The sequence below is a fragment of the Streptomyces sp. OZ13 genome (assembly GCF_052068155.1).
Taxonomy (GTDB): Bacteria; Actinomycetota; Actinomycetes; order Streptomycetales; family Streptomycetaceae; genus Streptomyces.
The window spans coordinates 342039-568831 of the sequence record NZ_JBQHCZ010000001.1 but is presented as its reverse complement, the minus strand read 5'-3'; the positions used below and the strand labels follow the sequence as shown (position 1 = coordinate 568831).

Here is a 226793-nt window from a genome sequence, read left to right as displayed (position 1 = left end):
CGAGCACGGGCAGGATCGCCTCCTCCAGCCGCTTCCAGGCGGTGTCCGCGTCGGTGCCGGGCGGGGTGATGCCGCTGAAGCAGTGCACGGCGTGCGCGCCGAGGTCCGCCGCCACCTTGACGGCGGTGACCAGCAGCCGGGTGCGGGCGGCGCGTGCTTCGGGGTCGGGGTCGAGCAGGGACGGGCCGTGCTTGCGACGCGGGTCGAGGACGTAGCGGGCTCCCGTCTCCACCGTGGCGGTGAGGCCGAGTTCGCCGAGCCGGCGGGCGACGTGGCCGGTGCGCGCGGCGAGTCCGGGGGCGAGGGGGTCGAGGTGCATGTGGTCGAGGGTGAGTCCGACACCGTCGTAGCCGAGGTCGGACAGCAGCCCGAGGGCGTCGTCGAGACGGAGGTCCGTCAGCCCGTTGGTGCCGTAGCCGAACCGGAGCCGATCGCCGTCCGCGCCGTCGCCGGACCGGGCGTCGGGGGCCGGGCCGGTACGGGCGTCCGGGCCGGCTCCCGGGCGGGTGTGGGCGCCGGAGCGGGCGCCGGCGCCGCCGTTGTCCGCGCCCGGTCGGTCGTCGGGACCCGGGCGGGTGCCATGGCCAGTTCGAGCGTCGGGGCCGGTACGGGTGGCCGACTCGGTGCCGGGGGCCGGGCCGGTGCCGGGGGCCGGTTGTGTTCCCGGGCGGGGGGCGGGGCTCATGTCGGGCTCACCTTCCGTGCGAGCTTGCGGGCGAGCGGTACGAGCCCCATCACCGCGAGCCCGGTGACGCCCGCCCCGGACCGGGCCGCCAGGGCGGCCTGCAGCGGGATCATGGCGCGGATGCCGCCGCCGACGGCGCGCTGGGTCAGCGGCGGGGACGGGTTGAGCGCGGCGTGGAGGTAGGGGACGGCGGCGGTGCGGGCGTACGCGGCGGCGAGCGCCACGGCGACGGCCGGTGCCGCCGTCCCGCGTGGTCGCGCCGCGAAGGCGGCGACCGCGCCGGTCGCCGCGAGCGCGGCGAGCGGGGCGCGGGTCGAGCCGCCCTGCGTCTCGTTGCGGGACACGGTGGTGACGGCGTACGTGTGCGCGGCCAGTACCGCGGCGGCGGGCGCGGCAGCGCCGAGTCCCAGGACGGACGATCCCCCGCCCCGCCCGTGGCCGGCGCCGCCCGTGGCCGGCCGTGCCTCCGTGCGGCGGCCGGCCGCGGACAACGTTGCCGCCGCGCCCAGCAGCAGGTCCAGGCCGCGGGCCGCCGCCATCGCCGCCGGACCGGCCTTCGTGTGCTTGAGGTGGAGGTCGTACGCCCAGACCGTCGCCGAGAGTGCCGTCGCCACGGCGAGGGCGGGGCGGCCGGCGCGGGCGGCGAGGCCGAGGCCCGCCGCCGTCAGCGCTCCGGCCGCGCCCAGGGCGGCACGGGGCGAGATCCGTCCGGACGGGATCGGGCGGTGGGGCCGGTCGATCGCGTCCTCGTCGCGGTCGGACCAGTCGTTGAGCGCCATGCCCGCCTCGTACAGGCAGAGCGAGGCGCCCACGGCGAGCGCCGTGCCCCGGTTGGGACGTCCCCCGGCCGACGCCGCCCCCGCGAGGGCGTCACCGGGCACGGTGAACAGGGCGGACACGCGCAGCAGTTCGGCCCAGTCGCGCGGCCTCACCCGGCCTCCCGCAGACGGTCCGCGAAGCCGAGGAGGGCGGCGAACTGCTCCGAGAGGCCCGCCGGTCCGCCGTCCGGGTCCTTGAAGTAGAAGCCGAGCTCGGGCAGCGGCCCGGACAGGCCCGCCTCATGGGCCCGGGCCAGCAGCCGGGCCAGGTCCAGGACCAGCGGTGCGGCCAGCGCCGAGTCGCAGCCCTGCCAGATGGTCTGGAGGATCATCCGCGATCCGAGGAAGCCCTCGAAGGCGATGTGGTCCCAGGCCGTCTTCCAGTCGCCGAGCGCGGGCACGTCGTCGATGTGGACCTCGCCCTGCGGTGTGTGCCCGAGGGTGTCGGCGAGGACGCGTTCCTTGCCGGCGTTCTTCGCCGCCGCGGCGGCGGGGTCGGCCAGTGCCGCCCCGTCCCCGCCGCCGAGCAGGTTGGTGCCCGACCAGGCCCGTACGTCCAGGGCCCGCTGCACGAACATCGGGGCGAGCACCGCCCGCAGCAGCGTCTGGCCGGTCTTGCCGTCGCGGCCGGCGTGGGGAAGTCCACTGGCCGCGACGGCGTCGGTGAGGGCGTCGGTGCGCAGCCCGGTGGAGGGGGTGAAGTTGACGTAGGGGCAGCCTGCGCGCACGGCGGCGGCCGCGTAGAGGGAGCTGGGCGGCAGCCGCAGTGCGCCCGGTTCGGGCAGCGGCTCGGTGGAGGAGACGCCTACGACCACGACACGGGCGAGGGTGTTGCGTGTGCGGAAGTCGTCGATGTCGGCGGCGAACGCGGTGATGAGCTCCTCGTCGCCGCGGGTGTCGCCGGCGCCCGGTCCGCCGGGCCGTATCGCGGCGTCGGCGGCGGCGAGTTCGGCACGCACCGCGGAGGCGAGGCCGTGCGGCAGGACGCCCGCTTCCGTGAGGTGTTCCGCGCGCTTGGGCAGCGGGCAGTGGGCGGTGTCGTGTCCGCCGAAGACGAGGGAGGACAGGGGCGGCAGCCCGGTCCCGGCGAAGGCCGGGGTCTCTGTGACCATGCCGGTCGGCGGGTGCAGCCCGGCCGTGACCGCCGCACATCCGGCGACGGCTGTGGTGGCCACTGAGCCGCGTGCTCCGACGAACCAGACTCCGGTGCGTGCATTCCCGTCTGTCACGGGCTGCCTCCCTGCCAGTCGATGTTCCGATGTGGTGGAGGACGGCGGGCGGGGGGTACGGCGCCTCCCCGCCCGCCGCCGGCAAATGGGCGGCCCTGGCCTGCGGCCTAGGAGGGCAGCTCCTTCAGCTGGATGTCCCGGAAGGACACCTGGTCGTCGGCCCCGTGGTTCTGGATGCCGATGTAGCCGTCCTTGAGGCTGCGGACCGGGTCGGTGTTGGTGAAGTCGTTGATCTTCACTCCGTTGAGGAAGACCCGCAGACGCTCTCCCTCGACCCGGATCTCGTAGCTGTTCCACTGACCGGGCGGCTTCAGCGCCTGGTCACGGGCCTGGAGGTCGGCCGACTTGAAGCCGTAGACCGCGCCGGTGGTGCGGTCGGCGGCGTCGGTGGCGTCGATCTGGACCTCGTAGCCGTTGTTGACGGCGGACCACGGGTCGTCGGAGGCCGGGAAGCCCACGAAGACACCGGAGTTGTCGTCGCCTTCCATCTTCCAGTCGAGCTTCAGCGAGTACGAGCCGAGTTCCTTGGCCTGGTACCACAGCATGCCCATGCCGCCCTCGGTGCGCAGTTCACCGTCGACGACGTTGAACTTGCCCGGCCCGGCCTGCTTCCAGCCCTCGAGGGTCTCGCCGTTGAAGATGGTCCGGTAGCCGGTCCGCGGCTTGCAGTCGGCCGTCACCTGGCCGGTCGCGTACTTCAGCCCGCCGAGGAGGTGCTGACGGAAGGCCGGCTCGGCGTAGGACTCCTTGGTGTGGCCGCCGCCGGTGTAGAAGGCGCGGCCGCCCTCGTAGGTCTGGCACCAGGCGATCGGGTGGTCGCCCTTCATGGTGCCGCCCTGGTAGGTGGTCTCGTCGAGGGTGGCGAGGACGCGGGCCTGCTCACGCGGGTTGGTGCGGTAGTTGTACCACTCGTCGGTGCGCTCCCAGGGGCCGTCGATGTGCGAGGTGGCCGGGTGGTCGTGGTCCTCGACGCGGACGGTGGCGGGCTGGATGTGCGGGTGGGAGGCGAAGTAGGCGCCGACGAGGCCGCCGTAGAACTCCCAGTCGTACTCGGTGTCGGCCGCGGCGTGGACGCCCATGTAGCCGCCGCCCGCCGCGACGTAGTCCTCGAACGCCTTCTGCTGTTCGGCGTTGAGCACGTCGCCCGTGGTGGAGAGGAACACGACCGCGTCGTACTTGGCGAGGTTGGCGGCCGTGAACTGGCCGGCCGCCTCCGTGGTGTCGACGGTGATCCCGGCGGTGCCGCCGAGTTCCTTCAGGGCCGTGATGCCCGCCGGGATGGAGTCGTGGCGGAAGCCGCCGGTCTTCGAGAAGACGAGGACGCGTTCGGCGGCCTTGTCGACGGGGGTCTCGGACAGCTTGAAGTCGTCCACGTCGTACAGCGCTCCTGCGCCTCCCTTGAAGACCAGGAAGAGTTCCGTGGTCCGCTCGGGGACGCCCCGCAGGGCCACGTCGATGTCCTGGAAGGTCTCCCAGCTGCCGGTGACGGGGACCGGTGCGGAGCCGAGGAGCTTGCCGTCCACGGAGCCGGTGCGCACCTCGAGGATGCCGCCGGCGCCGCCGGAGGAGACGCGGGCGGTGAGCTTCTTGGAGCCGGTCAGGTTGTACGGCTCGAAGGAGATCCAGTCGCCGTTGTTGATGTCGCCGACGGTCTTGCCGCCGTGGGCGGCCGCCTTGTCGTAGGTCTTGATGCCGGACTGGCCGTCGAAGTGCTCTGCCTGCCGGTGGCGGGGCTGGAGCTGGGCCTGGTCGTGGCTGGTCAGCGCGGCCTGGCCGCCGCCTCCGCCGTCGGTGTACTCGGCGTCGAGGACTCCGAAGATGTTGGCGTTGGGGTCGTGTCCGCCGTCGGCCGAGGTCTTGATGGTGCCTTCGCAGCCCTTGGCGGAGGTGATGGGGTGGCCGTGGCTGTCGTGGCCGAGGACGTAGTTCACCGTGACCTTGGTGCAGTCGATGGTGCCGTCCTCGGGATCGGTGACGGTCACCTTGAACGGGATCTCGTCGCCGAAGTCGAACAGCGCGCCTTCGGCGGGCAGTTCGAGCTTGACCTTGGGTGCGGTGTTGCCGACGACGACGTGGACGCTGGCGGAGCCGGTGCGGCCCGTCGGGTCCTTCGCCGTGACGGTCGCCGTGTAGGTGCCGTTCTTGGTGTAGTTGTGGACGGGGTTCGCCTCCGTGGAGGTGGCGCCGTCGCCGAAGTCCCAGCTGTAGGTGAGGGCGTCGCCGTCCGCGTCGGTGGTTCCGGCGGAGGAGAAGGTGACGCGCATCGGTGCCTGGCCGGACGTCTTGTCCGCGGAGGCCTCCGCGACCGGGGAGCGTCCGCCGGTGGCGTTCTCGATGCGGTACAGGCCGGCGTTCTCGTCGCCGCCGAACCATGCGGTGCCGTAGTCGAGGACGTACAGCGCGCCGTCCGGGCCGAAGGCCATGTCCATGATCTGGGTGCCGGTCCACGGGACGGGGTTGATCGAGCGAACGGCGCCGTCCTCGGCCGTGTCGATGCGCTTGATCCAGCGCCGGCCGAACTCGCCGGCGAAGAAGTCGCCGTCGTACGCCTCGGGGAACTTCACCGGGGAGTCGAGCCCGGCGTCGTAGTGGTAGACCGGGCCGCCCATCGGGGATTCGGAACCGCTGCCGAACTCGGGGACGGAGCCGCCGTCGTACGGGATCCAGGCGGGCTGCGCGGGCGGCAGGTCGACCAGGCCGGTGTTGTGCGGCGAGGTGTTCTTCAGGTTCGCGCAGTCGAACGTCGCACCGGAGGTCTTGGTGGCGAAGTCGTAGTCGACGTACGGGTCGTTGTCGCCGGTGCAGAACGGCCAGCCGAAGTTGCCGGGGCCGGTGAGGCGGGCGAACTCGACCTGGCCGGCGGGTCCGCGCTTCGGGTCGGCGGTGCCGGCGTCGGGGCCGTAGTCGCCGACGTAGAGGACGCCGGTCTTCTTGTCGACGCTGAAGCGGAACGGGTTGCGGAAGCCCATCGCGTAGATCTCGGGCCGGGTCTTGTCCGTGCCGGGGGCGAAGAGGTTGCCCTCGGGGATGGAGTACGAGCCGTCGGCCCCGACCTTGATGCGGAGGATCTTGCCGCGCAGGTCGTTGGTGTTGCCGGAGGTGCGGCGGGCGTCGTAAGCGGGGTTGCGTCCGGGCCGGTCGTCGATGGGCGTGTAGCCGTCGGAGGCGAAGGGGTTGGAGTCGTCGCCGGTCGACAGGTAGAGGTTGCCCTCGGCGTCGAAGTCGATGTCGCCGCCGACGTGGCAGCAGATGCCGCGGGTCGCCGGGATGTCGATGATCTTCTTCTCGCTGGCGTTGTCCAGCGTGCCGTCCTCACGGAGCACGAACCGCGACAGCCGGTTGACGCCGTCGTACTTGGCGAAGTCGGCCGCGGTGCCCTCGTTGGGGGCGTCGCCCGCGGGGGTGTCCATGGGCGGTGCGTAGTAGAGGTAAATGAAACGGTTCTGCGCGAAGTTCGGGTCCAGGCCGACGCCTTGGAGTCCCTCTTCGTCGTGCGAGTAGACGGGGACGGTGCCGACGACGCGGGTGTTGCCGGCGGCGTCCGTCATACGCAGCTCGCCGCTGCGGGAGGTGTGCAGCACACTGCGGTCGGGCAGGACGGCCAGCGACATGGGCTCGCCGGTCTCCTCACCGCCCTTGGCGAGTGTGACCTGCTGGAATTCCTCCGCGGCCGCGGCGACCGCCGTCTGGGGGTCTGCGGCGGACGCGGTGGTCGGCGCGGTGAGGGCGAGCGAGCCGGCGGCCAGAAGACCGCCGGTGAGGAGTGCGAGAGCCTTGCGGGCCCTGGGCCTTGTTCTGTGCACGAATGTCCTCCGGTAAGGCCGGTCGAACGGGGCGGTGTGCCGTGGAACCGGAGTGCGCCGTCACTCCCGAACCACCTATGTCGTGTACACGAGATGGGACCGTAGCCGGGTTGGTCCTGGACCGAAAGCCCTTGTGCAGCAGAGAAGTTGAACTTTTTCCCAGCACAGGACAAAGGCGTGTCCGGGCAGCCCTGACCGGCCCGGCGGCATCCCTCGCCACCGGGCCGTACCTGGGCGTTTCTAGCTGTCGCCGCCCGAGAAGGCGGCGTCGAACGAGGCGGACGGAGGATCGAAGTCGAAGCGCTTCAGATCGGCAAGCGCTTGCGGAGCGCCCATCAGGCGGTCCATGCCGGCGTCTTCCCACTCCACCGAGATGGGTCCGTCATAGCCGATCGAGCGCAGCATCCGGAACACGTCCTCCCACGGCACGTCACCGTGTCCGGCGGAGACGAAGTCCCAGCCGCGCCGCGGGTCGCCCCACGGCAGATGCGAACCGAGCCGCCCGTTGCGCCCGTCCAGACGCTTACGGGCCTCCTTGCAGTCGACGTGGTAGATCCGGTCCCGGAAGTCGTACAGGAAGCCGACCGGATCCAGGTCCTGCCAGACGAAGTGGCTCGGGTCGAAGTTGAGCCCGAAGGCCGGCCGGTGGCCGACCGCCTCCAGGGCACGTTTCGTGGTCCAGTAGTCGTAGGCGATCTCGCTGGGGTGCACCTCATGGGCGAAGCGGACGCCCTCGGCGTCGAAGACGTCGAGGATCGGGTTCCAGCGTTCGGCGAAGTCCTCGTAGCCGCGCTCGATCATCCGCTCGGGCACCGGCGGGAACATCGCGACGAGATGCCAGATCGACGAGCCGGTGAAACCGACGACGGTGTCGACCCCGAAGGCCGCGGCGGCCCGCGCGGTGTCCTTCAACTCCGCGGCGGCCCGCTGTCGTACGCCCTCCGGTTCCCCGTCGCCCCAGATCCGGGCGGGCAGGATGCCCTGGTGGCGTTCGTCGATGGGGTTGTCGCAGACCGCCTGGCCGACCAGATGGTTGGACACGGCCCAGCACTTGAGGCCGTACTTCTCCAGCAGGGCGTGCCTGCCGTCGAGGTAGGACGGGTCGGACAGGGCCTTGTCGACCTCGAAGTGGTCGCCCCAGCAGGCCAGTTCCAGACCGTCGTAGCCGAAGTCGCGGGCGAGTGAACAGACCTCCTCGAGCGGCAGATCGGCCCACTGGCCGGTGAACAGTGTGAACGGGCGTGGCATGGCGCCTCCAAACCGGGTCCTGCCGGATCTCTGCCGGCCGTCAAGCCTGTACTGCCTCCACCGCCTGGACGGGGGTGTAGACGGAGTTCTTCTGTGCGCTCTCCTCCACCGCCGCCAGCACCCGCTGCACCTGGAGCCCGTCGGCGAACGACGGGACCGGGTCGGTCCCGGAGGCGATCGCCTCGACCAGGTCACGGGCCTGGTGGGCGAACGTGTGCTCGTAGCCGAGCGCGTGGCCCGGCGGCCACCACGCTTCCAGATACGGGTGCTCCGCCTCCGTGACGAGGATCCGGCGGAACCCGGCCGTGGCGGCGGGCTCGTGGTGGTCGTGGAAGGAGAGCTCGTTGAGCCGCTCGAGGTCGAAGGCGAGCGAGCCCTGCTCACCGTTGATCTCCAGCCGCAGGGCGTTCTTGCGGCCCGAGGCCATCCGGGTCGCCTCGAACGTGGCCAGCGCCCCGGACTCCAGCCTGCCGGTGAAGACTGCCGCGTCGTCGACCGTGACCGGCCCCCGCCGCGTGCCGCCCGACGCGGTCAGGCCGGCGGAGGCGCCCTGGAGCAGCGGGCGTTCCTTGACGAACGTCTCCAGCTGGGCGGAGACCCCCACCAGCGGCTCCCCCGCCAGGTACTGCGCGAGGTCGACGATGTGGGCGCCGAGGTCGCCGAGCGCCCCTGACCCCGCGTGCTCGCGCTCGAGCCGCCAGGTCAGCGGGAAGTCCGGGTCCACCAGCCAGTCCTGGAGGTAGGTCACCCGCACGTGCCGCAGGGTGCCGATCCTGCCCTCGGCGATCAGCCGGCGGGCGTAGGTGAGCGCGGGCACCCTGCGGTAGTTGAAGCCGACCATCGCGAGCTGCCCGTTGCGCCGGGCCCGTGCGGCCGCCGCGACCATGGCCTCCGCCTCGGCGACGGAGTTCGCCAGGGGCTTCTCGCACAGGACGTGCTTGCCCGCCTCCAGCGCCGCGATCGCGATCTCCGCATGGCTGTCGCCCGGTGTGCAGACGTCGACGAGTTGCACGTCGTCGCGGGCCACGAGGGCGCGCCAGTCGGTCTCCGCCGCGGCCCAGCCGTGTTTGCCGGCCGCGGCACGCACTGCGGCGGCGTCACGGCCGGCGATCGCGGCGAGGACCGGCCGCAGCGGCAGGTCGAACACGCGTCCCGCGGTGCGCCACCCCTGGGAGTGGGCGGCGCCCATGAACGCGTATCCGACCATGCCGACGCCGAGTGTCGGCGGTGCGGCCTCACTGTCCCTCTGTTGCATACGGAATCCTCCTCGTCGGAGTCAACGGTCTCGTCGGTGTGCTCGGTGGGGGCGGGCGCGCCTCCGGTCAGTTGAAACCGGTGGGCAGGTACTCGTCGACGTTGTCCTTGGTGACGACGGCCGAGTAGAGGGTGAGGGAGGCCGGGATCTCCAGTTCGGCCATGCCGCTGATGCCCTTGCCCTGTCCGAGGGCCCGCGCGAGGTCGATGGCGGACGCCGCCATCGTCGGCGGGTACAGGACGGTGGCCTTCAGCACGCTGTCGTCGGCCTTGATGGCGTCCATCGCGGACTTCGCGCCGGCGCCGCCGACCATCAGGAAGTCCTTGCGGCCCGCCTGTGCGATGGCACGCAGCGCGCCCACGCCCTGGTCGTCGTCGTGGTTCCACAGCGCGTCGAACTGCGACTGGGCCTGCAGGAGTTGGGCCATCTTTGCCTGGCCGGACTCCACGGTGAAGTCGGCCGCCTGGCGGGCCACCTTCTTGATGTTGGGGTAGTTCTTCAGGGCGTCGTCGAAGCCCTGGGTGCGCTGCTTGGTGAGCTCCAGGTTGTCCAGCCCGGCGAGCTCGATGACCTTGGCGTTGGGCTTGTCCTTGAGCTGCTCGCCGATGTAGTTGCCGGCATTGAGGCCCATGCCGTAGTTGTCGCCGCCGATCCAGCAGCGGTAGGCCTGCGGTGAGGCGAAGATGCGGTCCAGGTTGACGACCGGGATGCCCGCCTTCATGGCCTGCAGACCCACCTGGGTGAGTGCCTTGCCGTCGGCCGGCAGGATGACGAGGACGTCGACCTTCTTGTTGATCAGGGTCTGGACCTGCCCGATCTGGGCGGCCGTGTCGTTGGACCCCTCGGTGATCTCCAGGGTGACGTCGGAGTACCGCTCCGCACGGGACTTGGCGTTCTGGTTGATGGCGTTCAACCAGCCGTGGTCGGCCTGCGGCCCCGCGAAGCCGATGGTGACGGCCTTGCCGGGCTTGTCGTCGGCGACCGGCGCGTTGTCGGTGGCCGCCTCCTGCTTCTTGGGCTCGTTGCTGGTGCACGCGGTGAGCAGTGCGCCGGCGCCGATCGCGGCGGTGCCGAAGAGCAGTCCTCTGCGGCTGGTGGACGGGGTTTCTGGCATGGCGGGTCTACCCCTTCAACTGGGCGGTTTGGCGGGTGCTGCGGACGTACGGAGAGGGGGTGCGCGGCGGCGGTGTCAGGCCCGGCCGCCGCGCACGCTGCGGGGGTGTCAGGAGTCCCCGCCGCGCAGGGTCCGGTGCTGGACCAGCACGGCGGCGACGATGATGGCGCCCTTGGCGATCTGCTGGACGGCGCTCTCGAGGTTGTTGAGGGCGAAGATGTTGGTGATCGTGGTGAAGACGAGAACACCGAGTACGGAACCGACGATGGTGCCGCGGCCGCCGCTGAGCAGGGTGCCGCCGATGATCGCGGCGGCGATGGCGTCGAGTTCGTAGAGGTTGCCGTTGGTGTTCTGGCCGGAGCCGGCCAGCACGATCAGCATGAAGGCGGCGATCCCGCAGCACAGGCCGGACAACAGGTAGAGGTAGAGCCGCTGGCGGCGGACGTCGATGCCGGCGAGCCGGGCGGCCTCCGCGTTGCCGCCGACGGCGACGGTGCGCCGGCCGAAGGTGGTGCGGTTGAGGACGAGCCAGCCGATGACGGTGACCGCGGCGAAGACCAGTACCAGGGGCGGGATGCCGAGGATGTAGGCGTCCCTGATACCGAGGTCGAGCACGGAGTCGACGGTGACGATCTGGGTCTTGCCGTCCGTGATCTGCAGGGCGAGACCGCGGGCGGAGGCGAGCATCGCGAGGGTGGCGATGAAGGGCACCATCCGGCCGTACGCGATGAGCAGGCCGTTCACCAGTCCGCAGCCGACGCCGACGATCACGGCGGTGAACAGGATGCCGGTGAAGCCGTACTCCTGGGTGGCCACCGTCGTCGCCCACACCGAGGCGAGCGCCACGATGGCGCCGACGGACAGGTCGATCCCTCCGCTGGTGATGACGAAGGTCATGCCGACGGTGACGACACCGATGACGGAAGCCTGGGTGAGGACGAGCTGGAGATTGCTCGTCGCGAGGAACTCGTCCGGTTTGGTGATGCCGCCGACCGCCACGAGCACGGCGAGCACACCGAGCAGCGACAGATTGCGGACGTCGAGGCGCAGTCCGAGCGGACGGCGTGAACCCCCCTTGTCCGGTGCGGACTTGGCGGCAGGCATCGGCGCGTCCTGCTGCGCCGGGGTGGCCGGCTGCGTCATGCCGTCTCAGCTCCCTTCCATCACGAGGTCGAGTACGCGGTGCTCGTCGAGCTCCCGGGCGTCCGCCGTGTGCACGACGCTGCCTTCGCGGAGCACCAGCACCCGGTCGGCGAGGCCCAGGACTTCGGGCACTTCGCTGGATACGAGAAGTACGGCGAGGCCTTCGTCGGCCAGCCGGCGGATCACTGCGTAGAGCTCGGCGCGAGCGCCGACGTCGACGCCGCGGGTGGGCTCGTCCAGCAGCAGCACCTTGCAGCCGCGCAGCAGCCAGCGGGCGAGCACCGCCTTCTGCTGGTTGCCGCCGGAGAGGGTGCGGATGCGGGCGTCGGGGTTGTCGGGGCGCAACGACAGTTCCCTGGTGGCCTGTTGGGCGGCGGCCCGTTCGGCACGGTGGTCGAGCCAGCCCGAGCGGGAGAAACGGGAGAGGGTGGAGATGGAGACATTGCGGGTGACCGACTCGAGCATCAGCAGGCCCTGCGCCTTGCGTTCCTCGGGGGCGAGCCCGATGCCTGCGCGGACGGCGGCACGGACGCTGCCGGGCCGCAGGGCGGTGCCGTCGACGAGGACACGGCCGGCGTCGGCCCTGCGTGCGCCGTAGATCGTCTCCAGGATCTCGCTGCGTCCGGAACCGACCAGCCCCGCCAGGCCGACGATCTCGCCGGGCCGCAGCTCCAGGTCGACGGGCGCGAACTCGCCGTGCCGGGTGAGCCCTTCGACCCTCAGCACCGGTTCCCTGCCCTCGGCGGCGCCGGCGGCGGGACGCTCGGGGAAGACGTACTCGACGTTGCGCCCGGTCATCAGGGCGACCACGTCGCGGGTCGGGGTGGACTTGGCCGGCAGACCGACCGCGACGGCCCTGCCGTCCTTGAGGACGGTGACCCGGTCGCCGATCCGCCGGATCTCTTCCAGGCGGTGGGAGATGTAGACGACGGCGACCCCGTCCGCCGTCAGGTCGCCCACGATGCGGAAGAGGTTGTCGACCTCGTCCGGGTCGAGTGCGGCGGACGGCTCGTCCATCACGATGAGCCGTACCTCGTGGGAGAGGGCGCGGGCCATGGAGACGATCTGCTGCTGTGCCGCGGAGAGGTCGCCGACGAGCCGCGAGGGTTCGATCTCCGGGTGGCCGAGCCTCTTGAGGAGAGCGGCTGCCGCGGTGCGGGCGGCCCCGCCGCGCACGACGAATCCGGCCGAGGTGGGCTCGTGCCCGAGGAAGACGTTCTCCGCGACGGACAGCCCTTCCACCAGGTCGAGTTCCTGGTAGATGGTGGCTATGCCGAGACGCATGGCGGCGATGGGCGACTTGAGGGAGACGGCCTCGCCCCGCCAGGTTATCTCCCCGCCGTCGGGCTGGTGGGCCCCGGCGAGCACCTTGATCAGGGTGGACTTGCCGGCGCCGTTCTGGCCGAGGAGGCAGTGGACCTCACCGGCCTGGACCTCGAGGTCCACGCCGTCCAGGGCGCGGACGCCCGGGAACGACTTGGTGATGCCGGACATGGTGAGCAGGGGTGGTTCTGGTGCCATGACGAATCCCCTCGGCGGGTGCGGCCGGTGAGCGGGCAGGGCGGGACGGGGTGCGGAAGCGGTTGCGGGCGGCTCTGGGGCGCCCCTGGCGTCACGAGTGCCGGGGCGTACGGGTGGGAGCGGGCGTGGCCTGGATGCCACGCGACCAGTGCGGTGCGCCGTTCGCGGCGCGGTGTGCCGGGTGGTGCGGATGGTGCGTGGTGTTCGGCGTGCGGGTGGCGCCGTGGTGTTCCGGTGGTGCGGGTGGTGCGGGTGGTGCCGTTCGGTACTGCGACGGTGCTGTGGTGCGTGACGAGTCGTCCGGCCCGGTCAGGCCGGCGAGAACAGGTGGTCGCTGATGAGCCGGGCCGCGCCGATGACACCGGCGGCGGGTCCCAACTCGCCCAGTACGATGGGAAGATTGCCGGTCGCGAGCGGCAGGGACTGCCGGTAGACCTGGGTCCGTACGCTCGCGAGCAGGGTGTGGCCGAGGCCGGTGACACCGCCGCCGATCACGACGAGACCCGGGTTGAAGAAGCTGACGAGCCCGGCGATGACCTGGCCGAGACGGTTCCCTCCCTCACGGATGAGGTCCAGTGCCGTGGCGTCGCCGGCCGCGGCGGCCGCCGAGACGTCCACGGCCGTGAGCTGCCCGGCCGCCTCCAGCCGGGTGGCGAGCTCCACCGACCTGCCGGCCCGCGCCGCGTCCTCGGCGTCGCGGGCGAGGGCGGCGCCACTGAAGTGCGCCTCCAGGCAGCCCCGGTTGCCGCAGGCGCAGGCGCGGCCGTCCGCTGCGACCTGGATGTGCCCGATGTCGCCGGCGCTGCCCGTCGTACCTCGGTAGACCTCACCGCCGACGACGATGCCGCAGCCGATGCCCGTGCCGATCTTGATGCACAGGAAGTCTCCGACGGAACGCGCGACACCGGCGTGCTGCTCGCCCATGGCCATCAGGTTCACGTCGTTGTCGACCATGACGGGACAGCCGAGGTCCTGGCTGAGGGCCTCCCGTACGGGGAAGCCGTCCCATCCGGGCATGATCGGGGGCGCGACCGGCACGCCCTCGGGGTAGCGGACCGGGCCGGGAACCCCGATACCGGCGCCGTCGAAGCCCTCCGCGAGACCGGAGGCCTTGAGCTTGGCGGCCATCGACAGCACCTGCTCGAAGACGGCGACCGGGCCCTCGCGGACGTCCATGGGGTGGTTGAGATGCCCCAGGACCTCCAACTCGGCGTTGGTGACGGCGACATCGATCGAGGTGGCGCCGATGTCCACGCCGAGGAAGCGGAGCGCGGGCGCGAGCCTGATGTTGTGGGACCGGCGGCCGCCGCGGGAGGCGGCGAGCCCGTCGGCGACGACGAGTCCGGTCTCCAGCAGCCGGTCGACCTCCACGGCCAGCTTGGACCGGGACAGGTCGACCTGGTCCCCCAGCTGCGCCCGTGAGTTGGGCCCGCCGTCACGCAGCAGCCGGAGCAGTCGCGCCTGATGCGCGTTCGCGGGTCGAGCGGTCATCCGTCTCACGTGCCCCTCCCCTCCCCTGGCCTTCGGCTGGGGACCCAGTCGGCTGTCTCCTCGGGCTTTCGAGGGGAACGTAGCAGCGCTTTACCGAACTGGGAAGAACTTGCGCGCAGTTCCGGTCCAACTTTCTCCACACCCGGGACAAAGAGCGGCCGTCGGGTCGGCACAGAGCCTGTCTTCCTTGTCCGTACCGGGTTCCGGTCGGACGTGCGCACCGCTGGACGGATGCAGGCACACGAGACATGCGACGGAGGGGTGTACGGAGGTCAGGCGTCGCGGACGAGCTCGTAGGTGAGGTAGGCGAGGCCGTCACCGACGGTACGGTTGCCGAGGAGGCGGAGGGGCTTCTCCTCGCCGGTCCCGCCGAAGATCGACTCGCCTGCGCCGAGCATCACCGGATGGACCATCAGCCGCAGCTCGTCGACCAGATCGTGCTCCATCAGCGTGCGGGCGAGCCGACGGCTGCCGTAGACGACGATCTCCCCGCCGAGTTCCTGCTTCAGCCCGGAGACCGCACCCACCACCTCGCCCTTCAGGACCGACGAGTTGTTCCAGTCGGGGTCTTCGAGGGTCGAGGAGACGACGTACTTGGGCATGCTGTTCAGCCTGTCCGCCCACGCGCCGCTCCGGGAGGGCCAGCGCGCCGCGAACCACTCGTAGCTCCGGCGCCCCAGCAGCAGGGCATCGGCGCGCAGCGCCTCGTCGAACTCGGCCTCGGCCCACGCTCCGCGGTCCTTGTCGCCGATCCGGGCGAACCAGCCGCCGCGCTCGAAGCCCTCGTCACCGGTCGGGTCCTGGACGACTCCGTCGAGCGAGACGTTCTCGCTGATCACGATTCTTCCCACGGCGGCTCTCCTTCGTCGGCGCAGTCAGTGCTACCACCGATACGGAGACCTCGGCACGGCGACATGCGGCCGTCCACCCGCCCGCCTGAACCGCTCGCCCGCGACCGGGCGCCGGGTCAGGACTGCTCGTGCTGGTGGTAGGTCTTGCGGGTGTGCTCCGTGTGCGCCCGCATGACTTCCGTGGCCCGCTTCTCGTCGCGGGCGGAGATGGCCGCGATCAGTTCGCGGTGCTCGATCCACGACTGGCGTCCCCGCTGCCGGGCGACCGGGGTGTAGTACCAGCGGACACGGCGGTCGACCTGCGCGGCGAGCTCCGCCAGGACCAGGTTGCCGGCGAGCTCCATCACTTTGGCGTGGAAGGCGGCGTTGGTGGCGACCGCCAGGTCGACGTCGTCGTCCGCGACCGCCTGCTCCCCCTTGGCGCACAGGTCCTCGAGCGCCTCGATGCCGGCCGTGCCGGAGTTCGCGGCCGCGAGCCTGGCGGCCTCCGCCTCCAGCAGCGTGCGCACGGACAGGAGCTGGTCGGCCTCCGACTCGGTCGGCTCGTGGACGAACGCGCCCTGGGCAGGGCGAAGGTCGACCCAGCCCTCGGTGTTGAGTCGTTGCAGCGCTTCGCGCACGGGCTGCCGGGAGACGCCGAGATGACCGGCGAGCTCGCTCTCGACCAGGTGCTGGCCGGGCCGCAGCGCCCGGGTGGTGATCAGTTCCAGCAGCGCCTCGTACACGCGCTCACGCAGCGGGCCGGGCCGTTCCAGTTTGGGCACGGTTCCCTGCGGCAGTCCTGCGGACAGCATCGGCGGTCCCCTTCCGGGCGATGGAGCGGACGAGTTACGGACGACAACAGCGATCGAGGAATTGGCTATCGTCTACAGTCTACCGAGCGCAATCGTGACCGACACCGAGATGCCGGTCACGTCGCCGGGCCCGAACCGGTCACGTCAACTGTCCTGCCCGACAAGCGGAATCAGTCGCTCCAGGAAGACCCGCTGTCCGCTGACCAGCTTCCGCCGCGCCTCGTCCAGCCCGCACCACTCCGCCCGGTCGATCTCCGGGAACTCGCTGAACCGGCCCGACCCCCGCGGCCACTCCATGGTGAAGGTCCCCGGCACGACGAGGGAGGTGTCCAGGTCGCCCTCCAGCGCCCAGGCCGTCACCAGCTTGCCGCTCGACTGGCGCGCCTCGCCGAGCGGATGCCACTTCCCGTCCGGGGCCTGGAGCCCGAACTCCTCCTCGAACTCCCGCCGCGCGGCGGCCATCGGCTCCTCGTCGGGGGTGTACTCACCCTTCGGGATCGACCATGCCGCCTCGTCGCGCGACCCCCAGAACGGGCCACCCATGTGCCCGATGAGGACCTCGACACCGGCTTCCCGCCGCCGCCACAGCAGCAGCCCGGCGCTCCGCTTGTTCACCATGCCGTTCAGTCTGCCGCGCCGGGGCGTCAGGGGCAGCGGACGACCTGGCCCGCGTACGAGAGGTTGCCGCCGAACCCGAACAGCAGTGCCGGGTCGCCCGACCGGATGTCACCGCGTTCGACCAGCTTGGACAGCGCCATCGGGATCGACCCGGCCGAGGTGTTGCCGGAGTCGACGACGTCGCGGGCGACGACGGCGTTGACGGCGCCGATCTTCTGCGCGAGCGGCTCGATGATCCGCAGGTTGGCCTGGTGCAGGACCACGGCCGCGAGGTCCTCCGGCGCGACCCCCGCCCGTTCGCAGACCTTGCGGGCGATCGGCGGCAGCTGCGTGGTGGCCCACCGGTAGACGGCCTGGCCCTCCTGCGCGAAACGCGGCGGAGTGCCCTCGATCCGTACGGCGTGCCCCATCTCGGGGACCGAACCCCACAGCACCGGGCCGATGCCCGGCTCCTGCCCTTCGGGGACGCGCTCCACCACGGCCGCGCCGGCGCCGTCACCGACGAGGACGCAGGTCGAGCGGTCGGTCCAGTCCACGATGTCGGCCATCTTGTCCGCCCCGATGACCAGCGCGCGGGAGGCCGCGCCGGCCCGCAGGGTGTGGTCGGCGGTGGCGAGCGCGTGGGTGAAGCCGGCGCAGACGACATTGAGGTCCATCACCGCGGGCGAGCCCATGCCCAGCCGGGCCGCCACCCGCGCCGCCGTGTTGGGCGAGCGGTCGACGGCCGTCGACGTCGCCACCAGCACCAGATCGATGTCGGCGGCCGTCATCCCGGCGGCGGCCAGCGCCTTGGCCGCGGCGTGCGCCGCGAGCTCGTCGACCGGCTCGTCGGGGCCCGCGACATGACGGGTCCGGATGCCGACACGGCTGCGGATCCACTCGTCACTGGTGTCGACCATGGCCGCCAGGTCGTCGTTGGTGAGCACCTTGGAGGGCTGGTAGTGCCCGAGCGCGACGACACGTGAGCCGGTCATGGATGGCGTTCTCCTCGATCAGTAAGGCAGGAAACACCCAGTCTTGGCTGCTACCGACCGGTACGGCGGCATGTGATCCCACAGCTTCCCGCCCCGGACTTTGGAGCTTCCCGAAGGGTGCGCGGCGCCTGCCGGCTCCGTGCGGCACGACCCTTGACCCCCTGAAAGGCATACTGTAGACAATATTCTGTCGACTCACCCTCATCACATTCCTCCCTCGCTCGGTCGTCAACCGAACGGAGAGCCCCGTGAAAGTCGCAGTTGTCGGCGCCGGAGCCATCGGCGCGTATGTCGGGGCCGCGCTCCACCGCGCCGGCGCCGAGGTCCATCTCATCGCCCGCGGCGCCCACCTCGCGGCCATGCGCCGCGACGGAGTCCGTGTGCTCAGTCCCCGCGGTGACTTCACCGCCCGTCCGAACGCCACCGACGACCCGTCGTCCGTCGGCCCCGTCGACCATGTCTTCCTCGGTCTCAAGGCCAACTCGTACGCCGCGTCGGGCCCGTTGGTGCACCCGCTGCTGCACGAGCGCACCTCCGTCATCGCCGCCCAGAACGGCATCCCGTGGTGGTACTTCCACGGCCTGCCCGGCCCCTACGCCGGCCGCCGCATCGAAAGCGTCGACCCGGGCGGCGCCGTCAGCGCGACCCTGCCGCCGGAACGCGCCATCGGCTGTGTCGTCTACGCCGCCACGGAACTAGAGGCGCCCGGCGTCGTACGGCACCTGGAAGGGACCCGGTTCTCCATCGGCGAGCCGGACCGGACCGTGTCGCCGCGCTGTGTCGAGTTCAGCGACGCCATGGTCGCCGGCGGGCTGAAGTGCCCCGTCGAGCCGGATCTGCGCAACGACATCTGGATCAAGCTGCTCGGCAACATCTCCTTCAACCCGATCAGCGCGCTGTCCCGGGCCACGATGGCGCAGATCTGCCGCCACCGGGACACGAAGGCGCTGGTCGAGACGATGATGCACGAGACGCTCGAGGTCGCCGCGGCCGTCGGCTGCCGTCCGGAGATCTCCGTCGAGCGGCGTCTCGCCGGCGCGGAGCGCGTGGGCGACCACAAGACGTCCACCCTCCAGGACCTGGAGAAGGGCAAACCGCTCGAGCTGGACGTGCTGCTGGCCGCCGTCGTCGAACTGGCCGCGCTGACGAAGACCCCCGTACCGAAGCTGTGCGCCGTGCACGCACTCGCCGACCTCCTCGCATCGACCTCGATCCCCTCCACAGGGAGCGCAGCATGAAGAAGAAGCCGCAGAAGCGGTATCCGAGGCTCACTCATCCACTGGTCCGCGGCGACGACGGACAGTTGCGCAGGGCGAGCTGGGACGAGGCGCTGGAGCGGGCCGCGGCCGGTTTCCGGCGGACCCGCGAGGCGCACGGGCCCGATGCCTTCGCGATGCTCTCCTGCGCCCGCGCCACCAACGAGATGAACTACGTGGCACAGAAGTTCACCCGCGTCGTGATGGGCACCAACAACGTCGACTCCTGCAACCGCACCTGTCACGCGCCCAGCGTGGCGGGCCTGTCCGCGGTCTTCGGCTCCGGCGGCGGCACCTCCTCCTACGAGGAGGTCGACCACACCGACCTGATCGTCATGTGGGGCTCCAACGCCCGCTTCGCGCACCCGATCTTCTTCCAGCACGTACTGAAGGGGATACGCAACGGCGCGAAGATGTACGCGGTCGACCCGCGCCGCACCTCGACCGCCGAGTGGGCGGAGAGCTGGCTCGGCCTCAACGTCGGCACCGACATCCCGCTCGCCCACGCCGTCGGACGCGAGATCATCCACGCCGGCCTGGTCAACCGGGCCTTCGTGGAACGCGCGACGACCCGCTTCGAGGAGTACGCGGAACTCGTCGAGCCGTGGACGCTGAGCGCCGCGCAGAAGGTGACGGGCGTGCCCGCCGCGGCGATCCGGGAACTGGCGCACGCCTACGCCACCGCCGAACGCGCGCAGCTCTGCTGGACCCTCGGCATCACCGAGCACCACAACGGCACCGACAACGTCCGGGCGCTGATCAACCTCGCCCTGCTCACCGGTCACGTCGGCCGGTACGGCGCCGGCGTGCAGCCGCTGCGCGGCCAGAACAACGTGCAGGGCGGCGGCGACATGGGCGCGATCCCCAACCGGCTGCCGGGCTTCCAGGACATCCTCCACCCCGCGACGCGCGAGAAGTTCGAACGCGCCTGGGGCGCGGCCATCCAGCCCCGCTACGGCAAGACGCTGACCGAGATGTTCGAGGCGATGGAGAGCGGTGAGCTCCGTGCCGTGTACTGCATCGGCGAGAACCCGGCCCAGTCGGAGGCGGACAGCGGGCAGGCCGTACGGCGACTCGATTCACTCGACCACCTGGTCGTGCAGGACATCTTCCTGACGAGGACCGCCGAGCTGGCGGACGTGGTACTGCCCGCGACGGCGGGCTGGGCGGAGACGGACGGCACCACCACCAACAGCGAACGCCGGGTGCAGCGGGTGCGGGCCGCGCTCGTCCCGCCGGGCGAGGCCCGTGACGACATCGCCATCATCTGCGACGTCGCCGAACGGCTGGGCCACGACTGGAAGTTCGACGACTCCGAGGCCGTCTGGAACGAACTGCGCTCGCTCTCCCCCGACCACTACGGCATGACGTACGAGAGGCTGGAGGAGCACCAGGGCCTCCAGTGGCCGTGCCCCGACGTCTCCGAACTGCCGTCGAGCTTCCTGCACGGCAGGCTGTGGGAGAAGGACCCGGCCAGGCGCGGGGCGCCCGCCGAGTTCGGGCTCGTGCGGCACGACCCGCCGGTCGACCTCACCGACGAGTCGTACCCGCTGCGGCTGACGACCGGCCGCCGGCTCGACTCTTACAACACCGGTGTGCAGAGCGGCAGTTTCGCCTCGCCGCTGCGGCGCGGCGAGTACATCGAACTCTGCCCCGAGGACGCGGAGGCGTACGGCGTACGGGTCGGAGAGGAGGTCCGCGTCACCTCACGCCGGGGCTCGGTGACCGCCCCCGTGTGGGTGGACCCCGGGCTGCGGCCGGGACTCGCCTTCATGACGATGCACTTCCCCGACGAGGTCGACACCAACTCCCTGACGATCGAGGCGAACTGCCCGATCGCCGGTACCGCGGAATTCAAGGCCTCGGCCGTCCGGATCGAGAAGCTGGTGCCCGCATGGACCTGAAGTTCACGGAAACCGCGAAGGCGACGGACGAGGAACGGGACGCGGTCGACGCGCTGCTCGGCGCGCCGGAGACCGGCTGGGAGGGCGGCTCCGACCGCTCGTCCGACGAGCTGCGCTGGGCGCGCGGCGGCGCGGCGGCCAGGGACCGCCGCGACCTGCTGCTCCCGGCGCTGCACGCGGTCAACGACCGGGTGGGATGGCTGAGCGAAGGGGCGCTCGACTACATCTGCCGGCGTCTGACGGTGCCGCCGGCGGAGGCGTACGGGGTGGCGACGTTCTACTCCATGTTCTCGGTGCGTCCCCGGCCGGCGAAGGTGCTGCACGTGTGCACGGACCTGGCGTGCGCGGCGCGCGGCGGCTCCCTGTCGGCGGCGGACGCCCTCGGCCCGGACGTCTCCGTCCAGCCCAGCCCCTGCCTGGGCCTCTGCGAACGCGCCCCGGCGGCCCTGCTGATCCGCGCGGGGTCGCCGGAAACTCCGGCCACGCCGGCGTTCGAGGCGCGGGGGTCCGGGGGCGGAGCCCCCGGCGTGGAGGACGGGGCGGAGCCCCGGGTCGGAAAGGGGCGGGGCGGGGAAGGGCCCGCCTACGCCACCGCCGTCATCGCTCCCGCCACCCCCACCGCCCTCGCCGCCGCCACCGCCGCCCCGGACCTCGCGCCCGCTGAGCCCTCGGCCGGCGCGGCCGTCCCCCAGGCGGGGGACCCGGCGCTGACCCTGCTCGCACGCGTCGGCGTCGTCGACCCCGCCTCCCTCGACGACTACCGCGCCCACGGCGGCTACGCCGCCCTCCGCCGCGCCTTCGCCCTCGGCCCCGCCGGTGTCGTCCGGGAGGTCACCGACGCGGGGCTCCTCGGGCGCGGCGGGGCGGCGTTCCCCACCGGGCGGAAGTGGCAGGCGACCGCGTCGCAGGCCGACCACCCCCACTACCTGGTCTGCAACGCGGACGAGAGCGAGCCGGGCACCTTCAAGGACCGGGTGCTGATGGAGGGCGATCCGTACGCCCTGATCGAGGCGATGACGATCGCCGGCTACGCGATCGGCGCCCACAAGGGCTTCCTGTACCTCCGCGGCGAGTACCCCCGCGCGCTCCGCCTCCTGGAGAACGCCATCGCCTCCGCCCGCGCCCGCGGACTCCTCGGCGAGGACGTCCTCGGCCAGGGCTACGCCTTCGACATCGAGATCCGGCGCGGCGCGGGCGCCTACATCTGCGGCGAGGAGACCGCGATCTTCAACTCCGTCGAGGGTTACCGGGGCGAGCCGCGCACCAAGCCGCCGTTCCCGGTGGAGAAGGGCCTGTTCGGCAAGCCGACGGCCGTGAACAACGTCGAGACGCTCGTCAACGTCCTGCCGATCCTCACCGGCCGGACGGAGGAGACGAAGCTGTTCTGCCTGTCCGGCAACGTCGCCCGTCCCGGCATCTACGAGCTGCCGTTCGGTGTCACCCTGCGCGAGCTGATCGAGCTCGCCGGTCCGCCGGACACGATGCGCGCGGTCCTCCTCGGCGGGGCGGCCGGCAGCTTCGTACGCCCCGACGAACTGGACATCCCGCTCACCTTCGAGGGCACCCGCGCAGCCGGTACGACGCTGGGCTCCGGTGTGGTGCTCGTCCTCGACGACACCGTCGAACTGCCGCGCGTCCTGCTGCGCATCGCGGAGTTCTTCCGCGACGAGTCCTGCGGCCAGTGCGTGCCCTGCCGGGTGGGCACGGTCCGCCAGGAGGAGGCGCTGCACCGCATCAAGGACCGTACGGGCGCCGACGCGGCGGGTGACATCGCCCTGCTGCGCGAGGTCGGCCGCGCCATGCGGGACGCCTCGATCTGCGGCCTCGGGCAGACCGCCTGGAACGCCGTCGAATCCGCCATCGACCGGCTGGGAGCCTACGAATGACCGCCATCCCCCTCCATATGCCGCGCCGGCTGGTCGAGTTCACCCTCGACGGCCAGGAGGTCAGAGTCCCCGAGGGCGACACGATCCTCGACGCGTGCCGTGCCGCGGGCAAGGACATACCGACGCTCTGCCAGGGCGACACGCTGACCCCCAAGAACGCCTGCCGGGTGTGCGTCGTGGAGGTCGAGGGCGCACGGACCCTCGCGCCCGCGTGCTCCCGCCGCGCCGAGCCCGGCATGACGGTGCTGACCGACACGGAGCGCGCCCGGCACAGCCGAAAGGTCGTACTGGAGCTGCTGGCCTCGTCCACGGATCTGTCCACGACGCCGCGGGCCGCCGAGTGGATCAAGGAGTACGAGGCCAAGCCGGACCGCTTCGGCCCGGAAGCGGCCCGGATGAACGAGGAACCGAAGATCGACAACGACCTCTACGTCCGCGACTACGACAAGTGCATCCTCTGCTACAAGTGCGTCGACGCCTGCGGCGACCAGTGGCAGAACACGTTCGCCATCGCCGTCGCGGGGCGCGGTTTCGACGCCCGTATCTCCACGGAGCACGACGCGCCCCTGACCGACTCGGCGTGCGTGTACTGCGGCAACTGCATCGAGGTGTGTCCGACGGGGGCACTCTCCTTCAAGTCGGAGTTCGACATGCGGGCGGCCGGGACCTGGGACGAGTCGGCCCAGACCGAGACGACGACGGTTTGCGCGTACTGCGGCGTGGGCTGCAACCTCACCCTCCATGTGCAGGAGAATGAGATCGTCAAGGTCACCTCGCCGCACGACAACCCGGTGACCCACGGCAACCTCTGCATCAAGGGCCGTTTCGGCTACCAACACGTACAGCAGCGCTGAACGAACGAATGGGACTGATCGCCATGGGACGGGTCACGGAGCGCCGCCGCACCATCCGCATCAGGGACGGGGTGGTCACGTCCCGTCCCGACACGCTGGTGGCCGAGGAACCGCTGGAGATCCGGCTGAACGGCAAGCCGCTCGCCATCACCATGCGCACCCCGGGCGACGATTTCGCGCTCGCGGCGGGTTTCCTGGTCAGCGAGGGCGTGCTGCACGCCGCCTCCCAGGTGCGGTCGATCGTGTACTGCGCGGGCGCCAAGGAGGACGGCACCAACACGTACAACGTGGTGGACGTGGCGCTCGCGGACGGCGTCCCGGTCCCGGACATCACCCTCGAGCGGAACGTCTACACCACGTCGTCCTGCGGCCTGTGCGGCAAGGCCAGCCTGGACGCCGTACGCACCACGGCGCACTTCCCGATCGCCGACACTCCCCCGGTCCGCGTCGAGCCCGCTCTGCTCGCCGGCCTCCCCGACCGGCTTCGGGCGGCGCAGCGGGTCTTCGACCGGACCGGGGGCCTGCATGCGGCGGCGCTGTTCTCGCCGGAGGGCGAGCTGCTCGACATCCGTGAGGACGTCGGCCGGCACAACGCCGTCGACAAGCTCGTCGGCCGGGCTCTGACGGACGACCGGCTGCCACTGTCCCGGTCGATCCTCCTGGTCTCGGGGCGGGCGTCGTTCGAGCTGGCGCAGAAGGCGGTGATGGCGGGCATCCCGGTGCTGGCCGCCGTGTCCGCGCCCTCGTCGCTGGCGGTGGACCTGGCGGCGGAGACCGGTCTGACGCTGATCGGCTTCCTGCGCGGCAACAACATGAACGTGTACGCGGGCGACGAGCGCATCGCCCTGCGCACTGGGGTATGACGCGCCCCGCTGCACGGGATACGGACCCGGCCGGCGGGGAGCGCCCCCTGCGCCGGCCGGGTCCTTCCGTGTGCGCGGCGGCTCAGCGGTCGGTCCCGCGCCCGGCGCGCACCGGCCGTGTCAGGCGGGGCTGCGTCCGTCCGGTCCTGTTCGCGGCGTACTGGGCGAGGGCGGTGTCGCCCCGGCGGCGTCCTTCGTGCGCAGGCCCGGATCAGCACCGCCGCCACTGCCAGGTGCATCAGGGCCGGCGTGGCCCGGGTGCCGCCGTCCATGGCGTCGCCGGTCAACGGCAGGACGGACATGACCAGTACGGCGACGGCCACCCCGGTCCAGACGGAGCGAGGGCCGCCGGCAGCGCGGCCGACACCACCGGCACCGCGCCGATGTCGAGCGTCTGCTCGCTCTCGACGATCCGCAGCCGGTGCCCCAGCAGCGGGTCCGCGACCGCCACACCGTGCCGGGGTGCTTGCCGCTGCGGTGCCCGGAGGCGTGCAGCAGGCCGGCGATCGCACCCATCCGGGACAGGTGCGCCTGCAACGCCTGGGCCGCCGCCTCCGTGAGCCGGTCGGGCAGCGGCTGGGACAGCTCGATCGCGCCGAGCTCGCGGACCGCGTGCTCGGGGGAGAGCGCCTCCGCCAGGCAGGCTTGCAGGTGACCGAGGGGGACCGCGGCCAGCAGCTGCTGACCTGTCCCGCCGCCGTCCCGGCCGGCCGGCCGCGCACGGAGCAGCGTCCGCCGCTACCGCGTGCGGACGCCGCCGGACGGCGGCGGGATCATCTGGAGCGTGAGCGTCGCCGGCGGTTCGGCGATCCCCGGCCCGCCGGCCGCCGCCCACGCCAGCACGTCGTCGGTGGCGTCGTCGTCGAGCGCCCAGCCGATCCACGCGGCACGCGCCCCGCGGCGGCGTCCCTCGGTCGACGGCTGCACGACGATCACGTTGGCCTGGCCGCACGGCCCGAGACAGTCACTGGTCCGCACCGCGAGCCGCCCCCCGGACGCGGCGGCGTCCCGCAGTCTGGCGAGCTGCCCGGCGTGATCGGTACCGGGGTTCTTGCGTGCGTCACCGCAGCAACAGCCACGGCAGACGACCAGGGTGCAGGGGCGGGCGCCGAAGGGGCGTATGGCGAACGTCGTCACCGGGTGATCTTCCCAGCCTTACGGCCCGCACCCGGGCCGGGGCCGCGGTGACGCCGGACACGTCCATGTGCCCGCCCTGAGCCCATGTGTTCGGCCGCCCGCCAGGACTCGTCCGGCCGGTCATGTACTGGCCGGGGGCCCCTCCGTCTCGAGTTCAGCCCGATCCGCAGCAATCAAGTGCGGCACGAACCTTGTTGAGCCCCTCCGCTCTCCAGTGGTCCCGGCCGGGCATCTGGTCGTCCCGGCGCCAGCGCCAGGCCGAGAACATCGCCCAGTTCAGGGCGCGGCACCGGTGAATCAGGTCGTGGTCGGCCCCCGCATAGTGCTTTCCCACTTCATCGGGCGCATGGGCGAGGTCGAACTCGACCGGCCCGCGGCAGCACGTGGCGAGGTCCACGAAGAGCGGGCCTCTCCTCGTGTTGAGGAGGTTGCCCGGATGCGGCTCGCCGTGCAGCAGCTGGTCGCCGGCTTCGTCGATGCCGATCGCGGCGCTCTGACCACGGAGTGCGCCGCTGAGGAGTTCCCGGTCGGAATCGGTCAGCTCGGGGGACCGCTCCCGGTCGTCCACCTCTCTCAGTGCCGCGGCGACCCGATCGGTGAAATGCGGTGCGTCCAGATCGATCCGACGGAGGGCGGCATGGTGCCGCATGAACACGTCTGCGTAGTCCGCCGGCGCGATCTCTGATCCGGCAGCTTCGTAATAGGTCCAGAGCGAGATGGCGAAGGCATCACGCACATGGACCCGTGGGGCGACCCGAGGGTCCAGCTCAGCCACTGGAGCGTCGACGTCGGCGAGACGGTGAGCCACCTCTACCTCGAACTCGGAATCGGCCAGATGCCCCGAAGGTGCGACCCGAGCCAGGACATCGCAAGGGACCAGACGCAGCGCGACGCGGTCCGAGTTGTGGATGACGACCACATCGTCGACCCGAAGGCCCAGCTCCGAAGCGGTCGCCCGTCCTGCCTCGACTGCGCGACGGAGTTCCCGTGGCTCCATACCGTCCTCCCTCACTGTCGAGTACACATACACCTCTGGGAGCGACGGCGACACCCCCGACGGCGGGGCAGCGCCTCCGCGTCGGAGCAGCCGGTCCGACTCGTTCAGCGGGTTCGCAGCGCGGCAGGCGCCTCAGGTGCGGCAGGGGCACGGCGCGGGGCCGGCGCCGTGCGGTCCGGGTCCTGGGCGCGGCGCTTCGCGATCACCGCGCAGACCATCAGCTGCATCTGGTGGAAGAGCATCAGCGGCAGCACCGCGAGACTCGCCTGCGCGCCGAACAGCACGGTCGCCATGGGCAGTCCCGCCGCGAGGCTCTTCTTGGAGCCCGCGAACTGGATCGCGATCCGGTCCGCGCGCCCGAAGCCGAGACGCTTCGCGCCGAACCAGGTGAGCGTCAGCATCGCCGCCAGCAGCACCGCCTCGACGGCGAGCAGCGCGCCGAGCCGCACCGGGGTGACCTGGTGCCAGACGCCGGCGGTCATGCCTTCGCTGAAGGCCGTGTAGACGACGAGCAGGATCGAGCCCCGGTCGACGTACCCGAGCACCTTCTTGTGGCGGACCAGGAAGCCGCTCACCCAGCGGCGCAGCAACTGACCCGCGAGGAACGGCACGAGGAGTTGGAGCACGATCCGCAGCAGCGAGTCCGCGGAGAAGCCGCCTGCCCCGCCGCCCAGCAGCAGGGCCGCCAGCAGCGGGGTGAGGACGATGCCGGCGAGGCTGGAGAAGGAGCCCGCGCAGATCGCGGCCGGCACGTTGCCCCGCGCCATCGAGGTGAAGGCGATCGACGACTGGATCGTGGAGGGGACCAGGCACAGGAAGAGCAGTCCGCTGTAGAGCTCGGGCGTGAGCAGGGCCGGTTCGAGTCCGCGGGCGGCCAGTCCCAGCAGCGGGAAGACCACGAACGTGGCCGCGAGCACGGTGACGTGGAGCCGCCAGTGCCGCAGCCCGTCGAGCGCCTCGCGCGTGGAGAGCCGCGCGCCGTAGAGGAAGAACAGGAGGGCCACCGCGCCGGTCGACGCCCCGCCCGCGACGTCGGCCGCGCGGCCGGAGGCCGGCAGGAGTGCCGCGAGGGCCACGGTCCCGAGCAGCGCCAGGATGTACGGATCGATCGGCAGCCAGGACGGCAGGCGCGGGGTACGGCGGCGGCTCATGTGCTCCACTTGCTCTCGGTCAGGGTCGTGCCCTCCCCATGGTCCTCCGCCACCGCTTGATCGGGAATCCCGTATGCCATGCTGACTGCCATCACATTTCATGATGATCGTCGTCCCATGGTGATATCTCGCGGTGCGCGCGTCCCGCGGCCCGCCGTGCCGAAAGCCCCGCGAGTGTGCGGAGAGTGGGCTGCGCCCCGCGCATCGTGTCGGGGAAACGGAGGTCGAGTGCGTCGGGGAGGGTGCGCTTCCAGAAGTGGTGCAGCGGCTCGAGCCACTCATCGTCATGGCCCTGAGCGGCGAGTTCCCCGATCAGCTCGAGCTGGCGCGGCGCCACTTCGAGCACGAGGTGGCGGAACAGCGGCGCCGGGGGAACCGGCGTGGCCGCCAGGCCTTCGGGCTGCGTCCTCATCAGGAGCTCACACGCCTCCTGGCCGAGCAGTGCCGACTTCTCGTAGGCCCGCAGCAGGCTCCCCCAGCTGGACAGACGCGGGCTCAAGGACTCCAGCGGGAGCGTCAGGGTGGAGGCGTCGCCCTCCACGAGGCGGATGCGGATCTGCTCCGGCGAGTCGGGCGACCCCGCAACGTCGACCTGGCCGTTCCACACCGCACACAGGATCCGGTGCAGGATCCGGCGCCGGTCCTCCTCGGTGCCGACCAGCCAGTCGTCGCGATAACCGAGGCGCTGGCGCCAGTGCAGAAAGTCGTCGACGCCCGCGGCGTCCCGCGCCCCGGCCCACAACCGCAGCACCTGCCGCACCTCGGAGACATCCGTGAGGCTCATGCCGCTTCGGAAGAGCACCACGGTGACCGACTCCGTGTCGACGGCCCTGAGCTCCGGCACCGTCCCGTACGGCCACCTCACTTCGCGCTTCAGGAGAGTTTCGACGGCCGAGTCCGCGGCGGTCTGCGGATAAGTGACGAGAACCTTCAGCCGACCGGTGCCATCGGGCTCGAAGCCGACCGGCAGCAGTCCTGCCAGCTCGTGGCGCAGCTGGTCGAGCCAGTGCGGGCCGACGGCGGCGTTATCGTCGCCGGCCGCGGCCTGCAGCAGTACGCCGAGCGAGGGCAGCAGCGGGCGGTCGCCGAGCACGCTCGATTCGACGAACAGTTGCTTGACGCGCCGTTCGACGACCTGCTTGATCTCCTGGACGCCGGCCTGCGGCGAGCGGCGCACGGACTCCAGGGCACGCACCCAGTCGTGCGACCGGATGATCCTGGCCAGCAGCCCCGCTGCGTCCTCATGCTCCGGAAGGCCCTCGTGAGCAAGGAGCCGGCCGAACACCTCGTCGTAGAAGGCGGCGAGCATCCACTGCGGCGGCAGAAGGTACCGGACGCCCACGCGGTCCTGACGGTAGAGCTCGTTGCGGCGCTCCACGAAGTGACTGCGCTCGTCCTCCTCATGGCCGCGCAGCGCCTTGACCAGCTCGCCTATCTCCCTGGTGGTGCGCAGCAGCGGCGGCCGCCAGCGCGACTCCTGGTCCTTCCACCCGCGGTGCCACTCCTGCCGACCCCGCCACTCGTACCAGGCGTCCTGCTCGTCGAGGGTGCTCCGCACCTGGGGGTCGCCCCAACGGGCCGGTACGAGCCCACCCACCGACCGCCGGATCGGCCGGATCTCCGGACGGACGGCGTCCACGCCCTCCGCGCGTGCCGGATCGTCGGCACGGTTGCCGAGCACTCCGGCGAAGCCGAGCTCCGCCACCCGCTGCGGGTGCCCCGGCAACCCGTTGAGCAGCCTCTCCAGCCGGAACGGACCTACTTCGCCGATGAGTTCACGGGCGGCCGGGCCCGGCCGGAAGCGCTCGGCCAGTCGTGGGACCTCCACGTCCAGATCGCGCCGCAGGAGTCCGAGCGCGTCCTCCATGTCGCCGAGCCGGTCGCGCAACGCCCGCGCAATGGCCCTGGTGCCTCTCGGCAGCGGGTCCGGCGACGGCACGGTGGGAACCTCCCGCGCCCACAGTGGGCCGATACCGGAGCGGTCGAACATTTCGCGTACCCGTTCGGCGCCGTCGTCGGCGGCTCTGCCCGCCTCCTCGTCCATCGCCCGCACGGCCTGCGCCAGCAGCCGGCTCGCGATGATCTCCGCCAGATCGCCGACCGGGACGGACAGCGAAGCGGCCAGGCTGGTCGACAGGGGCCGGAGCCCGATCCCGGTCGGGGACACCGTGGCGCGCTCGACGCTCCTGTTGGCGAAGTTCGCCGCGAACGACGGGAACTCGTCCGCGGCGGAGTCCCGCCCGCGGGACTCCAGTCCGGTGCCGATGAGTGACGTCACCGTCGCGGTGACCGAGCGCCGCAGATCGTCCGGCTGCATCCCGTTGCTCCGACCGAAGAGGATCGCGGTCCGGACCATGGACGGGCTCAGCCTGACGGATGCGTCGCCGGGGTACCGCACGGACAGTGAACCCTCACTCAGGACGTCTCCGAAGTCGGCGCTCGCAGCGGGCGAGTTCTGGTCGTCGATCAGCCGCGCGAGGTCGACCAGGGCTCGGGCGGCGTTGAGCTCCGCCTCGCGTCCGCCACCGGCGTCCGGCGGGAACGCGGAAGGCATCACCACCAGTGGATAGATCCTGACATTCGGGAACCTGGACCTCCGGAATTCGTGACCGATCAGGTGGAGGAAGTCGTAGAAGACCCCCGCGCCGGTGCCGCCCGCGACGGAGAACGCCACGAACACGTCGCACCCGCGGATGGCCCCGCCTCCCACCTCCCGCAGGTCGCCCGCCGAGTTCGCGAGGGCTCCGATCGCCTGGCGCAACTGACCCAGCGCCGGCCCCGAACCACCGGACATCGCGGCGAAGAGCGACGCCCTGCCCACGGTCGGCAGCTGTCCGGCGCCATGGCGCAGGGGTGCCACCCTCGGCTGCCGCTCCTGCGGCGGCAGCCAGTGACGGGTCTCCTCGTCGAGCGCGACCCGCAGCATCCGGGTAACTTCCGGCGAGCTGTCGTAGGGCGGGAGCAGTGCCTCGAGAACCCTCGAGTTACGGGCGTGCGCGGGGCGGTGCTTCCTCTGGATGCCGTCCGCCAGCCGCTGGATCTGCGACTCGCTCATGTCCGCGTAGACGAACTGCAGGAAGTCGGGCAACTGGAAGGGCAGCCGACGGCCCCCTGCGACCAGCCTCGTGCCGTCGGGACCGCACAGGCCACTGCGCAGGGCATGTTCGAGATCGGCCCCGATGCGCAGGCCGGTACCGCCCAGGCCGACGAACAGCATGGGCTGATGGACCAGGCCGAAGGTCGGGGTCCCCCCGGTGGCGCGCGGCGACGCTTCCGGCTCGGCAGGCCGGGGTGACCGCCAGGGCTCGCCCTCCGGCTCCGGCTCCCGAGCCGACGGGGGCGGGGTGACGGGCGCGGCCGTCCCGGTGCCCGTGCCGGCGCCGAGCCGCCTCAGCACCTCGACGGGCACCTGCGCGAAGGGCTGTCGCGCGGTGTCGAGCATCTCCTCCCCCTGCCCCTGCGGCGAGGGAAGCAGGGACGTCGTGTCGCGGGTTCGTCCCGCGGACTCGGCGACGTAGGCGGACACCTGTTCGTGCACCCGTACGGTCTCCGACGCACGGATCGTTCCGAGCAGTACGTCCCGGACTCCGGGGACGAAGTCGTACGGCGTGCGGTCGGGCTCCTCCGGGGCGCCGAGCTTCCGGATCAGCCCGCTGACGAACACCTCGGCGAGATGGGCGGGTCTGGTGCCCGGAAGCATGGTGTGCTGGACAAGCCTCATGACCGGCAGTGTGAGCGGCGCCGCCGCAAGATAGCCGGCGAGCCGGAAGGCCTGTGGCGAGGCCGCGGACCTGAACGCTCCGACCAGGTCGGCTGCGGTCGCTCCGCCCGCTTCCCCCAGTTCCGTGTCGCCGGGCCACGGCCGGCTGGGTACGCCCCGTCCTCGCGCCGGCGTGGTGGTCACCATGGCGTCGATGCCGCCGTGCGCGGCGCCGGTGACCAGCCGGGCCCACGAAGCGAGCCAGTCCGGCTCGATCTCCAGCACCGGCACGGGCATTCCGATGTGCTGTCCCGTGAGGGGCGTCGCACCGTACGGCTCGGCGATCAGGCCGGTGTTGGGGATGCCGGGCGCGGTGGAGTGGACGCGGGCGGCCACCGGGCCGGCTCCCGTCCGGTGCCACAGACGCTGGGGCAGCGGCTGGAGGACGGCGAGAGGCCCGGTGCGCCCCCAGAGGCGGAGCACGTCGTGCGCCTCGCCCGACCACCAGATGTCGTCGACACAGTCGCTGACGACCAGGACCGCCTGTCTGCCCGACGGGTCGACCAACTCCCGCGGGCTGTGCAGGCTGTCCGTCGGCACGGCTCGTGCGGCGACACCGAGCGTCCCGTCGCCACCCCGTCGCAGGTGCCAGAGGCGCACGTCCCGGAAAGCGCCGAGACGTTCGAACAGCTCCCTCAGTTCGTCCACCAGCGGACGCCACACGGCCATGGAGGAACCGGCGTCCACCACGATCAGGAGACTGAGCCAGCGCTCCGGTGCCGGCCGCAGGAGCGGCAGGACCAGGCGCTCGTCGGCGATACGGTCCGCGGTCGCCGTCTCGTCGAGAATCGTGCGGCGTGCCGAGGGCACCCGGCGTTTGAGCGGCCGGAGAGCGCGGAGCAGCTCCAGTCCGCCGGGGAGGGCGGCGGCCGCGGGTGAGCGCACCGCCGACGCGTTCGTGAGCCCGCCGGGTCCGTCCGCTTCCGCGGGCTCCGGCGGGTACAGGAAGGCGTCGTCCGCGGGCGCCGGGTCCGGCGCCGGGTTCTCCCGCCGGGGCGGCGCGCTCACGCTCTCATGGACCGGTTCGGGACCGGTGCCGCCCTGACCGGCCGGGTCACCGGCCGCGTCGCCGGCCGGAGGGGCGGCATCGTCGCCGACGGGCCGGAGGTCGTCCCCGGTCACCGTGCCTGCCGCCTCGGCGATCCTGGCAGCGAGCCATACGGCCTCGGCGACCTCGGTGGCCGTGGCACCGATGTCCGCGGCGTCCAGCGCGGCGACGATGCGGTCGACGGACATGGCTACGCCGATGCGGCGCGCAGGTGACGCAACAGCTGATCGGCGAGGTCTTCCCGCCCCCGGCCGCCCTCGCGGGCGGCGTGGAAGGTCAGGTAGATCGCGTTGAGCAGCTGATCCGTCGCCAGGTCGCCGTGGTTGCGGCGTTCCAGAAAGCGGTCGACGAGATCCATGGCCGTCTCGCTGATCTCGTCGCCGAGGCGGGCCCGTACGATCCGGGTGAGCTGTTCACGGTCGGGCGGTCTGATGTCGACGACGATGCAGCGGCGCAGGAAGGCGGGCGGGAATTCCCGTTCACCGTTGCTGGTGAGCACGATGACGGGAAAGGACCGGCAGCGCACCTGCCCGTCGCTCACCGGGACCGACGGACCCCCGTCCGCCGTGCTGACATGGACGGTCGGCCGGCTCCGGGCCGCTCTCACGAGCTCCGGAATCTGGTAGTCGCCCGACTCGAACACAGTGAGCAGGTCGTTGGGCAGGTCGATGTCCCCCTTGTCGATCTCGTCGACGAGCAGGGCGCGTGGGCGGGAGTAGGGCAGCAGGGCGGTTCCGAGCGGGCCCAGGGTGATGTACCTGCCGATGTCGATGTCGGCGTCGCCCTTGTTCAGGCTCACGTCGTGCAACCGGCTGATCGCGTCGTACTTGTAGAGCCCCTCCTGGAGCGTGGTCCGGCTGGTGACCGGCCAGCGCAGCACGGGCCCGAGATTCAGCTCGTAGGAGATCGCGAGGGCGAGAGTCGACTTCCCGACTCCCGGTTTGCCTGTGACGAGCAGGGGGCGCCTCAGATAGAGGGCCGCGTTGACGAGGTCCAGCACGTCCGGGTCGGCACGGTAGAGCTTGGCCCGCTCGATGTCCGCCGGCCTCCAGCCCCCGACCACCGGCGGAACGACGGGTCCGTCGTCGAAGACACGCCAACTCGGCGGGGCCGGAAGGGTGTCGATTCCGTCGTGCGGCACCTCGGTGCCGCGGAAGACTCGCCAGTCGCTCACCAGCGCTGCTCTCCTTTACCGGGTCGTCGTGGTGTTCTCGGCTCCGCCGTGGCTCCGTCCGAGGGCCCGGCAAGGGCCGGCGCACCGGCGTCGGGCGCTGCGCGGGTGGGGTCGTCCCACAGCAGAGTGAGGGCCCGCCCGCAGTGATCCGGGTCCTGTCCCCTCGTACGCGCGTCGATGCGCAGCTTCTTCACCAGCCTCGGGAGGTCGGAGAGCGGCTGCCCCGACATCTGCTGTGCGACCGAGCGCTGGAAGCGGTCACCGGCGCACATCCCGCCGGGCCGCCCGCCGCCCGGCGGGGAACCGGCGCCCCGGTGTCCCGCTCCGTCCCCGGAGTGTTCCGGGCACGAGGTCCGGGGCCAGATGGCGGCGGGGACACCCGCGTACAGTGCGGCCTCCAGCGCCAGCTTCGCCGTCCCGCTGTCGGGCTGGTAAGAGATCCCGAGGACCGACAGGGACTCGGTGCTCATGAGGGTCGCGAACATCTCGCCGATGTCGCTGTCGTCGTGGCAGTCGACCCAGTCGACGATCGCGACGTCCTCGTGCGCCCCGGACTGGAGGCGTCTCCACCGGCTCACCCAGTTCCCGTGGGTCACCGGCGCCCGGTCCGACGCGCGCAGCACGACGACGAACATGGTTCCCAGCGGTGCCCAGGCATTGCCGAGATCCCATTCGTCCACCATCGCCTTGGCCAGCAGCGGAGTCGGCAGGGCGAATTCGATCACCAGGTTCTCTGCGTACTCCCGCATCTGAGCCACCGTCTCCGGCAGCATCTTGCGCACGTGGTCCCGCGCCTGGCTGAACGTCAGTCCCTTGTCGAGACAGAGGACGGGCACGGACTCGCCGCTCGTGTCGGTGCGCTTCCACATGCTGAGCAGGTAGCGACGCCGGTTGGACCCGAGCGGGGACAGCCGGACCTCGATGGACGAGTAGCGTGGTCCCCGCACCGGCTGCGAACCGACGGTCTCCTCGAGGGGTGTGTAGGGCTGCCCCAGCCGTGACGCGATGGCGGCGGGCAGGTCCCGGATCCGGTCCGGGTCCCCCGTCGTCTCGGCCGGGGTGATCCGTGCCCGGTCGCCGCGGGACCCACGGGCCTGCTCGGCCCTGATCAGTTCGACGAGACGCACCAGCGGATGGACCGCTCCCAGTTGGGCGGGCTGCGCATCGGCGCATTCGCGGACCAGCGCCGTGAAGTCCTCCAGAGGCTTGTCCGGTGCACGACCGAGTCTGCCGACCGCCTGCCAGTACAGCGCGTTGGGGTCCATGCCCAGCCCGGCGGCGGCAGCCACCAGTGCGCGGCGTTCCGCGTGCGACAGCAGCCGGCGGTGGGCGGACTCGTGCCGCAGCTCTGTGACCAGGTCCCACAAGTGGTCGTCCGGCCGGTCCGCGTGCTGGTTGTCGGCCCACACGTCGGGGAAGCGATCGCGGACGGCGGAGGCGGGCAGCGCGAGCCCGCCCAGGTCCCAGCCGTCCTTGCGTGTTGTCGTGACCAGCCCCACGACCCGCCCCAACGACGGGTCCAGCAAAGGCCCTCCGGACATTCCCGGGGCCAGCTCCCCGCCCTTGACCTTCAGCATCTCGTGGCCGTCGTAGGTGTGCGGCGATTCGAACTCGACCGTGGCGCCGCCCAGTTGAGGACTGCCGCGTTCGTACACGGCACTGAAGCCGGCGGCGTAGAGCCGGCTCCCGAGCGCGGGGACGGCATCCGACAAAGGCAGCCACGAGTGGCCCCGCGGCGGTTCCGGCAACGTGATCACGGCAAGGTCCGGGTAGCGCCAGAGGCGCTCACCCCGGTGCTCGGCCGGCTCCGCCCGCACCGTCCCGTCGTAGTCGCCGCCCGCCCACTGCACCCGGACACGGTCGGCGGTACGGACGGAGCCCGAGCCGGCGCCGGGTGGGCTCACGACATGGGCGCAGGTGAGCACACGTCCCGGCGCGGCCAGGAAACCTGTTCCGCCACGTATGCCGTCACCGCGCACGCGGACGACGAACTGCCCCACGAGGGTGAGGAACGATCCCAAGGCGTCCAAGTGCGTTCACTGCCCGGCCGTGGGTGCGTCCTTGTGCCATTCGAGACGCACACGGATGGTTGCCTTCGCTTCCGAGTCGACCAGCAGGCACACCATGCGTGAGCCCTTGAGCGCCATTTCGAAACCGAGCTCGACCTCGGCCACATCCGGTGCGGCCGCTTCGAGCGCGCGGTGGACTTCTGCGGCGACACCGCGGATCGCGCTGCTGACCGCGGAGAAGGACAATGCCTCGCGCAGCCCGACGTTGGTCGGCCCCTCGTCGAAGTCCTCTGCTGCCGTGTCGCCGTGAACCTGGTCCGCCCTGACCAGTACCGTGCCTCCGCCGGGCAGGTCCAGTTCGACGATCTCGGCATCCTTCACTGATCTCCCCCTCGACACAGCGGGCCACCGGAGCAGGTGGTCGTCCGCACGATTGTGGCGCATGGAGGTCGTCCGAGTGGGCCGGTTGGCCGGATACGGGAGGGCGGCGCCGGCCGCCCGGCGCGGCGACCGACGGCCGTGGACAGCCGGTGGACGGGCGGACGGTTCCGGCCCGCGCGAGGACGGACGGGTTAGCCTCGCCGCATGTACGACCCGACCCAGCTGCGTACCTTCCTGGCCGTCGCGCAGACGCTGAACTTCACGCAGGCCGCCCGCCGGCTGGGGCTGCGCCAGTCGACGGTCAGCCAGCACGTGCGCCGGCTCGAGGACGCCACCGGCCGGCCGCTGTTCAACCGTGACACCCACAGCGTGGAGCTGACGGAGGACGGCGAGGCCATGCTCGGCTTCGCCCGCACCATCCTTCAGGCACAGGAGCGGGCCGCCGCCTGGTTCACGGGGACCCGGCTCCGCGGGCGGCTGCGGTTCGGCGCGTCGGAGGACTTCGTCCTGACCCGGCTGCCGGAGATCCTCGAGGCGTTCCGCCGCGATCATCCCGAGGTGGACCTCGAGCTCACCGTGGAGCTGTCGGGCACCCTGCACAAGCGGCTGGAGGCGGGCCGGCTGGACCTGGTGCTCGCCAAGCGCGGTCCCGGCGCCACGCACGGCGAGCTGGTCTGGCGCGACCGCATGGTGTGGATCTCGGCCGAGGGACTGCGGGTGGATCCGGAGCGCCCGCTGCCGCTGATCCTCTTCCCGCCTCCGGCCGTGACCCGGGCCCGCGCCCTGGAGGTGCTGGAGCAGTCCGGACGGTCCTGGCGCATCGCCTGTACGAGCGGCAGCCTCAGCGGACTGGTGGCCGCCGCCCGCGCCGGTCTGGGCGTGATGGCCCACACGCGGGGCCTGATCCCGCCCGGCCTGGTGACGGTGCCGGAACGGGCGGGGCTGCCCGAGCTGGGCACCGTCGACTTCGTGCTTCTCCAGGGCCGCCGCAGGGACGCGGCCAAGGAGGCCGCGCAGGCGCTGGCGGCCTCGCTGCTGGCAGCGGGCGACCGGCTGCACGGCCCCGCGCCCCGCTGACGGCGGCGCTCCCGGAAACGGTGGCCGCCCGGCGACGGAACGCGGTGCAGCGCAAACTCGACGGAAGCATTCCATCCGGTACGGACCGGGACCATCGCCCGTAGAGCGCCGGTGATCACACGGTACAGATTCGGTGGAGATTGCGGGCCGGACTCCTTACCGACCAGTCAGTAATCGGCTCCCGTGCACCCCTCCGCTCCCCGCTCACCACCGCTGACCTGTGCCTACGTCTTTCGTCCACAGTTCACGAGGACCCTCCCGCCCGACGAAATCGTGGGGTACGGTCACGGCGCTGTGCGGAGCGCCACAAGGAGCAGCCATTGCGCGAGTTCACTGTCCCACCCCTGGCCGCGGCGCCTCAGGTCGGCGGACTTGCGGACGCGGTCTTCGACCATGCCCTCGACGACCCCGACCACGTCGCGCTCGGCCGCAAGGACAGTGAGGGCCACTGGCGGGACGTGACGTCGGCGCAGTTCCGTGACGAGGTGCTGGCACTGGCCAAAGGGCTGCTCGCGCACGGCGTCCGGTTCGGCGACCGGGTCGCCCTGATGTGCCGTACGCGCTACGAGTGGACGCTGTTCGACTTCGCGCTGTGGACCGTCGGAGCCCAGTCCGTGCCGCTGTACCCGACGTCGTCGGCCGAGCAGGTCTTCTGGATGCTGCACGACTCCGAGGTCTCCGCGTGCATGGTCGAGTACGAGGACCACGCCATGACGATCGGCTCGGTGATCGACCGGCTGCCGCTGCTGAAACGGCTGTGGCAGCTGGACGCGGGCGCGGTGGAGCAGTTGGTCGCGGCGGGCGCGCACATCGACGACGACGTGGTGCACCGGCACCGGCGGGCGGTGACGCCGGACTCGGTGGCCACGATCATCTACACGTCCGGCACCACGGGCCGCCCCAAAGGCTGCGTGATCACCCACTCCAACTTCATGTTCGAGGCGGACACGATGATCGGCCGGTGGGAGCCGGTCTTCCACTCCAAGCCGGGCGACGAGGCCTCCACCCTGCTGTTCCTGCCGCTGTCGCACGTCTTCGGCCGGATGGTCGAGGTGGCCGCGATCCGGGGGCGGGTCAAACTGGGCCACCAGCCGGTGCTCCAGGCGAGCGCGCTGCTGCCCGATCTGGCCGCGTTCCGGCCGTCGTTCATCCTGGCCGTCCCGTACATCTTCGAGAAGGTCTTCAACGCCGCCCGCCGCAAGGCGGAGAGCGCCGGCAAGGCGGGCGCCTTCGACAAGGCCGTCGAGGTGGCCGTGAGGTACGCCGAGGCTCTGGAGCACCGTGCCTTCGGTCTCGGCCCGGGCCCCTCCGCGGGTCTGCGGATGCAGCATCAGCTCTTCGAGAAGCTGGTGTACGGGAAGGTCCGCGACGCGATGGGCGGCCGGGTGCGCCACGCGATGTCCGGCGGGTCCGGCATGGACCGGCGGCTCGGTCTGTTCTTCGAGGGCGCCGGCGTCACCATCTTCGAGGGCTACGGACTCACCGAGTCGACGGCCGCGGCCACCGCGAACCCGCCCGAGCGCACCCGGTACGGCACCGTCGGCCTGCCCATCCCCGGCACGACCGTGCACATCGCCGAGGACGGCGAGGTCTGGCTGCACGGGGCGAACATCTTCCAGGGGTACCTGGGCGACCCGAAGGCCACCGACGCCGTGCTGCACGACGGCTGGCTCGCCACCGGCGACCTGGGCGCGCTCGACGAGGACGGCTATCTGACCATCACCGGGCGGAAGAAGGAGATCCTGGTGACCTCCGGCGGCAAGAGCGTCTCGCCCGCCGGGCTGGAGGAGCGGGTGCGGGCGCATCCCCTGGTCGCGCAGTGCATCGTCGTCGGCAACGACCGGCCCTACATCGCGGCGCTCGTCACCCTCGACCAGGAGTCGGTCGAGCACTGGCTGGCCATCCAGGGCAGGCCGCCGCTGCCGCCCGCGGAGATGGTGCGCGACCCGGACCTGGAGATGGAGATCCGCCGCGCGGTGGTCGCCGCGAACACCCTGGTCTCCAAGTCCGAGTCGATCCGTACGTTCCGGATACTGGCTCATCCCTTCAGCGAGGAGCACGGGCTGTTGACACCGTCGCTGAAGCTGAAGCGGAAGGCGATCGAGAACGCCTACTCCGCCGAGGTCGACGCCCTCTACGGCTGAACGCGACTCAGACGAGCTGGTAGGCCCGCATCCGGGTCAGCAGCATGTGGCAGTTCTGGAGCGAGCCCGAAGTGTCCCCGAGCGAGCGGTAGATGCCCCACTTGGGGCGGACGCGGTCGGCGAGGAAGGTGTCGACGCCCGATTCGGACGCGTCGATCACCGTGGCGCCGCCGCTCTTGAGGATCCAGCGCACGGTCCCGGACGTGCCGTTGCCGATCTTCATACGCAGGTCGACGTCGGTCCACTTGTCGTGGAGCGGTCCGAGGTCGGTACGGCCGACGAGGACGTCACCGGTGAACACCTTGAGCTCGATGGTCTGCACGCCGCCGACGCGCCGCAGCGACTGGACGAGGATCGGGGACGTGCCGGTGCCCGGCTGCTTCATCTGCATGATGTGGGTGAAGGTGGTGGTCGCCTTGAGCGAGCTGGGCAGGAACATCGAGTAGGTGATCCGCCAGGTCTGTCCGGACGTCCAGCGGAGGTACGAATCGCCGTTGCGGCAGCCGGTGACCTCGTTGCGCTGCCGGTCGGTGTGCGTGTCACGGTCGGCCGTGTGCATGGTGAAGCGGAAGTTGTCGCCCTCGGTGCGGATGTGGGGTGCGCCGGACGGGTGCGAGCCGGCCCGGTCGTCCTCGATCGTCTCGAAGGCCCGGAGCCCGTCGCGGCTCGCGGAGGGTGACCAGCGCAGCTGCCAGGAGGCGGCGCTCGCCGGGGTCGCGGGCAGTCCGGCCGCGACCGCGCCGCCGAGTGCGGCGCCGAGCACCGCCCTGCGGGATGCGTTCATGTCGGTGGTCCTTCCTTGCGGTAGAGGCAGCCGGGCGGCCGGTGTCGTGTCCCGCAGCCGGAGCGCGACGACCCCTGAGATGTGGGGGGCGGGAGTTCGGCTGAACGACGCACACCGCACCACGGTTCATGTCGGTGTGCATCGTTCAGTCATCTGAAGAAGAGTCCCGCGTTGACGGGTCGCGGTCAATGGTCTGGACCGAGGAGACGGAGCGGTATCGCGCCAACTTCCAGGGCGGGAATGCGTCCACCGGGATGATCGTTGACGATAGGAGAAACCCAACCGCCGACGTAAGGATCGACCGCTCGTGAGCAAGGTCCCCTTCATCACCCTCAACAACGGCGTCGCGATGCCGCAACTCGGCTTCGGTGTCTGGCAGGTGCCCGACGACGAAGCGGCGCAGACGGTCACGACCGCCCTGGAGGCGGGCTACCGCAGCATCGACACCGCCGCCATCTACGGGAACGAAGCGGGCACCGGCAAGGCCGTCGCCGGCTCCGGGATCGCCCGCGAGGAGCTGTTCGTCACCACCAAGCTGTGGAACTCCGAGCAGGGGTACGACTCGACCCTGCGCGCCTTCGACGCCTCGCTCGGGAAGCTGGGGCTCGACTACGTCGACCTGTACCTCATCCACTGGCCGATGCCGGCCAAGGACACGTACGTGGACACCTACAAGGCGTTCGAGAAGATCCTCGCGGACGGGCGCGCCAAGGCCATCGGCGTGTCCAACTTCCGCGTCGAGGACCTCGAGCGCCTCATCGGCGAGACGTCCGTCGTCCCGGCGGTGAACCAGGTCGAGCTGCACCCGCAGCTCCAGCAGTCCGCGCTCAGGGACTTCCACGCGAAGCACGACATCGCCACCGAGGCCTGGTCGCCGCTCGGACAGGGCAAGGACCTCCTCCAGGCGCCGACGGTCGTCGCGGTCGCCCGCAAGCACGACCGCACACCCGCCCAGGTGGTGCTGCGCTGGCACCTCCAGGTCGGGAACGTGGTCATCCCCAAGTCCGTGACCCCGTCCCGGATCCAGGAGAACATCGACGTGTTCGACTTCGAGCTCGACGCCGACGACCTGGCGGCGTTCACCGCCCTGGATGAGGGCCGGCGGCTCGGTCCGGAGCCGGCGGACGTCAACTCCTGAGCGGCCTGCGCCGCGGGCGCGAGGAGCCTTCGAGAACGCTGGACGGCGGGCCGGGCAACCGGCCCGCCGTTCGCTGTCGAACGGCGGGGCACCGCCGCGGCCGGCCACTGTCGGTGGCGGGTGCGACGATGATCCCCGCCTCCCACCCGGAGGCGCCGTAGGGAGGCGGGGAGCGTGAACGGGCCACTCGAGCCAGGGATCTACCTGGTGCGCAACGTCGGCAGCGGGCTGCTGCTGGAGGTGTTCGGGGGACGCGGCGGCAGCGGCGTCAACGTCCAGCAGGGCAAGGAGAACGGTTCGCCCGCCCAGCAGTGGCGGATCGAGCCCGTGCCCAACGGCAACGGGCTGTACCACTTCGTCAATGTGGCCGGTGGCAAACGCCTCGACGTGGCGAACGCCTCCACGGAGAACGGCGCCAACGTCCAGCAGTGGAAGGCGAACAACTTCGGCGCCCAGGAGTGGATCGTCGAACAGCATCTCGACTCGCCGGGCACGGTGACCATCGTCAGCTTCATCAGCGGACTGCTGCTGGAGGTGGCCGACGGCTCGGGCGAGGACGGGGCGAACGTCCAGCAGTGGGAGGACACCGACTCCCCCGGCCAGTGGTGGCGGTTGGAGCCGGTGCACTCCTGACGGCCGCACCCGGGTCGGGCCGCGGCCCCCGCGTCCCTTCGGTCCCGGTGTCCGTTCAGTCCTTACGGGCCGTGAACACGGTGCGCGCGGCCAGCATGTAGGCGTCGGACCGCCGCAGCAGCCCTTCGGGGTCCTCGGGGTCGAGCAGCCGGTCCAGGACCGCGATGTCCTCGTCCGGCAGCAGCCCCTCGACCAGCCGGCGCTGCCACGCGAAGGCGGACAGCAGCTGCGCCCGCACCGCCGCCGGCACGGGCGCCGGGATGTCGAGGAGGAAGGAGCGCGTACCGCTCGGCGTCAGCCCCGACGCGGCGAGCAGTGCCCGCCAGTCCTCGACCTCGTCCTTCGCACCGGGCAGCTCCGACCGCATCCGCGCGAACCACTCGTCGACGGCGGCGCCGACCCGGCTCTCCAGTCCGGGCCTGCCGATCCCGAAGTCGCGCGGCAGATGGCGGGCCGGCAGCCCGCCCTCGAGTACGGCGACCAGACCGCCCGGTCGCACCAGGCGGGCCAGCGCCCCGAGCACGGCGCGCTGGTCGCCCAGGTGGTGCACGGATCCTGCCGCCCAGACGAGGTCCGCCTCACCCAGGTCCTCGATGCCCTCGGGCAGTTCGGCGAGATGTGTACGGACGCGGTCGGCCTGGCCGTTGCGGGCGGCGCGCGCCTGTGCCCGTTCCAGCAGGGGCGCGGCGGCGTCCACGGCGACGACCTCGGCGTACGGGAACGCCTCCGCCAGCAGCCCGGTGATCACTCCGGGGCCGCTGCCGATGTCGAGAACGCGCCGGACGCCGCCGGCCGGCACCAGCTCGCGCAGCCAGTCGGCCGTCTGCCGGTACATGGGGCTCTGCAGTTCCGCACCCTGCTCCAGCAGTTGCGCGTGCTCGTCCCAGTCGATGTGTGTGGAGTCGTGGTGATGGCTCATGGGCACAGAGTGGACCGGGACCTGCGGTTACGGCGAGCTTTGTTGCCGTTCCGGCAAAGCGCCACCCGTTCGGTGCTCCTGCGGGCTGATGCCCCGTACCCGCTTGAAGGCGGCACTCAGCGCGAACGAGCCGCTGTAGCCGACCTTCCTGGCCACCGTCTCCACCGTCGCGTCGCTCTCGCGCAGCAGGTCGGCGGCGAGCGCGAGCCGCCAGCCGGTGAGGTAGGCCATCGGCGGCTCGCCGACGAGGTCGTTGAAGCGCCGGGCGAGCGCCGCCCGGGAGACCCCGCACTCGGCGGCCAGCGTCGCGACGGTCCACGGGCGGGCCGGACCGTCCTGGATCAGCCGCAGCGCCTGCCCGACCACGGGGTCGCCCATGGCCCGGTACCAGGCGGGGGCCTCCGCGTCAGGGCGGGAGAACCAGGTGCGCAGCACGGCGATCAGCAGCAGGTCCAGGACGCGGTCGAGCACCACGCTCTGACCGGGGTCGTCGCGGGCGATCTCCTCGTCGAGCACGGTCATCAGCGGGTGGTTCCACACCTCGGCCGACAGATGCAGCAGCGGCGGCAGCGCGTCCAGCAGCCGGCCGCTGACCTCGCCCTTCATCTGGTAGGTGCCGATCAGCACGGACGTCGAGCCGTCGGGCGCGTTGCCCCAGGTCCGCACGCCGAGCCGCATTGCCTGGGCGAGCGGTTCCCCCTGGAGGGTGTGGCAGGTGCCGCCGGGTCCGATCCTGGCCTGCGGCTCCGCGCCGGGCGCGTGGGAGACCGTGTACGGCTCAGGTCCGCGGGCGATCGCCACATCGCCGGGCCGCAGCAGCACCGGTTCGCCGGAGGCCGGGGCGATCCATGATTCCCCCTGGGTGACGCACATGAGGCAGAGCGGGGCCTCGTCGTCGATGTGCACGGACCACGGCGGCTCCATCACCATGCGCAGCAGAAAAGCCCCCCTGGCCCGCGGCCCGTCCAGAAGTCCGGCGAGAGCGTCCATGGCCACCAGCGTAGACGGACGCGTATGCCGGCAGGGCCGCGACACCTGCCGACGACACCGGCGACGGCGTGCGGGGCCTCCCGCCGCGTCAGCCTTCCTTGCGGAACGCCCGCAGGCTGTACGACGGATCGGGGCGGCGGGAGTCCTGGCCGGGCAGCAGGGCCAGCTCCGAGGCGAGCGCACGGGCCGTCGCGCCGTCAGTGTCGGTGAACCAGGAGCGGAAGCGTCCCGCCGACAAGGCTGAGGCGGCGCCGCGGGGTGTGCGGCCCTGGCCGTGTCCGGCGAACCGCGCTCCGCCCGCGGGCCGCAGGCCGTGCGCCGCGGCGTACGCCTCGATCCTGTCGGCGCGGTCGGAGGCGGCGGCGAAGGAGTGGTGGGGGCGCAGGACGGTGTCGATGTCGCTGTCCACGTCGTGACCGGCGTCCTTGTCGACGGTGGTGACGAACACCCCGCCGGGCCTGAGCACCCGGGCGGCCTCCGCGACGACCGCCGCGGACCGGGGGACGAGGTGCAGCAGCCACACGGCGCTGACCGCGTCCACGGCCGCGTCGCGCAGCGGCAGACGCCGTACGTCGCCGAGGACCACGGAGCCGCCGATGCGGCCCGTGGCCTTGCGGGCCATACCGTACGACCCGTCGCAGCCGAACACGCGCAGCCCGGGGCGGAGCAGCCGTTCGGTCACCAGACCGGTGCCGCAGCCGATGTCGAGCAGCGTGCGCGCCCGGTCCGGCACCAGGCCGAGGACCGCCGCGGCGGCGGCCTCCGCCCTGGGCACGCCACCACGGGTGGCGTCGTACGCGTCGGCTTCGAGGTCGTAGTCCAGCACGATCCGAAGCATGCCGGACCGGCGGGCGGGACGGTGCTGTTTTCGCGTCCCGCCTCAGTTCGCCCCGTGGGCCGGGGCGATCTCCTCGACGCGCTCGGCCAGGGCGAAGTCGCGTTCCGTCAGGGCGTTCACATCGTGCGACTGGACGGTCAGGGCGACCGAGTTGTAGCCGAGGGTGAGGTCGGAGTGGTGGTTCAGCTCCTCCTGGATCTGGGCGATGTGGACGACCAGGGCGGTCGCCGCGAAGTGCGAGTCGAGGCGGTAGGAGCGGGCGATCCTGTCGCCTTCCAGGGACCAGCCGGGAAGCTCCCGGAGCCGGTCCTCGATCTCCTTCTGCGACAGCGGCTCTGTGGGCATGGCCAGGATCCTTCCGGCAGGGGGCGGCGGACGGGAACACCATAGATCCGATGCCCGATAAATCGGGTGCCCGCACGGGCCACGCTGTGTACGTTCCACCGAGTGGAACCATTGACCGACAAACAGATCCGTGCCTCCTTCGTGAACTGCACCAAGGGTGAGGCGACGCGTATGCGCCTGCCCGCCGACTTCGCCGAACTCCCCTGGCCCGACCTGGACTTCCTGGGCTGGGTCGACCCGGGAGCGCCGCTGAAGGCGCACCTGGTGCTGCCGCGGGAGGAGGGACCGGTCGGCATCACGCTCCGAGTCCCGTCCACCGGACGGACCAGTGCGGTGAAATCGAGCATGTGCCAGGCGTGCCTCACCGCCCACGCCTCGTCGGGGGTGACCCTGTTCGCGGCGCCGCTGGCCGGCGCGGCGGGCCGGGAGGGGAACACGGTCGGCACGTATCTGTGCGCCGATCTGGCCTGCTCGCTGTACATCCGCGGCAAGCGGCAGCCGAAGCTGCGGCACGGACGCTACGAGGAGAACCTCACTCTGGAGGAGCAGATCGACCGGACCACGGGCAACCTGCGGGCCTTCGCCGACAAGGTGCTCGGCCTGCGCTGACCAGCCGGCCGGGCGGCGCCCGGCGGCCGGTCCGCGCTGCAACCACCTCGGTCGCCGCGGACAGCCGTGCGGCGGGTCAGCGGCCCGCGGCCAGGACCTGTTCGATCGTGTCGGCCTCCGCCGCGGACTTGTCCGGCCGGTGGCGCAGCACCCGCGCGAACCGCAGGGCGACGCCCGCCGGGTAGCGGGTGGACCGCTGGAGCCCGTCGTAGGCGACCTCCACGACCAGTTCCGGCCGGACGCGGACGGTGAACCCGTCGTCCTCGACGGCCAGTTCCCCGAGCATCTCGGTCTGTCGGCGCAGCATCTCGTCGGTGAGGCCCTTGAAGGTCTTGCCGAGCATCACGAAGCCGCCGTCGGCCGAGCGGGCGCCGAGGTGGAGGTTGGAGAGCAGTCCGGTGCGCCGGCCGTGCCCCCGTTCGACGGCCAGGACCACCAGGTCCAGGGTGTGGACCGGCTTGACCTTGAGCCAGGAGCGGCCGCGGCGGCCGGCGCTGTACGGCGCGTCCAGTGCCTTGACGAGGACACCCTCGTGCCCACGGTCCAGGGTCGCGGTGAAGAACTCCTCCGCGGCGGCGACCTGTGCGGGGTCGGACGGGTCCTCGACGACCGTGCGCCGTACCCGCGTCGGTTCGGGGACGAGCCGGGCGAGGATCCGGTGCCGTTCACGGCCCGGCAGGTCGAGCGCCGGCTCCCCGTCGGCGGCGAGCACGTCGAAGTACACCGGGTACAGCGGCAGGGTGGTGCGGGCCGCCTCGACGTCGAGGCGCGAACCCACGCGGGAGGCGATGTCCTGGAAGGGGACGGGCCTGCCGTCGGCGGCCATCGCGATGACCTCCCCGTCGAGGATGAACCGGTCGCCCGCCATTTCCCGGGTCTGCTGGGCCACTTCGGGCAGCCGGTGGGTGATGTCGTCGAGGGACCTGGTGAAGATCCGGACATCGGCCCCTTCGCGGTGCACCTGCACGCGGATGCCGTCGAGTTTCTCCTCGACGACGCAGGCGGCACCGAGGGCCTCGACGGCTTCCGTCACGGACTTCGCGCTGTGGGCGAGCATGGGCTGCACCGGGTTGCCGACCCTCAGCCGGAACTGCTCGAGTGCCGCCGGGCCGCCGGCGAGCAGCGCCGCCGCGACGCGGGGCAGTGACCCTTCCAGCATGACCGCGCGGCGCACGTCCGTCGACGGAGCTCCCGCGGCCTTCGCGACGGCCTCCAGCGCGACGGCGTCCAGGGCGCCCTGACGGACCTCCCCGGTGAGGAGCCGTACGAGGAACTCCTGCTCCTCCGCGGTGGCCGCCGACATCAGCCGGTGCACCCGGCTGCGGCGTTCCGCCTGGGCGCCGGGGCCGGAGACCTGGGCGAGGGCCGCGAGCGCGGCGTCGGTCCCGCCGACAGTGAGGGACGGCACGGAGGCGGGCGGCACGGATTCCTTGAGGACGCTCCAGCCGATGCCGATGCGGCCCTGGGGCACCCGCCCGGCCAGGTACGAGATGACCAGGGCGACATCCTCCGGCCAAGCCTCCGAGAAGAGGTCCGCCAGCGCGGCGATCTTGCGCGAACGGGCCGATGCGGCGGCCACCTCACGGGACACTTCGGCGACGCGGGCGAGCAGCATGCGGCCATCGTGCCCCGGCCGGGCGACGCACGCACCCCGGCGCCGCGCCCCGTCCGGCCCGCCCCCGGCGACCTGCCCGCAGCGCACCCCGGGGGCGTCCGGGGCGGCCGGCACGGTCTGCCCACGATTCAGCCAACTCCCTTGCTCTTCCGTCGGTTTGACCGATCGACGCACAGACAGGGGCCCGTCGGCCGGTTCTCTCGCGTCGCTGTGACGACGGCCGTCGCGGCTCCGGACTGCACGCCCCGCACTCGCTCCGGCGCAGCCGGCCACCACCGACCGGCGGCTACGGACGCGTGCGGCGTCGCGCACGCGATCGACCGGACGAATCCGACGGAGCAGCAGGCCCGCGACCGCGTAGCCCTGCCGGCGGGGCGGCACGCGGCGTGGTGTCCGCGGGCCGGTACCCGCTGCCGCAGGCACCGGGCTCCGTGGGCGCGTGGCACTGCCGATGGGGCGGCACGCGAGCCGGGTGTCCGCCGGCCGGTTCCCGCTGCCACAGGCGCCGGGCTCCGTGGGAGCGCGGGGCGGCGAGTGGCCGGGACGCACCAGCGCGCCCGGGGTAACGGCGAGTAACCCTCGTCACAGACAGGGTGGGGGATTCCACGGAACACCATTCGATGGTTTATCGTTCATCTACACGTGGATGCGAAGGGGACGCACTCCCCAGACCTCGCCGTTCGCGCGCCGGGAAGACCGTTTCACCGACGCTCCCGCGGAGCGCGTCACCCGGTGGCGACCGACGTTCGCACCACACCCAGTGACCGCCCCGGCCGGAAACCCCCGTCCGGCCGGGGCCTCTCCTTCCCCGCCCGCCGGACTCCCGGCCGGCACTGCGCGGATCCGCTTTCCGGATACCCGCCCGTAACCCGCCCCCGGCCCCAAATACACGGATATGCGGTGGCGCAAAACCCTAGCCATCCTGGCTCAATCGTTTCAGTCTTGGTGATGCAGGTCACACGCGCCACTGGCGTCGCTCGCGGGCACGGCCTGCCCGTGACGACGTACGTGCACGAGAGCGGAACCGCGCAGCAGCAGAGGAGCGAGCGATGTCATCGACCATCGAGCAATCCGTCCGGGCCCGCCTCATCAGCGATGCGCCCCACTCCCTGTCCGTGCCGGTGGTTCTGCGCTACTGCGACACCGACCCGTTCGCCGTCCGCATGGTCTTCCCTCCGGAGGCATGCCTGAACGACACCGGCGTGACCTGGACCTTCGCCCGCAGCCTGCTCGACGCGGGACTGCGCGCACCGACCGGCGACGGCGATGTGCACGTCTGGCCCTGCGGACGCGTGCAGACCATGATCGAACTGCGTTCGCCGGAGGGCGTCGCGCTGCTCCAGCTCGACACGGCCGGCCTGCGCCGGTTCCTGGTCCGCTCGTACGCGACCGTGCCGGCCGGCAACGAGGCGGCGGCCCTCGACATCGAACGCGCCCTCGCGGCTCTGCTGGGCAACGCCCGGGGCTGAGCCGGCCGCCCCTGCCGGACCGGTGCCCCCGCGGGCCGGCGGGTGGGGTCACCGGTGGCCGGCGTACTACGGTCTGGCTATGACAACTGTCGCGTCCGGTACGGGAGTAGGGCCGCTGCTGCGCGGCTGGCGCGAGCGCCGGCGGTTGAGCCAGCTCGAACTGGCTCTGCGCGCCGGCTCCTCCGCCCGCCACATCAGCTTCGTCGAGACGGGCCGCTCCCGCCCCAGCGAGGACATGGTCCTGCGCCTCGCCGAGCATCTCGACATCCCGGTACGGGAACGCAACTCCCTCCTGCTGGCGGCGGGTTACGCCCCCCGGTACGCGGAGACACCGCTGGGCGACCCGGCGATGGAGGCACTGCGTGTGGGCATGGAGCAGCTCCTGAACGGCTACGAGCCGTACCCCGCGCTGGTCGTCGACGGCACGTACAACGTGCTCGCCGCGAACCGGGGGATCGCGATGCTGCTCGACAGCCTGCCGGAGCACCTGCTCCTCCCGCCGCTGAACGCCATGCGGATCACTCTGCACCCCGAGGGTCTCGCGCCCCGGATCCGCAATCTGCGCCAGTGGCGCGCCCATCTGCTGGCCCAGATGGAGCGGCAGATCGCGCTGGCCCGCTCCGACGCGCTGCGCGCGCTGTACGACGAGGTCGCCGCCTATCCGCTGCCGGAAGCCGGCGACGACGCGCACACGGGCCTCGCGGATGACGAGAGCGAGGCAGGGGAAGCACCGTTCCCGTACTTCGCTCTGCCGCTGCGGATCGAGCACGAGGGCCGGGTCCTCTCCTTCGTGTCGTCGATCGCGACCTTCAACACGCCCATGGACGTGACCGTCGCCGAGCTGGCCATCGAGACGCTGCTCCCGGCCGACCCGGCGACGGTGAAGTACCTCCAGTCGCTCACGCCGTAGTGGTCGCGCGCAGCGCGGACCACTGGACGACGGCGAAGCCGGCGACCGTCAGCGCCTGGACCACGGCCCAGGCTGCGCCCACGGCGGTGGGATCGAGCCACAGCACGAGCGCGGCGAGGCTGAGCACCGACCACAGGATGTTCGTGTCGACGACCAGGGTGACCGCGGCCCTCGGCGGCCGGGAGCGGGCGGCGAGCACTCCGACGCACGCCGCGTAGGCGGTCAGGAAGAGTCCGAGGCCGAGCAGGAGGGTGCCGTCGACTCCGAGGAGCCGCCCGAGCGGCCCCGAAGCGGCCGCATAGGCAAGGCCGTTGGCGCCGGTCACGGCGGCGTCGGCGGCGAGGAACCGGCGCAGCATGGTCTGCGGCTCGGTGGTACGGGAGATGTTGGCGAGCAGGGTGGCGGACATGGCGGATCAGCCTCCGTCGAGGTTGCGGGCTGGTCGTGGGACCGGAGCCCGGACGGAGTGCGCCGCCCGGGTCCCGGTGCTCACAGACTGCCCCTCGCCCCATGGCAAGGTCGATTACGCCGGAGGTAATGGCGGTCAGGCGCCCGGGACGATCACCGTGACGCCCGTGCCGGACGCGGTCCCGAGCGCCGTCAGGGCGTCCGGTACGGCGTCGAGGCCTATCTCCTTCGTGACCAGGAGGTCGGGCCGCAGGGCGCCGGAGGCGACCATGGCCATCATCTCCGGGTAGGCGTGGGCCGCCATGCCATGGCTGCCGAGGATCTCCAGCTCGAGGGCGACCACCCGGTCCATGGGCAGTTCGACGCCCGACGGGAGGAGGCCGACCTGCACGTGCCGGCCCTGCCTGCGCAGGCTCTGCACCGAGTTCACGCAGGTCACCGGCGCGCCGAGGGCATCCAGTGAGAGGTGTGCGCCGCCTCCGGTCAGGTCACGCAGCGCCGCGCCGACCTCGCCCTCGGCGAGCTCGGAGGCGTCCAGGCAGACCTCCGCGCCGAAGGTGCGGGCCAGTTCCAGCGCGCCCGGCGAGACGTCGACGGCGACGACCCGGGCCCCGCAGGCCGCGGCGATCATCACCGCGGAGAGGCCCACTCCACCGCAGCCGTGCACCGCGACCCACTCCCCCGGCCGTACCCGCCCCTGGCCCGCCACCGCGCGGAAGGCGGTGGCGAAGCGGCAGCCGAGGCTCGCGGCGGTGGTGAACGACATGCTCTCCGGCAGCGCCACCAGGTTGGTGTCCGCGTGGCGGAGCGGGACGTACTCGGCGAAGGAGCCCCAGTGCGTGAACCCCGGCTGCTCCTGGCGTTCGCACACCTGCTGGTTGCCGTCGGCGCAGGCGGCGCACCGCCCGCAGGCGCAGATGAACGGCACGGTCACCCGGTCGCCGGGGCTCCAGCGGACGACGTCCGGGCCGACGGAGTGGACCACGCCCGCCAGTTCGTGTCCGGGGACGTGAGGAGTGGCTATGCCCTCGTCGTGGCCCATCCAGCCGTGCCAGTCGCTGCGGCACAGCCCCGTCGCCCCGACCCGGACGACCACGCCGTCGGGTGACGGCCGCGGGTCCGGGACCTCGCGTACTACCGGCCTTCCACCGAACTCGTCGAATACGACTGCGCGCACGTGCCACTCTCCTCGGTTCCTGCGGCCCTGGTCCTGCGGGCCGACATCCAGGCGTACACCAGCACCCCGGCGAAGAGGAACAGCACCCCCTGGTAGACGGCCGCGTAGCCCGAGCCGGCGACCAGCCACATGGAGAACCCGAAGGCCGCGGCGGCAAGGACCGCGTCGCGCACGAGGCGCCGCCGGTCCACCCTCTCCGGCCTGCCGGAGAGCAGGTAGTAGATCTGGGCGGCGGTCGCCAGCAGGTAGGGCACGGTGGCGGTGAAGGTGGTGACCAGGACCAGGATCTCGAAGACCCGCTGGGATCCCGCGGTGTAGTTGTAGACGGTCAGCAGCGACGCGAGGACGACGGTGACGAGGACGCCGGCGGTCGGCACACCGCGCCGCTTGGTGGCGAACACCCGGGGGAACAGGCCGTCCTTCGCCGCCGCGTACGGGGTCTGGGCGCTGAGCAGGGTCCAGCCGTTGAGGGCGCCGACCATGGAGACCAGGGCGGCCAGGGCGACGACGGTGCCTCCCCAGCTGCCGCCGAACATGGAGTCGACCGCGTCGCTGAAGGGCGCGGTGGAGCCGACGAGCTCGTCGTGTGCGACGGTGCCGAAGACGGAGAGGGTGCCGAGCAGGTAGATGCCGGCGGCCGCGGCGGTGCCGAGGACGGTGGCCCGGCCGACGTTGCGCGCGGGGTCCTTGACCTCGCCGGCGCTGACCGCGGCGGACTCGACGCCCAGGTAGCTGAAGAGCAGGATGGCCGCGGACGCGGAGACCGCTCCGGCCGCGCTGTGGTCACCGGCCTGGAAGGGGCCGAGGTTGTCGGTGTCGAAGAAGAACAGCCCGCCGACGGCGACGAGCAGCAGCGGCACGAACTTCAGCACGGTGGAGACGAGCTGGACGGCGCCGACGTAGCGGGTGCCGGCCAGGTTGGCGAGCGCGGGCAGCCACTGCAGAACCAGCGCGGCGGCGATGGTGGCCGCCGTGGAGTGCTGGACGGGTATCAGCACGTCGAGGTAGCCCACGGCGGCGACGGCGAGGGCCGCGTTGGAGACCCAGGTGGTGATCCAGTACGACCAGGCGGCGAGGAAGCCGGCGAAGTCGCCGAACGCCTCGCGGGCGTAGACGTACGGGCCGCCGGTCCTGGGGTGCCGCTCCGCGAGCCGGCCGAAGACGAGGGCGAGCGCGATCGCTCCGGCGGTGAGGACCACGAACGCGACCAGGCTGATGGTGCCGAACGGGGCGACGGACGCGGGGAGCAGGAAGATGCCGCCGCCGATGATGTTGCCCATGACCAGGGCCGTGGCGACGGGCAGCCCGAACCTGCGGGCATGCCTGTTCTGTGGTGCTTGGGTGGTCATGGGGTGTGCGGCCTCTTCCGGTGCGCGGCGGTGTCGGGGACCGGGACATGTTCCGGCATGGGAGAGGCTGCGGAGAAATCACCCGTTTTTGTCCGGCACGACTCCACCGTCAACCGGAATTCCTTCTTCCGTTTCGCTGTCCGGCCGGGAAACCTGCACCGGCCCGATCGGGATCTGCGGGCCTTCCCCCTCCCGCAGCCAGCGGCGCAGCACCCGGTGCACCTGTTCCGCGCCGATCAGGTCGACCCCTGGAGGGACCGGCGGGGACAGTTCGAACGGCGACAGCAGGAACGCCTGCGACTGCTCCCCGCCGAGCCCTCCGTGCGACCCGATCTGCTCCTCGAAGGCGTGCACGACACCCGTCCTCGGGTCGTGCATCGAGTTGACCATGATGTCCGCGACGTGGGGGAACGAGTCGGTGCGGCGCACGGCGTCGGCCGCGCCGGGCCCGAAACCGGCCAGCGGTCCGTCGTCGTCCTTCAGCGCTTCGACGGGCACCTCCGTGCCGTCCGGGCCGAGCACCACGGAGCCGTACATTTCGCTGCGCACCAGCAGGAAGCCGATGCCCGGATGGTTGGCGAGAGTCGGCAGCAGCGCCGGATGGCGGCGGCGGATCTCCTCCTGGCTCATGCGGTACGGCACGTCGGGGAACGAGATCAGGGCCAGGTTCCCCGAGGCGAGCACGATCGGGTCGGAGCCCATCGCCGGACGCTCCTCACCGTCCCCGGCCGGCTGCCGGTGCAGCGCGGTCCGCAGCGCGTCGCGCGCCGCGTCGCGGGCCTCCGCACCGCTCTTCGACCGCTCGGCCCGCCGCGGCACCGGCAGCCCGCAGCCGGCCCGCACCAGGTCCTTCAGCGTCAGCCCGTACGCGCCCTCGAAGGTGTCGCCCGGACTCTGGCCGTGGTCGGAGAGCAGCACGATCCGGTAGGCACGCGGCGCGTGCTCCGCGACCTTGGCGATCAGGCCGATGGACCGGTCCAGCCGCTCCAGCACCGCGAAGGCGTCCCCGCTGTGCGGCCCTGAATGGTGGGCCACCTCGTCGTAGGCGACCAGATCGGCGTAGACGGCCCGGCGTCCGGCGAGCATGTCCCCCATCACGGCGGCGACCACCACATCGCGCTCCACGACGGTGGCGAACGCCCGGATGAAGGGATAGAGACCGCCACGTCCGACCCGGGGCGTGTCCCCGCGGAGCCTGGCCCTCGTCGACTGGCCGATCTCACGGCCGACCTCCGCGACGAAGGACACCGCGGTGCGCACCGCGTTGGCCGGATCGGAGAAGTACGCGAAATAGCCGGCCCGGGAACGGTTCGCCCTGCCGCGCCGGGCCGCCATCGACAGCACCAGGGCGAGCTGGTCCGCGCCACCGCTGAACAGGTTGCCGCGGCTCGCGCCGTCCACCGTCAGCAGCCCGCCGTCGCCGGTGAGCTCGATCGCCCGCCGCTGGAGCTCCCCGGCGCTCGCCGGACGGTTGCTCACCACGATCCGGCGGGTGTCCTTCTCGTACCAGCGGAACGCGGGCACGTCGTGGTTGGAGCCGTGCAGGATGCCGAGCTGACTCGCACCGGTCTGGCTCGACCAGTCGGTGCGCCAGGGCGTGAGCCGGTGTGTGGCGCCCAGCCAGCCGGCCACGGTCGGCATCACACCGCTCTCGGCGGCGCCGCGCAGCACCTCGTAGCCGACGCCGTCGAGCTGGAGGAAGACCGTGCCCGGCGGGCCCGAGCGGTCCTGTGAGGTCCTGCCGCGCCCACGGCGGTGGGCGAGCCGGTACAGCCGTCGCCGGTAGGCGTTGTCGTCGCGGACGGCGAGCGCAGTGGAGGTGGCGGAGGCGACGGCCGACATGACGGCCGCCACCACCACCGCCGTCTCCGGGTTGGCCGTGCCGCGTCCGTCGGGAACGATCCACAGGGCGATCAGCAGCAGCGAGCCGTTGAGGAAGAACACCAGCAGGCCGAGCACCAGGGCTGGTACGAGCAGCAGGGCCCGCACCACCACGGGCCAGACGAGGCCCGTGAGAAGTCCGAACGCGCCCGCACCCGACGCCGCGGTGACCGCGGTCCGGGTGGCGCTGTCGCCGTCGTCGGACTGGAGCCGGAAGTCCGGCAGAAGCCCGGCCAGCGCCAGCATCGTCAGCGTCGAGACCGCCCACACGACGGTCACACGTACGACGGCGCTGCCGGCCCTGCGCCACCGCCCTTCGCCCACGCCCCTTCACCTCATCCTTCGAGCAGGACTCCAGCGTGGCACAGCGCGAAGCCGGGTCCGGCGGGGTGGCCGCACCGGGCCCGGACCGCCCGCGAAGGCCCTAGGCTCGTACGGTACGGGGGTTCGGAGGAGGAGGCGTCGCGTGCCGGTGGAGGTCACCTGGTGGGGTCATGCCACCTGCACGATCGAGGACTCCGGGGTCCGGGTGCTGACCGACCCGCTGTTCGTGCGGCGGCTGGCCCATCTGCGCAGACGCCGCGGCGAACTGCCGCCGCCGCAGGCCGCCGTAGCCGACGCGGTCCTCGTCTCCCATCTGCACTCCGATCATCTGCACCTCGCGTCGCTCGCCCGCCTGGCGCCCGGCACGCGCCTGATCCTGCCGCGCGGCGCGGCCCGTTCGGTGCCGCGGCTCGGCCGGCTCGTCCGCACGGCCGCCCTGCGGGTCACCGAGGTCGGTCCGGGCGACGAGGTACGGGTGGGGGACCTTTTCGTACGGGCCGTGCCGGCGATGCACGACGGCCGCCGGCTGCCGCTCGGGCCGCACCGCTCACCGGCGCTCGGCTTCGTCGTCAGCGGCGAGTCGCACACCTATTTCGCGGGTGACACCGGCCTGTTCGACTCGATGGCGGAAGAGGTCGGCCCCGTGGACGTGGCACTGCTGCCGGTCGGTGGCTGGGGTCCATTTCTCGGCCACGGTCACCTGGACGCGGGCCGTGCGGCGCAGGCCGCCGCCGCGCTCGCGCCGCGGGCGGCCGTGCCGGTCCACTACGGCACGTACTGGCCGATCGGGATGGACGGCATCCGGCCGCACGAGTTCTACGCGCCCGGGGACGAGTTCGCGCGCAAGGCGGCGCTGCTGGCCCCCAAGGTGACGGTGCACCGGCTCGGACACTGCGAGCGGATCCGGCCGGAGGAGAAGCGGTGAGGACGCAGCTCGCCGAGGCGCTCGGCCAGTTGTCGGAGCTCGTACAGCAACTGCCCCCCGAGTCGACCCAGCAGGCCGTCGGCTATCCGTCGCTTTTCCTGCTGGTGGTGCTCGGCGCGCTGGTCCCGGTCGTGCCGACCGGAGCCGTGGTCTCCTCCGCCGCCGTGGTGGCCTTCCACCAGATGGCACCGCTCGCGCTGCTGTACGTCTTCCTCCTCGCCTCCGCGGCCGCGTTCCTGGGAGACGTCACCCTGTACTGGCTCGGACGGCGCGGGGTCCGCTCGAGGAACGGTTCACGCTGGCTCGCCGCCCTGCGCCGACGCGCCGCCCCCGACCGGCTGGAGCAGGCACAGCGCAAGCTGGACGAGCACGGCGTGACGGTGCTGGTTCTCTCGCGCCTTGTGCCCGCCGGGCGCATTCCGGTCATGCTGGCGTGTCTGCTGGCCAGAATGCCGTTGCGCCGCTTCGTACGCGGCGACGTCCCGGCCTGCCTGGCGTGGGCCGCGACCTACGGTCTGATCGGCATCGTGGGCGGTTCGCTGTTCGCCGAGCCGTGGCAGGGGGTCGTCGCCGCGGTCGTGCTGACGCTGGTGATCAGCGGGGCGCCTGCCGTCTGGCGCAGACTGCGGACGGCCTACGGCTCCGACAGCAGGCCCGCCTGAACCGCCCGCTCCCCGCAGCGCCCTTCCCCGCGGCCGGGGCGGGCTCCGCCACGGCGGTGGACGGCCCTCAACGGAGCCCGTCGAAGACCGATCGCAGATTCTCCAACGCCTGCGCGGCATGCGGCAGTTCCAGCGGCTCCGGAGCGGCGAGCGACTCGAGCCGCTGCTCGGCGGTGGCCCCCAGGAAAGGCGCCGTGTCCAGCCTGACGTGCAGTGCGCCCAGTTCGTCGCCGAACCGGTGCCCGCCGGGCACCGGCATGCCGAGGCGCTCGGTCAGATGGTCCTCCAGCTCCATGGAGTCGCTGACGCCCAGCTCCGCGAGGCGGCCGCGCAGCGGGCTCAGGTCGGCGTAGAGGTGCCGGCCCGCCTGCGGGGGCCGGGAGACCGCGCCGGCCTTCACCACCGTGCGGTGCACGGCGGCCGCCGTCCGCGCGTGCAGCGCGACCGCTTGCGCGGCCCGCTCGGTGATCTCCGGGGGCTCGTCGAGCGCGTGCGCCGCGGCGGCGGCGACCGGAGCGGGGACGACGGCGCCGAGCGCGGTGAGGATGTCGAGGGTCCTGGCCCGCCGGGCCGCGCCCCGCTCCCCCTGCGGGAAGCGGGCGACGGAGACCGGCCAGGACGACGGGAGGAGCGCGCCGGCGAGGTCGCTCATGACCGTCACCTGCTCCGCGTACATCTCGGCGGGGCTGACCAGCATCGTCGCGTGCGGCTCGTGCACGGTGTCGCGCCAGGTCTCGTCGCTGATGATGTGCAGACCCTCACCGACCGCCGCCTCGCAGACCTCGCTCAGCATCTCCGGCGGGGTGACGGTGGCGGTGGGATCGTCGGCGACGGACAGCAGGAGCAGCCGGGGCCGGCCGCCTTCCAGCCGCACCCTGCGCACGGTCTCGAGCAGCGCGACCGGGTCCGGCACTCCGCCGCACTCCGCGGGGACCGGCACGTGGTAGGCGGGGCGCCCGAGCAGCCGCACCTGCGGGGTCCACCGGGCGGGGCACGGACGGGGCATCAGTACGTCTCCGCCGTACGCTCCGAGCACCGCGAACAGCAGGGACTGCGCACCGGGCGCGGCGACGACCTCACCGGGGCGGCTGCGCAGTCCGCGCCGCCACCAGTATCCGCAGGCCGCCTCCCGCAGCGTCGGCCCGCCGCCCGGCGGCTCGCCCTCCGCCGCGTCGGCGGCGGCGGCCAGGACGGCACTCAGAGAGGGCAGCACGGGAAGCCCGGCGTCGGGTGCGGGCGGTCCGTAGCGCACGGGGCCGTGGCCCTCCTGGTCGGTCCCCGTCATCCCGTCCACCTCCGCCGCTCGCACCCCGGGGGCGCCTGCCCGCCCACGAGCCCTTTATACGGAGGATCGCAGCCCGGCGCCCCGTAGGAGGGTCCGTACGCCGGTGCGGCGGCGTGGCGCGAGGCGGGACGGTGCCTCGGCGGTGCGACACGGATGGTGGCGGCCCGGCGTGGTGGCGGCGGTCCCGGGGTAATCGCGGAACATGTCGGACGCTCACGCAACTCACGTACCAGGCACACGGTCGCTCGGCGGGCAGCCGCTCCGCGGGCGGATCACGGCGCTCCTCGGCCGATGGGACCGCAGCGTCTTCCATGCCGTGGCGGCGCGGGAATGGCCCTGCGCGGAGCCGGTGCTGCCGCGGCTGAGCCGCAGCGCCAACCACGGCCTCCTGTGGTTCGGCGCGGCCGCCGGGATCGCCGCTCTGGGCCGTGACACGCGCTCGCGGCGAGCCGCCGTGCGCGGTGTCGCCTCCCTGGCCGTCGCGTCGGCCGTCATCAACACCGTCGGCAAGCGGTCCGTGCGCCGGGCACGGCCGTTGCTCGACGCGGTTCCCGTGATACGGCAGTTGAAGCGGCAGCCGTTCACCACGTCCTTCCCCTCCGGGCACTCCGCGTCCGCCGCCGCCTTCGCGACGGGTGTCGCCCTGGAGTCGAAGGGATGGGGTGCCGCCGTCGCCCCCGTGGCGGCGTCCGTCGCCTTCTCCCGCGTCTACACGGGTGTCCACTTCCCGAGCGACGTCCTGGTCGGCGCGGCGCTGGGCGTGGGCGCGGCGTTCGCGGTGCGCGGCGCGGTCCCGACGAGGTCGCAACTGCCGACCCCCGGCACGCCGCACGCCGACGCTCCGGAGCTGCCCGACGGCGAGGGCCTGATCGTGATCGTCAACCGGGAGTCGGGCTCCGCCGACATGGCGCCGGTCGTGCAGCAGGCACTGCCGCGGGCGGAGGTGGTGGAGTGCGCCCCCGACGAGCTGCGGGCCGAGCTGGAGAAGGCCGCCGGGCGGGGACGCGCGCTGGGCATCCTCGGCGGGGACGGGACGGTCAACAGGGCGGCGGCGGTCGCCGCGGGGCGGGGCCTGCCGCTGGCCGTCTTCCCCGGAGGCACGCTCAACCACTTCGCGTACGACCTGGGGATAGAGTCCGTCGACGACACCTGCCGGGCGCTGGCCGCGGGTGACGCGGTCCGGGTCGACCTGGGCCGGTTCACACCGGGGCCTGACGGCAGCGCGGAGCCCGGCCACTTCCTCAACACGTTCAGCCTGGGCGTGTACCCGGACCTGGTGAGCGTCAGGGAACGCTGGTCGCCGCGGATCGGCGGCTGGCCCGCCGGTGTCCTGGCGGCCTTGCTGGTGCTGCGCGGCCGGCAGCCGCTGGAGGCGCAGGTCCAGGGCCGCCGGCGCCCGATGTGGCTGCTGTTCGCGGGCAACGGCGTCTACAAGGGCGTCGGCCCGACACCGGGCCACCGGCAGAATCTCGTGGACGGCCTGCTGGACGTCCGCGTGGTGCACGGGGGCCGGGCGCCGGGCTGGCGGCTGCTGGGCGCGGCGCTCGTCGGCAAGCTGCGCCGCTCCCCCGTCCACGCGACACGGCAGCTGCGGCGGCTGCACATCGGCGGGCTGGCTCCGGGGACCCTGCTCGCCTACGACGGTGAAGTGGCCCCGGCGCCGCCGGAGTTGATCCTGGACAAGGTCCCGGAGGCACTGACGGTCTACCGTCCGCAGGCCCTGCTGTAGGGGCCTGCGGCAGGGTCCCGCGTCCCGTCGGGGGCGCAGTGCGGTCGCTCGCGGGGGCGGCGCGTTCTCCCGCACGGGCGATGCGTCTTGCCGCGCGGGCAGTGCGTCCGGCCCGTGCCCGCGGTGACGTCATGCGGCGCCGGCGGCGCCTCCCGCGCGGGCGATGCGTACGGGCGGCGGTGTCAGAAGCGCAGGACGTACCGTCGTTGCCACGGCGTCTCCACCGCGCCCCGGTGGTAGTGCTCGCGCACATACGCGACGGCGTCCTCGGCGGGGACGCCGTCAAGGACGGCGAGGCAGGCGAGGGCGGTGCCCGTGCGGCCACGGCCGCCACCGCACGCGATCTCGACCCGCTCCGTCGCGGCGCGGGCCCACGCCCGCTCCAGCAGTTGGCGCGCCTGCGCCCGGTCGGCCGGCAGCCGGAAGTCGGGCCAGCGGATCCAGCTCGCCTCCCAGTCGGTCGTGGGAGGCCGGCGGCCGAGCAGATAGACCCCGAACTCCGGCCGGGCACCGTCCGGCAGGGGCCTGCGCAGGCCCCTGCCGCGTACAAGCCTGCCGCTGGGCAGGCGCATGATCCCGTCACCGTCGGATGGCCATGTCTCCGTCACCCGGCCAGCCTATTCACTCATGGCGACTGTCCATACTTCAAGATACGGGTCTTGAAATGCGGGACAGAGGCGTAGCGTTGCGACATCGCCTCAGCAGAAGGAGACACGTCATGCCGCAGGAGACAGCCGTCTACACGCACGGGCACCACGAGTCCGTCATGCGCTCGCACACCTGGCGCACCGCGGCGAACTCGGCCGCGTACCTCCTCGGTGAACTCCGGTCGGGGGCAACGGTGCTGGACGTGGGCTGCGGGCCCGGCACCATCACCGCCGACCTCGCGGAACTGGTCGCGCCGGGCCGGGTCACGGCGGTGGACGCGGCGGAAGGCGTGCTCGAGCAGGCACGGGCGCACGCGGAGCAACGCGGCCTGGACAACGTACGGTTCGCCGTCGCCGACGTCCACGCGCTGGACTTCCCCGACGACTCCTTCGACGTGGTCCACGCCCATCAGGTGCTCCAGCACGTCGGTGACCCGGTGCAGGCGCTGCGCGAGATGCGGCGGGTGTGCCGCCCGGGCGGGATCGTCGCGGCGCGCGACAGCGACTACGACGCGTTCGCCTGGTATCCCCGGCTCCCCGCCCTGGACGAGTGGCTGGACCTCTACCGGCACGTGGCCCGCGCCAACGGCGGTGAGCCGGACGCCGGCCGCAGACTGCTCTCGTGGGCCCGCGCCGCCGGCTTCACAGACATCACGCCCAGCGCGGCGGCATGGTGCTTCGCCACACCTGCCGATCGCACATGGTGGAGCGGCCTGTGGGCCGACCGCACGGTCGCGTCGGTGTACGCGGAGCTCGCGGTGGAGGGCGGGCACACGACCCACGAGCACCTGCGGACGATCGCCGACGCGTGGCGCACCTGGGGCGGCCACGACGACGCATGGTTCATGGTTCCGCACGGCGAGGTGCTCTGCCGGGTGTGATCCGGCCGGGCCTTCGTGCCCGTCCGGCCCGATTCCGTCGGGCGGGATCGCCAACTAGGCTCGCCCGTATGGAGATCCTCGGAACCACGCTCCGCATCTGCGTCGACGACCTGGAAGCCTCCGCCGCGTTCTACGAACGCCTCACCGGCGCCCCGCCGCTCCGGTTCGAACGCGGCGGGGTCTCCGTGGCGGCCGTCGGCTGCTTCCTGCTGATGAGCGGCCCGGAGGCGGAACTGGAGATCCTGCGGAAGGTGTCGGCGACGATCGCCGTGAAGGACGTGGACGAGGCGTACTCCACCCTCACCGGCATCGGCGCGCGGGTGCTCGCCGGCCCGGTGGAGACCCCTGTCGGCCGCAATCTGATCGCCGTCCATCCCGACGGCTCGGTCTTCGAGTACGTGGACCGCAAGCCGGCTTCCTCATGATGACGGTTTCGAGACCGTGGGCGGTGACGTGGAGGCAGGCTGCGACCAGGACGATGTTCTGGGCAGGACGGGAGACACCGGGCATCGCTGGTTCCGATTCGTCAGGCCAGGTGGCGGGAGGTGCACCGTGGGGAGAGGGAGCGGTGTCGCAGGTGCGGAAGGAACACAGGCCCCGCGGGCGAAGCGTGCCCGCGGGGCCTGGTCATCGGGCTGGACTTGTCTCTGACGGCGTCATCCGAAGTTGACGTCGCTGCACAGGAAGTACTTCTGGTCCATGTGCGAGGCCTTCCAGACGGTCACCACGACGTGCCGGCCGCTGTAGCCGGAGGTGCTGACGTCCGTGACGTAGTGCGGCTGGTAGGGGTAGCGGCCGGTCTTCTTCACCAGCTCGAGGTCGTTCCAGCCGATCAGCTGGTACTCGGGGTTGAAGCCCTGCTTGGTGACGTAGACCTCGAGCCAGTCGGCGCCGTGGCGTGCCTCGTCGTAGAGGTCGACGGTGAAGTCCGAGCCGATGTCGGTGGTGATCCAGGGACCGGGGCGGTCGAGCGGCCGGTAGTTGGTCTCGCCCTGGCCACCGGCGCTGCATATCTGCCCGTCGGGGATGACCTGCTTGTAGTTTTCCCCGGTGTTGTTGGCGTAGACGGCCTTCCATGCTCCGATCGCGTTCGGGTTCTCGTGGTAGGTGCGGTAGCACATGGGGTCCTGCGCCTCGTTCGGCTCGGTGTAGCCCCACCGCTGCAGGCAGCCGTAGTTCCGGGTTTGCGGGGTGATCACTGTTCCGTGTGCGGAGGCCGTCGGCGCCAGCGGAAGCAGACAGGCCACGCCGGTGGCCAGGACGCCGGCGCTGATGACGGTGCGACGGGTGGGGCGGGAAGGTGCTCGGTCCATGGTGCTCTTCCTCCAGAGTGATTGGGGGATCGGCGGGCTGGTGTTGCCCGCGTGGTGCACATGACGGCGGTCCGGATCAGTTCTGGTTGTTCGGCACCTCCCTTCGGCTGTGGCGTGGGAAGCGCTGCTCGATGGACCAGCGGCCGGGCCCGAGGGCGGCGATGAGCAGGAACGACCAGCAGAAGAGGACGGCGAGTTCACCGCCGTTTTCCAGGGGGAACAGTCCGTCCGCCTGGTGGTGGACGAAGTAGGCGTAGGCCATGGAGCCGGAGCACACGAGTGCGGCGGGGCGGGCGGCGATGCCGAGCAGGACGAGCGCACCGCCGATCAGCTGGATGAGCGCCGCCCACCAGCCGGGCCACTGTCCTACCGAGGGCGCCTGGCCGTGGGGCCCGCCGAGGACGTTGAAGAGGGTTGCGGCCCCGTGGCAGACGAACAACAGGCCGACCACGATGCGGAACAGGCCGAGAGCCTGCGTTGCGTACCTTGCTTCCACAGAGTTGCCCTTTCGTCGGGGTGCGTCAGGGGCGGGCCGGCCGCCGGCCCTGCGGGGCGGCGAGCCCCGGGTTCCGTCAGCTGGTGAGAGTCCACTTCTGGCTGGCCCAGCTGCTGCAGTCCCACAGGTGCAGGCGGGCGCCATCGGCCGTGCTCTGGCTCTCGATGTCGAGGCAACGGCCGGACTTGAGGTTCTTCAGGGTGCCACCTGCCTGGAAGGCCCACTTCTGGCTGTCCCAGCCGCCGCAGTCCCACAGGTGGGCCCTGGTCCCGTTCGTGGTGTAACCGCCTTCGACGTCCAGGCACTTGCCGCCGGACTTGAGCTGCTGGCCGTCGAGCGTCCAGGTCATCGAGGGGGTGGTGGCGCAGGACCACTGCTGGATCGCGGTGCCGTTGGCGGTGCCGGCGCCGGCGCGGTCGACGCACTTGGAGGTCGCGCCGTTGACGATCTTTCCGCCGGTGGCCGGGTCGGGGTCGGGGTTGTTGCCGCCGGGGCCCCAGGCGTTCCAGTTGTCCCAGGTCTCGGCGTCGAAGCCGATCCGGCCGAGCTTGTCGGCGGCCCAGTTGGTGCCGGACTTGTTGATGGCGGTGCCGCCGACGGTGTAGTTCTCCAGCTTCAGACCGCGGCTGTCACGTGTTTCGTTGCCGAGCGTCACCTTCTGCCCGGCGGAGTTGGTGTAGCGCTTGAGGAGGCTGACCTGGGAGCCGGCGTCCAGTTGGTTCCAAGCGTCGATCTTCAGGTTCTTGACGTGGATGTTCTCCGTGCTGGAGAGGGCGAAGACGCGGATGGCGCAGTTCGTCATGCCCTCGACGGTGATGTTGTCGAACGTCATGTTCTTCACCCACGTGCTCGGGTCGGCCTTGGTGGTCGAGCCCATGTCCTCCCAGTGCGAGGAGGAGTTGAGGATGCAGGTGTTGTATTTGACGTCCTTCCAGTACATCCGGTTGTGGATCACGTGCGTGTTGCTCACTCGCACGTTGTCGATGCTGCGCGGGGTCCAGCCCCACTGGATGACGGGCCCGTTCTCGTTCTTCCAGATGACGGTGTTATCGATGCTGACGTCGCTGTGGTACATCTTCAGCACGTCGTCGTTGGCGTTGAAGAACGTGTTCTTCATGGTGCTGCCGCGGTAGAGCTCGATGCCGTCGGTCTGCCAGTACCAGGACCCGACCTGCTTGTAGTTGTCGACCCGCATGCTGAAGGTCTGCTCGTCGCCGTAGACGACGAAGGAGTGGTAGGGCGGCTCGTTGATGGTCACGCCCTGCAGGTCCAGGTGCTGCTGGCGGCCCTGCGCCGATGCGAACTGCAGCATCTTCACGCAGCTGGAGTGGCAGTTGGAGGCGCCGCTGAGATGGTCGTAGTTGTTGTTCGTGTCCGCCTCGTAGACGTACTGCTCACCGGAGAGGACGCCCTGGCCGGTCACCTTGTAGAGGCCCTGGCTGTCGTCGGGGAACCGGATGGCTCCCTTCACGTATGCGCCGGGCGCCAGGTAGACCCACTTGACCTGCTTGGGCAGTAGGGCGTGGTACTTGGAGGTCATGTAGTAGGTGCCGGGCCTGAAGTACACGATCTCCTCGGTGATCGTGTTCAGGTTGGTGACCTGGCCCTGCCGCGGGTAGTGGATGCTTCCGGAAGCGGCAGTCGGGATCAGCCGCTCCTTCTCCGCGCCGGTCGGGGCCGGCTCCGCAAAGATCATCATGGAGTTGCGGGGCTCGGTGTGGATGGCCCGCCGGCCGCTGCCGCCCTGGTCGGTGAGCTTGCCGGCGTCGTTCGTGGGGCCGGACATGTCGTTGTAGGCCGTGTACAGCTGCGGATCGAACTCCACGGAGAACCGGTAGCCCTTGGCGTCGTAGGGCACCTTGACGCGCACGGTCTTGCTGTCGACCAGTTCCTTGGCGAAGTCCAGGCTGCTGGGCTTGATCTTGACCTGGTCGGCCGAGGAGATCGTCTGTCCGGAGCGCAGGGTGACGTCGACCCACACGTCGGTCGTGTACTGGAAGGACGACCAGCTCATGGTGAGGTTCGCGCCCGAGGAGAACTCGGCGCCGTCCTCTTTGGTGTAGCCGATCTTGCCCTTGCCGCTGCGCGGGATGCTCATGTAGGCGTACGAGTCGTACTTCGTCCCCGGCTCGGCAGCGGTGGCGACCTTCACGTCGTAGAACGAGGAGCGCCTGACCTTGTCGTTCGCCACCGGGCTGGTGGTGTTGAACTCCTGGTTGTCGTGCCACCAGGTCTGCAGTTGTGCGCTGTCGGCGGTGGTCGCGGCGGCTGCGGTACGGGGAGCGGCGGCCTTCGGAGCCTTGGCCGGCTCTGGTCCGGGCCACGCCGCGGCGGGTGCGACGACGCCGGCGAGCGACAGCGCGAGTCCGACGGCGACAGCCGTCAGCCTGGCCAGTCGTTGCGGTCTTGCTGCGGGCATTGAGGAGCCTCTCCTTCGTCACAGGGGACGTGGCCCGGCGGCATGCGGCCGGGGGCAGTCGTGCCGGTCGGCCGGCCCTTGCGGCTGCGCGCTCCGGCAGGCGTGTGCCGTGCCTGGAGGAGCAGGACGCAGACGCACGGGGCTGCTGAGACCCGGGACACGTGGGTGGAGGACGGTCGGGCCGTGCCGCATGCCGTGAACGACGATGCGGTGCGTGGTCCGATCGCCGCATAACGTCGCGCCATTTCTTCGCCGTGTCAATGAAATGAACGAGATTTACTGTCCGGGGGACGCCCCCGGGAGCCGCAACACCTCACTAATGAGGGCGAAGCGGACGCGCACGATCCCGGAGCGGCATGCGTCACGGTTGCGTAACGCCGAGTTTTCTTTCTTGACGCACAAAAAACGTCAGGGCCACACTCCTGTCACACGCAGTCGTTCGGCCCCCGGGGCGGACCCACCGCGGCAGCCGTGGCGACCCCCGAACCATTCCTCTCGATCCACCTGTGGAGGCATCGCGTAATGACCCCGTCCAAGATCCGTTTCTCGGAGCTGGTCAGCGAGCAGACCCGTGCGGAGATCTTCGCGACGGTCCTGACCGCGGGGCCCATTTCGCGGACCCAGCTCGCCCAGCGCCTGGGCCTGGTGCCCTCCTCGGTGACCCGGACGCTGCCCCCGCTGCTCGAGCACGACTACCTGCGCGAGAGCGACTCAGCACCCCAAGGTCGGGGCCGGCCGCAGAAGATGCTGCACGTCAACGCGGACAAGCACCTCGTCGTCGGCATGAAGATCGGCCCGGCCCTGGTGTCCGGGGTGATCACCGACATGGCCGCACGCGTCCTCGCCCGCGCCGAGGAGCGCATCGCCGACCGCACACCCGAAACGGCCCTGTCCGCCGCGGCTTCCCTGACCGGCCGGCTTCTCTCCGAGGTATCCGGAGCGGCGGACAGGGTTCTCGGCCTGGGGGTGGGGGTCAGCGGCCACGTCGACTCCACCTCAGGCGTCTGCCGGTACTCGGCGCTGCTCGACTGGAACAAGGTCGACGTCGCCCGGCCTCTGCGTGAGGCCACCGGCCTGCCGGTCGTGGTCAACAACGACGTCAACACCCTGGTCGTCGCCGAACGCTGGTTCGGCGAAGGCCGCGACATGGACTCGTTCGCCGTGGTCACAGTCGGCCCCGGTATCGGGTGCGGCCTCTTCCTCGACGGCACGCTCTTCTCCGGCACCTCCGGAATCGCCGGCGAGCTCGGCCACATGCCGCTGGACCCAGCAGGCCCCATGTGCAGCTGCGGCCGCCGCGGATGCCTGGAAGCCCTGGCCGGCGACAGGGCCGTGCTGAGGCACCTGCAGGACGGCGGAGTCGACTGCACCTCCATCGCGCACGCCATCGACCTCGCCCGCTCGCCGGGCACCTCCGGCCACACAGTTGCCGGCTCCGCCTTCACCGAAGCCGGCACCGCTCTGGGACGAGGCCTGGCCGGACTGTGCAACCTGCTCAACCTGCAGAAGATCATCATCGCCGGTGAAGGAGCGGTCGCCTACGACCTCTTCGGCCCGGCCATGACCGCAGCCCTGGACGCCCACGCATTCTCCACCGCGGCCCGCGACTGCCAGATCCACGTGGACCCGGTCCGGCACGACCTGTGGGCCAGGGGCGCAGCCTGCCTGGTCATCAGTGACGCGGTCGGAGCGGCGATCTGACCGTCGCCGGCGACATCACCCACACGCACCCGAAGACAGACGATGAGGTTCTGACGTGCCCGTGAACGAAGCCAGTCCCGCAGACGCCTGGTGGAGCGAGGCGGTGGTCTACCAGATCTATCCGCGCAGCTTCGCCGACTCGGACGCGGACGGCATCGGCGATCTGCAAGGCATCATCGAGCGCCTCGACTACCTCTCCGAGCTCGGTGTCGACGTGCTGTGGCTCTCACCCGTCTATCCGTCGCCGCACGACGACAACGGCTACGACATCAGCGACTACCAGGACATCGACCCGCTGTTCGGAACCCTGGCCGACTTCGACCGCCTCCTCGCGGCCGTCCACGAGCGCGGCATGAAGCTCGTCATGGACCTGGTCGTCAACCACACCTCCGACGAACACCCGTGGTTCACGGCCTCCCGTGACGGCGGCCCTCACGGCGACAAGCGCGACTGGTACATCTGGCGGCCCGCCCGCGACGGCATGGAACCGGGCACACCGGGCGCGGAACCCAACAACTGGGGCTCTTTCTTCTCGGGCCCCGCCTGGACCTACGACGAGACGAGCGGCGAGTACTACCTGCACCTTTTCTCCCGTAAGCAGCCCGACCTCAACTGGGAGAACCCGGTCGTCCGCCGGGCGGTGCACACCATGATGCGCTGGTGGCTCGACCGGGGTGTCGACGGCTTCCGGATGGACGTCATCAACCTCATCTCCAAGGCCCCCGGGCTCCCGGACGGGATCGTGCACGAGGGGGACCGCTACGGGGACGGCAGCCCCCACTACATCTGCGGACCCCGGATCCACGAGTTCCTCGCCGAGATGCACCGCGAGGTCTTCGAGGGCCACCCGCGCAGGCTGCTGACCGTCGGCGAGATGCCCGGCGTCACGGTGGAGGAGGCCAGACTCTTCACCGACCCCGCCCGCCGCGAGGTCGACATGGTCTTCCAGTTCGAGCACGTCGGCCTCGACCAGGGCCCCGGAGGGAAGTTCGACGTCCGGCCCCTGAAACTGACCGACCTCAAGGCCAGCCTCGGACGGTGGCAGACCGGCCTCGGCGACACCGGCTGGAACAGCCTGTACTGGAACAACCACGACCAGCCGCGTGTCGTCTCACGCTTCGGCGACGACGGCCCCGCCTACCGCGACCGCTCCGCCAAGCTGCTGGCCACCGTCCTCCACCTGCACCGCGGCACGCCCTACGTCTACCAGGGCGAGGAACTCGGCATGGCCAACGCGCCCTTCGCCTCGATCGACGACTTCCGCGACATCGAGTCCCTCAACCACCACCGCGAGCAGACCGCCCTCGGCGCCGACGAGAACAGCGTCCTCGCCGGCCTGCGCCACCGCAGCCGCGACAACGCCCGCACCCCGATGCAGTGGGACACCACCCAGCACGCCGGCTTCACCACCGGCACACCGTGGATCGCGGTCAACCCCGACCACCGCACCGTCAACGCCAAGGCCCAACTCGCCGACCCCCACTCCGTCTTCCACTACTACCGCCGCCTCATCGCCCTGCGGCACACCGAACCCGCCCTCACCCACGGCGACTTCCACATGCTCCATCCGGACCACGAACAGCTCTACGCCTTCACCCGCCACGACGCCGCATCCGGCACCGAACTGCTCGTCCTCGCCAACTTCGGCGCAACCGGCCTCACCGTCGACCTGCCCGAAGGCTGGGAACACAGCGAGACGCTCATCGCCAACGTCCCCGCGACCACACCTCTCGCCGCCCGGCACACCCTGCGGCCCTGGGAAGCCCGCGTCCACCGTCGCAACGCCTGACGCCCCCACCGTCCTGCCGAAAGAGCCCCGAAGCCCCACCGTCTCCCCCCGCACCGCCCTACCCGTGCAGACCCAAGGAAATCTCATGACGAACATGCGCCTCCGTGCCACCCGCCGCACCACACGCCGAGCGCTGCTCGCCGTGTCCGCCCTGGCACTCGTGGCACCGCTCGCCGCATGCGGCGGCGGATCCGACACAGCAGAGGGAGACGGCAAGACCCTGCGCCTGTGGCACTACGAGCAGGAGGACGGCGCCCTCAGCAGGGCCTGGGACGCGGCCATCGCAGAGTTCAAGAAGACCCACCCCGACGTGAAGGTCGTCTTCGAACGCAAGACCTTCGAGCAGATCCAGCAGAACGCAGGCATGATCCTCAACTCCGACAAGGCACCCGACGTCATGGAGTACAACAAGGGCAACGCCACCACCGGCCTGCTCGCCAAGCAGGGCCTGCTCACCGATCTGACCGCCACCGCGAAGGAACGCGGCTGGGACAAGAAGATCAGCGAGAGCGCCTCCGTCACCGCCCGCTACGACGCCAAGGGCGAGATGGGCGGCGACAAGTGGTACGGCATACCCAACTACGGCGAGTTCGTCCTCACCTACTACAACGACGATCTGTTCAAGAAGCACAACGTCGCCAAGCCCACCGACCTCAAGAGCTTCGAAGCCGCCCTCGCCAAGTTCAAGGCCGCCGGAATCACCCCGCTCGCCAACGCCGGCAACGATCACCCCGCCGGCCACTGGCTCTACCTGCTCGCCGTGTCCAAGGCCGACAACACCTGGGTCGACAACTACCAGCTCTACAAGGGCAAGGTCGACTTCCACGGCCCCGAGTGGACCTACGCCGTCAATACGTACAAGGACTGGCTCGACAAGGGCTACTTCGAGCAGAAGGACGTCGGCCTCAAGGGCTCCGACATGACCGAACAGTTCGTGTCCCAGAAGCGGCCCATCATGGTCGGCGGCAACTGGTGGTTCGGCAGCCTGACCAACGACATCACCGACTTCAAGTGGTCCACCGGCCCCTACCCGGGCAGCGAGAAGACCCTCGGCTCCGGCGGCAACAACTGGGTCGTCCCCACCAAGGCGAAGAACAAGAAGCTCGCCGAGGACTTCATCGACATCACCATGTCCGAGAAGATCCAGAAGCTCATCGGTGAGGAGGGCAACATCCCCCTGGCGGCCAAGGCCGACACCATCACCAACCCACGCTCCCGTGAACTGATCCAGGCCTTCGCCACCTACCAGGACGGCAGCGGACTCGCGTTCTACCCCGACTGGCCCGTCGCCGGCTACTACGACACCTGGCTGGGCGCCACCCAGAACCTCATGAACGGCGGCAAGCCCCACTCCGTCCTCGACGAGCTGGCAGCCCCCTACGAGAAGTACGCGGCGACCCGATCCTGAGGCTCGACCGGCCCTCGCCACGCCGGTCCCTCACCCTTCCTCCGGGGAACGGCGGCCCGCCCGCACCGGGCCGCCGTCCCGCCCACCTAGGAGCAACAGTGAAAGCCACACGTCACCCGCGGGCCACAGGCTACGCAGTCTTCCTCGCACCCGGCCTGCTCCTGAGCCTGCTCTTCCTCGCCGTCCCGCTGGTGATGACCTTCTACTACAGCCTCACCGAATGGCAGGGCATCGGCGACCCCGTCTTCACCGGCCTGGACAACTACGTTCGCCTCTTCCAAGACGCCGACTTCTGGGCCTCGTTCCGCAACATCGCCGTCGTCATCATCGGCATCGCGGTCGTCCCCACGCTCCTCGGCCTCTTCCTCGCAGCCCTGATGTTCGACTACATCGGCAAGAAGCACGGCGACGGCATCGTCAGCGTCTTCCGATCCGGCCTCTACCTGCCCCAGGTCATCCCCGTCGCCGTCACCGGCCTCATGTGGGGCTGGATCCTCGCCCCCGAAGGTGCCGTCAACAGCATCCTCGAGACCGTCGGCCTCTCCTCCCTCGCCGAGAACTGGCTCGGCGACCCCGACCTCGCCCTGTGGATCGTCCTCGCCGTCCTCGTCTGGATGCAGCTCGGCTATCCCCTGGTGCTGTTCCTCTCAGGCCTCCAGCGCATCGACCCCGAACTCTACGAAGCAGCCGCCCTCGACGGCGCCACGTGGTGGCAGCGCTTCACCCGCATCACCGTGCCGATCCTCCGTCCCGAGGTCTACGTCGTCCTGGTCACCACCACCATCGCCGGCCTGAAGGTCTTCGCACAGATCTTCGTCCTCACCGGAGGAGGACCCGGCAACTCCACCCTGGTCCCCGCCTACTTCGCCTACCAGAACTTCTTCGAACGCGCCGACGTCGGTTACGGATCAGCCATCTCCAGCACCATCACCCTGCTCGTGCTGATCATCGCGGCAACGATGCTCACCCGCCAGGCCCGCGAGGACGGATGACCATGACCATGACCACCGAACGCACGGCCGAGCACCGCGCCCACCCGCCGATACACCCGGCCGCCCCAGCCACTCGCTCCAGCAAGAGGCCACGCAAGCGCAGCGCCGGCTCATACGCCGTCACCGCCGCAGTCGGCGTCTTCGTCCTGGCCTTCCTCTCCCCGTTCGTCATCATCCTGCTCAACTCGTTCAAGACCAGCGCGGACTACCGGACCAACGGATCACTCTCCTGGCCCGCCCAGTGGAACTGGGAGATCATCAGCGACGTCTGGGAACGCGTCGACTTCAGCCAGAAGCTGGTCAACAGCATCCAGATCAGCCTCGGCGTCGTCCTCATCGCCGTCCTGTTCGCCCTTTTCAACGCCTACGCCATCGGCATCGGACGAGTGCGCTGGCGTACCGCGTTCCTCGTCTTCTTCCTCGGCTCCAACGTCCTGCCGCAAGAAGGCCTGGTCTACCCCATCTACTACCTCTTCAAAGAGATGGGCCTCTACGACGGCAAGCTCGGCTACACCATCCTCGTCGGCATCACCTACAGCGCCTTCGGCACCTACCTGCTCTCCTCCGTCTTCAGCAGCTTCCCCCGAGAACTGATCGAAGCCGCCTCCATGGACGGAGCCGGCCGGTGGACCATCCTGTGGCGCATCGTCCTCCCCATGAGCTGGCCCACCCTCTCGGTGATGTGCGTCTTCTTCTTCGTCTGGAGCTGGAACGAGTTCCTCTACCCCCTCGTCCTGCTCATCTCCAACGACAACCAGACCGTCCCGCTCGGACTGTCGGTCATGCAGGGGCAGTACACCAGCGACCCCACCGCCATGAGCGCCGCAGCCCTTCTCGGCATCATCCCCATGGTCGTCTTCTTCCTCATCTTCCAACGTTCCCTGACCCGCGGCCTGACAGCCGGCGCCGTCAAGTAGCCACCGCACCACCCCGGGTCCGGCCAACGCCCGCCCCGCAGCCGGACCCGGGGTCCACATATCGCGCCCGCCTACCGACAGCGCAGGACCTCGAGTCGTCGTCACCTTGCATCCCAGACAACACACCCGGGGGTGGCCGCTCACGGCCGCCTCCCGGCCGCATTCCCGGCCGAGCCGAGGTACGCCATGAACACCGCCCCTTTCCCCGCACCAAGCCAAGAACGCCACGCGGACCACTACTCCCGCACAAGAACACCCGCGTGGAGGACTCGCTGCCCTGGAGTGGCACGGGTGCACCGGCGGCCACCCGTCGTGCGGTCCTGTTGTCGGCTTCTGCCGGGAGCGCGCCGGGAGAGCGGCAAGGAGAAGCGCGGACAGGCCGCACCGCATCAGACTGCTGACCCTTCCCCCAGGGAACCCGCGCCGCCGGTCAAGCCACCGTCTTGTCCTGCTGCCGGCGCACCATCTCGGTGATCCAGGTCGGCGCGAACGGAGACGTGCAGCCCGGGGAAGTCGGGTAGTCCTTGAGAACTTCCAGGCGCTCGCCGATGCCGATCGCGCGGGCGCGGTGCTCGGCGTGCTCGATCCCGATCTGGGCCAGGCAGTGGTTCATCGCCCATTGCAGGCGGTCCGGGGCGTCCTTCATCTCCGCCTCGATGACGTCGAGCAGTCCCTCGAGGTCGAGACCGTCGGGCTTCTTCGCCACACGTTCGGTGGTCAGCGCCCAGCCGGCACTCGCGACCACCGGGTCGGGATCGGCGGACCATGCCTGGCGCAGCTCTTCGGAGTGCGGGTTCTTCTTCACCACGTAGTTCACGAGCCAGTCGTGCACCTTCGGCGTGCGCGCCTGGCGCACCATGGCGTCCAGTTCGTCACGCTCGAACGCCTTCGGGCGGCAGATCAGGATCGCCAGCAGTCTCGCCGCGCTGTCGTCCGTCTCCCAGAGCCGGCACGCGAGTTCCTGCTGCGTCTTGAGCCGCTTCGCGAGCGCGCGCAGCTTGCCGAGATTCACACCGTGATCGTCACCGTGTCTCTCGTTCACCTCGCGTGCCTTCGGGTCCTCGAGCTCGGCCAGCTCGGCCATGACCTCGGCCGCCGTCGTCTCGGCCACCTCGGCCCTCCTGTCCGTCGTGTGCGGGGATTCAGCCTACGCCGGAGGTCGGCCTCCGGACCGGACATGCCGGTTCGGCGGCCGCCAGGGACACGAAATCGCGCGTCTTCCGCCCCCACCAGGGAGGGCACTCTCACGGCGACCGATGTGCCGGGGCGCGGCGGAGCCTCAGGTGTTCCGGATGCGGCGGGCCGCATCCACCAGGTCGGCGGGCAGCGCGGGGCCGGCGCACGCGACATCGATCAGCAGGCTCCGGTACGAGTCGTTCGGCAGTTTCGGCGCCAGTTCGACGAGCTCGCTCAGGTCCGCCGGGGAGCCGGTGAGCCGAGCCCGGTAGGCCGCCCCGGCCGCGCGGAGTGAGAGGTCGGCCGGCTCGTGCTTCATTCCCTCGGCGACCAGCCGGACGGCGGAGGCGAAGTCGCCCTGCTCGGCGCGCACGTCGGCCAGGTCGAGGAAGAGCGACCAGTTGGCCGGGTCCAGCGTGAGCGCGCGCTCGAACGCCGCGGCGGTCTGCTCGAAATCACCCAACTTGCGCCACGTGCCCGCCCGCACGACCTCCGTCAGCATGAGCCGCTCAACGGCGTCCGCCCGGTCGCAGAGGGCGAACGACGCGTCGGTGAGACCGCACGCCCGCAGCAGGATCGCCATCTTGGCCAACGCCTCCGGCAGCGGCCGGCGGGCGGCGACCGCATCGATGGCGTCGAACCAGGGCCGGAACCGTTCCCGCATGCTTTCGGAGTCCAGAGCATGGCCGTAGTCCATCGTCCGCATCGCGGCCTCCGCCAGCGCGTCGGCGCTCACCGCGCGGAGGAATCGTTCGTCGCCGAACCAGGGGGCTCTCGCCCAGGCGATGCCGGGCCGCACACCCGTGACCGAGCCGATCGCCAGCGCCGCGTCGTCCATGTCGCCCTCGAGGAAGCTGATGTACGACCGCGCCAGTACCGTCCTCAACGAGTCGCCGTTCCGCACGACCTCGGCCAGCTCCGACCGCTTGTCCTTCCACAATTCGGCAAGGACCGCATAGGGCTCCGGATCCTCGGGCGCGGAGGCGATGGCAGCCGCCAGATGATCCACCGCTGCGGCCGGACTGCCCCCGCAGTGCGCCAACACCCGCGCGAGACCGACACCAGCTGCTACCGCCCGATTCGACATCGTCCGAGGATAGTCCTGACCCGATCACGTCGGGCCCGTCGGTCATGTCCCGCTGGACACGATGCCCGTCGGCCACGGCACGCTCACCGCTGACGGCGGCTGCCTGCGTCTCCGACGGTTCGGTCCCGGGTCGTCATCTCCCGGGTGATCGCCCAGCGCTCGTGGTCGCGCCAGGCGCCGTCGATGTACAGGAAGTCGGGCGAGTAGCCCTCGAGCCGGAAGCCGACCGACCGTACGAGTCCCAGCGAAGCCGTGTTTCCGGGCTGGATGTTGGCCTCCAGGCGGTGCAGCCCCAGGCCGCCCCGCGCGAAGGCGTGCTCGACCAGGAGCCGCAGCCCCTCCCCCATCAGACCGCGGCCCACGGCGTGCGCGAAGGCCCCGTAACCCACGGCGCCACTGAGGAACGCGCCGTGGACGATGTTGTTGATGTTGATGTATCCGGCGATCCTGCCGGCCGGGCGCTCACACGCCAGGAAGCCCGCACGGGCCGGGTCCTCGATGAGCCGCCGCGCGTACCCGGCGTAGTCGTCGGGTGTGAGCGGCGGGAAGAGCCACGGCCGGTGGTGGTCCTTGCTCCGCCGCGCGGCCGCGGTGAATTCCGCGGCGTCCTCGTACGTGAGGTGGCGCAGGGCGACGCGTGTGCCGGTGGCGACGTACGGGTCGCCTGTGGAAGACCGGGGCTCGGACTCGGACATGGCGTCAGCTTGTCATGCGGCCCGTCTCCGAGGCCGCTCCGTTACCAGGGCGACCGTCCCCCGCGCCGCATCGGTGAGAGACTTGTCAGACAGGGCGTGCGCCCCTCGGCGGAATCGCAGAGGACGCCCGCACCACGTGGTGAGCCCAGGGAAGGACCGGTCCAGTGGCAGTCAGCAGGCAGCAGCGCAGACCCGTCGTCGTCCTGTACGAGCGGATCGCGGACGCCATCCGCGAGGGCGTCTACCCGCCCGGGTCCACCCTCCCCTCGGAGCCCCGGCTCGCCGGCGAGCTCGGCGTCAGCCGCCCCGCCCTGCGTGAGGCGCTGCTGCTGCTCCAGGAGGACGGCCTGCTGTCCGTGCGCCGAGGGGTCGGCCGTACGGTCAACGCCCATCCGCCCCGGCGCGGTTACGAGCACCTCCAGCCGCTGGAGCTGCTGCTCTCCGGCGGCGGAAGCCCGCTGCGGGTGCGGCCGCTGCTTCGGACCACGGAGGAACCGACCGATTTCACCACCCAGCATCTGCTCGCGCCCGCCGGGTCCGAGCTGCGCTTCTGGGAGTCCCTGCTGGACGGCGACGGCGCTACGGGGGTGCTGAGCCACGAGTGGGCCGCGCCGGAGGAGACGCTGGAGGCGGCGCATCCCGCGTTCGCGGCGGCGCTGCGGGAGGCGGGGCCCGCGGTCTCGATGCTCGCCGCGCTGACCGGGGCGTCCCGCGGGATCGCCCTCACCGCGCACAGCGGCGTGACCGCGACGCTTCTCGGCACCCGGCGCGGCCGACAGCTCGACCGGGCGGCGGACACGCCGGCGGTGCTGGTGACGCAGGTGGTGCGGGTCGAGGAGGTGCCGGTACTGGCGGCGAAGCATGTACTGGCGACGGGGGCGGGGGCGCTGCCGGTACGCCAGTCGAACTGAGCGGAGCGGGCCGCCCCGTCCCCGTGCCGTACACTCCCCGGATGCACTTGTCTGACATCTTGCGCGCGCCCAAGGCCGTCCTCCATGACCACCTCGACGGCGGGCTGCGGCCCGGGACGATCATCGAGCTGGCTCGCGACTGCGGCTATCAGGGGCTGCCGACCGAGGATCCGGCCGCTCTCGCGGTCTGGTTCCGGGACGCCGCCGACTCGGGGTCGCTGGAGCGTTACCTGGAGACCTTCGCCCACACCTGCGCGGTGATGCAGACCCGCGAGGCGCTGAAGCGTGTCGCCGCCGAGTGCGCGGAGGACCTGGCAGCGGACGGTGTCGTGTACGCAGAGGTGCGGTACGCGCCCGAGCAGCACCAGGAGCGGGGTCTGGGGCTCGACGAGGTCGTGGACGCGGTCAACGCGGGGCTGCGGGAGGGTGAGCGGCGCAGCGGCGGGAGGATCACCGTGCGTGCGCTGCTCACCGGTATGCGGCACACCGACCGTTCCCTGGAGATCGCCGAGTTGACGGTCGCGCACCGCGACCGCGGTGTCGCCGGGTTCGACATAGCGGGCGGCGAGGTCGGCAATCCGCCGGCCCGCCACCTCGCCGCCTTCCAGCACCTGCGCCGCCACAACTGCCACTTCACGATCCACGCCGGCGAGGCGGTCGGCGCGGAGTCGATCCATGAGGCCGTGCAGGTGTGCGGCGCGGAGCGGATCGGACACGGTGTCCGGATCACGGACGACATCCAGGTCCACGACGACGGCACGGCCACGCTCGGCCGACTCGCCTCGTACGTGCGCGACAACCGCATCGCTCTGGAGGTCTGCCCGACGTCCAACCTCCAGACGGGCGCGGCGAAGTCGTACGACACGCATCCGATCGACCTGCTGCGCCGTCTCGGCTTCCGCGTCACCCTGAACACCGACAACCGTCTCGTCTCGGGCACCAGTATGAGCGAGGAGTTCCGGCACATGGTGGACGCCTTCGGTTACGGGCCCGAGGTGTTCGAGGAGTTCACCGTCGCGGCGGTGGAGTCGGCGTTCCTGCCGCTGCCGGAGCGGCAGCGGCTGATCGACGAGGTGATCCGACCCGGGTACGCGGCCCTCGGAGCGTAGTCAGGACAGGGATCCCCGGACGACGGGGAGTTCGAGCACTCCGGTGTCGCCGGGCGCGCTGACGACCGTGACGGGTTTGACGCCGCGGTTGCCGAAGTACGCCGTGTCGCTCGCCGCGATGACGAACTCCAGCCGGTGCCCGGTTTCGTAGCGGTGCACGACGGCCGGCAGTTCCACCGTGAACGCCTTGGTCACGTCCGGTACCCGGACCGGCGCGACCAGGCGGTTCACCAGGGTCTTGGTGCCGTTCGGCGCGATGTCGTACACCTTGGCGAACAGCACCAGCTTGTCGGCCGCGTCCCCGGAGTGCTGGACGCGTTCCGTCCGGGGTGAGACCACCTTGAGCCGGGCCCGGGGCGCGCCGACCACGTCGACGGGCGATGTCAGCGGCTCGCTCCGCCAGCCCAGGTGGGTGCCCTTCATGTCGTACGGCCGGAGGTCGGGCACACCGATGACGCCGGCGAGCGAGGATTCCGAGTGGCTGGTCGGTACGAGCAGGTTGGTGTAGGTGCGGCTGCCGCGTGCGACCTTGGCGCGGGCGTCGACGAGTTTGCCGTCGCCGGACAGGTAGAGCTTCTGCGAGAGGGAGGGCACGGCGGCCGCCTCGCCGTAGCCGCTTTGCCAGTCGCGGTAGTAGGCGAAGTCGGGGCCGGTGTCCACGGCGGTGTTCTTGTGCAGGTACCGGTCGAACCAGGCGAGGATCCGCCGGCCCACGTAACTCGCCTCCAGATTACCCTCGACGAGGTTGAGCTCTCCGGACGCGGGGTCGGTCATGCCGCCGCTGTGTCCCCACGACTGCCAGATCATCTTGGTCTCGGTGCCTTCGGCTTTCAGCGTCCGGTAGCTGTTCTGTGCCTCGTTGAGGGTGACCAGGCTGTCGGCCTGCCCCTGGACCAGCAGCGTGGGCGCTTCGACGCGCGGCAGATAGGAGACCGGCGAGACGCTGCGGGCGAACGTCCGCATCGCGTCGACCCGGTCGGCGGGATAGCGGCCGGAGTTGAGCAGGCGCAGCGTGTCGCAGGCCTTGGCGACGAAGTGCAGGCACTGGAACGAACCGAAGCGTGAGGGGTCCAGGTTCGGGTTCGTCAGCGGCTGCCCCTCCCCGATCAGCCAGAAGCCGTCGGCCCACTGCCATTTGAAGGCGCCCGGCACGGTCGTCGCGACCGCGTTGTTGGGGTCGAGTGAGTGGTTGAGGTCGTTCCAGGTGATCATCGGGACGAGGGCGTCGACCCGGTGGTCCACGGCGGCGGTGGCCAGCTGGATCGCCCCGCCGTACGAGCCGCCGATCATGCCGACGCGCGGGTCGCCGTGACCGTCCCTGGTCACGAAGTCGGCCGTCGTGCCGTCGTCGGCGGCGCGCTTCCCGGCCAGGAAGTCGATGAGCCGTGAGGCGGATCTGCCGTCGATGTCCGGGTCGTCGAGGGAGATCAGGCAGCCGGAAGCCCCGAAGCCCAGACCGGAGTAGGCCAGCGCGACATAGCCGCGGGCGGCGAACGCCCGGGCCGTGGCGTCCGTCGAGCCGTCGGCCTTGCTGCCGCCGAAGCCGTTGGTGGTGAGGACGGCGGGAGCGGTGCGGTGCCGGTCGAGGCCGGCGGGGCGGTAGAGGTCGGCGTCGATCACGCAGGTCCTGCCGCCTGCCTGGACGGTGAACTTCAGTGCGGTGACGCTGTAGGCGGACTGCGGCGTCTGGTCGGCCGTGGCGGTGGAGGCGGCCGTGAGCGGTGCGAGGAACGCCGCTCCCGCGGCCAGGGCGAGGGCCTTGCGGCTTCGGGGCAGGGCACGGGACACGAGGACCTCCGCATCGAGGACGTCACAACAGGGGCCGCCGTGTCCGAGGTCGACATGACCCAACTCGCCATACCGACCGGTAAGTAGGCGGCCGACGCCCATGCTGCGGGACATGTCAGATGCACGTCAACGCTCGTGCGTGAGGTTGTCGACAGATATTCAGCAGGGACCGGACCAGCGGCGGATCAGATCAGCGCCGGCACGTCCAGCGTCAGCGTCCCCGCGTCCGCGTCCAGCACCGCCGGGACACCGAGCGGCATCGTGAGGTTCGTGGAGCCGTGGCCGAAGCCGAACTCCTCGACGACCGGGACGCCCAGCCCGCAGAGCCGGTCGGCGAGGACCGCGCGGATCTGCTCGTAGGGGCCGCACTGCGCCCAGGAGCCGAGGACGACGCCCGCGACGCCGTCGAGCCACCCGGCACGCAGCAGCTGCGTAAGGATCCGGTCGAGGCGGTAGTTCTCCTCCTCCACGTCCTCGATCAGCAGCAGCCCGCCCCCTGCGGACGGCCGGGCACAGGGGGTGCCCAGGTCCGCGGCGATCAGCGAGACGCAACCGCCGAGGGTGACCCCGCGGGCGCGGCCGGACACCATGGGGCGGACCTCCCCGACGCCGTGGAGCCGCTGCACGGTCTCCGGCTCGAAGAGCGTGGCGCGCAGCGAGTCCTGGGTGCGGGCGTCCTTGAGGAAGACCTCCGTGCCCGACATCGGCCCGTGCAGGGTGGCGAGTCCCATCCGCACCGCGAACGCCTCGTGGAGCGCGGTGATGTCGCTGTAGCCGACGAAGACCTTGGGTCCGGCGGCGCGCATCGCGTCCCAGTCGGCGAGGTCCACCATCCGCTGGACGCCGTACCCGCCCCGTGCGCAGATCACGGCGGAGACCGACGGGTCGCACCACGCCCGGGTGAGGTCGCGGGCACGGGCCTCGTCCGCGCCCGCGAGATACCCCAGCTCCGGGTGCGTCTCGCGGACATGCGGCATGACGACGGGGTCGAGATCCCAGCCGCGCAGGATGTCCAGACCGGCGTCGAGGCGCTCTTCCGGGACGGGACCGCTGGGCGCGACGACGGCGACCCGGTCCCCGGCCCGCAGACGCTTGGGACGTGCGAGCGGCTCCAGGCTCATTTCCTCAGCTCCAGCAGGGGGACATCGGGACTGGACACGCCGAAGGTCTGGGCGTACAGCGACAGTTCGGCCTCGAGCGCCCGGACCAGAGTGTCGGTCCTGCGGAATCCGTGGCCCTCGCCCTCGAAGGCGATGTACGCGTGCGGGATCCGGCGCCCCGCGATCTGCTCCAGGAACCGTTCGCACTGCACCGGCGGGCAGATCACGTCGTCCAGGCCCTGCAACAACAGGAACGGCGCGGTGATGTGGTCGACGTGGTTGATCGGCGAGCGTTCCCGGTAGCGGGCGGGGACCTCGTCGATGGGGCCGACCAACGACTCCAGGTACCGCGACTCGAAGTCGTGGGTCTCCCCCGTGGCCCAGGCGAAGAGGTCGAGGATCGGGAAGAGGACCGTGCCGCAGGCGTACACATCCGTGGTCGCGAGCGAGGCGGCGGCGGTCCAGCCGCCCGCGCTGCCGCCGCGGATCGCCAGGCGGGCCGGGTCCGCGGTCCCCTCGTCGGCGAGCGCCTGCGCGACGGCCGCGCAGTCCTCGACGTCGACGACGCCCCACTGCTCCTTGAGCCGGTCGCGGTACTCGCGGCCGTAGCCGGTGGAGCCGCCGTAGTTGACCTCGGCCACCCCGATGCCGCGGGAGGTGAAGTAGGCGATCTCCAGGTCGAGCACGAGCCCGGCACGGCCGGTCGGGCCGCCGTGCGCCCGGACGACGAACGGCGGCAGCTCGTCGTCGGGCGCCACCCGGTCGGGGCTGTGCGGCGGGTAGATGTGGGCGTGGATCTCGCGGTGCCCGGGCCCGGTGAAGGTACGGATCTGCGGCTCGGGGTAGTACGCCGGGTCCACGGGGTCGTCGTGCGGGCTGCCGATGACCCGGGCGCGGCCGGTACGGGTGTCCAGCTCCACGATCTCGTACGCGCTGCGCGGGCTGGCCGCCACGCCGAACACCCGGTCGCCGTGCACGGCGAGGGTCGGCGCCCACTCGCTCCACGGCCCGGGGGCGTCGACGAGTTCGCCGGTCTCCGGGTCCAGTATCCCGAGCGCGGTCGCCCCCTTGCCGTGGATGACGGCGATCAGTCCGCCGGGGAGCGGCCTGAACCACTGCGAGCCGATCTTCCACAGCGGCCCGCCGAACTCCTCGCCGCGACCCGGGCACAGCGGTGTGCGCCCCTCGGGGTCCGGGGCGCCGGGCCTGATGCGCTGGAGCTCCCACCATCCGCCGCCGTCGGCGCTGAACAGGAGAGAGCCGTCGGGGGCCCATTCGACCTGGGCGACCGACTCGTCGCTCCCGCCCACCGCCGCCCGGACGTTCTCGAACGGGCCGTCTTCCGTCACGTCGCCGACCATGACGACGGTGCCGTCCCACGGCATCCGCGGGTGGTCCCAGGCGATCCACGCCGCCCTGGTCCCGTCGGGCGACAGCCGCGGCCCCGTGACGAAGTGGTGCCGGTCGTCGCTGAGTTCGCGTACCGCGGACCGGTCACCGGCCGCCGAGCCGTCCAGCGGTACGGCGGCGACGACCCGGCGGACGTCGGTGGGAGAGGGTCCGGTGAACTCCTCGAGGACGCACCACACCTCGCCGCGCTCGGGCCGCGGTTGCGGATCGGCCCAGCGCAGTCCGCCGCCGATGTCCGACACGGGGGTGAGGGGCCGCGGCTCGGCGCCCGGCCGGTCGGGCTCGTAGGCGTAGAGCCGCTGGTCGGGGAAGTGGATGAACACGACGAGCGGGCCGTGCTCCGGGCGGTCGAAGCCGGCCCAGGGGATGCCGCCGTACTCGATGACGCGGCTGCGGACGTTCCACGGGGCGGGGAGCACCGATTCCTCTGCGCCGTCGTGCCGCCTGCGCATCAGGGCGCGTCTGCCTCCCTCCGCCGGGCGGGGAGCGGTCCACCACACCTCGTCGCCGACCACGCCGAGATACTCGGGGCGTCCGTCGTGCGACGCCGCCAGCGCCGCGTCGATCGGCGACGGCCAGGTTCCGTAGGCCCCGGTGGGCACCATGTCCGATCCCCCTAAGCGATCTGCAGATAGTGGTCGAGGACCCGGACGCCGAAGTGGAGGGCGTCGACGGGGACGCGTTCGTCGACGCCGTGGAAGAGCGCCTGGTAGTCGAAGCCGGGTGGCAGCTTCAGCGGTGAGAAGCCGTAGCCGGTGATGCCGAGCCGGGCGAACTGCTTGGCGTCGGTGCCGCCCGACATGCAGAACGGGACCACGTGGGCGTCGGGGTCGAACGCCTCGATCGCGGCGCGGAGTTTGGCGAAGGTCGGGGAGTCGACCGGCGCCTGGAGGGCGATCTCGTTGTGGTAGAAGTCCCATCGGACGTCGGGGCCGGTGAGCGCGTCCATGGTCGCGTGGAACTCTTCGTCGGTGCCGGGGAGGATCCGCCCGTCCACGTAGGCGGTGGCGTTGCCGGGGATGACGTTGAGTTTGTAACCGGCGTTCAGCATCGTCGGGTTGGAGCTGTTGCGCACCGTCGCCTCGACGAGCTTCGCGGCCGGGCCGAGCTTGGCGAGCAGTTCGTCGACGTCGAAGCCGGTGGTCTCCAGGTCCTTCCTGGTCACGTCGATGCCGTGGAGCGCGGCGAGTTCGAGCAGGGCGGCCTTGACGGTCGGTGTGAGCCGTACCGGCCAGCGGTGTTCGCCGATCCGGGCGACCGCCGTGGCGAGCCGGGTCACGGCGTTCTCGCGGTTGACCTTGGAGCCGTGGCCCGCCCTGCCGTCCGCGGTGAGTCTCATCCACGCCGTGCCGCGTTCGCCGGCGGCGACGGGGTAGAGCGCCATGTCGGGGCCGGCGTGGAAGGTGTAGGCGCCGGATTCGCTGATGCCTTCGGTGCAGCCGTCGAAGAGGTCGGCGTGCTCGGTGGCGAGGAAGCCGGAGCCGTCCTCGGCGCTCGCCTCCTCGTCGGCGGTGTACGCGATGACGATGTCGCGGCGGGGCCTGATGCCGTGCCGGGCCCAGGCCCGTACGACCGCGAGGACCATGGCGTCCATGTTCTTCATGTCGACGGCGCCGCGGCCCCAGACCACTCCGTCGCGGACCTCGCCCGAGAAGGGGTGGACGGTCCAGTCGGCGGGCTCCGCGGGGACCACGTCGAGGTGGCCGTGGACGAGGAGCGCGTCGGCGCCCGGGTCCCAGCCTTCGTAGCGGGCCACCACGTTGGTGCGGCCGGAGGTGCGTTCCAGAAGGACCGGGTCGAGCCCCGCGTTGACCAGCCGTTCGGCGACGTACTCGGCGGCGGGCCGCTCACGGCAGTCGCCGCCGCCCCGGTTGGTGGTGTCGATGCGGATGAGCTCGGAGGTGAAGGTCACCACCTCGTCGAGGGCGCGGGCGTCGATGGGGGTCTCTGTCACGTCAGCCATACTGCTCCTCCACGGCGGCGGAGACGATCGTCGTGACCGCCTTGAATGTGCGGATGCCCTCGTACATCGTCCCGCTGGTGTACACCACCCGCCTCTCCCCCCGGGCCCGTGCCACGCCAGGGACGACGGTGGCCGCGGCCGCGAGGTGCTCGGCGTCGAACTCGAGCTCGAGGGTGAACGGCCCGCCCTCGACGGGCGCGTGGCGTACGGCGAGGGCGGCGGCCTCCTTGGCCGCGGCGCGGATGTCCGCCGCGGTGCGGGCCGGGGTCCGGCAGACGGCCGCATAGCGCGAAACATGGTCCTTGACCGCGACCTTGAGCGCTTCGGGGGCGTAGCCGAGGGCGTCCTCGCAGGTCAGGTCGTCGCCGGTGACGAGGACGACGGGGACGCCGTATTCGGCGACGACATGGGCGTTGAGCAGGCCCTCGCTCGCACGGACGCCGTTCAGCCAGACACCGGTGATGGAGTTGGCGAGGTAGGTGTGGGCCAGGACGCCTTCGGCGCCGGCGCCGGTGTGGTAGCCGATGAAGGCGATGCCGTCGACGTCGCCGTGCTGGACGCCCTCGACCATGGACAGCGACTTGTGACGCCCGGTGAGCATCTCGGCGCGTTCGTCGAGTTCCTCGAGGAGGAGGTTGCGCATCGTCCAGTGCGCCTCGTTGATCAGCACCTCGTCGGCGCCGCCGTCGAAGAAGCCGAGGACGGCCGCGTTCACGTCGGAGGTGAACAGGGAGCGGCAGCGTTCCCACTGGGGTGTGCCGGGCAGGACGTCGGCCGGCCATGTCACCCCCGTGGCGCCCTCCATGTCGGCGCTGATAAGGATCTTCACGGCTCTCTCCGTTCCGCCACGGCCACGCTGCCAGAAGTGCACCTTACGACAGGGTGGCCGTGGAGCGGAGTGGCTGGTCACGCCGCGTCCCGGCCGCTCCGGGGAGCGGCCGGGTGCGGCCCGCTAACCGAGGACCTTCTCCAAGGAGGCGAGGGCCGACCCGAGTTCCTCCTGGGTGATGGTCAGCGGCGGCGCGATCCGGATGGTCGAGCCGTGGGTGTCCTTCACGAGGATGCCCTCGGCCATCAGCCGTTCGCTGATCTCCCGGCCGCTGCCGATGGCCGGGTCGACGTCGACGCCCGCCCACAGCCCGCGGGAGCGGAAGCCGACGACGCCCTTGCCCACCAGCCCGGTCAGGCCCTCCCGCAGCACCTCGCCCAGGTCGGCGGCCCTGCGCTGGAACTCTCCGGTGGCCAGCAGGTCGACCACTGCGGAACCGACCGCGGCGGCCAGCGGGTTGCCGCCGAACGTGGAACCGTGCTCGCCGGGACGCAGCACGCCCAGCACGTCCCGGCGTGCGACGACCGCGGAGACGGGGACGATGCCACCGCCGAGGGCCTTGCCGAGCAGCAGCATGTCTGGGACGACCGACTCGTGGTCGACGGCGAGGGTCGTGCCGGTGCGTCCGAGACCGGACTGGATCTCGTCGGCGATGAACAGGCAGCCGGCCCGCCGGGTCAGCTCGCGCACGCCCGCGAGGTAGCCGGCGTCGGGGATGAGGACGCCCGCCTCGCCCTGGATCGGTTCGATGAGCACGGCGGCCGTGGTCTCGTCGATCGCGTTCTCGAGCGCGGCGAGGTCGTTGTAGGGCACGATCCGGAAGCCGGGCGTGAAGGGGCCGAACCCGCCGCGCGCCGACTCGTCGGTGGAGAAGCTGACGATGGTGGTGGTGCGGCCGTGGAAGTTGCCGTCGGCGACGATGATCGTCGCCCGGTCGGGCGCGACGCCCTTGACCTCGTAGGCCCATTTGCGGGCGACCTTGACCGCGCTCTCGACGGCCTCCGCGCCGGTGTTCATCGGCAGGGTCATCTCGAGGCCGGTGAGCTCGGCGAGACCTTCCGCGAAGCCGGCGAGCCGGTCGTTGTGGAAGGCGCGCGAGGTGAGGGTGACCTCGTCGAGCTGGCGGTGGGCTGCGGCGACGAGGCCGGGGTGGCGGTGGCCGAAGTTGAGCGCCGAGTAGCCGGCCAGCATGTCGAGGTAGCGGCGGCCCTCGACGTCCTCGACCCAGACGCCCTCGGCGCGTGCGACGACGACGGGAAGCGGGTGGTAGTTGTGCGCGAGCGCCGTGTTCTCGGCGCGGATGAGCTCCTCGGAGGAGCGCTGCGTGCGTACGGGGGTGAGAGTCATGCGCGGATCTCCTGAGTGCAGCACTTGATGCCGCCGCCGGCCTTGTGGAATTCGGACATGTCTACGGGGACGGGCTCGTAGCCGTGTTCGGCGAGCTGTCCGACGAGTGCCTTCGCCTGCGGGGCCACGAGGACGTGGCGGCCGTCGGACACGGAGTTGAGGCCGAAGGCCATGGCGTCCTCGCGGGTGGCGATCACCGCGTCGGGGAACAGCCGCCGCAGCACCGCGAGGCTGCCCGGCGAGAACGCCTCCGGGTAGTAGGCGATGTTCGCGGTGTGCCCGTCGCTCCCGTCGTCGAGGACGAACAGTGCGGTGTCGAGGTGGTAGAAGTACGGGTCGACGAGCCGGAGGCCGATCACCGGTACGCCGAAGAACTCCTGCACCTCGCGGTGCGCCTCGGTGGTCGTACGGAATCCCGTGCCGGCCAGGATGTGGCCGCCGACGGGGACGAGGTCGCCCTCGCCCTCGCACACCGACCCGGGCCGGTGCACGTCGAACCCTGCGACCTTGAACCAGGCCGCGTACGCCTCTTCCTCCGGCCGGCGCTGCGGCGCGTGGAAGCGGGAGCCGAAGACCTTGCCGTCGAGGACCAGCGCGCAGTTGGCGGCGAAGACCATGTCGGGCAGTTCGGCGTCGGGCTCCACGGACTCGACCTTGTGGCCGAGAGCGCGGTAGGCGTCGGTCAGGGCGTTCCACTGGGACCGGGCGAGGCCCTGATCGACCTCGGTGTTCTCGCTCATCCACGGATTGATGGCGTACTTCACGTCGAAGTAACGGGGTTCGCAGACCAGGTAACGCCTGGGGCGAGGCACGCGGCTGGGTGGCACCCGGGGTTCCTCCCGATTCCTGAGATGGCCGGTGACGACCGGTGACGACCGGTGACGTCTCAACGGTAGGAATCGGGAGGTTCGGGCGACAAGGAACAACCGCTGCGTGTATGCGCAGCAATCCTGCGTCGTACGGCCCATCGGCGGCGTTTCGCGTCGCCCGCCGGGCCTGCACCACCCGTTCGGGCTACGTGGGCGGCGCGCCGTGCCACCGCCAGGTGGCGGGGCGTGGCCGTCCGGGGAGGTCGGTGCGGCCGGTGCACCAGAGCAGCGCGGACCAGGGTGCGGCGTCCGCGGGGGCGTCGGGGAACAGCCGGGCGAGCACCCGTGAGCAGATGCCGGCGGGCGGTTCCCAGGTGAGGCCGAGCCCGTCGGCGATGTCGTGGGTGTGCACCAGGGTCTCCACGATGCCCATCGCGGCGAAGCCCTCGGGGTCGGACGCGCCGAAGACATGGTGGGAACGCACCTGCGGCGATGTCGTGCGCGCCATGGCGACGAGCAGCGCGCCGCCGGCCTCCAGCACCTGGAGCAGACCGTCGGGGCCCGCCGCGCGATCGGCGTGGACGGAGTTGGCGGGGCCGCCGGGCCGGCGGCTCTCGTAGGCGAAGGGCACCTCCCGGTCCAGCGGCGGGGTGCGGGGGCCGAGTTGGACGGCGTAGGCGAACAGGTCGTCGGCGAGGTGCTCGACGGTCTCCCAGCAGGTCCACTCCAGGGTGCCCGCGTTGCCGTCCCAGGCCGTCGCGGGTACCTCGCGGAGGGCGGCGACGGCGAGCTGCACGGCGTTGTCGAGGTCGTCGGCGGTGACGGGTGGGCGGCCGTTCACCGCAGGAACGCCGACGTGGTCGCGACGAAATGCTCGGCGTCGTCGAGCCACGGGAAGTGGCCGGCTCCCGGCTGGACGACGAGCTCGGCCTGTGGGAACAGTCCGGCGACTTCGCTCATGGCGGGGGGCGGGGAGTTGAGGTCGACCTCGCCGGCGAGCACCAGCACCGGCGAGGTGAGCCGGGCGAGCGCGGCGCGGGTGGCCTCGGGGTCGTAGGCGCCGTCGGCGCCGAAGGCGGCCGCCGACGCGTCGTTGCGCTGTTCGTCCTCCGCCGCCCGGTGGGCCCGCGCCGCCTCGTCCCAGCGGCCGTAGAAGAAGGGTGCGACGGCCCGCTGCGCGTCGTCGTCCGCCTTGCCGGCGAAGACCTCTTCCAGGGCGGCGAACGCGGTGGGGAACCACGGCTCGTCCTTGCGGAGCAGCGCCGTTTCCCGCCGGGTTTCCGCGGTGACGGTGACGCCGAGGGCCATGACGCTCGGTGTGATCAGGGCGAGTCTGCCGACCCGCTCGGGAAGGGCCGCCGCGTAGAGGGCCGCCAGGTTGGTGCCGGCGGAGTGCCCGAGCAGGTCCGCCCGGTCGAGGCCGAGGTGCTTGCGCAGGGCTTCGAGGTCGTCGACGAGCCGGTCGCAGCGGTAGGAGGAGGCGTCCTGCGGCACCTCCGACCGTCCGGTGCCCCGGAGATCGAGCATGATCAGCCTGCGGTGCGCGGAGAGCCCCCCGAGGTCGCCCAGGTACGTGGAGTCCCGCATGGGTCCACCGGGGACGCAGATCAGGGGCGCGCCGTCCCCGGACACCCGGTAAGAGAGACGGGTTCCGTCGTGCGCGGAAAAGGTAGGCATGGGCCGAGACCCTTTCACCGGCGGTCCGGCAGGGCAACCGGGTTCTGCACGCCGGCCGGAGAGGGGTCACATGCCGGACATGGGGTCACATGCCGGCGTCGCCACTCGTCGCGGCGCGGCCGGCGCCGGCCTCCGGGCTGCCGGTCAGCAGGTGGGACAGCACCATGTAGCTGATCGTCTTGCGGATGAACGGCTCGGCCCGGATGCGTTCGAGGACCTCTTCGAAGTGCTCGACGTCCGTCGCCCGTACGTGCAGCAGCGCGTCCGCGCCGCCGGTCACCGTCATCGCGGCCGTGATCTCCGGGTGGTTGCGCACGACCTCGGCGAGCCGCCGGGGCGGGGCGGCGCCGTCGCAGTACACCTCGACGTAGGCCTCGGTGGCCCAGCCGAGCGCGGCGGGACGCACCGTGGTGGTGAAACCGGTGATGATGTCGTTCTCGCGCATCCGGTCGACCCGGCGTTTGACCGCCGTGGCCGACAGGCCGATCGCCGCGCCGATCTCCGTGAAACTGGTCCGCGCGTTCTGCACCAGGGCCGCGACGATCTTGCGGTCGAGCTCGTCGAACGGCGCGGATCTGTTCGTCATGTCAAGGTTCCTCCGGACGGCCCTGTCGCGCGCGGACCCTATCGGAAGATGGCCATGGCCTGCACTTCCAGCACCGCTTCCTCGGAGTTCCAGTCCTGGACCTTGCCGAGGCAGCGGGCGGAGAACGTGCCGCTCGGCACCTGGTTGCGCAGCCCTTCGGTGGCGCAGGTGACCCGTACGCGCGGCCCCGCGGCCAGGTCCTCGGGGTCGCCGTAGGGCGCGAGGAACACCGTGGACTCGGGCGACTCGTCGATCTTCCGGAAGCGGCCGCGGATGAGCACGAAGTCCTCGATGTCCCGCAGCCGTACATCCGTCTGGGAGGAGCGGCCCTCGCCGCCGGGCCGGTTCGCCAGTGCCCGGGTGAGTGCCGCGTTCCGTCTGACCGTGCCGCCCGCGAGGTCGACATGGACGATGACGTCGTTCTCCTCGAGCACGTCCATGATGATCCCGATCACCGAGATGGGTTCCGCGACCTCCATGTACTTGCTGACGATCTCGCTGTTGTCACGTCTCCCGCCGCCGGCGCTCAGTCCGAAGACGGTGGCTCTGATGGTGCCGTCCTTGCTGTCGCTCGTCCGCTGCTCGACCTCCCTGCGCAGCGCCGCCGCGTAACCGCGCATCTGGTAGTGGTCCATGACGGACCGGTCGTGGAGGTAGAAGCAGATGCTGTAGGTGAGGTTCCGGGCCCCGGCGCGCCGGCCGGCCGCCAGCCGTGCGGCGGCGAGGACGAGCAGTGCCCCCGCCCCAGCGGCCGTCAGGAGCCACAGCAGCATCCAGGGCCACCAGACGCTCCACCACATCTCAGTGAACACACCCACGGATCTCCTTGAACGCGCTGAGAAGGGACCGGTCGGTGGCGTCGACCATGCGGCCGCCCGTCGCCCGTGCCCCTCGGTCGAGTTCCCTCGTGTCCGCCTCGCCGTAGCGGATCGTGTACGTGCGCACCCGGCGGGCGTCCTCCGGCAGCCGCGCGTGCCCGCGGACGAAGGCGTCCACGTCCATGCCGGCGTTGTTCTCACCGTCCGTCATCAGGACGATGGAGATCCGCCGTTCCGGCCGGTCACGCGGATCGCGGGCCACGGTGCGGTAGGCGTGGTCGAGCGAGGACCAGATGGCGGTGGATCCGGCGAAGTCGTCGGACGCCACGACCTCGCGCAGCCGGTCCAGGTCCCGCTGCCCTTCGTAGGTGATGTTCCGCTCCTCGAGCACGCGGCCGCCGAACCGCATCACGGTGAGCGTCTCGCCCCGGTAGAAGCGGACGAACTTTCCCGAGGACGAGTCGTCGCCGCCGGCGAGACCGTCGATGGTCTCGCGCAGTGCCGCGATGCGTTCGCCGCGCATCGAGCTGGAGAAATCGAGGACGAAGATCACCCGGGCCGCCCGGTCCCGTTCCGGGTCGCCGTAGTCCGCGAGGAGACGGTCGACGACCTTCTGGTCGTCGGGGAAGTACAGCGCGTTGCCGACCGGCTCCCGCAGCCGGTCGATCCGGGGCACGCCGGGGTCGATCGGCCGGCGCAGAGTGCGTTCCATGATCTTCTTCTGGACGGGTCCGCTGCGCAGCCAGTCGACGAGCCTGTCGTAGGCCGCCCGTTTGGAGGGGTCGAGCAGCAGGAGCGGATAGTCGGAGAGCACCATGCCGTCCCTGGGATAGACGATCTCCAACGGCTCGCGGAGCTTGCCGCTGCTGTTGAGCGCCAGCAGTTCGGACTCGTAGGTGATCAGCCCGTTCAGTTCGTCCTGTCGCGCGGCGTAGCCGTCGGCGAGCTCCCCGGAGGCGTCGCCGGTGAGGAGGTGTCCGGCGAAGAAGCCGTGCAGCCGCTCGCAGGAGACGTCCTGCGGACGCAGGGCGGTACCCGTGCCCGCGGCGGCCGTCGCCACTCCGACGAGGGCCGCGAGGCCGCTGTTGGTGTGCCGCGGGTCGGCCATGCCGAAGCGCAGCGATCCGCCCGCCGCGGCGTCGGCGGCGTCCGCCCAGGAGATCCGGCCGCCCGCCGCGGCCCGGCGCAGCCGGTCGGCCGTGGCCCGCTTCACACCGAGGACGACGGGCGAGCGCATGATGTTGGTCGCCAGCGGTTTCTCCCCGTGCCCGCCGTTCGCCTTGACCTTGAGCAGGTAGTAGCGGTCGGAGGAGAGCCAGGCGACGTCGTGCCGGGGGCGGCCTTCGTGCGCCGCGAGTTCGTTGCTGGCGTCCACCGTGCCCCGGTGTTCCATCTCGAGCGTGATGCCGGTGTCGCGGCGCAGGTCGTCGAGCAGGGGGGCCATGTCGGCGAGTTCGGAACTGGCCAGCACCCGCAGGGTCACCGGCTCGGGGCCGCCGGGCGCGCAGGCCGTGGCCGCGGCGAGCCACAGGCCCGCCATGCACAGGGCGATCAGCGAGATCGCCCGGCGCCGGGGCCTCATCAGGGCCGCCCCGGCAGGACATCGGCCGGGGGACAGTCGCCCACGACGGAGATCATCCTCTCCAGGTAGCGAAGCCTCGGCATCGCGGTCCGGGTGTCGTCGCCTTCCGTGGCGGGGGCGGGGACGCCGCGCTCCTCGAGGAACCGCGTCAGCTGGTCCCCGGCGACCTGCCCCGTCGGATCGAGGATCCGGAAGCCCAGCTCCATGGCGCGCTGCCGCAGTTCCGGGTCGTGCGTGATCAGTTCGCCGAGCCGGTCGCCGTCCTTGTTGAGGGCGATGAACTGAGGCTGGGTGACGAACTGTCCGGAGGGGTAGAGAAGGACGCGCTGCTCGTCGAGCTTCTTCGACCGGGCCTTGTAGTTCAGCTGGTAGGCCAGGTACTGGTGCTCGTAGGCCACCACCACGGGCGCGATGTTCTTGCCCTCCGGCGACACATAGGTGCGGAACACGTCCGCGGCGGGCAGGCCCTGTTCCAGCAGGTGCTTTATCTCGCGCCCGCGGGCGTCGGCCTCCTGGTCGGTGTCGGGCACCTCGTCGCCGTCGCCGTGCCAGGTGAACGCCACCAGGGCGAGGTAGGTGCCGGCCGAGTTGGAACCGCAGACGTCGGGGGTCTGCGCGACGATGCGGTTGGCGTTGGCGATACCGTGCCGCTCGATGCCGATGTCGTCCCAGCGCCTCTTGTCGTGAATGTGGCGCAGGAACCCGGCCATGTCCAGGACGTAGTAGGGCGGCTGGTCCGCGACCGGACCCGTCCCCCGGTGCGCCTTGGCCACGCCCGCGTCCTCGAGCGTTCTGGCGTACTCCCGGTAGGTGGCCAGCACGATGGGGCTGACGAAGGGGCGGTGCACCTTGGCGTACTGGTTGCTCTTGGCCCGTTCGGCGGTGATCAGGTCCCCGGCAGGCTGGCCGGAGGGGAAGACGAAGTCGTACGAGGAGATGTCCCGGATCGCGACCTCACGTGAGCCCGACGCCGTGATGTGCACCCGTATGTGATGCTTCATCAGGATTCGCTGGACCTCTTCGTCCTCGAAGAAGTCCCGCTTGGACGCCATCTTCCCTTCCAGGGTGATGACGGCCTGGAAGGGCAGCAGGACGTTCCCGGACACGGCCAGCACGGCGACGCCTGTCAGCACGGCCGCCAGCAGGGGCAGAACGACGAGGAGGAAGCCGCGCCTCGACCATGACGAGCGCGACTCACGCCTGATGCCCAGCCGCGGTTCCGCTGTGACCCGTCTCTCTCCGACAGCCACGGGCGCTCCCCCTTCGTCCCCCGCGTCACCTCGGGAACAGCCTTACCCTTCCGGGCGCCTCCCGTACGACGAATCAGCCAACATTCGGTGAACAACTCCGTTGGAAAAGAGCTCTGTTGGCCGCCGGGCGCACCCGGTCAGCCGTCGGCCAGGCGGACGGTGCTCAGGACCTTGCGGACGACTCCGTCCGGCACCTCCTCCCCTATCCCCTTCGCTCCTACGAACGTCCAGGAGACGATGTCGCCCTTTGGGTTCTTGAAGGCGAAGGCGGTCGCCTTGCCGTCGGTGTCGCACTTGCCCGCGGGTTCGACGCCCGTGGAGGAGGCGGTCGCCACGCTGCCCGTGATGCCGGAGGCGGTGGTGTACGGCTCCGGCGCGCCCTTGGTCACCTTGGCCTTGTCCGGCTGGGTGTAGCCGCCGTACACCCACAGGGAGGCGTTGTCGCGGGCGGCCTCCTGCGGCGTTCTCGCGCCGCGTTCGCCGCGGGAGCCGGCGGCGGCGAGCCAGGTCTCGTCGAAGGAGCCGTCCAGGTCCGCGTCGGAGACGCACCACTTCTCCTTGAGCATCGCCGGGGCGGAGAAGCCGACGAGGGGGATCTCCTCCGGGTCGCCGTCGTCGGCGACATAGGTCGCCCACGACGTCGGCTTCAGGCCCCACTCGGGCGGCACGTCGAAGACTATGCCGGTCCTCGGATTCGTCACGGTCCGCCAGCCGGGTACGGTCGGCTGCTCGCCGGCGTCCGTACGGGAATCGTCCGCCGCAGGTGCGGAGGAGGCCGGGGCGGGCGGACGGGCGCTGTCGTCACCCTCGCCGCCGAGGACCAGATATCCGGTGACGGCGGCGGCCACGACGACGACCGCGGCCGCGATTACGGCGACGACCGTGACGGTCCCGCGGCGCTCGCGGACGGATGCGGCGGGGCCGGCGGGCTGCGTGGGCAGGTCCCACGGCTGCTGGGGCCCGCCCGGCGGTCCGTAGGGACCGGGCTGCGGGTGGCGCGGGCGCTGCCCGCCTTCCGGGTACTGTTGTCCAGGCCTCATGTGCGGCAACCCTAGAAGGCGCGCCGGAGCGCCTTACGGGAGGGGCAGTTCGAACCAGACCGTCTTGCCGCCCGCCGTGCGGCTCGTGCCCCACTCCCGCGACAGGGCGCTCAGCACCCGCAGTCCGCGCCCGCCCTCCTCGTCGGGGCGGGCGTCCAGCAGGGTCGGCAGGGTGTGGTCGTCGTCCGCCACCTCGCACAGCAGCGAATCGGCCCGCACGAGCCGCAGTTCGGCGCGGCGGCCGGAGGCATGCCGCACCGCGTTGGCGACGACCTCGCCGACCAGGAGCTCCGTCGTGCCGGTGAGTTTCCCGAGCCCCCAGGCGTTCAGCTGTCCTCGCACCAGTCGCCGTGCCCGCGCCGCCTCCCGCGGCTCGAGCGAGAGCTCCCAGGTGGCGACGGAGCCGGGGTCGATGCCGTTCAGCCGCGCCATCAGCAGGGCGACGTCGTCCTTGCGCCCGCCACGCGTGTTCAGCGCGCGGATGATGGTGTCGCAGGCGTCGTCCATCGACGCCGCGGGGTGCGCGGCGGACTCGCAGAGCGTCGCGAGACCCACGCCGATGTCCTCGCCGCGTACCTCCACGAGCCCGTCGGTGCACATCACGAGCCGGTCACCGGGCGACACCGCGACACGGACACTGCGGAAGGGCACCCCGCCCACCCCGATGGGCGCTCCCGACGGCAGTTCCAGCAGTTCGCTGCGGCCGTCGGCGGCGCGGACGAGCACCGGGGGCACATGGCCCGCGTTGGCCAGCTCCAGCTCGCCGCGGACCGGGTCGTACACCGCGTAGACACAGGTGGCCAGATAGTGCTCGCCCAGGCGCTGGGCGAGGTCGTCGAGGTTGCGCAGGAGTTGGGCGGGCGGCAGGTCGAGCGCCGCCATCGTCTGCACCGCGGTACGCAACTGGCCCATCATCGCGGCGGAGTTGAGCCCGTGGCCCATCACGTCGCCGACGACGAGCGCGGTACGTGAGCCCGGCAGCTTCACGGAGTCGAACCAGTCGCCGCCGACCCGGCCCAGCATCGTGCCCGGCAGATAGCGGGTCGCCGTGTCGCAGCCCGCCGTGCGCGGGGCGACCTGCGGCAGCATCGAGTCCTGGAGCGTCTCCGCGACGTTCTCCTGGTAGGTGTACATACGGGCGTTGTCGAGCACCAGCCCCGCACGGGCGGCCAGTTCGGCGCCGGTGACCCGGTCCATGTCGTTGAACAGGGGCCGCTCGGGGTGGCGCAGCAGGATCATGCAGCCGAGGACCACGTTGCGTGCCTTGAGCGGTGCGACCAGCATGGACCGGCCGTTGATCAGCGGGCGCATGTCCCGCTTGTCGAACTGCTCGGCCATGGCGGTGCCCATCTCCTCCGTGATGCGCGGCACCAGGACCGGCTCACCGGAGACCATGCACTGGAAGAACGGGGTGTGGGCGGGGAACGGCATGGACTCGCCGACGGGGACGATGTCGTCCCAGCGGCCGGGCTCGTCGACGTGCTCGAACGCCACCCGGTGCCACATGGTCGTCGCGTCGGGGTCCCCGTCGCAGAAGCCCTCGCCGGCGACGACCTCCTCCCGCAGATAGGTGCAGGCCACGTCGCTGAAACGGGGCACGATCGCGGAGCTGATCTCCCGGATGGTGCGGGCGAGGTCCAGTGAGGAGCCGATCCGGCCGCTGACCTCGTTCAGGAACTCCAGGCGTTCGCGCACCGCGGCGTATTCGAGGTCCGGCTCGAGCTCCGCCTCCTCCACGGGATGCCCGGCCGCGTGGGCCTGCTCGGCCGCCTGCTGCCGTGCCCTGCGGGCGGCGCGGCGGGGCACGCCCCAGTCGGGGGTGACGGGCACCCGGTCGTGGTGGCTGAACTCGAGGACGGGGTAGCCGAGGTCGAGGATCCGGGAGACGATCCGCGTCGACTCCCGCACGCTCATGCTGGGCAGGATCTCCGGGAGCCGGCGCGCCAGTTCCTCGGCGCCGGGGAATTCGGTGTGCAGGGCGAAGCCGGGCGCGATCCGTTCGACGCTGCCTTCGTCGGTCCCGAGCCGCCCTGCGTCCGCCGCGAGGACGAGCAGCCGCTCCTCGCCGGGGCCCACCATCGGATACGCCCACCACAGCACGTCGACCCGGTCCTGGCCCAGCTCGGAGACCCGGGCACGGCCGGCCGTCGGATAGGCGGTGAGCCCGCCCAGGCACGCGTCCAGGCCCTGTCCGAGTCCGCTGTACGCGCTGCATCCGGGGCAGGGGCCGATGCCGTCGCCGCCGTGCTCCGCCTCATGGTCGCAGTCCTGACCGGCCAGGGCGCCGGAGACCGGCAGCAGTTCGACGGCCGGACGCCCGACCGCCTCCGCCCTCGCGGGGCCGAAGAGGCGGCACGCACCGGTGGACCAGTGCGACACCAGGCCGTCACCGTCCACGACGATCACGGCAAGCGGAATCCGTCCGGCCACCGGGTACCGCTGCCGGGGCACCGGCGGAACGCCACTGTCCATGAGTGGATTGCTCCTTCCCCGCCGCCAGGAGACAACGGCCTTGTTCACCACGGTAGGGGTATCTCCACGCCTGGCGCCGGGCGTTGGCGGAAGAGGTCGTGCGCCGTCGCGAAGCCGGCGGACGGCCGAGCGGGCGCAGGCCTCCCGGGGCGCCGGCGCGCCGCGCCGCGTGCGCCCCCCTCACCCCGCAGGTGGGAAGGGGCGCCGCGGGCCCTGGAGTCAGTCGGCGTGACCGAGTTGCAGGTCGCGCTCGGTGCGCCCGCCGCCGGCGACCTGGAGCACGGTCGCGACCGGCGGGTAGCCCGACGCGATGACCGTGTACTCGCCCGACGACAGGTCGACGAAGCGGAATGTGCCGTCGGGCCCGGTGGTGAGCGTGTCGACCACGTTGCCGGCCGCGTCGAGCAGGGTCACGCGGGCGTCGTCGACGGGCCGGCCGTCGCCCGCCCGCACGGTTCCGCGCAGCACGGCGCCGCCGGCCAGCTCGATGTCCTGGCGGGTCTCCCGGGACGCCTGCACGCTGACGGGGTGTGCGGCGGGCCGGAAGGCGGGAGCGCTGGCCGCCAGGGTGTACTCCCCCGCCACCAGTTCGCTGATCACATAGCTGCCCTCGCGCCCGCTGCGGGTCGTGGCCACGACCTCGCCGCGCACGTCGGTGAGGGTGACGGCAGCGTCCCGTACGGGGCTGCCGTCGGCGGTGACGACCATCCCGGCGAGGCGGCCGGCGCCGCCGAGGACCACGTCGAGGTCGACGGGCCGCTCGCCCACGGTGACCGTGACGGCCTGGGGCTGGTGGCCGCCCGCGGCCGCGATCATCACGTACGCACCCGGGCCGGGGGCGCTCAGCGCGTACCGGCCGTCCTCACCGCTCGCGCCGCGGCCGATCTGGGTGCCCTGTACGTCGATCAGGGTCAGCGCGGCGCGCGGGACGCTGGTGCCGTCGTGGTGCTGGACGGTGCCGCAGACGGGCACACCGGCCTGGTGCGGAGCGGCCGGCTGCCCGGCGGCGGGCGCGGGGGCGGTCCGGGCGTGCGGCACGGCGGCGTCGGCGGGGGCGTTGTGGGACACCAGCGGTCTCTCCTTGAGGAAGAAGGCGATGAGCAGGCCGAGGACGAGCACCGGCACGAGGTAGAGGAAGATCCGCGGCATCGCGTCGGAGTAGGCCCGTACGTACGCGTCGCGCAGCGCGGGCGGCATGGCGTGCACCAGCTGCGGAGTGATGGCGGCCGGGTCGGGCAGGCCCGCGCCGGCCGGGACGCGCTCGGCGAGCGCGTCGGTGAGCCGGTCGGCGAAGAGCGTGCCGAAGACGGCGGCGCCGACGCTGCCGCCGATCTGCCGGAAGTAGTTGTTGGCGCTCGTCGCGGTGCCGAGGTCGGCGGGCGGCACGGCGTTCTGCACGGCGAGGATCAGGACCGGCATCACCAGGCCGATGCCGACGCCGAGGACCGCCTGCCCGATGCTGTACTCGAGCCGGGAGGTGTCCACCTCCAGCCGGGACAGCAGCCACATGCCGACGACCGAGATCGCGCTGCCGAGCACCGGGTAGACCTTGTAGCGGCCGGTGCGGCTGATGAGCTGGCCGGAGACGATCGAGGCGACGACGACCCCGCCCATCATCGGCAGCATCAGCAGGCCCGACTCGGTGGCACTGGCCCCGTCGACCATCTGGAGGAACGTCGGCAGATAGCTCGCGGCGCCGAAGAGGGCGATGCCGACGACCGCGCCGACGAGCGAGGTGATGTTGAAGACGGAGTCCTTGAACAGGCGCAGCGGGATGACCGGTTCGGGTGCGTAGCGCTCGACGACGAGGAAGAGCACGGTACTTGCCGCGGCACCGGCGCCGAGTCCGAGGATCACGCGGGAGCCCCACGCGTACTCGGTGCCGCCCCAACTGGTGAGCAGCACCAAACAGGTGGAGGCGGCGGCGAGGAACAGCACGCCGAGGACGTCGAGTCGGGCCCTGCCCTCGGGCCTGGGCAGTTTGAGGACCACGCTGACGACGACGAGGGTGATCAGGCCGAAGGGGACGTTGAAGTAGAAGCACCAGCGCCAGGAGGCGTGATCGGTGAAGAACCCGCCGAGCAGCGGACCGGCGACGGAGGCGAGCCCGAAGGCGGCGCCGATCAGCCCCATGAAACGGCCGCGTTCACGCGGCGGCACGATGTCGGCGATGATCGCCTGCACACCGATCATGAGCCCGCCGGCGCCGAGGCCCTGCACGGCGCGGAAGGCGATCAGCTCGTTCATGGTGCGCGACCAGCCGGCCAGGGCGGAGCCGACGACGAAGACGACGATGGCGAACTGGAAGACGCCCTTGCGGCCGTAGAGGTCGCCGAGCTTGCCGTAGACGGGCAGACCGATGGTGGCGGTGAGCAGATACGCGGTGATCGCCCACGACATCCGGTCCAGCCCATGCAGCTCACCGACGATCTTCGGGAGCGCTGTGGCGACGATCATCTGCTCGAGCGCGGCGAGCAGCAGCGCGAGCATCAGGCCCATGAACACGAGCCGTACGCGGCGGGGGCCGAGCGGCGCGGGGGCGCTCTCCGCGGCGTGCGGCGGCGGGTCCGCGGGTCCGGCGGAGGCCGGCGCGGCCTGCTCGTCCTGCACCAGAGTGATGCCGCCCACGTCCCTGCTCCCCTCGTCGCACTGCGCGGCGTCATTCTTCGCATTGCGCATGAAGGGGGAGCAAGTCGGTCACGACCCCGACCAGGCGTTCGAGAGCCCCCTCAACACGCCCCGCAGAGGGCGTATTTGGGGTGCCCACCAGCGGCTTTCCCCGGACCCGGCGCGCGCCGGGCGCACTACCGGGCCACGGGGAAGACCACTCGAACCGGTGAGGTTACTTCTCCACGTTCGCGGCGAGGTTGGCGAGCACCGCGTCGTAGATCCGGCCGAGCCCCTTGGGGGCGAAGGTCTTCTCGAAGAAGCCGCCGATGCCGCCCGCGCCGTTCCAGACGGTCCGCACGACGACCCGGGACTTCCCCTCGCCGGCCGGGGTGACCGTCCAGGTGGTGACCATGGAGGAGTTGCGGTCCTTCTCGACCAGTTCCCCGTCCTTCGGCTCCGTGACCTCGAGCAGGCAGTCCCGGACGCGCTTGCTGGTCGCCTGGAGCTTCCAGTGGACGAGGGTGCCCTCGCCGTCGCCGCCCTCACGGACCTCGTACTCGCTGAAGTGCTCGGGCAGGAGCTTCGCGCGGGTGTTCTCGTAGTCGGCCACGGCATCGAACACCGTCTCCGCGTCCGCCGCGACGATCCGTTCCGTGGTGGCTTCGACCTGCGCCATTTCGTTGCTCCTCCAGCACTAGCTCCAGCGGGATGCGGCTAGCCAACCACCTCGGGCCCGGGCCCCCAAATCGCGCTTGCGGCGATCATGGGAACAGGTGTTCTATTCTGGGGTCAGTGCGAACGAGGAGGCACCCATGCGCTGGGACAATCTGGCAGAAAGCCCCGCCACATCAGGGGACGCCGCCCTGTTCGGGACGTCGGCCGTCACCATCCGGACCTTCGACACGCCCGAATTCAGGGGCATCACCTTCCACGAGGTGCGCGCCCGTTCGATCCTCAACCGGGTGCCCGGAGCGTCCCGGATGCCGTTCGAATGGACGGTGAACCCGTACCGCGGCTGCTCCCACGCCTGCGTGTACTGCTTCGCCCGCAAGACCCACAGCTATCTGGACCTCGACACCGGCATCGGCTTCGACTCCCAGATCGTCGTCAAGGTCAACGCCCCCGAGCTGCTGCGCCGCCAGCTCGCCTCCCGGCAGTGGCAGGGGGCGCACATCGCCATGGGCACCAACGTCGACTGCTACCAGCGCGCCGAGGGCCGCTACCGGCTGATGCCCGGCATCATCTCCGCGCTGCGCGACCACGCGAACCCGTTCTCCATCCTCACCAAGGGCACCCTGATCCTGCGCGACCTGGACCTGCTGCGGCAGGCCGCGGAGGTCACCGAGGTCGGCGTGTCCGTCTCCGTCGGCTTCACCGACCGCGAGCTGTGGCGCACCGTCGAACCCGGCACCCCCTCCCCCGAGCGCCGGCTCGACGCCGTACGCACCCTCACCGACCACGGCATCGGCTGCGGTGTCCTGATGGCGCCGGTCATCCCCTTCCTCGGCGACCGTCCGGACCAGCTGCGCGCGACGGTCCGGGCGATCGCCGACGCCGGGGCCACCTCCGTCACCCCGCTCGTGCTGCACCTGCGGCCGGGCGCCCGCGAGTGGTTCATGGCCTGGCTGCGCGAACACCATCCGCACCTGGTGGCACGCTACGAACGTCTCTACGCGGAGGGCGCCTACGCGCCGAGGTGGTACCAGCGCCGGATCACCCGTCATGTGCACGAACTGGCCGCCGAGTTCGGCATCGGCCCGGCCTCCCGGCCCGGCGGGCACCGGCGCCTGCCGGTACGCGGCGAGCCGGAGACCCTGCCCGCCGGCGACGAACCCACCCAGCTGACACTGCTCTGACCCGCCGTCACCGGCGGGTGACGGATTATTGGTGGCGTCGGCGAGAGCCGGCGGGCAGTCTGCGGTGCAGAACGGCGAGGGAGGGCGCGTACCGATGACGGTGAAGGTGCGGGACATGACCGTCGACGACTGCGAGGCGGTGGCGGCGATCCGGGTGGGCGGGTGGCGCTACGCGTACGCCGGGCTGATGCCCCAGTCGTATCTGGACGCCATGAGCGTAGAGGAGGACGCGGTACGCCGCCGCCGGTACCTGGCCGACGGCACCGAGGTCACCAACGTGGTCGCGGAGCGGGACGGGGACGTGATCGGCTGGGGCTGCTTCGGACCGGCCAGGGACGAGGACGCCCCGCCCGGAACCTGCGAGCTCTACGCCCTCTACGTGCTGCCCGAGCGGATATCCTCCGGCGTCGGCCACGCGCTGACGGCAGAGCTGACCGGGCGCGCACGGGCGAGCGGCTTCACGCTGATGCAGCTGTGGGTCCTCAAGGACAACGCACGCGCCCGCCGCTTCTACGAGCGGGCCGGATTCCTGCCGGACGGCAGGGAGGAGCCCTTCGAGGTCGACGGCGTCGCCGTCCCCGAAGTGCGCTACGCACGGTGGCTGGCGGCGCCCTCGGCGGCCGCCGGCGCCTGAGCCTCGGCCAGATGCACCGCATGCCACCGGCGAAGGAGATCGTCCGGGCCCGCCCCCCTTTTTTTGCGCTTTCCGCAAAGAACTTTGTCAGATCGCCGCGGCGGAGGCACGTTGGTGTCGGAGGTGGTCACGATGACCCGACATTCCCGGCCCGGTCCGGAACCCACACCTCGTCCGGAGGGGCTCGGCGCCGGCATGACCGCCGACCTCGCCGCCGATCTCGACGCCGGTCCCGTCGAGGAGACCCGCCGCTCCGCGGGGGCCCGCAACGATCCCTTCTCCCCCGAATCCGAAGCCCTGGTGTGCGAACGGATCCTGGGCGACCGCCGCCACGGCCTGTGAGACACGGCAAGGCCGCGACTGGACCGTCCTGATCGACGAGACCCGCCCCGGCCCCCGCCGGCGCCCACCACACCCACGACGCCGTCCCACGGGCGCAACGCGTGCGGTGACCCGCCGACGGTCCCGGGACCGGACGTGTCAGCCGAGGCCGTCGAAGACGTCGTACGGGCCGGGAGCCCGCGCGTCGCGACGGCCGCCTCCGGCGGGGTTCCACCGGCTCATGTCGCCGCCGTGCGCAGCCCCTTGGGCGGGGGCGGCGTCGCGGCGGGCGGCCTCACCCACGTATGCCTGCTCCCACTCACCGACATCGAACTCTTGCGTCGTGGCGGTGCCCATGAATTCCCGCTCTGGAGCGAAGGGGTCGGCGTCGCTACGAGGCGGGGCGGCCACCCGGCCCTGGACAGGCCGCTCCGTGCGGTACGGGAGGTCCGGCAGCTCCTCCCCCGCCGCCCGGGGCACGCCGTTTCCGTGCGGCGGTCGGCGGGGTTCCACCACGGGAGCACCGTTCGGACCGCTGGGGAGCAGCAGTTCCACCCGGACCGTTCCACCCTTGCGCTGCTGGGCGACGAACTCGTCGATCTGCGTGCGGCAGGCGTGGTCGAGGTGGGTCATGGCCGTGAGGTCGAGCCGGATCCGTGGGCTGCCGGCCGCGGCGACGGCGTCGAGCGCGTCGAGCAGCTGCGGGAGCCTGATGAAGGTGGCGCTGCCGGTCATCGTGAGTTTCGCCGTGTCCCCGTCGGTGCTGTGCCGCACGGTGGTCCGGGACATGCGGAGCACGGCGAGCACGACCCCCGCGGCCAGACCGATGAGGACGCCTTCCAGCAGGGCCGTACCGAAGATCGCGAAGGTGGTGACGACCATCACGACCGCCTCTCCCTTGTCCTGCTTCCACAGCCGCGGGAACTGTTCCGGCGCGAGGAGTTTCCAGCCGCTGTGCACCAGCACACCGGCCAGCACCGTGATGGGGATCAACGCGAGGAGGCCGGGCAGCAGCAGGGCGAAGCCCAGCAGCCACAGGCCGTGCAGGGTACGGGAGAGCCGTGTCCTCGCTCCCGCCTGGACGTTGGCCGAACTGCGCGCGACCACGGCCGTCATGGGCAGCGCGCCCAGGGAGCCGCACACCGTGTTGCCGACGCCCTGGGAGAGCAGTTCGCTGTTGTAGCGGGTGCGGGGGCCGGTGTGCATACGGTCCACGGCGGCGGCGGTGAACAGGCTCTCCGCCGAGGCGATCACCGTGAAGGTGAGCACGGTGGCCAGCACGGCCGGGTCGGCCAGCGAGGCGAACTCGGCGGCGCCGGGAAAGTGCACGGAGGCCGTCAGATCGCCCACGCGCAGGGTGTCGATCCGCACCCCCGGCAGCGCGGCAACGGCCATCCCCACGGCGACCGCGACGAGCGGGGCCGGCACCTTGGCCACGGGGCCGGGAACCTTCTTCCAGACGAAGCACAGCGCCACGGTCGCGAGTCCGAGCGCCGTGGCGATCAGCGCGTCGGTCGTACTCAGGGCCGTGGTGACCAGACCGGGCAGGCCCAGCGCGTTCTCCACGGGGGTACCCGGAGCCTTGCTGTCGGCCAGCACATAGGACTGGCTGATCATGAGGGGCAGGCCGATGCCCGCCAGCATGCCCTGGACGACGGCGACGGAGATCGCCTGGAACATCCGGCCGAGCTTGACGAGCGCGAGGGCGATCTGGAGGACTCCTGACGCCAGCACGATGACGCCGAGCGTCGCCGCTCCGTGCGCGGCGATGGCCTCCGCGACCAGCGCGGCGAGTCCTGCGGCGGGTCCGCTCACCTGGAGGGTGCTGCCGCGCATCAGGCCGACGAGCAGCCCGCCGACCACACCGGAGACGATGCCGAGTTCGGCGGTCGCGCCGGAGGCGACAGCCACTCCGATGCACAGGGGCAGGGCGACGAGGAAGACGACGAACGACGCCACGATCTCGGTGACGAGTGAGGCTCCGCGCAGTTCTTCGGCGAGGGTGGGGCGCCGGTCCACGGGCGCGCCGCCCGGGCGGCGCCCGGCGGCGGGACGGGTGGGGAAGGTCCTGCTCGGGGGGCGTGCGTGACGGGCGCGTTTTCGGGTGGGGGAAGTCATGAAGGGAGTCCTTTGGGGGAGCCGTTCGGTGCGACGGGGGCCGAGCGGGTGGGCGTCAGCGGGCCTCGAACGTCCCGTCGTCCCCGAGCTCCAGCAGCGCTCCGGTCTCGACGCGGTAGTACCAGCCGTGCAGGCGGAGTTCGCCCGCGGCGACGAGCCGGCCGGCCGCCGGGTAGGAGCCGAGCACGGCGAGCTGGTGCACGATGTTGCGCTGCACGATCCGCTCGAGCCGCGCGTCCTGGCCGGGGCGCGGGCCGGGGTGCGTGCCGAGGTACGGGGTGAGGGCGGGCCGCACCAGCGACAGCCACGCCTCGACGCCCGGGAGCCCGGACAGGTCGCTGCCCGAGGCCAGGGCGTCCATCGCCCCGCAGTGCGAGTGGCCGCACACCACCACGTCCCGTACGCCGAGCACCTCGAGGGCGTACTCGATGGTGGCGGCCTCGCCGGAGGGGACGCCCGAGCCGGGCGGGGGCACGATGTTGCCGGCGTTGCGCAGTTCGAACACCTCGCCGGGACCGGCGCCGGTGATGAGCGCGGGAACGACGCGGGAGTCCGAGCAGCTGATGACCATGGCCTCGGGCGACTGGCCGGCCGCGAGGGCGCGAAGGGTGTCGGCGTCCCTGCCGGGATTCCGGTGGAAGGAGCGGGCATGGTCGAGAAGGGCCTGCATGGTTGCCTCCTGGGGGTTCGCAGCGGCGCTCGCCACGGGGGCGGCACCTGCGGACTGTGGCAACGACCGTAGGGACGCGGTCGTCAGAGCCGGGCCAGCAGCACGTCAAGGCGCGCCCATGATCCGGCCAGTTCTCTGCGACGGCGGGGTGTGTACGAAGAACAGCCCCCGGAACGCGGGTCGTCGGGCGTGGGATGAGTCACGATCTTCCCGGCGATTCCCTGTTGTACGGTGCAGATGCCGAACTCGCCCTGCACACAAGGCACTTGAGACGCGGCCCGGCCGCGTGTGCCGGCAGGGCCCCCGACGTGTCGCCGAGAACGGACGGATGGGAGGACGACCATGCGGGTGTTGCTCATCGAGGACGACGACACCATCGCCGAGCCCCTGGCCGAAGGTCTGGCGCGCTACGGGCTGGCGGTGGCACGGGTCGCCACCGGCACCGAGGCGCTCGGCGCCCCTTACGGCGACATCGTCCTGCTGGATCTCGGCCTGCCCGACATCGACGGGATCGACGTCTGCCGGCGCATCCGTCAGGTCTCCGACGTGCCCATCATCATGCTCACGGCGCGGGGCGGGGAGGCCGACCGGATCGTGGGTCTGGAGATCGGGGCCGACGACTACCTGGCGAAACCTTTCAGCATTCGTGAGCTGATCGCCCGGGTCCGGGCGGTCACGCGGCGCACGGCCGTTGCCGCCCACGGCTTCACGGGCCCGCCGGAACCGGCCCGCCCGGCTGTGGTGACGGCCCTGCCGGAGCCTTCTGCCGGAGCACCCGGCACGGGCCCGGCGGCCGGTGCCCGCACCGGGCGGCCCTCCGGTGCGGCGGAGGCCGCCCGGCCGGGAGGGCTCGTCGTCGACCGGCGCACCCGCCAGGTCCGGCTGGGTGCCGAACAAGTGGCTCTCACGCCGAAGGAGTTCGACCTGCTGGCGCTGCTGGCGGAGGATCCCGGTGCCGTCTACACCCGCCGGCAGATCATCGACCAGGTGTGGGACCCGCACTTCCACGGCCCGACCAGGACGCTGGACGTCCACGTGGCGACCCTCCGGCGCAAGCTCGGTGACGCCCGCTGGATCGAGACCGTGCGCGGTGTGGGTTTCCGGCTGACCGACGACGTCTCCGTCCCCGACCAGGCCGCTGCCCCCGACCGCGTCCCACCGCTGCCCGACCGCGTCCCACCGCTCCCTGACCGCGTCCCAGCGGTTCCCGACCGCGTGCCACCGGGCCCTGATCGGGTGCCGCCACCGTGACCCGCCGGCTGCGGCTGAGCTACCTCACCCTCGTCGTGCTGGTGCTGCTCAGCCTGGAGATACCGCTGGGCATCGTCTACGGCGGCGCGGAGCGACAGCGGGTGGTGCGCGCCGCGGAGGACGAGGCCGAGGCGCTCGCCGCGTACGCGCGGCTCTCCCTGCGCTCCGACCAGACGGCGGCGCTCGCCCGCCGGGTGATCCACTGTGCCGAGCGGATCCACGGAGAGGTGTTCGTCCTCGACCGCGACGGGAGGGTCCGCGCGGCGTCACGCCCGATGAGCGACCGCGAGGCCCGGGACATGCTGGACCGCAGGCACGTGCGCGCCGCACTGGGCGGGCGGGCGGCCACCGACGTGCGCACCGGTGGCTACGGCCGGGTGGAGGTGCTGGCCGCGGCGGCCCCGGTGACCGCCGGGGCATCGCGTTCCGGTGCGGTGCACCTGACACTGCCCACGGAGGTGGTCTCCCAGCGGGTGCACCGGGTCTGGCTGACGCTCGCCGTCGCGGGACTGCTCGTCCTGACGGCCTTTGCCGGGCTGGGACTCGCCGTGGCGCGCTGGACCGGCCGCCCCATCTTGGAGCTGGAGGCCGTCACCGCCCGGCTGGCCCGCGGCGACCTCTCCGTCCGCGCGACGCTGGCGACGACCACGGGCCCGCCCGAGGTCCGCCGGCTGGCCGGCACCTTCAACGACACCGCCGCGCGCCTGGAGCATGTGATGCGTTCGCAGCGGGCGTTCGCGGGCGAGGCGTCCCACCAGCTCAAGACACCGCTCGCCGCGCTGCGGCTGAGACTGGACAATCTGGAGCCCGGGATCGCTCCCGGCTCCCGCGCCAATCTGACCGCCGCGATGACGGAGACGGAACGGCTGGCCCGGATGGTCGAGACGCTGCTCGCCATGGCCCGGCTCGAGGAGCACGCGACCGCCCGCGTGCCGGTCGACGTCGACCGCTGCGCCCGTGAACGGGCCGCCACCTGGGGACCGTTGTTCGCCTCCCGCGGATGCCGGCTGACCCTCGGCGGCGAGCGCGTCGGCCATGCGCTCGCCGTACCGGGCGCGGTGGAACAGATCCTGGACAACCTGCTCTCCAACGCCCTGCGGGTGTCCGGGCCGGGGACCGAGGTCCGGCTCGAGACCCGCCCGGTGCGCGCTTCTCGCCGGGCGTCGCGCGAAGCACGCTCCCCCTGGGCGGAGTTGCACGTCATCGACGAGGGTCCGGGCCTGCCACCGGAGCAACGCGCCCGCGCCTTCGACCGCTTCTGGCGCGCACCGGGCGCTGCCGCCGGGGGCAGCGGCCTCGGACTCGCCCTGGTGCAGCGGCTCGCCGTCGCCGGCGGCGGGCGGGCCACGCTGGAGGAGGCCCCGCACGGCGGTGTGGACGCGGTGGTCCGCCTGCCCTCTGTGCCGCCCCGGCCGTCCGCGCCGCCGCCTCGTCCGGTGGACGGCCCGCGCGCGCCCTGGAAGCCGCGCCGCATGGCGGACGCGGCCCGCGCCCGCCTGCGCCCCCGCCCCGGCGGCGCCCGCCTCCACCGCGGGGCGCCCCCTGACCCTGACGACCTCCCGCAGCGCCGGACGCGGGCGCGGGCACCGAGCGAGGCCGGGCCGCCGCCACGGACCTGAGCCCGCCGGGCGCGGGCACCGAGCGAGGCCGGGCCGCCGCCACGGACCTGAGCCCGCCGGACGCGGGCGACGAGAAGGCGCCGTGCGCGGGTCGCCGTCGAACCCGTTCTCCCCCCGTCGCTCCGCCGACCGCATCCACGGTCGGCCTGCCCGTCGTCGCTCCCGGTCGGACTCTCCGTCTCTGCCCCGCACGGCAGTGGGCAGTTCTCGGGCGGGCCCATGCCATACGCGGCCACGGCCACCCGCGGGCGTCCGGACGCCGGCAGGGAAGCAAGGACCCCCGGCGGACCGTCGCAAGGGCGGGCCGGATTCCGGAGCTTCTCATTCCACCGCGGCTGATCCCGCCGGCCGGTGAGAGTGCGGCACGGACGTGAACGCGAGGATGTCGCCGACCGCTTCGCGCAAGGTGCCGAAGTGGCGGTGCACGCCGTCCACCGCCGCGGCCGCGTTGACGCCCCACACCGTCATTCCGGCACTCAGTCCGGACCGCACCCCGGAAGGGGCGTCCTCGATGACCAGACAGTCCGCCGGTTCGGCGCCGAGTCGCGCGGCGGCCTGCAGGTAGGGCACGGGCGACGGCTTGCCCTCGTCGACGGCGGCCGCGTCCACGAGGACCTCCGGGACCGGCAGGCCGGTCCGGGCGAAGCGGCCGCGTACCCGGTGTTCGTAGTTCGAGGTGACCAAGGCCCAGCTTCCGGGCCGCAGCGCGGTCAGCAGTTCCAAGGCCCCGTCGAAGGCCGCGTAGGTGCCGGAACGGACGTCCTCGTCCTCCAACGCGTGCAGTGCGGCCAGGCACTCTTGAGGGTCCTCGCCAGGAGCGACCTGCGCGAAGGTCTCCGACGGCCGCGTCCGCAACGCCACCCGGTAGACCTCGTCGGCGTCCAGCTCGTACCGCTCCGCCCATGCTCGCCAGACCCTGCGCTGGTTTTCCACGGCATCGATCAACGTGCCGTCGACATCGAACAGGACGTACTTCATGGCGCCGGGGCGCGCGGTTTCGCCGATCACCCGTCGATCATGCCAGCAGACTCTTTTCGCTCCGGAGCGGCCGCAGCACCGCCGTCCCTTCCTCACGTCCGACCTTCATGGCGAAGTCGAACCGGTCCACCTCCAGACACAACCCCACATCGGCGGGGTGAGCGCCGCCGCGTCGCTCGCCGCGGAGGTCGTCCGCGGCCGGGGAGGTGCCGGCGCGGTGCAGGTAGGGGCCGGGGTCGACACGCTCCCCGGCCAGGAGTCGGTCCAGGTACTCGGCACAGGCCAGATCCTCGGCGGCACGGCCGTCCTCGCCGGTGGCGACGAACGTCACCGACTCGGCGCCGGCATCCGCCAGGGCCCGGGCCGTCGCGCCGGCCACGACGAAGCCGGCGCACAGCGCCAGTCTCGCCTCGACGACCGCCAGGGCCCCGACCGTTCCCGCGGTGGTCTTCTGAATCACGGTGCGACCGGCCAGGTCGGCCTCCTGGATCAGGCGAGGGGAGTTGACCAGGTCGAATCCGCTGGCCGGCGCGCCGTCCTTGAGCGCGAGCCAGCCCGGGTGACTCGCCTTGACCGCCAGTGCCTCGTCCTCGTCGGCAGCGAGAACGATCTTGGCTGCCCCACAGTGGAAGGCCCATGCGGCGGTGGTGAAGGCCCGCATCACATCGATCACCACGGCCACCTGCTCGGTGCCGTCCACCTCGGGTATTCCGACTACTCGCGAGTCCATGGCTGGATGGTTGCAGCCCAACAAAGCGGGTCACAAGGCACTTTGACGATCGCTCGGCGACTCGGGATCTGCTGGGGCGGCTGTCTCTCCGGGCAGGCGACGCCCTCCCCTCACACCTCCAGCCTGGCCAGTGCCGCCGCCGCGGCGGCCGTCAGGCGGGGGTGGGGCAGGGCCGCGCGGACGACCTCCGCCGCGCGTTTGTCGCCGAGCGCCCCGAGGCCCTCCACGCAGGCCAGGGCCACGCGCCAGTGGGGATCCCCGGCCGTCAGTCTGCGGCACAGGACCGTCATCAGCGCCGGCGCGGACTCGGGGGCGCGCAGCCTGGTGAGCAGGCGGACCGGTGACAGGGCGTAGGCGACGCGGAGTTCGTTGGTGGCGAGTGCCGCCGCCGCGCGGGAGGTTCTGGGGTCACCCAGCAGGAACAGCGCGTGGGCCGCGGAGACGCAGCGCTCGGGGTCGCGGTGGTTGAGGAGCAGGACCAAGGACTCGAAGGCCCGGCGGTCGCCGGCGCACCCGAGGCGGAAGGCGGCGAGTTCGCGGGCCCACAGGGCGTGTTCGCCTTGGGTGAGGACCGCGGCGAGTTCGTCACGGTCGGTGGTGGCCAGCAGGCGCTCGTACACCGGACCGCCGCCCGCCTCGTCCCGTAGCCGGCTTGCGAGCGACCGTAACTCCTCGTCCATGGGAGCAGGGTATCGAGGAGGTGAAGGCGCGATCCAGATCACATCACCCCGGGGCTGGCGCGCTCGTTACCCGCGAGTTAACCTCAGGTGAGCGGGTAAACCCCGCGCTTTCGGCGGCCTGGTGACGCAGCCGCCGAGAGGTTGTCGGTTCGGCTTTTCGAAGCCCGCAGTACGACGTGGCCCGGGACAGGCCCGTCGGCCCAGCACCACGACACGCGTTTCCCGCGCGCCGCACGCCCCTCGGTGTACGGCCTGTGCGCATTCGGCGCTTTTCGGCGTTCTTCCGTTCCGCCCGCGCGCGCTCCTCATTCAGTCGTCACTCATCCCTGGAGTCCCGTGATGGACACCCCTCTCCACACCATTGCCGTCGTCGGCCTCGGCACCATGGGCACCGGCATCGCCGAGGTCCTCGCCCGCGCCGGCCGTGAGGTCATCGGCATCGACGTCAGCGACGCCGCGGCACGCCGTGCCGTCCTCGCGCTCGAGGCCTCGACCGCCCGCGCCGTGGAGCGCGAGCGGATCACCGCCGAGGAGCGCCGCAACACCCTCGCCCGCTTCCGCACCTTCTCGGACCTTCAGGCCGCGGCGGAGGCCGACCTCGTCATCGAGGTGGTGCCCGAGTCGTACGAGGCCAAGCTCCAGGTCCTGCGGGAGCTGGACGGCATCGTCCGGCCGCAGGCGATCATCGCCACCGGCACCAACGCCCTCTCCGTGACCCGGCTCGCCGCCGATTCCGAGCACCCCGAGCGCGTGCTCGGCCTGCACTTCTTCAACCCGGCGCCGGCGATGAAGCTGGTCGAGGTGGTCTCCTGTGTGCTCACCGCGCCTGCGGCCGTGGAGGCCGTCACCGCGCTCGCCAGGGAGCTCGGCAAGGAGCCGGTCGCGGTCGGCGACCGGCCCGGGTTCGTGGCCGACGGCCTGCTGTTCGGCTACCTCAACCAGGCGGCGGCGATGTACGAGTCGCGGTACGCCTCCCGTGAGGACATCGACGCCGCGATGAAGCTGGGCTGCGGTCTGCCGATGGGACCGCTCGCGCTGCTCGACCTGATCGGCATCGACACCGCCCGTACCGTCCTCGACGCCATGTACGCGGAGTCGCACGACCGGCTGCACGCCCCGGCGCCCGTCCTGAAGCAGCTCAGCGAGGCGGGCCTGACCGGCCGCAAGGCCGGCCGCGGCTTCTACACGTACGCCGCGCCGGACACCGCGGAGGTGGTCGACGACGCGCTGACCCCCAGGCCGTCGGCGGAGGCGGCCGCCGGCCGTGAGGTCCGCTCGGTGGGTGTGGCCGGCTCGGGCACCATGGCGAGCGGCATCGCCGAGGTCTTCGCCAAGGCCGGTTACGACGTGGTCCTCGCCGCCCGCAGCCTGGAGAAGGCGGAGGTGGCCAAGGCCCGGATCGGCAAGTCGCTGGCCCGCTCGGTCTCCAAGGGCCGGATGACGGAGGAGGCCCGTGAGGCCACCCTCGCCCGGATCGCGCCCGCCGGTTCGCTGGACGCCTTCTCCGACGTCGATCTGGCGCTGGAGGCGGTGGCCGAGGACCTGGAGATCAAGCAGCAGCTGTTCGCCACCCTGGACAAGATCTGCAAGCCGGGCGCGGTGCTCGCCACGACGACCTCGTCGCTGCCGGTCGTCGCCTGTGCCCGCGCCACCTCGCGCCCCGAGGACGTCATCGGGATGCACTTCTTCAACCCGGCGCCGGCGATGAAGCTGGTCGAGGTGGTCCGCACGGTCCTCACCGCCGACGACGTTCACGCCACGGTCCGTGAGGTCACCGCGAAGATCAAGAAGCACCCGGTGGACTGCGGCGACCGCGCCGGCTTCATCGTGAACGCGCTGCTCTTCCCGTACCTCAACAACGCGATCAAGATGGTCGAGGAGCACTACGCCAGCCTCGACGACATCGACGCCGCGATGAAGCTCGGCGGCGGCTACCCGATGGGCCCGTTCGAGCTGCTCGACGTGGTCGGGCTCGATGTCTCGCTGGCCATCGAGAAGGTGCTGCACAGCGAGTTCCGCGACCCGGGTCTCGCCCCGGCGCCGCTGCTGGAGCACCTGGTGGCGGCGGGCTGCCTCGGCCGCAAGACGGGACGCGGCTTCCGCGAATATGCCCGGCGCTGAGTCCGACGCCGGCTGGGGCGGGCTGCTCGGTCCGGGCGGCCCGTCCCCGGCTCCGGCCCCGTCCGACGCCGGCACCGCTCCGTGGGCGCATTCAGCTGCTCGAATGCAGTACGTTCAGATCATGCCCCAGCCCGCTGATACCTCCCGCCGCACCGGCCGCGCCGGTGCCCAGGCCGACGCCCCGGAGAGCGCCGCAGGCTCCCGCGCCGCCGCGCAACGTCTGAAGATGCGCCGTGAACTGGCGGCGGCGGCCATGGAGTTGTTCGCGACCAAGGGCTACGAGGCGACGACCGTCGACGAGATCGCCGCCACGGCGGGCGTGGCACGGCGGACCTTCTTCCGCCACTTCCGCTCCAAGGAAGAGGCGATCTTCCCGGACCACGACGACACGCTGGTGCGGGCGGAGGCGGTGCTGAACGCCGCGCCGCCCCACGAGCACCCGCTGGACACGGTCTGCCGCGGCATCAAAGAGGTCATGCGGATGTACGCGGCCTCTCCCGCGGTCTCCGTGGAGCGCTACCGCCTGACGCGTGAGGTGCCGACGCTGCGGGAGCGCGAGATCGCGTCGGTGGCCCGCTACGAGCGCCTGTTCACGCGCTATCTGCTGGGCCATTTCGACGAGCGCGACCACCACGACGGCAATGACGACCCGCTGCTGGCCGAGGTGGCCGCCTCCGCGGTCGTCACCGCGCACAACCACGTGCTGCGTCGCTGGCTGCGGGCCGGCGGCCAGGGCGACGTGGAGGCCCAGCTCGACCACGCGTTCGCGATCGTCCGTGACACCTTCGGCTCGGGCATAGGGGCCGGCCGCAAGAGCGGCACGGTCATGGGCGAGGCCGCCGCGGCGGCCGAGGAACCCGCGGCGACGGCCCGCACACAGGGCGAGGTGCTGGTGGCCGTGGCGCGTACGGACGCGCCGCTGAGCGAGGTCATGCGAACGATCGAGCAGGCGCTCAAGAGCGGCTGACCAACCGCACCAAATTCACCCGTCCGGCGGTACCCGCCGCCGCGAGAGTCACATCACCACCGCTAACTCCAGCAGCACACATACGCACCCACCGTCACGGCCGCCCCGCCCAGGGGCGGCCGTTCGCGCTGCTCAGGGCCCCATTCGATCGATCATCGCTCATATGTGTCCGGCGGATTGCATCTGAGAGAAATTCTTGGCACGCAGTGTCTTGTCACCTGGCACGGGGTGCCATACGTTGATGTTGTCCGGGCGGCCGGCGTGCAGAGACCATTCGTACGCCGGCTGTCCCCGCAACCATCGCGCTGCGCGCCCGGACGCCTGCGTCACAGGCACCTTCAGGCGCCCACCAGCGCCGCCATCGAGCACCACCCGCCGAACCGACGGCACACCTCCACAACAGCAGCACCACCCCGACGTACCCCTCAGCGTCCCCCTCAGACGCTCTTCGCCGGAGGCAACACCGTGAAGGAAATCCTGGACGCGATCCAGTCGACGGAGTCCACGTCCGCCGACTTCGCCGCTCTGACCATCCCCGAGTCCTACCGCGCGGTCACCGTGCACAAGGACGAGGTCGACATGTTCGAGGGCCTCACCACGCGGGAGAAGGACCCCCGCAAGTCCCTCCACGTCGAGGACGTGCCGGTGCCGGAGCTCGGCCCCGGCGAGGCCCTGGTTGCGGTCATGGCCTCCTCGGTCAACTACAACTCCGTGTGGACCTCGATCTTCGAGCCGCTCTCGACCTTCGGGTTCCTCGAGCGCTACGGACGCCTGTCCGAGCTCACCAAGCGCCACGACCTGCCGTACCACGTCATTGGCTCCGACCTCGCTGGCGTCGTCCTGCGCACCGGCCCCGGCGTGAACGCCTGGAACCCCGGGGACGAGGTCGTCGCGCACTGCCTCTCCGTCGAGCTGGAGTCCTCCGACGGCCACAACGACACGATGCTCGACCCCGAGCAGCGCATCTGGGGCTTCGAGACCAACTTCGGCGGCCTGGCCGAGATCGCGCTCGTCAAGTCCAACCAGCTGATGCCCAAGCCCAAGCACCTCAGCTGGGAGGAGGCCGCCTCCCCGGGCCTGGTCAACTCCACCGCGTACCGTCAGCTCGTCTCCCGCAACGGCGCCGGCATGAAGCAGGGCGACAACGTCCTCATCTGGGGCGCCAGCGGCGGACTCGGCTCCTACGCCACCCAGTTCGCCCTGGCCGGCGGCGCCAACCCGATCTGTGTCGTCTCCAGCGACCAGAAGGCGGACATCTGCCGGAAGATGGGCGCCGAGGCGATCATCGACCGCAACGCCGAGGGCTACAAGTTCTGGAAGGACGAGCAGACCCAGGACCCGAAGGAGTGGAAGCGCTTCGGCAAGCGCATCCGCGAACTCACCGGCGGCGAGGACATCGACATCGTCTTCGAGCACCCCGGCCGCGAGACCTTCGGCGCGAGCGTCTACGTCACCCGCAAGGGCGGCACCATCACCACCTGCGCCTCGACCTCGGGCTACATGCACGAGTACGACAACCGCTACCTGTGGATGTCGCTGAAGCGGATCATCGGCTCGCACTTCGCCAACTACCGCGAGGCGTGGGAGGCCAACCGCCTCATCGCCAAGGGCAAGATCCACCCGACGCTCTCGAAGGTCTACTCCCTCGAGGACACCGGCCAGGCCGCGTACGACGTGCACCGCAACCTCCACCAGGGCAAGGTCGGCGTCCTCGCCCTCGCCCCGCAGGAGGGTCTCGGTGTCCGCGACCCGGAGATGCGCGAGAAGCACCTCGACGCCATCAACCGCTTCAGGAATGTCTGAGGTCTGCAGATGACAGAGCGCCAGAAGGACCGGCCCTGGCTCATGCGGACGTACGCCGGTCACTCGACCGCGGAAGCGTCCAACGAGCTGTACCGGCGCAACCTCGCCAAGGGACAGACAGGTCTGTCGGTGGCCTTCGACCTGCCGACCCAGACCGGTTACGACCCCGACCACATCCTCGCCCGCGGCGAGGTCGGCCGGGTCGGGGTGCCGGTCTCCCATCTGGGCGACATGCGCCGGCTGTTCCAGGACATCCCCCTGGAGCAGATGAACACCTCGATGACCATCAACGCCACCGCCATGTGGCTGCTGGCGCTGTACCAGGTGGTCGCCGAGGAGCAGGGTGCGGACATCACCAGGCTCCAGGGCACGACGCAGAACGACATCGTCAAGGAGTACCTGTCGCGCGGGACGCACGTCTTCCCGCCCGGTCCTTCGCTGCGCCTGACCACCGACATGATCACGTACACGGTGGCCAACATCCCCAAGTGGAACCCCATCAACATCTGCAGCTACCACCTGCAGGAGGCCGGGGCCACGCCGGTGCAGGAGATCGCGTACGCGATGTCCACAGCGATCGCCGTGCTCGACGCGGTGCGCGACTCCGGCCAGGTGCCGGCGGACAAGTTCGGTGACGTGGTCGCCCGTATCTCGTTCTTCGTGAACGCGGGCGTCCGCTTCATCGAGGAGATGTGCAAGATGCGCGCGTTCGGGCGCATCTGGGACAAGGTCACCCGTGAGCGCTACGGCATCGAGAACGAGAAGCAGCGCCGCTTCCGCTACGGCGTCCAGGTCAATTCCCTCGGACTGACCGAGGCGCAGCCGGAGAACAACGTCCAGCGCATCGTGCTCGAGATGCTGGCCGTGACGCTCTCCAAGGACGCCCGGGCGCGGGCCGTGCAGCTGCCCGCGTGGAACGAGGCGCTGGGTCTGCCCCGGCCCTGGGACCAGCAGTGGTCGCTGCGCATCCAGCAGGTGCTGGCGCACGAGTCGGACCTGCTGGAGTACGAGGACATCTTCGACGGCTCGCACGTCATCGAGGCCAAGGTCGAGTCGCTGGTCGCCGAGTGTCTCGAGGAGATCGACCGGATCCAGGAGATGGGCGGCGCCATGGCGGCCGTCGAGTCCGGCTACCTCAAGTCGCAACTGGTCTCCTCGCACGCCGAGCGGCGGGCACGGATCGAGGCGGGCGACGAGAAGATCGTCGGCGTCAACATCTACGAGACCACCGAGGAGAACCCGCTCACCGCGGGCGTCGAATCCGGCGAATCCGCGATCCTGACCATCGACCCGGCGAACGAGGCCCGGGTCGTGGCCAAGCTCCACGAGTGGCGCGCGGACCGCGACGAGTCCCGTGCGGCCGAGGCCCTCGCGGCGCTGAAGAAGGCCGCGGCGGGCACCGAGAACCTGATGGCGGCCACCGTCGAGTGTGCGCGTGCGGGCGTCACCACCGGCGAGTGGGCCTGGGCGCTGCGTGACGTCTTCGGCGAGTTCCGTGCGCCGACGGGCGTCAGCAGCGCCCCGGTGGCCGTCACCGCGGAGGCGGGCACCCCGCTCGCCGCCGTGCGCGAGAAGGTGGCGCGTACCGCGGACGAGCTGGGCTCGGGCCGGCTGCGGCTGCTGGTCGGCAAGCCCGGTCTGGACGGGCACTCCAACGGCGCCGAGCAGATCGCCGTACGGGCCCGCGACGCCGGGTTCGAGGTGGTCTACCAGGGCATCCGGCTCACGCCCGAGCAGATCGTCTCCGCCGCCCTCGCGGAGGACGTGCACTGCGTCGGCCTCTCCATCCTGTCCGGCTCGCACGCCGAGCTGGTGCCGGACGTGCTCGCACGGCTGCGCGAGGCGGGCGCCGCGGACATTCCGGTGATCGTCGGCGGGATCATCCCGAACGCCGACGGCGCCGCACTGAAGCAGGCGGGCGTGGCCGCCGTCTTCACCCCGAAGGACTTCGGTATCACGGAGATCATCGGCCGTATCGTCGACGAGATCCGTAAAGCGAACAAGCTCGACCCTCTGGAGGTCCCCGCATGAGCACCCCTGTGCACCCGGTCAACCGTCTTCGTCCGCGCCGTTCCTGCCTGGCGGTGCCCGGCTCGAACCCGCGGTTCCTGGAGAAGGCCCAGGGTCTGCCCGCCGACCAGGTCTTCCTGGACCTGGAGGACGCCTGCGCGCCGCTCGCCAAGCCGGACGCGCGCCACACCATCGTGAAGTTCCTCAACGAGGGCGACTGGACCGGCAAGACGCGGGTCGTGCGGGTCAACGACTGGACCACGCACTGGACCTACCGTGACGTCGTCACGGTCGTCGAGGGCGCCGGCCAGAACCTCGACTGCATCATGCTGCCGAAGGTGCAGGACGCCCAGCAGATCGTGGCGCTGGACCTGCTGCTCACCCAGATCGAGAAGACGATGGGCTTCGAGGTCGGCAAGATCGGCATCGAGGCGCAGATCGAGAACGCGCAGGGCCTCAACAACGTCAACGCAATCGCCCAGGCGTCGCCGCGCGTCGAGACGATCATCTTCGGTCCGGCCGACTTCATGGCCTCCATCAACATGAAGTCCCTGGTGGTCGGCGAGCAGCCCCCCGGTTACGACGCCGACGCGTACCACTACATCCTGATGAAGATCCTGATGGCGGCCCGCGCCAACAACCTCCAGGCGATCGACGGCCCCTACCTGCAGATCCGCAACATCGACGGCTACCGCGCGGTCGCGCAGCGCGCCGCCGCGCTCGGCTTCGACGGCAAGTGGGTGCTCCACCCGGGTCAGGTCGAGGCGTCCAACGAGATCTTCTCGCCGTCGCAGGAGGACTACGACCACGCGGAGCTGATCCTCGACGCGTACGACTACTACACGTCGGAGGCCGGCGGCAAGAAGGGCTCGGCGATGCTCGGCGACGAGATGATCGACGAGGCCAGCCGCAAGATGGCGCTCGTCGTCTCCGGCAAGGGGCGCGCGGCGGGCATGCAGCGCACCAGCAAGTTCGAGATCCCGGAGGGCTGACGACCATGCAGTTCGGACGCACCTATGAGGAGTTCGAGGTCGGGGCGGTCTACAAGCACTGGCCCGGGAAGACGGTCACCGAGTACGACGACCACCTCTTCTGCCTCCTGACGATGAACCACCACCCCCTCCACATGGACGTCAACTATGCGGAGAACACGACGGACTTCGGCAAGAACGTCGTGGTGGGCAACTACATCTACTCGCTGCTCCTCGGCATGTCCGTGCCGGACGTCTCCGGCAAGGCCATCGCCAACCTGGAGATCGAGTCGCTGCGGCACGTGGCGCCGACCTTCCACGGCGACACGATCTACGGCGAGACCACCGTCCTCGACAAGACGCCCTCCAGGTCGAAGAACGACCGCGGGATCGTCTACGTGGAGACCAAGGGCTACAAGCAGGACGGCACCCTCGTCTGCGTCTTCCGGCGCAAGGTGATGGTCCCGACGGAGACGTACATCAAGGAGCGCGGCGGCGAGCAGCCCGGCCGGCCCGAGCTGAAGTCACAGGAGAAGTAGTCATGGCGCGACTCGCCCAGACCCACGGTCTGACCGATGTTCAGCAGGAGATCCTCGCCACCGTGCGGGACTTTGTCGACAAGGAGATCATTCCTGTCGCGACCGGGCTGGAGCACAAGGACGAGTACCCGACGCAGATCGTCGAGGGCCTGAAGGAACTCGGCCTGTTCGGCCTGATGATCCCGGAGGAGTACGGTGGCCTGGGCGAGTCCCTTCTCACGTACGCGCTGTGCGTGGAGGAGATCGCCCGTGGCTGGATGTCCGTGTCCGGCATCATCAACACCCACTTCATCGTGGCGTACATGCTCAAGCAGCACGGCACGCAGGAACAGAAGGACACCTTCCTGCCGCGCATGGCGCTGGGCGAGGTGCGGGGCGCGTTCTCGATGTCCGAGCCCGGCCTCGGCTCCGACGTGTCGGCCATCACGTCCAAGGGCGTCAAGGACGGCGACGAGTACGTCCTCAACGGCCAGAAGATGTGGCTGACGAACGGCGGCACGTCCACTCTGGTCGCCGTCCTGTGCCGGAGTGACGAAGGACACCCCGAGGGGACCGCCCCGCACAAGTCGATGACGACCTTCCTCGTCGAGAAGGAGCCCGGCTTCGGAGAGGTCCGCCCCGGCCTCACCATCCCCGGGAAGATCGACAAGATGGGTTACAAGGGCGTCGACACGACCGAACTCATCATGGACGGACTACGCATTCCGGCCAATCGGGTACTCGGCGGCACCACCGGCCGAGGGTTTTACCAAATGATGGACGGCGTCGAGGTCGGACGCGTGAACGTGGCCGCGCGTGGCTGCGGTGTCGCGCAGCGTGCCTTTGAGCTGGGCGTCTCCTACGCCCAGCAGCGCCACACCTTCGGCAAGCAGATCGCCCAGCACCAGGCCATCCAGTTCAAGCTGGCCGAGATGGCTACCAAGGTCGAGGCCGCGCATGCGATGATGGTCAACGCAGCTCGCAAAAAGGACTCCGGGGAACGAAACGACCTGGAAGCAGGGATGGCGAAGTACCTCGCCTCCGAGTACTGCAAGGAAGTCGTCGAGGACGCCTTCCGTATCCACGGCGGCTACGGCTTCTCCAAGGAGTACGAGATCGAGCGCCTCTACCGCGAGGCCCCGATGCTGCTGATCGGCGAAGGTACCGCCGAGATCCAGAAAATGATCATTGGTCGTCGGCTGCTCGAGGAGTACCGATTCCAGGGTTGATTGTCGCTTTTGAGTCGGTTACGGCCGGAAGATGATCACACCCTGTCATCATCTTCCGGCCGCCGACTCGGCTTCTGCCTTTCCCAGTTGCGGGTCGTAACCGATACGATCGCGGGAAAGCCGCCGTCCCCCGTTGCCAGCGCGGCATCATCCGCTACGAAGGTCATCCATGCCCCACAGCCAAACCTCTGCACCTCGCGACAGCCTCCTTGGCGTACGTATCGCTCGCGGAGCATCGCCGTGGCTTCTGCCGACCGTCGCCACCGCTGCACTCAGCCTGGCCCGCTCACGCCGCTCCCGGCGTGCCGCGGCCATCGCCGTGCCCACCACCGCGCTCGCGGCGGGCATGCTGTGGTTCTTCCGCGACCCCGAGCGTGAGATCGCACACGGCCGGGTCATCTCGCCCGCCGACGGTGTGGTGCAGAGCATCATGCCGTGGAAGGACGGACGTACCCGCGTCGCGATCTTCATGAGCCCGCTCAACGTCCACGTCAACCGCGCGCCCCTCTCGGGCACGGTGACGTCGGTCGAGCACATCCCGGGCGGTTTCGTCCCCGCGTTCAACAAGGAGAGCGAGAACAACGAGCGCGTTGTCTGGCACTTCGACACCGAGCTCGGTGACATCGAGATGGTGCAGATCGCCGGCGCGGTCGCGCGGCGGATCGTCCCGTACATCCCGCAGGGCACCAAGGTCGAGCAGGGCGACCGCATCGGTCTGATCCGCTTCGGATCGCGCGTTGACATCTACCTTCCGGAAGGTGTCGACGTCGCTGTCGAGGTCGGTCAGACCACGACCGCGGGGGTGACTCGAATTGACCGTGATTGATCCCGACACACAGGCCACGAACTGGGTCGCCGAGGACGACGACGCGGAGGAAATGCCGCTGTCCCTTCGGCTGTCAATAGCGGACACCCTCACGCTCGGTAACGCGACGTGCGGCTTCATGGCGGTGTACTTCACCACCACCGGCATCCTCATCCCGCACCTCTCGGGTGACCAGTCGGGCATGGCCCGCAACAGCGCGGCCACAGCGGTGATACTGATGCTGTGCGCGGCTGTCTTCGACCTGTTCGACGGCCTCGTCGCCCGCAAGCTGCGGTCGTCGCCGATGGGCGCGGAGCTGGACAACCTCTCCGACCTGATCAGCTTCGGTCTGGCGCCGGCGTACTTCGTGCTCGTGTACGGCATGGTCGCGAGTGACGCGCACGAGCGGGTCGCGGCGGTGGGCGCGATCGTTGTGCTGTTGGCGGTGGTGCTGCGGCTTGCCCGCTTCTCGTGCGTCACCGTGAAGGACGGCACGTTCCAGGGCATGCCGTCCCCGTTCGGGGCCCTCACGGTCGTCTCGATCGTGCTGCTCGAGCTGCCGTTCGAGGCGACACTGCTGGCGGTCGTCGGTACCGCGTGGCTGATGGTGAGCCGGGTCGAGTACCCCAAGCCGCGGGGCGTCCTCGCGGTGGCGGTGCTCGCCTGGATCGTGGCGGCCATGGGCATGCTGGCGGCGTGGGCGTTCGACGCGCCGGGCGGCCAGGTGCTGCTGCAGATGGGCTGCGCGCTACAGATCGTGATGGCGGCGACCATCCCGCTCTTCGCGACGGCACGCCGCGTGAACACGTTCCGCGACAACCGGCGCGAGAGCCGCGAGGCACGGGCGGCGCAGCTGCCGTAACGCGCCTGTACGCAGCCCGAGGGCCCGGACCGAATCCGATTCGGTCCGGGCCCTCGGGCTTTCCCCCAGCATGCTGAACAGGATGTAGCGGTCCAGGAAGGGCGGCTTGGCCAAGGAGAGGCCGACCAGGCCGATCTGCGGCACGGCCGGCAACGGCAGAGCGACGGCCGCCGGCGAGAGTCGACCCGCCCGTGGCCGGTCCAGAAGGGCCCCGAGAGCGCCGATGGCCGCACGATCGCCGGGCCGACCAGCATCGGCCAGGTCAGCGGCGGTATCCAGGACACCTGCCGGGACTGGGTCAGGTGAAAAGGATCATCGGCACCAGCAGCAGGGTGGAGATGCCCGCTCCAGCCGCGACCGCCTCTGGAACACGAAGGGCCGGGGAGAGACCACGTACAGCGACTCCTCCACGAGCAACTACGTCGTGAAGGTCACCGCTTGCGTGCAGTACGACCTGACCCCGGACAAGTGCGGCCCGGACGACCGGCCCGGCGACGGACGCTGATCCCACACCCTCTGCGGCACGTCCTGATCGTGTCGAGGCCCGTATGCCTTCCGCATCCGGGCCTCGCCCGTTGCACGCGCCGCGCCCTCACCCGCTGCATGCGGGCGCCGGTACGTCGCGCGGGACGTCCGGGTCGAGCAGGCCGAGCCGCTGCGCGTGCAGCACGGCGCTGAGACGGTCCGGAGCCTCCAGCTTCCGGTAGATGCTCTGCAGATGCTTGTGCACGGTCCGCACCGACACATGCAGTCGACGGCCGATGGTCTGCGCGGGCAGGCCCTCGGCGAGCAGTCGCAGGACCGCGGTCTCGCGCGGGGTGAGGCCGAGATCGGACGCCCGTGCGCCGGACGGGCATGCCGCACCGCCGTCTCCGCCCGACATGCCAGGCGTCGCGTAGCCGCTGAGCAGTTCGTGCTGGGCCGCGGCCGCGCGCAGCAGCGGCTGGACGGCCACCGCGTACCGCAGGGCCCGCTCGTCGAAGTCGGGGCCGGCGCGGTGGATCAGGAAACCCCGCACCGGCCGGCTCCGGCCGGGCAGGGGCAGGCCCAGCATGTGATCGGTGCCGAGGCACTGGCGGAGGACGCTCGCGGTCTCGCTGTTCCGCCACCGGGCGCCGGTGAGCTGGGCCGCCGTGCGGGGTGCGCGGTCCTGCACGGTGCCGTAGTGCCCGGCGAAGGGGTAGCCCTCGCGGATGAGGCGTACGGCCCGGCGCGAGGGAACCTCCGCCGCGCTGCCCGCGCCTCTTCGCCACGCCCGCACGGGCCCGTCGTCCGCAGCCCACTCGGAGTCCTTGGCGACCACCACCTCGCCGCCGAGCGCGCGCATCAGTTCCTCCGCCACAGCACGCCACAGATGATCCGGGTCCCTGGTCTCCAGGAGACTCACGGCGAGTTCCAGCATGCGTGCGTAGTCGTTTACTGCCGGGTCGGACATCCCTCTGCCTTTCGCGTCCCCCTGCCTGGGCAGAGGGCGCCACGCGGCGATCGAGCGTGGCGTACGGAGCAGCTTGCCGTAGCGGAGCGGACCGTGGCCAGCGGATGTCCGGCCGTCAATACGCAGTTGTCCCCATGGCGAGGGTGAGCCGGCTCGGCGATAGTTCTGGCGGGGTCGGCGCGCCGGCGGTCCGCCACGGGGGTTCGGACCGAAGGCGGCAGGCCTCGCCCCGCGACCGGAGATGTGCGGTTCGCCGCTTCCGGCGACTCGTCGGTGCCGCCCGCGGCGCCGCCCGGGGGCGGACAGACTCGTTCCCAGCGGCGAGAACTCCCCGTCGCGGTGGCCGTAGCCGTCGCCACGGGACGCCCTCGCCCCTCGCCCCCATGAGCCGGGGGACGAGGGGCGAGCGGCGAGCGGCGATGTGACGGGCTACGACGCCGACGGCTGGAAGGACTTCGCCGCCTCCGACGCCGTCCCCGGCCGGACCACCTTCAGGCCGCCCGGCACGGACTTGTCCGGCTTCATGATGAAGCTCTCACGGGTGGACGGCGCCGCCGGGTCCGAGAGGTCGTGGGTGATGCCGAAGTCGCTCTTGTACGCGTTGAGCGTCAGCAGCGCCTTGTCGACGCCCTCCCGCGTCAGATCCTTGTCGGCGCACGCCTTCTTCAGCGCCTCGCCGAAGACCGTCGCCGCCGTGTAGCCGGCGACCACACCGTTGTCGAGGCCGTCCTTCGGGTACTCGGCCGCGTACTCCTTGGCCAGCTTCGACGGCCCGGGCTCCGGCGCGCCGATCGGGAGCGTGGAGGAGGCGATGTAGAAGTCCTTGGCGAGCGCCGGACCCGCCGGCGTCGCCAGCAGCTGCGGCGCGAATGCGGAGTTGTTGCCGACGATCGGGACGTTGAAGCCGCCCGCCGCCGCCACACCGGCCAGGGACGCCGCCTGCCGGGGACCCGCGCTGAGCAGGATCGCCTTGACGCCCGCCTTCTTCAGGGCCGCGACCTGCGCCGACATGTCGTTGTCCGTCGGCTTGATCTTCTGCTCCACGACCGTGAGGCCCGCCTTCTGGGCCGCGTACTTGGAGCCGGCCAGCGCGTTCTCGCCGTAGTCGCCCTCGAAGAAGACGTGACCGATCTTGTCGCCCTTGGCGATGCGCTTCTCGGCGAGGAGGTAGTCGACGGCGTTGATCGTCTCGACGTCGTACGTGGCGCCGAGGACCCGGACGTACGGGCTGCCCAGCAGGTTCGCGGACCACGCCTGGGGCAGTACGAGCCCCTTGTCCTGGCCGTTGACGCGCTCCTTGACGGCCGCGACGAACGGCGAGCCGATGAACTGCGCGAAGCCGAGCACCTTCGGCTCCAGCTCGGTGTAGCCGGCGACGGCCTTCTGCGGGTCGTAGCCGTGGTCACGGACCGTCAGCTCGATCTGCCGGTCGCAGATGCCGCCGGCCGCGTTGGTCTGCTTCGCCCACAGCTGCTGGGCCTGGGTGACGCTCTTGCCGAGGGACGCGTACACGCCCGTCATGTCGGTGAGCACACCGAGCGTGATCGCCTTGTCGGTGACCCCCTTGTCGGTCTTGATTCCCCCGGCGCCGTTGGTGTCACCGTCGCCGCTGGTGGCCTTGCTGCTGCAACCGGCCGTCACCGTCAGCGCGAGGACGGCGAGGACCGCCGCGTACGTTCTTGACTTCATTTCTTCTCCCGAGGGGACGGAACGAGGCGGGTGAGTCCGCCGGGCAGGAACAGCACGACCGCGACGACAGCCGCGCCGTACAGATAGCGGGAGGCCTCCCCGGGGGACACGCCGCCGGTGCCCGGTGCGGAGACCAGGGGCAGGGCGTCGCTCCAGCGGGTGAGGACCTGGGGGAGCAGCGACACGAAGATCGCGCCGACGACGGCTCCCGCGACCGAGCCGAGACCGCCGATGACGATCATGGCCAGGTACTCGAGGGACAGGATCATGCCGAAGTACTCCGGCACGGTCCGCTGGAAGATCAGGGCCAGCAGGACGCCGGCGAGACCCGCGTACATCGAGGACAGGACGAAGACGGCGGCCCGGTAGCGGGCGACCGGCACGCCCATCACGCCGGCGGCGATGCGGTGGTCCCGCAGGGCGTTCATCGCCCTGCCGGGGCGGCCGCGGAGCACTCCGCGGGCGAAGAGGCCGCACACCAGGAGGGCGACGAGCGCGGCGTACCAGAGCTTCTCCATGGACTGGAACGGGACGGCGGCGACGAGGAGCTCGCTGTCGTCGAACTCGAATCCGAAGAGGGAGAGCGGGGGTACGGCGCGGCCGTTGAAACCGCCGGTCAGGTCGCGGGCGTTGAACAGCACATGCTGGCCGACGAAGATCAGCGCGAGCGTGGCGATACCGAGGTACGCCCCGCGCAGCCGGCCGGCGATGGGGCTGAACACCCCGCCCGCCAGGCCCGCGAGGAGTACCGCGAGCACGGCCGCCAGCCACGTCGGCAGGCCGAGACCGGCCAGCTCGTGGCCGCTCTCCACGTCGTTGCCGCCGGCCAGGACGCAGTAGCCGTACGCGCCGATGGCCAGGAAGAAGGCGTGCCCCATGGAGAGCTGCCCCGTCGCGCCGGTGAGCAGGTTGATGCCGATGGCGCCGATCGCGGCGGCCATGGCGAAGAGGCCTGCCTGGAGCCAGAAGCGGTCGAGATAGAAGGGCAGCGCGAGGAGCAGGAGCGACAGGGCGCACCACAGGTACGCGCGGGGGCGCCGCCATGGCGGCCCCTGCCGTACGCCGGTCACCCGGCCGGGAGGGGCGGCCTCGGACGCGGCCTTCGCGGGCTCCGTACCGCCGGGCGGTACGGGAGCGGCGTCGGCGGTCTTCACCGGCGCGGCGGCCTCGCCCGACGGGGCGGGGACGGACGGCTTCGCGGTCCCGACGCGCTCTGCGGCCTCGGCGGAGCCGGGGCGGTCGTTGTCAGACACGGGCGAGCTCCTTCGTGCCGAAGAGTCCGGCGGGCCGCGCCAACAGCACGAGCAGCATCACCAGATACGGGGCGAGATCCCCGATCCCCCCGCCCAGGAACGTCAGTTCGCTCTGGTAGCCCGTCGCGAACGACTCCGTGACCCCGACGATCAGACCACCCGCCAGGGCACCCGTCGTCGAGTCCAGCCCTCCGAGGATCGCGGCGGGGAACGCCTTGAGGGCGGCGAGTGAGGTGGCCCGTTCCAGACCCGGCGTCGGGAAGACCGTCAGGAACAGCGCGGCGACCGCGGCGAGCGCGCCGGCGACCGCCCAGGCCGACATCGAGACCCGTCCGAGGCGTACGCCCATCAGCGCGGCCGTCTGCGGGTTCTCGGCCGCGGCCCGCATCGCCACACCCCAGGAGGTGTAGCGGAAGGCGAGCAGGAACGCCGTGATGAGCAGCGCCGCGGCGACGAACGCCGCGATCCGGGTCTGCGCGATCGTGATCTCGCCGAGGTTCACCACCCGGTCGCCCCAGGGGTCGCCGAGCGCCATCACGTCCGTGCCGATCAGCCGGGTGAGCTCGGTCGTCAGCAGGATGTCCACACCGATCGTGACGATGGCGAGGACGCTGTGGTCGGAACCCCGGTAACGGCGCATGACCAGGAAGTCGACGGCGGAGCCGACGACCGCCGCGCCGGCGATCCCTACGGCCAGCGCCGGCCAGAAGCCGAGGTCGTCGTGGAGGACCGCGGTGATGTAGCCGCCCGCCAGGAGCAGCGAGGCATGGGCGAAGTTGACGACCTCCGTCGCCTTGAAGATGACGACGAAGCCGAGGGCGATCAGCGCGTAGACGGAGCCGATGGACAGCCCGCCGAGGAGAAGTTCTGTGAACGTGGTCATGGCGTGGCCTCCGTACCGAGGTACGCCTGCACTACCGCCGGATCACCCTGTACCTCGGCGGGCGTACCGCCCGCGATACGGCGTCCGAAGTCGAGCACGGTCACGGCGTCCGCGAGCCGCATCACCACCCCCATGTCATGTTCCACGAGCACGATCGATATGCCGAGGCTGTCGCGGACGCCCGCGACGACCGCGGCGGTCTGCCGCCGTTCGTCGGCGGTCATGCCCGCGACGGGCTCGTCGAGGAGCAGGATCCGCGGCTCCATGCACAGGGCGCGGGCCAGTTCCACGAGTTTCTGCTTTCCGTAAGGGAGTTCACCGGCGGGCCGGTCGAGGTCGTCCGCGAGGCCGACGAACTCGGCGATCTCCGCGACGCGTTCGCGGTGCCGGCGTTCCTCGCGGGCCGCCGACGGCAGCCGCAGCCCCGCCGCGACGAACCCGGTACGGGTGAGCCGGTGCCGGCCGAGGAGCAGGCTGTCGGCGACCGTCGCCCGGGGCGGCAGCGCGAGATTCTGGAAGGTACGGGCGACACCGAGGGCCGCGATGCGGTGCGGCGGCAGACCGGTCAGCTCGTCGTCGCCGAAGCGGACACTGCCCTCCGTCGCCCTGTACACACCCGAGAGCACGTTGAACGTGGTGGACTTGCCGGCCCCGTTCGGTCCGATGACGGCGTGCACACTGCCCGGCTCGACGGTGAAGGACACCCCGTCCAGTGCGGTGAGACCCGCGAAGCGGACCGTCACCTCCTCGACGACGAGCGGTGCGATCGCCGTGGTCGTCGTCGCGTTCACGCGGACCACCTCCGCAGCGTCGGCGCGGCGTCCTGCGCCTGCACGGCGTCCTGTGCGGCGTCCTCGTCGACGACCCCGAGATAACGGCGCCGGACCTCGTCCGATGCCGCCAGCTCGTCGGCCGGTCCCTCGAGCGCGACCTCGCCGACGTCCAGGACATAGGCCCTCGAAGCCAGTCGCAGGGCGATCGCCGCGTTCTGCTCCACGAGCATCACGGGCGTGCCCGCGGCGTTGATCTCCTTGATCGTCTCGGCGATCCTCGCCGCCATGAGCGGGGCGAGGCCCAGCGAGGGCTCGTCGAGGAGCAGCAGCCGGGGGCGTGCCATGAGCGCACGTCCCATCGCGAGCATCTGCTGTTCACCGCCGGACAGGAGACCGGCCTTCTGCTGGGCGCGGTCGGCCAGCACGGGGAACAGCTCGTGCACGCGGGCGAGTGCGGCGGCGGACTCCCGCCGCCCGCGCACCCCGAGCGTGCCGGCCCGCAGATTGTCCGCCACGGTCATCCGTGCGAAGACCTGGCGGCCCTCCGGCACCTGGACGACTCCGGCCGCCACGACCCGGGCGGCGCTGAGGCCGTCCAGCGGACGGCCCTCGAAACTGATGCTTCCGGCGGTGACTTGCCCACGCTGGAACGGCAGTGTGCGTGACACCGCTCGCAGCAGGGTGGACTTGCCGGCACCGTTGCCGCCGAGCACGGCGACGACGGCACCCTCGGGCACCTCGACGGAGACGTCCCGCAACGCCCGCACGGGCCCGTACCCCACGGACAGCGCCCGCACCTCCAACGCGGCGGCCATACGCAACCCCTTGTCCGGCTCGCCAACGGTCGGCTCGCCTCTCGGGGCCACACCAGCATCGGGCGGCGTGCGCGGTCCACGGCTGTCACGGGACTCGCTGCGCCTGACCAGCGGCGGGACAGCCACGTTGTGCACGGGCACAGCCGACACGCCGTGCCCCGGCGGCGTGGCGCTCCGCGGGTCACGTGCCGGTCCCCGGGGCGAGGCCCGGCCGGGAGAGGGCGCGCGTGCGGGCATGGCCGGCCCGGGGTCGGGCGTGCCGGGCACGGAGGCGTTGCGCCTGGGGGCGTTGCCCGTCGAGTGCGCTGCGCCGGCGGGCGTTGCCCGGTCGAGTGCGTGACATCCCCGGGTTGGGCCCCGGGCCGGGTGGGTGGTGCGGGGGGCGGGGCCTCCGGAGGGGGGTGCCCGGAATGGCTGTCCTCACCGCGCTTCGCGCGAGTTGCGACGCTTTACTTCCGGACACCCCCCTCCTACGACCCCACCCCCCTCCCGCCGGACCCAACGGACCGTGGTCCCGCAGGGGTGCGTCGCGGCGTGCAGATCCGTCAGGCCGGTGGTCGCTCCATGCGGGACAGCGGTCCTGACTTGGGGTGGCGACAGCCCGAGTCGGGCACCGCGTGGCGCAGCCGTCCCCGCCCGGACCGCTGTCCGCAGCGGGGGCGGCAGAGGCCTCACGCGGCGCGAAGCTGCCGCCCCAGGGGTGTGGGGGCGCCAGCACCCACAAAGCTCTCTCCGGCAGGGGAGGGTGCTGGGGGCGCCAGCCCCCGTGCGGAGCCGGGCCCCGTGGGGGACCGGGCCCTCATCCCAACCGGGGTCCGTCCCGGCCCGTTGCGCGCCGGAGCGTGATCGTCCCGGGCAGGGCGCCGGGGCCGCAGGGGCCTCACGCGGCGTCAAGCTACCGGCCTGGGGGTGTGGGGGCGTCAGCCCACCCCAACCTTCCCCCTCCCCGGGAAAGGAGGGCCCGGGGGGCTGGGCCCGCATCCCGACCGGGGCCGGCCCGGCGCTGCCAGGACGTCCGAGGCCGTGCGCACGCGGCGCGGAGCTGCCGTCCCGGAGTGGGGGCGCCAGCACCCACCAGCAGTCCCTCTCCCCGGGAGGGGGAGCGGGCGTCAGCCCCCGTGGGGGCCGGGGCCTGACCGGATTCGGGGGGGGCGCGGTCAGGTCAGGAAGTCGCGTGCGATCGACTCCGCCACGCGTTCCAGGAGGGGGCCCGCCTGGGACATGGACTTCGCCGGGTCCGGTTCGAGCGCCGACAAGGCGTACGCGCGGCGGATGCCCGCGTGGCCCAGGGCCTCCGGGGGGAGGGCCAGGCGGCCGCAGACCGCGACGACCTCGATGCCGCGGGCTCGGGCCGCCGCCGCGACGCCCGCCGGGGCCTTGCCGTGGAGGGTCTGCTCGTCCAGGGAGCCCTCGCCGGTGATGACGAGGGTCGCCCTCTCCAGCGCGGGGGCGAAACCGAGGACGTCGAGCATGACCTCGATGCCGGGCCGGAAGCTCGCGCCGAGCGCGACGAGCGCGCCGTAGCCGATGCCGCCCGCCGCGCCCGCGCCGGGCGAGTCCGCGTGTTCGGGGCCGAGGACGGACGCGTAGTGCGCGAGGGCCTCGTCGAGGAGGGCCACGTCGTCCGGCGTGGCGCCCTTCTGGGGCCCGTACACCGCCGGCGCGCCCTTCGGGCCCGTCAGCGGGTTGTCGACGTCGCTGGCGAGGATCAGGTCGACGTCCTTGAGGCGGGCGTCGAGCCCCGACAGATCGGCCGTCGCCAGTTCGCGCAGGCCTCCCCCGCCGGGCGGCACCGGCGCTCCGGAGGCGTCGAGGAAGCGCGCGCCGAGCGCGGCGAGCATTCCCGCGCCGCCGTCGGTGGTGGCACTGCCGCCGACACCGAAGACGATCGTGCGCGCGCCCGCGTCGAGCGCGGCGAGCAGGAGTTCCCCGGAACCGTACGTCGTGGCGGTCAGCGGCGCGAAGACGCCGGCCGGCAGGTGCTGGAGGCCGGAGGCCTCGGCCATCTCGACCACCGCGGTGCCGTCCCGGAGGGCGTACGCCGCGGTCAGTGACTCCCCGCGTGGCCCCGTGACCTGCACCTCGCGGCGTTCGAAGCCCGCGGCGACCGCCGCCGCGACCGTGCCGTCGCCGCCGTCGGCGACGGGCAGGGCCTCGACCTCCAGCCCGGGCAGGACCCGCCGCAGGCCGGCCGTCACCCGCTCCGCGACCTGTACGGCCGTGAGCGAGCCCTTGAACTTGTCAGCCGCGACGAGCACCCGCGCGGGCTGAGTAACTGCTCCGTCCGTCACCTTGCATCCCTTGCTATCGAACAGGCAGTCGCGCCGCCCCGACCTTATCGGCAGCACCGGAGGGCATGCCAGTCCCGCTTGTACGCCGTGTGTCCTACGCTGCGTGCCGTGACCACCTCCGACTACGCCGCGTACATCGCTTCCCTGCCCCGCGTCCTCGCCGGGGCCGCCATGCTGCTGCGGAACGACGAGGGCCTCGTGCTGCTGGTGGAGCCCAATTACCGCAAGGGCTGGACGCTCCCGGGCGGCACCATCGAGTCCGATCGGGGCGAGACCCCGCGCGAGGCCGCCCGGCGGGAGACGGCGGAGGAGATCGGGCTCGACGTCGAGCCGGGAGCGCTGCTCGTGGTCGACTGGGTGCCGGGCGAGGGCCGACCGCCGATCACCGCGTACGTGTACGACGGTGGTGTGCTCACGGAGGAACGTCTCAAGACGATCCGGCTCCAGGAGGAGGAACTGGTCTCCTGGCGGCTGGTGGCCAGGGATGACCTTCCCCGGTATCTGCTCGGTTCGCTCAGGCACCGGGTACGGGCCGCCCTCGACGCGCTGGAGGCGGGGACCGGGACGGTCGAGCTGGTGAACGGGCTGCCGCCCGTGTCCTGACCGGTCGCCCCGCAGGTCACGCCTGGGGATCCGGCGGCTGGACGTCGCGCTTGCCCTGGGGCTCGTCGCGCGCGGCCACCCGCGCCTCCGTGCGGTGGCCCCGCGCAATGTAGTCGCGCACGACCAGTTCGACGGCGTCCTGCGGACTGCCCACGCCCGCCAGCACCATGACCTCGACGACGAGTTCGGCATCCAGACTGATCGTGACCTTCGCCATGGGCGGGACGGTAGCACCGGCGCGCAAACCGTTCGCCACCGGTGGCGCCGTCTGCGTACATTCGGACATATGACAGCCCTCGCGATCCGGGCGCGGCACCGGCAGGCGCGGTTGTGAGGGGACGCCGGCACTCCACGGAGCAGAGCAATGGCAGAAGCGACCTCGCGCCATGACCGGCCCCTCGTCGCCATCCTCAGTGGCGCCGGTGTCTCCACCGATTCCGGGATCCCTGACTATCGCGGGCCCAACGGGCTGTGGCGGCGGGATCCGGAGGCGCAGAAGCTCGTCACGTACCAGTACTACATGGCTGATCCGGAGATCCGGCGGCGGTCGTGGCAGATGCGGCGCAAGAACCGGACACTGAACGCCGAGCCGAACGCGGCGCACCGGGCGGTCGTCGACCTCGAGCGGTCCGGGGTGCCGGTGCGGGTGATCACGCAGAACGTGGACGGCCTGCACCAGCTCGCCGGGCTGCCCGCCCGCAAGGTCCTCGAACTGCACGGCAGCGCACGGAGTTTCGTGTGCACCAAGTGCCATGCGCGCGGACGGATGGAGGACGCCCTCGCCCGTGTGGAGGCCGGTGAGGACGACCCGCCGTGCCTGGAGTGCGGCGGGATCCTGAAGTCGGCGACCGTGATGTTCGGCCAGCGCCTCGACCCGGCGGTACTGGGTCAGGCCGTCGCGGTCACCAAGGCCTGCCAGGTCTTCGTCGCCGTCGGCACCAGCCTCCAGGTCCAGCCGGCCGCGGGCCTCGCCGGTGTCGCGGCCGAGCACGGGGCCCGGCTGATCGTCGTGAACGCCGAGCCGACGCCTTATGACGAGCTGGCCGACGAGGTCGTACGGGAGCCCATCGGGACGGCGCTGCCCGCGCTGCTGGAGCGGCTCGCGGGCTGAAAGAGCGTGTCGTCGTAGCCGCCGCGTTCGAGCGTGAGCAGCCGCTGCTTGCGGTCGAGGCCGCCGCCGTAGCCGACGAGGCTGCCGGACGAGCCGATGACGCGGTGGCAGGGCACGATGATGCCGATCGGGTTCTTGCCGTTGGCGAGACCCACGGCGCGGGACGCTCCCCGGTTGCCGAGGTTCTCCGCGAGTTCGCCGTAGGTGCGGGTCTGCCCGTACGGGATCCGGCACAGCTGCTCCCACACGCCGCGCTGGAAGGGTGTGCCCGTGAAGTGCATCGGCAGGTCGAACTCGGTGAGTTCGCGGGCGAAGTAGGCCTCGAGCTGGCGGATCGTCTCGCCGAACGGCCGCTCGTCCTCCTCGCCGAAGGTCTCCTCCGCGGGGCGGTGCCGCTGCTCGGTCATGTACAGCCCGCTGAGCACGCCGTCGGTGGCGACGAGGGTCAGCGGGCCGTACGGGCTGTCGACGACGGTGTGCTGCCGGGTCGTCATGTCTGTTCGGTCTCCTTACGCGGGAAGGTGGTTGATGGGGTGGTCGTCCGACGCCCACAGGTACTGGACCGCGTAGGCCCGCCACGGCCGCCAGGCGGCCGCGCGTCCGGTGAGGGCGGCGGGCGTGGACGGCAGGCCGAGTGCGGCGGCGGCGCGCCGCATGCCGAGGTCGGTGGGAAGGAAGGCGTCGGGATCGCCGAGGGCGCGCATCGCTATGACCTCCACGGTCCAGGGGCCGAAGCCGGGCAGGCCGGCGAGCTGGGCGCGCGCCTTGTCCCAGTCGCTGCCGGGGTCGAGCTTCAGCGTGCCGTCGGCGAGGGCGGCGACGAGCGTGGTCAGGGTCGTCCGGCGGCTGCGGGGCAGCGCCAGGGCCTCCGGGTCGAGGGACGCCAGCGCCTCCGGCGCGGGGAAAAGGTGGGTCAGGCCGCCCTCCGGGTCCTCCACGGGCATGCCGTGCGCCCGGACGAGGCGGCCCGCGTGGGTGCGGGCGGCGGCCGTGGAGACCTGCTGGCCGAGCACGGCCCGTACGGCGAACTCGGCCGCGTCGACCGTGCGCGGCACCCGTCGGCCGGGCGCCTTGCCGACCAGCGGCGCCAGCAGAGGATCGTCGCGCAGCTGGTCGTCCACGGCGACCGGGTCGGCGTCCAGGTCGAGCATCCAGCGGCATCGGCTGATCGCGATGGTGAGATCGCGCGGGTCGGTCAGCGACAGCCGGCAGGCGATGTGGTCGGGGCGCGGGGCGAGGGAGACGATGCCGTGCCCGTACGGGAGGGAGAGCGTGCGCCGGTACGCGCCGTCCCGCCACTCCTCCACGCCGGGCACGCCGGTCGCCGCGAGATGCCCGAAGAGGTTGCCGGGCTCGAGCGGTGCGCGGTACGGGAGCCTGAGCGCGATCACGCCGGGCGTCGGCGTGGCAGCAACCCGCCCGCGGGCGGCCCTCGCCCGCAGCTCGCCCGGGGCGAGCGCGAAGACCTCGCGGACGGTGTCGTTGAACGTGCGGATCGAGGAGAAGCCCGCCGCGAAGGCGACCTCCGCCATCGGCAGCGGCGTCGTCTCGATGAGCAGCCGCGCCGTCTGCGCGCGCTGCGCCCGGGCCAGGGCGAGCGGCCCCGCGCCGAGCTCGGCGAGCAGCTGGCGCTCGACCTGCCGGGTCGAGTAGCCGAGCCGGGCCGCCAGGCCGGGCACGCCCTCACGGTCGACCACACCGTCCTGGATGAGCCGGACGGCCCGTGCGACGGCGTCGGCCCGGGCGTTCCATTCGGGCGAGCCGGGGCTGGTGTCGGGACGGCACCGCTTGCACGCCCGGAAACCTGCCTGCTGGCAGGCGGCGGCGCTCGGGTAGAAGACCATGTTCTCGGCCTTCGGCGGCACCACCGGGCAGCTGGGACGGCAGTAGATCCGGGTGGTCAGCACGGCGGTGAAGAACCATCCGTCGAACCGCGCGTCCTTGGAACGGACGGCGCGCACGCATCGCTCGGTGTCGGTGTGCATGCCTCAAGGATGGCGGGTGCCGGGGACGGGTGGCTGGCAGGAATCCGACATCAGCGTCCGGCTGCCTGGGCCTCGGCGCGGCTCAGGCGGGAGATGCGAGGGCCGATTCGAAGGCCGCGTAGGCGCTGTCGTCGAACAGGACGAACCGCACCTCTTCGACCGGCGCCGCGGCGGCCTCGCGGACGGTCCGGACGGCGATCCTGGCGCCGTCGTCCATGGGCCACCCGTAGACGCCCGTGGAGATCGCCGGGAACGCCACGGTCCGCGCGCCCAGCTCCGCCGCGACGCGCAGCGACTCGCGGTAGCAGGAGGCGAGCAGCGCCGAGCGGTCCTCGGAGGCGCTGTGGACCGGCCCGACGGTGTGGATGACGTGCTCCGCGTCGAGGCGTCCGGCCGTGGTGGCGACGGCCTGCCCGGTCGGAAGCCCCTTGCCGTAGTGGGAGGCACGCAGGGCCCTGCACGCGGCGAGGATCTCGGGGCCGCCCTTGCGGTGGATCGCGCCGTCGACTCCCCCGCCGCCGAGCAGCGAGGAGTTGGCGGCATTGACGATCGCGTCGGCGTGCTGCTCGGTGATGTCACCGCGGACGAGGGTGACGGTCGGTGCGCTCTGCGTCATGGACCCCATCATCCTTCCCGGCGCCGCCCCTTCATGATCCGGCACGCGACCGCTTCCGGGGCCTGCCCGCTCGTCGGCGAGGGCGGCGACCGCGGCGAGGCACGCGTCGTGGGGCACGACACGGGCAGCGAGCGGCTCACCGGTGAGCAGGCGGGCGCGCCGCCGGTGTTTCGGCGGACGGGCGGCGTCGCCGGCGTGGCGCAGCGCGCTCGCCCGGGCTCGGCGTTCCGTTCAGCGCTGCCGCAGTCGGCGCCACACCGCCTTCGCCGCGTGGTGGCCCGACATGCCGTGGACGCCGGGGCCGGGCGGGGTCGCCGAGGAGCAGATGAAGACGGCGGGGTGGGCGGTCGCGTAAGGGACGCGGGCCAGCTTGGGGCGGATGACGGTCTGGAGCCCGGAGAAGGCGCCGCAGGCGATGTCACCGCCGACGTAGTTGGCGTTGCGCGCGGCGATCTCGGGAGGGCCGGCGACGGCGCGGGCGAGGACCAGGTCGCGGAAGCCCGGCGCGAAGCGCTCCAGTTGGCGTTCGACGACCTCGGTCGCGTCGCCTTCCCAGCCGGCCGGGACATGGCCGTACGCCCACAGGACGTGCTTGCCTTCGGGCGCCCTGGTCGGGTCGGTCACGCTCGGCTGGGCGGTGATGAGGAACGGGACCTCGGGGGGCCGCCCGGAGACGGCCGCGCCGAGGGCGCTCTCGATCTCGGCCGCCGTGGGGCCGATGTGCACGGTCCCCGCGGCCCTGGCCTCCTTGGCCCGCCACGGCATCGGCCCCGACAGCGCGTAGTCGATCTTGAACGCGGAGGCGCCGTACCGGTAGCGCCAGTACGCCTGGCCGAGGCCGGCGATCCTGGCGAGTGCGGTCGGTGAGGTGTCGAAGACGTACGCCCGGGCCGGCGGGAGCTCGTCGAGCCGCCGGACCGCGCTGCCCGTGTGGATAGTGCCGCCCTGGGAGCGCAGGTAGGAGGCGAGGGCGTCCGAGATGGCCTGCGAGCCGCCGCGCGGGACGGGCCAGCCGACCTCGTGCGCGGCCAGCGCGAACAGCAGGGCGATTCCTCCGGTGGCGATGCCGCTGGTGGGGGCGATGGCGTGCGCGGCGAGCCCGGCGAGCAGACCGCGGGCCTTCTCGCCGCGGAAGCGGCGGGCGAGCATGCTCGCGGGCCGGATCGCGTCCAGGCCGAAGCGGACGTAGCGGTACGGGTCGATGGGCAGCCCGTCCCAGGGCGTGCGCAGGAAGTCCGCGGCGATGCTTTCCCAGTGGCCGAGGTAGGGCGCGAGGAGACGGCGGTACGAGCCGGCGTCCGCCGCGCCCAGAGACATGGCGCTCTCGCCGACCGAGCGGCTGAGCACGGCCGCCGTGCCGTCCGGGAACGGATGGGCGAGTGGCAGTTCGGGGTGCAGCCAGGTCAGGCCGTGCCGCTCGAGGGGCATCGCGCGGAAGGCGGGCGAGCCGACGCCGAGCGGGTGGACGGCGGAACACGGGTCGTGACGGAAACCGGGGAGGGTCAGTTCCTCCGTCCTGGCACCGCCACCGACGGTGTCCATGGCTTCGTGGACGGCGACCGAGAAGCCGCGGCGGGCCAGTTCGACCGCGGCGGTCAGCCCGTTGGGGCCGGCTCCCACGACGACGGCATCGAGCATCGACGGCACCTTCGGACTCCTTCGTCAGCCGACGGCCAAGAGACCCAAGGATATTCCCGGGCACCGTCATCGCGGGCGGAGTACCGTCCGTGCGCGATGAACAACACGATCGAAGACATGGCGGCGCGGCTCGCCGAGGTGCCCGGTGTGCGTGCGGTGGCGCTCGGCGGCAGCCGCGCTCGGGGCACCCACCGGCCCGACTCCGACTGGGATCTCGGTGTCTACTACCGGGGCGAGGTCGACGTCGCCGCCCTGGCGGCCCTGGCGTCGGGCGTGGCGGGAGAGCCGGTGGAGGTGGCCGGGCCCGGCGGCTGGGGGCCGTGGGTGAACGGCGGCGCGTGGCTCTCGGTGAACGGCGTGGCGGTGGACTGGATCCTGCGGGACCTCGACCGGGTCGAACGGGTCCGGGCGGAGTGCTGGGCCGGGCGGTTCGAGACGGGCGTCCAGCCGGGGCACCCGCTGGGCTTCTGGTCGCCCGCGTACGTGGGTGAGGTCGCGCTGTGCCGCGTACTGGCCGACCCGGCGGGCGAGTTGACGGCGCTGCGGGAGCGGACACAGGGGTATCCGGAGCCGTTGCGCCGCGCGCTGGTCGACGCGGCGTGGGAGGCGGACTTCTCGGTTGCCGCCGCGGCGAAGTCCGCCGGGGCGGCGGACACGCTGCATGTGGCGCTGTGCCTGTCACGTGCGTTCGGGGTGCTGGTGCAGGCCGTGCACGCCCACCACCGGGTGTGGTGCCTCAACGAGAAGGGCGCGTTGGCGGCGGCCGCGGCGCTCCCGGGCATGCCCGCGGACTTCGCCGCCCGCGTGTCCGCGGCCCTGACCGGCCTGGACCCGGCCGCGGTGGCGTCCGCGGCCGCGCTGGTCCGGGAGACCAGGACCCTGCTGGCCGCGGACGCCCCGGCCTGAGACGGGCCGGCCGAGGGGGGTCGGGTCCCGCCTTGCCGTCGGGCCGGCCTTGCGTCGGCCCGCAGGCGGGCTTCGGACGGGGCCGTTCTCCGGCGGAGCAGGCGGGAGCGGCATCAGACTCGCGGAACGGCCGCAGCAGCCGGCCTTGCGAGCAGGGCCGGCCCTGTGACCCGACGCAGACAGACGGCCGTCGGGCGGCCGGGACGCGTCGCCCGGCGCGGTCGCCGAACGTGGGCGACCACGCGGCCCGCCCCGGTCGGTGCCCGGCCGGGCGGGCCGGACCCGACGGAGTCCGGCGGGGGCCGGCGGGGTTCCGGGCGGGCCGGACCCGACGGGGTCCGGCGGGGCACCGACCGGGGCGGACCGGGCGGGAGCCTGCGGGGCTCCGGGCGGGCGGTCCGGAGCCGGCGGGGGCCCGGGCGGGAGCCGACGGGGTCCGGGGCCGGGGCCGTGGCCCGTCGCGTCAGGTAAGGAGTTCGCGGATCCGGCGGGCCGTGGCCTCGTCGCGGGCCGCCGTGAACGGGAGGACGTTGGGGCCCGTGATGCGGAAGGGCTCGCCGGCGACGGTGAGATGCGCGCCGCCCGCCTCCGTCACCAGGAGCAGACCGGCCGCGTGGTCCCACGCGAGCTCCCAGGAGAACGCCACCGCGTCCAGGTCGCCGCGTGCGACGTCCAGGTACTCGAGGCCCGCCGAGCCGCAGGGCCTGGCCTCGACGCCGGGCTCTGCGAGCCCGAGCAGCGCGCGCTTCTGCTCCGGGGTGGTGTAGTCGGGATGGGACATCGCGACCCGCAGCACCGAGCCGGGAGCGGGCGAACCGGACCTCAGCGGCTCGCCGTTGAGCCGGGCTCCTCCACCGCGCACGGCGACGGCGAACTCGTCGAGCACCGGAGCGTACGTCCACGAGGCGAGCAGTTCGCCGCGCACCGCGAGCGCGACGAGCGTGCAGAACCCGGGCTCGCCGCGCACGAACTGGCGGGTGCCGTCGACCGGGTCGACGATCCACACGGGCGCGTCGCCGTGCAGTGCGTCGGCGACGGCCGGGTCCGCGTGCACGGCCTCCTCGCCGACGACGACGGAGCCCGGCACGAGCGCCGTGAGCGAGGCGGTGAGGTGCTCCTCCGCGCTGCGGTCGGCGATCGTGACGAGGTCGTGCGGGCCGGTCTTCTCGTCGACCTCGTGCGCGGCGAGCCGGCGGTAGCGCGGCACGATCTCGGCTGCCGCCGCCTTGCGGACCGCCTCCTCGACATCGGACAGATCCCCGGTCAGAAAGTCATCGATCATGTCCTCAGACAATCATGCCCGGCCGACATCGAGGGAGGCGGTCAGCGTCCCACCGCGTAACCCTGCATTCCCCTGGGGTTCGCCGCGGCGGAGAGCACTCCGGTGCGGGGGTCGCGTGCGACCACGCAGAGTCTGCCCTCCGACCAGGGCCCGCCCACGGTGACGTCGTGTCCGCGCTCACGCAGCCCGGCCACCACCTCCGGGGGCGTGCGGGATTCGACGGTGACGCTGCCGGGCCGCATGCCGCGCGGGTAGAACGAGCCGGGGAAGGCGTCGTTGTGCCAGTTGGGAGCGTCGACGGCGCCCTGGAGGTCGTATCCGCCGCGCACCGGGGGCCGCAGCGCGACGGCGAGGAAGAAGTGCAGCTGCCACTGGTCCTGCTGGTCGCCGCCCGGGGTGCCGAACGCCATCACGGGCACGCCGTCGCGCAGCGCCAGCGAGGGGGTCAGGGTGGTGCGCGGGCGGCGGCCGGGCGTGAGGGAGTTCGGCAGGCCCGGCTCGAGCCAGGTCATCTGGAGTCGCGTGCCGAGCGGGAAGCCCAGTTCCGGTACCACGGGATTGGACTGCAGCCAGCCGCCGCTGGGGGTGGCCGCGACCATGTTGCCCCATCGGTCGACGATGTCGAGGTGGCAGGTGTCGCCCTGGACCGCGCCGTCCCGTGCCACGGTCGGCTCCCCCGCTCCCAACGCGCCGGCGCCGCCGCCGTCGTCCAGCACGTCGGCGGCACGGGGGCTCATGACGGGGGTGCGTCCGCCGGGGCTGCCGGGTCGCAGGTCGTAGGAGGCCTTGTCGCCGACGAGCGCGCGACGGGCCCTGTTGTAGGGCTCGGACAGCAGATCGCGGAGGGGGACCTCGGCCGCGTCGCCGTACCAGGCCTCCCGGTCCGCCATCGCCAGTTTGCAGCCCTCGACGAGCAGGTGGACGTACTCGGCGGAGCCGTAGGCGGGCAGTTCCGGCGGCAGCAGGGCCAGTTGCTGGAGGAACGCGGGCCCCTGGCTCCACCCGCCCGCCTTGCACAGGGTCCAGCCGTTCCAGTCGTAGGTGACCGGTGCCTCGTACGTGGCCGACCAGCCGGCCAGGTCCGCCGCAGTGAGGGTCCCGGTGTGGCGGGTGCCGCTGGTGTCCATGGTGGGCCGCCCGGCCTGGCGGACGAGCGCCTCGGCGACGAAACCGTTGCGCCATACCTCCCGCGCGGCCTCGATCTGCCCGGTCCGGTCGGAAGCGGCGGCCTCCGCCTCCGCGATCAGCCGCCGCCAGGTGGCGGCGAGGGCGAGGTTGCGGAACAGCGTGCCGGGGGCGGGGGCCTGCCCGCCGGGCAGGTACACCTCGGCGGACGAGGTCCATTCGGTCTCGAAGAGCCCCCGTACGGTCTCCACCGTCTCGCGGAGCCGCTCGACCGGAGGGTGTCCGTGCTCGGCGTAGCCGATGGCGTAATGCAGCACCTCGGCGAGGGACTTGGTGCCATGGTCGCGCAGCAGGACCATCCACGCGTCGAACGCGCCCGGCACGGCGGCGGCCAGAGGCCCGGTGCCGGGGACCAGTTCGAGGCCGAGCGAGCGGTAGTACGCGATGCCGGCCCCGGCGGGCGCGACGCCCTGGCCGCACAGCACGCGCACCTCGCCGCCGGCCGGCGCGACGATGACCGGCACCTCGCCGGCGGGCCCGCACAGATGCGGCTCGACGACGTGGAGCACGAACCCGGCGGCCACGGCGGCGTCGTAGGCGTTGCCGCCCCGCTCGAGCACGGCCATCGCGGACTGCGAGGCGAGCCAGTGCGTGGAGGACACCATCCCGAAAGTCCCCTGGAGCGTCGGCCGGGTCGTGAACATAGGGCCCCTCTCACCTCGTTGTTCGTCCGGACCGACCAGAACCGCCCTGGTCGGGCACGAGTTCAGGCGGCGTTGAACACGTCGCCCGTCCCGCGCGTATGGAACTGGACGTGCCCCTTTCCGGACGCCGTCATGCCCCCACTTGACCATGCAGCAGATGGAGTTCTCCATGGGACGAACAACGCGAAGACGTCCGCGAGCAGGCAGACGCACGGCTGCCGCCTCGATCGCCCTCATCCTCGCCGGCGGCGGTCTCATCGCGGTCAACTCCTATGCCGCCGCCGGTGAGGGACAGGGCCCCTGGCCGGGCGGGGCCGGGCAGGAGCAGCCGGGGACCCTCGGCGCCGGACCCGTGCCGGCGACGGTCAAGTGCCCGGAGGTCGCGAACGCGCTGCCGGAGGTGCCGGAAGCGGCCAGGGCGGAGGTCGACCGCGAACTGGCGACGATGGACAGCCAGATCACCGAGGCCTACCAGCGGTTCGCCGACGAGAGGGAACAGATCGAACGGGATCCGCGGTTCGCGCAGAACGCGATCCTCGGGCCCCTCCGGAGCAAGCGGGAAGCGGGCATCGACCGCATCGCGGAAGCCATCGGCCGGATCACCGGGCAACGGCCGCAGGATCTGCGGGCACTCGCTCCCTGCACCTTGCAGACCGATGGCGCGGACGACGCCGACGGAGCCGGACCGGGAGGCGACGGCGGAGGCGACGGCGGACAGGAAGGCGGCGGCGGACAGGGCGACGGGCAGGGAGGCAACGGCGGCCAGGCGGGCAACGGCCCCGAGGCGTCCGACTTCGCCGACATCAGCACCGTGGCCCCGAACGTGCAGGATCCCCCGCGGCTGCGCGGCGCCTCCCGCGGCACGTTCACCACGGACTGCGGTGTCAACGCGAACGGCAAGTTCAACCCGGACAACGTCATCGTCGCTCCGGGAGTGAGCAACGGCGCCCACCACATGCACGACTACGTGGGCAACCAGGCCAACGACGCGTTCGCCTCGGACGAGGATCTCGCGGCGGGCGCGACGACGTGCCGCGACCAGGGCGACCGCTCGACGTACTACTGGCCCGTGCTGCGGCTCCAGAACGGTCAGGCGGAGGACGACGCCCAGGCGGACGGCGGCGGCAAGGACCGGAACGTCGGCAGGATCCTGACCCCGTCACAGGTGACGCTCGACTTCGTCGGCAACCCGCGCGGCAAGGTCACCGCCATGCCGCGCTTCCTGCGGATCATCACCGGGGACGCGAAGGCCTTCGTCAACGGCAATGCCAACGCCAACGCCTCCTGGAGCTGCACCGGCTTCGAGGACCGGCAGCTGAAGGACAAGTACCCGATCTGTCCCCGGGGCAGCAAAGTGGTGCGCAGTTTCAGGTTCCAGAGCTGCTGGGACGGCCGGAACACCGACAGCGCCAACCACCGCACGCATGTGGCCTTCACGGACGCGAGCGGCCGTTGCCCGGGCGGCTTCCTCCCCATTCCGCAGCTCGTCCAGCGCATCGTCTACGACGTGCCGCCGCCGGTCTTCGAGGGCGCGGCCGCCGCCGTCTTCGCGCTCGACTCGTTCCCCGAGCAGCTGCACAAACCGGTCACCGACCACGGTGACTTCATCAACGTCTTCGACGAGAAGCTCATGCGGGAGCTGGTGAGCTGTGTCAACGAGGGGCGCCGCTGCGGCCCCGGCGATCCGGCGCAGGCACCGGGCGGCGACGGCCCGGAGCCGAAGGACGCCCCGGCTACGGCCACCGCCGCTCCGACCGGCTCGCCGGCGCCGGCCCCGTCGGAGCACGAGCCGGAAGCCCCGGCGCGTCCCGCCGCGCCCACCGCCGATCCGGTGCCGGCGCCCGCAGCGCCCGAAGAACCCGCGACGCATCCGGCACCGGCGGCGCCGACGACGCCCGTGGCCGAGGAGCCCGCCGAACGGCCTGCCGAAAAGCCCGCCACCGAGCAGCCCGCCGCCGAAAGGCCCGCGGCCGGGGCCGGGCAGGCGCCGGGAACACCCGATGCGGAGCGGGCGCGGCCCGAAGCGGCAGAGGCACCCGCACAACCGGACGCCCCCGGCGTGCCCGCCGACCGTGCCGCGCCCTCGACCGCGCAGAGCGAGCCGGCCCGCGCTGCCGACGGGCAGAGCCCCAAGGCCCCGGCCGGGACGACCGCCCCCGCCACGGCCAACGGGTCGGACGTCCCGGTGCCGAACGGTGACGCCGCTCCGCAGGCCGTGGAGGGCGGACTGGCCGAGACCGGCGCGCAGTTGTGGCCGTCGGCCGCCGGGGCCGTGCTGCTGATCGTGGGCGTCGTGCTGCTGCGGGTACGCAGCCGCCGCGAGGTCCCGCGTCACCGCTGACGCAGCGGCTGCCCGGCGCTCCCCGCTCCGAGATGAGCGGGGAGCGCCGGGCAGCCTTGCCGTCAACCTTGGGGACGGCGCACTCGAACTGCTTCCGGCGTGATGGTCAACGACCCGGCGGCGCAGCCCGGTCCATCAGCTCGCCGCCCCGGACCAGGTCGGTCATCTCGACCAGGTCGGGCGTGAGGTAACGGTCGTCGTGGAGCGGCTCGATGTGGGCGCGGACCGTGTCGTGGAGCGAGCGGACACCCTCACCGAGGGACAGGCCGGCCATCTTGTCCTCGATCAGGTCGATGCCCTGCGCGGACATCAGCGCCAGGACGGCCTGCACGATCCCGAGGCGGTCCAGATTCTCGTGAAGGTGGCGTACGGAGGCCATCGCCATGGTGTTGTGGTCCTCCTGCCCGTCCTTGGCGGGCCGGGACAGCGTGCCGGCGGGCATGGCGCGGATCTGCATCTCCGGCACGAGCGCGGCGGCCACGGTCTGGGCCTGGACCATGCCGGAGTTCAGGCCCGGCGTGCCGCCCGCGAGGTTGGCGGGGAGGCCGTAGCTCCACTTGGGGGAGAGCAGCCGCGCGGACAGTTCCTGGCTGTGGACGCCGAAGTCGGCGATCTGGGCGTTCAGTGTGTCGGCGGCGTGGCCGAGGAGAGCTCCGTCCCAGTTGCCGCCCATCACGAACTCGTGGCCCCGGCCGGAGCCGCGGGCGAGGACCAGAGGGTTGGAGGTGGAGGCGTTGGCCTCGCGTTCGATGTTCTCGCGACCCTCCGCGAGGGTCTCGCGCAGCGCTCCGTAGATGTGCGGGGCCGCGCGGAGGGACACCGCGTCCTGGATGCGGGGGTGGTCCTCGCCGAGTCGTCGGCGGCCCTGTTCGGTGGTCCACTGACTGCCCCGCAGCAGTGCCCGGAGGCGTTCCGCGACCTTCTCCTCCTCCGGGATCCGGCGTTCGGCGTGCGTGCGGGCGTCCAGGCTGCTGATCTCCGCCCGGGTGGCGTCCATGAACATGGCGAGGAGGCCTTCGCCCAGGCCGGCGGCCTTGGTCGCCCGGTGCAGGGCGTCGGCGTAAGAGGCGAGGACGACCGTGCTGCCGCTGATGATGGGCAGGGCCTCGCCCTGCTGGAGCTCGAAGGACGGTTCGAGGCCGGCGCGGGCGAGGATCTGCGCGGCGGGTCCCTGCTCACCGCGGTAGCGGGCGGGCGCCCGGTCCCCGGTGAGGACCATGCCGACGGCGGCCATGGGCTGGAGGTCGCCGGAGCCGAGCGAGCCGGCCTGGGGGACGACTGGGGTGACGCCGGCGGTGACGAGGTCGTTCATCCGGTCGACGAGTTCCGGGCGGACGGCCATCCCGCCCCGGGCCATCTGGTTGGCCCGCAGCACCATGACCAGCCGTGCGACCCGCTCGGGCAGCGGCTCGCCGACGCCTGCGGCATGCGAGCGCAGAATGCGCTTCTGGAACTCCTTCTGCTGCTCGTTGTCGAGCCGCTTGTCCTTGAGCGGGCCCAGGGCCTGGTTCCAGCCGTACACGCGAGCGCCCTTGGCGAGTTCGTGGAGCGCGCCGTCGCGGATCCGCCGCATCCGTGTGCGGCTCGCGTCGGAGAGTTTCACCGCGACCGACTTGGCGTCCAGGACGTCGAACATGTCCTGTGCGGTCAGTGACTCGCCGTCCAGGACGAGTTGGAGGTGCGCCTCGGGGCGTGCGCCGGCATCGGGGCCGGTCGGCCCGCCTGCGGCGGCGTCGGGGGCGAGGAACGCCAGGATCAGGGTGGCGGAGGCGACGAGGGAGACGGGTTTCCTCGAGAAGCCGGGGGTGCGGGCCGCGGGTACGGGTGAGCGGCGTATGCGGGCAGGGGCGTCCGTCGGAGGAGGCGGCATGGTAGGGGAACCTTTCCCGGGGAACGGAAGGTCGTTTCGGCCTCTGGAAGGCCATACCGGAAACGTAATATCCATGCACCGAGGACCGCCTGCGCCGGCCGTGCGGCGCGGGCTGTTCGAGTGAAAGACCGCCGGGGACGGTCAGGTCGGCCGGGCCGGGTGCCGCCGGCCCGGAACGAGGTCAGGTACCGCCGGCTCGGGCGGCCGCCGCGCGGTCAGGTGCCGTCGGCGGAGAAGTGGTGGTAGTCCGGGGGCGACCAGCGGCCGCCCCACTCCCAGCCGGCGTCGTCCATCGCCGTGGTGACGGCGTCGTCCGGAGTAATCACGCCTTTGGCGGGCAGGTCGCGGTCGAGGTGGCCCTCCGCGCCCGGCGGGTGCACCTTTCCCGAGCGGTCGACGTACGGGTTCTCCGCGGGGTTGATGTCGACCGCGTCCCCGAAGGAGTGGCGCGAGAGATGGCGGGCGTCGCCCGTCACCCGGCGGCAGTTGAAGGCGGAAGTGTTGTCGGCCGCCATCGCCTTTGCGTCGTCGCCGCCGTACTCGGCCATGACCCGCATGCGGCGGATGGGGAAGCGATCCTCGAAGGCCTTCTCGAAGACGCGCAGCAGGGGCCGGACCTCGTCCTGATGGACGATCAGTTCTCCGCGGTGGACACGGCCGTCGAAACCCCAGTGGTTCATGGTGAGCAGCCGCAGCCGGGACGGGGGCACCGGACAGCCGGGTTCGTGGCTCGCACCGAGTTTGGACGGGGGTACGTCGCTGACGGTGGCCGACAGCTGCGGGGCGGCGGCCGTGGCACCGTGGGCGGGCACGGCGCCGAGTGTGAGCCCGAGGGCCAGGACGGGCGCGGCGGCCCGGCGCGCGACGTTCACCCTTTCAGGTTAAGGACATCGCGGTCTGTCGGCCGCTCCGCGCGCCGGGGCTCCGGTCAGCGCCGCGGTGTTCCGAGGCGGCCTTCCAGCTGGACCAGCAGGTCGCTGAGGTGTGCGGCGAGGCCGGTGCGTGCCTGTTCGTCGAGGCCGGAGAGGACGGCGCTCTCGTACGCGAGCTGCTCGGGCAGCAGCCGGTCGACCAGGGTGCGCCCGTCGTCGGTGAGCCGGACGTGGGCGACCCGCCGGTCCCGTTCGTCGCCGCGGCGGTCGACCAGACCGCGTTCCTGGAGGGCGCGCAGCCGTTTGGTGACGGCCGCGCCGGAGGAGAACGTCTCGCGGGCCAGCTCGCCGGGGGTGAGCTCGCGGGCGTTGCGGCGGACCGCGCCGAGCAGGTCGAACTCGGCGCGGGTGAGCCCGGCGGAGCGCAGCGGCGCGTCCTCCGCCTGTTGCAGGAGTGCGGCGCAGCGGTTGATGCGGCCGATGAGTTCAATGGGCCCGGTGTCCAGGCCGGGGTGCACGGCCTGCCACTGCCGTACCACCGAGGCGACGATGTCGTCGGTCACACCGCTCCGATCCTAGGGGCGGGGCGGTGCAGCCCACGCCGTTGTGCTGTCGCCGCGAGCGTACGGTGTCCTGCCCGCTCGGCCTCGAGGACCTCTTCCTCCGGAAGGGGCCGCTGCCACCATTCGCCCGCCGCGGCGTCCTGGGCGTCGCGCAGGTCCACGAGGGCGGCGGCCAGCCGGCGGCTCCCGGCTTCGAGGGCGGCCGCGGAGGGGGCCGGGCAGGCGAGGGTCCGCTCCAGGGCGGCGCGGGCGCCCGTAGCGGCGGCGAGTGCCCTGTCCACCCGGCCGGCCGCCCGGCGGTTGGTGACGGCGACGGCGGCGAGGAGTCCGAGGGCGACGCCGATCAGGGTGTCCAGGACCCGGTCGCCGATGAGCGTGCCCACCGGGTGTGCGCCGCTCGCCTCGACGAGGAGCAGCGCCATCGGGGTGACGGCGACGGAGCCGAGCCAGTAGTTGCGGGTGATCAGCGCTTCCGCGCCGAAGCTGAAGAACAGCAGGCACCCGAGGAGGGCCGCCGGTCCGGTCCTGATCAGCGGGACGACGGCGGCGAAGGCGAGGACGCCGACCAGGTTGCCGAGCGTGCGCTGAAGGGCCCGGTTCCAGCTGAGGGTGACGTTGGCCTGGAAGACGGAGGCGGCGGTGACCACGGCCCAGTACGGCCGGTCGACGCCCAGTGCGACGGCGGCGTAGCCGGCGAACGCGCAGCCGACGAGGGTGCGCAGTGCGATGGGCATGTGCGGTGAGCGGGGGCCGAGGCCGCGCAGCAGGGTGCGGCGGGCCTCGCGGCGGCGGGCCAGCCGCGAGGCCCGCCGGTCGGCACCGGGCGCCTCGGCCGTCTCGCCGGGGCTCGGCGGTACAGGGGGTACGTCCCCCCGGGCGCGGGTGAGCGCGGCCCAGGTCCGCAGCCGGCCGGCACGGTCGGTGTCCGCCCGGCCCTCGGCCACCGCCCCGCAGGTGAGGGCCGCCTCCGCATGCAGGAGAAGGCGGTCGAGCTGTCCGCGTACGGGTGTGGGGCGGCCGGCGTCGAGGAGGGTCTGCCGGGCGGCGTGCACGGCCGCCGTCGCGGTGTGCCGGCTGCGGTGGCCGGGGTCGGCCGCGCAGGCGGCCGCGGCGTCCAGGGCGCGGGCGGTGGCGCGCCGTTCGGGGCCCTCCCTCCGCAGGAGCGCGGGGACCGCGGTGACCAGCCAGGCGATGGCCCCGGCGCCGAGGGCCGGTGCGAGATGGCCCGGGACCTGGGTGAGCCGCTGCGGCACGAACAGGGCGGCTGTGGCGACGAAGGTGAAGATCACGTTGCCGGGAGGGCCGATCCGGCCGGCGTCGCAGAGCGCTTTCTGCACGGCGGCGATCAGGGCGGCGACGGCGACGAGCACGGTCACCGAGTCGGTGAGCGAGGCCGTGACCAGGGAGACGGCAAGGCCCGCGACCATGCCGATCACCACGCGGGCGACGGTCCCGGCCCTGCGGGCGTACGGGAGGCTGTGGCCGTAGAGGGCGCAGAGCGATCCGGCCATGGTGTACATGACCAGGTCGAGCCGTCCGAGGGCGAGGAGGGTCAGGCTCGGCACCAGTGCCGCGCCGACGACGCTCAGGGCCGGTTTGAACCACTGGTCGGAGGGCCGGGCGAGGCGCAACGCGGCGGCGACCGGGAGCGGAGGTGCCGGCGGCCTCGGGAATCGGATGGTTGTATCGCTCACCCATTTAATTTAACAAGTATTACACCCGTAAACGAATGACGCGGCTCTCAGCGCAGCGGGTCGCGCGGTTCCACCAGCCCCGATTCGTACGCGAACACGACCAGCTGGGCGCGGTCCCTGGCGCCGAGCTTGGTCATCGCCCGGCTGATGTGGGTCTTGGCGGTGAAGGGGCTGATCACCATGTGGGCGGCGATCTCCTCGTTCGTCAGGCCACGGGCCGCCAGAGCCGTCACCTCCCGTTCCCGGCGGGTGAGGTGCTCCATGCCGGGGGCGGTGGACCGGTCCGGCGGCCGTGCCACGAACTCGCCGATCAGACGCCGGGTGACGGCGGGCGACAGCAGCGCGTCACCGCGGGCGGCGACGCGCACGGCGTGCAGCAGTTCGGCGGGCTCGGTGTCCTTGAGCAGGAAGCCGGCGGCTCCCGCGCGCAGCGCGTCGAAGACGTACTCGTCCAGGCCGTAGTTGGTGAGGATCACGACGTGCACGTCCGCGAGGAGCGGGTCGGCGGCGATGTGCCGGGTGGCCTCGATCCCCGTCATCACCGGCATCTGCACATCGACCAGGGCGACATCGGGGACATGGCGGCGGGCCTGCTCGAGGCCCTGCCGGCCGTCCGCGGCCTCGGCCACGACCTCGATGCCGTCCTCCGCGTCGAGCAGGGCACGGAAGCCGGCCCGCATGAGCGCCTGGTCGTCGACGATCAGGACCCGGATCACAGCGCCTCCACGGCGGCCGGGTCCATCGGGCCTGCCCGGTCCGCGAGGTCTTCCCGGCCGTCGGGACACGCCTGGAGCCCCTGAAGCGGGATACGGGCGCGCACCGAGAAGCCGCCGCAGGGCCGTGGCGAGGTGTCCAGCGTGCCGCCGAGGGCGGTGACGCGTTCCCGCATGCCGGTCAGGCCGGTGCCCGGCACGACGGGCCCGCCGGGTGCGGCGGGGCCGTCGTCCTCGACGGTGACGGCCACCTCGTCGGCGCCGTAGTCGAGGCGGATCCGGGTGGGGGCCCGGTCGGCGTGCCGCGCCACGTTGGTCAGCGCCTCCTGCACGATCCGGTAGGCCGCCCGGTCCACGTCGGGCCGCAGCGCGCGCTGTTCACCGCTGACGGTCACGGAGACGGGGATGCCCGCCGCCCGGGCGCGGTCGGCGAGTTCGCCGACGCGCACGAGGCCGGCGGCCGGCTCGCGTTCCTCCGTCCGCAGGACCTCGAGTGTCGAGCGCAGCTCCCGCATGGCCTCCCCGCTCGCCTCCTGGATGGCGAGCAGCGCGGGCGGCACGTCCTCGCCCCGTTTGCGGGCCAGGTGCACGGCGACCCCCGCCTGGAGTTTGACGATCGAGATGGAGTGGGTGAGCGTGTCGTGCAACTCGCGGGCGATCCGCAGTCGTTCCTCCCCGGCCCTGCGCAACGCGGCCTCCTCCCGGCCGCGTTCGGCCTCCAGGGCCCGCTGTTCGGTCTGACGCAGATACGCCTGCCAGTTCTTGTCGATCAGGCCGGTCACCCCTGCGCACAGGAACCAGCCGAGCAGCAGCAGCGAGCGTTCGACGCTGCCCTCGGCGGAACTGACGGTGTCGGCGGCGAAGAAGACGACCAGGAACAACGCGCCCGCCACCACACCCGCCCCGCGCCGTCCCCCGCGCGCTGCCGCGTGCACGGCGATGAGCACCGGGAAGGCCGCCCAGGAACCGGGCCGGTCGTGGAGGACGTAGCCCAGCATGCAGACCGTGGTGACGACGAGGACCATGCGGGGTGCCCGCCGGTGGCCCGCGAGCGCCAGCGAACCCGCCGCGATCAGCAGCACGTCCGGCACACCGGGGGCCGGGCCGCCGGCGTACGCCGCGAGGGTCACCGCCCCGGCGATCAGTGCCGCGAGCGCCGTGTCGAGCAGGGCGTGCCTCAGCCCCGGATCCGCCTGCATGGACGGCAGCCTATGACGGTGCGCCGGGCCGGCGCCTCGTCCCGCGAGACCCCTTTCCCGCTACTCCCGGCGCAGTAGTCGCAGCCCGTTCCCACCCGCCGGGACCGGCCGCCGATGCCTTCGCACGTACGACGACCGGGACACCGGTCCCGGGCCAGCATCGGGGCATGACGAGAGCCTTCCGCTTCACCGATCCCCCGCCTCCCTCCGCGGCCACCGGTGTGACTGCCGCCGTGTACGCCCAACTCGCCCGCGACTTCGGCATCGAGCGCGCCTCGACGTTCGTGGTGCTGTCCGACTCTCCCCCGCTGCTGACCGGCGCGTGGGCGCTGCTGCGGGAGTCACTGCTGGCCGGCCGGGTGTCCCGGACGGACAAGGAGGTCATCGCCGCGGGCGTGTCACTGGCCAACCGCTGCCCCTTCTGCGTCGACGCGCACACCGTCCTGCTGCACGCCACCGGCGACCACGGGCTTGCCGAGACGATCGCACGCGGTGAGGAGCCGGCCGACCCGGTGCACCGGCGGCTGCTGGCCTGGGGCAAGGACATCCGCGGAACCCGGCCGTTCCCGGCGGAGCAGACCCCCGAACACCTGGGGACCGCGCTCGCGTTCCACTTCATCAACCGGATCGTCTCGGCGCTGCTGAACGAGAACATGCTGCCTGGCGGCGCGCAGAAGTTGCGGCTGGTGCGCAGCGCGGCGGGCCGTTCGCTCGCCCGCACGGTACGCCGGCAACTGCGGCCCGGAGAAAGCCTGGAGCTGCTGCGGACCTCCGGCACCGAACCCGCGTGGGCGGCGGGCACGCCCGTCGGCACCGCGTACGGGGCGCTGCGTGAGGCGGCGCTCATGGGCGCCGGGCTGCTGTCGGAGGACGACCGGGCACTGGTGCGCAAGACGGTGGCCGCCCACGACGGCGTCGCCCATCCGCCGCTGTCGGCCGACTGGCTGCCCGGCCGCGAGGACCGTCCCGGGGCCCGGCTGGCGCTGCTCGCGGCCCTCGCGCCGTACCGGATCACCGAGGAGGACGTACGGGCCTGGCGCACTCCCCGGCACACGGACCACTGCCTCGTCCATCTGACCGCGTACGGGGCGATCACCGCCGTCGAGCGGATCGAGGAGCAGCTGTGAGCACCATCGTGAACACCCGTCAGGCCGACGCGTGGAACGGCCCGGTGGGGCAGCACTGGGCGGACCACCACGAGCGTTACGACGGGATGCTCGCGTCCTTCGACGAGGCGCTGTTCGCGACGGCGGGGATCGGGGAGAGGGACCGCGTCCTGGACGTGGGATGCGGCAGCGGGTCGACGACGCGGCGTGCCGCACGGCTCGCGGCGCGCGGTCACGCGGTCGGCGTCGACATCTCGGAGCCGATGCTGGCGCGGGCGCGTTCGTTGTCCGCGGGCATCGAGAACGTCTCCTACGAGTGGGGCGACGCCCAGGTGCACCCGTTCCCCGCCGGCGGCCACGACGTGGCGATCAGCCGGGGCGGGGTGATGTTCTTCGCCGACCACACCGCCGCGTTCGCGAACATCGGCCGGTCCCTGCGGCCGGGCGGGCGGCTGGCGTTCGTCTGCCCCCGGCCGGCCGGCCCGGACGGTGAGGAGGGACGCGTCCTCGGGCTGCTGGCCTCGTTGCTGGCGGCCGCCGCACCGCAGCCGGCGGCTTCGCCGACCCCGGGACCGGAGCCTGCCCCGGGGACCGAACCCGCGGCCGCCATGGCCTCCCTGGCGGACCCCGACCGGACCCGGAAGATACTGGAGAGGGCCGCGTTCGGGTCGATCGGGATCACGGCGGTCGACGCACCCACCTGCTGGGGGCGGGACGCCGGCGACGCCGTGGACTTCTACGTCTCGCGGATGCCGGGCGCCGAGGTCCCCGAGGAGACACTGCACGCCATGCGTGCCGCCCTGCGGCCCTACGAGACGGACCGGGGCGTCCTGCTGGACGCCGGCGTGTGGGTGGTCACTGCCCGCCGGGAGGGCTGAGCGTGCCGGGGCCGACGGCGCCACGCGCGAGCAGCAGCAATGCGTCCACCAGGTCCTCCGCCGGACTCCCGGTGGCGAGCCGCCGGAGCTGAAGGCCCATCACCAGCGCCACCGTCGTCGCCGCCAGCCCTTCCGCGTCCGGGACGCCGAGGCCGGTCAGGATCTGGGTGGCGAGCCGGTCGTACGCGGCGAACGCCTCCGCCGCCGCCTCCCGCAGCCGCTCGTCCCGGCCTGCCTCGACGTACAGCTCGAACGTCGCGATGTGCCCGCTGTCGAAGCCGGTGCCGCCGGCCACCTGGCCGGCGAGGGCCGCGGCGCCCGCTATGTCGATACCGTCGCTCCGGCACTCGTCGGCCAGCTCGGTGAAGCGGCGGGTCTCGTCCCGTACGAAGTGCAGCAGGCTTTCGCGCAGCAGCTCGTGCTGTGTCGCGAAGTGGTACGTGACGGAGCCGAGCGACACGCCCGCCTCCTTGGCGATCCGGCGATTGGTCACCGCGGCCACGCCGTCCCTGCCGATGATGTGCAGGACGGCTTCTATGATGCGCTGCCTGGTGGGCGCGGAGCGGGCGGCGGTGGACATGGCCCTCATTGTCCCATCGGGGCACTTCCGCTGGTCATACGGGTGGGCGGGCGCTTCTCGTACCAGCGCAGCTCCGCCTCGAGCTGGGCGGCGAGGGAGATCAGGCGTTCCTCGGCGCCTTCGGGGCCGAGCAGTTGGGCCCCGAGGGGCAGCCCGTCGCGGGTGAGGCCGGCGGGGACGGCGACGCCGGGCCAGCCGAGGACGTTCCACGGCCAGGCGTACGGGCAGGCGGCGGCGATGCCGATGTCCGTGGCCCCGGCGGACTTTCCGTCGAAGGCGCCGACGGGCGGGGGCGGGGTGGCCGTGCTGGGGGTGAGCAGGACGTCGTAGTGGTCGAAGAAGGCGCCGATCCTGCTCTGCTGGGCGGCCTCGCGGGCGCGGGCGGCGCGTACGACGCGTCCACCGAGCCGGTGGCCGGAGCGGGTGGCGGCGCGGGTGCGCGGGTCGAGGAGCGACGGATCGGGGTGCCGGTCGGCGTACTCGGCGATGCCGGTCGCGGCGCGGGGCAGGAAGCTCAGGCCGATGAGACCGTAGCGGGGCCGGGCCTCTTCGACGTCGTGCCCGAGCTTCGCGAGCGTCTCGGCGAGCGCGACCACCGCCCGGCGCACCTCCGGGTGGGGGCGGGTGCCGGTGAGGGTGAGCGGCGGGCGCAGGGCGAGCGCGATGCGCAGCCTGCCCGGTTCGCGGCGGGCGGCGGCCGAGGCGTCGATGGCGTCCGGGTGGTACCGCTCGCCGGGGTGCCCGCCGGAGGCCGCGTCCAGCAGCAGGGCCGCGTCCGCGACGGTCCGTGCGAGGGGGCCGTTGACGGTGAGGCCCTGGAAGCAGTCGATGTAGGGGTGGACGGAGACCCGGCCGCGCTGGGGCTTGATGCCGACGAGATGGGTCCAGGCGGAGGGGATGCGGATGGAGCCGGCGCCGTCGGAACCGAGGGCGGCGGGCACGAGCCCGGCGGCGACGGCGGCCGCCGAGCCGCCGGAGGAACCGCCCGGGGTGTGCGCGGGGGACCAGGGGTTACGGGTGACTCCGAAGGCGGGGCCCTCCGTGAAGGGCCACTGGCCGAGTTCGCAGGAGTTGGTCTTGCCCACGATGACCGCTCCCGCGGCCCGGAGCCTGCGTACGGCCTCTCCGTCGGCCGTGGCCGGCGGGATGTCGCCGGGGCAGCCGAAGTAGGTGGGGACGCCCGCGACGTCGGTGTCGTCCTTGACGGCGACCGGTACACCGAGCAGCGGCAGCCGCTCCCCCGCCGCGAGCCTCCGGTCCGCGGCCCGTGCCTCCTCGAGGGCTTGGTCACCGCGGACGGTCCTGAAAGCGTTGATGCTGCTCCGGGTTGCCTCGATGCGGGCGAGCGTCTCCGCGACGATTGCCTCCGAAGTTGTCTCCCCTGCCGCCAACGCCCCGCAATATTGGGCCAGTTCGCCCATCTCGTCTCTGGACACGCCGCACCCGCCTCCTTATTGTTCGTTCGAACGAACAGGACTGGAGGGTAACCAGATGCGGATCAGCGGAGCAAGCGTTCTGCTCACCGGGGCGACCGGCGGTCTGGGTGGCGAACTCGCCGCCGAACTGGCCGCGCGAGGAGCCAAGTTGACAGTCAGTGGTCGGCGCGCCGACGCCCTCGTACCGCTGGCGGAACGCTACGGCGCCCGCACGGTGGTCGCCGATCTGGCCCATGCGGCCGACGTGGAACGGCTCGCCGCGGAAGCCGCCGGCACGGACATCCTCATATCGAACGCCGCCCTGCCCGGCAGCGGCGATCTGCTGGACTGCACGCCCGAACAGATGGACCGCGCCTTCGCCGTCAACCTGCGCGCTCCCGCCATGCTCGCCCGGCTGCTCGTTCCGTCCATGGTCGACGCCGGCCGCGGCCACCTAGCCTTCGTCGGCTCCCTTGCGGGGAAGGTGACCACGAGGTCGATGTCCCTCTACAGCGGCAGCAAGTTCGGCCTGCGCGGCTTCGCGCTGGGGCTGCGTCAGGACCTGCACGGCACGGGCGTCGGCGTGTCGATCGTCCAGCCGGGTTTCGTACGGGACGTGGGCATGTTCGCCGTGACCGGCGCGAAGCCGCCGACGGGCATACGGACGGTGTCGCCGCGTCAGGTCGTCGAGGGTGTCGTGCGGGCCGTGGAACGTGACGTCGCGGAGATCAACGTGGCGCCGATCGAGATGCGGCTGCTGAGCGCCATCGGGGGCCAGTTCCCCGGCTTCGCCGAGCGCCTCCAGCGCGGCGGCCCGGGCGAGCGGACGCTGCGCGAGGTGGTGGCGGCCCAGCGCGACCGCCGCTGAGGCGCTGTCGGCGGGCGTTGCTAGGGTCTCCCCCATGCCGGCAGGGGAGGTCACCGTGCAGAGCGCCCGCCGGGCGGCCCTCGACCATGTGCTGGGCCTGATCACCGCAGCCCCCTGGAGCGGCGGCCTGGTGCTGCGGCTCCATGACCACTGGCGCGGGCGGCTGGTCAGCGCGCTCGCGCCGCTGTTCGCGGCTGTCCGCCGAGCCGCATGAGCACCACGTACAGCACCAGTGACGCCGCGAGGCCCACCGCCCAGCCGTAGTCCGCGAGGGGTCGCAGGAACGGGATCAGGCCGTCCTCGGGGAACGGGCCCTTGCCCGGGGCCGAATGGGAGCCGCCGACCGCGAGCACCCCGCCGACCACGAAGGCGGCCACGGCACGCAGGTTCCAGCCCGAGGTGTACCAGTAGGGGCCGCCGGGCGTGTAGAGCGCGGTCAGGTCGAGGACGGTCCGGCGCACGAGCCAGTAGTCGGCGATGAGGATGCCGGCGACGGTGCCGAGCAGCCCGCCGACGAGCCCCAGCCAGGTGAAGATGTACAGCTCTGGCGTCTCGGTCAGCTTCCACGGCATGATCAGCACGCCGACGACGCCGGTGATCAGCGCGCCGGTACGGAAGTTGATGAACTTGGGAGCCAGGTTCGCCAGGTCGTACGCCGGCGACACGACGTTCGCCGCGATGTTCACCGAGATCGTCGCGACGAGCACGGTGATCAGGGCGAAGAGCAGACCGAAGACGTTGTCGGTCTTGGCCGCCAGCGCGACCGGGTCCCACACGGCCGCCCCGTACACCGCCTGCGAGCCGGACGTGACGAACACCGACAGCAGCGCGAACAGGGTCATCGTGGTGGGCAGGCCGAGCGTCTGGCCCCAGATCTGTGCGCGCTGGCCCGCCCCGAACCGGGTGAAGTCGGGGATGTTCAGCGAGAGGGTCGCCCAGAAGGCGATCATGCCCATCAGGGACGGGAAGAAGACCGGCCAGAAGTCCGCGCCCCAGCCCAGCTTCGAGGGCTGGTCGAGCAGCGGGCCGACACCGCCCGCCTTGGCGGTGACCCACACCAGCAGCACCACCGCGCCGACGATGACGAACGGCGCGGCCCAGTTCTCGAACCGGCGCAGTGCCTCCATCCCCCGGTAGATGATGGCTAGTTCCAGCGCCCAGAAGAGGACGAAGCAGACCCACAGCGTCCACGGCTGCCCGCCGACCTCGGCCGCCTCCGCCCAGCCGCCGAAGATCTTGCCGAGCAGGACGAAGATGCCCTGGCCGCCGATCCAGGTCTGGATGCCGAACCAGGCGCAGGCCACCGCGGCCCGGATCATCGCGGGCAGGTTCGCGCCGCGCAGCCCGAAGGAGGCGCGGGCGAGCACCGGGAAGGGGATGCCGTACTTGGGACCCGCGTGGCCGGTCAGCAGCATCGGCAGCAGCACGATGACGTTGGCCAGGGCGATGGTGAACACCGCCTGCTTCCAGTCCATGCCGAGCGCGACGAGCCCGGAGGCGAGCAGCCAGGAGGGGATGTTGTGGGCCATGCCGACCCACAGGGCGGCGAAGTTGTAGGTGGTCCACCGGCGGCGGGCGACCGGCACGGGCAGCAGGTCGTCGTTGACGAAGCGGTTGTCCGCGAGGGTGGTGCCCGGCGGGAGTTCGACGCGTCCCGCCGGGTCCTGTATCGGTTCTTCTGACGGCACGGGCGGGACGGTCGCGGTCATGGCGGCGAGGGCCCTTCGGAGGAGGTCAGCGGTTCAGTGCCGGGATGATCTCCGCGCCGTACGCGTCGATCGTCGTTTCCTTCGCGTCGTGCATGTTGTAGAGCGCGAACTGGTCGACGCCCAGGTCGCGCAGCGCCTGGAGCTTCTCGATGTGCGCCTCGGCCGGCCCGAGCAGGCAGAACCGGTCGACGATCTCGTCGGGGACGAAGTCGGTGGACGGATTGCCGGCGCGGCCGTGGTGGCTGTAGTCGTAGCCGTGCCGCCCCTTGATGTAGGCGGTGAGCGCCTCCGGGACCATGTCGGAGTGCTCGCCGTAGCGGGAGACGAGGTCCGCGACGTGGTTGCCCACCATCCCGCCGAACCACCGGCACTGCTCCCGGGCGTGTGCCAGGTCGTCGCTCACGTACGCGGGCGCCGCGACGCAGACGGTGACGGAGGCCGGGTCGCGTCCGGAGTCGGCGGCCGCGGTGCGCACGGCCTTCACCATCCACTCCGTCAGGTACGGGTCGGCGAGCTGGAGGATGAAGCCGTCGGCCTTCTGCCCGGCGAGAGCCAGGGCCTTGGGCCCGTAAGCCGCCATCCACACCGGCAGCTTCCCGTCCCTGACCCAGGGGATCCGGAGCGGCTGCCCGTCGACGACGGCCTCGCGCCCTTCCGCGAGATCGCGGATCACGTCGATGGCCTCGCCGAGCCTGGCGAGCGTGTTGGGGCGGCGTCCGGCCACCCGCATGGCGGAGTCACCGCGCCCGATGCCGCACACGGTGCGGTTGCCGTACATGTCGTTGAGGGTGGCGAAGGTGGAGGCGGTCACCTCCCAGGTGCGGGTGCCGGGGTTGGTCACCATGGGCCCGACGGTGAGTTTCGTCGTGTGCTCCAGGATGCGGCTGTAGATGACGAACGGCTCCTGCCACAGCACCGCGGAGTCGAAGGTCCAGCCGTAGCGGAAGCCGTTGCGTTCCGCGCGCCGCATCAGCCCGACGACCGCGGACGCGGGCGGGTCGGTCTGCAGGACGAGTCCGAAGTCCACGGCATGGCCTCCTAGTTCAGGTACTGGCAGGTGGAGCGGGGGGTGTACACGCCGTGGCCGGCGCGGCCGGTGAACGTCCGCCCGTCGATGACCACTTCGCCCCGGGACAGCACGGTCTCCACCTGGCCGGTGATCCGTTTGCCCTCGTACGCCGAGTAGTCGACGTTCATGTGGTGTGTCCGGACGGACAGGGTCTGTTCTGCGTGCGGGTCGTAGATGACGATGTCGGCGTCGGCGCCTGGGGCGATGGTGCCCTTCTTCGGGTAGAGGCCGAACATCCTGGCGGGTGTGGCGCAGGCGATCTCGATCCAGCGGCGGCGGCTGATGTGCCCGTCGACCACGGCCTGGTGGAGGAGGTCCATGCGGTTCTCCACGCCCGGGAGACCGTTGGGGATCTTGGAGAAGTCCCCGCGGCCGAGTTCCTTCTGCCCGGTGAAGCAGAAGGGGCAGTGGTCGGTGGAGACCACCTGGAGGTCGTTGGTGCGCAGGCCCCGCCACAGTGCCGCCTGGTGCTCACGCGGCCGGAGCGGTGTGGAGCAGACGTACTTGGCGCCCTCGAAGTCGGGCTCGGCGAGGTTGTCGGTGGACAGGAAGAGGTACTGCGGGCAGGTCTCGCCGAAGACGGGCAGTCCCTTGTCGCGGGCCGTGGCGAGCTCCGCGACGGCCTCCTCCGCGGAGACGTGCACCACGTACAGCGGGGCGCCGGCGACGCGGGCGAGCTGGATGGCCCGGTGGGTGGCCTCGGCCTCCAGCAGGACCTTGCGTACCTCGCCGTGGTAGCGGGGATCGGTGCGGCCCTCGGCGAGCGCCTGCTCGACCAGCACGTCGATGGCGATGCCGTTCTCCGCGTGCATCATGATCAGGCCGCCGTTGACGGCGGAGCGCTGCATCGCCCGCAGGATCTGCCCGTCGTCGCTGTAGAAGACGCCGGGGTAGGCCATGAAGAGTTTGAAGGAGGTGATGCCCTCCTCCACCAGCAGGTCCATCTCCTTCAGCGACTGCTCGTTGACGTCGGAGAGGATCATGTGGAAGCCGTAGTCGATGGCGCAGTTGCCGTCGGCCTTGGCGTACCAGGCGTCGAGGCCCTCCCGCAGCGCCCGCCCCACCGACTGCACCGCGAAGTCGATGATCGTGGTCGTGCCGCCCCAGGCGGCGGCGCGGGTGCCCGTTTCGAACGTGTCGGAGGCGAAGGTCCCGCCGAACGGCAGCTCCATGTGGGTGTGGGCGTCGACGCCGCCCGGCAGGACGTACTTGTTGGTCGCGTCGATGGTGCGGGCGGCCGTCCACGTCTGCGAGACGGGCGAGTTGTGCGCGGCGAGCGCGGCGATGCGGCCGTCCTCGACTAGGACGTCGGCGTGCATCTCGTCGGCGGCGGTCACGACGAGTCCGCCGCGGATCAGGGTGCGGTTGCTCATGGTCTCCTCGCGTGGGAAGTGGCGGCGGTCGCGTGGCAACTACAGGCTGCGCAAGGCCCGTTCAAGGACGAGGGCCCCCTCTTCCGCTTCCGCGACGGTCAGGGAGAGCGGCGGGGCGATGCGCAGGACGCTGGTGTTGTGGCCGCCGCCCTTGCCGATCAGCAGCCCGCCCTCGCGGGCGGCCTCGAGGACGGTCGCCGCCGCCTGGGGGTCGGCCTCGTCGGTGCCCGGCCTGACCAGCTCGATGCCGATCATGAGTCCGCGGCCCCGTACCTCCCGCACGGCGGGCACGCTCGCCGCGATCCCGCGCAGCCGCTCGATCAGCAGGCCGCCGACCCGGCGGGCGTTTCCCTGGAGGTCGTGCTCCAGGAGGTAGGAGAGGTTGGCGACGCCGGCGGCCATGGTGACGGGGCTGCCGCCGAAGGTGGAGATGGAGTTCGCGTCGAGGCAGTTCATGATCTCGGCGCGGGCGACGACGCCGCCCACGGACATGCCGTTGCCGATGCCCTTGGCGAAGGTGAGGATGTCGGGCGGACCGCTTCGGCCGTGGGCCTGCCAGCCCCAGAAGTGCTCGCCGGTGCGGCCCCAGCCGGTCTGCACCTCGTCGGAGATCCACAGGATGCCGTGCCGGTCCAGGACCTCGCGGAAGGCGGCGTACAGGCCGTCGGGCGGTGAGGTGAAGCCGCCGACGCCCTGCACCGGCTCCGCGATCAGCGCGGCCACGTCGTGGGTGTGTCCGAGGAGGTCCTCGAGGTCGGCGACGCACGCCTCGATGAACTGCGCGTCGGAGAGGTGGGCGAAGGGGCCGCGGCTGCGGACGCCTCCGTGCACGTACAGCGTCTGGAGCGGCGAGAGGCTGGTCGGCGACCAGGCGTGGTTGCCGGTGACGGAGACCGCGGAGAACGACCGGCCGTGGTAGCTGTTGCGCATCGCCAGGATCTGGTTGGAGCGGCGGTGGCCGGTCGCCAGCAGCAGCGCGGTGTCGTTGGCCTCCGTGCCGGAGGTGGTGAAGAAGACGCGGGCGTCCGGGATGCCGGAGAGCGCGGCGATCCGTTCTGCGAGCTCCACCATGGGGCGGTTGAGGTAGAGGGTGGAGGAGTGGATGAGCCGTCCGGCCTGCTCGCTCACCGCCTTGGTGACCTCGGGCAGCGCGTGGGCGGTCATGGTGGTGAGGATGCCGCCGAAGAAGTCCAGGTAGCGGTTGCCGTCCGCGTCCCAGACGTGGCGGCCTTCGCCGTGGGTGATCTCGATCGGCTGCTTGTAGTAGAGCGCGACCCAGTCGGGGATGACGGCACGGTGCCGCTCGTAGAGGTCGGTCACGGCTGCACCAGCCCCTCGTAGGCGTCGGGCCGGCGGTCTCGGTAGAACGCCCACTGCTGCCGCACCGTCTCGATCATGTCGAAGTCGAGGTCCCGTACGACGAGCTCCTCCTCCTTGTCGCTGGCGACGTCGCCGACGAACTGGCCGCGCGGGTCGACGAAGTAGCTGGTGCCGTAGAAGTCGTTGTCGCCGTACTCCTCGATGCCGACGCGGTTGATGGCGGCGACGAAGTACTCGTTGGCGACGGCGGCGGCGGGCTGCTCCAGCTGCCACAGGTAGGAGGACAGTCCGCGGTGCGTCGCGGACGGGTTGTACACCAACTGGGCCCCGCCGAGCCCGAGTTGCCGCCAGCCCTCCGGGAAGTGGCGGTCGTAGCAGATGTAGACGCCGACCTTGCCGACCGCGGTGTCGAACACGGGCCAGCCGGCGTTGCCGGGCCTGAAGTAGTACTTCTCCCAGAAGCCCTTCACCTGGGGGATGTGGTGCTTGCGGTACTTGCCCAGGTAGCTGCCGTCGGCGTCGATCACGGCGGCGGTGTTGTAGTAGAAGCCCGCGCCCTCGACCTCGAAGACCGGGACCACGATCACCATGCCGGTCTCGCGGGCGAGCTCCTGCATCCGGCGGACCGTCGGACCGTCCGGCACCGGCTCCGCCCAGCGGTAGTGCTCGGGGTCCTGGACCTGGCAGAAGTAGGGGGCGTTGAAGACCTCTTGGAAGCCGATGACCTTGGCGCCCTGCCGGGCCGCCTCCCGGGCGTGTTCCTCATGTTTGGCGATCATGGATTCGGTGTCGCCGGTCCAGGTGGCCTGGACGAGTGCGGCGCGTACGACAGTGGCCATGAGCTGCTCCTTCGACAGGACGTCCGAGAGCTTCTACGCACGTAGACACAGTGCGTAGGAGGAGAACGTAAGCCGCGTCACACTCGGGGGCAAGACCATCGTCGTGAACCCGCTGAGTCGATCTTGTTTCGTACCCGAGCGGTCGACATCGATCATTTTCAGCCGCGGAGGTGTCCGGCCACGCGCAGTGCGTGGACGATGTCCCGCTCCCTGGCCGACGAGACGTCCCGGGCGGCGTCGAGCAGCATCGGCACCAGCCGGGCGGGGTCCAACGCCACGCAGGCCGCCGCGTCCGCGGCGGTGCGGACCTGCACGAACGCGGCCAGCAGGGCACGGGCACGGTGCGGCGTTCCCGCCTCCTCCAGCGTGAGGACGGCGTCCGCGATCTCGTCGGGGGAACGGAACACCCCCTGGCGCAGCAGCTGCCCGCCGTCGTCGCCCCGGCCCGCCGCGACGAGCGCCTCCGCGGCGGCGGCGAGCCGTAAGGCCGGCTGTGACGCCACCTCCCAGAGCAGGGTGGCCCAGTCCGCCGCCGGCCCCGAGCGGTTCAGCTCGTCGGCGAGCGCCGGCAGCCACGCCGCGGGCCGGGCGGCGGCCTCGCAGATCAGGGCGTGCGCCTCGCCGCCGCGGCCCTCGGCGCGGAGCCGGCCGAGCGCGGCGACGGTGTCCCTGGCGGCGCGGTACGCGCCCTCCGGCACAGGCGGCGCCTCCGGGGCGGCCTCGGCCGCGGCGCCGCCGTAGCGGGCTCCGCGCGGCACGTCACCCGCGACCGGCAGCAGGGGAACGGCGACGGCGTCGTCCCCCGCGTCCTCCATGCCGGCGAACCGGGCCCCGCCGCGAGGACGGCGCTTCTTCCCCCCGCCGCGCCTCTGTCCGTCGCCCGGCGGGGCTTCGGGCGGCTGCCGCTCCTCGGACCGCGTTCCGGCGCCCGCGGGCGCCGCCGGCCGGTGCGCCGGGTCGTCCGCGGGTCCGGGACCGGGCGGGACGAGGCCGGCCAGGCGGGAGTCCAGTTCCGCGAGCCGGCGCACCGCCCTGGTGTGGTCGTCCCTGGTCCAAGCGAGCTCGTGGGTGAGGCGTTCCGCCTCCGCCGAGCCCTGTGCGCACCCGGGCAGCAGCCGGAGGAGCTCCTCGGCCCGGCCCTGTGCGCGCAGCCGTTCCCTGCGCATGAACTCGACCCGCTCCTCGAGCCTTTCGCGACCGCCCGGCAGCCGGTCGTGCGCGGCGGCGGCCGCCGCGTGCAGCCCGGCCGCCCGCGCGGACTCCGCGGCGTCCTGGGCGGGCAGGTCGTGCAGCAGGGACTCGACCACGTCCCAGGGCGGGATCTCGCTGCCGTCCAGGCAGGCCCGCATGCCCTCCGGGTCACGCCGCAGGAAGACCGCGTACCAGCCTCCGGCCGGGTCGAGCCGCCTCACCAGCTCCCCGAAGTACCGCGCGAAGGTCCCGATGTCCGCCGGGAGTTGGTGCACCGTCATCGCCGCCCCTGCCGCCCCACTGCCGAATGGAGCCCTCCGCTCCGAGGGCACCGCAGGCATTCGACCGCAGGGGTGTTACAGGGCTGCTACGGCGCCTTTTCAGAAAGTGACCGCGATACCGGTGTGCGGGCGCTTGCCCAGTCGCACGATCATCGCCGGCCAGTCGACGGCCCAGAACTGCCAGGTGTACTTGCGCGACAGGAGCTTGCGGACCGCGCCCAGTTCGGCTCCGTCCAGGAGCCGGGCGGTGCCCTCCGCGGTGGGGGCGCCCTCCTCGACCTTGCCCCGTACGTCGCAGACGGTGACGACGACCCGGCTGTCGTTGCGCAGGCGCTTGACCTTCCACGAGTCCGTGCGGGTCCAGAAAAACAACTCACCACCGTCCACCGCGAACCACACGGGCGTGGCCACTCCGGTCCCGTTCTTGCGGAACGTGGTGACACTGACGTACCTGGCGCTGGCGAACATCTCGGCACTCACGCCCGCGAGACTACGCCCCCTGCCGCCGGCTCAGGCCACCGGTACCGGCACGGACGACGGCACGGGCACAGGTGCAGGGGCGCAGTGGACGGCGAGTTCGTCCATGGACAGGCCGAGAGCCACGGCCAGAGCGGCGACGGTGAAGAACGCGGGGGTGGGCGCCCGCCCCGTCTCGATCTTGCGCAGTGTCTCCGGGGAGATGCCCGCCGTGGCGGCCACCTCGACCATGCTGCGGTCGCCGCGCGCCCGGCGGAGCAGCCGGCCGAGCCGTTCGCCGCGTTCGCGCTCTTCGGCGGTGAGAGGAGTGCGCACCATGTTGCGCATCCTAGCGGTCGGTATTTCTATACCGGTATTGAATACCGTCCAGCCGGACCGGGTGCCGGTCCCGTTCCCGGCCGTGCCAGGACGTCTTTGTGGATTCACGGACGGCGGCCCTCGGATACTCACGGCGCCGTAGGCCCCCGAAGCCTGTCCACCCTGCCGCCAAGAGGCGCGTCAGCCTCCGTCGACGAACCGCCGGGCCAGTTCCTCGCCCAGTTTCTCCGCCGCGGCACGGCTCTCGATCGGCGACACCTTCGAGTCCTTGAAGACGATGTAGGTGACTCCGGAGGCAACGCCGCCCCTCGCCGGGTCCGGGTCGATCCCGAGCGCCTCCGCCGCCGCGTAGGACGCCTCACCGATGATGCCGCTCGGCCCGGTGTCGCCCACCACCCCGTACACGACCTTGCCGTCATGGATGATCGCGGCGGCGGAACCGCCTCGGATGCCGGACGCCCAGTAGTTCCAGACCGGGCTCGGGCCGGGCACGACGACGAACGGCAGCTCCGCCGCGTCGAGATACCTCCCGTCCGAGCCGGTGAAGGCCGTGGCCGGCTGGAACGAGGGGTCGGTGCCGCTGTTGCACCGCGTGCTGCGCCGGCCGTCGCAGTCGATGTCCATGTCCGCCTTCCAGAAGACGGCCCCCTCGTGCTCGCAGACGGGAATGTTCGCCGGCCCGCCCCGGTCGGTGCTGTAGTCGCCCTTGGAGATCTTGGTGCAGTGCTCCACCTCGGCCAGCAGCTCCGCCGCGTCGACACCCGCCGCCGGTGCCGTGCGGTACAGGTCGGGCGCGGGCGGCGGCGGCACGGAGCCGGGCTTGGCGGCCGCCGGGAGCGCAGCCGTTCCGAGCATGACCGAACCGACTGCCACGATGAGAGCGATGCTTCGAATGCGCACAGGGAGCCTTTCTGTTCGAAAGGCTCCTACCCGTACCTGCGCGCACGGTCACAGCCGCACCGCCGGACGGGTGACCCGCCGGCGTGTCCCGCGCTTCGTCAGCGGGACGGGCGGACCACCATCGCGGAGCCGCCGCCGCGCCGTTGCTTCTCCGCCGCCGCGAGCCACCGGCCGTCCGGCAGTCGTTGGACACCCGTGGCGGCACCGATCTCCTGGTTCAGCCGGAACTCGTGCCCGATCGCCTCGAGACGCTCCCTCAGCGGGCTGTTCCACAGGGCCGGTTCCAGCTCGGTCGTCGGCTGGTTGCGCTGGCTGGCCCGGGGCGCGGCGATCGCGTCCACCAGCGGCAGGCCACGGTCCAGATGGCCCGTCAGGGTCTGCAGGACCGTCGTGATGATGGTCGCGCCGCCCGGCGAGCCGAGCGCCAGCACGGGACGGCCGTGGTGGTCCAGCACGATCGTGGGCGAGATGGACGAACGCGGCCGCTTGCCCGGGCCGGGTAGGTTCGGGTCGTGGACCGCGGGGTCGGCCGGCCGGAAGGAGAAGTCGGTCAGCTCGTTGTTGAGCAGGAATCCGCGCCCGGGGACGGTGATGCCGCTGCCGCCGGTCTGCTCGATGGTGAGCGTGTAGGCGACGACGTTGCCCCACTTGTCGGCGGTCGTCAGATGGGTGGTGTTCTCCCCCTCGTACGTCGTCGGGGCCGCCGCTCCCGCCGACCCGCAGCGCTCCGGCCGGCGCGGGTCGCCCGGCGCCAGCGGACTGGTGAGCACCGCGCCGTCCTTGATCAGGCACTCGCGCGAGTCGGCGAAGCGCTGGGACAGCAGACCGGCGGTCGGCACGTCCTCGAACGCCGGGTCGCCGACCCACCGCCCGCGGTCCGCGAACACGATGCGGCTCGCCTCGATGAACCGGTGCAGATACCGCTCCTCCGAGATGTCCGACAGGTCGGTGCGCTCCAGGATGTTGAGCGCCTCGCCGACGCTGGTGCCGCCCGAGGAGGAGGGGGGCATGCCGTAGACGTTGAGGCCCCGGTACGACACCTTCGCCGGTTCGCGGCGCACCGTCTCGTACGCCCGCAGGTCGCGCCGTGTCAGGTCTCCTGGCCGGACCACCCGGGTGGCGTTTTCGTCGACCGGGGGGTTGCGCACGGTTTCGACGATGTCCCTGGCGAGGGCGCCCTCGTAGAGCGCCCCGGCGCCCTTTCTGCCGAGTTCCTTGTAGGTGCGGGCCAGGTCGGGGTTCCTGATGACCGATCCGACGACCGGGAGACGCCCGTCGGGCAGGAACAGCTCGGCGGAGGCGGGGAAGTCACGGAAGCGCGCCTCGTTGGCCGCGGTCTGCGAACGGAAGGTCTCGTCGACGGTGAACCCGTGCTCCGCCAGGCGCTCCGCGGGCTTCAGCAGCTCGCCCAGCGGCCGGCTGCCCCACTCCTCGAGCGCGGTGTCCCAGGTGGCGGGGGTGCCGGGCGTGCCGACGCCGAGGCCGCTGGTCACGGCTTCCGCGAACGGTACGGGCGTGCCGTTCTCCAGGAAGAGGGAGGCGTCGGCCGAACGCGGGGCGGTCTCCCGGCCGTCGACGGTGTGCACGGTACGGGTCCTGGCGTCGTAGCGGACGAAGTAGCCACCGCCGCCGATGCCGGCGGAGTACGGCTCCGTCACGCCGAGCGCCGCGGCGGTCGCCACCGCCGCGTCAACGGCGTTGCCGCCGTTGCGGAGCACCTCGATACCAGCCGCCGAGGCGTCGGCGTCGACGCTCGCGACCGCCCCGCCGTGGCCGACGGCCACCGGGGTTTTGGCGGGTGGTGCCGTGGGAGGGGCGGTACGGGGCGTGGGCGGGGCTGCGGCGCCGATCGAGACGACGGCCGCGGCAAGGGCCACGACCGAGACCTTCCGTGCGGTGGAGCGACGCATTCGTACCTCCAGTCAGCCGGTGTCGGCGCAGCGTAACGGTTCACGGGGCGGGAGTCCCGGGTGCCTGCGGGCGCGTCGCCGGCTCAGCCGGCCGCCCGGTGCGAGCTGCGTGCTTGCGGTACCGCGGTCCGGGCCGCCCGCGTCACATCGGCCACGAGCTCGACCACATCGGGGCCGTACGCCTGCGAGTTGACCACCTTGAGCAGCAGGCAGAAGGAACCGTTGCCGTGCTTGCGGGCGAGCTTCTCGTGGTGCCGGGCCAGGTAGCGGGTGGCCGCCTGGTTGGTGATGGCGCGCTGCCCGCAGAACAGGAACACGGGCCGGGCGTCCTCACCCGCGGTGAGCCGCGCGAGCAGCACGTACTCCGCCGCGCCGGGCTCCATGCGGTAGCGCTCGGAGCCGATCTGGAACGCGCCCTGGTCCGGCCCTGGTTCGGCGTCGGTGTTCACCTTCACCCCGGGCAGCATGGAGTGCAGGTGCGCCGCCATACGGCGGTTGGACACCGGCCCGCCCACGCAGAATTCGGTGCGCTCGCCGAAACCCTGCTGTGCCGTGTCGTGCCAGACGATCTGGGCGTTCGCCCCGCAGTCCTTGATGAGCGCGGACAGTTCCAGAAGGGCGAAGACGTCGAAGCGGTGCACCGAACCGTCGCGGCCCGCCTCGCGGTTGACGACGAGCAAGGACTCCGAATTCCCGGGCAGGCCGAAGAACCCCTGCTTGCGCCGCAGTCGGCGGCGCCATAGGTAGGTGCGGGCGAGCCAGCCGATCGCGGCACTGATTCCCGCGGCCACCACACCGAGCACGATGTTGCGTACGTCGTCAGTCATGGGCGCGCATGTTAGCGGTGCCGCAGACGCCTGTTCGAGCCGGTCCCTTCGGCGACTGCCGCGCTGCCCGCTGACACGACGTCCAATAATTGTTACGGTGGCGTAACTTACTGGGGAGTTACCTGAGGTAGCTCCCCGACCTTACCGTCGGGTCACTTCGTTGGGACAGATGAGTCAGGAGTGACCTGTGGGACTTCCTCGCAAGGCTCTGCGCACCACCGCCATCGGTACGGTCTCTGCCGCACTGCTCGCCGGTTCCGCCACCGCAGCGGCCCCCGACGCCCTCCCGGCCGCCCCGGCCCCGGCCCTGTGGAACAGCGCCGCCACCGCCTCCCCCGGCGTCCGCTTCGTCGACATCGAGGGGGACGGCGGGATCGTGCTGAAGGCCAACGTCGTCACACCCGCCGGCGCCGACGGCCGGCGGACGTATCCCGTCGTCGTACTGCCGACCAGCTGGGCGATGCCGCAGATCGAGTACCTCGCCCAGGCGAAGAAGCTCGCCGACTCCGGCTATGTGGTGGTGAGTTACAACTCCCGCGGCTTCTGGCAGTCCGGCGGCGAGATCGAGACGGCCGGACCGCCCGACATCGCCGACGCCTCCAGGGTGATCGACTGGGCACTGGCCAACACCCCGGCCGACCCGGACAGGGTGGGCATGGCGGGCGTCTCCTACGGAGCCGGCATCAGCCTGCTGGCCTCCGCGAAGGACAAGCGCATCAAGGCGGTTGCCGCGCTCAGCGGCTGGGCGGACCTTATCGACTCCATCTACAGCGGCCGCACGCAGCACCTGCAGGCCGCCGCCCTCCTCAGCGGCGCCGGCCATCTCACGGGCCGCCCCAGCGCCGAACTCCAAGGGATCATGACCGCCTTCCTGACTTCGGATCTGTCCAAGGAGCAGGAGATGATCGAGTGGGGGCGCAAGCGCTCCCCCGCCACCTACCTCGACGAGATCAACGCCAACGGCGCCGCGATCATGCTCGGCAACGCGTGGGGCGACTCGCTCTTCCCGCCCAACCAGTACGCCGACTTCTACGAGCGGCTCAGCGGCCCCAAGCGGCTGGAGTTCCGCCCCGGCGACCACGCCACCGCGGAGGGCACCGGACTGCTCGGACTGCCCAACGACACCTGGACCAGCGCCCACCGGTGGCTGGACCACCACCTCAAGGGCGCCGACAACGGCGTGGACCGCGAGCAGCCCGTACGCATCCGGACGCGCACGGGCGGCGCCGTGGAGTCGTACCCCGACTGGAAGTCCGTGGGCGCGGACCGGAAGAAGATCGCACTCGGCGGGGCGCAGAGCATCCGGACGGGCGTCGACTCCGGTGCGAACGGCGGGCTCATCTTCCTCTCCAGCATGCTCGACCAGTTCGCCCAGCTGCCGCCGATGGCGTCGATCCCGCTGCTGCCACGCTCCTTCGCGGCGGTGTGGCAGTCCGAGTGGTACCGGACGGAGCAGCGGGTGCGCGGCACCGCGGAGCTGCACACCACGGTCACGAGCACCAAAGGGAGCGGCACCCTCGTCGCGTACCTCTACGACGTGGGCCCGCTCGGCCTCGGCAAGCTGGTCGCAAGCGCGCCGTACACGTTCCACGGCAGGACGCCTGGTCAGCCGTTCGCCGTCGACCTGGAGTTGTACTCCACCGCCTACGACGTACCGGCCGGCCACCGTCTCGCCGTGGTCGTCGACACCGTCGACCCGCTCTACATCGAGCACAACCCGACCGGCGCGCAGCTGACCTTCTCCTCGCCCGCGGCCGACCCGTCGTACCTCTCGGTCCCGCTGCAGCAGAAGTGATCACCGGCCACTGCCGGCTGGGCCCCTCACTCAGGCAGGGGCCGAGTGGTGCTCCATGCGCCACCGCGCCGGCCCGCTCGCGCCCGCCACGGGGCTCGGGGTGCCTTCGGCAGCGGCGTTCCCGGTCGAGCCCACCCGCACGCGGCATCTCCTCGCGCCGTGCGGGCGGGTCCGGACCCGGTGTTCCCTGTGTTCCGTGAACGGCCCCATCGGTGCGGGCGGCCGCATCAGTGCTTGAGGATCTTGGAGAGGAAGTCCTTGGCGCGGTCGGTCTCCGGACGCGTGAAGAAGTCGTCCGGGGAGCGGTCCTCGATGATGCGGCCGTCGGCCATGAAGACGACGCGGTTCGCGGCGGAGCGGGCGAAGCCCATCTCATGGGTGACGACGACCATGGTCATCCCCTCGGCGGCGAGTTGCTGCATCACCTCCAGCACCTCGTTGATCATTTCCGGGTCGAGGGCCGAGGTCGGTTCGTCGAAGAGCATGACCTTGGGGTCCATGGCGAGTGCGCGGGCGATGGCCACGCGCTGCTGCTGGCCGCCGGAGAGCTGGGCCGGGTATTTGTCCGCCTGGTCGGCGAGCCCGACCCGTTCGAGCAGTTCACGGGATCGGCGGTCCGCCTCCTCCCGCTTGCGGCCGCGGGCCTTGACCGGGCCGAGCGAGACATTGGCCAGCACGGTCTTGTGCGCGAAGAGGTTGAACGACTGGAAGACCATGCCGACGTCCGCCCGGAGCTTCGCGAGCTCGCGACCCTCCGCGGGCAGCGGCTGTCCGTCGATCAGGATGTCGCCCGACTCGACGGTCTCCAGCCGGTTGACGACCCGGCAGAGCGTCGACTTCCCGGAGCCCGACGGGCCGATGACCACCACCACCTCCCCGCGGCCGACGGTGAGGTGGATGTCCCGGAGTACGTGCAACTGCCCGAAGTGCTTGTTGACCTCGCGCAGCTCGATCAACGGATCGACGGCCATACGCTGCTCCACCCACTCTCAGCTGTGTGTCGTGGCCAGCGCAAACTAACCGGGCCGCCAAGGGGGTCCACAACCGACACGCACAGGCGGACCAAAAGCCGTACTAATACGGAATCTAGGCTTCCGACGCCTCCGCGTACACCTGTGACAGCTCGGGAGCCCCGTTGAACGCCCACTCCACACCGGCCTCGACCACACCGATCTCCCGCCCGGAGGCGAGCCGCACCACCGGATGGCCGCCCGGCCAGATGTGCCAGGCGGCCCCGGGCACGGTGCGCACGATCACCGTGCCGAGGTAGAGGCCCGCGTCGTTCCCCAGCCAGGGAAGCTCCTCCGGATCGTCGCGCCAGCGCGGCGGAAGCTGGTCCAGTGCGCTCAACGACCCCGGGGAGTCGTCCAGTTCGAGTCCGTCCTGGGCCGCCCTGGAACGCAGCAGTTCGCACTCCGACAGCAGCTCGGTGATGGCCGCCGCACGCTCCGGGTCGTGCCCGGCGGCCGCATCGCCCTTGTCCCTTTCGCCGTGGCGTCCCAGCCAGTGATCCAAGAAGGGGATGTTCATACCGCAAAGCCTCGCATCCCTGCACCCGAATGCACCACAGGGCGCGCGTCAACCAACGTCAGATGTCGAGATCGACAACGACCGGCGCATGGTCGGAGGCGCCCTTGCCCTTGCGCTCCTCGCGGTCGACGAAGCTGTCCTTGACCGCCGTGGTGAAGGGCTCGTTGCCGTAGACCAGGTCGATGCGCATGCCGCGGTTCTTGGGGAAGCAGAGCTGGCGGTAGTCCCAGTAGGTGAACGGGTGCTCGTACTTCAGCGGGCGCGGCACCACATCGGCCAGTCCGCGCTTGCGCAGTGCCTCCAGGGCCGCGCGCTCGGGCGGCGTCACATGCGTCATGCCGTCGAAGAAGGACGGGTCCCACACGTCGTCGTCGGTCGGGGCGATGTTGAAGTCGCCGAGGACGGCGAACGGACGCCCGGCGGCGGCGTCCTCGGTCACCGCGACGGACAACGCCTCCAGCCAGCGCAGCTTGTAGCCGTAGTGGTCATGGGCGACCTCGCGGCCGTTGGGCACATAGACCGACCAGACGCGGGCGGGGCCGCAGGTGGCGGAGATCGCCCTCGGCTCCTGCACGCCCTCGTAGTCCGGGGCGCCGGGCAGCCCGCGGACGACGTCGTCGAGGCCCACCCGGGAGATCACCGCCACGCCGTTCCACCTGCCGGAGGCGTTGACCGCGGACTCGTAGCCGAGCTCACGGAGCTCCGCTGCGGGGAACTGCTCCTCGGTGCACTTGGTCTCCTGGAGGCACAGCACGTCCGTGCCGCTGCTCTCCAGCCAGGCCAGCAGCCGGGGCAGCCGGGCGGTGATCGAGTTGACGTTCCACGTGGCGATACGCATGACCCAAAGCCTAACGGCGGGGTGCGACAGTCGTCCGACCCCGCCGCGTGACCCTCACAGCTCCACCGTCTGCCCGGCTGCCAGGCGCTCGTGCCCGGCGCCGCCGAGCTCGCCGATCTGCCGGTCGTAGATGGGCCGGGCGAGGTCCGTGAGCAGGGCGTCGTGGACATCGACGGCCCGGCGCGGCGCCACCTCGCGGACGTAGTCGATGACCTCGGAGATCTTGTTCCACGGGGCGTGCACCGGCAGCATCAGCGTGTCCACCGGCCGGCCGGGGACGGTGAGCGCGTCGCCCGGGTGGAAGACGGACCCGTCCACCAGGTAGCCGACATTGGTGATCCGCGGGATGTCCGGGTGGATCACCGCGTGCAGCTCGCCGTGCACCTGGACGTCGAAGCCCGCCGCGGTGAAGGTGTCGCCGTGCCCCACGGTGCTCACCCGCCCGGGGAACGCCGCGGACAGCCGCTCGGCGACGCTGCGCAGGGTCCACAGCCGGGCGGACGGGTTCGCCTCGAGCGCCGCCCGCAGTCTGCCCTCGTCGAAGTGGTCGGGGTGCTCGTGCGTGACGAGCAGGACGTCGGCCCCGACGGCGGCGTCCTGCTCGGTGAACCCGCCGGGGTCGATGACCAGACGCCGCCCGTCCTTCTCGAGCTGGACACAGGCGTGGATCCGCTTGGTGAGCCTCATGCCGACATCCTGCTACGCCCGGGGCGTCGTCTCCTCCTGTATCACCGCCTGCGCCACCCGGAAAGCGGAGTTCGCCGCGGGGACGCCGCAGTAGACGGCCGTGTGGATCAGGATCTCCCTGATCTCCGAGGGGGTCAGGCCGTTGCGCAGCGCCGCCCTGGTGTGCGAGGCCAGCTCGTCCAGATGCCCCCCGGCGACCAGCGCGGTCAGCGTCACACAGCTGCGCATGCGTCTGTCCAGGCCGTCGCGGGTCCACACCTCGCCCCAGGCGAAGCGGGTGATCAGCTCCTGGAAGTCGCCGGTGAAGTCGTCGCCGTCGGCCAGCACGTCGTCGACGTGCGCGTCGCCGAGCACCTCACGCCGCACCTTCATCCCCGCCTGGTACGGGTCGGGCCTGCCCGGCCCCGTGGCCTGCGGCTGCTCCGTGGCGGCGGGCGCGATCTCGGCGACCGGCGCGACGGGCGGCGAGGTCACGGGAGCCGACGGGGCAGGGATGGCCGCGAGCGTGTCGTGCCAGGCGGTGGCGAAGTGGTGGGCGAGCAGATCCGTCACGGCGGCGGGCTGCTCGACCGGCGCCAGGTGGGAGGCGCCGGGGACGAGCGCGAGCCGGGCGTCCGGTATCCCGGCGACCAGGGTGCGGGCCTCCGCGGGCCCGGTGACCTGGTCCTCGGAGCCGACCACCACGAGGGTGGGGACCTGGATACGGCCGAGACCGGCGCGGACGTCGAACGCGGCCAGCGCCTCGCACGCGGCGATGTAGCAGCCGGGGTCGGTGGTGCGGACCATCTGGACGGCCCACTCGACGATGGCCGGCTGGGCGGCGGCGAACGCCGGGGTGAACCAACGCTCGGGCGCGCTGCGGGCGATCGGGTCGAGCCCGTTGGTGCGGACGACGACACCACGCCGGCGGAACTCGTCAGCGGTGCCGAACCGGGGGGACGCCGCGACGAGCGCCAGGGTGGCCACGCGCTGCGGGTGGCGCAGCGCCAGCTCGATGCCCACGGCGCCGCCGACCGAGCAGCCGGCGTAGCCGAACCGCTGCACACCGAGCTGGTCCAGGGTGGCGAGCAGCCGCTCCGCGAGGTCGCCGACGGACGCGGCGGGGTAGGCGGGCGCGCCGCCGTGGCCGGGCAGGTCGTACCGGATCACCCGCCACCGCTCGGAGAGCTCGGCGATCTGCCGGTCCCACATGTGCCATGTGGTGCCGAGAGAGGGGCCCAGGACCAGGATCGGCGCGTCTTCCGGCCCGTCGACGCGGTATTGCAGGGTTTCAGTCGTCGTCTTGCTCACCCTGCTCACGCTCCCACATCTCACAATTCCTTACGGGCGGGGGGTAGGACGCTCGCCGGGCCGCCCCACGCTTCCGCCGCCGGGCGAAGGTCCTCCACGTCCGGCTTCACGTACCACTTGTCGGTCGTCGTGACATCGGCGCGACCCGCCCACCGGACAGGACGCGCTCCGGGACACCGCTGTCCGCGAGAGGGGCCGAGCACGACGCCCGGGCATCGTACAAGCGGAGCCTGCGAGGCCGTACTCGTCCCTGAGCTCGTCCGCCCGGACGCGGCGTACGCCTCGCGCTCGGCCGCGACCCAGGTGCCAGGGACGTGCGTAGGCGATACTGGTGACATTCCGTCCGGCCCGGGTCGGCGGAACGCCGCATCCGGCCCCCGCCGTTGTCTCTTGATGCCTCTGGCTACGAGAACGGAGGAATCCGAGATGTGCCGCTGGATCGCGTACACGGGTACACCTGTCTTTCTCAGCCGGGTCCTGTTCGAGCCGGAACACTCCTTGATCGACCAGAGCCTGCATTCCCGTTTGGGTGTGGAGACGACCAACGGTGACGGCTTCGGCGTCGGTTGGTACACGCAGGACACAACCACTCCCGCGGTTCTGCGGGACGTGGGCCCTGCTTGGAACAACCGCAATCTGCAGGAGGTCGCCCACCATGTCCGGTCGGGTCTGTTCTTCGGGCACATCAGGGCCTCGACCGGAACGGCCGTGCAGCAGACCAACTGCCACCCCTTCCGGCACGGTCGCTGGATGTGGATGCACAACGGGATGATCAGCGGATTCCACCGGTTCCGGCGTGACTTGGTCCTGGCCGTCGATCCGGCTCTGTACCCGGACATCGAGGGTTCCACCGACTCCGAGCTCATGTTCTTCCTGGCTCTCACCTTCGGCCTGGCGGAGGATCCGCCCGGTGCCGTGGCGCGTATGGCGGGCCTGATCGAGAAGACCGGGCACGCGCACGACGTCCCGTACCCGTTGCAGATGACCATCGCGGTCGCCGACGGCGAACGAGTGTGGGCCTTTCGCTATTCCAGCGAGGGCCGCTCCCGGTCGCTGTACTACAGCACCAAGGTGGACGCTCTGCGCGCGCTGCACCCGGAGGCCTCGTTCCTGCGGGATATTTCGGACGAGACCCGCCTCGTCGTCTCCGAACCGCTGGGCGCTCTCCCCGGAGCCTGGAACGAGGTGCCGGAGAGCAGTTACGGCATCATCCAGCCGGGTGGGGACGCGCTTCAGGCCTTCCGTCCCGTACTCCCCGGCGGTCCGCCTAGCGCCTGAGCGCGCCGACCTCACCTGGGCAAGGCGTCTGCGGAGCGTCTGTTGCCGGGGGCCGGGAAGGGGCACGGCTGCCGCAAGCCGCCGAGTCCCATCATGGCGGTCAGGAGGCTGATGAGTGGCTCGGTGGTGCGTGCCGCTTCACTCACAGCTGCCGAACAGCGTCGGCGCGGAGCGTCTCAAGGGCTGTGGCTCGGGGCGTGGCGACGTACTGGCTGGTGAGAGGGCCAGGGGCCGGTGTCCCGCGCGCCGCGGCAGGAGGACTGGGATGCTGGGACGGGAGGCGCTATGAAAGTGACGCTGCCGGCAGGTGGTGAGCGCTGTGGCTGATTTCTCCGACCATGCCAGGGGCCCGACCATTCCGGCCGTGCCGTACGCCGACCCTGTGGGAGACCCGTTCCTGCGGGCCCGATTCGCCCTTCCCGCGAGGCCGGTCACGTTTCTGCGGCGGCAGCGGCTCATCGACCATCTCGATCAGGCTCTCCGGACGCCGTTGACAGTGATCAACGGCGCGGCCGGGGCCGGCAAGACCGTGCTGGCAGCGCACTGGGCCGCCGGACTGCGGCAGCCGGTGGCCTGGCTCACGGCTGAGGCCGGGGCGCTGCGTCCGGGGGTGTTCTGGGCGTACGTTCTTCAGGCCATGCGTGCTTGCGACGGGCCGCTGTCCGACGCGGTGGTGGCTCCCGCGGACGCCGACCGGGTGGACCGTAGGCTGCTGGCAACGCTCGCTGCCGAGCTCAACGATCGCGACCGGCCCCTGGTCCTCGTACTCGACGAGTACGACCGTGTGACGGCTCCGGATGTCGCTGAGCAGCTCGAGTTCGTCCTGCACCATGCCGGTCGGGGGCTGCACCTCGTCCTCATCACCCGCACCGAACCGTTGCTTCCGTTGCATCGGTACCGGGCGGCCGGCGAGCTGACGGAGATCCGCGCCGCTGAGCTGGCCTTCACGCCGGAGGAGACCGTCGCACTGCTGGAGCTGCACGGTCTGAGCCTTCCGGTCAGCGCCGCGCGCGCCCTGGTGGACCGGACCCGGGGCTGGGCGGCCGGCTTGCGGCTGTCCGCCCTGGCCGCTCTGGACAGCGCTGATCCGGAGCTCTACCTGAAGGAGTTCGAGGCGGACCGCAGTACGGTCGCGGACTTCCTGCTGGCCGAGGTCCTGAAGGGACAGCCGGAGGAAACGCAGGATCTCCTGCTGCGTGTCAGCGTCCTGGAGCGTTTCTGTCCCGATCTGGCCAACGCGCTGACGCTCCGGACCGATGCCGAGCCCATCCTCGCCGCGCTGCACCGCGACAATGCGTTCGTCGAGCCCTTGGGGCACTCGTGGTATCAGCTCCATCCCCTGTTCGGGGAGATACTCCGGGCACATCTGCGCCAGCGCCTGCCCGGGCTGGAGCCGGAACTCCACCTGAGGGCCGCGCGGTGGCTGCGCCGTTCCGGATTCCTGCCGGAGACGCTCGCCCACGGCGCCGCTGCGGGCGACTGGGATTTCGCCGCCGGTGCCCTCGTCGACGACCTGGCGATCGGGCAGCTCTTCACCAGCCTGCGCTCGGGTGACCTGACCCGGTTGTTCTCTCACATGGGGCCCGAGGCCAGGAGTCCGGCTTCCGACCTCGTGCGCGCGGCCCGCAACCTGTCCGGGTACGACCTGGAACGCGGCATGACCCGCCTGCGCCACGCCGAGAAGCGTCTGGCCGACGACACGCCCGACCTGGCGGCCGCCCAGCTGAGCTGTGCGCTGCTCGAGGCACTGGCCGGTCGGCTGACCGGATGTCCCTCACTGGCCGAGAAGGCCGCTGAAGCGGCCGACGGACTGGTCCATGAGGTCCCGGCACACCTCCTGGACAAGCATCCTGAACTCACCGCCCTGCTGCTGACCCATCTGGGCTCGGCCCGCCTGTGGGCCGGGCACTTCGAGGACGCGAGAGCTGCCCTGACCACGGCGGCCGGCGCCGCCGGCGGAGCCTCTACCGTCCTTCCCCGGCAGGACTCGATGGAGCACCTGGCCCTGCTCGACTACCTGGACGGCTGGCTCGGCCGGGCGGAGCGCAAGGCCTTGGCGGCGGTGTCCCAGGCGGAGCGGGACGGCGTTCCCCAGCCGTCCGGCTCAGGCATCGGCCAGTTGGTCCTCGCAGCCGTGGCCGTCGACCGCCATGAGCTGGGCCGGGCACGGGCCCTCCTCGATGAGGCGCCGCTCCCACCAGGAGCACACGACCCGGTGTCGGCTGCGGGACGAGCCCTCGTCACGGCTCGCCTCCTGTTGGTCAGGGGCAAGGCAGGAGCCGCTGCCGAGGCGACGGACCCGGCCGTCTCCACCGCCGTGGCCTCACCCTGGGCGACAAGCCGCGCAGCGCTCGTCGTCTCCGCCGCCCACCTGGCCGAAGGACGGCCGGACCAAGCGGCCGAGGAGCTCCAGGGCGTGTCCGGCGACCAGCCGGTGTGTGTCGCGGAGGCCGCGGCGATCCAGCTTGCCGCAGGCGGTACCGGGGCGGCCATCGATCTGCTCGACGGCATCCGGTCCGGGGGCCGCTCCGGGCCTGCCGTGACCGTGCGGGCAGCGCTGGTGAGGGCTCAGGCAGCGGAGAGTGCGGGGGACACCGCCACTGCCCGCAGGCTCGTCGGGCAGGCGCTCCTCGACGCCCGGCGGGAGCGGCTGCGCCGTCCGTTCCTCGACGCCGGAGCATGGATACGGCCGCTCCTGGCCACGCCTCCGCTGGACGAACTGGCCGCCGACTGGCTCACACCCGGCCCGCCCCGGCGGGACGAGCAGCCGCGGCAGGCTTCGCCGCCCCCGCCGCTCGTCGCGGTGGAGCTGAGCGGACGCGAGCGCGATGTCCTGGAGCGGCTGGCCCGGATGATGTCGACGGAGGAGATCGCCGCCGACATGTACGTGTCGGCGAACACGGTGAAGACCCACCTCAAGAGCGTGTACCGAAAGCTGGCGGTGAACAGGCGCGGCGACGCAGTGCGCCGCGCACGCGACCAACGGCTGTTGTGATGGCTCTGCCGGTTCCGCCTGTCCCCGAGAGCCGCAGCTCGGCATGAGGACCGTCCTCGCTGTCCTGTGGCCGACGGCGTCGTGGCGGTGCAACGGCCTTCGGGTCGGCCGGGTCCTACCGAAGACCAACTCGAGGACTTTCCGCAAGCGTTCAGTCACCTCGCGCTGATCACGGCTGCTCTCTCCCTCGACGGGCAGATGGACGCCGCCGACTGAGCCTCGGGCCCGGCACACGGTCCTCAACGAACCCGTGGGCCGCGCGACGAGCAGCGCCCGGTAGCGCCATGACCGGGCCGTGCGGCAGGGCACAGGCTCTGCAGGGATCCGGTCCCTTCCCCCGTCACGGGTGAGGCGCGGGGCGGGTTTCTTCGGTTCCGATGGGAGGAGCGGCGGGGCATGCGCCGGCCGCTGCCCGGCGACTCCGTCGGCGTTCCGGCCGACTCGGCGAGGTGGACAGCGTGAAGCACTGGCGGGCTCTGATCGTCCTCGGTACGGCCCAGTTCCTGATGGTCCTGGACACGTCCGTCATGAACGTGTCCATCAGTCAGCTGGTCGAGGACTTCGACACGGAGGTCACCGCGATCCAGGCCGTCATCACCCTGTACGCGCTCGTCATGGCGGCGTTCATGATCATCGGCGGCAGGTTGGGTGACATCGTGGGACGTCGCCGCATGTTCCTTCTGGGGCTGGTCGTGTACGGCGTGGGGTCGGCTCTGACCGCCGTGGCGCCCACGCTGGGGGTCCTCCTGCTGGGTTGGTCCGTCATCGAGGGGATCGGCGCCGCCATGGTGCTGCCGGCCATGGCCGCCCTCGTCGCGGAGTCGTACCGCGGGCGGGACAGGGCCGTCGCCTACGCGGTCATCGGCGGGCTCGCCGGCGCCGGGATCGCGGTCGGCCCGCTGCTGGGCGGCTGGGTGACGACGTACCTGACCTGGCGGCTGGTCTTCGCAGGTGAGGTCCTGGTCGTCGTGGCAGTCCTGTTGTGCCACCGAACGATCGCGGCCTCCGCCCCGACCGGCCCTCGTCCCCGGCTGGATGTGGTCGGTGCGGTGCTCTCCGCGGCCGGTCTCGCGCTGGGCGTGCTCGGGGTGCTGCAGAGCAGCACCTGGGGATGGGTGCAGCCCCGCAACCCTCCCTTCACGGTCCTCGGCTTCGCCCCGACACTGTTCGTCGTCGGTGCCGGGGCGGCCGTCCTGGCCCTCTTCCGGTACTGGGAGCGGCGGCGGGAGCAGCAGGGCGCGGACCCCCTCATGCACTTGTCCCTGCTGCGCAGGCCCGTGCTTCGGTCCGGCCTGATGACGCTGCTGAGCCAGAACCTCATCCTGCTGGGGCTGTTCTTCGCCATCCCGCTGTACTTGCAGGTGGTTCAGGGTTTCGACGCCTTCCAGACGGGGCTGCGCCTGCTTCCGGTGTCCGTCACCATGTTCGCGACGTCCTTGTCCGCCGCCCCGCTGGGGCGGGTGCTGGGGCCGCGCCGGGTGGTCCGGCTGGCTCTGCTGACCCTGGCGGCGGCGGTCGTGTGGCTGCTGGCCACCATCGACCCGGTCATCGACGACGCGCAATTCGCCGGAGCCATGGCCCTGCTGGGCGTGGGTGTGGGCCTGCTCGCCTCGCAGCTGGGCAACGTCGTCCAGTCCGGCGTCGGCGAGGAGGAACGCAGCGAGGCCGGAGGACTCCAGTTCACGGCACAGAATCTGGGATCAGCGCTGGGCACCGCGCTCATCGGGTCGATCCTCATCGGTGCGCTGGCGCACGCCTTCACGACGCAGGTGGCGGACAACCCGCGGCTGTCCGCAGAGACCCGCGAGCAGGTCGGTGTCGCTCTCCAGGCGGGGGTCACCTTCGTCCCCACCGATCAGGTGCGCTCCGCGGCCGAGCGTGCCGGGTTGCCGCCGACCGAGGTCGATGCCGTCGCGGACGCCTACGCCTCCGCACAGTTGGACGGCCTGAAGGCGGCGATCCTCGCCACCGGCGGGATCGCTCTGGCCGGTTTCCTGGTCACGCCGCACCTCCCGACCACCCGGGAAAGCCGCCCGCGGCCGGGTGACGGCACTTCGGCCGGCGCGACCGGATCGACGCGCTGAGTCCGAGGGGAGTCACCAGTGCCCAGAAGCAGGTCCGGCCCGAACACACCGCGTGGGGCGGGCGATGCCGAGCACCGTGCCCACGCGGACTACACGGGCGGCGTCTACGGATCGATGCTCGCCGCCTCCGTGGTGATCGGTGCCGGCTCGCTCGGCTCGTTCCCACGCACCGAGCTGGTGCTGCTGCTGCTCGTCACCTCTCTCGTGTTCTGGATCGCGCACGTACATGCCCAGCTGTTCGGGGCGCGCCTGGCGCAGCAGGCTCCTAACCGCCGGGTCGTGCTGCGCGTGTGCCGCGAGGAGTGGCCGATCGTCAAGGCGGCCGTCCCGCCGGCCGCCGCGGTGGCCGTCAGTCCGCTGCTGGGCCTTGATGTGCGGGGTGCTCTCTGGCTGGCTCTGTCCGTCGCTGTGGCCGGCCAGGTGGGCTGGTCCATGGCCGCGGCACGCCGCGCCGGTGCTACGCCGCGGCTCATGGCCGTCACCGCGTCGGTCAACCTGTTGCTCGGTCTGCTGATCGTCTCTTTCAAGATCTTTCTGACTCATTGAGGACGTGTCGGCCCGTCGCCGCCTTGCGACGGGTCACCTGCCGCGGGTGATGTGCGCACTGGAGTCAGGGGGGACGATCGCAGGGAAGGGAGTCGTCCGCCTGTCCCAAGCATGTCCGTGGGAGGACTGCTCGTGCGCTACGAGATCCGCGTCGAGGGACACCTGTCGGAAACCTTGGCCAAGGCTTTTCCGGAGCTGGGCCACGTGGTGATGTCCGGCCAGACGGTCCTGTTCGGTCCTGTCGTGGACGAAGCGCACCTGTACGGTCTGCTGGCACGCTGCCAGTCGCTCGGATTGCGCGTCATGGAGATGCGGCAGTTGCCGGAGTGACAGGGCGGCGGGAACACCGGCTCCGCAGGTGCGGGCAGGTCATCCGCAGACGCCTGCCTCAACGCCAGGGCGGCGTCGCCGGATCACCCGTGGTGGGTGAACCCGTGACCCGGTGACAGGCGTGATCCTGAAGCGGTCGGGTGGCGCACCGCCCCCTCGCACCACCCCGCGGACGTCCTGAAGCAACCGCTCGAGCACGCGTGGAGGAGCCATGACTCGCGCAGCGGGCAGGAGCACCGCCCCGACGAATCGGCCCCAGGTCCGACGGGCGGCGATCCCGCGTACGTCCTTGCCCGGCTCGGCCGTTCCAGGACCTGGCTCCTGGGCGCCGCGATGCTCGGCATTGTCGCGGGCGTCCTGGTTCTCGCCGTGCCGACCGGGTCGGCCGACGCCCTGACCCGGCTGCTCGGCCTGTGGCTCGTCCTGCTCGGCCTCGCCGAAGCGGTGGTCGCCCTCGCGTGGCGGGCTGCGCTCGCGAGGACGCACGTCCCGGGGCCGCAAGGTCCCCCTCCTGCGGCCTGACACCGCAACCGCCTCGAGGAGTACCCGTGAACCCGACCGCGACCCCCGGTCCTTCCGACTCCGGCGGAGCCACGAACGGCAAGCACGCCCTTACCCCCGAGGAACGTGCGGAGTACGAGCGGCTGCGCCGCCACGCGGCGGTCCGCCACCGGCGGGAACGCCGGGCGGGCTCCTCCGTACTTCTTGTGCTGACCCTTCTGCTCGCGCCCCTGGCCGTCGTCGCGGCCTGGGTCCAGGACACGGTCTCCGACACCGACAGGTACGTGGAGACCATGGCGCCGCTGGCGTCCGAGCCGCCCGTACAGGACGCCGTGATCAACCGGCTCACCGACCGCGTGGTGGAGCGGGTGGACGTCGGGGCGGTGACGGACTCGCTCACCAAGGCACTCCAGGACGCGGGAGCACCACCCCGCGTCGTGGAGGGGGCCGACGCCCTCACCGCTCCCCTGCAGGACGCGGTCAGGAACGTCGTGGACCGCACCGTCCGCGGTGTGATCACCAGCGACGCCTTCCAGCAGGCCTGGGAAGGCGCCAACCGGCGGTCGCACGCCGCGGTGGTGAACATGCTCACCGATGACGGCGGGGGCGCCCTGCGCGCCGAGGGGGGGACCGTCCAACTGGATGTGGGCGAGGTCGTCGACCAGGCACGGGAGCGACTCGTCGACGCGGGCTTCGACAAGGCCGCCGCCATCCCGGACACCGACCGGACGATCACGCTGTTCCAGACGGAGGAGCTGGGCAAGGCGCAGGACGCCATGCGCCTGCTGGACGTCCTGGGCGTCTGGCTGCCCGTCCTGACCGTCGCACTCGCCGCCCTCGCCGTGTGGACCGCTCCGGCACACCGGGTGATGCTGATGATCACCGCGACGGGTGTCGGCGTGATGATGGTCGTGCTGCTCGTCGCTCTCGCCGTCGTCAGACGTGTCTATCTGGACTCTGTCCCGCCCACGGCGCTGCCCCCCGACGCGGCCGCGGCGATCTACGACACGTTCGTCCGCTTCCTGCGCGACACCACGCGCACACTGCTGGTCGTGTCGGTGATCACGGCACTGATCGCGTACCTCTACGGTCCCGGTCGCCCCGCCCGTGCCGTCCGCGCGGTGGCGGACCGGAGCACGACGGCCGCCGGCCGGGGCCTGCGCCGCGCGGGAGTGCGCACCGGGTCCACCGGACGCCGGCTGGCGGACCACCGGGCGTGGACCACAGGAGGGATCGTCGCGGCGGCAGCGTTGGCGCTGGTGCTCTGGAACCACCCCACGGTCGGAGCGGTGGCGCTCGTCCTCGGCGTCGCCCTGGCCGTCCTGATCGTCCTGGCGATCCTCGCGGCCGCCTCCGGACCGACCGGCCGGGCGGCGGACCGTGCCGCTTCGTGAGCCGTGATCGGCAACCGGTGGCCTCGAAGGCGGCCGCCGCACCCCGCAACCGCGGCAGGGGAGCGACTCCTGATCCGAGACGGCGGGGAACGGGTCGAGCGGCGGCGATCACAGCGCAGCGCGCACACTCACCCGCGCCGGGTGAGGCGCCCGGTGATTGCCGTGGGCACGCTGAAGGTGACAGAGAACCGCTGCCGGGTGAACGCCCGGGACGGAGGCCGGGCATGACCGCGCAGACCTATCTGGCGTACGACTTTCCGCTGCTGGGCGCCTTCTGGACCATGCTCTTCTTCTTCCTGTGGATCATGTGGTTCATCCTGCTCTTCCGGATCGTCGCCGACATCTTCCGTGACGACGCGCTGAACGGCTGGGCGAAGACCGGCTGGCTCCTGTTCTGCATCCTCCTGCCCTTCCTGGGCGTGTTCGTCTACGTGATCGCCCGCGGCAGGAACATGGGCCGCCGAGAGGTGGCGCAGGCGCGGTCGCAGCAGGAGGCGTTCGACGCGTACGTCAGGGAAGCCGCGGGCGGGCGGTCCAGCAGCGTCGACGAGCTCGCCAGACTGTCCGAGATCCGCGACCGCGGCGCCATCACGGACGAGGAGTTCCGCAGGGCGAAGGAACTGGTCCTTTCCGGCCACGGCCCGGCGGAGCACTCGGGCTCCACCCCTCACACCTCCGGACGCTGAGCATCCGAACACCACGAAACGAGGTGCAAGATGACCGCGACACACACTCGCCCGACGGACACGGCAAAGCAGGAATGGGCAACCGGCCTGACGGTCTTCGCAGCCGTGATGCTCTTCCTCGTCGGTGTGCTCGACATCTTCCGGGGCATCATGGCCATCGCCGAGGACGACATCTTCGTCACGACGCCCAACTACGTGTTCGAGTTCGACCTGACCAGTTGGGGATGGATCCACCTCGTCCTTGGGGCGCTCGCCGTGATCGTCAGCATCGGACTGCTCCGGACCGCGACGTGGGCGCGCGTCACCGGCGTGGGCATCGCCGGACTCGTCATCATCGGCAACTTCCTCTCCCTGCCGTACTACCCGGTGTGGTCGATCGTGATGATCGCGCTCTCCGGCTTCATCATCTGGGCCCTGTGCGTGGTCGAGCGCGGCAACCTCTTCGAACTGTCCGAGCGGCGCTGACCGAGCACGGTGTGAGCCGGCCACGGCCGGACGGCGCGGGAGGGCGGAGGGAAGCGTGCCCGAGGATCGCGAAGAGAGGGACGACCGGTGGGAGCACACGCAGGACACACGAGGAGATCAAGAGCGGCAGGGCCCGCGCCCTCTCGACAGGGCAGCGCCGGACGCGCCCGCCTCGCCGTGCTCGCCCTCCTGGCGAGCATCATGGTGCCGCTCGTCGCCGCCGGTCTGCGGAGCGTGCTGTGGGTGCTGGTCGGCATCGCCGGGGTGGCGCTCGCAGCCGTCGGTGTGTGGTGGGCCCTGGCGCACACCGGTGCGGTACGCGCCTTGGGCGCAGCCCTCTCGGTGACCGCACCGCTCACCGTCCTTGTCCTGTTCGCCACCTTCGGCATGCTGGGGCCGGCCTTGCTGTCCCTGGCCCTGTGGGTGCTGGCTGTCACGTCGGCGCGTACGGCCCTGAGCCCTGGGCACACCGCCTCCCAGCAGTCGGAACAGGCCGTCGCCGAAACCCCCCGCGCCCCCTGGATCCTCATGAATCCGCGCTCCGGCGGCGGCAAGGTCGGCCGTTTCCAACTGGTGGAGAAGGCCCGGGCGGCGGGCTGCCGGGTGGCCCTGCTCGACGCGGGCCAGGATGTCGTCCAGATGGCCCGGCAGGCCGCCGCCGGGGGAGCCGACCTGCTGGCGGTGGCGGGTGGCGACGGCACCCAGGCGCTGGTGGCCGAGGTCGCGGCGCGCCACGACCTGCCGTTCGTGGTGGTTCCCGCCGGTACCCGCAACCATTTCGCCCTCGATCTCGGCCTCGACCGCGACGATCCGGCGAAGGCCCTGGAAGCCCTGACCGACGGTGTCGAGCTCCGCGTCGACCTCGGGTACGCCGCGGACCGCGTCTTCGTGAACAACGCCTCGTTCGGAACATACGCGTCCGTCGTCACCGAACCCGCGTACCGGGACGCCAAGGCCCGCACGTCCCTGCGCACCCTCCCCGGCCTTCTCACCGGCGAGGGTGCGCCCAGGTTGCGGGCGCGGGCCGACAGGACGTACGTCGACGGACTTCAGGCGCTGCTCGTCAGCAACAACCCATACGGACGCGCCGTCGACGCCACCCGGCCGGGACGCAGGGAGCGGCTGGACACCGGGCTCCTCGGCGTGGTGTGCCTGCGGGTCGGCAGTGCCGTTCAGGCGGCGGGCTTGGTGCGCGGACCGCGCTCGGGAGGCCTCGTCCGGCTGACCGCCGGGAAAGTCGTCGTAGAAGCCGACTCGGACGTACTCCCGGTCGGCATCGACGGTGAACACGTCGTCCTGCCGGCTCCCGTCGTGTGCCACAGCGCGCCCGGCGCTCTCCGGGTCCGCGTACCACGCCGTCGCCCCAACGCGCCGCGGGGCGTCGGGGCCTCCGCCGACTGGCCGCGCGTGGCACGGTTGGCGCTGCGCCGTCCGGTCCGGGGACACGACACCGCGGCAGCCTGATGTCGGCGGTGCACGGCAATCGCCCCGGAGCGGCGCCGGCGACCATCTCCAGTCGGCTGCTGCCACAGCTGACCAGCGTGTCGGTTCACGGCCGGGGAGCCCGTTCGCCGTCGGACGCCGCGTGGTCACCGATCGGTGATCACGATCTCGCGTTTGAGGATCTTGCCGGTGGGGCCCTTGGGAAGCTCGGTCGTGAAGGTGACGATCCGCGGGTACTTGTACGCCCGCCAACCGGTCCTTGACGTGGTCGCGGATCTCCTCGGCCGTGGCACGGGCACCGGCCCGGAGTGTGATCACCGCGGCGATCTCCTCGCCGTGAACCGGGTGCGGCACGCCGACGACGGCGGCTTCGGCGACGGCCGGGTGCTCGTACAGCACCTCCTCGACCTCACGTGGGTGGACGTTGTAGCCACCTCGATGATCAGGTCTTTCTTCCGCACATCGCCCGGGCCGGCAGCGGTTCACTTGATTCCATGACACGCAACAGTCCGCGAGCGCGTCGCAGGGCCACTCTGGACCGGCGGAGGGAGGCTGCGGCCCGGCGCTACCGGGACAGCCAGGCAGGCATGGTGTGGCGTCGGCTCTCGGCGATCGACTTCTTCGGCAACTCTTTCCAGCTCGCCGCGCTGTCCCTGCTGTGCTTCTTCCCTTTCCTCATCGTCATCACGGGCGCGGCCGGCCGTGACGCCGCCACCGCGGTCGCCGGCTGGCTGGGGCTCAGCCAGCAGGCGGCCCAAGCTGTGGCGTCACTCTTCGCTGGAGGCGAGGACCTTGGATCCCTCACGGTGTCGAGCGCCTGCATGCTGATCGTCGGTGCCGTGGCCGTCGCCGGCACCCTGCAGAGCTGGTATCAGAGGCTTCTCGATGTCCCGCACCGCGGCTGGCGGGACATTCCGGCGCAGCTCTGCTGGCTCGCGCTCCTGCTGGCCTACTGCTCCCTGCAGGCCGTGGTCGGCAGAGCGCTCGAGGGGCCGGTACTGCGGAGCCTGTTCGGTCTCGGCGTCGCGACGTGCTTCTGGTGGGTGACCATGTACGTACTGCTCGTTCCCGCCGTGCGGTGGCGCACTCTCCTACCCCCGGCCGTCGTCACAGCTGTGTGCTGGACGGGCCTGGGCGTCTTCTCCGCCCGCTTCTTCTCCGCGTCGATCGTGGAGAACAACGAGAAGTACGGCCCCATCGGTGTCGTCATGGTCATTCTGTCCTGGCTGGTGGCGGTAGGGGTGGTCATCCACCTGGGAGCCGTCGTCGGTCGCCTGTACCTTGAGCGCCGTTCCCGGCAGGGCTCCCGGCCGCACCGCTGACAGCACCTTCAGCAAGCGGCTGCTCCTCACTCGGGCGGGAGCTCGCCGGCGGTGTGCCGTGGCGGGCAGGTGGGCTCGTCCGTGACCGCGACACGGCGGGCCAGGTCATCAGGAAGGTCCGGCAGCAGTTCACCTGTACCGGGTGAGGCCCGGCGGGGCGCCTTGGGGGAACATCGCAGGGAGTGCGCCGTCCGCCTGCCCACGCCGCCCGCAGGAGAACAGCCCATGCGCTACGAGATCCGCGTCGAGGGGCACATTTCGGAAACGCTTGCCAAAGCCTTCCCGGAGCTGGGCTATGTGGTGATGTCCGGCCAAACGGTTCTGTTCGGCCCTGTCGTGGACGATGCGCACCTGTACGGGCTGCTGGCCCGCTTCCAATCGCTCGGACTACGCGTCCTGGAGATGCGGCAGGTACCGGAGTGATCGGCCGGCCGAAGTGGGCGCTCCCGAGCCGACCGGAACGAGATCGGCCCAAGCGGGGGGCGTGAGCGCATACCGGGTCCCTTGTGCGGGGCGCCCAGGGCGCCCACCGGGGCGCCGTGACGACAGAGTGAGCCCACGGGCAGGAGAGCGAGGAGGGGTCTCTCACGAGGGCCGCTCAACCGCGCTCCGCCCTGATCCTGCCGGAGCGGCAAGCGGCTCCCAGCGCCTCGAAGTCCCGCTCGTTCTGATCGGCGTAGGACTGGGCGAATTCGGTGAGCGCGCGGTCGAAGCGGTCGCTGCCACCCAGGTAGGCGGCGATGGCGACGGGATCGCCGGAACGGGCGTGGGCCCGCGCCAAGGATGCCCCGCACAACATGCCGAAGAGCGAGAGCAGGCCCGGCCCCATGGTCTCCGGCCGTGCGATGCCCTTCCAGTCCCACAGCTGGCGCACGTAGAAGTCCCGGCTCTGTCCGTCGAGGCCCACGACGTGCGTCCATCCCAGAAAGATGTCGCTGGTCGTCTGGATCAGGCGCTGACCGGTCACCACCCGGCGGCCATGGTTGTCGTAGCCATCGCCGGGGAGGTGGGCGGACAGCACCGACTCCTGGGCCTCCTTGGCCTGCAGCAGAAGGGGATCATCGTCGTCCCTGCCCAGCAGGAGCAGGATCCAGCAGCGCGTCCCCACACTGCCGACGCCCACCACCTTCCGAGCCATGTCCACCAGACGGTAGTGACGCAGCAGGTGCCGGCGTTCGGACGGCAGGGTGCTTGCATAACCGTTCAGAAGGGTTTTGAGCTCATTCTCCCGACCGGCCTCGGACGGCTCGGCCAGCAGCCGGCCGAGCGGAGTGATCAACGGCGGGTCCGGCGTGATGCGCCGTCCCTCGGCCGTGAGCCGGGTGAGCTTCGTGAAAGCCTGGAGATGCGTACGCGTGCGGGCCCGCGCCGTCGCACGAGCGGTACGTCGCCTGGCCTCTGCGTCCATCGACGAGGCCATCAATTCCCGCATCCGGTCGGCGTCGTCCTGGGCGTACCAGATGTCGAGGGTGCGCATGGCAGCGAACTCGTGCATCCGCCTCCGGTACGCCTTCACGCAGCTGCGCACAGCTCTGTTCTGCTCCTTGAGCGAGAAGCCGTTGGCCCGGCCCGCTGTCACGAAGCTTGCCGCCAGCCGCTTGACGTCCCATTCGAAGGGCCCGGGCAGGGTCTCGTCGAAGTCGTTGAGATCGAAGACCAGATGGCGCTCCGGCGAGGCGAGCAGCCGGAAGTTCAGCAGGTGGGCGTCCCCGCACAGTTGCACCCGCAGACCTGTGTTCGGGAGCGGTCCCAGGTCCGCCGCCATGACCGCCGCGGCGCCGCGGTAGAAGCGGAACGGTGACTCGAGCATGCGGCCGTAGCGGATCGGCACCAGCTCCGGAAGCCGGTCCGCCGACTGACGCTCGATCACCTCGACCGGGTCGGGGCGCCCCTGATCCGTCTCGAACCAGCCGTGGCTCGAACGCGACGCACGCGTGCGCGCCGCTCTGCCGTGCGCGGCTCGCTCAGCCGGTGTCAGGGAGGCGGTGAAGTCGAGCGGTACGGTCATGATCCGGCCTCCCGGTCCGTCGTGGTGTCTGTTCCGGCACCCGGCTCCGCGGGCGGGCCGTGGCGCTGCCGACGGAGCCCGGCCTGGACCGCGCTCGCCAGCACCCGTGCCGCGACCCCTACGAGCAGCAGCCCTCCCGCTATCTGCAGCATCGTCACCACGCGCCCCGCCTGGGAGCGCGCGCTGATGTCCCCGAAGCCGACGGTGCTGAACGTGGTCAGCGCGAAGTACAGGGCGTCCGTCCTGGTCAACGGCTCACTGAAGGATCCCGGGTCTGCGTGATCAAGCAGGTAGTAGGCGCCGGCGAACAGGACCAGGAACAGCGCCAGCGTTGCGGCCAGGGCCTCGATGGACTTCAGACGCGGGTAGGGCGAGTGCGCGATCGTCCGCACCTCCCACGCGAACACCAGCAGGACGGCCAGGAGGCCGCACGCGAACAGCGTCGCCGCTCCGGTCGTGCCGCGCTCGTCCAAGGGCAGTAGGAAGTAGGCGGTGACGAGGGCCGCGACGACGAGCAGGGCACGAGTGACGGCAGCGACCGCCGCCCGCTGACCGGGGTGGAGCCGCCGACCCCACCGGATCGCGACCGGTCCCCATCCTGGACGGTCCGTCCGGGCAGCCTTGGGGTCGCTCATCACACGCCTCTTCGTTTCGTTCCACACAAGTCGTTCTGCGTCGTCGCACGTCGTTCCTTCGCAAGACGGCGAACGCCTCCGGGCCCATCCCACACCCCCGGCGGCACTGGCGGATCACCCGCCGTGGGTGATCCGGGAGCCGGTGGCGCGCGGGACGCTGAGGGTCAGGTCCCCGCACACCGCCCCGTCGGGTACGCAAGCGACCCGCATCGAATGCGCGAGGAGTACGCGATGACCGAATCACGTGGTCCTGGTCCACCTGCCGGACCGGAAGACACCGGCCCGGAACTCATGGCCGACGGGGCAATCCCCCGTCCTGCGGACGTGCTGGCGCGCCTCGGCCGTTCGTGGACCTGGGTGCTGGGCTCGGCGGCAGCGACGCTGGTGCCGGGCGTCCTGGTACTGGTGTGGCCGGAGGGGACCCTGCACGTCCTGGCGGTCCTCATCGGCCTGTACCTGCTGGTGACCGGCGCGTTCCGGTTCGTGGCCGTCTTCGCGCGGGAGGAGCACGCTGAACGACTCCCCGGATTGCTGGTGGCGGTGCTGTACATCCTGGCCGGGGTGCTGTGCCTGCGGAACCCGCTGCAGACCGTCGCCGCGCTCTCGCTGATCGTCGGCGTCGTCTGGCTCGTGTCGGGCGTCCTGACTCTCTACACGGCCGTCGCCGCCAAGGACCTGCCGCACCGCAGCGTCGTCCTGGTCGTCGCAGTCCTCGGCATCGTCGCGGGGATCGTGGTGCTCGCCCTGCCCATGGAGTCGGCCCGTGCCCTGACCCGGCTGCTCGGCCTGTGGCTCGTCCTGCTCGGCCTCGCCGAGGCGGCCGTCGCCCTCGCGTGGCGGGCCGCGCTCAGAAGGGCACCCCCGACGGGCCCGTACGACCCTGCCACGACGGACTGAAACCAGAACTGCCGCCGCGCACCGTACTCAGGGACCCTGATCCCGCCGCACGGTGCGTCCATCGACGGGTGGCCGGGCCCCCGCGGTCTCACCCGCGTCGGGTGAGGGGTGCATCGCCTCAAGCGCAGACCGGCGGGGGCATTTCAGTGTGGCCAGAGGGCAGACTGGCCGCTCCCAGGGCACGTCTCCCGCTCTATGCGTCGGGCCTGAATCCCGGGCGGGCGCTCAGGAGCCGCTCGGCCTCGTCCGCGCCTGTGCTCGCGATCACGGGCAGCACATCCCCGCTCGCCCGCCTTCGGGCCGAGGCACGGGCGTCCGGCACCAGGCGGCGGATGTATCCGCGCATCTCGCCGGCCAGCTCACCCACGTCCTCCTGCGGCGCACCCGCTCCTTGCTCCGTGCAGACTCGGGCGGCGGCCGCGCGGCGTCGGCTCGTTGCGCGCCACGGCCGGTGCAGTCTGCGCAGGCTTTCACTCGGCCTTTGCGGGTTGCATCGCTCAGGAACGCCGACAGGCCGAAGCCCGACCCGTGCCCGGTCCTGGAATGATTCGTTCATGCGTGCGGCCCGGCTTCTCTCCCTCATCCTCCTGCTCCAGAACCGGGGCAGGCTGACGGCTGGTGAGCTCGCTGAGGAGCTGGGTGTCTCGGTCCGGACCGTCTATCGGGACATCGACTCGCTGAGCGGCGCGGGCATTCCGGTCTACGGGGACGGCGGGCACGGCGGTGGATACCAACTGCTCGGCGGCTACCGGACCCGGCTCACCGGACTGCATGCCGACGAGGCCGAGTCTCTGTTTCTGGCCGGGCTGCCGGGCGCGGCGGACGACCTGGGACTGGGAGAGGTGCTGGCGGCGGCGCAGCTGAAACTGACCGCGGCGCTGCCGGCACCGTTGCGGGACCGTGCCGGTCGGGTCCGTGAGCGGTTCCACCTCGACGCTCTCGGCTGGTACCGGGAACAGGACTCCCCGCCCGCTCTCGTGGCGCTCGCCGAAGCGGTGTGGAACCAGCAGCGGATCCGGGTGCGCTACCGCCGCTGGGCCGAGCCGCAGGAGGTCGAGCGCGAGCTCGACCCCTACGGCCTGGTCCTCAAGGCGGGCGTCTGGTATCTCGTCGCAGCGGTGGACGGCGCGGTGCGGACGTACCGGGTGTCTTCGATCCTCCGCCTGGACGTCGAGGAGGTCGGCTTCGAGCGCCCCGAAGGGTTCGACCTGGCCGCCCACTGGCAGGAGTACCTCACCGTCTACGACGCCCGCAGGCTGCGGCTTCAGGCCTCCGTCCGGATTGCTCCAGCACTGCTGTCCGCGCTGTCGGACCGCCTGGACGCGGCACTGGTCCGCGCCGTCGAAGCCTCGGCGGGGCCGCCGGAGGCAGATGGCTGGGTGACGGCGACGATGCCGCTGGAATCGGTCGAACTGGCGGTGCCCACACTGCTGTCACTGGGGCCGGACATCGAGGTGCTCGCCCCCGAGGACCTGCGCCGCGGGATCGCGGAGACGGCGGCGGCCGTGCTCGACCGGTACCGACCGGCGGACACATCAGGCCGGGCGGGGGCCGGCGATCTCAGCAGCAGTCCGGCGGACAGGGTCGCCAGCAGCGCAAGGGCGGCGAGGACCCCGAAGCCGTAGCGCGTGTCACTGTGGTCGGTGACCGTCGCGACCAGGAACATCACCCCGACCGTAGCCGCCAGCGCGCCACCGTTCGCCAGCCCGAAGACCCTGCCCACCGAGGCTTCGTCGGCCGAGGTCATCAGCATGGTCCGAGAGGCGATCCGGGCCTGCCCGAAGAAGAACGCACCCAGTGGCACCCCGACGAGATAGCCGACGATCCCGAACTGGCTCTGCAGCACCAGGCCGACATTGCAGAGCAGAAAGCCCACGACGGCGATGCGAAGGTCCGGACTGCGTCTGCTGACGATCCGGTAGGCACCGGTGGCCGCCAGGAAACCGAGGCACCCCAGGGCGTCCACCGCGCCGAATGTCGCCGCCCCCAGGTGGAGTTCACCGATGACGGCGGTGGGCAGCAGAGCGTTGAACACCGTGACGACAACGCTCCCTTGGGCGTAGAGCAGGATGAAGCGGCGCATCCGCAGCGGCCCGCGCGGAGCCGCTGCCGGCGCCGGCCCCTCGGCGGCGGTGGCCGTCGGCGCCCGGTCCGGGCGGCGCCCCACCGCGGCGACGCAGAGCGCCGAGACGATGAAGGTCCCGGCGTTGAACACCAGCAGCGGCACAGCACCGAACGCCTGGACGGACAGCCCGCCGACCGTGGCCGACAGCAGCATCCCCGCCTGGGTCCCCATCTCGTAGCGGGCGTTGAACCGCCGCAGCCGGTCCGCCGGGACCCGTTCCTTGATCAGCGCGGAGCTTGCCGGGAAGAACAGTGCACCGACCATGGCGAGCGCCAGATTGGCGCTGTAGATGCCGGGCCCCGGGGCGCCGCCGCAGGCCAGCCACAGCGGCAGTGCGAGGGCCAGCGCCGCACTGGTGATGTCGCAGCCGATCCACAGGGACCGCCGGTCGAAACGGTCGGCCAGCCGTCCGCAGAAGGGCGACAGCAGCGCCTGCGGCCCGGCGACGGCGATGAAGAGCCAGCCGACGGCCATCATGGTCTGCTGCTCTCTGATCATGAGCAGTGCACCGACGATGAGCTGGACATTGTTGCCGAGAGCGGTGGCGAAGGCAGCGGGCACGAGCAGCCGCTCGGCCCGGCGGGAGTGGTGACTGAGGATCATGGCACCACTGTCCGGAGGTTCACTGACATCTTCTGTCAGTGAAGTTTCCGCACACCGTCAGCTTCTTGTGCTGCCTCGACGAGAGTTTCAGGGGCTGGACCAAGCCCTTCACCGATCCCCGGCTCTGCGCGGCCGTCGTCGAGCGGCTCACCTTCGGCGGCAACCCTGCTCGGACCGGCACCCACTCCTGCCGCCCGGCCTCACCCAGTCCCGGGCAGCAGCACAGAACGCCGCCGGCTGACCTCACCCGGCCGGCGGGAGGCGATGCCGTCTGCCCCGCACGCGCGGTCCCGGCGGCCTCCCGCTATTGCGGTGCGACGGCTTTGAGCCAGTCCTCGACGGTGAGGACATCCGCCCACTGCGGGAACAGCTTTTCGGTGAGCATCGTGTGCACCTCCGGATCGGTGTCGAGGCAGGCATCCGACAGGACGGTGAGCCCGAAGTCCAGGTCGATGGCGTGCCACAGGGTGGACAGCACTACAGCGCTGGTGGCGATGCCGGTGAGAACAAGGCTGTCGATGTCGCGGGCCCTGAGTACCAGGTCGAGGTCGCTGCCCGAGAACGCGCTCCCCCGCCTCTTGGTAACCACCACGTCGCCCTGCTGGGGCGCGACGTCGTCATGGATCTCGGTGCCGGGGGCACCCTCGGTGAACAGGCCGGCCCGCACGACGTTTGCCATAACCCTGTTGCGAGGGCTGACTTCCGGATCGCCCGGCCGTAACCCGAGCACCACGTAGATCACGGTGATGCCGGCAGCCCGCGCACCGTCGATCGCCCTGCGCAAGCGCGGCAGATATCCGGAACCGTCGTCGGCGATGGCCACGACGTCCCGTTGGACGTCCATCACCAGAAGTGCGCTGCTCGCCATGCTTGCCGCCCCTTCTCCGTCGGGAAACACGAGCAAGTCTGGTGGATCAACCAGGCCGCGGTGGAGGTTTCGGAGATCGTCATCGGCGTCACGCCGCAGTGCGCCCATGACCGGTGTCAGTTCTTTTCTCGCCCTACGCCGCCATTGGCTGCTGCGCAGCGCCCGTGAATCTGCCGGCCATGAGCCGTTCGCCGGCGCTGCGGCGCTCTGCATTGCCGTGCACGGACGCTGCCGATCGGCTGCTCTTGATGGGGCACGGCCGGGGATCCCTGTCGCGATATAGCGTTAATCTTCTCGTCGCGCCGCTGTCCGCGTCGCGCGCAGACAGACAGTCGACAGGACCAGGACGGAAGCATGTCGGGAGAGATCTCACCCACCGGTCAGCGCCATGGCCCCGGCTCGTCGCCCGAGCTGCGGGCCTCTCATGCGGACCGGGACCGTGTGGTGGATGTGCTGCGCGTCGCGGCGGGGGACGGCCGGCTGACTGCCGATGAGTTGGACGAGCGCTTGGAGGCTGCCCTGTCGGCGCGGACCGTGAGCGAACTGACCGCGCTCACCGCTGACCTGCCGCCCGTATCGGCCATGGGCGGCATGACGGGAGCGGAGGTCAAGGACGTCGTCCGGATCGAACAGGTCCACAGCGGCGCGGTCGAGCGCACAGGGCGTTGGGTGGTGCCGCGGCGGCTGGAGCTCGCGGTGACGTACTGCGGGGTGACGCTCGATTTCACCGACGCCGTGATCACGCACGACACGTTGCGGATCGACGTGGCCATGACGGGGAAGACCCTGACGCTGGTCACGAAGCCCGGCATCGTGGTCGATACCGATGGTCTGCAGCTTGTGCACAGCAGGGTCAAGTACCGTCGGACCACGACGAATCCCGGTACTCCGGTCACTCTGCGGGTCGAGTTGGCCGGTCAGAAGGCTCACGGCCGCGTGGTCGTACGGCCGGCGAGGCGGACGTTCGGGCAGTGGCTGCTGCGCAGGCCCAAGTGAACTCTCACAGATATTCGTTCACGGAAGCACGGACGCGGCGCATCACAGCCATTTGTTGCGGCGCAGGGCTCGGTGGACGACGGTGCAGGCGACGGCGATGACGATGAGCACGGCCGGGTAGCCGTAGGGGGACTTGAGTTCGGGCATGTACTGGAAGTTCATGCCGTAGATGCCTACGACCATGGTGGGAACGGCAATGAGTGCGGCCCAGGCACTGATGCGGCGCATGTCGGCGTTCTGTTGGACGCCGAGTTGGGCAATGCTGGCGCCGAGCATGCCGGTGATGAGCTCGTCGAAGGTGAGGATCTGCTCGCTGACCCGCTGGTGGTGGTCGGCCACGTCGCGGAAGTACGTGGCCACCTTCGGCGGGATCTGCGGGAGAGATCCCTCGCTGAGGCGTTGCAGGGCGGAGGCGAGGGGCATGACGGCGCGCTTGAATTCGAGGAGTTCCCGCTTGAGCTGGTAGATGCGCCCGGCGTCGACCGGGAGGTCCGGGGAGAAGACTTCGCTTTCCAGGGTGTCGACGTCGCCGGCGAAGGCGTCGGCCACCTCGACGTAGCGGTCGACGACCATGTCGGCGATCGCGTGGAGGACGGCGGCGGGTCCGCGGCCGAGCTGCTGCGGGTCGGCCTGGAGCCGGCGGCGCACGACGTCGAGGGGCGGGGCGCTGCCGTGGCGGACGCTGATCGCGAAGCCGGGCCCGGCGAAGACCATGATCTCCCCGGTGTCGACTATCTCGCTGGTCGCGGTGATCTCTTCGTGGTCGACGTAGACGATGGTCTTCAGGACCAGGAACAGCATGTCGCCGTACCGTTCGAGCTTGGGCCGCTGGTGTGCATGGACGGCGTCCTCGACGGCGAGGGGGTGCAGGTCGAAGGCCTCGGCGACCTGCTGGAACTGCTCGGCGGTGGGCTCGTACAGACCGATCCACGCGAAGCGCCCGGCCTGCGGGTCCATCCGCTTCATGATCGCGTCCAGGCTCACCTGACCGGGAACGCGGCGCCCTTCCTCGTACAGGGCGCAGTCCACCACCGCCGACGGCAGCCCCGCGATGTCCTTGCTGTCCTGCTGCGCCGCCATGTGCTGCCTCTTGTCCTCGTCCGATCGGTAGGGGGCAACCTACCGGTGAGCAACGATGTGTTCGGATCACATCGCGCTTCTGTACGACATCGCTCCGGCGCACCAGGTGGTGCCGCTCGCGTACCTCGGGGTCCCTCACCAGGGTGGTGTCTGCATCGGACCATCGCTCCGGCTTGCCGAAGTCGCCTCGGACCGCTGCTTCGCGTTCGGCTCTTGTCGCCGTGAGTGAGGCTCTTGACCCTGCCGTGACGTCAGGCTTCATAGTCGGTGCCGTGGAGGATCACTGGAACGTGGGACGCGTGGCCGAGCTGGCCGGCGTGAGCATCCGCACGCTGCATCACTATGACGAGATCGGGCTCCTTCGGCCGTCGGCGCGGACTGCGGCCGAGTACAGGGCCTATTCGGCGGGCGACGTGGAGCGGCTGCGGGAGGTGCTGGCCTGTCGGCGATTGGGCTTCGGGCTGCGGGAGGTCGCGGAACTGGTCGGCGACCCGTCCACCGACGCGGTCGCGCACCTGCGCCGACTGCGAGGGTCGGGCCGGAGGCCGAACAGCGGGCGGTGCGAAGCCTTGGCGACGACCTCGAATCCGGCCGGTGGGCCGAGCGCAACAGCGACCTCGCCGACCTCGACGCGGCAGATCCCGGCCTCCGCCTCCTCATAGCTTGACCCGCGTCGCAGGTCCAGCGTGGCGGCCCCTCGGACGGCCCGCCGGCTCGGCCGGTGATCATGTTGAAGCAGCGGACCCGCGAGACTCGAGACGGGCTCCGGTACGCCGTTGCGACCCCGACGTGCGCCCTCAGCCCCACCACCGACTCGCCGCCCAGGCGAGTGCGTAGCCCGCACTGTTGAGGGCGCAGTGCAGCGCCACGGGTGGGACGAGGCTGCCGGAGCGGCGGCGGAGCTCACAGAGAAGCACACCAGCGAGAGCGGTGCCGACGACCGCCGCCGTCACGGACAGGGCGAGGCCGACCTGGCCGGCTCCGAAGACTGCTTGGGCCGCCGCGTTCGCGCGTGTGAGCCCGCGTGACGGCTGTACGTGCCAGAGCCCGAAGAGCACCGAGGAAACGACGGTGGCCCATACAGGCCCCCACCGTCGCAGAACCATGGCCCACAGCACGCCGCGGAATGCGATCTCCTCGAGCAGCACCGTGCCGAGCGGTACGCGGACCAGTACGCGGTACACCAGCTCCTCGGGAGGCAGGCCCGCGGCCCGCTCGTCCTGGAATGCCTCCCGGGTGAACGGCAGTACCAGACCCACCGAATAGACCAGGAGTACGACTCCGACGAGGACCAGGCCCCAGCGCAGACCGCGGCGGGCAGCGGCCCTGCCGAGCCCCAGGTCGTCCGGAGCGAGGCCGGACCGGCGGGCGATCAACACGAGCAGCACGGACGCGACGACACAGACCGGCACGTACCAACCGGGCGCGAGCAGGTCGTTGAGCGTGTTGGCGGCCGCGAGCACCACGACGGCCAAGAGCAGCATCCACATGGCCGCACAAGGATTGCCGACGTGCGCGAGCGCGTCCCGCAACGCGCCTTCCACGGCGCGCCACCGTCCACTCCCCCGCAGTTCGAGCCGGTCCCGGTCCTGGAAGCGATTCCGGTCCTCCGGCTCGGGCCCGGCAGGCCGCGCGAGCGTCCGGCCCGGGTCCGGGCAGACCAGGTGTGACAGCGAAGACCAAGCATGTCTCACCGGAACTCGAGCGAAGGCTGTCACTGCCCAGGCGGCAGATGGAGGTCGACAGGCCCTGACCGACCCGCTTCGGGCCAGGCCGACCACCGGGGCTCCAAGAATCGCTGTCCGGCCGCACGCCATGACGTGGGCCGAGTCCTTGCAATCGGCGGGGCGTTCAGCCGCCCAGCCACCACTGGCGCGGTGACCACAAACGATCACCGGCTTGGTCACCCGGCCCGGGACTGAGAACGCCCACCGGCGGTGTCGTTCACGCCGTACCCGGGCACGTTGCCGACGCTGCGCGGCCGGCACACCCGGTTGCCGGTTGTTCGCGTTGTGCCACCGCAGATACGCTTGCAACCCCCACCGGCCGAACTATGACCCGGCCTCGGGCCTCCAAGATCCGTGGAGAAGACGCATGAGTGATGTGGGCTTCGGCACCGGCAAAGTGGTCGTGAACCGGGCGATGTCGCTGGACGGCTTCATCGCCGGCCCTGGCCACACGATGGACTGGATCGCCGAGTACCTGACAGCGGCCGAGGTCCCGGAGGTCATGGCGGCCACGGGCGCAATGCTCATCGGCCGGGGCACGTACGAGGTCGCCAAGCGTATGGCCGACCAGGACACCGCCTACGACGGGGGAGCACAGTTCGTCCTCACGCACAAGCCTCCCGACGAGCCGGACCCTACCGTCACATTCCTCACCTGTGGCCTTGAGGAAGCCGTTGCCACGGCACGCAGCGCCGCGGGCGGCAAAAACCTGGAGATCCTCGGTGCCGACGTAGCCGCCCAGTGCCTGCAGCGCGGGCTCGTCGACGAGATCCTGGTGTATGTCCTGCCGGTGCTACTGGGCGACGGCGTCCGCTTCTCGCCCCCAAGCCTCGACAGGATCGACCTGGAGCCTTTCAGCAGCACCCAGTCGGGCGCCATCACGATGCTCCGCTTCCGTGTACGAAAGTAGGCTCGGCCCTCCAACAGCTGGTGCGGTGACCACGGACGTTCGCAGAGCTTGATCACGCCGCCCTGGCGCGGGGACGGCCCCAGCGCGTCCGATACCGGACGCCGAACGACATGCTCAGACGTTGCGCCCGAGGTCCTGGGCGAATGTGATGACGTTGCCGGCGGGGTCAGTGATGGCCGCGATGCGGAACCCCCCGGGGGTGTCTTGGACTGGTCCCATGGCAAGACCTCTCTCCGCGGCCACAGCAGCTTGTCCGTCGATGTCGTCGACTCCGACAGTCAACATGGCAGAGCCCGCGCGGTCGGGGTCTCGGAGCAACTGGATCGCCCCACCCTCGATGACCTGCCATTCCGCCAAGCCGTCCATGGGGTTGCGGTCTGCAGGGCGCCCCCAGAGGCGTCCATACCAACCACGGGCCGATTCAAAGTCCACGACGGGCATAACCGCAAAGACGTTCATGATCGCCACGTTGAGCACCCTTCCACTGTGGCCCAACCCTATTCACTACCCGTCATGCCATCGTGGACCCGGCCGCGGTGACTTCAGGAACGGCACGGCACCTTCCTCGTTGGCCCGCACCTTGAACGACAAGATGAGCGCACCCCGGCCACCGGACCACTCGTCGTGCGAGCCGGCCGACGGGTCGACCGGCACACCCACACCCGCTACGACGTGGACCGGACGGCGGAGATGTCGAACTGCAGTCGGACCTTTTCGCTCACCATGGTGCCGCCCGCCTTGAGGCGCTGGTTGTAGACGAGACCCCACTCCGTGCGGTCGATGGTGGTGGTGCCGTCGAAGCCGGCTCGCTCGAAGCCGAACGGATCCAAGACCGAGCCGAGGTAGTCGAGTTGCAGGTCGACGGGCCGGGTAACGTCGCGGATGGTCAGGTCCCCGGACATGCGGAAGCTCTCGCCACCCTCGTGGACGGTGGAGGTGCTGCGGAACACCATCTCCGGGAAGCGGCGCGCGTCGAAGAAGTCGGGGCCGACGAGGTGCGCGTCCCGTTGCTCCACGCCCGTGTCGACGCTGGCGACCCGGATGACGAGGTCGGCCCGCGACTCGGAGGGCCGCGCCCCATCGAAGTAGAGGGTGCTGTCGTAATCGGTGAAAGCTCCCCGCACCGTCGTGACCATGGCGTGCCGCACGGAGAACCCGATACGGCTGTGCGGGCGGTCAACGGTCCACCGCCCGGTCAGCGCTCGAAGTGCCGGGTCGAGCGTGACACCTCGAAGCGCGGCCTCAGTGACGGAGGTGCCGGTGCCGACAGCCGGGTTCGGCTCGATGACGGCGGTCTGGCGACGGCTGAAGATACCCATGATCGTGAGCCTTTCCTGTCTGATCGCTCCGTGCTATCACGGCGTCGCCGGGCACTGCCCAGCGAGATGGGCGGCCTCGTCCGGGTTCCATACGGTCGCCTGTAAAGCTGCACAAGATCAACATGATGTCGAGGGCGCTCTGCCGGACGGGTCCCCATCGGCCCCCTCGACCGATCCGAAGGTGCCTGGCGGACCTCGGCCCCACGTCAGGCACCTTCCCGTGAGACCTACTCCGGGGGCGTGGGTGTGTCGTGGGTGCGGTACATCGCCTGTACGTCCAGCTCCAGTTGGACCGTCGGACCGACAACCGCGATGCCACGGGCCAGCATGGAGCGCCAGTTGAGGGTGAAGTGCTCACGGTGGAGCTCCGCCTTCGCGAGAGCTGCGCAGCGCAGTTCCTGGTCGTAGCCTCCGTTGACCGTCCCGAGGTAGGTCGTGTCGAGGCCGACGGAGCGGCTGGTGCCGTGCATCGTAAGCGTGCCGTGCAGGGTCCACTTGGAGCCGCCGCGATGGGCGAACCGGGTGCTGGTGAAGTCGATGTAGGGATAGCGTTCGACGTCCAGGAAGTCGGCGGAACGCAGGTGGTTGTCGCGGGTGTTGTTGCCCGTGGTGATGCTGGAGGCGTCGATGCGCACCGAGACCTGCGAGTCGGCCATGTTCGGTGCGATGTGGATGCCGCCCTGGAAGCGGGTGAAGCGGCCGTGTACATGGGCCATGCCGACGTGCTTGGCAATGAACCGGATCGCGGTGTGCGGGGGGTCGAACAGCCATGTTCCGGCTGTCGGAAGTTCCAGCCGGCGGGCGGGCTCGAGCGCGATGCGTACCGGTGACAGAGCCGCCCCGGCCGCGATCTCGAGGTTCTCACGGGCCGGAGACAGGCCCTCGGCCGCGGTCATCACGCTGTAGGAGCCTGGTGGCAGCGTCGCTATGAAGTAGCCGTGGGGATCCGTGGTGCCACGCGTCGCAACCCGGTGGCTGTCCAGGGCGGTCACGGTGATCTTGGCTCCGCCCATGGGCTGCCCCATGGGATCGACGACCTCGAGGCCGAACCCCCCGGCATCGGGTGGCAGGGGGACCGAGATGCTCGGTCCCGCACCGGAGGTGCCACGGGAACGCCGGCGTCGGAGCAGGCCGAAGGCCATGGAGTTCACCCTTCTTCGCATGCGTCACTGTCGCGCGGCCGCCCAGCCCGTTGCATTTGCGGTCGCCAAGGGCCGTCGGCGACAGGACGAACGACGCAGACTCATTTGTTCGTTGACGATCATAAAGCCGTCCACGTGCGGGTGATTCGCCCCGGTGTCGGTGCTGTCCAACCCCGTGTCGTTGCATGCGGGGTCACAAATCAGTACAAGGACGGGCCATATCGCCGCCCCTCGGCTTCGTCGCTTTGCAGCAGTGCTGTGGCGAAGGGCACGGAAGGGGATCGCGATGTTCACAAACGGTCTGCGGTCTCACCACGGAACCGGCACAGACGGCAGTCAGCGCCTCCCGACCGGCCATGACCTTCGCCGAACAGGCCCTGCACGCCACCGAGGCGCGCTTCCGCGCCGTCTTCGAGGACGCCGCCATCGGCATCGGCATCGCCGACCTGGAGGGCAACGTCCTCGAGTCGACGAGGCCCTCACCCGGATGTTCGGCGGGCTGGAGCACCTCGTGCGGGGCCGCAACGTCACCGAGTGGGTCCATCCCGAGGACGCGCCCCACGTCTGGAAGCTCTACGGCGAGCTGGTGCGCGGCGAACGCGAGCACTTCCGCGTGGAGAAGCCGTTCTACCGCAGCGACGGCACCGTCCTGTGGACCAACCTGTGAGGCGCCGCGCCCCGGCACCGCTCATGGCCGGCGCCTCACCGTGCCGCGTCCCCGCGTCTCACCAGTCGTCCCCGACGTCGAAGTTCGAGGCGACGGGCATGCCCTCGTCCTCCAGGGCGATCAGCAGATACCTGCCCAGCGCGTCGAGGCCGTCGTACAGCCTCTCCGCGAGCTGCCAGGTCTCCACGTCCGCGGAACGGGACACGGGGACGACGTGGGCCGGGGCCCTGTCCAGCGGGCCGCCCCCCTCGGGGTCGGCGACCACCAGGCGCACACTGAGGTCGTCGTTCTCGAACCAGTACGACCACGCGCCCGACGCGGGGCGGCCGCCGGTCTCCTCGGCGAGGGCGACGCCCAGGATCCGGTTGACGTCGCCGCGGATCTCGTCGGCGAACGCCGCGCGGTCCCAGGCGGCCTGCGCGGGAAGTGCGGCATGGGAAAGGTCCGGTGCTCATGTCCTGTCGCAGTGAAGGTTGAGCGTTCTCACCGAAGTCCAGTGAAGTTGACGGGCAGCCGGCCTTGTCGGGAGCTGCGGTGCGGCGGTTAGCGTGCGGGCATGACGATGGCGACGAAGCGGCGGGTCCTGTACCGGCAGGGCACCGGGTTCTGGCGGATGACGGCGAAGTGGGTTCTCGTATTCGGGGCCCTGTACCTGCTGGACGGCGGGCTGCTCCGATCGTGGGGCGACGCTCTGGTCTGGCCGTTGATCGGGATCCTGCTGTGGGTGCCGTTCGGGATCGGCGTCGTCTGGTATCCGAAGAAGGACCAGCTCGTCGAGCTGACGACGCGTGAACTGCGGGTACGGCGCAAGCGGCTGCCGATGGAGAAAGTGAACCTGCTGCACGTGGCGCGGCTGTGGCTGGAGGGGCGGTCGACCGCGGACGACCAGCCGGTGCGGGAATGGACACGGTTCGACCGGGTGGTGTGGGTGCCGCTGCAGGACGGCCGGGCATTCGGCGTGGAGTTTCGCGACCCGGCCGCGTTCGCCAAGGTTTTCGGCGCCTTCGCGGTCGCTGCGTGCGGCGGGCCGGAGATCGTCCGCGCGAGGGCCGCAACGGCAACCTACCCGGAGCCGCGCCCGATGCGGGCCCGCCCAGCCGACGACGGCTCCTGGCCGGACCTCCTGGACATCTTCGGCTGAAAGCCGGAGCCGCACGGTCAGCGGTCCGCCAGGGCGCGGGGAACCGCACAGGCGCGGCGTTCTCGACCAGCTGCCCGGGAGGCGCAGCGCCACAACCACCTTCTGAGTGCGTTCAGTCGATGACGGCGCCGCCGGTGACATTGACCTCTGTGGCGGTCATGGTCGGCGCACGGTCGGAGGCGAGGAAGGCCGCGGCGTAGGCGACGTCTTCGAGACGGGGCCGACGGTGGAGCAGAGTCACGGACGCCTCAGGGTCGTCCTCCGGCGGGCTGGACGGATCGGGCGAGCCGGGAGAGAGCAGCCAGGCTGCCCGGATGCCGTGCGGGCCGAGTTCGCCGGCGAGCTGGCGGCACAGACCGGAGAGGGCGGACCAGGCGATATGGGAGCCGCCGAGGCCAGGGATGGCTTCTCGGCCGCCCCCCATGGCCAGGATCACGCCGGTGTGGCGGGGGATCATATGGCGGGCGACGGCCGTGGCCAGAGTCAAGTGGGTGGTGACTGCCTTGATGACGGGGCGCAGCACGTCTTCGTCGGCCATGTCGACCAGCGGGGTGCCGTGCAGGTCGTCGTTGGAAGTGGCGTTGAAGGCGATATCGATCCCCGCGGAGTGCCGGGCGACGGCGTCGGCGTGCTGCTCGACCGCGGCGCGGTCAGTCGCGTCGAGGGTGGCGACCTCGACGCGACCCCCGGATTCGGCGATGGTGCCGGCCAGCTCCGCCAGAGGTGCGTGCGTCCGCCCGACCAAGTGGACCGTGGCGCCTTCGCCGGCGAAGACGCGGGCGACGGCGGAGCCGATCGCTCCAGCGCCGCCGTAGACGATGGCGGTCTTGTTCTCCAGCAGCATGAGATTCCCTACTTCATCGAAGTTCGATCACTTGGACCCCGCAGCCGCACCGCGCTCGCAGGCCGCCGACGCACTGCGCCTGGACACCCCGTCACTGCCATCCGCCCGGGCGGCGCAGGCCGCCTTGCCGTACTCACACCGGCCGGCTCCCGGCTGTGCGCGTGCGGCGGCCACCATGTCCTTAACATGAAAGCAGCCATTCATTCACTTTCGAGGCGTATGCCTGATACAAGACGCAATCACACCTAAAGCGGCGTCGACGTTTCTCTCGTATCGGAGCGACCAGCATGCCCACTTTTGCTACCCCCGGACGACGGCTCCCCCTCGCGATCTCTTGGGAAGGCGAACGCGCGATCTTGACGTTCCACGGCGTCCTGCACTCCTCGGCGGCACGGGCCATCGAGGAACAGCTGCAGGATCCGCGACTGCGGGATGCCCGGGAGTGGCTGTTCGACATGCGGGCTCTGGACCGGATCGACCTGGTGTGCGCGTACGCGCTGCTGCGCGCGGCCAGCGCCGCAGATGCCCCGAAGGTGATCATCTACCGTCCGAACCACCGCGTTAAGCGCATCCTCCATCACGTCGGCACTGAAGCCGTCGCAACCTTCGAAGTCTGACCGGGGGAGCTCGACCCTGGCACGCCGCATGTCGTCCGGCGAAGGCGATGGTCAGCGGCGGACCATCTGAACCTCGCGGACATCTGTTGCACGCGGACCTGGGAGGGCTCTAGGCGTCCGTCCTGATCACCACGTCGAGCATGCGCGGACCGTGCACCCCCTCGACGCGCTCCAGTTCGATGTCGGACGTCGCGGACGGGCCGCTGATCAGGGTCGTGGGCCGGGCCGGCACCAGGCGGGCCAGGGCGTCCGGAACGCCGACCGCGACGGCGGACAGGTCGACCACGCAGACATGCAGGTCGGGCACGAGGGACAGGGCCCGTCGGCCCTGGTCGGCCGAGCCGTCCAGGAAGATCGTGCCGGTCTCGGCGCACGCCACCGCAGAGCCGGTCACCACGCCGTCCAGCGCGTCCAGGCGGGGCGCCGGGATGTCGGCCGAGTCCACCTGGACCGTGCCGTCGAAAGCTACGAGCCACGACCGGTCGAGCCCCGCCGGTACGCCGACGGTGCGGGCGCCGCGCTCGCGCAGCACACGCGCGAGGGTGTCGGCGGTGCCTGCCGCGGTGCACGGGTGGACCTGCGCCTTGTAGTCCACCAGCCGGTCGGTGAACAGCGCGAGGCGCTCCTGGTCGGGCAGGGTGGTGCCGGTGCGGTAGGCCCTCGGCACCGTGACGGGCGGCTTGGGGGCGAGCGTCAGGGCGTCCCGGACGCGGCCGAGAACCGTCTCTCGTGCGCTCATCGCTGCTCCTCGGTCGAGTCGTGCCCGGTCATCGGGTCCCGCTCTTCTCGGTCCTGCGCCAGGCGGGGCCCGGCCGCTCGGTTCTCCGCGCCTTGCGCCGCCGCGCGCAGCGCGTTCGCGCCCTCGGCGGACGCCAGCCACGCGCGGAAGGTCTCCTTGGGCGGCGCCGGGGTGTCCCGGCTGTCGCTCCAGCCGCTGAACGGCGGAGGGAGGCGCGAGATCTTCCCGTCCCGTCCGGCGGCGATTCGGCCGAGGCGGGCGGCCTTCTGCGCGGAGGTGTAGAGGCCCGGCCGGGCCATCACGCCGGCGGCGGCCTTCATGGCGAGCTTCTCCGCAGTCGTGCCCGACTGCTCGGTGTGCTGATGTCGCAGCTCCACGAGCAGCGACGGGATGTCGATCTTCACCGGGCAGGCGTCGAAACACGCCCCACAGAGGCTGGAGGCGTACGGCAGGGAGGCATTGGGGTCGTCCTTCGCCTCGTGCATGCCGGCCAGCTGCGGGGTGAGCACGGCCCCGATCGGACCGGGGTACGTCGACCCGTACGCGTGCCCGCCGGCCCGCTCGTACACCGGGCAGACGTTCAGACAGGCCGAGCAGCGGATGCAGTTGAGCGCCTCACGGCCGACGGCGTCGGCGAGTGCGGCGGTGCGGCCGTTGTCGAGGAGCACCAGGTGGAAGTCCTGCGGGCCGTCCCCGGGCGTGACGCCCGTCCACAGCGAGGTGTACGGGTTCATGCGCTCGCCCGTGGAGGAGCGCGGCAGGAGCTGGAAGAAGACCTCCAGGTCCTGGTGGCGCGGCAGTACCTTCTCGATTCCCATGACGGTGATCAGGGTGTCCGGCAGGGTGAGGCACATGCGGCCGTTGCCCTCGGACTCGACGACGGAGAGGGTGCCGGTCTCCGCGATGCCGAAGTTCGCCCCGGAGACGGCGACCTTGGTGGTCATGAACTTCTCACGCAGATACGCCCGTGCCGCCGCCGCGAGATGGGCCGGTACGGAGTCGAGCCCCGGGTCGACTCCGGGGATCTCCTTGAGGAAGATCTCGCGGATCTCGTCCCGGTTGCGGTGGATGGCCGGCACCAGGATGTGCGACGGCTTGTCGTCCGCGAGCTGCACGATCAGCTCGGCGAGGTCGGTCTCGTGGGCGGTGATGCCGTGATCGGCCAGGTGCTCGTTGAGGCCGATCTCCTGTGTGACCATCGACTTGACCTTGATGACCTCCTCGCTGCCGGTGGCGGCGATCAGGCGGGTCACGATCGCGTTGGCCTCGGCCGCGTCCCGCGCCCAGTGGACCGTGCCGCCCGCCTCCGTGACCTTCTCCTCCAACTGTTCCAGCAGTTCCGGGAGTCGGTTCATCGTGTCGGTCTTGATGGCGGAGCCCGCGTCCCGCAGCTGCTCCCAGTCGTCGAGTTCCGCCGTGACGGCGATCCGCTTGGCGCGGATGGTGCGGGTGGCCTTGCGCAGGTTCCTTCGCAGCTGCTCGTTGCGCAGCTCACCGTGCGCGGCTTTCGGGAACTTCTGCTCCCCGCGCAGGTTTCCCTCGCCGTACGGCGCGCGGGGCGGCGCGGCGGGCATGCCGAGAAAGGTGCTGCGACTCATCGTGCGACCTCCGTCAGGGGGTACGGCGAGGTACGGGTGGCGGCGAGGATCTGAGCGAGGTGCAGGGTCGTGGTTCCGGCCCTGATGCGGGAGAGCCCGCCCCCGATGTGCATGAGGCACGAGGAGTCGCCCGCCGTACAGACGGCCGCGCCGGTGCCGGTCACCGCCGCGACCTTGTCGCCGAGCATCGCGGTCGACGTCTCGGCGTTCTTCACGGCGAAGGTGCCGCCGAAGCCGCAGCATGCGTCCGCCTCGGGCAGTTCCACCAGGTCGATGCCGTCGACGGCGCGCAGCAACCGAAGCGGCTTGTCACCGACGCGCAGCATCCGCAGGGAGTGGCAGGTGGGGTGGTAGGTGACCCGGTGCGGGAAATAGGCGCCGACGTCCACGACACCGAGCACGTCGACCAGCAGCTCGGACAGCTCGTACGTCTTGGCCTTGACGCCGGCGACGCCGGACCGCAGCGCCGCGTCCCCGTACCGCTCGGCGATGATCTCGTGCTGATGCCGTACGGAACCGGCGCACGAGCCGGAGGGCATGACCACGGCCTCGATGGAGCTGTCGCCGAACTGCTCGGTGAAGTTCCGCACGAGGGGGACGGGCTCCCGCTGATAGCCCGTGTTCACGTGCATCTGCCCGCAGCAGGTCTGCCCCGGTGGGAAGACCAGCTCGTGGCCGAGCCGGCTGAGCAGCAACGCGGTCGCTTTCACCGCGTCGGGGAAGAGTGTGTCTCCGAGGCAGGTGGCGAAGAGTCCGATTCGCACGGGAAGGCCTCCACGATCTCGTATGGTCCGACCATACTAACGACAATCCATAATTTGGTCTTTGGCAGTGGGCAGTTTCGCCCCATGCGTTGGTGCGCTGTCGACCGTGCTCCGGGCGGCGGACGGGCCGGCCCCCAGAAGGGACCGCCCCCGGGCGGACCGGCGCGGCTGTTACTCCGCCCCCGGCTCCTCTGTCCGCGTCGTCTCCGTGTCCTTCACGAGCTTGCCGTGGAAGCCGCGGATGTGGCGCTCGGCGAGATCGGCCGCTCGGGCGCCCTCGCCCGCGCGGACCAGGCGCAGCAGTTCGGTGTGCTCGGCGTTGAGAGCGGCCGCGGTCACCGGCCAGGTCCCGTCCGCCTCCTCCGCCTCCAGAATCAGCGTGCGCACGGACTCGCGGACCGCGGACGTCAGCGTGGAGATCAGCTGATTGCCGGAGCTGCGTGCGATCTGGATGTGGAAGCGCGTGTCCAGTTCGTTGAACTCCGCCACGTCGATGTCGTCCCGCTGCATCCGGTCGAGGATCTCCGCCGCCTCGGCGAGCAGTTCCTCGGGCGCCGAGCGGGCCGCCGCCTCGAAGCTCGACCGCTCCAGCACGACCCGGGCCTCGAGCACGTCCTGGAGGTCGTAGCTCCCGAGCGCCAGATGCAGTCGCAGCAGCCGGCCCAGGGCGTCGTCGGGATTGCGGACGATGCGCGCCCCGGAGTCGGGGCCGCGCCCCACCTGCGCGGCCAGTACGCCGATCGTCTCCATCACCCGCAGGGCCTCGCGCAGCGCGGACCTGCTCACCCCCAGGACAGGTGCAAGCTCGCGCTCGGGCGGCAAACGGTCGCCCGCCTTCAACTCGCCGGACAACAGCCGTTCCTCGATGCTCTCGAGGACGAGCTCATGTGTCCGTGACTGCCGCACGGGACGCCATTCGGCTGCCATCGCCCCACCTTCCGGACCTGCTTGTCGTTGGGTCCGAGCGTATGTCACGGCTTCACTATGGTCCGACCATGAACGTGTCGGCTGCCGTGGGCGACGAGGAGGCACCGACGCAGGCCGGACCTGGCATCGCGCATCAGACGCTCCTGCCTGCGGGGGCGAGCCGGGCGGCAGCCGCGTCCCATGCGGCGGTGTCGCCGCTCGGGGTGTAGCGCCGGAGATGCTGGGTGGAGGCGATGAGCCGGCGCATCGCGCCCAGGTCGGACACCAGCCCGGCCGCTCTGGCCTGAATGAGGATGTTGCCGAGGGCGGTGGCTTCCGTGGGGCCGGCGATGACGGGGAGTCCGGTGGCATCGGCCGTGAACCGGCAGAGCAGTTCGTTGCGGGAGCCTCCGCCGACGAGGTGGATGTGCGTGATGTCGCGACCGGCGAGTTCGGCCGCCCGGCGCAGGGTGCGGCGGTGGGCCAGGGCCAGGCTCTCCAGGATGCAGCGGACCACGGCGCCTCGGCTGTCCGGGACGGGCCGGCCGATGCGGCGGCAGTGGTCCCGGATCCGTTCCGGCATGTCGCCCGGGGTGAGGAACTCGGGGTCGTCCGGATCGATGATCGCGCCGAACGGCTCGGCGCGGGCCGCTTCGCCGAGGAGCGCGGGAAGGTCTGCGGACCGGCCTTGCCTCTCCCAGGTCCTGCGGCATTCCTCCAGCAGCCACATGCCCATGATGTTGCGGAGGTACCGGACAGTGCCGTCCACGCCCAGCTCGTTGGTGAAGTTCGCGGCCCGCGAGTCTTCTGTGAGGACCGGGGCCTCCAGCTCGAGGCCTGCCAGCGACCAGGTGCCGCACGAGATGTAGGCGAAGTGCGGCTCGGTGGCCGGAACGGCGGCGACGGCGGAGGCGGTGTCGTGCGAGGCGACGGTGACCACGGGGGTCCGGGCGTCGAGGCCGGTACCGGCGGCGACGTGCGGCAGGAGCGTGCCGGCCGGGTCACCGGGGCGGCGGAGCGGGGGCAGCAGAGCGGGGTCGATGGACAGCCGGTCGAGGAGTTCCCCGGACCAGGTGCCGGTGCGTGCGTCGAAGAGGCCGGTGGTGGAAGCGTTGGTCGCTTCCGCTCCGACGGATCCCGTCAGCAAGTGGATCAGCAGGTCCGGGATCAGCAGCAGGGTGCGGGCAGCCTGCAACTGGGCGGTGTCCGCGGCGGCGGCGAGCTGGAAGACGGTGTTGAACGGCAGGTGCTGGAGCCCGGTGGTCCGGTACAGCTCCTGCGGTCCGACATGCGGCCACACACGTTCGGCGGCGCCGTCGGTGCGGATGTCCCGGTAGTGGTAAGGGGGGCCGAGGAGGGCGCCGTCGGCGTCGAGGAGCCCGTAGTCCACCGCCCAGCTGTCCACTCCGATGGAGATCACACCGCCGGCGCGGGCGGCTTCCCGCAGACCGTCGAGGGTTCCCTGGAAGAGGGCGAGCAGGTTCCAGCGCAGCCCGTCGGGCAGGAGGACGGGGGTGTTGGGGAACCGGTGGGCCTCGCTCAGATCGAGGCTGTCCGGCCCGACTCGGCCGAGGATCACCCTGCCGCTGGTCGCCCCGAGGTCGACCGCGGCGAATGCGGAGGGAGAGCCCGAGGAGGTCGGGGTGCTGGTCACGTGGTGATACCTCCGCTGTGCGCGGCAACGAGTGAGGAACAGGAAGGGCACGGCATCGCGGGCCGGCGGCGCCGGCGGGACAGAGCCGCATGCGGCATCCGGCCGCCGGCCCGTGGTGCGCCCTGATGCCGCCGCGTCGGGCGCACCGGCATCAGGGCGGCTTCGGGTCAGCGCAGGAAGGCCGCGGCGACGCCCGCGTCCACCGGGATGTGCAGCCCGGTGGTGTGGGACAGGTCGCCGCCGGTGAGGGCGAAGACCGCGTTCGCCACGTGCTCGGGCAGCACCTCACGCTTGAGAAGCGTGCGCTGGGCGTAGAACTCGCCGAGTTTGTCCTCCTCCACCCCGTACACGGCGGCCCGCTGGGCGCCCCAGCCACGGGCGAAGATGCCGGAGCCGCGAACGACTCCGTCAGGGTTGACGCCGTTGACGCGGATGCCGTGCTCCCCGAGCTCGGCCGCCAGCAGCCGCACCTGGTGCGCCTGGTCGGCCTTGGTCGCGCCATAGGCGATGTTGTTGGGGCCCGCGAAGACACCGTTCTTGGAGGCGATGTAGATGATGTCGCCGCCCAGCTTCTGCGCGATCATCACGCGCGCGGCCTCGCGGGAGACCAGGAAGGAACCGCGGGCCATGATGTCGTGCTGGAGGTCCCAGTCCTTGGCCGTCGTCTCCAGCAGCGGCTTGGAGATGGAGATGCCCGCGTTGTTGACGACCAGGTCGACCCCGCCGAAGGCGAGGACGGCCTCGCGGAACGCGGCGGCGATCTGCTCCTCGCTGGTGACGTCCACGGTCACGGCGACGGCCCTGTCCGGTCCGCCGAGTTCTTCCGCGACGGTCGCCGCAGCCGTGCCGTCGAGGTCGGCGACCACGACGCAGGCGCCGTCGGCGACCAGCCGGCCGGCGATGGCCCTGCCGATGCCGGAGCCGGCGCCGGTGACCAGCGCGACCCTGGTGGCCAGCGGCTTGGGCGCCGGCATCCGCCGGAGCTTGGCCTCCTCGAGGTCCCAGTACTCGATGCGGAACTTCTCCGACTCCTCGATGGGGCTGTACGAGGAGACGGCCTCGGCGCCGCGCATCACGTTGATCGCGTTGACGTAGAACTCGCCGGCGACGCGTGCGGTCTGCTTGTCCTTGCCGAAGGAGAACATGCCGACGCCCGGCACCAGGACGATCGCGGGGTCGGCGCCGCGCATGGCCGGCGAGCCGGCGACGGCGTGCCGCTCGTAGTAGGCCCGGTACTCGGCGCGGTATTCGGTGTGCAGCTCCGCCAGGCGGGCGACCGCCTGCTCGAGCGGTGCGTCGGCGGGCAGGTCCAGGACCAGCGGGCGGACCTTGGTGCGCAGGAAGTGGTCGGGGCAGGACGTGCCGAGGGCCGCGAGGCGCGGGTGCTCGGCGCGGGAGAGGAAGTCCAGCACCGTCTCGGAGTCCGTGAAGTGGCCGACCTGCGGGAAGTCGGCGGACGCGATGGCGCGGACGTGCGGGGCGAGGGCAGCAGCGCGGACGCGCCGTTCGTCGTCGGGCAGCGGCGCGTGGCGCCCGGTCACCGGGCCGAAGGGCTCGGGGCGGCCCTTCTCTGCAAGGAACGCCTCGGCGGTGCGGATGATGTGGAGCGAGTTGGCCTCGCACTCCTCGGACGTGGCGCCCCACGCGGTGACACCGTGGCCGCCGAGGACGCAGCCGATGGCCTGCGGATTGGCCTCCTTGATCGCGGCGATGTCCAGGCCGAGCTGGAACCCGGGCCGCCGCCACGGCACCCACACGACCTTGTCACCGAAACACTCGGCGGTCAGCTTCTCGCCGTCGGCCGCACAGGCCAGTGCGATACCGGAGTCGGGGTGCAGGTGGTCCACATGGGCGGCGTCGACCAGTCCGTGCATGGCCGTGTCGATGGAGGGCGCGGCGCCGCCCTTGCCGTGCAGGCAGTAGTCGAACGCGGCGACCATCTCGTCCTCGCGCTCGACACCCGGATAGACGGCCTTCAGGGCGCGCAGCCGGTCGAGGCGCAGCGCGGCCAGTCCTTCGGCCTTCAGTGTGCCCAGGTCGCCGCCGGAGCCCTTCACCCACAGCAGTTCCGTCTCGCCGCCGGTGACGGGGTCGGTGGTGGTGCCCTTGGCGGACGTGTTCCCACCCGCGTAGTTGGTGTTGCGCGGGTCGGAGCCGAGCCGGTGAGACCGCGCCAGGAGCCCGGCGACTTCAGGGTGAATGGCGGAGGCCATGATGCTTCTTTCCTTCGGGATGGGGTGACGAGGGAGGTTGCTCGAGGACGCGGACGGCGTCGGAACGGCGGCTACGCGCCCCAGCCGGCCTGCTCGCCGCCCACGCGCTCCGCGGCGATCCGCTCCTGCCAGCCGCTGGCGCGGTAGGCCGCGACCGGGTCGGGGTTCAGGCCCTTCTCCTCACGGACCTCGGCCAGCAGGGGCCGCACATCGGTGTTGTAGGCGTCCATCAGCACGGCGTTGGCCGCCAGGACGTCGCCCTCTGCCTGCGCCGCGGCCAGCGCTTCGGCGTCGATCAGCAGTGCCTTGGCGGTGGCTTCCTGGACGTTCATCACCGAGCGGATGATCGCCGGGATCTTCGCCTCGACGTTGTGGCACTGATCGAGCATGAAGGCCACGCCGGTGGCCGGGTCCAGGCCGCCGTTCTTGATGACTTCGTGCAGGATCCGGAAGAGCTGGAAGGGGTCGGCGGATCCGACCATCAGGTCGTCGTCGGCGTAGAAGCGGGAGTTGAAGTCGAAGCCCCCCAGCTTCCCCTCGCGCAGCAGCAGGGCCACGATGAACTCGATGTTGGTGCCGGGTGCGTGGTGGCCGGTGTCCACGACGACCTGCGCCTTCTCGCCGAGCTTCAGGCAGTGTGCGTAGGCGGTGCCCCAGTCGGGGACGTCGGTGGTGTAGAAGGCGGGCTCGAAGAACTTGTACTCCAGGAGCATCCGCTGGTCATCGCCCAGGCGCTCGTAGACAGTCTGGAGCGCCTCGGCAAGGCGGTCCTGGCGGGCCGCGACGTCGTCCTGGCCGGGGTAGTTGGTGCCGTCGGCGAACCAGAGCTTCAGGTCACTGGAGCCGGTGGCGTCCATGATGTCGACGCACTCCAGCAGGTGGGCCACGGCCTTGCGGCGCACGGCGGCGTCCGGGTGGCAGATACTGCCGAGCCTGTAGTCGTCGTCCTGGAAGGTGTTGGAGTTGATCGGGCCCAGTTCCAGACCACGGTCCTTCGCGTGCACGGACAGGGCCGCGTAGTCGTCCACCTTGTCCCAGGGGATGTGCAGCGACACCCGGGGGGTGACGCCGGTGAACTCGTGGACCTTCGCCGCGTCGTCCAGCTTCTCGCGCGGCGAGCGCGGTACGCCGGGCTGCGCGAACACCTTGAACCGCGTTCCGGAGTTGCCGTAACCCCAGGAAGGCGTCTCGACGCGCTGGCCGGCGAGTGCTGCTTTCACGGCAGTGATGTCAGGCATGTCCACCTCTAGATACGCAAGTTGCCCCGTCGCGGGAGCCCAGAGACCCAGTGACGTTGAATCGATTCAGGATGCCGCTGAAGCTAGTGCTTGACGCAGTTGCCGTCAAGGACTCCTGCCGCGCCTGTCGAACCCGATGCCGCCCCCTGGCCACACAGGGCCCCAGGACACCCCACGGCGTAGCAACGTGCAGTTCACAGCCGTCTCCCACCGCCTCGGCCGCTCCGCGTCGGGGAGTTCGGGCGACCACGTGGGGCTCAACCTCTTGACTGCCCGGACACGCTGGAGCTAGCTTCCGGGCAACCCCATTGAAACATTTCACAGCGGGGTGTCCGCTCGGCACACGTACTGGAGAGAACTCATGACTCATCCCGAACCGGAGACCACTCCGGTGCTCGCCCTGGAGGGAGTGAGTAAATCCTTCGGCGCCGTCCGGGCCCTGCGCGACGTCTCCCTGCGACTGTACGCGGGCGAGGCCCATGCCCTGGCGGGCGAGAACGGTGCGGGCAAGTCCACTTTGATCAAGACTCTCGCGGGCGTGCACCGTCCGGACACCGGTACGGTCCTCCTCGACGGCAAGCCGGTGGATTTCCACAGCCCGGCGGACGCCCGCGACGCCGGGATCGCCGTGATCTACCAGGAGCCGACGCTCTTCCCCGACCTGTCGGTCGCCGAGAACATCTTCATCGGCCGGCAGCCCCGCCGCTCGCTGGGCAGGGTGGACCACCGTGCGGTCAGGAAAGCGGCGGCCGACCTCTTCGCGCGCCTCGGTGTCGCCCTCGACCCCGACCAGCCGGCCCGCGGCCTGTCCATCGCCGACCAGCAGCTGGTGGAGATCGCCAAGGCCCTCTCCTTCGACGCGCGTGTCCTGATCATGGACGAGCCGACGGCGGCTCTCACCGGCAGCGAGGTCTCCCGGCTGTTCGGCGTCGTCAGGACGCTCCGCGAGCAGGGTTCGGCGGTGCTTTTCATCTCGCACCGCCTGGAGGAGATCTTCGAGTTGTGCCAGCGGGTCACCACCCTGCGGGACGGTGCCCGGATCGCCAGTGAGCCGCTCTCCGCCCTTGACGAGGACGGTCTGGTGCGCCGTATGGTCGGCCGCGATCTGGAGGAGCTCTATCCCAAGCAGGTCACCGAGATCGGCGAGGTCGCCCTCAGCGTGCGCCGGCTGACGCGCGAAGGCGTGTTCACCGACGTGTCCTTCGACGTACGCCGCGGCGAGATCCTCGGCCTGGCCGGCCTCGTCGGGGCGGGCCGCAGCGAAGTGGCCCGGGCCGTCTTCGGTGTCGACAGGTTCGACGCCGGCGAGATCGAGGTGCTCGGCCGCAAACTTCCTCCGGGTGCTCCGAGCCTGGCCATGGCCGCCGGGATCGCCCTGGTGCCGGAGGACCGCCGCGCCCAGGGCCTGGTGATGGACATGTCCATCGAGAGGAACATCGGCCTCACCGGCTTCGCGGCGACCTCCCGGGCCGGGCTGATGAGCCGGCGTGCCGAGCGCAGCCGCGCCGTGGACTGGGCGACCAGGCTCCAGGTGAAGTACGCACGCCTGGCCGACGTCGTCGGGACACTCTCGGGCGGCAACCAGCAGAAGGTCGTACTGGCCAAATGGCTCGCCACGGCTCCCCAGGTACTGATCGTGGACGAGCCGACAAGGGGTATCGACGTCGGGACGAAGGCCGAGGTGCACCGCCTGCTGTCCTCGCTCGCAGCCGATGGCGTGGCCGTGCTGATGATCTCGTCCGATCTGCCGGAGATCCTCGGCATGGCGGACCGGGTCCTGGTGATGCACGAGGGCCGGCTGACCGCGGAGATACCTCGGTCGCAGGCGACAGAGGAGACCGTGATGGCCGCCGCGACGGGCCGCACCGACCGAGAGAGGAAGGCGGCATGACCATGACGGTCGAGCCGGTGCGACAGGAGGTCGCGCCCGAGTCCGTCGCCGCACGGCGGCTCGTGGACAAGATGTTCAAGGCACGCGAGCTGGCGGTCGTCGCCGTGCTGGTGCTCATGCTGGGCGCCACGCAGCTGTCCAACGGCGAGTTCCTGTCCCAGCAGGGCATCAAGGACCTGATGCTCAACGCGACCATCCTGGTGCTGGTCGCGGTCGGCCAGGCGATGGTGGTGATCACACGCAACGTCGACCTGTCGGTCGGCTCGGTGCTGGGCATCTCCGCCTTCGCCGCAGGCCTCTTTCTCCAGGACGGCGGCCACCCGCTCCTCGCGGTCCTGCTGGCTGTCGGCCTCGGCGCGCTCTTCGGCGTGCTCAACGGGGCGCTGGTGAGTCTTGGCAAGGTGCCGGCGCTGGTGGTGACGCTGGGCACCCTCTACATCATCCGCGGCATCGACTCGATCTGGGTGGGTTCCCGCCAGATCACCGCGAGCGATCTGCCCGACACCTTCGTGGACTTCGGGCACGACGGCATCTCGGTGGTGCCCTATCTCGCGCTGCTCAGCCTGGCCGTCCTGGTCGTCGTCGCCTACTTCCTCCGCGGCTACCGCAGCGGACGGGACATGTACGCCCTGGGGTCCAACCCGGAGGCCGCGCGGCTCGCCGGTGTTCCGGTCCGGGCCCGCATCATGACCGCCTACGTGGTCTGCGGCGCTCTCGCCGGGCTCGCCGGCGCCCTGTACCTCGCCCGGTTCGGCAACGTCGACTCCAACACGGGCAACGGGTACGAGCTCATCGTGGTCAGCGCCGTCGTCGTCGGCGGCGTCGCCTTCACCGGCGGATCCGGCTCGGTCTACGGCGCCGCGCTGGGCGCCCTGCTTCTGACCTCCATCAACAGTGTGCTCCCCGCCCTGGGCGTGAGTTCGGTATGGGTCACCGCCATCAACGGCTTCCTGCTCCTGCTGGCCATCGCCGTCGACCGGATCCTGGCGCTGCGGGTGGCCGGCGCCCTGCGCAAGAAGGCCGCACAGACGAGGAGTGCCCGTCATGCCTGACAACACCGCCAAGTCCCCCGTACTCTCCCGCCTCGGCGGCGCGGTGCGCTGGGACAGTTCGGTCGGCGTGCTGCTGGTCGTCCTGTTGATCTGTTCGTTCTCCTTCGTCGAGAACTTCGGCAACGCGCTGAACGTGTCCTTCCTCATCGGCAACACCCTGCCCATCGCCCTGATCGCGCTGCCGATGGCAATGCTCGTGGTGTCCGGCGAGGTGGACCTCTCCGTGGCCTCCACCGCCGGCCTGTCCAGCGCGGTGATGGGCGCGCTGTGGAACGCGGGCATGGCGATCGAGACGATCATCCCGCTGTGCCTCCTGCTCGGAGTGGTGTGCGGTCTGATCAACGGACTCCTCGTCACCCGGCTCGGCCTGCCGTCGCTGGCCGTCACCATCGGCACGCTCGCCGCCTACCGGGGCATCGCGCAGATCGTCCTCGGTTCCGACTCCGTGACCGACTTCCCGGCCCAGTACCTCGACTTCGGAGCGGGGCGGTTCGGGGACACCTTCCTCCCGTACGCCGTCGTCCCCTTCGTCGTGCTGCTGGCGATCGCCGTCGTCCTCCTCCACGCCACGCCCGTCGGACGCTCCCTGTTCGCCATCGGCGCTTCCGAGGAGGCGGCCCGCTTCGCCGGCGTCCGGGTCAAGCGGCTCAAGCTGGCCATGTTCGTGTCCACGGGTGCGATCGCCGCTCTCACCGGTGTCTTCTGGACCCTGCACTACGCCAGTGCCCGCTACGACAACGCCACCGGGCTCGAGCTGTCCGTGATCGCCGCCGTGCTGCTCGGCGGTATCGACTTCGACGGCGGCAAGGGCACGATCGGCGGCGCCATCGCCGGTGTGTTCCTGCTCGGCACGCTGCAGAACGTCATGAGCCTGCTGAACGTCTCCGCCCAGTCCCAGATCGTGGCCACCGGAGTCCTGCTGGTGATCTCCGTGCTCGCTCCCCGGATCGGCCGCCAGGTCTCCCAGGCCCGGGCTCGCAGGAGAACCGCCGCGTCCCCACCGCCGGCGGTCCCGTCCTCGTAACTCTTTGCCGCATCCCGGCTCAGGCCGGCCCCGCCCCGCTCTCCCTCCCGCACAGGTAAAGGAACGTCCCATGTTCACACCCACCGCCGGATCGCGTCGCCTGACTCTCGCGCTCGCCACCGTCACGGCCCTCGCCCTCGGCGCCACCGCCTGCGGCGGCACGACCAAGGACTCCGCGTCGAAGGACGGCGGCACCGCGGCCGCCGGCAAGGCCGACCCCAACGCGGAGACCAAGAAGGACCTCACCGTCGCCTTCCTGCCCAAGCAGGTCAACAACCCCTACTTCACCACCGCCGACAACGGCGGCAAGAAGGCCGTGGAGGAGCTGGGCTCGACCTACAAGGAGGTCGGCACCAGCAGCGGCACCGACACCGCCGGTCAGGTCAGCTACGTCAACACCCTGACGCAGCAGCAGGTCGACGCGATGGCCGTCTCCGCACAGGACCCCGGCGCTCTGTGCACCGCGCTGAAGCAGGCCATGAAGAACGGCGTCAGTGTCGTCACCTACGACTCCGACACCAACAAGGACTGCCGCCAGGTGTTCGTCTCCCCGGCCTCCGCCGAGGACCTCGGCCGCACCCAGGTCCAGTTGCTGTCCGAACAGATCGGCGGCAAGGGTGAGATCGCGATCCTGTCCGCAGCGCAGACCGCGACGAACCAGAACACCTGGATCGACTTCATGAAGGACGAACTGAAGAAGCCCGAATACAAGGACATCAAGCTCGTCAAGGTCGCCTACGGCGACGACGACGCCCAGAAGTCCTTCCAGCAGACCCAGGGACTCCTCCAGGAGCACCCGGATCTGAAGGGCATCATCTCCCCCACCACCGTGGGCATCAAGGCCGCCGCCCAGTACCTGTCCGGCTCCAAGTACAAGGGCAAGGTGAAGCTCACCGGCCTGGGCACCCCCAACGACATGCGCGCCTACATCAAGAACGGCACCGTCGACGCGTTCGAGCTGTGGGACCCGGCCAAGCTCGGCGCCCTCGCCGCCCACGCCGCCGTCGCCCTCGAATCCGGCCGGATCACCGGCGCGAAGGGCGAGACCCTCGCCGCCGGTGACCTGGGGACCTTCACCATCGGCGAGGACGGCGTCGTCTCCCCGGGCGAGCCGACCGTGTTCGACAAGTCCAACATCGACAAGTTCGACTTCTGATCCGTACGACAGGCTGTGGGGCCCCGGGACTCCCGGGGCCCCGCACCCGACGGCAAGGTGACTCGATGCAACGCGTCTGCTTCCTGCTGAAGGTCCGCTCCGAGAGGGTCGCGGAGTACCGCGACCGCCATCAGGACGTGTGGGCCGACATGCGCGCCGCGCTCCGTGAAGCCGGCTGGCACAACTACTCCCTCTTCCTGCGTGAGGACGGCCTGCTCGTCGGCTACCTGGAGACCGACGACTTCGAAGCCGCCCGCGCGGCCATGGAGGCGACCGAGGTGAACGCACGCTGGCAGGCCGAAATGGCGGAGTTCTTCGAGGAGCTCGAGGGACAGGCGCCCGACGCCGCCATGCGTCCTCTCACCGAAGTGTTCCATCTGGCGTGATCCAGGTCCTGGCTCCGTAGGATGAACGTTCCCTGTCGGACCCATTCGAGGACGGGGATGAAACAGCAGGAGACACACATGACGGACTCCATGCCGACTGTCGGCATCAAGGACGTGGCACGGGAGGCGGGGGTCTCCGTGGGCACGGTGTCCAACGTGCTCAACCAACCGAGCCGCGTCTCGCAGCAGACGCGGCGTCATGTGGAGCAGGTGATCGCGCGGCTGGGCTACGTGCGCAGCGAGTCCGCCCGTCAACTGCGGGCCGGGCGCAGCCGCGTGCTGGCGCTCCTCGTCCTCGACATGGGCAACCCCTTCTTCGTCGACCTCGCCCGCGGGGCCGAGCGAACGGCCCGGGACGCGGGACTTGCGGTCATGGTGTGCAACAGCGGGCAGAACGCCAAGGAGGAGGCGGAGTACCTCGACCTCTTCGCCGAACAGCGGGTCCGGGGGGTGCTGGTCACCCCTGCCGACCCGAGCGGGCAGAGCCTGCTCAGGTTCCGCCGGCACGGCATCCCCTACGTCCTCGTGGACCGGGTGGCGGGGGACGCGGAGGGCTGCTCGGTCTCGGTGGACGACGTCGCCGGCGGCGCGCTGGCGATCCGCCACCTCACGGGCGCCGGTCACCGCTCCATCGCCTTCATCAGCGGGCCGCCGCACCTGAAGCAGGTGCAGGACCGGCGGACGGGGGCGCTGGACGCTCTGGCTCAGGCCGGTCTGCCGCCCCATGCGCTCCAGGAGGTGCCGACCGAGCGCCTCGACGTGGCTGCCGGACGTGACGCGGGCGCCAGGCTGCTGGGCCTGGCGGAACGGCCCACCGCCGTCTTCTGCGCCAACGACCTGCTGGCCCTCGGTGTGCTCCAGTTCATGTACACGGCGGGCATCAAGGTTCCAGAGGAGATGGCCATCGTCGGGTACGACGACATCGAATTCGCCGCCGCGGCGACCGTTCCGCTGACCTCCGTCCGGCAGCCCGCCCGCACGATGGGCGCCATGGCGGCCGGCCTCCTTCTCCAGGAGACCGGTGATCAGGCGGACGAGCACCGGCACGAGCACGTGGTCCTCCAGCCCGAGCTGGTCGTCCGCGGCTCGAGCCTGCCGGCGCGCTGACGCCCCTGGGCATTTTCGCGGGTCACGGCCGACGCATCCGGTCGCGACGCCGGCGGATGGAAGGACGCACGGAGCCGGACCGGGCGGACGCCCGGTCCGGCTCCGTCTGCCGACTACGTCGGCTGCCCGGGCAACAGATCACTGCCGGCGGCGTACACCGAGGTGAAGGTCCAGTCACCGGAGCCGACCTCGTAGACCGCCTCGCCCTGCTCGGTCCGCAGCAGCTCCGCCCCGTCCGGGGCGGTGACGCCGCCCGAGGTGAACGGCACGCGTACCTCAGCCGTGCTGCCGGCGGGCACCGTCAGCCGCAGCCGGTAGCGGTCGCCGTCGCGCTGCCAGTCGGTGCTCGCGGTGCCGTACGGGGTGCGGCAGGAACCCGAGGCGGAGGTGAGGTCACCGACGACGGCCGGGTATTGAGACGGAAGGTGTGCAGCCGCTCCGTGTCGACGAACAGGAGGTAGGCGCAGGTGCGCCGCATGTTGGCGAGGAAGGGGCTCTCCAGGAGCCGCACTTCGGTCAGCGGGAAGGGATTGTGACCGAGGATCGTAGTTGGCGGGTGAAGCTCTCTTCGGTGCAGGTCGCCGGCAGGTGGAGGGAGCTGTTGGCGGATCTTGAGGGCGATAGTTGGCGGGGCCGGGCTCCGTCTTGGTCACGATGCGTGACTGATGGTGACGACCACCTGTCTGGCGTGTTCCTCGAGGGCCGTGCAGAGCCAGGAGGCGGGGACGGGTGGTTCTTGCGATTCCCAACGCCTGAGCTTCGTCGGGTGTGGCATATCTAGCGAGAGTGTTCGGTCGTGGGGCCGCATTGGTGGCTGGAAGACTGGTGCGAGAGCGAACTCGCTTCCCGTGATGTAGCTCCAGACGAAGGCGGATGCGCACTCTCGGGTGTGCTCGTTCGGCTTCCGACCTCGCCCTGGAGGGCGTTGTCGGCAGAGCTCGTTCCATGTCCTGTCGTCGATGGACCAGCGGGAGAACTGCATGCGGCGGGCCCGGTAATCGACCTTCTCCTGGCCGAGGACGTGCTGCGCCAAGAGTCGCAGCGTGGCCGGCAAGTCTCGGTTCTTGAGGTCGCGATGGGGATCCAGTGGCTTGATCCGCAGGCGGCTTCGGGTAGTCCAGGACGTGGGGATGCCGAGGAACGCTGCGGCTTCCAGGAAGTTCATATCGCTGATCGCCTGGACCAGGTGGACGGGCAGAACGCGCCGGAGTCGGTAGCTGGTGAGGGCCCGCTCGGGTTCCTCCAGGGTGGCGGCCAGCAACCAGGAGCCGGGGAGGCACTGCGGGATGTGCTCAAGAGCGATCCCGAAATCCGTGAGGGTGTTGGTAGGGGCGAAGACCTTCTGGGTTGTATTCGCCTTGGAGGCCTGCAGTGTCGGGGCCCCTGCCGGATCCAGTCGGCGGAGAGCCTGTGCCGGTAGACCTGGTCGATCCGGCGCCGGAGCGAGGGAGAAGCCTCGTGAGAGAGCATGTGCCAGGTCCTGCCCCAGCGGAGATCGTCGCGGGTGGGAAGATTCCGCAGCAGTTGGGGCAGCGCGCTGCGCGGTCCGGATGAATCCTGAGCGAGCAGGTGGTAGGCCGCAAAGAGGAGACCGGCGGTCGCGATGCTGTCACCCGGTGGTGCGCTCCAAACGGCTGCGGGTGGAGAGCCTGCGCTTTCGGTCGCTGGGCCAGGGCCGTGACCATCCTGCTTGCTGCGGTGCGAGATGCGCTTCCAGAATGGCCCGGGTCGCGGCGGGGGCGAGCTCGGCCGCGACGGGCCAGCCCGCCTGGATCAGGGAGATGGCGACCTGGAGATCGGCGAACCGCTGGGAGGCGAGCTCTGCGGGCTCGTCACCGTCCAGGAGGTCCAGGAGGACGGTCTGCAGGTCCGCGAGTTCCGGGGTCAGGGCCGCAGCGGCTGGCTCGGCGCCGTCGAGGCGGTGACCGCAGACTTCACGCTTGCCAGAGCCGCCCAGCCAGTTGCGGCACTGCGCGGGGTGAAGCCTCGGCGCGTTGGCGGCGGGCAGCAAGGTCAAGGGGCTCCCCGATCTGCCGCTGAGTGCGGGCAGCCGGCAGCGCGGGCACTCGCTGCGAAGGAAGGTCCAGTGATCAAGGCAGGCGAAGGTGACAGCCAGCCGCCACTGTCGCTTCCAGGGCCCGCCATGGCTGGCCTGGATCGGCGTTCCATCGCCTGCGAGACAAGCCGGGCAGTAGCGTGAATGGTTCATCAGCAACCAGGGCTGAGACAGCCTGTCGGGGGCGAGGAATGCTTCCCGGGCGGACCAGTGCCCGTGCAAGGGCGGGGTAGCGGTCGGCGTATGGCCGAAGCGTCAGCGCGTCGGCGTCCGCGGTGGTCATCCGGGTCACTTCGGCGAAGGCGTGCAGGCGAGCCGACTGCATCATCAGCAGATGCTCCGCTGAGACCCTGGCATGGGGATCATCTGGGGGATCAGCGTGACTCGCCGTGCCAACTGGTGCGGAGTCAGGTCAAGACGGTGGGTCAGGCGGAGAAGGAAGCCGGGCAGGCTTTCGTCGGGCAGGGGCTCAAGGCTCCTGGGCAGCGGGGCTTGGGCCGCGGGCATGAGTCAGCCCGTCCTGTCTTCGGCGGCGCGTGGTCCGTGATCGTCGAACACGGTGTTGCGAGGCAGGCGTTTCGCGCCGGAGGTCCGGCGGGCGGCGGGTGCCGGGGGCGGGGAACTGGGTTCGTCGGGGGCGTCGGTCATCTCTTCCCGGCGCAGGACGATCTCGTCGAGCAGGTCCTCGTCGAGGACCTCCCTGCCGCTGTCCATCGCTTCCTGGGCGCCGTCCTCGATGAGCCGCCCGAGCAGTCCGACGACGCCGCCGGTGCGGCGCATCAGGTATTCCGGCATGGTGCCGTCGATGAGCATGCCCCTCTTCGCGTTCAGCAGCCGCAGGTGCTGCTCGATCCCGTCCAGGTGGTTGACGAACGCCTGGATCTGCTTCGGCGTGGTGTAGCGGAAGCGGTCGAGCTCGATGAGCTCGAAGCGGTGCTCCGTCTGCGTGATCTCCAGGCCGTGGATGCGGGTCGACTCCAGTGGCGGCATCTCCCACTGCCCGGTCCTCTTGTTCCACTTGGACTCACGCAGCAGCCCGATGCCGGGGATGTTGACGGCGGTCAGGATCAGGGTGACGTCCAGACTCATGAAGGCCCGGATCAGGTCGAGGACGTCCTGATCGTCGGCCCGGTGCATCCGCAGCCGGCTGACATCGTCCAGGATCACCGCCTTGACGCCGTGGTCGTGGAGCGAGTCGGCGACCTGCCGTACCAATTCCGGCAGAGTCGCCGACTTGCGCATCTCGGCGCGGAAGAAGCCCAGGATGGAGGCGCAAAGGCTCTTCGGTGACGCCGTCACCGGAGTCGAGACATAGACAACCGGCGCGTGGACGTCACGGGTGCCCGGCAGAGTTCCGGGCTTGAGGTAGCTGTGCATCTGTAGCCAGTGGTCCTCGAAGACGGCCGCGGTCGAGCAGACAGATGCCGTCTTGCCGTAGTTGCCCCAGCCGCTGACCATGACACCGGCGCGTGTCGGGTCGTCCTGTTTCATCGTGTTCCCGCGCAGTCGGCGCCGGATCAGCCTGCCGACCTTGTCGTGCATGGGGGTGTCCTGCAGCGGGAGGTTCGCGTTCGTCAGGTGGCGAAAGAGGTCATAGTCCGCGCGGCGGCTCTCCGGGGTCATCCTCCACTGCTGCGGCGAGATCACCGGAGCGGGAAGTAGCATGCCGCGGCGGGATCGGTAGCTCTGCCAGCCGACGTAGGTGTCCCGCGGTGGGTGCCCGCCCAGGATCAACTCGGCAATCTTGGACCGTGAGGGCAGGCCCTCCAGCGGATCACCGTGGGAGAGGGCTCGGGTCATGCGTCGTCCTCCCGGACAGTCGTCTCGGCGTCCGCGTCGTCGCGCGGCGGAGGCAGGAACATGGGCCGCCGGTTCAGGGCCTCGTGCAGCGTCGGCGGAGCCAGGGGCCGGGTTCCGGCGAGTGCTTCTTCCCGTCGCCGGCGGCGGTCGGTGTCGACCGCCCGGTCGATCATGCGGGCGTGCTCTGCCCAGGCCGCAGGCATCCGAGCCGCAGACGGCTCGTCCGCGGTGGCGGGCGCGGTGGGGCGGTCCGCCGCTGCGGTCTGCGCGCGAGCGATCTCACGGGCCTGGGCGACGCGCCGCTTCTTGCCGGCCTTCTTCTCGGCCTGGCTGGGCCATTGGTCGACGGGCGTGACCGAGCCGAGGATCTCCAGCAGATGCTCCAGGAACTCGCTCTCGGAGTGGATCCTGATCTTGTTCGCCTTCACGTGTCCCAGGAGAGCGTCGGCGGTCTTGTCGGAGAAGGCGGGAATCTCGCCCTCGGGCGGAGCAGTCCTCGCCAGCGCAGGATGTGCCAGGTCTCGTGGTCGGCAGGGTCCTGGAAGAACACCTGCCGGCGGTCCCTTCGGTCACTGCGGACCACCCACTGGCCAGCGTATTTGCCGCCTCGGGCGGAGGGCTGCTGGAAGCGCGGCTCGTCGAGGACGGGGTCCCCAGGTGGCGCCAGGCGCATCAGGCCAAAACCCTGATCAGCCACTATCGCCGACGATGCGACCCACTGCCACACAGACGGCGCTTCGGTCGTGCACCGTTCCTTTGCGTGTCAGGACGTCGGGCGGCGGTCACGCCGCCGCGTTCAACAGATCGGCGAGGATGCCGGGCCGTTCCAGAGCGATGAAGTGGCCCGCTCCCGGCACCTGCGTGAAATCGGCGGCAGGCAGCAGCTCCTTGTCGGCCTCCCGGTCCGACGTCCGGGACCAGTCCTTCTCCCCGTAGACGAGGTGGACGGGTGCCTTGACATCGGGGTAGCGCGAGCGGGCCGCGATGAGGCTGGGCAGGCTCTGGTACACGGCCCGGGCGACGGTCGGGTAGCCGGGGCGGCTGCCCACCTGAAGGAGCTCGTCCACGTAGTCCTCCCGCAAAGCGGTCTTGTCGCCGAGGCCGCCCTGGAGGATCTTGCGGAGGGCGGCCTTGGGCTCCACCCCGGCGATCACCGGGCCCACTCCCGCCATGAGGACACCGCTGACAACCACGCGGGCGAGGAGACTCGACCGGGCGATTCCGTCGCGGAAGTCGTACGTGTTGACCGCGACGACGCGCCGTACCCGTTCCGGCAGATCGGCCGCGGAGGTTAGGGCGAGCACCGCCCCCATGGACTCCCCGACCAACGTCACGTCGTGGAGGTCCAGTTCGGTGAGGAGCCGCTTGACGCCCGCGCGCATTGCCGGTTCGTCGTACGAGGCGCCGGGCAGGATCTCCGAGTAGCCCATCCCCGGCAGGTCCAAGGCGTACACGGTGTACTGGTCCGAGATCAGGGGGATGAGGTGGCGGAAATGCTCGGCCTGGGTGCGCACGGTGTGCAGCAGGACCACGGGAGCACCGGTGCCCGCCTTGAGGTAGCGCAGTGTTCCCTCACGGCTGTGGCGTCCTGCGCGCGGGGCGATGGTGTGGCTGGTGGTCCCCGGAATGTGAATCGTGGGACGTGGCTCTGGGCTGGGCATCTCGCTGGCCTTACTTTGTGTGAACTGCTGCGGACAGGTGATTCGGATACGGTTCGCCCGAAGGGGCGTGACCATGGCCCAGCCCTTGGATTCGTTGAGAAACCGACCGGTTTCCATCACGCTCGCGCAACAGCGGGTACTTCTTCGGGGCAGGCATCGTCTGGGCTCCTCTCATGAAACCCTTCTGACCCTCTGTCAACACCTTCCGCATCTCCGGGGGAAGCTCACCCATCGAAGATCGGTAACCAGGACCGCCGACTGCCCGACCCTGAGTGTTCGAGAGTAGTCAGGGTGACCGAAACAGCGCCTGACAGGACATCTCAGGCCGAAAGGGCGGCTGGCTGGCACGGCTTGGAGAATCCGGGCTCGCAGACAAGCACTGACGCAGCGGCACAGTGACATCGATTCCCATCGACATTGATCATGAAAACGCGCGCCAGGTGACTCCCGAACTCAGGTCGAAACGACATCCACGGAAAGTGACACAGCCAGGCGGGTTCTTCTCGTTGTGGCGGGCGGCGTTCTCGGCGTCCGGCAGGGCCGTTGCCCTGGGTTCACGTCATGGAGACGACGACCTTGCCGGCCTTCGCGCGGCCTTTCTCGACGTACTCCATGGCCTGAAGGGTCTCGTCGAAGGGGAAGACCCGGTCGACGACGGGGCGGATCTTCCCGGCGTCGATGAGGGGGGTGAGTTCGCGCAGCTGGTCGCCACTGGCCTTCATGAACAGGAAGGAGTACGTGACATCGAGACGCTTGGCCTGGCGCCGGGTCCTGGCGCTGAGCGCGGCGATGCCCAGGCGGAGCACCAGGTTCGAGCCGAGTTCGCGGGCGGTGGTCGGGTCGGGCGGGCCCGCGACGGAGATGGCCAGGCCGCCGGGCTTGAGGATGCGCAGGGACTTGGCGAGGTTCTCGCCGCCGAGGGAGTCCAGGACGAGGTCGTAGCCGGTGAGGAGTTCGGAGAAGTCCTGGGTGCGGTAGTCGATGACCTCGTCCGCGCCGAGGTCCTTGACGAGGTCGATCTTGGCGGTGCTCGCGGTGGCGGCCACGTGCGCGCCCAGTGCCTTGGCCAGTTGGATGGTGATGGATCCCAGGCCGCCGGCGCCCGCGTGGATGAGGACCTTCTGGCCCGGCTGGACGTTCGCCCGCTCGACCAGGGCCTGCCAGGCGGTCAGCGCGACCAGGGGGAGGGAGGCGGCCTCGGTCATGGTGAGCGTGGCGGGCTTGGGCGCCAGGTCGTCCTGGTGGACGGCGAGGAGTTCGGCGAAGGTGCCGATGCGGTCCTTGTCGGGCCGCGCGTAGACCTCGTCGCCCACCGCGAAGCGGGTGACGGACGATCCGACGCGGACGACGGTCCCGGCGAGGTCGTTGCCCAGGACGAGCGGGAGACGGTAGGGCAGGATCGACTTGAGGTCACCGTCGCGGATCTTCATGTCCAGCGGGTTGACACTCGCCGCGTCGATCCTGACCAGGACGTCGTCGGCGCCCACCTGGGGGTCGGGTATCTCGGCGGCGCGCATCCCGGCCGCAGCACCGTACTTCTCGACCATGAAGGCCTTCATCGTCATCTCCGTTCGTGTGGTCTCCCGTCCAAGCGGGAGGGGAGTTCTGTCCGTGAGGGGTTTGTCTCGTTACGGGACGGTTTGTGGTGTTCTTCTGGTCCGCGCGCTCCGCGTCGGCACGGCAGTGGCCAGTGCCTGCGCGGAGAGCTCTGCGTCGGCCGTTTTTCCGGGCTCAGGCCACCGGCACGACCGGGGCGATGACGCTGCTCGCGTCGCCGCCCTGGAGGAGTCCCAGCGAGCCCGCGATGCCCTCGCGCGGTACGCCGAGCGGCATGGCGCTGACCTTGTCGAGGGGCGCGTACTGCTCGTCGGTGAGCTGGACGTCGAGGGCTGCGAGGTAGCTGTCGGCGCTGTCGAGGAAGGTGCCGCCGGCCTCGGCGAACCGGTCGAAGATCCGGCGGGCCTCGTCGGGCTCGGCGCCGGCGCCCCAGCCGGTGCCGAAGTTCGCGGTGCCGAGCGCGTACTCGGAGACGCGCAGTCCGGTCTTGCGGCCGAAGGCCGCATAACGCATGAGAAGTCCTTGCGCAAGGGGGCCTGGAAGGCCGTCGTGCCGTGGTGGAGGGGGTGAGCGTCAGCCCGCGTTCGGCTGGGGCGCCGCGGACAGGCTCTGCTTGACGTACCTGCTGGTCTCGTCGGCGAGGATCTCGGGCAGGCCGGTCTCGATGCCGTAAAGGGCCTGGGCCGCGACGTCGGCGGCGGCGACCTTCTGATCGGCGGGCACGCCGGCGGCCATGTCGGTGTCCATGTAGCCGACGTGCAGCGCCGAGACGGTGATCCCGCGGGGCGCCAGTTCCTCGCGACTCGCGTCGCTCAGCGCCCAGGCGGCGGCCTTGGAAGCCGCGTAGGAGCCGAGGCCTGCCGGGTGGAACCAGGACAGGGCGGACAGGACGTTGAGTACGGCGCCGCCGCCGTTGCCCTCGATGACGGGAGCGAAGGCCCGTGTGGCGACGAGCGGGCCGAAGAAGTTGGTCTCCATCTCGCGACGTACCTCGTCCAGGTCGCCGCCGACCAGCGTCGCGCCGGTGGAGATGCCCGCGTTGTTGATCAGAAGCGTCGCGTCCGACGCGATGCGGGCGGCCTCCAGTATCGACTCCTGGTCCGTCACGTCGAGGCGCAGTGGGCGGACGCCCGGCAGGTCGACCGTCTCGGGACGGCGGGCCGCCGCGTAGACCTTGGCGCCATGCTCCACGAGCTGGGCGGCCAGGTGCCGCCCGAGGCCCCGGTTGGCGCCGGTGACCACCGCGACCGCGTTCTTGAGTTCCATGCTCGCTCCTGTCCTTCGCAGGCGCCGTCGGAGCACCCGCGTCAATTAGATTGCAAGCACAATCTAAACACAGGGCTATGATAGATGCCAGTCGACATCCAAACGGGAGGTGGCCATGGGCCGCGTATCGCAGGCGCAGGCGGAGGAAAATCGCAGGCGGGTGGTGGACACCGCGTCGCGGCTGTTCCGGGAGCAGGGCACCCACGTCAGCGTCGCCGATCTCATGAAGTCGGCCGGCCTCACCCACGGCGCCTTCTACAAGCAGTTCGCCTCCAAGGAAGCGCTCGTCGATGAGGTCACCGCCCACGCCTTCGATGAGATCGCACGGCGCAATGCGGCCGGGCTCGAGCGGCACGACGGGCAGCGGGATGCCGCTCAGCGGGCCCTGATCGACGCCTAC

General features: G+C 71.3%; 197 protein-coding genes and 10 pseudogenes (2 of these 207 cut by a window edge). 75 read left to right on the top strand and 132 right to left on the bottom strand.

What is annotated here, in order from left to right; genetic code table 11:
- From ACTMTU_RS02535 to ACTMTU_RS02470, 14 genes are all read right to left on the bottom strand, one after another.
- On the bottom strand, window positions 1-400 hold the 5' portion of the coding sequence (locus tag ACTMTU_RS02535; RefSeq protein WP_441261971.1) for a sugar phosphate isomerase/epimerase family protein. Its footprint begins 425 nt before the window's first position; only the first 400 of its 825 coding nucleotides appear in the window; its start codon is at window positions 398-400; the stop codon falls past the left edge of the window.
- A gap of 281 nt (window positions 401-681) precedes the next feature.
- A complete protein-coding gene (locus ACTMTU_RS02530; RefSeq protein WP_441261742.1) occupies window positions 682-1617 on the bottom strand; it encodes an SCO3242 family prenyltransferase in 936 nt (311 codons plus the stop codon).
- Entirely contained in the window at window positions 1614-2732 is a 1119-nt protein-coding gene (locus tag ACTMTU_RS02525; protein WP_441261741.1) for an inositol-3-phosphate synthase, read from the bottom strand. The genes ACTMTU_RS02530 and ACTMTU_RS02525 overlap by 4 nt, the downstream gene beginning before the upstream one ends.
- Before the next feature lie 107 nt (window positions 2733-2839).
- Window positions 2840-6535, bottom strand: a complete 3696-nt coding sequence (locus ACTMTU_RS02520; RefSeq protein WP_441261740.1) for a ThuA domain-containing protein — start codon at window positions 6533-6535, stop codon at window positions 2840-2842.
- Window positions 6536-6775: 240 nt separating this feature from the next.
- Window positions 6776-7783, bottom strand: a complete 1008-nt coding sequence (locus tag ACTMTU_RS02515; RefSeq protein WP_441261739.1) for a sugar phosphate isomerase/epimerase family protein — start codon at window positions 7781-7783, stop codon at window positions 6776-6778.
- 40 nt (window positions 7784-7823) lie between these two features.
- A complete protein-coding gene (locus ACTMTU_RS02510; protein ID WP_356619974.1) occupies window positions 7824-9038 on the bottom strand; it encodes a Gfo/Idh/MocA family protein in 1215 nt (404 codons plus the stop codon).
- Window positions 9039-9105: 67 nt separating this feature from the next.
- On the bottom strand, window positions 9106-10152 hold the full coding sequence (locus ACTMTU_RS02505; RefSeq protein WP_441261738.1) for a substrate-binding domain-containing protein: 1047 nt from the start codon (window positions 10150-10152) through the stop codon (window positions 9106-9108).
- Between the two features lie 108 nt (window positions 10153-10260).
- Entirely contained in the window at window positions 10261-11295 is a 1035-nt protein-coding gene (locus tag ACTMTU_RS02500) for an ABC transporter permease (RefSeq protein ID WP_441261737.1), read from the bottom strand.
- Between the two features lie 6 nt (window positions 11296-11301).
- Window positions 11302-12816 carry a sugar ABC transporter ATP-binding protein gene (locus tag ACTMTU_RS02495; protein WP_441261736.1) on the bottom strand — a complete coding sequence of 505 codons (1515 nt, stop codon included), beginning with the start codon at window positions 12814-12816 and terminating at the stop codon, window positions 11302-11304.
- Window positions 12817-13125: 309 nt separating this feature from the next.
- Window positions 13126-14307, bottom strand: coding sequence for an ROK family protein (locus ACTMTU_RS02490; protein WP_441261735.1), 1182 nt, complete (start codon window positions 14305-14307; stop codon window positions 13126-13128).
- Window positions 14308-14579: 272 nt separating this feature from the next.
- Entirely contained in the window at window positions 14580-15158 is a 579-nt protein-coding gene (locus tag ACTMTU_RS02485) for a dihydrofolate reductase family protein (RefSeq protein ID WP_441261734.1), read from the bottom strand.
- Window positions 15159-15274: 116 nt separating this feature from the next.
- Window positions 15275-15952 carry a GntR family transcriptional regulator gene (locus ACTMTU_RS02480; protein WP_441261733.1) on the bottom strand — a complete coding sequence of 226 codons (678 nt, stop codon included), beginning with the start codon at window positions 15950-15952 and terminating at the stop codon, window positions 15275-15277.
- Window positions 15953-16096: 144 nt separating this feature from the next.
- Entirely contained in the window at window positions 16097-16570 is a 474-nt protein-coding gene (locus tag ACTMTU_RS02475) for an NUDIX domain-containing protein (protein ID WP_441261732.1), read from the bottom strand.
- Window positions 16571-16596: 26 nt separating this feature from the next.
- Complete coding sequence (locus ACTMTU_RS02470) at window positions 16597-17544, bottom strand: beta-ketoacyl-ACP synthase III (protein WP_441261731.1); 948 nt, start codon at window positions 17542-17544, stop codon at window positions 16597-16599.
- Between the two features lie 248 nt (window positions 17545-17792).
- Here ACTMTU_RS02470 and ACTMTU_RS02465 point away from each other — a divergent pair, with 248 nt between their 5' ends.
- From ACTMTU_RS02465 to fdhD, 5 genes are read left to right on the top strand one after another with little or no spacing between them, the layout of a single operon-like run.
- Entirely contained in the window at window positions 17793-18782 is a 990-nt protein-coding gene (locus ACTMTU_RS02465; protein ID WP_441261730.1) for a 2-dehydropantoate 2-reductase, read from the top strand.
- On the top strand, window positions 18779-20704 hold the full coding sequence (locus ACTMTU_RS02460; RefSeq protein ID WP_441261729.1) for a molybdopterin oxidoreductase family protein: 1926 nt from the start codon (window positions 18779-18781) through the stop codon (window positions 20702-20704). Before ACTMTU_RS02465 ends, ACTMTU_RS02460 begins: the two co-directional genes overlap by 4 nt.
- Window positions 20695-22590, top strand: coding sequence for an NADH-ubiquinone oxidoreductase-F iron-sulfur binding region domain-containing protein (locus ACTMTU_RS02455; RefSeq protein ID WP_441261728.1), 1896 nt, complete (start codon window positions 20695-20697; stop codon window positions 22588-22590). Before ACTMTU_RS02460 ends, ACTMTU_RS02455 begins: the two co-directional genes overlap by 10 nt.
- Window positions 22587-23444, top strand: coding sequence for a 2Fe-2S iron-sulfur cluster-binding protein (locus tag ACTMTU_RS02450; protein WP_441261727.1), 858 nt, complete (start codon window positions 22587-22589; stop codon window positions 23442-23444). The genes ACTMTU_RS02455 and ACTMTU_RS02450 overlap by 4 nt, the downstream gene beginning before the upstream one ends.
- 23 nt (window positions 23445-23467) lie before the next feature.
- Window positions 23468-24307 carry a formate dehydrogenase accessory sulfurtransferase FdhD gene (gene fdhD / locus ACTMTU_RS02445; protein WP_441261970.1) on the top strand — a complete coding sequence of 280 codons (840 nt, stop codon included), beginning with the start codon at window positions 23468-23470 and terminating at the stop codon, window positions 24305-24307.
- A gap of 248 nt (window positions 24308-24555) precedes the next feature.
- On the opposite strand, the pseudogene ACTMTU_RS02440 reads toward fdhD, so the two are convergent.
- The 10 genes and pseudogenes from ACTMTU_RS02440 to ACTMTU_RS02395 form a co-directional block, all read right to left on the bottom strand.
- Window positions 24556-24609, bottom strand: a pseudogene (locus ACTMTU_RS02440) (hypothetical protein); the annotation flags it as partial.
- Window positions 24591-24758: a hypothetical protein gene (locus ACTMTU_RS02435; protein WP_441261726.1), complete on the bottom strand. Its 168-nt coding sequence runs from the start codon at window positions 24756-24758 to the stop codon at window positions 24591-24593. The pseudogene ACTMTU_RS02440 and the gene ACTMTU_RS02435, both read right to left, overlap by 19 nt.
- Window positions 24758-24958: pseudogene (locus ACTMTU_RS02430) on the bottom strand (TetR family transcriptional regulator); the annotation flags it as partial. The pseudogene ACTMTU_RS02430 and the gene ACTMTU_RS02435, both read right to left, overlap by 1 nt.
- Window positions 24959-25045: 87 nt before the next feature.
- The gene (locus ACTMTU_RS02425) at window positions 25046-25444 is read right to left on the bottom strand and encodes a (2Fe-2S) ferredoxin domain-containing protein (RefSeq protein WP_441261725.1); all 399 of its coding nucleotides are present in this window, start codon (window positions 25442-25444) and stop codon (window positions 25046-25048) included.
- 154 nt (window positions 25445-25598) lie between these two features.
- Window positions 25599-26441: a phosphotransferase gene (locus tag ACTMTU_RS02420; protein WP_441261724.1), complete on the bottom strand. Its 843-nt coding sequence runs from the start codon at window positions 26439-26441 to the stop codon at window positions 25599-25601.
- 104 nt (window positions 26442-26545) lie between these two features.
- The gene (locus ACTMTU_RS02415) at window positions 26546-27592 is read right to left on the bottom strand and encodes a bile acid:sodium symporter family protein (protein ID WP_441261723.1); all 1047 of its coding nucleotides are present in this window, start codon (window positions 27590-27592) and stop codon (window positions 26546-26548) included.
- Between the two features lie 91 nt (window positions 27593-27683).
- Window positions 27684-32588 carry an SAV_2336 N-terminal domain-related protein gene (locus ACTMTU_RS02410; RefSeq protein WP_441261722.1) on the bottom strand — a complete coding sequence of 1635 codons (4905 nt, stop codon included), beginning with the start codon at window positions 32586-32588 and terminating at the stop codon, window positions 27684-27686.
- A 2-nt stretch (window positions 32589-32590) separates the two neighbouring features.
- Window positions 32591-33574: an AAA family ATPase gene (locus ACTMTU_RS02405; RefSeq protein ID WP_441261721.1), complete on the bottom strand. Its 984-nt coding sequence runs from the start codon at window positions 33572-33574 to the stop codon at window positions 32591-32593.
- Complete coding sequence (locus ACTMTU_RS02400) at window positions 33571-35604, bottom strand: VMAP-related conflict system protein (protein WP_441261720.1); 2034 nt, start codon at window positions 35602-35604, stop codon at window positions 33571-33573. The genes ACTMTU_RS02405 and ACTMTU_RS02400 overlap by 4 nt, the downstream gene beginning before the upstream one ends.
- Window positions 35605-35610: 6 nt before the next feature.
- Window positions 35611-35964 carry a CU044_2847 family protein gene (locus ACTMTU_RS02395; protein WP_441261719.1) on the bottom strand — a complete coding sequence of 118 codons (354 nt, stop codon included), beginning with the start codon at window positions 35962-35964 and terminating at the stop codon, window positions 35611-35613.
- Between the two features lie 204 nt (window positions 35965-36168).
- Between ACTMTU_RS02395 and ACTMTU_RS02390 the strand changes: the two genes are divergently transcribed.
- Complete coding sequence (locus tag ACTMTU_RS02390; protein ID WP_441261718.1) at window positions 36169-37041, top strand: LysR family transcriptional regulator; 873 nt, start codon at window positions 36169-36171, stop codon at window positions 37039-37041.
- A gap of 320 nt (window positions 37042-37361) precedes the next feature.
- The gene (locus ACTMTU_RS02385; RefSeq protein WP_441261717.1) at window positions 37362-39185 is read left to right on the top strand and encodes an AMP-dependent synthetase/ligase; all 1824 of its coding nucleotides are present in this window, start codon (window positions 37362-37364) and stop codon (window positions 39183-39185) included.
- Window positions 39186-39192: 7 nt separating this feature from the next.
- Here the strand turns inward: ACTMTU_RS02385 and ACTMTU_RS02380 are convergent, their stop codons facing one another.
- Entirely contained in the window at window positions 39193-39969 is a 777-nt protein-coding gene (locus tag ACTMTU_RS02380; RefSeq protein ID WP_441261716.1) for a Tat pathway signal sequence domain protein, read from the bottom strand.
- A 307-nt stretch (window positions 39970-40276) separates the two neighbouring features.
- On the opposite strand from ACTMTU_RS02380, the gene ACTMTU_RS02375 reads away from it, so the two are divergent.
- Together ACTMTU_RS02375 and ACTMTU_RS02370 are read left to right on the top strand one after the other, a co-directional pair.
- Window positions 40277-41107: an aldo/keto reductase gene (locus tag ACTMTU_RS02375; RefSeq protein ID WP_441261715.1), complete on the top strand. Its 831-nt coding sequence runs from the start codon at window positions 40277-40279 to the stop codon at window positions 41105-41107.
- A gap of 174 nt (window positions 41108-41281) precedes the next feature.
- Window positions 41282-41740 carry an RICIN domain-containing protein gene (locus tag ACTMTU_RS02370; protein ID WP_441261714.1) on the top strand — a complete coding sequence of 153 codons (459 nt, stop codon included), beginning with the start codon at window positions 41282-41284 and terminating at the stop codon, window positions 41738-41740.
- A 55-nt stretch (window positions 41741-41795) separates the two neighbouring features.
- On the opposite strand, the gene ACTMTU_RS02365 is transcribed toward ACTMTU_RS02370, so the two are convergent.
- From ACTMTU_RS02365 to ACTMTU_RS02350, 4 genes are all read right to left on the bottom strand, one after another.
- A complete protein-coding gene (locus ACTMTU_RS02365) occupies window positions 41796-42659 on the bottom strand; it encodes a class I SAM-dependent methyltransferase (RefSeq protein WP_441261713.1) in 864 nt (287 codons plus the stop codon).
- Between the two features lie 27 nt (window positions 42660-42686).
- The gene (locus tag ACTMTU_RS02360; protein WP_441261712.1) at window positions 42687-43649 is read right to left on the bottom strand and encodes an AraC family transcriptional regulator; all 963 of its coding nucleotides are present in this window, start codon (window positions 43647-43649) and stop codon (window positions 42687-42689) included.
- Between the two features lie 88 nt (window positions 43650-43737).
- Entirely contained in the window at window positions 43738-44475 is a 738-nt protein-coding gene (locus ACTMTU_RS02355) for a class I SAM-dependent methyltransferase (protein WP_441261711.1), read from the bottom strand.
- 54 nt (window positions 44476-44529) lie between these two features.
- Entirely contained in the window at window positions 44530-44832 is a 303-nt protein-coding gene (locus tag ACTMTU_RS02350; protein WP_441261710.1) for a 4a-hydroxytetrahydrobiopterin dehydratase, read from the bottom strand.
- 102 nt (window positions 44833-44934) lie between these two features.
- On the opposite strand from ACTMTU_RS02350, the gene ACTMTU_RS02345 reads away from it, so the two are divergent.
- On the top strand, window positions 44935-45441 hold the full coding sequence (locus ACTMTU_RS02345; RefSeq protein ID WP_441261709.1) for an FBP domain-containing protein: 507 nt from the start codon (window positions 44935-44937) through the stop codon (window positions 45439-45441).
- 76 nt (window positions 45442-45517) lie between these two features.
- Here the strand turns inward: ACTMTU_RS02345 and ACTMTU_RS02340 are convergent, their stop codons facing one another.
- On the bottom strand, window positions 45518-47056 hold the full coding sequence (locus ACTMTU_RS02340) for an ATP-dependent DNA ligase (protein WP_441261708.1): 1539 nt from the start codon (window positions 47054-47056) through the stop codon (window positions 45518-45520).
- 1049 nt (window positions 47057-48105) lie between these two features.
- Here ACTMTU_RS02340 and ACTMTU_RS02335 point away from each other — a divergent pair.
- Together ACTMTU_RS02335 and ACTMTU_RS02330 are read left to right on the top strand one after the other, a co-directional pair.
- The gene (locus ACTMTU_RS02335; protein WP_441261707.1) at window positions 48106-48525 is read left to right on the top strand and encodes an SsgA family sporulation/cell division regulator; all 420 of its coding nucleotides are present in this window, start codon (window positions 48106-48108) and stop codon (window positions 48523-48525) included.
- 79 nt (window positions 48526-48604) lie between these two features.
- Complete coding sequence (locus ACTMTU_RS02330) at window positions 48605-49435, top strand: helix-turn-helix domain-containing protein (RefSeq protein ID WP_441261706.1); 831 nt, start codon at window positions 48605-48607, stop codon at window positions 49433-49435.
- Here ACTMTU_RS02330 and ACTMTU_RS02325 read toward each other — a convergent pair.
- The 4 genes from ACTMTU_RS02325 to ACTMTU_RS02310 all read right to left on the bottom strand — a co-directional run bounded on the left by ACTMTU_RS02325 (window position 49425) and on the right by ACTMTU_RS02310 (window position 54574).
- Window positions 49425-49844, bottom strand: coding sequence for a hypothetical protein (locus tag ACTMTU_RS02325; RefSeq protein WP_441261705.1), 420 nt, complete (start codon window positions 49842-49844; stop codon window positions 49425-49427). The two genes, ACTMTU_RS02330 and ACTMTU_RS02325, sit on opposite strands and share 11 nt — an antisense overlap.
- Window positions 49845-49979: 135 nt before the next feature.
- The gene (locus tag ACTMTU_RS02320) at window positions 49980-51020 is read right to left on the bottom strand and encodes a zinc-dependent alcohol dehydrogenase family protein (protein WP_441261704.1); all 1041 of its coding nucleotides are present in this window, start codon (window positions 51018-51020) and stop codon (window positions 49980-49982) included.
- Window positions 50978-52369: an amino acid permease gene (locus tag ACTMTU_RS02315; protein WP_441261703.1), complete on the bottom strand. Its 1392-nt coding sequence runs from the start codon at window positions 52367-52369 to the stop codon at window positions 50978-50980. The genes ACTMTU_RS02320 and ACTMTU_RS02315 overlap by 43 nt, the downstream gene beginning before the upstream one ends.
- Before the next feature lie 78 nt (window positions 52370-52447).
- Window positions 52448-54574, bottom strand: a complete 2127-nt coding sequence (locus ACTMTU_RS02310; protein ID WP_441261702.1) for a phage holin family protein — start codon at window positions 54572-54574, stop codon at window positions 52448-52450.
- A 142-nt stretch (window positions 54575-54716) separates the two neighbouring features.
- Between ACTMTU_RS02310 and ACTMTU_RS02305 the strand changes: the two genes are divergently transcribed.
- Both ACTMTU_RS02305 and ACTMTU_RS02300 read left to right on the top strand, forming a co-directional pair.
- Window positions 54717-55499, top strand: coding sequence for an MBL fold metallo-hydrolase (locus ACTMTU_RS02305; RefSeq protein ID WP_441261701.1), 783 nt, complete (start codon window positions 54717-54719; stop codon window positions 55497-55499).
- Window positions 55496-56161: a DedA family protein gene (locus tag ACTMTU_RS02300; protein WP_441261700.1), complete on the top strand. Its 666-nt coding sequence runs from the start codon at window positions 55496-55498 to the stop codon at window positions 56159-56161. Before ACTMTU_RS02305 ends, ACTMTU_RS02300 begins: the two co-directional genes overlap by 4 nt.
- A gap of 67 nt (window positions 56162-56228) precedes the next feature.
- Here ACTMTU_RS02300 and ACTMTU_RS02295 read toward each other — a convergent pair whose 3' ends face one another.
- A complete protein-coding gene (locus tag ACTMTU_RS02295) occupies window positions 56229-57446 on the bottom strand; it encodes an aminotransferase class I/II-fold pyridoxal phosphate-dependent enzyme (RefSeq protein ID WP_441261699.1) in 1218 nt (405 codons plus the stop codon).
- Window positions 57447-57648: 202 nt separating this feature from the next.
- Between ACTMTU_RS02295 and ACTMTU_RS02290 the strand changes: the two genes are divergently transcribed.
- Entirely contained in the window at window positions 57649-59175 is a 1527-nt protein-coding gene (locus tag ACTMTU_RS02290) for a bifunctional phosphatase PAP2/diacylglycerol kinase family protein (protein WP_441261698.1), read from the top strand.
- A gap of 182 nt (window positions 59176-59357) precedes the next feature.
- On the opposite strand, the gene ACTMTU_RS02285 is transcribed toward ACTMTU_RS02290, so the two are convergent.
- Window positions 59358-59747, bottom strand: coding sequence for a protein-tyrosine phosphatase family protein (locus ACTMTU_RS02285; protein ID WP_441261697.1), 390 nt, complete (start codon window positions 59745-59747; stop codon window positions 59358-59360).
- A gap of 146 nt (window positions 59748-59893) precedes the next feature.
- On the opposite strand from ACTMTU_RS02285, the gene ACTMTU_RS02280 reads away from it, so the two are divergent.
- On the top strand, window positions 59894-60703 hold the full coding sequence (locus ACTMTU_RS02280) for a methyltransferase domain-containing protein (RefSeq protein ID WP_441261696.1): 810 nt from the start codon (window positions 59894-59896) through the stop codon (window positions 60701-60703).
- 68 nt (window positions 60704-60771) lie between these two features.
- Window positions 60772-61128, top strand: coding sequence for a VOC family protein (locus tag ACTMTU_RS02275; protein WP_441261695.1), 357 nt, complete (start codon window positions 60772-60774; stop codon window positions 61126-61128).
- A 231-nt stretch (window positions 61129-61359) separates the two neighbouring features.
- Here the strand turns inward: ACTMTU_RS02275 and ACTMTU_RS02270 are convergent, their stop codons facing one another.
- The 3 genes from ACTMTU_RS02270 to ACTMTU_RS02260 all read right to left on the bottom strand — a co-directional run bounded on the left by ACTMTU_RS02270 (window position 61360) and on the right by ACTMTU_RS02260 (window position 64931).
- Window positions 61360-62016 (bottom strand): lytic polysaccharide monooxygenase, encoded by a 657-nt coding sequence (locus ACTMTU_RS02270; RefSeq protein WP_441261694.1) that lies wholly within the window; start codon window positions 62014-62016, stop codon window positions 61360-61362.
- A gap of 76 nt (window positions 62017-62092) precedes the next feature.
- Entirely contained in the window at window positions 62093-62512 is a 420-nt protein-coding gene (locus ACTMTU_RS02265; protein WP_441261693.1) for a DoxX family protein, read from the bottom strand.
- A 76-nt stretch (window positions 62513-62588) separates the two neighbouring features.
- Window positions 62589-64931 carry a family 49 glycosyl hydrolase gene (locus ACTMTU_RS02260; RefSeq protein WP_441261692.1) on the bottom strand — a complete coding sequence of 781 codons (2343 nt, stop codon included), beginning with the start codon at window positions 64929-64931 and terminating at the stop codon, window positions 62589-62591.
- Window positions 64932-65453: 522 nt separating this feature from the next.
- Here ACTMTU_RS02260 and ACTMTU_RS02255 point away from each other — a divergent pair.
- The 5 genes from ACTMTU_RS02255 (at window position 65454) to ACTMTU_RS02235 (ending at window position 71738) form a co-directional block, all read left to right on the top strand.
- Entirely contained in the window at window positions 65454-66632 is a 1179-nt protein-coding gene (locus tag ACTMTU_RS02255; protein WP_441261691.1) for an ROK family protein, read from the top strand.
- Window positions 66633-66693: 61 nt separating this feature from the next.
- Window positions 66694-68421, top strand: a complete 1728-nt coding sequence (locus ACTMTU_RS02250) for an alpha-glucosidase (protein WP_441261690.1) — start codon at window positions 66694-66696, stop codon at window positions 68419-68421.
- Between the two features lie 85 nt (window positions 68422-68506).
- Window positions 68507-69829, top strand: coding sequence for an extracellular solute-binding protein (locus ACTMTU_RS02245; protein WP_441261689.1), 1323 nt, complete (start codon window positions 68507-68509; stop codon window positions 69827-69829).
- Between the two features lie 98 nt (window positions 69830-69927).
- Window positions 69928-70821: a carbohydrate ABC transporter permease gene (locus ACTMTU_RS02240; RefSeq protein ID WP_441261688.1), complete on the top strand. Its 894-nt coding sequence runs from the start codon at window positions 69928-69930 to the stop codon at window positions 70819-70821.
- Window positions 70822-70823: 2 nt separating this feature from the next.
- Window positions 70824-71738, top strand: a complete 915-nt coding sequence (locus ACTMTU_RS02235) for a carbohydrate ABC transporter permease (protein ID WP_441261687.1) — start codon at window positions 70824-70826, stop codon at window positions 71736-71738.
- 430 nt (window positions 71739-72168) lie between these two features.
- Here the strand turns inward: ACTMTU_RS02235 and ACTMTU_RS02230 are convergent, their stop codons facing one another.
- From ACTMTU_RS02230 to ACTMTU_RS02220, 3 genes are all read right to left on the bottom strand, one after another.
- Entirely contained in the window at window positions 72169-72822 is a 654-nt protein-coding gene (locus tag ACTMTU_RS02230; RefSeq protein ID WP_441261969.1) for a DNA alkylation repair protein, read from the bottom strand.
- 195 nt (window positions 72823-73017) lie between these two features.
- Window positions 73018-74001: a tetratricopeptide repeat protein gene (locus ACTMTU_RS02225; RefSeq protein WP_441261686.1), complete on the bottom strand. Its 984-nt coding sequence runs from the start codon at window positions 73999-74001 to the stop codon at window positions 73018-73020.
- Between the two features lie 83 nt (window positions 74002-74084).
- Window positions 74085-74696, bottom strand: a complete 612-nt coding sequence (locus tag ACTMTU_RS02220; protein ID WP_441261685.1) for a GNAT family N-acetyltransferase — start codon at window positions 74694-74696, stop codon at window positions 74085-74087.
- Between the two features lie 164 nt (window positions 74697-74860).
- Between ACTMTU_RS02220 and ACTMTU_RS02215 the strand changes: the two genes are divergently transcribed.
- Together ACTMTU_RS02215 and ACTMTU_RS02210 are read left to right on the top strand one after the other, a co-directional pair.
- Window positions 74861-75607 (top strand): GntR family transcriptional regulator, encoded by a 747-nt coding sequence (locus ACTMTU_RS02215; RefSeq protein ID WP_441261684.1) that lies wholly within the window; start codon window positions 74861-74863, stop codon window positions 75605-75607.
- A gap of 41 nt (window positions 75608-75648) precedes the next feature.
- Complete coding sequence (locus ACTMTU_RS02210; protein ID WP_441261683.1) at window positions 75649-76716, top strand: adenosine deaminase; 1068 nt, start codon at window positions 75649-75651, stop codon at window positions 76714-76716.
- Here the strand turns inward: ACTMTU_RS02210 and ACTMTU_RS02205 are convergent, their stop codons facing one another.
- The 17 genes from ACTMTU_RS02205 to ACTMTU_RS02125 form a co-directional block, all read right to left on the bottom strand.
- Window positions 76717-78504, bottom strand: a complete 1788-nt coding sequence (locus ACTMTU_RS02205) for a CocE/NonD family hydrolase (RefSeq protein ID WP_441261682.1) — start codon at window positions 78502-78504, stop codon at window positions 76717-76719.
- A 185-nt stretch (window positions 78505-78689) separates the two neighbouring features.
- Window positions 78690-79625: a S66 peptidase family protein gene (locus ACTMTU_RS02200; protein ID WP_441261681.1), complete on the bottom strand. Its 936-nt coding sequence runs from the start codon at window positions 79623-79625 to the stop codon at window positions 78690-78692.
- Complete coding sequence (locus ACTMTU_RS02195; protein WP_441261680.1) at window positions 79622-81619, bottom strand: LpqB family beta-propeller domain-containing protein; 1998 nt, start codon at window positions 81617-81619, stop codon at window positions 79622-79624. Before ACTMTU_RS02195 ends, ACTMTU_RS02200 begins: the two co-directional genes overlap by 4 nt.
- Before the next feature lie 11 nt (window positions 81620-81630).
- A complete protein-coding gene (locus ACTMTU_RS02190) occupies window positions 81631-82977 on the bottom strand; it encodes a M20/M25/M40 family metallo-hydrolase (RefSeq protein ID WP_441261679.1) in 1347 nt (448 codons plus the stop codon).
- Window positions 82970-83806: a M55 family metallopeptidase gene (locus tag ACTMTU_RS02185; RefSeq protein ID WP_441261678.1), complete on the bottom strand. Its 837-nt coding sequence runs from the start codon at window positions 83804-83806 to the stop codon at window positions 82970-82972. The genes ACTMTU_RS02190 and ACTMTU_RS02185 overlap by 8 nt, the downstream gene beginning before the upstream one ends.
- 123 nt (window positions 83807-83929) lie before the next feature.
- Window positions 83930-85153, bottom strand: coding sequence for an ornithine--oxo-acid transaminase (gene rocD, locus ACTMTU_RS02180; protein WP_441261677.1), 1224 nt, complete (start codon window positions 85151-85153; stop codon window positions 83930-83932).
- The gene (ddaH, locus tag ACTMTU_RS02175; protein ID WP_441261676.1) at window positions 85150-85980 is read right to left on the bottom strand and encodes a dimethylargininase; all 831 of its coding nucleotides are present in this window, start codon (window positions 85978-85980) and stop codon (window positions 85150-85152) included. The genes rocD and ddaH overlap by 4 nt, the downstream gene beginning before the upstream one ends.
- A gap of 187 nt (window positions 85981-86167) precedes the next feature.
- A complete protein-coding gene (locus ACTMTU_RS02170; protein ID WP_441261675.1) occupies window positions 86168-86803 on the bottom strand; it encodes a maleylpyruvate isomerase N-terminal domain-containing protein in 636 nt (211 codons plus the stop codon).
- Window positions 86800-87639 (bottom strand): alpha/beta fold hydrolase, encoded by an 840-nt coding sequence (locus ACTMTU_RS02165; protein WP_441261674.1) that lies wholly within the window; start codon window positions 87637-87639, stop codon window positions 86800-86802. Before ACTMTU_RS02165 ends, ACTMTU_RS02170 begins: the two co-directional genes overlap by 4 nt.
- A gap of 85 nt (window positions 87640-87724) precedes the next feature.
- Window positions 87725-88225: an Lrp/AsnC family transcriptional regulator gene (locus ACTMTU_RS02160; protein ID WP_441261673.1), complete on the bottom strand. Its 501-nt coding sequence runs from the start codon at window positions 88223-88225 to the stop codon at window positions 87725-87727.
- Between the two features lie 38 nt (window positions 88226-88263).
- Window positions 88264-89037 (bottom strand): hypothetical protein, encoded by a 774-nt coding sequence (locus ACTMTU_RS02155; protein WP_441261672.1) that lies wholly within the window; start codon window positions 89035-89037, stop codon window positions 88264-88266.
- A complete protein-coding gene (locus ACTMTU_RS02150) occupies window positions 89027-90625 on the bottom strand; it encodes a substrate-binding domain-containing protein (RefSeq protein ID WP_441261671.1) in 1599 nt (532 codons plus the stop codon). Before ACTMTU_RS02150 ends, ACTMTU_RS02155 begins: the two co-directional genes overlap by 11 nt.
- Window positions 90625-91875, bottom strand: a complete 1251-nt coding sequence (locus ACTMTU_RS02145; protein WP_441261670.1) for a hypothetical protein — start codon at window positions 91873-91875, stop codon at window positions 90625-90627. The genes ACTMTU_RS02150 and ACTMTU_RS02145 overlap by 1 nt, the downstream gene beginning before the upstream one ends.
- A 137-nt stretch (window positions 91876-92012) precedes the next feature.
- Window positions 92013-92915: a hypothetical protein gene (locus ACTMTU_RS02140; RefSeq protein ID WP_441261669.1), complete on the bottom strand. Its 903-nt coding sequence runs from the start codon at window positions 92913-92915 to the stop codon at window positions 92013-92015.
- A gap of 33 nt (window positions 92916-92948) precedes the next feature.
- Window positions 92949-95387: a SpoIIE family protein phosphatase gene (locus ACTMTU_RS02135; RefSeq protein ID WP_441261668.1), complete on the bottom strand. Its 2439-nt coding sequence runs from the start codon at window positions 95385-95387 to the stop codon at window positions 92949-92951.
- A 219-nt stretch (window positions 95388-95606) separates the two neighbouring features.
- Window positions 95607-98015, bottom strand: a complete 2409-nt coding sequence (locus ACTMTU_RS02130) for an MFS transporter (RefSeq protein WP_441261968.1) — start codon at window positions 98013-98015, stop codon at window positions 95607-95609.
- A 214-nt stretch (window positions 98016-98229) separates the two neighbouring features.
- On the bottom strand, window positions 98230-98673 hold the full coding sequence (locus ACTMTU_RS02125) for an SRPBCC family protein (protein ID WP_364595629.1): 444 nt from the start codon (window positions 98671-98673) through the stop codon (window positions 98230-98232).
- A 136-nt stretch (window positions 98674-98809) separates the two neighbouring features.
- Here ACTMTU_RS02125 and ACTMTU_RS02120 point away from each other — a divergent pair, with 136 nt between their 5' ends.
- From ACTMTU_RS02120 to ACTMTU_RS02110, 3 genes are all read left to right on the top strand, one after another.
- Window positions 98810-99853: an Rv2578c family radical SAM protein gene (locus tag ACTMTU_RS02120; RefSeq protein ID WP_441261667.1), complete on the top strand. Its 1044-nt coding sequence runs from the start codon at window positions 98810-98812 to the stop codon at window positions 99851-99853.
- Window positions 99854-99947: 94 nt separating this feature from the next.
- Window positions 99948-100487, top strand: coding sequence for an N-acetyltransferase family protein (locus ACTMTU_RS02115; protein ID WP_441261666.1), 540 nt, complete (start codon window positions 99948-99950; stop codon window positions 100485-100487).
- A 132-nt stretch (window positions 100488-100619) separates the two neighbouring features.
- A complete protein-coding gene (locus tag ACTMTU_RS02110; protein WP_441261665.1) occupies window positions 100620-100829 on the top strand; it encodes a hypothetical protein in 210 nt (69 codons plus the stop codon).
- Between the two features lie 138 nt (window positions 100830-100967).
- On the opposite strand, the gene ACTMTU_RS02105 is transcribed toward ACTMTU_RS02110, so the two are convergent.
- Entirely contained in the window at window positions 100968-102926 is a 1959-nt protein-coding gene (locus ACTMTU_RS02105; protein ID WP_441261664.1) for a SulP family inorganic anion transporter, read from the bottom strand.
- 55 nt (window positions 102927-102981) lie between these two features.
- A complete protein-coding gene (locus ACTMTU_RS02100) occupies window positions 102982-103596 on the bottom strand; it encodes a carbonic anhydrase (RefSeq protein WP_441261663.1) in 615 nt (204 codons plus the stop codon).
- A gap of 342 nt (window positions 103597-103938) precedes the next feature.
- Here ACTMTU_RS02100 and ACTMTU_RS02095 point away from each other — a divergent pair, with 342 nt between their 5' ends.
- Together ACTMTU_RS02095 and ACTMTU_RS02090 are read left to right on the top strand one after the other, a co-directional pair.
- Window positions 103939-104847: a winged helix-turn-helix domain-containing protein gene (locus tag ACTMTU_RS02095; protein WP_441261662.1), complete on the top strand. Its 909-nt coding sequence runs from the start codon at window positions 103939-103941 to the stop codon at window positions 104845-104847.
- On the top strand, window positions 104844-106466 hold the full coding sequence (locus tag ACTMTU_RS02090; protein ID WP_441261661.1) for a sensor histidine kinase: 1623 nt from the start codon (window positions 104844-104846) through the stop codon (window positions 106464-106466). Before ACTMTU_RS02095 ends, ACTMTU_RS02090 begins: the two co-directional genes overlap by 4 nt.
- Window positions 106467-106787: 321 nt before the next feature.
- On the opposite strand, the gene ACTMTU_RS02085 is transcribed toward ACTMTU_RS02090, so the two are convergent.
- From ACTMTU_RS02085 to ACTMTU_RS02075, 3 genes are all read right to left on the bottom strand, one after another.
- Window positions 106788-107474 carry an HAD family hydrolase gene (locus tag ACTMTU_RS02085; protein ID WP_441261660.1) on the bottom strand — a complete coding sequence of 229 codons (687 nt, stop codon included), beginning with the start codon at window positions 107472-107474 and terminating at the stop codon, window positions 106788-106790.
- A gap of 7 nt (window positions 107475-107481) precedes the next feature.
- A complete protein-coding gene (locus ACTMTU_RS02080) occupies window positions 107482-108174 on the bottom strand; it encodes a 2-phosphosulfolactate phosphatase (RefSeq protein WP_441261659.1) in 693 nt (230 codons plus the stop codon).
- Window positions 108175-108284: 110 nt separating this feature from the next.
- Complete coding sequence (locus tag ACTMTU_RS02075; protein WP_441261658.1) at window positions 108285-108854, bottom strand: HEAT repeat domain-containing protein; 570 nt, start codon at window positions 108852-108854, stop codon at window positions 108285-108287.
- A 339-nt stretch (window positions 108855-109193) separates the two neighbouring features.
- Here ACTMTU_RS02075 and ACTMTU_RS02070 point away from each other — a divergent pair, with 339 nt between their 5' ends.
- The 9 genes from ACTMTU_RS02070 to pssA all read left to right on the top strand — a co-directional run bounded on the left by ACTMTU_RS02070 (window position 109194) and on the right by pssA (window position 120140).
- On the top strand, window positions 109194-110975 hold the full coding sequence (locus tag ACTMTU_RS02070; protein ID WP_441261657.1) for a 3-hydroxyacyl-CoA dehydrogenase family protein: 1782 nt from the start codon (window positions 109194-109196) through the stop codon (window positions 110973-110975).
- A 121-nt stretch (window positions 110976-111096) separates the two neighbouring features.
- A complete protein-coding gene (locus ACTMTU_RS02065; protein WP_441261656.1) occupies window positions 111097-111942 on the top strand; it encodes a TetR family transcriptional regulator in 846 nt (281 codons plus the stop codon).
- A gap of 465 nt (window positions 111943-112407) precedes the next feature.
- A complete protein-coding gene (gene ccrA / locus ACTMTU_RS02060) occupies window positions 112408-113745 on the top strand; it encodes a crotonyl-CoA carboxylase/reductase (protein ID WP_441261655.1) in 1338 nt (445 codons plus the stop codon).
- 9 nt (window positions 113746-113754) lie between these two features.
- Window positions 113755-115776, top strand: a complete 2022-nt coding sequence (locus ACTMTU_RS02055) for a protein meaA (protein WP_441261654.1) — start codon at window positions 113755-113757, stop codon at window positions 115774-115776.
- Window positions 115773-116747 (top strand): HpcH/HpaI aldolase/citrate lyase family protein, encoded by a 975-nt coding sequence (locus tag ACTMTU_RS02050; RefSeq protein WP_441261653.1) that lies wholly within the window; start codon window positions 115773-115775, stop codon window positions 116745-116747. The genes ACTMTU_RS02055 and ACTMTU_RS02050 overlap by 4 nt, the downstream gene beginning before the upstream one ends.
- 5 nt (window positions 116748-116752) lie before the next feature.
- Window positions 116753-117265, top strand: a complete 513-nt coding sequence (locus ACTMTU_RS02045; RefSeq protein ID WP_159684572.1) for a MaoC family dehydratase — start codon at window positions 116753-116755, stop codon at window positions 117263-117265.
- 2 nt (window positions 117266-117267) lie between these two features.
- Window positions 117268-118473: an acyl-CoA dehydrogenase family protein gene (locus ACTMTU_RS02040; RefSeq protein WP_005309527.1), complete on the top strand. Its 1206-nt coding sequence runs from the start codon at window positions 117268-117270 to the stop codon at window positions 118471-118473.
- 169 nt (window positions 118474-118642) lie between these two features.
- A complete protein-coding gene (locus ACTMTU_RS02035) occupies window positions 118643-119299 on the top strand; it encodes a phosphatidylserine decarboxylase (RefSeq protein ID WP_189464470.1) in 657 nt (218 codons plus the stop codon).
- On the top strand, window positions 119286-120140 hold the full coding sequence (gene pssA, locus ACTMTU_RS02030; RefSeq protein ID WP_441261652.1) for a CDP-diacylglycerol--serine O-phosphatidyltransferase: 855 nt from the start codon (window positions 119286-119288) through the stop codon (window positions 120138-120140). Before ACTMTU_RS02035 ends, pssA begins: the two co-directional genes overlap by 14 nt.
- A gap of 592 nt (window positions 120141-120732) precedes the next feature.
- On the opposite strand, the gene ACTMTU_RS02025 is transcribed toward pssA, so the two are convergent.
- The 7 genes from ACTMTU_RS02025 to ACTMTU_RS01995 all read right to left on the bottom strand — a co-directional run bounded on the left by ACTMTU_RS02025 (window position 120733) and on the right by ACTMTU_RS01995 (window position 129279).
- Window positions 120733-121575 (bottom strand): response regulator transcription factor, encoded by an 843-nt coding sequence (locus ACTMTU_RS02025; RefSeq protein WP_441261651.1) that lies wholly within the window; start codon window positions 121573-121575, stop codon window positions 120733-120735.
- Between the two features lie 429 nt (window positions 121576-122004).
- Window positions 122005-123264: an ABC transporter substrate-binding protein gene (locus ACTMTU_RS02020; protein ID WP_441261650.1), complete on the bottom strand. Its 1260-nt coding sequence runs from the start codon at window positions 123262-123264 to the stop codon at window positions 122005-122007.
- Window positions 123261-124334, bottom strand: a complete 1074-nt coding sequence (locus ACTMTU_RS02015) for a branched-chain amino acid ABC transporter permease (protein ID WP_441261967.1) — start codon at window positions 124332-124334, stop codon at window positions 123261-123263. Before ACTMTU_RS02015 ends, ACTMTU_RS02020 begins: the two co-directional genes overlap by 4 nt.
- Window positions 124335-124509: 175 nt before the next feature.
- The gene (locus ACTMTU_RS02010) at window positions 124510-125400 is read right to left on the bottom strand and encodes a branched-chain amino acid ABC transporter permease (RefSeq protein WP_005309543.1); all 891 of its coding nucleotides are present in this window, start codon (window positions 125398-125400) and stop codon (window positions 124510-124512) included.
- Window positions 125397-126191 (bottom strand): ABC transporter ATP-binding protein, encoded by a 795-nt coding sequence (locus ACTMTU_RS02005; RefSeq protein ID WP_441261649.1) that lies wholly within the window; start codon window positions 126189-126191, stop codon window positions 125397-125399. Before ACTMTU_RS02005 ends, ACTMTU_RS02010 begins: the two co-directional genes overlap by 4 nt.
- Window positions 126188-126988 (bottom strand): ABC transporter ATP-binding protein, encoded by an 801-nt coding sequence (locus ACTMTU_RS02000; protein WP_441261648.1) that lies wholly within the window; start codon window positions 126986-126988, stop codon window positions 126188-126190. Before ACTMTU_RS02000 ends, ACTMTU_RS02005 begins: the two co-directional genes overlap by 4 nt.
- Before the next feature lie 1157 nt (window positions 126989-128145).
- Complete coding sequence (locus tag ACTMTU_RS01995) at window positions 128146-129279, bottom strand: glycerate kinase (protein ID WP_441261647.1); 1134 nt, start codon at window positions 129277-129279, stop codon at window positions 128146-128148.
- A gap of 108 nt (window positions 129280-129387) precedes the next feature.
- Between ACTMTU_RS01995 and ACTMTU_RS01990 the strand changes: the two genes are divergently transcribed.
- The gene (locus ACTMTU_RS01990; protein WP_441261646.1) at window positions 129388-129882 is read left to right on the top strand and encodes an NUDIX domain-containing protein; all 495 of its coding nucleotides are present in this window, start codon (window positions 129388-129390) and stop codon (window positions 129880-129882) included.
- 16 nt (window positions 129883-129898) lie between these two features.
- Here ACTMTU_RS01990 and ACTMTU_RS01985 read toward each other — a convergent pair whose 3' ends face one another.
- Window positions 129899-130099, bottom strand: coding sequence for a type II toxin-antitoxin system VapB family antitoxin (locus ACTMTU_RS01985; RefSeq protein WP_189464463.1), 201 nt, complete (start codon window positions 130097-130099; stop codon window positions 129899-129901).
- Between the two features lie 147 nt (window positions 130100-130246).
- Here ACTMTU_RS01985 and ACTMTU_RS01980 point away from each other — a divergent pair, with 147 nt between their 5' ends.
- Window positions 130247-130993, top strand: a complete 747-nt coding sequence (locus ACTMTU_RS01980) for an SIR2 family NAD-dependent protein deacylase (RefSeq protein WP_441261645.1) — start codon at window positions 130247-130249, stop codon at window positions 130991-130993.
- Here ACTMTU_RS01980 and ACTMTU_RS01975 read toward each other — a convergent pair.
- The 4 genes from ACTMTU_RS01975 to ACTMTU_RS01960 all read right to left on the bottom strand — a co-directional run bounded on the left by ACTMTU_RS01975 (window position 130912) and on the right by ACTMTU_RS01960 (window position 135241).
- Window positions 130912-131487, bottom strand: a complete 576-nt coding sequence (locus tag ACTMTU_RS01975) for a methylated-DNA--[protein]-cysteine S-methyltransferase (RefSeq protein WP_441261644.1) — start codon at window positions 131485-131487, stop codon at window positions 130912-130914. The genes ACTMTU_RS01980 and ACTMTU_RS01975 overlap by 82 nt on opposite strands.
- 15 nt (window positions 131488-131502) lie before the next feature.
- Window positions 131503-132978, bottom strand: coding sequence for an AlkA N-terminal domain-containing protein (locus tag ACTMTU_RS01970; protein WP_441261643.1), 1476 nt, complete (start codon window positions 132976-132978; stop codon window positions 131503-131505).
- 82 nt (window positions 132979-133060) lie between these two features.
- Window positions 133061-133594, bottom strand: coding sequence for an O-acetyl-ADP-ribose deacetylase (locus tag ACTMTU_RS01965; RefSeq protein ID WP_441261642.1), 534 nt, complete (start codon window positions 133592-133594; stop codon window positions 133061-133063).
- A 231-nt stretch (window positions 133595-133825) separates the two neighbouring features.
- A complete protein-coding gene (locus tag ACTMTU_RS01960; protein ID WP_441261641.1) occupies window positions 133826-135241 on the bottom strand; it encodes a phytoene desaturase family protein in 1416 nt (471 codons plus the stop codon).
- A gap of 87 nt (window positions 135242-135328) precedes the next feature.
- On the opposite strand from ACTMTU_RS01960, the gene ACTMTU_RS01955 reads away from it, so the two are divergent.
- Entirely contained in the window at window positions 135329-136138 is an 810-nt protein-coding gene (locus tag ACTMTU_RS01955) for a nucleotidyltransferase domain-containing protein (RefSeq protein WP_441261640.1), read from the top strand.
- A 463-nt stretch (window positions 136139-136601) separates the two neighbouring features.
- On the opposite strand, the gene ACTMTU_RS01950 is transcribed toward ACTMTU_RS01955, so the two are convergent.
- Complete coding sequence (locus ACTMTU_RS01950; RefSeq protein ID WP_441261639.1) at window positions 136602-137420, bottom strand: inositol monophosphatase family protein; 819 nt, start codon at window positions 137418-137420, stop codon at window positions 136602-136604.
- Between the two features lie 41 nt (window positions 137421-137461).
- Complete coding sequence (locus ACTMTU_RS01945; RefSeq protein WP_441261638.1) at window positions 137462-139249, bottom strand: gamma-glutamyltransferase family protein; 1788 nt, start codon at window positions 139247-139249, stop codon at window positions 137462-137464.
- A 169-nt stretch (window positions 139250-139418) separates the two neighbouring features.
- Here ACTMTU_RS01945 and ACTMTU_RS01940 point away from each other — a divergent pair, with 169 nt between their 5' ends.
- Window positions 139419-141590 carry a DUF1996 domain-containing protein gene (locus ACTMTU_RS01940; RefSeq protein ID WP_441261637.1) on the top strand — a complete coding sequence of 724 codons (2172 nt, stop codon included), beginning with the start codon at window positions 139419-139421 and terminating at the stop codon, window positions 141588-141590.
- 106 nt (window positions 141591-141696) lie between these two features.
- Here the strand turns inward: ACTMTU_RS01940 and ACTMTU_RS01935 are convergent, their stop codons facing one another.
- From ACTMTU_RS01935 to ACTMTU_RS01910, 6 genes are all read right to left on the bottom strand, one after another.
- Window positions 141697-143460, bottom strand: coding sequence for an HAL/PAL/TAL family ammonia-lyase (locus ACTMTU_RS01935; protein ID WP_441261636.1), 1764 nt, complete (start codon window positions 143458-143460; stop codon window positions 141697-141699).
- 215 nt (window positions 143461-143675) lie between these two features.
- Window positions 143676-144332: a M15 family metallopeptidase gene (locus ACTMTU_RS01930; RefSeq protein ID WP_441261635.1), complete on the bottom strand. Its 657-nt coding sequence runs from the start codon at window positions 144330-144332 to the stop codon at window positions 143676-143678.
- A gap of 56 nt (window positions 144333-144388) precedes the next feature.
- A complete protein-coding gene (locus ACTMTU_RS01925; RefSeq protein WP_441261634.1) occupies window positions 144389-144895 on the bottom strand; it encodes a MarR family winged helix-turn-helix transcriptional regulator in 507 nt (168 codons plus the stop codon).
- On the bottom strand, window positions 144892-146589 hold the full coding sequence (locus ACTMTU_RS01920) for an FUSC family protein (RefSeq protein ID WP_441261633.1): 1698 nt from the start codon (window positions 146587-146589) through the stop codon (window positions 144892-144894). The genes ACTMTU_RS01925 and ACTMTU_RS01920 overlap by 4 nt, the downstream gene beginning before the upstream one ends.
- Window positions 146590-146636: 47 nt before the next feature.
- Window positions 146637-147305, bottom strand: coding sequence for a response regulator (locus ACTMTU_RS01915; RefSeq protein WP_441261632.1), 669 nt, complete (start codon window positions 147303-147305; stop codon window positions 146637-146639).
- Complete coding sequence (locus tag ACTMTU_RS01910) at window positions 147302-148501, bottom strand: sensor histidine kinase (protein ID WP_441261631.1); 1200 nt, start codon at window positions 148499-148501, stop codon at window positions 147302-147304. Before ACTMTU_RS01910 ends, ACTMTU_RS01915 begins: the two co-directional genes overlap by 4 nt.
- A gap of 167 nt (window positions 148502-148668) precedes the next feature.
- Here ACTMTU_RS01910 and ACTMTU_RS01905 point away from each other — a divergent pair, with 167 nt between their 5' ends.
- Both ACTMTU_RS01905 and ACTMTU_RS01900 read left to right on the top strand, forming a co-directional pair.
- On the top strand, window positions 148669-149628 hold the full coding sequence (locus tag ACTMTU_RS01905; protein WP_441261630.1) for a carboxymuconolactone decarboxylase family protein: 960 nt from the start codon (window positions 148669-148671) through the stop codon (window positions 149626-149628).
- Window positions 149625-150485, top strand: coding sequence for a class I SAM-dependent methyltransferase (locus ACTMTU_RS01900; protein ID WP_441261629.1), 861 nt, complete (start codon window positions 149625-149627; stop codon window positions 150483-150485). The genes ACTMTU_RS01905 and ACTMTU_RS01900 overlap by 4 nt, the downstream gene beginning before the upstream one ends.
- Here the strand turns inward: ACTMTU_RS01900 and ACTMTU_RS01895 are convergent.
- A complete protein-coding gene (locus ACTMTU_RS01895; RefSeq protein WP_441261628.1) occupies window positions 150463-151065 on the bottom strand; it encodes a TetR/AcrR family transcriptional regulator in 603 nt (200 codons plus the stop codon). The two genes, ACTMTU_RS01900 and ACTMTU_RS01895, sit on opposite strands and share 23 nt — an antisense overlap.
- Before the next feature lie 5 nt (window positions 151066-151070).
- The gene (locus ACTMTU_RS01890) at window positions 151071-152486 is read right to left on the bottom strand and encodes an amidase (RefSeq protein WP_441261966.1); all 1416 of its coding nucleotides are present in this window, start codon (window positions 152484-152486) and stop codon (window positions 151071-151073) included.
- Between the two features lie 70 nt (window positions 152487-152556).
- Between ACTMTU_RS01890 and ACTMTU_RS01885 the strand changes: the two genes are divergently transcribed.
- Together ACTMTU_RS01885 and ACTMTU_RS01880 are read left to right on the top strand one after the other, a co-directional pair.
- Window positions 152557-153348 (top strand): SDR family NAD(P)-dependent oxidoreductase, encoded by a 792-nt coding sequence (locus tag ACTMTU_RS01885; protein WP_441261627.1) that lies wholly within the window; start codon window positions 152557-152559, stop codon window positions 153346-153348.
- Window positions 153349-153382: 34 nt separating this feature from the next.
- Window positions 153383-153562 carry a hypothetical protein gene (locus tag ACTMTU_RS01880; RefSeq protein ID WP_441261626.1) on the top strand — a complete coding sequence of 60 codons (180 nt, stop codon included), beginning with the start codon at window positions 153383-153385 and terminating at the stop codon, window positions 153560-153562.
- Here ACTMTU_RS01880 and ACTMTU_RS01875 read toward each other — a convergent pair.
- The 11 genes from ACTMTU_RS01875 to ACTMTU_RS01825 form a co-directional block, all read right to left on the bottom strand.
- On the bottom strand, window positions 153516-155057 hold the full coding sequence (locus tag ACTMTU_RS01875; RefSeq protein WP_441261625.1) for an NCS1 family nucleobase:cation symporter-1: 1542 nt from the start codon (window positions 155055-155057) through the stop codon (window positions 153516-153518). The genes ACTMTU_RS01880 and ACTMTU_RS01875 overlap by 47 nt on opposite strands.
- Before the next feature lie 25 nt (window positions 155058-155082).
- A complete protein-coding gene (locus ACTMTU_RS01870; protein ID WP_441261624.1) occupies window positions 155083-156084 on the bottom strand; it encodes a TIGR03842 family LLM class F420-dependent oxidoreductase in 1002 nt (333 codons plus the stop codon).
- An 11-nt stretch (window positions 156085-156095) separates the two neighbouring features.
- Window positions 156096-157499 (bottom strand): dihydropyrimidinase, encoded by a 1404-nt coding sequence (gene hydA / locus ACTMTU_RS01865; RefSeq protein WP_441261623.1) that lies wholly within the window; start codon window positions 157497-157499, stop codon window positions 156096-156098.
- A gap of 39 nt (window positions 157500-157538) precedes the next feature.
- A complete protein-coding gene (locus ACTMTU_RS01860; RefSeq protein WP_441261622.1) occupies window positions 157539-158819 on the bottom strand; it encodes an aspartate aminotransferase family protein in 1281 nt (426 codons plus the stop codon).
- Entirely contained in the window at window positions 158816-159658 is an 843-nt protein-coding gene (locus ACTMTU_RS01855) for a nitrilase-related carbon-nitrogen hydrolase (protein ID WP_441261621.1), read from the bottom strand. Before ACTMTU_RS01855 ends, ACTMTU_RS01860 begins: the two co-directional genes overlap by 4 nt.
- Window positions 159659-159816: 158 nt before the next feature.
- Complete coding sequence (locus ACTMTU_RS01850; RefSeq protein ID WP_441261620.1) at window positions 159817-161130, bottom strand: hypothetical protein; 1314 nt, start codon at window positions 161128-161130, stop codon at window positions 159817-159819.
- Between the two features lie 99 nt (window positions 161131-161229).
- A complete protein-coding gene (locus ACTMTU_RS01845; protein WP_441261965.1) occupies window positions 161230-161598 on the bottom strand; it encodes a PPOX class F420-dependent oxidoreductase in 369 nt (122 codons plus the stop codon).
- A gap of 42 nt (window positions 161599-161640) precedes the next feature.
- Window positions 161641-161925 (bottom strand): helix-turn-helix domain-containing protein, encoded by a 285-nt coding sequence (locus ACTMTU_RS01840; RefSeq protein WP_441261619.1) that lies wholly within the window; start codon window positions 161923-161925, stop codon window positions 161641-161643.
- Between the two features lie 180 nt (window positions 161926-162105).
- Window positions 162106-162825: a glycoside hydrolase family 75 protein gene (locus tag ACTMTU_RS01835; protein WP_441261618.1), complete on the bottom strand. Its 720-nt coding sequence runs from the start codon at window positions 162823-162825 to the stop codon at window positions 162106-162108.
- Between the two features lie 98 nt (window positions 162826-162923).
- Window positions 162924-164735, bottom strand: a complete 1812-nt coding sequence (gene ggt, locus ACTMTU_RS01830; protein ID WP_441261617.1) for a gamma-glutamyltransferase — start codon at window positions 164733-164735, stop codon at window positions 162924-162926.
- Window positions 164736-164818: 83 nt separating this feature from the next.
- On the bottom strand, window positions 164819-165562 hold the full coding sequence (locus ACTMTU_RS01825; protein WP_441261616.1) for a hypothetical protein: 744 nt from the start codon (window positions 165560-165562) through the stop codon (window positions 164819-164821).
- Window positions 165563-165749: 187 nt separating this feature from the next.
- Here ACTMTU_RS01825 and ACTMTU_RS01820 point away from each other — a divergent pair, with 187 nt between their 5' ends.
- Window positions 165750-167357: an alpha/beta fold hydrolase gene (locus ACTMTU_RS01820; RefSeq protein WP_441261615.1), complete on the top strand. Its 1608-nt coding sequence runs from the start codon at window positions 165750-165752 to the stop codon at window positions 167355-167357.
- 227 nt (window positions 167358-167584) lie between these two features.
- Here the strand turns inward: ACTMTU_RS01820 and ACTMTU_RS01815 are convergent, their stop codons facing one another.
- The 5 genes from ACTMTU_RS01815 to pcaDC all read right to left on the bottom strand — a co-directional run bounded on the left by ACTMTU_RS01815 (window position 167585) and on the right by pcaDC (window position 171702).
- Window positions 167585-168328 carry an amino acid ABC transporter ATP-binding protein gene (locus ACTMTU_RS01815; protein WP_441261614.1) on the bottom strand — a complete coding sequence of 248 codons (744 nt, stop codon included), beginning with the start codon at window positions 168326-168328 and terminating at the stop codon, window positions 167585-167587.
- Window positions 168329-168443: 115 nt separating this feature from the next.
- Window positions 168444-168887: a DUF6278 family protein gene (locus tag ACTMTU_RS01810; RefSeq protein ID WP_441261613.1), complete on the bottom strand. Its 444-nt coding sequence runs from the start codon at window positions 168885-168887 to the stop codon at window positions 168444-168446.
- A gap of 58 nt (window positions 168888-168945) precedes the next feature.
- On the bottom strand, window positions 168946-169725 hold the full coding sequence (locus tag ACTMTU_RS01805; protein WP_441261612.1) for an exodeoxyribonuclease III: 780 nt from the start codon (window positions 169723-169725) through the stop codon (window positions 168946-168948).
- A gap of 54 nt (window positions 169726-169779) precedes the next feature.
- The gene (locus tag ACTMTU_RS01800; RefSeq protein ID WP_441261611.1) at window positions 169780-170412 is read right to left on the bottom strand and encodes an MBL fold metallo-hydrolase; all 633 of its coding nucleotides are present in this window, start codon (window positions 170410-170412) and stop codon (window positions 169780-169782) included.
- A gap of 12 nt (window positions 170413-170424) precedes the next feature.
- Entirely contained in the window at window positions 170425-171702 is a 1278-nt protein-coding gene (gene pcaDC, locus ACTMTU_RS01795; protein ID WP_441261610.1) for a bifunctional 3-oxoadipate enol-lactonase/4-carboxymuconolactone decarboxylase PcaDC, read from the bottom strand.
- Window positions 171703-172128: 426 nt separating this feature from the next.
- Between pcaDC and ACTMTU_RS01790 the strand changes: the two genes are divergently transcribed.
- The 10 genes and pseudogenes from ACTMTU_RS01790 (at window position 172129) to ACTMTU_RS01745 (ending at window position 183445) form a co-directional block, all read left to right on the top strand.
- Window positions 172129-172980: a class II glutamine amidotransferase gene (locus ACTMTU_RS01790; protein ID WP_441261609.1), complete on the top strand. Its 852-nt coding sequence runs from the start codon at window positions 172129-172131 to the stop codon at window positions 172978-172980.
- A 319-nt stretch (window positions 172981-173299) separates the two neighbouring features.
- A complete protein-coding gene (locus ACTMTU_RS01785; RefSeq protein ID WP_441261608.1) occupies window positions 173300-175975 on the top strand; it encodes a LuxR C-terminal-related transcriptional regulator in 2676 nt (891 codons plus the stop codon).
- 458 nt (window positions 175976-176433) lie between these two features.
- Window positions 176434-178059 (top strand): MFS transporter, encoded by a 1626-nt coding sequence (locus ACTMTU_RS01780; RefSeq protein WP_441261607.1) that lies wholly within the window; start codon window positions 176434-176436, stop codon window positions 178057-178059.
- 18 nt (window positions 178060-178077) lie between these two features.
- Entirely contained in the window at window positions 178078-178605 is a 528-nt protein-coding gene (locus ACTMTU_RS01775; RefSeq protein ID WP_441261606.1) for a hypothetical protein, read from the top strand.
- Window positions 178606-178737: 132 nt separating this feature from the next.
- Complete coding sequence (locus tag ACTMTU_RS01770) at window positions 178738-178935, top strand: hypothetical protein (RefSeq protein ID WP_069925412.1); 198 nt, start codon at window positions 178738-178740, stop codon at window positions 178933-178935.
- Between the two features lie 309 nt (window positions 178936-179244).
- A pseudogene (locus tag ACTMTU_RS01765) lies at window positions 179245-179457 on the top strand (HdeD family acid-resistance protein); the annotation flags it as partial.
- 26 nt (window positions 179458-179483) lie between these two features.
- Entirely contained in the window at window positions 179484-180830 is a 1347-nt protein-coding gene (locus ACTMTU_RS01760) for a hypothetical protein (protein ID WP_441261605.1), read from the top strand.
- Window positions 180831-181054: 224 nt separating this feature from the next.
- The gene (locus ACTMTU_RS01755; RefSeq protein ID WP_441261604.1) at window positions 181055-181516 is read left to right on the top strand and encodes an SHOCT domain-containing protein; all 462 of its coding nucleotides are present in this window, start codon (window positions 181055-181057) and stop codon (window positions 181514-181516) included.
- A gap of 30 nt (window positions 181517-181546) precedes the next feature.
- Entirely contained in the window at window positions 181547-181981 is a 435-nt protein-coding gene (locus ACTMTU_RS01750; protein ID WP_441261603.1) for a DUF7144 family membrane protein, read from the top strand.
- An 87-nt stretch (window positions 181982-182068) separates the two neighbouring features.
- Complete coding sequence (locus tag ACTMTU_RS01745) at window positions 182069-183445, top strand: diacylglycerol/lipid kinase family protein (RefSeq protein ID WP_441261602.1); 1377 nt, start codon at window positions 182069-182071, stop codon at window positions 183443-183445.
- A 125-nt stretch (window positions 183446-183570) separates the two neighbouring features.
- Here the strand turns inward: ACTMTU_RS01745 and ACTMTU_RS01740 are convergent.
- Window positions 183571-183882 (bottom strand): annotated as a pseudogene (locus ACTMTU_RS01740) (AMP-binding enzyme); the annotation flags it as partial.
- Window positions 183883-183918: 36 nt separating this feature from the next.
- Between ACTMTU_RS01740 and ACTMTU_RS01735 the strand changes: the two are divergent.
- Both ACTMTU_RS01735 and ACTMTU_RS01730 read left to right on the top strand, forming a co-directional pair.
- The gene (locus tag ACTMTU_RS01735) at window positions 183919-184746 is read left to right on the top strand and encodes a YhjD/YihY/BrkB family envelope integrity protein (RefSeq protein ID WP_441261601.1); all 828 of its coding nucleotides are present in this window, start codon (window positions 183919-183921) and stop codon (window positions 184744-184746) included.
- A 225-nt stretch (window positions 184747-184971) separates the two neighbouring features.
- On the top strand, window positions 184972-185169 hold the full coding sequence (locus tag ACTMTU_RS01730) for a hypothetical protein (protein WP_441261600.1): 198 nt from the start codon (window positions 184972-184974) through the stop codon (window positions 185167-185169).
- A gap of 175 nt (window positions 185170-185344) precedes the next feature.
- Here the strand turns inward: ACTMTU_RS01730 and ACTMTU_RS01725 are convergent, their stop codons facing one another.
- The gene (locus ACTMTU_RS01725; RefSeq protein WP_441261599.1) at window positions 185345-186754 is read right to left on the bottom strand and encodes a DUF2252 domain-containing protein; all 1410 of its coding nucleotides are present in this window, start codon (window positions 186752-186754) and stop codon (window positions 185345-185347) included.
- Entirely contained in the window at window positions 186751-187389 is a 639-nt protein-coding gene (locus ACTMTU_RS01720; RefSeq protein ID WP_441261598.1) for a potassium channel family protein, read from the bottom strand. The genes ACTMTU_RS01725 and ACTMTU_RS01720 overlap by 4 nt, the downstream gene beginning before the upstream one ends.
- Window positions 187390-187620: 231 nt before the next feature.
- Between ACTMTU_RS01720 and ACTMTU_RS01715 the strand changes: the two genes are divergently transcribed.
- Window positions 187621-188286, top strand: coding sequence for an HdeD family acid-resistance protein (locus tag ACTMTU_RS01715; RefSeq protein ID WP_441261597.1), 666 nt, complete (start codon window positions 187621-187623; stop codon window positions 188284-188286).
- 193 nt (window positions 188287-188479) lie between these two features.
- Here the strand turns inward: ACTMTU_RS01715 and ACTMTU_RS01710 are convergent, their stop codons facing one another.
- Window positions 188480-188842, bottom strand: a complete 363-nt coding sequence (locus tag ACTMTU_RS01710) for a DUF6415 family natural product biosynthesis protein (protein ID WP_441261596.1) — start codon at window positions 188840-188842, stop codon at window positions 188480-188482.
- Between ACTMTU_RS01710 and ACTMTU_RS01705 the strand changes: the two genes are divergently transcribed.
- Window positions 188841-189911, top strand: coding sequence for a helix-turn-helix transcriptional regulator (locus tag ACTMTU_RS01705; protein ID WP_441261595.1), 1071 nt, complete (start codon window positions 188841-188843; stop codon window positions 189909-189911). The genes ACTMTU_RS01710 and ACTMTU_RS01705 overlap by 2 nt on opposite strands.
- A 77-nt stretch (window positions 189912-189988) precedes the next feature.
- On the opposite strand, the pseudogene ACTMTU_RS01700 reads toward ACTMTU_RS01705, so the two are convergent.
- A pseudogene (locus ACTMTU_RS01700) lies at window positions 189989-191014 on the bottom strand (MFS transporter); the annotation flags it as partial.
- A 77-nt stretch (window positions 191015-191091) separates the two neighbouring features.
- Between ACTMTU_RS01700 and ACTMTU_RS01695 the strand changes: the two are divergent.
- Window positions 191092-191232, top strand: a pseudogene (locus ACTMTU_RS01695) (IS21-like element helper ATPase IstB); the annotation flags it as partial.
- A gap of 86 nt (window positions 191233-191318) precedes the next feature.
- Here ACTMTU_RS01695 and ACTMTU_RS01690 read toward each other — a convergent pair.
- Window positions 191319-191882, bottom strand: coding sequence for a cysteine hydrolase family protein (locus ACTMTU_RS01690; protein ID WP_441261594.1), 564 nt, complete (start codon window positions 191880-191882; stop codon window positions 191319-191321).
- Window positions 191883-192236: 354 nt separating this feature from the next.
- Here ACTMTU_RS01690 and ACTMTU_RS01685 point away from each other — a divergent pair, with 354 nt between their 5' ends.
- A complete protein-coding gene (locus tag ACTMTU_RS01685) occupies window positions 192237-192878 on the top strand; it encodes a DUF1707 SHOCT-like domain-containing protein (protein ID WP_441261593.1) in 642 nt (213 codons plus the stop codon).
- Between the two features lie 42 nt (window positions 192879-192920).
- On the opposite strand, the gene ACTMTU_RS01680 is transcribed toward ACTMTU_RS01685, so the two are convergent.
- A complete protein-coding gene (locus tag ACTMTU_RS01680; RefSeq protein ID WP_441261592.1) occupies window positions 192921-193958 on the bottom strand; it encodes a magnesium and cobalt transport protein CorA in 1038 nt (345 codons plus the stop codon).
- 290 nt (window positions 193959-194248) lie between these two features.
- On the opposite strand from ACTMTU_RS01680, the pseudogene ACTMTU_RS01675 reads away from it, so the two are divergent.
- Window positions 194249-194491 (top strand): annotated as a pseudogene (locus ACTMTU_RS01675) (MerR family transcriptional regulator); the annotation flags it as partial.
- A 264-nt stretch (window positions 194492-194755) separates the two neighbouring features.
- Here the strand turns inward: ACTMTU_RS01675 and ACTMTU_RS01670 are convergent.
- Entirely contained in the window at window positions 194756-195502 is a 747-nt protein-coding gene (locus tag ACTMTU_RS01670; RefSeq protein WP_441261591.1) for a lysostaphin resistance A-like protein, read from the bottom strand.
- Window positions 195503-196052: 550 nt separating this feature from the next.
- Here ACTMTU_RS01670 and ACTMTU_RS01665 point away from each other — a divergent pair.
- Window positions 196053-196595, top strand: coding sequence for a dihydrofolate reductase family protein (locus ACTMTU_RS01665; RefSeq protein WP_441261590.1), 543 nt, complete (start codon window positions 196053-196055; stop codon window positions 196593-196595).
- Window positions 196596-196709: 114 nt separating this feature from the next.
- Here ACTMTU_RS01665 and ACTMTU_RS01660 read toward each other — a convergent pair whose 3' ends face one another.
- From ACTMTU_RS01660 to ACTMTU_RS01650, 3 genes are all read right to left on the bottom strand, one after another.
- Window positions 196710-197063, bottom strand: a complete 354-nt coding sequence (locus ACTMTU_RS01660; RefSeq protein WP_441261589.1) for a VOC family protein — start codon at window positions 197061-197063, stop codon at window positions 196710-196712.
- Between the two features lie 197 nt (window positions 197064-197260).
- The gene (locus tag ACTMTU_RS01655; RefSeq protein ID WP_441261588.1) at window positions 197261-197914 is read right to left on the bottom strand and encodes a YceI family protein; all 654 of its coding nucleotides are present in this window, start codon (window positions 197912-197914) and stop codon (window positions 197261-197263) included.
- A 227-nt stretch (window positions 197915-198141) separates the two neighbouring features.
- Window positions 198142-199056 (bottom strand): YceI family protein, encoded by a 915-nt coding sequence (locus tag ACTMTU_RS01650; protein ID WP_441261964.1) that lies wholly within the window; start codon window positions 199054-199056, stop codon window positions 198142-198144.
- A 359-nt stretch (window positions 199057-199415) separates the two neighbouring features.
- Between ACTMTU_RS01650 and ACTMTU_RS01645 the strand changes: the two are divergent.
- Window positions 199416-199720, top strand: a pseudogene (locus tag ACTMTU_RS01645) (PAS domain S-box protein); the annotation flags it as partial.
- Window positions 199721-199781: 61 nt separating this feature from the next.
- Here ACTMTU_RS01645 and ACTMTU_RS01640 read toward each other — a convergent pair.
- Window positions 199782-199988, bottom strand: coding sequence for a hypothetical protein (locus ACTMTU_RS01640; protein WP_441261587.1), 207 nt, complete (start codon window positions 199986-199988; stop codon window positions 199782-199784).
- A gap of 291 nt (window positions 199989-200279) precedes the next feature.
- Here ACTMTU_RS01640 and ACTMTU_RS01635 point away from each other — a divergent pair, with 291 nt between their 5' ends.
- A complete protein-coding gene (locus ACTMTU_RS01635; protein ID WP_441261586.1) occupies window positions 200280-200864 on the top strand; it encodes a hypothetical protein in 585 nt (194 codons plus the stop codon).
- Window positions 200865-200976: 112 nt separating this feature from the next.
- On the opposite strand, the gene ACTMTU_RS01630 is transcribed toward ACTMTU_RS01635, so the two are convergent.
- Window positions 200977-201708: an SDR family NAD(P)-dependent oxidoreductase gene (locus ACTMTU_RS01630; protein WP_441261585.1), complete on the bottom strand. Its 732-nt coding sequence runs from the start codon at window positions 201706-201708 to the stop codon at window positions 200977-200979.
- 287 nt (window positions 201709-201995) lie between these two features.
- On the opposite strand from ACTMTU_RS01630, the gene ACTMTU_RS01625 reads away from it, so the two are divergent.
- Window positions 201996-202325 carry an STAS domain-containing protein gene (locus ACTMTU_RS01625; protein ID WP_441261584.1) on the top strand — a complete coding sequence of 110 codons (330 nt, stop codon included), beginning with the start codon at window positions 201996-201998 and terminating at the stop codon, window positions 202323-202325.
- Between the two features lie 109 nt (window positions 202326-202434).
- On the opposite strand, the gene ACTMTU_RS01620 is transcribed toward ACTMTU_RS01625, so the two are convergent.
- The 7 genes from ACTMTU_RS01620 to rhaI all read right to left on the bottom strand — a co-directional run bounded on the left by ACTMTU_RS01620 (window position 202435) and on the right by rhaI (window position 211437).
- A complete protein-coding gene (locus tag ACTMTU_RS01620; protein ID WP_441261583.1) occupies window positions 202435-203064 on the bottom strand; it encodes a LutC/YkgG family protein in 630 nt (209 codons plus the stop codon).
- A complete protein-coding gene (locus ACTMTU_RS01615) occupies window positions 203061-204662 on the bottom strand; it encodes a LutB/LldF family L-lactate oxidation iron-sulfur protein (protein WP_441261582.1) in 1602 nt (533 codons plus the stop codon). The genes ACTMTU_RS01620 and ACTMTU_RS01615 overlap by 4 nt, the downstream gene beginning before the upstream one ends.
- A complete protein-coding gene (locus ACTMTU_RS01610) occupies window positions 204659-205426 on the bottom strand; it encodes a (Fe-S)-binding protein (RefSeq protein ID WP_441261581.1) in 768 nt (255 codons plus the stop codon). Before ACTMTU_RS01610 ends, ACTMTU_RS01615 begins: the two co-directional genes overlap by 4 nt.
- A 171-nt stretch (window positions 205427-205597) precedes the next feature.
- Entirely contained in the window at window positions 205598-206353 is a 756-nt protein-coding gene (locus tag ACTMTU_RS01605; protein ID WP_441261580.1) for a FadR/GntR family transcriptional regulator, read from the bottom strand.
- A gap of 133 nt (window positions 206354-206486) precedes the next feature.
- Window positions 206487-207986, bottom strand: a complete 1500-nt coding sequence (locus tag ACTMTU_RS01600; RefSeq protein ID WP_441261579.1) for a rhamnulokinase — start codon at window positions 207984-207986, stop codon at window positions 206487-206489.
- A 167-nt stretch (window positions 207987-208153) separates the two neighbouring features.
- Window positions 208154-210199: a bifunctional aldolase/short-chain dehydrogenase gene (locus ACTMTU_RS01595; protein WP_441261578.1), complete on the bottom strand. Its 2046-nt coding sequence runs from the start codon at window positions 210197-210199 to the stop codon at window positions 208154-208156.
- A 71-nt stretch (window positions 210200-210270) separates the two neighbouring features.
- Window positions 210271-211437 (bottom strand): L-rhamnose isomerase, encoded by a 1167-nt coding sequence (gene rhaI / locus ACTMTU_RS01590; protein ID WP_441261577.1) that lies wholly within the window; start codon window positions 211435-211437, stop codon window positions 210271-210273.
- Between the two features lie 361 nt (window positions 211438-211798).
- Here rhaI and ACTMTU_RS01585 point away from each other — a divergent pair, with 361 nt between their 5' ends.
- The 6 genes from ACTMTU_RS01585 (at window position 211799) to ACTMTU_RS01560 (ending at window position 218053) form a co-directional block, all read left to right on the top strand.
- The gene (locus ACTMTU_RS01585; RefSeq protein WP_441261576.1) at window positions 211799-213328 is read left to right on the top strand and encodes a sugar ABC transporter ATP-binding protein; all 1530 of its coding nucleotides are present in this window, start codon (window positions 211799-211801) and stop codon (window positions 213326-213328) included.
- Window positions 213325-214380 (top strand): ABC transporter permease, encoded by a 1056-nt coding sequence (locus ACTMTU_RS01580; RefSeq protein WP_441261575.1) that lies wholly within the window; start codon window positions 213325-213327, stop codon window positions 214378-214380. Before ACTMTU_RS01585 ends, ACTMTU_RS01580 begins: the two co-directional genes overlap by 4 nt.
- Window positions 214373-215404, top strand: coding sequence for an ABC transporter permease (locus ACTMTU_RS01575; protein WP_441261574.1), 1032 nt, complete (start codon window positions 214373-214375; stop codon window positions 215402-215404). Before ACTMTU_RS01580 ends, ACTMTU_RS01575 begins: the two co-directional genes overlap by 8 nt.
- 70 nt (window positions 215405-215474) lie before the next feature.
- Complete coding sequence (rhaS, locus tag ACTMTU_RS01570; RefSeq protein WP_441261573.1) at window positions 215475-216560, top strand: rhamnose ABC transporter substrate-binding protein; 1086 nt, start codon at window positions 215475-215477, stop codon at window positions 216558-216560.
- A gap of 65 nt (window positions 216561-216625) precedes the next feature.
- A complete protein-coding gene (locus ACTMTU_RS01565) occupies window positions 216626-216946 on the top strand; it encodes an L-rhamnose mutarotase (protein WP_441261572.1) in 321 nt (106 codons plus the stop codon).
- Between the two features lie 78 nt (window positions 216947-217024).
- Window positions 217025-218053 (top strand): LacI family DNA-binding transcriptional regulator, encoded by a 1029-nt coding sequence (locus tag ACTMTU_RS01560; protein WP_441261571.1) that lies wholly within the window; start codon window positions 217025-217027, stop codon window positions 218051-218053.
- Between the two features lie 113 nt (window positions 218054-218166).
- On the opposite strand, the gene ACTMTU_RS01555 is transcribed toward ACTMTU_RS01560, so the two are convergent.
- The 10 genes and pseudogenes from ACTMTU_RS01555 to ACTMTU_RS01510 form a co-directional block, all read right to left on the bottom strand.
- Window positions 218167-218322: a hypothetical protein gene (locus ACTMTU_RS01555; protein ID WP_441261984.1), complete on the bottom strand. Its 156-nt coding sequence runs from the start codon at window positions 218320-218322 to the stop codon at window positions 218167-218169.
- 45 nt (window positions 218323-218367) lie between these two features.
- Window positions 218368-219000: pseudogene (locus ACTMTU_RS01550) on the bottom strand (hypothetical protein); the annotation flags it as partial.
- Between the two features lie 662 nt (window positions 219001-219662).
- A complete protein-coding gene (locus ACTMTU_RS01545) occupies window positions 219663-220070 on the bottom strand; it encodes a hypothetical protein (RefSeq protein ID WP_441261983.1) in 408 nt (135 codons plus the stop codon).
- 69 nt (window positions 220071-220139) lie between these two features.
- A pseudogene (locus tag ACTMTU_RS01540) lies at window positions 220140-220331 on the bottom strand (TniQ family protein); the annotation flags it as partial.
- A 288-nt stretch (window positions 220332-220619) separates the two neighbouring features.
- Window positions 220620-221909, bottom strand: a complete 1290-nt coding sequence (locus ACTMTU_RS01535) for a TniB family NTP-binding protein (RefSeq protein WP_441261570.1) — start codon at window positions 221907-221909, stop codon at window positions 220620-220622.
- On the bottom strand, window positions 221906-222337 hold the full coding sequence (locus ACTMTU_RS01530; protein ID WP_441261569.1) for a hypothetical protein: 432 nt from the start codon (window positions 222335-222337) through the stop codon (window positions 221906-221908). Before ACTMTU_RS01530 ends, ACTMTU_RS01535 begins: the two co-directional genes overlap by 4 nt.
- 354 nt (window positions 222338-222691) lie before the next feature.
- A complete protein-coding gene (locus ACTMTU_RS01525) occupies window positions 222692-223570 on the bottom strand; it encodes an alpha/beta fold hydrolase (RefSeq protein ID WP_441261568.1) in 879 nt (292 codons plus the stop codon).
- A gap of 554 nt (window positions 223571-224124) precedes the next feature.
- The gene (locus ACTMTU_RS01520) at window positions 224125-225129 is read right to left on the bottom strand and encodes an NADP-dependent oxidoreductase (protein ID WP_441261567.1); all 1005 of its coding nucleotides are present in this window, start codon (window positions 225127-225129) and stop codon (window positions 224125-224127) included.
- 172 nt (window positions 225130-225301) lie between these two features.
- Entirely contained in the window at window positions 225302-225640 is a 339-nt protein-coding gene (locus tag ACTMTU_RS01515) for an aldo/keto reductase (protein WP_441261566.1), read from the bottom strand.
- A 60-nt stretch (window positions 225641-225700) separates the two neighbouring features.
- Window positions 225701-226393, bottom strand: a complete 693-nt coding sequence (locus ACTMTU_RS01510) for an SDR family oxidoreductase (protein WP_441261565.1) — start codon at window positions 226391-226393, stop codon at window positions 225701-225703.
- Window positions 226394-226508: 115 nt separating this feature from the next.
- Here ACTMTU_RS01510 and ACTMTU_RS01505 point away from each other — a divergent pair, with 115 nt between their 5' ends.
- Window positions 226509-226793, top strand: the 5' portion of a protein-coding gene (locus ACTMTU_RS01505; protein WP_441261564.1) for a TetR/AcrR family transcriptional regulator. Its footprint extends 318 nt past the window's final position; 285 of the gene's 603 nt are visible here — the first part of the coding sequence; its start codon is at window positions 226509-226511; the stop codon falls past the right edge of the window.

Bases quoted from the DNA above. Each gene is read 5' to 3' on its own strand.
- ACTMTU_RS02045 (WP_159684572.1), top strand. From the start codon at position 116,753: ATGCAGTTCGGACGCACCTATGAGGAGTTCGAGGTCGGGGCGGTCTAC.
- ACTMTU_RS01730 (WP_441261600.1), top strand. From the start codon at position 184,972: ATGCGCTACGAGATCCGCGTCGAGGGGCACATTTCGGAAACGCTTGCC.
- ACTMTU_RS02010 (WP_005309543.1), bottom strand. From the start codon at position 125,400: ATGACCACGTTCACAGAACTTCTCCTCGGCGGGCTGTCCATCGGCTCC.
- ACTMTU_RS01940 (WP_441261637.1), top strand. From the start codon at position 139,419: ATGGGACGAACAACGCGAAGACGTCCGCGAGCAGGCAGACGCACGGCT.
- ACTMTU_RS01970 (WP_441261643.1), bottom strand. From the start codon at position 132,978: ATGCACACCGACACCGAGCGATGCGTGCGCGCCGTCCGTTCCAAGGAC.
- ACTMTU_RS02315 (WP_441261703.1), bottom strand. From the start codon at position 52,369: ATGACCACCCAAGCACCACAGAACAGGCATGCCCGCAGGTTCGGGCTG.
- ACTMTU_RS02285 (WP_441261697.1), bottom strand. From the start codon at position 59,747: ATGCGCCTGCCCAGCGGCAGGCTTGTACGCGGCAGGGGCCTGCGCAGG.
- ACTMTU_RS02380 (WP_441261716.1), bottom strand. From the start codon at position 39,969: ATGAACGCATCCCGCAGGGCGGTGCTCGGCGCCGCACTCGGCGGCGCG.
- ACTMTU_RS01965 (WP_441261642.1), bottom strand. From the start codon at position 133,594: ATGACGCAGAGCGCACCGACCGTCACCCTCGTCCGCGGTGACATCACC.
- rocD (WP_441261677.1), bottom strand. From the start codon at position 85,153: ATGACTCTCACCCCCGTACGCACGCAGCGCTCCTCCGAGGAGCTCATC.
- ACTMTU_RS01875 (WP_441261625.1), bottom strand. From the start codon at position 155,057: ATGACCGCGACCGTCCCGCCCGTGCCGTCAGAAGAACCGATACAGGAC.
- ACTMTU_RS02120 (WP_441261667.1), top strand. From the start codon at position 98,810: ATGCGCTGGGACAATCTGGCAGAAAGCCCCGCCACATCAGGGGACGCC.
- ACTMTU_RS01985 (WP_189464463.1), bottom strand. From the start codon at position 130,099: ATGGCGAAGGTCACGATCAGTCTGGATGCCGAACTCGTCGTCGAGGTC.
- ACTMTU_RS01950 (WP_441261639.1), bottom strand. From the start codon at position 137,420: ATGATCGATGACTTTCTGACCGGGGATCTGTCCGATGTCGAGGAGGCG.
- ACTMTU_RS02480 (WP_441261733.1), bottom strand. From the start codon at position 15,952: ATGCTGTCCGCAGGACTGCCGCAGGGAACCGTGCCCAAACTGGAACGG.
- ACTMTU_RS01825 (WP_441261616.1), bottom strand. From the start codon at position 165,562: ATGACTGACGACGTACGCAACATCGTGCTCGGTGTGGTGGCCGCGGGA.
- ACTMTU_RS01655 (WP_441261588.1), bottom strand. From the start codon at position 197,914: ATGGGTATCTTCAGCCGTCGCCAGACCGCCGTCATCGAGCCGAACCCG.
- ACTMTU_RS02515 (WP_441261739.1), bottom strand. From the start codon at position 7,783: ATGCCACGCCCGTTCACACTGTTCACCGGCCAGTGGGCCGATCTGCCG.
- ACTMTU_RS01685 (WP_441261593.1), top strand. From the start codon at position 192,237: ATGTCGGGAGAGATCTCACCCACCGGTCAGCGCCATGGCCCCGGCTCG.
- ACTMTU_RS02025 (WP_441261651.1), bottom strand. From the start codon at position 121,575: ATGTCCGACCCGGCAGTAAACGACTACGCACGCATGCTGGAACTCGCC.
- ACTMTU_RS02470 (WP_441261731.1), bottom strand. From the start codon at position 17,544: ATGACCGGCTCACGTGTCGTCGCGCTCGGGCACTACCAGCCCTCCAAG.
- ACTMTU_RS01535 (WP_441261570.1), bottom strand. From the start codon at position 221,909: ATGACCCGAGCCCTCTCCCACGGTGATCCGCTGGAGGGCCTGCCCTCA.
- ACTMTU_RS02415 (WP_441261723.1), bottom strand. From the start codon at position 27,592: ATGAGCCGCCGCCGTACCCCGCGCCTGCCGTCCTGGCTGCCGATCGAT.
- ACTMTU_RS02235 (WP_441261687.1), top strand. From the start codon at position 70,824: ATGACCATGACCACCGAACGCACGGCCGAGCACCGCGCCCACCCGCCG.
- ACTMTU_RS01665 (WP_441261590.1), top strand. From the start codon at position 196,053: ATGAGTGATGTGGGCTTCGGCACCGGCAAAGTGGTCGTGAACCGGGCG.
- ACTMTU_RS02165 (WP_441261674.1), bottom strand. From the start codon at position 87,639: ATGCCTACCTTTTCCGCGCACGACGGAACCCGTCTCTCTTACCGGGTG.
- ACTMTU_RS02365 (WP_441261713.1), bottom strand. From the start codon at position 42,659: ATGAGCCATCACCACGACTCCACACACATCGACTGGGACGAGCACGCG.
- ACTMTU_RS02340 (WP_441261708.1), bottom strand. From the start codon at position 47,056: ATGCTGCTCGCCCGCGTCGCCGAAGTGTCCCGTGAGGTGGCCGCCGCA.
- ACTMTU_RS02230 (WP_441261969.1), bottom strand. From the start codon at position 72,822: ATGGCCGAGCTGGCCGAGCTCGAGGACCCGAAGGCACGCGAGGTGAAC.
- ACTMTU_RS02125 (WP_364595629.1), bottom strand. From the start codon at position 98,673: ATGGCGCAGGTCGAAGCCACCACGGAACGGATCGTCGCGGCGGACGCG.
- ACTMTU_RS02220 (WP_441261685.1), bottom strand. From the start codon at position 74,696: ATGTCCGAGTCCGAGCCCCGGTCTTCCACAGGCGACCCGTACGTCGCC.
- ACTMTU_RS02040 (WP_005309527.1), top strand. From the start codon at position 117,268: ATGGCGCGACTCGCCCAGACCCACGGTCTGACCGATGTTCAGCAGGAG.
- ACTMTU_RS01810 (WP_441261613.1), bottom strand. From the start codon at position 168,887: ATGAACATCCCCTTCTTGGATCACTGGCTGGGACGCCACGGCGAAAGG.
- fdhD (WP_441261970.1), top strand. From the start codon at position 23,468: ATGGGACGGGTCACGGAGCGCCGCCGCACCATCCGCATCAGGGACGGG.
- ACTMTU_RS02510 (WP_356619974.1), bottom strand. From the start codon at position 9,038: ATGCAACAGAGGGACAGTGAGGCCGCACCGCCGACACTCGGCGTCGGC.
- ACTMTU_RS01605 (WP_441261580.1), bottom strand. From the start codon at position 206,353: ATGGCAGCCGAATGGCGTCCCGTGCGGCAGTCACGGACACATGAGCTC.
- ACTMTU_RS01565 (WP_441261572.1), top strand. From the start codon at position 216,626: ATGCAACGCGTCTGCTTCCTGCTGAAGGTCCGCTCCGAGAGGGTCGCG.
- ACTMTU_RS02075 (WP_441261658.1), bottom strand. From the start codon at position 108,854: ATGGACGAGGAGTTACGGTCGCTCGCAAGCCGGCTACGGGACGAGGCG.
- ACTMTU_RS01680 (WP_441261592.1), bottom strand. From the start codon at position 193,958: ATGGCGGCGCAGCAGGACAGCAAGGACATCGCGGGGCTGCCGTCGGCG.
- ACTMTU_RS01975 (WP_441261644.1), bottom strand. From the start codon at position 131,487: ATGACGACCCGGCAGCACACCGTCGTCGACAGCCCGTACGGCCCGCTG.
- ACTMTU_RS02450 (WP_441261727.1), top strand. From the start codon at position 22,587: ATGACCGCCATCCCCCTCCATATGCCGCGCCGGCTGGTCGAGTTCACC.
- ACTMTU_RS02280 (WP_441261696.1), top strand. From the start codon at position 59,894: ATGCCGCAGGAGACAGCCGTCTACACGCACGGGCACCACGAGTCCGTC.
- ACTMTU_RS02110 (WP_441261665.1), top strand. From the start codon at position 100,620: ATGACCCGACATTCCCGGCCCGGTCCGGAACCCACACCTCGTCCGGAG.
- ACTMTU_RS02245 (WP_441261689.1), top strand. From the start codon at position 68,507: ATGACGAACATGCGCCTCCGTGCCACCCGCCGCACCACACGCCGAGCG.
- ACTMTU_RS01800 (WP_441261611.1), bottom strand. From the start codon at position 170,412: ATGAGGCTCACCAAGCGGATCCACGCCTGTGTCCAGCTCGAGAAGGAC.
- ACTMTU_RS02505 (WP_441261738.1), bottom strand. From the start codon at position 10,152: ATGCCAGAAACCCCGTCCACCAGCCGCAGAGGACTGCTCTTCGGCACC.
- ACTMTU_RS02290 (WP_441261698.1), top strand. From the start codon at position 57,649: ATGTCGGACGCTCACGCAACTCACGTACCAGGCACACGGTCGCTCGGC.
- ACTMTU_RS01905 (WP_441261630.1), top strand. From the start codon at position 148,669: ATGACGAGAGCCTTCCGCTTCACCGATCCCCCGCCTCCCTCCGCGGCC.
- ACTMTU_RS02070 (WP_441261657.1), top strand. From the start codon at position 109,194: ATGGACACCCCTCTCCACACCATTGCCGTCGTCGGCCTCGGCACCATG.
- ACTMTU_RS02000 (WP_441261648.1), bottom strand. From the start codon at position 126,988: ATGGCCGCCGCGTTGGAGGTGCGGGCGCTGTCCGTGGGGTACGGGCCC.
- ACTMTU_RS01855 (WP_441261621.1), bottom strand. From the start codon at position 159,658: ATGGCCACTGTCGTACGCGCCGCACTCGTCCAGGCCACCTGGACCGGC.
- ACTMTU_RS02100 (WP_441261663.1), bottom strand. From the start codon at position 103,596: ATGCAGGCCCTTCTCGACCATGCCCGCTCCTTCCACCGGAATCCCGGC.
- ACTMTU_RS01615 (WP_441261582.1), bottom strand. From the start codon at position 204,662: ATGAGTCGCAGCACCTTTCTCGGCATGCCCGCCGCGCCGCCCCGCGCG.
- ACTMTU_RS02160 (WP_441261673.1), bottom strand. From the start codon at position 88,225: ATGACGAACAGATCCGCGCCGTTCGACGAGCTCGACCGCAAGATCGTC.
- ACTMTU_RS02035 (WP_189464470.1), top strand. From the start codon at position 118,643: ATGCCCCACAGCCAAACCTCTGCACCTCGCGACAGCCTCCTTGGCGTA.
- ACTMTU_RS01895 (WP_441261628.1), bottom strand. From the start codon at position 151,065: ATGTCCACCGCCGCCCGCTCCGCGCCCACCAGGCAGCGCATCATAGAA.
- ACTMTU_RS01790 (WP_441261609.1), top strand. From the start codon at position 172,129: ATGTGCCGCTGGATCGCGTACACGGGTACACCTGTCTTTCTCAGCCGG.
- ACTMTU_RS01755 (WP_441261604.1), top strand. From the start codon at position 181,055: ATGACCGCGCAGACCTATCTGGCGTACGACTTTCCGCTGCTGGGCGCC.
- ACTMTU_RS01715 (WP_441261597.1), top strand. From the start codon at position 187,621: ATGACCGAATCACGTGGTCCTGGTCCACCTGCCGGACCGGAAGACACC.
- ACTMTU_RS01560 (WP_441261571.1), top strand. From the start codon at position 217,025: ATGACGGACTCCATGCCGACTGTCGGCATCAAGGACGTGGCACGGGAG.
- ACTMTU_RS02105 (WP_441261664.1), bottom strand. From the start codon at position 102,926: ATGACTTCCCCCACCCGAAAACGCGCCCGTCACGCACGCCCCCCGAGC.
- ACTMTU_RS02200 (WP_441261681.1), bottom strand. From the start codon at position 79,625: ATGAGCCTGGAGCCGCTCGCACGTCCCAAGCGTCTGCGGGCCGGGGAC.
- ACTMTU_RS01515 (WP_441261566.1), bottom strand. From the start codon at position 225,640: ATGCGTTATGCGGCCTTCGGCCGCAAGACCGGACTGCGCGTCTCCGAG.
- ACTMTU_RS02295 (WP_441261699.1), bottom strand. From the start codon at position 57,446: ATGACGGGGACCGACCAGGAGGGCCACGGCCCCGTGCGCTACGGACCG.
- ACTMTU_RS01850 (WP_441261620.1), bottom strand. From the start codon at position 161,130: ATGACGGTGCACCAACTCCCGGCGGACATCGGGACCTTCGCGCGGTAC.
- ACTMTU_RS01630 (WP_441261585.1), bottom strand. From the start codon at position 201,708: ATGCTGCTGGAGAACAAGACCGCCATCGTCTACGGCGGCGCTGGAGCG.
- ACTMTU_RS01575 (WP_441261574.1), top strand. From the start codon at position 214,373: ATGCCTGACAACACCGCCAAGTCCCCCGTACTCTCCCGCCTCGGCGGC.
- ACTMTU_RS01625 (WP_441261584.1), top strand. From the start codon at position 201,996: ATGCCCACTTTTGCTACCCCCGGACGACGGCTCCCCCTCGCGATCTCT.
- ACTMTU_RS01580 (WP_441261575.1), top strand. From the start codon at position 213,325: ATGACCATGACGGTCGAGCCGGTGCGACAGGAGGTCGCGCCCGAGTCC.
- ACTMTU_RS01635 (WP_441261586.1), top strand. From the start codon at position 200,280: ATGACGATGGCGACGAAGCGGCGGGTCCTGTACCGGCAGGGCACCGGG.
- ACTMTU_RS02020 (WP_441261650.1), bottom strand. From the start codon at position 123,264: ATGAAGTCAAGAACGTACGCGGCGGTCCTCGCCGTCCTCGCGCTGACG.
- ACTMTU_RS01510 (WP_441261565.1), bottom strand. From the start codon at position 226,393: ATGGAACTCAAGAACGCGGTCGCGGTGGTCACCGGCGCCAACCGGGGC.
- ACTMTU_RS01945 (WP_441261638.1), bottom strand. From the start codon at position 139,249: ATGTTCACGACCCGGCCGACGCTCCAGGGGACTTTCGGGATGGTGTCC.
- ACTMTU_RS02050 (WP_441261653.1), top strand. From the start codon at position 115,773: ATGAGCACCCCTGTGCACCCGGTCAACCGTCTTCGTCCGCGCCGTTCC.
- ACTMTU_RS01910 (WP_441261631.1), bottom strand. From the start codon at position 148,501: ATGCAGGCGGATCCGGGGCTGAGGCACGCCCTGCTCGACACGGCGCTC.
- ACTMTU_RS01880 (WP_441261626.1), top strand. From the start codon at position 153,383: ATGCCGGCAGGGGAGGTCACCGTGCAGAGCGCCCGCCGGGCGGCCCTC.
- ACTMTU_RS02115 (WP_441261666.1), top strand. From the start codon at position 99,948: ATGACGGTGAAGGTGCGGGACATGACCGTCGACGACTGCGAGGCGGTG.
- ACTMTU_RS02360 (WP_441261712.1), bottom strand. From the start codon at position 43,649: ATGGACGCTCTCGCCGGACTTCTGGACGGGCCGCGGGCCAGGGGGGCT.
- ACTMTU_RS01585 (WP_441261576.1), top strand. From the start codon at position 211,799: ATGACTCATCCCGAACCGGAGACCACTCCGGTGCTCGCCCTGGAGGGA.
- ACTMTU_RS02390 (WP_441261718.1), top strand. From the start codon at position 36,169: ATGTACGACCCGACCCAGCTGCGTACCTTCCTGGCCGTCGCGCAGACG.
- ACTMTU_RS01815 (WP_441261614.1), bottom strand. From the start codon at position 168,328: ATGGCCGTCGATCCGTTGATCGAGCTGCGCGAGGTCAACAAGCACTTC.
- ACTMTU_RS02055 (WP_441261654.1), top strand. From the start codon at position 113,755: ATGACAGAGCGCCAGAAGGACCGGCCCTGGCTCATGCGGACGTACGCC.
- ACTMTU_RS02275 (WP_441261695.1), top strand. From the start codon at position 60,772: ATGGAGATCCTCGGAACCACGCTCCGCATCTGCGTCGACGACCTGGAA.
- ACTMTU_RS02270 (WP_441261694.1), bottom strand. From the start codon at position 62,016: ATGGACCGAGCACCTTCCCGCCCCACCCGTCGCACCGTCATCAGCGCC.
- ACTMTU_RS01650 (WP_441261964.1), bottom strand. From the start codon at position 199,056: ATGGCCTTCGGCCTGCTCCGACGCCGGCGTTCCCGTGGCACCTCCGGT.
- ACTMTU_RS02350 (WP_441261710.1), bottom strand. From the start codon at position 44,832: ATGCCCACAGAGCCGCTGTCGCAGAAGGAGATCGAGGACCGGCTCCGG.
- ACTMTU_RS02335 (WP_441261707.1), top strand. From the start codon at position 48,106: ATGTCATCGACCATCGAGCAATCCGTCCGGGCCCGCCTCATCAGCGAT.
- ggt (WP_441261617.1), bottom strand. From the start codon at position 164,735: ATGCGTCGCTCCACCGCACGGAAGGTCTCGGTCGTGGCCCTTGCCGCG.
- ACTMTU_RS02260 (WP_441261692.1), bottom strand. From the start codon at position 64,931: ATGCCCGCAGCAAGACCGCAACGACTGGCCAGGCTGACGGCTGTCGCC.
- ACTMTU_RS01620 (WP_441261583.1), bottom strand. From the start codon at position 203,064: ATGAGCGCACGAGAGACGGTTCTCGGCCGCGTCCGGGACGCCCTGACG.
- ACTMTU_RS01890 (WP_441261966.1), bottom strand. From the start codon at position 152,486: ATGGGCGAACTGGCCCAATATTGCGGGGCGTTGGCGGCAGGGGAGACA.
- ACTMTU_RS01955 (WP_441261640.1), top strand. From the start codon at position 135,329: ATGAACAACACGATCGAAGACATGGCGGCGCGGCTCGCCGAGGTGCCC.
- ACTMTU_RS02065 (WP_441261656.1), top strand. From the start codon at position 111,097: ATGCCCCAGCCCGCTGATACCTCCCGCCGCACCGGCCGCGCCGGTGCC.
- ACTMTU_RS01720 (WP_441261598.1), bottom strand. From the start codon at position 187,389: ATGAGCGACCCCAAGGCTGCCCGGACGGACCGTCCAGGATGGGGACCG.
- ACTMTU_RS02255 (WP_441261691.1), top strand. From the start codon at position 65,454: ATGACCCCGTCCAAGATCCGTTTCTCGGAGCTGGTCAGCGAGCAGACC.
- ACTMTU_RS01710 (WP_441261596.1), bottom strand. From the start codon at position 188,842: ATGAACGAATCATTCCAGGACCGGGCACGGGTCGGGCTTCGGCCTGTC.
- ACTMTU_RS02420 (WP_441261724.1), bottom strand. From the start codon at position 26,441: ATGGAGCCACGGGAACTCCGTCGCGCAGTCGAGGCAGGACGGGCGACC.
- ACTMTU_RS01845 (WP_441261965.1), bottom strand. From the start codon at position 161,598: ATGTTCGCCAGCGCCAGGTACGTCAGTGTCACCACGTTCCGCAAGAAC.
- ACTMTU_RS02080 (WP_441261659.1), bottom strand. From the start codon at position 108,174: ATGGACTCGCGAGTAGTCGGAATACCCGAGGTGGACGGCACCGAGCAG.
- ACTMTU_RS02455 (WP_441261728.1), top strand. From the start codon at position 20,695: ATGGACCTGAAGTTCACGGAAACCGCGAAGGCGACGGACGAGGAACGG.
- ACTMTU_RS01725 (WP_441261599.1), bottom strand. From the start codon at position 186,754: ATGACCGTACCGCTCGACTTCACCGCCTCCCTGACACCGGCTGAGCGA.
- ACTMTU_RS02095 (WP_441261662.1), top strand. From the start codon at position 103,939: ATGCGGGTGTTGCTCATCGAGGACGACGACACCATCGCCGAGCCCCTG.
- ACTMTU_RS01885 (WP_441261627.1), top strand. From the start codon at position 152,557: ATGCGGATCAGCGGAGCAAGCGTTCTGCTCACCGGGGCGACCGGCGGT.
- ACTMTU_RS01525 (WP_441261568.1), bottom strand. From the start codon at position 223,570: ATGCCCAGCCCAGAGCCACGTCCCACGATTCACATTCCGGGGACCACC.
- ACTMTU_RS02325 (WP_441261705.1), bottom strand. From the start codon at position 49,844: ATGTCCGCCACCCTGCTCGCCAACATCTCCCGTACCACCGAGCCGCAG.
- ACTMTU_RS01595 (WP_441261578.1), bottom strand. From the start codon at position 210,199: ATGGCCTCCGCCATTCACCCTGAAGTCGCCGGGCTCCTGGCGCGGTCT.
- ACTMTU_RS02410 (WP_441261722.1), bottom strand. From the start codon at position 32,588: ATGTCCGTCGACCGCATCGTCGCCGCGCTGGACGCCGCGGACATCGGT.
- ACTMTU_RS01805 (WP_441261612.1), bottom strand. From the start codon at position 169,725: ATGCGTATCGCCACGTGGAACGTCAACTCGATCACCGCCCGGCTGCCC.
- ACTMTU_RS02475 (WP_441261732.1), bottom strand. From the start codon at position 16,570: ATGGTGAACAAGCGGAGCGCCGGGCTGCTGCTGTGGCGGCGGCGGGAA.
- ACTMTU_RS02225 (WP_441261686.1), bottom strand. From the start codon at position 74,001: ATGTCGAATCGGGCGGTAGCAGCTGGTGTCGGTCTCGCGCGGGTGTTG.
- ACTMTU_RS01980 (WP_441261645.1), top strand. From the start codon at position 130,247: ATGGCAGAAGCGACCTCGCGCCATGACCGGCCCCTCGTCGCCATCCTC.
- ACTMTU_RS01935 (WP_441261636.1), bottom strand. From the start codon at position 143,460: ATGCCGCCTCCTCCGACGGACGCCCCTGCCCGCATACGCCGCTCACCC.
- rhaI (WP_441261577.1), bottom strand. From the start codon at position 211,437: ATGCCTGACATCACTGCCGTGAAAGCAGCACTCGCCGGCCAGCGCGTC.
- ACTMTU_RS02495 (WP_441261736.1), bottom strand. From the start codon at position 12,816: ATGGCACCAGAACCACCCCTGCTCACCATGTCCGGCATCACCAAGTCG.
- ACTMTU_RS02460 (WP_441261729.1), top strand. From the start codon at position 18,779: ATGAAGAAGAAGCCGCAGAAGCGGTATCCGAGGCTCACTCATCCACTG.
- ACTMTU_RS01520 (WP_441261567.1), bottom strand. From the start codon at position 225,129: ATGAAGGCCTTCATGGTCGAGAAGTACGGTGCTGCGGCCGGGATGCGC.
- ACTMTU_RS01840 (WP_441261619.1), bottom strand. From the start codon at position 161,925: ATGGTGCGCACTCCTCTCACCGCCGAAGAGCGCGAACGCGGCGAACGG.
- ACTMTU_RS02150 (WP_441261671.1), bottom strand. From the start codon at position 90,625: ATGAGGCCCCGGCGCCGGGCGATCTCGCTGATCGCCCTGTGCATGGCG.
- ACTMTU_RS02190 (WP_441261679.1), bottom strand. From the start codon at position 82,977: ATGGCTGACGTGACAGAGACCCCCATCGACGCCCGCGCCCTCGACGAG.
- ACTMTU_RS01690 (WP_441261594.1), bottom strand. From the start codon at position 191,882: ATGGCGAGCAGCGCACTTCTGGTGATGGACGTCCAACGGGACGTCGTG.
- hydA (WP_441261623.1), bottom strand. From the start codon at position 157,499: ATGAGCAACCGCACCCTGATCCGCGGCGGACTCGTCGTGACCGCCGCC.
- ACTMTU_RS02210 (WP_441261683.1), top strand. From the start codon at position 75,649: ATGCACTTGTCTGACATCTTGCGCGCGCCCAAGGCCGTCCTCCATGAC.
- ACTMTU_RS02195 (WP_441261680.1), bottom strand. From the start codon at position 81,619: ATGGTGCCCACCGGGGCCTACGGAACCTGGCCGTCGCCGATCGACGCG.
- ACTMTU_RS02135 (WP_441261668.1), bottom strand. From the start codon at position 95,387: ATGGACAGTGGCGTTCCGCCGGTGCCCCGGCAGCGGTACCCGGTGGCC.
- ACTMTU_RS02500 (WP_441261737.1), bottom strand. From the start codon at position 11,295: ATGACGCAGCCGGCCACCCCGGCGCAGCAGGACGCGCCGATGCCTGCC.
- ACTMTU_RS01705 (WP_441261595.1), top strand. From the start codon at position 188,841: ATGCGTGCGGCCCGGCTTCTCTCCCTCATCCTCCTGCTCCAGAACCGG.
- ACTMTU_RS01735 (WP_441261601.1), top strand. From the start codon at position 183,919: ATGACACGCAACAGTCCGCGAGCGCGTCGCAGGGCCACTCTGGACCGG.
- ACTMTU_RS02330 (WP_441261706.1), top strand. From the start codon at position 48,605: ATGACAACTGTCGCGTCCGGTACGGGAGTAGGGCCGCTGCTGCGCGGC.
- ACTMTU_RS01750 (WP_441261603.1), top strand. From the start codon at position 181,547: ATGACCGCGACACACACTCGCCCGACGGACACGGCAAAGCAGGAATGG.
- ACTMTU_RS02140 (WP_441261669.1), bottom strand. From the start codon at position 92,915: ATGAGGCCTGGACAACAGTACCCGGAAGGCGGGCAGCGCCCGCGCCAC.
- rhaS (WP_441261573.1), top strand. From the start codon at position 215,475: ATGTTCACACCCACCGCCGGATCGCGTCGCCTGACTCTCGCGCTCGCC.
- ACTMTU_RS02490 (WP_441261735.1), bottom strand. From the start codon at position 14,307: ATGACCGCTCGACCCGCGAACGCGCATCAGGCGCGACTGCTCCGGCTG.